Consider the following 196,150-nt stretch of genomic DNA (forward strand, 5'->3'; position numbering starts at 1 on the left):
AGAGAGAACTACCGCGTCAATGCCAACGATTTTTCCGTCGTCATACTGGAAAGTGACCTGGCTTTTCGCGTCCGGACGCAGCCACGGCAGAGTGCCGTTTTTACGCACTTCGGCCTGACGCTCAACCAGACGGTGTGCGTAGGTGATCGGCGCTGGCATCAGCACGTCGGTTTCGTTGGTTGCATAACCAAACATCAGCCCCTGGTCGCCTGCACCCTGCTCCAGCGGATCTGCACGGTCAACGCCCTGGTTAATATCCGGAGACTGTTTACCAATCGCGCTCAGTACGGCGCAAGAGTTGGCATCAAAGCCCATATCAGAATGGATATAACCAATTTCACGAACGGTGTTACGGGTGATCTCTTCGATATCGACCCATGCGCTGGTAGTGATTTCACCACCGACCAGCACCATGCCGGTTTTTACATAGGTTTCACAGGCAACACGTGCTTTCGGATCCTGTTCGAGGATCGCATCAAGCACGGCGTCGGAGATTTGGTCAGCAATTTTGTCAGGATGCCCTTCTGAGACGGACTCGGACGTAAAAAGGTGTTTTGCCATATTGTGTTTTCACCCTGGAATAAAACGGTTGGCTTAGACACTGTGTCAGGATGCCTTCACGGTTGTTCCGCGAGGACGTGCAGGTAGCGACACGGACTGTCTAAGTGTTAATCAGTATAGATGGATTAACATCTGGATGGCTATTCTAGGTTAATTCTTAACCCTATTGCCAGCGTTTTTTGAGGTCACGCACGTTCTGTCTGAATTGGTTACAGAAAATTTCCCTATGCATGGCGCGAACGTAATTTTTTATTTTGCATTTTTACCCCGTTATCGGTATAAAATGCCGCGCGCGGCTCATATTAAAAGCGCACGGGACTCCTCGTGTTGCCACTTCCAGCCGGGTTAAGCAATTTATGGCTTTGGCTTGTCGCAGGTCGTAAGACGTGTGTGGAGGTGATACGAGATAATGAACCGTTGCTTTCAGCAGAATCCGTTGCGTCGTTCTGACGCGCGTTTATTCCCCACAACCTGCATTTCAAATCTGCAAACCTGCCGATGTTATACCCATTTCGGCGCTTCTCAGGACTCCCGGGCCGGTATGGCACTGTGATGACTGAACAAGGGCTCTCCTGCTGATTCAGGAGTTTTCTCGTGGTTTCGCCGAACCGTCATATTTCGTTCGGTCACGTGTTTTACAATGTTATGAACAAGAAACCGGTCGCACAGTCGGTATTTCAGCATCTTATGCTGCATAGCCAGACTGTTTATGGGTTGTTATCGCAACGTAACGTTGTGATAGTAGTTAACTGTTTTACACTTAATACAAAGAGTTGAGGTTCGCTATGTCTGACGACATGTCTTCATTTTCGCCTTCGTCAGCAGGCGAACACGGTGTACTACGTTCCATGCAGGAGGTTGCGATGAGCTCCCAGGAAGCCAGCAAGATGCTTCGTACTTACAATATTGCCTGGTGGGGTAATAATTATTATGACGTCAACGAACTGGGCCATATCAGCGTATGCCCGGACCCTGACGTCCCGGAAGCCCGTGTTGACCTCGCTCAACTGGTAAAAGCCCGTGAGGCGCAAGGCCAGCGTTTACCTGCGCTGTTCTGCTTCCCGCAGATCCTGCAACACCGTCTGCGCTCCATCAACGCCGCCTTTAAACGCGCGCGTGAATCCTATGGTTATAACGGTGACTACTTCCTGGTTTACCCCATTAAAGTAAACCAGCATCGTCGCGTTATTGAGTCGCTGATCCATTCCGGCGAGCCGCTGGGTCTTGAAGCGGGTTCGAAAGCCGAGCTGATGGCGGTTCTGGCGCACGCGGGCATGACCCGTTCGGTGATCGTTTGTAACGGCTATAAAGACCGTGAATACATCCGTCTGGCCCTTATCGGCGAGAAGATGGGCCACAAGGTCTATCTGGTCATCGAAAAGATGTCGGAAATCGCTATCGTGCTGGAAGAAGCCGAGCGCCTGAATGTGGTGCCGCGCCTGGGTGTTCGTGCGCGTCTGGCGTCGCAGGGATCCGGTAAATGGCAATCCTCCGGCGGTGAGAAATCCAAATTTGGCCTCGCGGCGACACAGGTACTGCAACTGGTGGATATTCTGCGTGATGCCGGACGTCTGGACAGTCTACAACTGCTGCATTTCCATCTCGGCTCGCAGATGGCCAATATCCGCGATATCGCTACTGGCGTGCGTGAATCCGCTCGTTTTTACGTTGAACTGCACAAGCTGGGTGTCAACATTCAGTGTTTCGACGTGGGCGGTGGTTTGGGCGTGGATTATGAAGGTACGCGTTCCCAGTCAGACTGCTCGGTGAACTATGGTCTGAATGAATATGCCAATAACATTATCTGGGCGATTGGTGATGCCTGTGAAGAGAATGGGCTGCCGCATCCGACAGTGATTACTGAATCAGGCCGTGCGGTGACGGCGCACCATACTGTGCTGGTATCAAACATCATTGGCGTAGAGCGTAACGAATATACTGACGCGACACCTCCGCCTGAAGATGCCGCCCGCCCGCTGCAAAGCATGTGGGAAACGTGGCTGGAGATGCATGAAACCGGCAACCGTCGCTCTCTGCGCGAATGGCTGCACGACAGCCAGATGGATTTGCACGATATTCATATCGGTTACTCTTCCGGCACCTTCAATCTTCAGGAACGTGCCTGGGCAGAGCAACTTTATCTGAACATGTGCCATGAAGTGCAGAAGCAGCTCGATCCGAGCAATCGCGCGCATCGTCCGATTATTGACGAACTACAGGAGCGTATGGCGGATAAGATTTACGTCAACTTCTCCCTGTTCCAGTCAATGCCGGATGCCTGGGGTATCGATCAGCTTTTCCCGGTACTGCCGCTGGAAGGTCTGAATCACGCGCCGGAACGTCGTGCGGTGTTGCTGGATATCACCTGCGATTCCGATGGCGCCATCGATCACTATGTGGATGGCGATGGTATTGCTACCACCATGCCGATGCCGGAGTACGACCCGGAAAACCCGCCGATGCTGGGCTTCTTTATGGTTGGCGCGTACCAGGAAATTCTTGGCAACATGCATAACCTGTTTGGCGATACCGAAGCGGTGGACGTATTTGTCTTCCCTGATGGCAGTGTGGAAGTGGAACTGTCGGATGAGGGCGATACCGTGGCGGATATGCTGCAATATGTGCAACTCGATCCGAAAACCTTGCTGATTCAGTTCCGAGATCAGGTGAAACAGACCGATCTGGACGATGTGCTGCAACAGCAGTTCCTCGAAGAGTTTGAAGCAGGGCTGTACGGGTATACCTACCTCGAAGACGAGTAATTCACCTTTAACTGACCGATTTAATCATTTAAATCGGTCAGGTTTTTATTGATAGAATCCTGGAAAGAGTGACCCCGGATTCCACTTTATTTTTTGTTAAGTAAGCTTCCCTCGTTGATAATCAATTCACCAGGGACGGGCTATAACAACCTCTAAAATCAGTTGCATCCTCGCAGGCGTTTTTTTGTTATTAAGCGGCTGCTCCAGTACACAGCAATACCAACGTTCATCTTCACCGGCAGTGGGAACCGCGTGGGGGCAGGATATTCATTCGACGGTCAACGCTGTTAGCGCTGAGCGCGCTCAACCAGAACCGATAGACACCATAGTCATCAATTACACTACGCGAACAGAACCCGGTTACGACAGCATCTATAGTATTCGTACCGGCGAATTAGAGTATGCGGTACGGGATGTTAATTTTAACTCGCTTCCCATTACCCGAATATATAATCATTCGGTTGGTAAGTGGCAGTATCAACTCCGGGCGAAAATAAATACCCCTTATCAACTGTATGTACGCAATTATAGTTATGACACAGATTATGAAGTTATTGCTACTGTCGATGGACTGGATGTCCTGAACGGTAAGCCCGGCTCAATCAGGAATGCCGGGTATATTGTAAGAGCAGGTGACTCTTTAATTATTAAGGGGTTCAGGAAGAATAACAGTACTGAATCTGCATTTATTTTCTCCCCGTTAGAAGACTCATATAACGCCCATTCTGCTTACGGTGATGTACGACATGCCGGGCTGATTGGTTTTGCGACGTTTGTTCTTAAAGGCAAAAACGACAAGCCCTGCGCTGCCAGTGCTTTTCCCGGCGACGGTAATGAATTTGCGCCAGCCCCTTGCCGTAAATAATTTCCTTGCTGGAAAGACCTCTGGTTTATGTCGATAATTTTTTCTTATCTAATGTTCCTGTAAGGCAATAAGCAATGCTATAGCGGGAACATTATCACGACGATATCAGGAGGTCGCTTTATGAGCACTCTGGGACATCAGTATGATAATTCTCTTATCTCCAACGCCTTCGGTTTCTTACGCCTGCCTTTACATTTTCAGCCATGGGATAGCGACGCAGAGTGGGTGATTACCGGCATTCCTTTTGATATGGCAACCTCGGGGCGTCCCGGCAGTCGCCTGGGGCCCGGTGCTATCCGACAGATTTCCACGCATCTGGCCTGGGAACATCATCGCTTTCCGTGGCATTTCGATATGCGCGAGCGCCTGCGCGTCGTGGACTGTGGCGATCTGGTGTATGCCTTTGGCGATGCCCGCGAAATGAGTGAAAAGCTACAGGCCCATGGCGAAAGATTGCTGTCAGCGGGAAAACGACTACTGTCATTTGGCGGTGACCATTACGTGACGCTGCCGTTGCTGCGCGCCTACGGTAAACATTTTGGCAAAATGGCGCTGGTGCACTTTGATGCCCATACCGACACCTATGCCAATGGCTGTGAATTTGACCATGGCACCATGTTCTACACGGCGCCGAAAGAAGGACTGATTGACCCGGCGCACTCCGTTCAGATTGGCATTCGTACCGAGTTCAACCAGCATGACGGTTTTACGGTGCTGGATGCCTGCCAGGTGAATGACCGCAGCGTGGAAGATATTCTGGCGGAAATAAAAACAACGGTAGGTGACCTGCCGGTCTATCTGACATTTGATATCGATTGTCTCGATCCTGCATTTGCCCCGGGCACCGGGACACCCGTGATCGGTGGGCTGACATCCGATCGCGCACTTAAACTGGTGCGGGGACTCAAAGATCTGAATATCGTAGGGATGGATCTGGTCGAAGTCGCTCCGGCTTATGATCGGGCCGAGATCACCGCACTGGCAGCGGCAACGTTAGCACTGGAGATGCTCTATATCCAGGCAGCGAAGAAAGGAGCGTAATGCAGCGAATATGGCCCCGGTAAGCGAAGCACCACCGGGGACATCATGAGTAAAATTACTTAATGCCGTCCGCCGCCAGGCGATCACGGACATGTTGCGCACGTTCAGCCGAGGCCGGGTGATCGTCAAACATAGAACTCTGGCGACCCTCTTCGAGTTTTGCTAATTTTTCGAAGCTGGTAGCCAGCCCAATCGGGCTAATTCCACGTTTGCGCAAAAGATCATAGGAATAATCGTCCGCTTCGGACTCCTGACGCTGTGAGAACTGTGAATTCACCAGTTTTTCACCCAGGGCGCCCAGCTGAGATTGCGACAAATTGCCCACCACGCCCCCCGCTGATGCGGCAGCTGCACGGACGGCATTGGTGCCAAGCGCCACCTGCATGCCTTTCTTCACGTGACCGAGCGCAACGTGGCCCATTTCATGGCCAATCACCGCCTCGACTTCGTTGTCATTCATCATGTCCATCAGACCGCTGTACACGCGAATACAGCCATTGGCCATGGCGAAGGCATTAACGTCTTTTGCTACGTAAACCTTGTAGTTCACCGGCTGGCCGTTGATGTTATCGCCAAGCGCGGCGGCAATCTTGCTAAGGCGCTGATTATACTGGCTGCCCGCCGGGGCTATCGTTGCTTTACTGTCCATCTGCTTACAGGCTTCGTCGCTCAGGCTTTTAACCTGCGCATCGCTTAGCGTGTAGGCCTGAAAAGCTTCTGCTCCGGAGGTCAAAAAACCATTAGAGTCCATATTCTGGCAGCCTGCCAACAGGGTCGCTGTCATCAGAGCAAGCAAAGCCGGGCGAATTTTCATCTCTTATCTTCCACGCAAGTTAATTCATAATTCTGATAATGCGCCGCGCACAAACGAGCCGGTGCAGTTGCACAAGTATAAAGAATAGAACGATTACCGGGCGAGTCTATTGCGCAACGCGCAAGCAGCTTCCAGAGATTTCTTAATCCTCAAAAGGATGCTCCATGTACATGACTTCCCGCTTGGGTTACATTGTTGGCACTTTTTTCCGGCGTAGCCCATAACGCGCTGTAGTCAAGTCGTTCCGGGCATGGCCTTTAACAGTCCGATCTGGAGTCAAAATGTCCTCACGTAAAGAGCTTGCCAATGCCATTCGTGCGCTGAGCATGGACGCGGTACAGAAAGCCAAATCCGGTCACCCGGGTGCCCCGATGGGTATGGCTGACATCGCCGAAGTCCTGTGGCGTGATTTCCTGAACCATAACCCGCAGAACCCGGCATGGGCTGACCGCGACCGTTTCGTGCTGTCCAACGGTCACGGTTCAATGCTGATTTACAGCCTGCTGCACCTCACCGGTTACGACCTGCCGATTGACGAGCTGAAAAACTTCCGTCAACTGCACTCAAAAACCCCGGGTCACCCGGAAGTGGGCTACACCGCAGGCGTGGAAACCACTACCGGCCCGCTGGGTCAGGGTATTGCGAATGCGGTCGGTATGGCTATTGCGGAGAAAACGCTGGCGGCGCAGTTCAACCGTCCGGGCCATGACATTGTTAACCACTTCACTTACGCGTTCATGGGCGATGGCTGCATGATGGAAGGTATCTCTCACGAGGTATGCTCCCTGGCCGGCACCCTGAAACTGGGCAAACTGGTCGCGTTCTACGACGACAACGGCATCTCCATTGATGGCCACGTGGAAGGCTGGTTCACCGATGATACCGCAGCCCGTTTCGAAGCCTACGGCTGGCACGTAGTACGTGGCGTTGACGGTCATAACGCAGACTCCATCAAACGTGCAGTAGAAGAAGCGCGCGCAGTCACCGACAAACCGTCTCTGCTGATGTGTAAAACCATCATCGGTTTCGGTTCACCGAACAAAGCGGGTACCCACGACTCCCACGGCGCACCGCTGGGCGATGCGGAAATCGCACTGACCCGTGAAGCGCTTGGCTGGAAACATCCGGCGTTTGAAATCCCGTCTGAAATTTATGCCCAGTGGGATGCGAAAGAAGCTGGTCAGGCGAAAGAGTCTGCCTGGAATGAGAAATTCGCGGCTTATGCCAAAGCTTTCCCGCAGGAAGCGGCTGAATTTACCCGCCGTATGAGCGGTGAGCTGCCTTCTGATTTCGACGCGAAAGCGAACGAATTTATCGCGAAGCTGCAGGCGAACCCGTCCAAAATCGCCAGCCGTAAAGCGTCTCAGAATGCGATTGAAGCCTTCGGCCCGCTGCTTCCGGAATTCCTCGGCGGCTCCGCTGACCTGGCACCGTCTAACCTGACGCTGTGGTCTGGTTCGAAAGCAATTAACGAAGATACTGCCGGTAACTACATTCACTACGGCGTGCGCGAGTTCGGTATGACCGCTATTGCCAACGGTATCTCTCTGCATGGCGGTTTCCTGCCTTACACCTCTACCTTCCTGATGTTTGTGGAATATGCCCGTAACGCGGTGCGTATGGCGGCACTGATGAAACAGCGCCAGGTGATGGTTTATACCCACGACTCCATCGGTCTGGGCGAAGATGGCCCGACTCACCAGCCGGTAGAGCAGGTGGCATCTCTGCGCGTGACCCCGAATATGAGCACATGGCGTCCGTGTGACCAGGTGGAATCTGCCGTGGCATGGAAGTACGGCGTTGAGCGTGCCGACGGCCCGACTGCGCTGATTCTGTCCCGTCAGAACCTGGCGCAGCAGGAGCGTACCGCTGAGCAACTGGCAAATGTGGCTCGTGGTGGTTACGTGTTGAAAGACAGCAATGGCCAGCCGGAGCTGATTTTCATTGCCACCGGTTCAGAAGTTGAGCTGGCAGTTGCCGCATGGGAAAAACTGACTGCCGAAGGCGTGAAGGCTCGCGTGGTTTCCATGCCGTCTACTGATGCGTTCGACAAACAGGATGCGGCTTACCGTGAATCCGTACTGCCAAAAGCTGTTTCCGCACGCGTGGCAATCGAAGCGGGTATCGCCGACTACTGGTTCAAATACGTGGGCCTGAACGGCGCAATCGTCGGTATGGCTACCTTCGGTGAGTCTGCACCGGCAGAGCTGCTGTTTGAAGAGTTCGGCTTTACTGTCGACAACGTGGTCGCAAAAGCGAAAGCGCTGCTCTGATTGTGGTCGGGTGCGGACTGGCGCCCTCAGCATAACCCTCTCCCGGCGGGAGAGGGTGTAAATACTAAAACGGTAACCGCCTGGTTACCGTTTTGCGTTGACCGCGAGTTATTCCTGCAAAAATGTGACGCAAGTCAGATAAATGGTCGCCAGGGCTGGACATGGATTCCTTTTATTCTGCGTTTCGCTTATTCTAGCTGAAGCGTTTCAGTCGCTTAAATGTTCGACAAATAATCAATCAAACGCAGTTTGTGACAGGCGAGGTTTCCCTGTAAAGGTTGCTGCATTACTCTGTGAGCCACCTCAAATTGGGTAACCTTGCAGGAGATCTATGAGCGTACGCATAGCGATTAATGGCTTCGGTCGTATCGGACGCAATGTGGTTCGTGCTTTGTATGAATCCGGGCGTCGGGCGGAAGTCACCGTGGTGGCAATCAATGAACTGGCAGATGCGGCAGGCATGGCCCATTTATTGAAATATGACACCAGCCACGGACGTTTCGCGTGGGACGTACATCAGGAGCGCGAGCAACTGTTTGTCGGTGATGATGCGATTCGCATTCTTCATCAGCGCGATATCGCAGCGCTGCCATGGCGCGAGCTGGGTGTTGATGTGGTGCTTGATTGTACCGGTGTTTTTGGCAGCCGCGCCGATGGCGAAGCGCATCTGGCGGCGGGAGCGAAGAAAGTGCTGTTCTCGCATCCTGGCAGTAACGATCTCGACGCAACAGTCGTTTTTGGCGTCAATCAGGATGCTTTAAAGCCTGACGATCATATCGTCTCTAACGCTTCCTGCACCACGAACTGCATTATTCCGATTATTAAGCTGCTTGATGACGCGTGGGGGATTGAATCGGGTACAGTTACCACGATCCACTCCGCGATGCACGATCAGCAGGTGATTGATGCCTATCATCCTGATTTACGCCGTACGCGTGCAGCCAGCCAGTCTATTATTCCTGTGGACACGAAACTGGCGGCGGGTATCACCCGTATTTTCCCGCAATTTCACGACCGGTTTGAGGCGATTGCGGTACGTGTACCGACCATAAATGTGACGGCAATTGATCTGAGCGTGACGGTGAAAAACCCGGTTAAAGCTTGTGAAGTCAATGCCTTGCTGCAAAAAGCAGCACAGGGAACATTTCATGGTATAGTTGACTATACGGAATTACCGTTGGTCTCGACAGATTTTAACCATGATCCGCACAGTGCCATCGTTGATGGTACGCAAACACGGGTCAGTGGCGCGCACCTTATTAAAACCCTGGTATGGTGCGATAACGAATGGGGCTTTGCTAACCGAATGCTCGACACGACGTTAGAAATGGCCGCAAAAGGTTTCAGGTAGGGCGCACATTGCGTTCGCAAAACTTTATGAATCATTGAGAGGATTCACCATGTCTGTAATTAAGATGACCGATCTGGATTTGGCAGGTAAACGCGTTTTCATCCGTGCGGATCTGAACGTACCGGTTAAAGATGGCAAAGTGACCAGCGATGCGCGTATCCGTGCTTCTCTGCCGACCATCGAGCTGGCGCTGAAACAAGGCGCGAAAGTGATGGTTACCTCCCATCTGGGTCGTCCGACCGAAGGCGAGTACAACGAAGAGTTCTCTCTGCTGCCGGTTGTTAATTACCTGAAAGACAAACTGTCTAACCCGGTACGTCTGGTTAAAGATTACCTGGATGGCGTTGAAGTTGCCGCAGGTGAACTGGTAGTTCTGGAAAACGTTCGCTTCAACAAAGGCGAGAAGAAAGACGACGAAACACTGTCCAAAAAATATGCCGCACTGTGCGACGTATTCGTAATGGACGCTTTCGGTACTGCTCACCGTGCACAGGCGTCAACCCACGGTATCGGTAAATTCGCTGACGTTGCGTGCGCAGGCCCGCTGCTGGCTGACGAACTGGAGGCGCTGGGTAAAGCGCTGAAAGAACCTGCTCGCCCGATGGTTGCTATCGTTGGTGGTTCTAAAGTTTCCACTAAACTGACCGTTCTGGACTCTCTGTCTAAAATCGCTGATCAGCTGATCGTGGGTGGCGGTATCGCCAACACCTTCGTTGCCGCTCAGGGCCACAATGTCGGTAAATCCCTGTACGAAGCAGACCTGGTTGACGAAGCAAAACGCCTGCTGGGTACCTGTGATATTCCTGTCCCGACAGATGTTCGTGTTGCTACCGAGTTCTCCGAAACCGCTACCGCAACCCTGAAATCTGTTTCTGATATCAAAGATGGAGAGCAGATTCTGGACCTGGGCGATGCTTCTGCACAGAAACTGGCTGAAATCCTGAAAAACGCGAAAACCATTCTGTGGAACGGCCCGGTTGGCGTTTTCGAATTCCCGAACTTCCGTAAAGGCACCGAAATCGTTGCTAATGCCATCGCAGACAGCGAAGCGTTCTCTATCGCAGGCGGCGGCGATACTCTGGCGGCTATCGACCTGTTCGGTATCGCTGACAAAATCTCCTACATCTCCACTGGTGGCGGTGCGTTCCTCGAGTTCGTGGAAGGCAAAGTGCTGCCGGCAGTCGCAATGCTCGAAGAGCGCGCTAAGAAGTAAGTATTCAAAGGGCAGGGAAACCTGCCCAATTTTCAGCGCGCGTAATGCTCGCGAACTTTTTTCCAACGGTCGAAGATACAGATACAGGACTCGAAAACATGTCTAAAATTTTTGATTTCGTAAAACCGGGTGTTATCACCGGTGATGACGTTCAGAAAGTGTTCCAGGTAGCGAAAGAAAACAACTTTGCGCTGCCAGCAGTTAACTGCGTGGGCACCGATTCCATTAACGCCGTTCTGGAAACCGCTGCGAAAGTGAAAGCGCCGGTTATCGTTCAGTTCTCCAACGGTGGTGCTGCATTCATCGCGGGTAAAGGTGTGAAAACCGATATTCCTCAGGGTGCTGCTATCCTGGGCGCTATCTCTGGTGCGCATCACGTACATCAGATGGCAGAACACTACGGTGTTCCGGTAATTCTGCACACTGACCACTGCGCGAAGAAATTGCTGCCGTGGATCGACGGCCTGCTGGACGCTGGTGAAAAACACTTTGCTGCTACCGGCAAACCGCTGTTCTCTTCTCACATGATCGACCTGTCTGAAGAGTCCCTCGAAGAAAACATCGAGATCTGCTCCAAATATCTGGCGCGCATGTCCAAAATTGGCATGACCCTGGAAATCGAACTGGGCTGCACCGGCGGCGAAGAAGATGGCGTAGACAACAGCCACATGGACGCTTCTGCGCTGTACACTCAGCCGGAAGACGTTGATTACGCATACACCAAACTGAACGCAATCAGCCCGCGTTTCACCATTGCTGCTTCCTTCGGTAACGTGCATGGCGTATACAAACCGGGTAACGTGAAACTGACCCCGACTATCCTGCGCGACTCTCAGGAATATGTTTCCAAAAAACATAACCTGCCGCATAACGCCCTGAACTTCGTTTTCCATGGCGGTTCCGGTTCTACTGCTCAGGAAATCAAAGACTCCGTAAGCTACGGCGTTATCAAAATGAACATCGATACCGATACCCAATGGGCGACCTGGGAAGGTATCCTGAACTACTACAAAGCTAACGAAGCGTATCTGCAAGGTCAGTTGGGCAACCCGAAAGGCGAAGACCAGCCGAACAAGAAATACTACGATCCGCGCGTATGGCTGCGTGCAGCTCAGACCTCTATGATCACCCGTCTGGAACAGGCTTTCAAAGAACTGAACGCGGTTGACGTTCTGTAATTTTTGCCTTGTTTCCTGATTCAGGCCCGCTTATACGGGCCTTTTTTATTTCCGATTCAATAGCCTGCACGCGCCATTAAATGTGATCCATTTGGCAAAATCGTCCCTTATTGTTTACCCTTTAGGTGTCTGTCCGCCACCGTCGGGAAGGAATTTTCCCGCACGGATCAACATAAGGAACAAAGAATGGAAGATCTTCACGTCGTCGACAGCATCAATAACGCAGGCTCCTGGCTGGTGACCAATCAGGCTCTGCTGTTGAGTTACGCTGTTAACATCGTTGCCGCCATTGCCATCATCATTGTGGGTATGATCATTGCCCGCATGATTTCAAACACTGTCAACAAACTGATGCGGGCACGGCACATTGATGCCACCGTTGCCGACTTTCTCTCCGCGCTGGTCCGCTACGGCGTCATTGCTTTTACCCTGATAGCCGCACTGGGGCGTGTGGGAGTGCAAACCGCATCGGTTATTGCGGTACTCGGTGCCGCAGGTCTGGCAATCGGTCTGGCATTACAAGGGTCACTCTCGAATCTGGCAGCCGGCGTTTTACTGGTGACATTCCGTCCGTTTCGTTCCGGAGAATACGTCGACCTGGGTGGAGTGGCCGGTACTGTGCTACAGGTACAGATTTTCTCCACCACACTGCGCAGCGCTGATGGCCGCATTATTGTGGTTCCCAACGGTAAAATTATTGCCGGGAACATTATTAACTTTTCCCGGGAACCGGTCCGCCGTAACGAATTTATCATTGGCGTTGCGTACGATTCAGACATCGATCTGGTTACGAAGCTGCTGACTGATATCATCCAGGCCGACGACCGTATCCTGAAAGACCGGGAGATGACGGTGCGTCTGAATGAACTCGGGGCATCTTCCATCAACTTTGTGGTGCGCGTCTGGAGTAATAGTGGTGACCTGCAAAACGTCTACTGGGATGTTCTGGAAAAAGTGAAACGCAGCTTTGATGAGCACGGTATCAGTTTCCCTTACCCGCAAATGGATGTGAATTTCAAACGGGTGAAAGAGCCTGTCGAAGAGTAAATAATCAGGTCGGCATCGCCGGCCTTTTTACTATTTTCTTACATTAGCCATACTAATTAGTCATTAAAATATTCAATTTCCTCTAATGATTCTCGCGCGTTATAGTCTGCGTCCAGATAAAGATAAGTGAGAATTTATTGTGATAACCTATTATTTTCAAGGGCTTATACTAGGTGCAGCATTGATTTTACCTCTTGGCCCGCAGAATGCCTTCGTTATGAACCAGGGGATCCGTCGCCAGTATCACATCATGACGGCTTTTCTGTGCACACTGAGTGACTTACTGTTGATTTGTGCCGGAGTATTTGGTGGCAGTGCCTTGTTGATGCAATCTCCATGGCTGCTGGGACTGGTAACCTGGGGGGGTGTCGCCTTTCTGCTGTGGTATGGCTATGGCGCGCTGAAAACCGCGCTTGGCAGTGAGATTGAGCTTGCCAGCGCCGAAGTGATGAAGCAAGGACGCTGGAAGATTATCGCGACCATGCTGGCGGTAACCTGGCTTAATCCTCATGTTTATCTCGACACCTTTGTGGTGCTTGGCAGCCTGGGCGGGCAGCTGGACGCGGAGCCGAAGCGCTGGTTTGCGATGGGGACGATCAGTGCGTCCATTATCTGGTTTTTTGGCCTGGCGATGCTGGCCGCCTGGTTTGCTCCGCGTCTGCGTACGGCAAAAGCTCAACGCATTATCAACCTCATCGTCGGGGCAGTAATGTGGGTTATCGCCGCACAACTGGCGAAAGATGGGGTGGCCCATGTGCAGGCATTGTTAAACTAAGTCTGGTCTGATGGACAAACCAACGGTATCCGCTAAGCTTCTGCCTGGCGTGCCGTTTTCCTACGGACGTAATAAGCAACATGGAGGAGCAACCGTGAAATTCAAAGTGATGGCCCTGGCGGCATTAGTGGGACTGAGCGTCATGTCGGTACAGGCAAGTGAACTGCCTGATGGTCCGCACATTGTTACCTCAGGTACGTCGAGCGTGGACGCGGTGCCTGATATTGCTACCCTGGCGATTGAAGTGAATATCCAGGCGAAAGATGCCGCGACGGCGAAGAAACAGGCAGACGATCGCGTTGCCGAGTATCTCTCATTCCTCGACAAGAATGGTGTAGGGAAGAAAGACATCAATTCCGCTAACTTGCGCACCCAGCCGGATTACGATTACCAAAACGGTAAAAGCGTGCTGAAAGGCTGGCGTGCCGTACGTACGGTGGAAGTGACGCTGCGCGATCTGGAGAAGCTCAATTCCCTGCTTGATGGTGCGCTCAAAGCCGGTTTGAATGAAATCCGTTCCGTTTCTCTGGGCGTTGCGCAACCGGATTCTTACAAGGATAAGGCGCGTAAAGCGGCCATTGATGATGCCGTTCATCAGGCCGAACAGCTGGCAGCAGGTTTCAATGCTAAGCTTGGCCCGGTCTATAGTGTGCGTTACCACGTATCCAATTATCAGCCGAGCCCGATGGTTCGCATGATGAAAGCAGATGCGGCACCCGTATCCGCACAGGAAACGTACGAACAGCCGACTATTCAGTTTGCCGATCAGGTGGACGTTGTATTCCAGCTTGAGCCAACGCAGAGTCAGACTCAGCAGCCTGCAACAACGGACAAAGCGCAGTAATTTCACTCTTGCGCGACATGTGGCCGCATTTGGGAATGACCTGATGCGCTACGCTTACCGGGGCTGCGTGTGTTTGTAGTCCCGGTAAGGCAACTTTGTCTTCGTGAATTTCAGTCTTGTCTTAACACCTTGTGGCCGTAAGCCAGCAGTGCATCGGTGACGTTGCGCATCATGCGACTTTCTGGCGCAAACCGATGCCAGTACAGCATCCGGCGTTGAAAGAGGCCTGGCGTGAGGTCGATCAATTCTCCGGCGTTCAACTCTCTTTCGATTTGCAGGTGCGGAATCATACAACAGGTTGTTCCCTGCCTGGCCAGTTGCACAAACGCTTCCGACGAGTTAACGATATGACAGGGCACGCTGCCCGGCGGCAGATCGAAATTTTGCTGCAAGAAGGCCTGGTGCATATCGTCGAGATGGTCAAACGCCACGGCAGGCGCTTTAAGTAAAGCCGAACGTGTTACACCATTCGGGAAGTAACGTTCAGCAAAAGCTTTCGAACCGACAAACAGGTAATCAAGCGCGCCAAGTTGGTCAACGAGGCAGCTTGGCAGAGCCTGCGGTTGAATACTTACCGCACCGACCACTTCACCGCGACGCAGACGCTCCTGAGTGCGGGTTTCATCTTCAACCTGTAAATTCAGGCGAATTGGCGAATCAGCCAGCACTGGCGCCAGCGCTGGCAGCAACCATGTTGCCAGGCTGTCGGCGTTCACCGCCAGCGACAGCAGGAGTGGAGTGGAGCCGGTTTGCTCATCACCCAGCCACTCTTCTTCAAGCAGTTCTACCTGGCGCAGCAAGGCCAGCAACTTTTGCCCTTGTTCCGTCGGACGCGGTGGGACGGTACGTACCAGCAGGGGCTGGCCAAACATATTTTCGAGCTGTTTAATACGCTGTGATACGGCGGACTGAGTGATACACAGCTTTTGCGCGGCGCGCTCAAACCCACGTTCCCGAATGACCGCATCAAGCGCCTGTAACGTTCTGTAGTCCGGACGTTTCATCTGACTGACATACTCCTGGAAAATAATTACTCAGCACTATGACATAATTTTTTGTGACTTACAGACGAAAATGTACCTGCTGGTAATGTGACACAGCTCACAGGGACTTTTCCCCCTTCCATGTTCTATAATGCGCTTCGAATTCCACACCATTCTCACCACAGGCGAACGACGATGACGCAGGACGAATTAAAAAAAGTAGTGGGTTGGGCAGCGCTCAAATATGTTGAACCGGGTACTATCGTAGGCGTTGGTACCGGCTCCACCGCTGCGCACTTTATTGACGCGCTCGGCACCATGAAAGGTCAGATTGAAGGGGCGGTTTCCAGTTCCGACGCCTCGACAGAGAAACTGAAAGGCCTGGGTATCACCGTATTCGATCTGAATGAAGTCGATCGTCTGGGAATTTATGTAGATGGCGCAGATGAAATCAACGGCCAGATGCAGATGATCAAAGGCGGCGGTGCAGCGTTAACGCGTGAAAAAATCATTGCCTCGGTAGCCGATAAATTTATCTGTATTGCAGATGCATCAAAACAGGTCGATATCCTGGGTAAATTCCCTCTGCCGGTGGAAGTGATTCCGATGGCACGAAGCGCAGTGGCGCGTGAACTGGTGAAGCTGGGCGGACGTCCTGAATATCGTCAGAACGTGGTTACCGATAACGGCAACGTCATCCTCGACGTCTTTGGTCTGGAAATTATCGATCCTGTTGCGCTGGAAAACACGATTAACGGCATTCCGGGCGTGGTGACCGTGGGCTTGTTCGCCAACCGCGGTGCGGATGTGGCTTTGATCGGCAGCGCGGATGGCGTCAAAACCATCACAAAATGATCTGTATGGGGGACACGTTCCCCCATTAAAAAAATCTCAATGAGCAAATTTGGTGACATCTGTCACGCTTCTGGCTCCACCCTGATAATCCTCCCGCCCCTATAGCTATTTTTAGCATATTCATCTGCCATTTCTCGCTGTATGACATTCCTTCACAGTGCCGACGCAAACGTTCATATTGCTGCAATAGTTTTTTTTGATATGTTGACTACAGCGGATGAATATCCACACAACATCAGTTATGACAAAAACAGGGTCGGGTAAATGGCAAAGGTATCACTGGAGAAAGACAAGATTAAATTTCTGCTCGTCGAAGGGGTGCATCAGAAAGCACTCGATAGCCTTCGTGCGGCAGGTTACACCAACATTGAGTATCACAAAGGCGCGCTCGACAGTGAGCAGCTCAAAGAGTCTATCCGTGATGCCCACTTCATTGGCATTCGATCCCGTACTAACCTGACCGAAGATGTTATTGCCGCAGCCGAGAAACTGGTAGCGATTGGTTGTTTCTGTATCGGTACCAACCAGGTCAATCTGGATGCGGCGGCACAACGCGGTATCCCGGTCTTTAACGCCCCGTTCTCTAACACTCGTTCCGTAGCGGAACTGGTGATTGGCGAACTGTTACTGTTGATGCGCGGTATTCCGGAAGCAAACGCCAAAGCGCACCGCGGTATCTGGAACAAACTTGCCGTGGGTTCTTACGAAGCGCGCGGTAAAAAACTGGGCATCATCGGCTATGGCCACATCGGTACCCAGCTTGGCATTCTGGCCGAGTCACTCGGCATGCACGTTTATTTCTACGATATTGAAAGCAAACTGCCGCTGGGCAACGCCACCCAGATTCAGCATCTGTCCGATCTGCTCAATATGAGCGATGTTGTCAGCCTGCACGTGCCGGAAAATGCTTCTACCAAAAACATGATGGGCGCGGAAGAGCTGGCGCTGATGAAGCCAGGCGCACTGCTGATCAACGCTGCACGTGGTACGGTTGTTGATATTCCGGCGTTATGCGATGCGCTTAAGCGTAAACATCTGGCGGGTGCGGCAATTGACGTGTTCCCGACTGAGCCTGCAACCAACAGCGATCCGTTTAATTCACCGCTTTGCGAATTCGACAACGTAATTTTGACGCCGCATATTGGCGGGTCCACTCAGGAAGCGCAGGAAAACATCGGCCTGGAAGTTGCGGGTAAACTGATTAAGTACTCTGATAACGGCTCTACACTCTCTGCCGTTAACTTCCCGGAAGTGTCGCTGCCGCTGCACGGTGGTCGTCGTCTGCTGCATATCCACGAAAACCGTCCTGGCGTGCTGACTGCAATCAACCAGATCTTTGCTGGTGACGGCATAAATATTGCCGCTCAGTATCTGCAAACGACACCGTATATGGGCTATGTGGTCATCGATATTGAAGCCGAAGAAGATGTGGCGCAACAAGCGCTGCAGAGCATGAAGGCGATCCCGGGGACGATTCGCGCTCGTCTGCTGTACTGATTCTGCGCAGTTGTGTCGGAAGGTGAGTTAAATGCAAAACGGCAACCTGAGGGTTGCCGTTTCTTTTGTGTTTTCCCTCGCCCTTCGGGAGAGAGTATCAGGCCGCAGTCCTTTAATTCACCAGCTCCACAGCGTTGATGGCGTCACTACCGCAGGTAGCGGAATATCCCACTCTTGCACTGGAAGCACATCAACATGCTGGCAATCATGCGCATAACCCACAGGCTGTAACCCATACTGCTGCCAGTTTTGCAACGTTCTGTCGTAAAAGCCGCCACCCATACCCAGCCGTTGTCCCTGGCTGTCAAAGGCAACCAGCGGTGTTATCAGGACATCTAACTGAGCAAGCGGTAAGACATCGCGCACGTCCAGTTTTGGCTCCTGAATTTTCAGGCGGTTGAGAACCAGCTCGCTGTGCGGATGGTATTGCAAAAACAGCAGATTGCCAGGGCTGAACGGATGCAGAACCGGCAGATAAACGCGTTTGCCGCTACGCCAGAGCTGTTCGATAAGTGGCTGGGTGTCCAGTTCGCCATCGAAGGAGAGAAAAAGGGCGACGGTATGCGCCATCACGACCGGCGGATAAGCCATCATGCGTGCTGCCGCTGCAACCGAGAAATGTTCCTGTTGCTCAGCAGTAAGGGCGCGACGACGCTGCCGTATGATTTTACGGATTTCCTGGCGTGATGGGGGAAGAGCGGAAAGTTGTGTCATTGTATCAGGTAGAAAGAAGGGAATCTCCGAGATGCCGCCGCAGGCTGTAACCCTTGAACCCTTGGTTCAAGGTGAATGTGTCGTCATAGTTTTAAGGCTTCTCGGACGGACCGAGCATGCTCACCAACCATGGAGCGCCACATTCTTGTGGTATGAAATATCGGCTCAGGGGACTGGCCCGCTTGCGAACATCTCAGAGAAATTTTTTCTTCACGGTCACTCTACCATAGTTAACCTTGAAGTGTTATTCAAACTTCGGCCCCGGTCTTTCGGATATGCGACCCTGATCAAGCAATGCCTGTTCGATGGTCTGTTGTAACATCCGAATACGCTGTTCCATGCTGGATGCGTAGTCACGGGTTTTTGCCTTTTCCTGAGTCAGTTCATAGCTGATATTCAGCGCTGCGATAAAGACTAACTGCTCAGTATTTGTGACTCTAGTGCGAACTTTCAGATCTTGCAACCGCTGATTCAGATCCTCCGCGGCCTGATTCAGAGCATCTCTCTGTTCAGGCGGGCAATTCACTCGCAGTGAACGGCCAAAAATTTGGATATCGACGGGTTGTGCAGACATGCCACCTTCCTGCTGTTTGACTGCGCTCTGCCTTCACACCCGAGTCCTGGCTGCGAAGGGGCGTCACTATAGCCACCCTGGTGAGAGGATTCAAGCTCTTTGCTATACCTTAATTCACTCATAGTGCATGCAAAGGCATGTAACGTGAAGCATGACGGGTATATCACCAGGGTCCAAAGTGGTAGCATACCATGAATATTCTCCCCAACGACGATGAATGCGCATGTCTATACAGAACGAAATACCTGGTTACAACGAAGTAGGCCAGTTGCTCAATCAACAAGGTGTGGGACTGATTCCTGCGGAAATGCACGGGCTTATCGCGGGGATGCTTTGTGGCGGCAACAACGACAGCTCCTGGCAGCCGCTGTTGCATGATCTGACCAACGAAGGGCTGGCATTTGGCCATGAGCTCGCACAGGCGTTGCGCAGCATGCATGCCGCCACCAGCGACTCACTGGAAGATGACGGTTTCTTGTTCCAGCTTTATCTGCCAACTGGCGATGACGTTAGCGTGTTTGACCGTGCCGATGCGCTGGCAGGCTGGGTTAACCACTTTCTGCTGGGGCTTGGCGTCACGCAGCCAAAACTCGACAAAGTAACCGGCGAAACCGGTGAAGCGATTGACGATCTGCGTAACATCGCCTTGCTCGGTTATGACGAAGACGAAGATCAGGAAGAGCTGGAGATGTCGCTCGAAGAGATCATCGAATATGTGCGCGTTGCGGCGCTGCTGTGCCATGACACATTCACTCGCCCGCAGCCAACAGCGCCAGAAGTGCGTAAACCAACCCTGCATTAATCTTTTCCGCTCAGAGGAGGTGTCATGACACAGCTTGAGTTTCTCCGACGCCGTCAGGCGTTGCTGGCGCAAATGGCGCCAGCCAGCGCGGCGCTTATTTTCGCGGCGCCGGAAGCGACCCGCAGTGCCGACAGTGAATACCCGTATCGTCAGAACAGCGATTTTTGGTATTTCACCGGTTTTAATGAACCGGAAGCGGTACTGGTGCTGATTAAAAGTGATGATACCCATAACCACAGCGTCCTGTTTAACCGGATACGTGATAAAACGGCGGAAATCTGGTTTGGCCGCCGACTCGGGCAGGAGGCTGCGCCAGAAAAACTGGGGGTGGACAGAGCGCTGGCGTTTCCGGAAATAGGCAAGCATCTTTATCAATTGCTCAATGGTCTGGACGCGGTTTATCACGCCCAGGGCGAATACGCCTATGCCGATGAGATTGTCTTTGCCGCTCTGGACAAACTGCGTAAAGGTTCACGCCAGAATCTCACCGCGCCGGCCAGCGTGACCGACTGGCGACCCATCGTGCATGAAATGCGTCTGTTCAAGTCTGCCGAAGAAATCGATGTGATGCGTCGCGCCGGGGAGATTTCTGCGCTGGCGCATACCCGCGCCATGCAAACCTGTAAACCCGGGATGTTTGAATACCAGCTTGAAGGCGAAATCCACCACGAGTTCAACCGTCACGGCGCCCGTTTTCCGTCCTATAACACTATCGTCGGTGCCGGGGAGAACGGCTGTATTTTGCATTACACCGAAAATGAGAGCGTGATGCGTGATGGTGATCTGGTGCTGATTGATGCAGGTTGCGAATACATGGGTTATGCCGGCGATATTACCCGAACCTTTCCGGTAAACGGCAAATTCAGCCCGGCACAGCGTGAAGTTTATGACATTGTGCTGGAGTCACTGGAGACGGCCCTGCGCCTGTTTCGCCCCGGCACCTCGATTCAGGAAGTGAACGGTGAAGTGGTGCGCATCATGGTTACCGGGCTTGTGAAACTGGGCATTCTTAAGGGCGAGGTTGACGCGTTGGTTGCCGAGAATGCACATCGCCCCTTCTTTATGCATGGCCTGAGTCACTGGCTGGGGCTCGATGTCCATGATGTTGGCGTTTATGGCCAGGATCGCTCGCGTGTTCTTGAACCCGGAATGGTATTAACTGTCGAGCCGGGTCTCTATATTTCCCCTGATGCTGACGTACCGGAAGCCTATCGGGGCATAGGTATCCGCGTGGAAGATGACATTGTGATCACCGAAAACGGTAATGAGAACCTCACTGCCAGCGTCGTCAAAAAAGCTGACGACATCGAGGCGCTGATGGCAGCGGCACGTCGCTCATGAGTGTGATTATTGTTGGTGGCGGTATGGCGGGCGCGACGCTCGCACTGTCGATTTCGCATTTAACCGGTGGTCGCCTGCCTGTTCATCTTATCGAAGCGACCGAACCGAGTTCTCAGGACCATCCTGGCTTTGACGCGCGCGCTATCGCGCTGGCGGCGGGAACATGCCAGCAACTTGCGCGAGTAGGGATCTGGTCTCATATCGTTGAGAAAGCCACGCCGATTACGACCGTGCATGTCAGCGATCGCGGCCATGCCGGTTTCGTGACGCTTGATGCTGATGATTATCGCATTGAGGCTCTCGGCCAGGTTGTGGAACTACACGATGTAGGTACCCGTCTTTTTAGTCTTCTGAAAAAAGCGCCAGGCGTGACGCTCCATTGTCCGGCTCGGGTGAGCTTCTTCTCCAGAGATGAAGACCGCGTGGCGGTCGCACTGGAAAGCGGTGAGACGATTAACGGCACCCTGCTGGTCGCCGCTGATGGCTCCCGCTCTGCGCTGGGCGCGCAATGTGGTATCAGTTGGCAACAGGAACCCTATCAACAGGTTGCGGTAATTGCTAACGTTACAACCTCGGTAGCACATCAGGGGCGCGCGTTTGAGCGTTTTACCGCTCATGGCCCGCTGGCAATGCTGCCGATGTCACACGGACGTTGTTCGCTGGTATGGTGTCATCCGCTCGAAAAGCAGGAACACATCCTGAGCTGGAGTGATGAGACGTTCTGCCATGAGTTGCAAAAAGCCTTTGGCTGGCGACTGGGTCGAATTGTGCATGCAGGAACGCGTAACGCTTATCCTCTTTCTCTCTCCACTGCCTCTTCACCCATTTCACATCGCACGGTACTGGTTGGAAATGCCGCGCAGACCCTTCACCCGATTGCCGGGCAGGGCTTTAATCTGGGAATGCGCGACGTGATGAGCCTGGCCGAAACGCTGGCTGATGCCTGGGCGCAGCAGCAGGATGTTGGCGGTTATGGCGTGCTGACACGCTATCGCGATCGCCGCCATGACGATAAGTGCGCTACGATTGGCGTGACAGATGGGTTAGTACATCTTTTTGCAAATCGCTGGGCGCCGTTGGTTGTCGGGCGTAACGTCGGTTTGATGGCCATGGAATTATTTACCCCGGCGCGTGATGCGCTGGCGCAGCGTACTTTGGGCTGGGTGGCGCGTTAAGGTCTACAGGAGTTATTTGTGCAAAATGTTGATGTGGCAATTGTAGGCGGCGGCATGGTGGGACTGGCGCTGGCCTGTGGATTACAGGGCAGTGGCCTGCGAGTGGCGGTGCTGGAGCAGCATGCGCCCGTCCCCGTGAAAGAGGATGACCCTGCACAGCTGCGTGTATCGGCTATCAACGCCGCCAGTGAAAAACTGCTGACGCGCCTGGGCGTCTGGTCATCGATTACTGCCCATCGCGCCAGCTGTTATCACGGTATGGAAGTGTGGGATAAAGACAGCTTTGGCCGGATTGCCTTTGACGATCAAAGTATGGGCTACAGCCATCTCGGTCATATTATTGAAAACAGCGTCATTCATCAGGCGTTGTGGAACAAAGCTCATCAATGTTCGGATGTGTCAATCCTGGCGCCAGCAGAGCTGCAGCAGGTTGCCTGGGGCGAGAACGAAGCATTTCTTACTCTCAAAGATGGCAATATGTTAACCGCCCGGCTGGTCGTCGGGGCTGATGGAGCCAACTCATGGTTGCGCAACAAAGCCGATATTCCGCTGACATTCTGGGACTATAACCATCATGCGCTGGTGGCGACCATCCGTACCGATGAGCCTCATCAGGCTATCGCGCGGCAGGTTTTCCACGATGAAAGCATTCTCGCGTTTCTGCCACTGGCCGACCCGCACTTATGTTCAATCGTCTGGTCGCTGCCGCCTGAACGGGCAGCGCAAATGCAGCAGGCAAGCGAAGAGGACTTCAATCAGGCGCTGTGTGTCGCGTTTGATAATCGACTTGGGCTGTGCCGTGTAGAAAGCGAGCGACAGGTCTATCCGCTGACCGGACGCTACGCGCGTCATTTTGCCGGACATCGTCTGGCATTGATGGGCGATGCGGCGCATACCATCCATCCTCTTGCCGGACAGGGCGTTAACCTGGGCTTTATGGATGCGGCAGAACTGGTCAGTGAACTCAAGCGCCTGAACGCGCAGGGCAAAGATATTGGCCAGCATATGTATCTGCGTCGCTACGAACGCAGCCGTAAACACAGTGCTGTTCTGATGCTGGCCGGGATGCAGGGCTTCCGTGAATTATTTTCCGGTACTAACCCTGCGAAAAAGCTGTTCCGGGACATTGGCCTGAAACTGGCGGATACATTACCAGGGGTAAAACCCCAGCTGCTGCGTCAGGCGATGGGGCTGAATGACCTCCCTCAGTGGTTGCGTTAACTGCGTCACACTTTCCCTTCCCCCTGGCGGGAAGGGAAACCTTTCCTCATTTGAAAAATTCTAATTTCACGCCATTTTTCAGATTAGTTTTTCTCATCTCTCATTTTTTCACTGTCGGGAAAATTATCTCTTTTGTGGTGGTAAATATGGCTGATTGCGATAGTTACCGGGGTAGAGTAATTCTTTATGCGCCATTTTGCGCTTGAACGTGGCTAAATATTCTGTGGCGCTCTTTGCGAAAAATGGTCATAAGCTAATGTGATGACCCATTTTCTCTTATGGTTAAGCGTCGCTTTCGGTGATAAGTTCAGGCGAAAGAGAACGTTTGCGTCGGCGACCGGGATCGGTGTCGACGTCTTGTCGTGCGATGATTTTTTAACCGCTGACAACGTGAAAGCCCCGCTTATTCGACGAGGAAAAGATGGCCCAGCAGACTCCTTTGTATGAACAACACACGCTATGCGGCGCACGCATGGTGGATTTCCATGGCTGGATGATGCCGCTGCATTACGGATCGCAAATTGATGAGCATCACGCGGTGCGTACCGATGCGGGCATGTTCGATGTGTCGCATATGACGATTGTCGATTTACGCGGCAACCGTACCCGGGAATTCTTGCGCTACTTGCTGGCAAATGACGTAGCGAAGCTCACCAGGCCCGGCAAGGCGCTATACTCCGGAATGCTAAATGCATCGGGCGGAGTCATTGATGACCTCATCGTTTACTATTTTACCGAAGGTTTCTTCCGCCTCGTTGTAAACTCCGCCACCCGCGAAAAAGACCTCTCCTGGATTACCCAACACGCTGAACCTTATGCCATTGACATCACTGTCCGTGACGATCTGTCGCTGATTGCCGTCCAGGGGCCAAATGCGCAGGCCAAAGCCGCGACCCTGTTTACTGACCAACAGCGTCAGGCAGTAGAAGGCATGAAGCCATTCTTTGGCGTTGAGTCAGGTGATCTGTTTATCGCGACCACTGGCTATACGGGGGAGGTGGGTTATGAAATCGCACTGCCGAATGAACAGGCAGCGGATTTCTGGCAGAAGCTGGTACAGGCAGGTGTTAAGCCATGTGGCCTGGGCGCGCGCGATACGCTGCGCCTTGAAGCGGGCATGAACTTGTACGGTCAGGAAATGGACGAGGGCGTTTCGCCGCTCGCAGCCAATATGGGCTGGACCATTGCCTGGGAACCGGCGGACCGTGATTTTATCGGTCGCGAAGCGCTCGAATTACAGCGCGAGAAAGGTACCGAACAACTGGTCGGTCTGATCATGACCGAGAAAGGCGTGCTGCGTAACGAATTGCCGGTGCGGTTTACTGATGCCCAGGGTAACGCGTGTGAAGGCGTGATCACCAGTGGAACTTTCTCTCCGACGCTGGGCTACAGTATCGCACTGGCGCGTGTGCCTGCGGGCATTGGCGACACGGCGATCGTCCAGATCCGTAATCGTGAAATGCCGGTGAAAGTGACGAAACCTATTTTTGTACGCGCTGGCAAAGCCGTCGCGTGATTCATTCTTATTTGGAGATTTAGTGATGAGCAACGTACCTGCAGAACTGAAATACAGCAAAGAACACGAGTGGCTGCGTAAAGAAGCGGATGGCACGTACACCATCGGTATCACTGAACATGCGCAGGAATTATTGGGCGACATGGTGTTTGTTGACCTGCCAGAAGTGGGCGCAACTGTTGCCGCAGGCGATGATTGTGCCGTCGCTGAATCAGTAAAAGCGGCTTCCGATATTTATGCCCCGATCAGCGGTGAAATCGTTGCTGTTAACGAGGCTCTGGGCGATGCGCCGGAGCAGGTTAACAGCGAGCCCTATGGCGAAGGCTGGATTTTCAAAATTAAAGCCAGCGATGAATCGGAAGTTGATGCGCTGTTGAGTGCAACAGAATACGAAGCACTGTTAGAAGACGAGTAAATACGCGTCATCCTTCACGTTGCAGGCTCGTTGGCTTCGCCGCTTAACCCCAGCCACTTACTTTTGTACGTTCCTGGGGATTCACTGCCTCGCCGCTTCCTGCAACGCGAATGATTTAGCGTATTCAGGCAAGAAATCACGATTTCCAAATTGATTCACCGCACGTTTCAGGAACCATCGCTCATGACACAGACTTTAAGCCAGCTTGAAAACCGTGGCGCTTTCATTGAACGTCACATTGGGCCGGATGCTCAGCAACAGCAAGAGATGCTGAAAACGGTTGGCGCGGATTCGTTAAATGCACTGATTTCGCAGATCGTGCCAAAAGATATCCAGCTCGCCACGCCGCCGCAGGTGGGTGAAGCCACGACTGAATATGCCGCGCTGGCGGAGCTAAAAGCAATTGCCGGACGTAACAAGCGCTTTAAGTCTTACATTGGCATGGGCTACACCAACGTGCAGTTGCCGCCGGTGATCCTGCGCAATATGCTGGAAAACCCGGGCTGGTACACCGCCTACACCCCGTATCAGCCAGAAGTCTCCCAGGGCCGTCTGGAAGCGCTGCTGAACTTCCAGCAGGTAACACTGGATCTGACCGGCCTCGACATTGCCTCTGCTTCTCTGCTGGATGAAGCTACTGCCGCTGCCGAAGCGATGGCGATGGCAAAGCGCGTCAGCAAACTGAAAAATGCCAACCGTTTCTTTGTTGCCGCCGACATACATCCGCAAACGCTGGATGTGGTGCGCACCCGTGCCGAAACCTTTGGTTTTGACGTCATCGTGGATGATGCCAGCAAAGTGCTGGATCATCAGGATGTGTTTGGCGTGCTGTTGCAGCAGGTAGGCACGACTGGCGAAGTACACGACTACAGTGCGCTGATCGCCGAACTGAAAGCCCGGAAAATTGTGGTCAGCGTCGCCGCCGATTTTATGGCGCTGGTGCTGCTGACCGCGCCGGGTAAACAAGGGGCTGATATTGTCTTCGGTTCTGCGCAGCGCTTCGGCGTGCCGATGGGATACGGCGGCCCGCATGCGGCATTCTTTGCCGCCAAAGATGAATTCAAACGCTCCATGCCTGGCCGTATTATCGGCGTTTCAAAAGATGCGGCGGGCAATACCGCGCTGCGCATGGCGATGCAGACCCGCGAGCAGCATATTCGCCGCGAGAAAGCGAACTCCAACATTTGTACTTCTCAGGTGTTACTGGCCAATATAGCCAGCCTGTATGCCGTTTATCACGGGCCGGTTGGTCTGAAACGCATCGCGAATCGAATCCACCGTCTGGCCGACATTCTGGCTACCGGCCTGCAACAAAAAGGGTTGAAACTGCGTCACGCCCACTACTTCGATACTCTGTGCGTTGAAGTGGCCGACAAAGCCGCCGTGCTGGCACGCGCGCAAGTCGCGGAAATTAACCTGCGCAGCGATATTCTGAATGCCGTGGGTATCACGCTTGATGAAACCACTACCCGTGATGATGTACAGAAACTCTTTGCCGTGGTGCTGGGTGATGCGCAAGGACTGGATATCGACGCACTGGATAAAGAGGTGGCGCTTGACAGCCGTTCTGTGCCTGCCGCGATGTTGCGTGATGATGCTATCCTGAGCCACCCGGTCTTTAATCGCTATCACAGCGAAACTGAGATGATGCGCTACATGCACTCTCTGGAGCGCAAAGATCTGGCGCTCAACCAGGCGATGATCCCGCTGGGCTCCTGTACCATGAAGCTGAACGCCGCAGCGGAAATGATCCCAATCACCTGGCCTGAATTCGCAGAACTGCATCCGTTCTGTCCGCCAGAGCAAGCCGAAGGCTACCATCACATGATCGCTCAGCTTTCCGACTGGCTGGTGAAACTGACGGGTTACGATGCCCTTTGTATGCAGCCGAACTCTGGCGCGCAGGGGGAATATGCAGGCCTGCTGGCGATTCGTCACTATCATGAGAGCCGTAATGAAGGCCATCGTGATATCTGCCTGATCCCGGCGTCTGCGCACGGGACCAACCCGGCGTCAGCACAGATGGCAGGTATGCAGGTGGTGGTTGTTGCCTGTGATAAGAACGGCAACATCGATCTGGCCGATCTGCGCGCGAAAGCGGAACAACATGCGGCAAACCTCTCTTGCATCATGGTGACCTACCCATCCACTCACGGTGTTTACGAAGAGACTATCCGTGAAGTATGCGAAATTGTGCACCAATTTGGCGGGCAGGTTTACCTCGACGGCGCGAATATGAACGCACAGGTGGGAGTTACCTCACCGGGCTTTATCGGCGCTGATGTGTCGCATCTCAACCTGCATAAAACCTTCTGTATTCCGCACGGCGGCGGCGGTCCTGGTATGGGGCCGATTGGTGTGAAAGCGCATCTGGCGCCGTTTGTACCCGGTCACAGCGTGGTACAGATTGAAGGCATGCTGACCCGACAGGGCGCGGTATCCGCCGCTCCGTTTGGCAGCGCGTCGATTTTGCCAATCAGCTGGATGTACATCCGTATGATGGGGGCCGAAGGGCTGAAACAGGCAAGCCAGGTGGCAATTCTGAATGCTAACTACATTGCCAGCCGTCTGAAAGATGCATTCCCGGTTCTTTATACTGGTCGTGATGGTCGGGTGGCGCATGAATGTATTCTCGACATTCGTCCGCTGAAAGAAGAGACCGGTATTAGCGAACTGGATATTGCGAAGCGCCTGATTGATTACGGTTTCCATGCGCCGACCATGTCCTTCCCGGTCGCGGGTACGCTGATGGTTGAGCCGACCGAGTCTGAAAGCAAAGCCGAACTGGATCGCTTTATTGACGCTATGCTGGCCATACGTGGCGAAATCAACCGCGTAAAAGCGGGCGAATGGCCGCTTACCGATAACCCTCTGGTGAATGCACCGCATACGCAGAACGAGCTGGTAGCCGAGTGGCATCACGGTTATACCCGTGAGCAGGCTGTCTTCCCGGCGGGTGTAGCGAACAAGTACTGGCCAACGGTGAAACGTCTTGATGATGTTTACGGCGACCGTAACCTGTTCTGCTCCTGCGTACCGATGAGCGAATATCAGTAATTAGCGCTACGCTTTTACAGGCCGGGTGACGTTCGCGTTGCCCGGCCTTTTTATTAGGGGGAATGCAGATTGGCAATTGCACTTGTCACTGGCGGTAGCCGGGGAATAGGGAAGGCGACAGCGTTATTGCTGGGCGCAGAAGGGTATACGGTCGCGGTCAATTATCAGCACAATGTGCAGGCCGCGCAGTCTGTGGTGGAGACTATTATTGCGGCGGGCGGGAAAGCGTTCGCGATACAGGCAGATATCGGTGAAGAAGCGCAGGTCGTGGCGATGTTTGCACGTATTGATGAGGCGGGTGAACCGCTGACTGCGCTGGTAAATAACGCCGGAATCTTGTTTACCCAGAGTCGTGTGGAAGCGATGACGGCGGAGCGCATTAATCAGGTTCTGCAGACTAACGTAACGGGCACCTTTCTCTGCTGCCGGGAGGCTATCAAGCGTATGGCGCTGCCTGATGGTGGAAAAGGCGGGGCTATAGTTAATGTCTCTTCAGCGGGGGCACGGCTCGGTTCGCCTGGCGAGTATGTTGATTATGCGGCCTCGAAGGGGGCAATGGATACGCTTACCACGGGCTTATCGGTGGAAGTCGCGGCGCAAGGGATTCGGGTTAACAGCGTTCGGCCGGGGTTTATCTATACGGAAATGCATGCCTCTGGCGGTGAACCCGGGCGGGTCGATAGGGTGAAGTCCGCACTGCCGATGCAGCGTGGCGGTCAGCCAGAAGAGGTGGCTCAGGCGATTGTCTGGCTGCTGAGCGATAAGGCGTCTTATGTAACCGGAAGTTTTATCGAGCTGGCGGGGGGCAAGTAGTGCCGGTTTATCCCCTCACCCCGTAGGGGCGAGGGGAACTCAACTTAAATATTCTCGCCGTTGCTGGCGATCACTTCTTTATACCAGTTAAAACTCTTCTTACGGGAACGGGACATGTCGCCGGTGCCGTCATCATGTTTATTCACGTAGATAAAGCCGTAGCGTTTGCTGTACTGGCCGGTGGTAAAAGAGACACAGTCGATACAGCCCCACGGGGTGTAACCCATCAGGTCAACGCCATCATACGTCACCGCTTCAACCATCTCTTTTACGTGAGCACGCAGATAATCGATACGATAATCGTCAATAATGCTGCCGTCTTCCTCTACTTTGTCATATGCACCAAAGCCGTTTTCAACAATAAACAGCGGCTTCTGATAACGTTCATACAGTTCGCACAGCGCATAACGTAGGCCTACCGGATCAATCTGCCAGCCCCAGTCGGACGCTTTTACGTGCGGGTTCGGTACGCTGCCCTGGAAGCCGGAAATGGCATCACCGGTGCCGCCTTCGGCTTTTACCGCATTGGTCATGTAGTAGCTAAAGCCGAGATAGTCACAGGTTCCTTCACGCAGAGCCTGCTCGTCGCCCGCTTCCATTTTGATGTTGAAACCGCGGCGTTCCCATTCGTTTAACACATAAGACGGGTAGTAACCACGCAACTGGACGTCGGTAAAGACATAGCGCTCACGCATGGATTCCTGCGCAAACATCACATCTTCTGGCTTACAGGAGAACGGGTACAGTGGCACCATGGCCAGCATGCAGCCGATTTTCATTTCCGGATTGATGCGGTGACCGATTTTCACCGCCAGCGCGCTGGCCACGAACTGATGGTGCAGTACCTGGTACATGGTCTCTTCCGGGTTTTCATGATCGGTATAGACCACACCGGAACAGCAGTAGCCAAACAGCGGCGCACGCCAGTTACGCTGGTTATTGATTTCGTTGAAGGTCATCCAGTATTTCACCTTCGCTTTGTAGCGTTCAAACACCACTTCGGCGAAGCGAACAAAGAAATCCACGACCTTACGGTTGGTCCAGCCGCCGTATTCCTGCACCAGGTGCAGCGGCATTTCGAAGTGGGACAGGGTGATGACAGGTTCGATGTTATATTTGAGCAGCTCGTCAAACATATCATCATAGAATTTCAGGCCTTCTTCGTTAGGCTGCAGTTCGTCGCCTTTCGGAAAGATGCGTGTCCAGGCGATAGAGGTACGGAAGCATTTGAAGCCCATTTCAGCGAAGAGTTTAATGTCTTCTTTGTAGTGACCGTAAAAATCGACCGCTTCATGGTTCGGGTAGTATTTTCCTTCGATGACCTGGCGGGTGATTTCGCGTGGAACGCCGTGCGCGCCACCGGTGAGTACATCACAAATGCTTGGGCCTTTTCCACCCTGATTCCAGCCCCCTTCAACCTGATGTGCAGCAACGGCGCCGCCCCATAAAAAGTCTTTTGGTAAGGTCAATTTTTTCATCGTCATTACTCTCGCCCTGGTAATAAAATCTGCGCTCGAGTCTAGCAAAGGGAATAAAAATGTCACGATATAACAAATTACCCTCCTGGTGATTTGTTACTTCAATAAAACAATATGTTTTTTTATGCTATTTTCTTCGCCAGTTTCCGGCCTAGTGATTCCAGAATATAGATCACCGGAATTTGTGTCGTAATATCGTAAACGCCGGCAATGCGTGTTTGGGGTACATGCCAGGAAAGATTAAAATCCGCCAGTTTTGCCAGTCGCGAATGCTCATGGCTGGTGATAGTCAGGACTTTGCAGTGATGGAGGCTGAACTGGCTGGCAAAACGCAGAATCTCCTCGGTTTCTCCGGAGACAGACAATACAATAGCCAGCGCATTTCTTGCCATGTCATTGGTGACCGGAAAATAAGGATCGTCAATATGATTACTGAATTTCCCGACGTTGGAAAAGAAGCGTGCGCCATATTTTGCCAGAGCGCCGGATGTCCCCGCGCCAACAAATATAATACGCTCTGACGATAATATAATGTCGACCGCTTTATCTAATAAAGTGTCAAACTCATCGTTATTCACACTTTTAAAAAAGCTGATAATTTCACTGGCGCCAAAATTAGCCTGCTGGGGCTCGTTTTGTTCTAAATATAATTTAAAGCGGACGCGAAATTCTGAATAGCCTTCACATTGCAGCTTGCGGCAGAAACGCAGCACCGTGGTGGTTGACACCCCAGCTCCGTCGGCCAGTTCGCGGATGGTCATATACATCACTTTGTCACGATTTTTGACGACATAGTTGTAGACCATCATCTCAAGATTGTTGAGACTGGCGATAGCGGCGTGGGAGAACATACTCACAGTGTCAACGACTCACTTATCAGATTTATCATCAGGGAATAATAACATGCAGCCGAACGACATCACTTTTTTTCAGCGCTTTCAGGACGACATTCTGGCGGGGCGCAAAACAATTACTATCCGTAATGAAAGTGAATCGCACTTTCGCGCCGGGGATATCTTGCGCGTGGGACGTTACGAAGATGATGTTTATTTTTGCACCATAGAGGTGATTGGTACGTCAGCGACCACCCTTGACGGCCTGACAGAAGAACATGCGCAGCAGGAAAACATGTCCCTGGCTGAACTCAAAGCTGTCATTGCCGCTATCTATCCCGGACAGAATCAGTTTTATGTGATTGATTTCAGGGTCCTGTAAAAAAACAGTAACACCTGTTAGTTAAAAATTAATTTTAACTTATTGATATTTATCTATTCATATAAATATCATGATTTATTTAAGCGAACAGGTGTGCACTGGAATCATTCTCAGTTACTCTATAGTCGCGACGTTTTATTTTCAGTACCCGGAGTTAACTATGGTGGATAAACCATTCATCAAACAGGGATACACGCTGGCTGAGGAAATAGCCAACAGCATCAGCCATGGCATCGGGCTGGTGTTTGGTATTGTAGGACTGGTGCTTCTGCTGGTGCAGGCCGTTGACAGTAATGCCAGCACGCTGGCGATCACCAGCTATAGTCTCTACGGCGGCAGCATGATTTTGCTGTTTCTCGCCTCCACGCTTTATCACGCTATACCGCATCAGCGGGCAAAAGTGTGGCTTAAGAAATTCGACCATTGCGCAATCTATCTACTGATTGCCGGAACCTATACGCCTTTTCTGCTGGTGGGGCTGGATTCGCCGCTGGCAAGGGGATTGATGATTGTTATCTGGGGCCTTGCACTGCTGGGCATCCTGTTCAAGTTGACCATTGCTCACCGTTTCAAAATGCTATCGCTGGTGACCTATCTGACCATGGGCTGGCTTTCACTGATTGTGGTTTATCAACTGGCGATCAAGCTGGCGGTTGGCGGAGTAACATTACTGGCGGCAGGTGGGGTGGTTTACTCACTGGGCGTGATATTTTACGTCTGTAAGCGTATTCCCTATAACCACGCTATCTGGCACGGCTTTGTGCTGGGTGGCAGTGTGTGCCACTTTCTGGCGATTTATCTGTACGTTGGGCAGATTTAAACGCTGACATGTTAGAGGAAAACGCCCCGGCGGCGCTACGCTTGTCGGGGCTACGGGGTTATGCCACATAGCGGCTCTAAACCAGGCTGTCTGTGGTTCGCTAGCCCGGACAAAACGTAGCATCGCCCCGGGGGAGCGCGTCAGCGCTCCAGCCCGGAAACGGTAACTTAGCTCTCTTCCAGCGAATAGGGCAGTGGCTCAATTGCCAGAGTATTCGCATCATCGCGTACGCGAAATACGCTATCTGGCTCCATATCGTTGTTCATCACCGTCTGAACCAGCAGTTTGCCGTCATCCAGTTGCACCGCAGCCAATACCGTGCCGGTGCGACGCCAGTTTTCACCCATCTTAAGTTCCAGATCTTCACCAGCTTCCGGCACCCGGCTGGCTTTCCCCGCCAGATACCACAGTGCACGCTTGTTCGCGCCACGGAATTTCGCACGGGCGACCATCTCCTGCCCGGTGTAGCATCCTTTCTTGAAACTGATGCCGCCCAGCGCCTGAATGTTTGTGGCCTGGGGAATAAATTGCGCGCTATTGACGGTGTCAATGACAGGGAGGCCCGCTTCGATATTGAGCGCCAGCCACTGCTGGCTGTTGTTCAGTTGTGCTTCGCCACGCAGGGCTTCTGTTACTTTTTCTGCGGTGGCGACATCGGTCACCAGTAAAAAACGTTCCGCCGGATGGGCAAACCAGAGAAGCGTGGTTTCACCATCACGCACCAGCTGTTTATCTGCGTCCGGCAGGGCTGAAAACAGATTTGCAAGCGCGGCGCGAGACTGGAACCCGGCAATACCAAGCAGCACATGTTCATTGTCTGCTTCGATGGTAACTTTGGAGAAGACAGCATACTTTTTCAATTCTTTAAGCTGTGCGTCTGCAACGCTGCGGCGTAAAATCCAGCTAAAACCCTCGGCGGTACGGAACAGACGCAGATTGCTCCACATTTTGCCTTTCGCATCGCAATGCGCAGCCAGCAGATGCTGGTCGTCAGTCAGTTTCGCCACATCGGCTGTCACCTGGCCTTGCAGGTATTTCTCACTGTCTGCGCCCTTGATAGTTGCCAGCGACCAGTCATCGAGAGTCATAAGCGTCAGCGGCAAACGCGCTGATGCGGTCGGCTGGCGCGGAGGAAACGGAGTAAAAGCCATAGTATTGTCCTGATTAGCCTGATGCGTTTTATCACCTAATGGTAAAAGAGCCGTTGCCCAATGCAAGCGATAAAAACAGGCGATTTGTGCCTTATAACGAGTATGGGTAAAGCCACGCAAAATGGTCGTAATAGTTGCAATTGATGGGATTTATTCTGGAAGTCTCCTCGTAAATATAAATATTCCGCCGATGGATGATTAAAAACACGTTACAATGGCAGCCCATCGTGGCTATGCAGGTTTCAGAACATGGATATTAACAACAAAGCCCGTATTCATTGGGCATGTCGACGTGGAATGCGTGAGCTGGATATTTCCATCATGCCTTTCTTTGAACATGAATATGATTCGCTGAGTGATGATGACAAACGCGTGTTTGTGCGTCTTCTGCAGAGCGATGACCCGGATTTATTTAACTGGTTGATGAATCACGGCAAGCCTCAGGATGAGGAGTTGCAGCGAATGATCCAGTTAATTCAGACACGGAATCGGGAACGTGGTCCTGTGGCAATCTGATATACGCGTCTCCTGGCGCTCACAATGGCTCTCACTTTTACTCCATGGCTTGATGGCGGCATTTGTATTGCTGTTGCCCTGGCCGTTGAGCTATACGCCGCTTTGGCTAATGCTTTTGTCACTGGTGGTGTTCGACAGCGTAAGGAGTCAGCGCCGCATTAATGCCTGTCAGGGGGAGATCAAACTGCTGATGGATGCGCGTTTGCGCTGGCAAGGCGTAGAATGGGAAATCGTCGGAACACCATGGATGCTGAATATTGGTGTGGTTCTGCGTTTGCGTCGGGAAAAAGATGGTCGCCGACAGCATTTGTGGCTGGCGGCAGACAGCATGGATGCGCAAGAGTGGCGTGATTTACGCCGACTGATTTCGCAACAATCGGCGCAACGCCAGCACTAAGCTCAGGCGAACTGTCCGGCCATTTCTACCAGAATCTGTTCGCACCAGTTCTGAATACGTTCATCGCTCAGGTCATATTGGTTGGTTTCATCCAGCGCGAGACCTACAAACAGCTGACCATCAGCTATGATCGGTTTGGTGCTGGTGAATTCGTAGCCTTCTGTTGGCCAGTAACCAATGAATTTTACTCCGCGCGGGGCCAGCTTATCGTGAAGCATTCCGAGCGCGTCGAGGAACCACTCGCCGTAGCCGAGCTGGTCGCCCATACCGTACAGTGCGACAATTTTTCCGTCGAGATTGAGTGTGTCGAGCTGATCCCAGATGGCTTCCCAGTCTTCCTGCAATTCGCCAAAGTCCCAGGTGGGAATGCCAAGAATCAGAGCGTCGTACTGCTCCATTAACGCGGGAGTGTCGTCTTTCAGGTTGTGTAACGTCACCAGTTCCGGGCCGATAATATCGCGGATTTTTTCTGCCGCCATTTCGGTGTAGCAGGTACTGGAACCATAAAACAGGCCGATGTTCATAACGTAAACGTCTCAATTCCGGATGTGTCTTTGCGAGCAGTGTACCAGAATCATACCGCAATCAGGCATAATGCAAGGATTCGAGGCAAGGAGGAGCACAGGTGGAACAAGATTTCGCACGTATCGAACAATTTCTTGATGCCCTCTGGCTTGAGCGAAACCTGGCGGAAAACACCCTTAGTGCGTATCGCCGTGATTTGCAGGGCCTTGTGGAATGGCTACATCATCAGGGGCTGTCGCTCGAAAGCGCGCAGGCAGATGATTTGCAAAACCTTCTGGCGCAAAGAATGGACGGTGGCTATAAAGCAACGAGTTCAGCACGATTGCTCAGCGCCATGCGTCGTTTTTTTCAGCATCTCTACAGGGAGAAGTTTCGTCAGGACGATCCCAGTGCATTACTCGCTTCGCCGAAACTGCCGCAGCGCCTTCCGAAAGATCTCAGTGAAGCGCAGGTTGAGCGGCTATTAGCATCGCCGTGCATTGACCAGCCGCTGGAGTTACGCGATAAAGCGATGCTGGAACTGCTTTATGCTACCGGGCTTCGTGTCTCAGAACTGGTTGGGCTGATGATGAGCGACATTAGCTTGCGCCAGGGCGTTGTGCGTGTCATCGGTAAAGGTAATAAAGAACGTCTTGTTCCGCTGGGAGAAGAAGCGGTGTACTGGGTGGAAAACTATCTGGAACATGGGCGCCCCTGGCTGTTGAATGGCGTATCGATTGACGTACTGTTTCCGAGCCAGCGTGCTCAACAGATGACACGGCAAACATTCTGGCATCGCATCAAGCATTATGCGCAACTGGCTGGCATCGACAGCGAAAAACTCTCGCCGCACGTTTTGCGTCATGCCTTTGCTACCCATTTACTGAATCACGGTGCAGACTTACGTGTGGTTCAGATGTTGCTTGGCCACAGCGATCTCTCCACAACCCAGATTTATACGCATGTCGCGACGGAGCGGCTGCGACAGCTTCATCAGCAACATCACCCGCGGGCGTGATAGTTGTTTTTTAAAGGATACGTTATGAAAAAAGGTTTTATCATGTTCACCCTGCTGGCGGCGGCGCTGACTGGCACGGCACGTGCCGACGATGCCGCTATCAAGCAATCGCTGGCAAAATTGGGTGTACAGAGTTCCGATATTCAGCCTGCGCCTGTTGCCGGAATGAAAACAGTGCTGACCAATAGCGGCGTGCTGTATGTCACTGATGACGGCAAACATATCATTCAGGGGCCCATGTACGACGTGAGCGGCGCCCAGCCGGTAAATGTCACCAACCAGTTACTGATGACGCATCTCAATGCTCTGGAAAAAGAGATGATTGTCTATAAAGCGCCACAGGAAAAGCATGTGATCACCGTATTCACGGACATCACCTGCGGCTACTGCCACAAACTGCATGAAGAGATGGCAGACTATAACGCGCTGGGTATCACCGTGCGTTACCTGGCTTTCCCGCGCCAGGGGCTGCAGAGTCAGGCCGGGCAGGATATGAAAGCCATCTGGTGCGCAAAAGACCGTAACAAAGCCTTTAATGACGCGATGGCCGGCAAGGGTGTTAAGCCAGCCAGTTGCGATCTTGATATCGCCGATCACTATGCACTTGGCGTGCAGTTTGGCGTGAACGGTACGCCAGCCATTGTGTTAAACGATGGTTCCGTTGTACCAGGATATCAGGGGCCGAAAGAGATGAAAGCTTTCCTCGATCAACATCAAAAACAGACTGGCGGTAAGTAATTCACGTGAAAGCCGAAATTCGACTTCGCCGCCGCGAAGTAAACGACGCGGCGGATTTACCTGCCGATCTTCCCCCACTTCTGCGTCGTCTTTATGCCAGTCGCGGTGTTTGCAGCGCGGCGGATCTGGAGCGCGGGGTGAAAGGCATGCTGCCCTGGCAGCGGCTGCATGGTATTGATAAAGCGGTAGAGATTCTCTATAACGCCTTGCGCGAAGGGTTGCGCATTGTGGTTGTCGGTGATTTTGACGCCGATGGTGCAACCAGTACCGCGCTGAGCGTTCTGGCCTTACGCGCACTGGGCGGCAATAACATCGCCTATCTGGTGCCGAACCGTTTTGAAGACGGTTATGGGTTAAGTCCCGAGGTCGTCGATCAGGCGCACGCGCGCGGCGCGCAACTGATCCTGACCGTGGACAACGGTATCTCGTCACATGCCGGAGTTGAATGGGCTCATGCGCTGGGTATTCCGGTGGTGGTAACCGACCACCATCTTCCCGGCGAAACCCTGCCCAATGCCGAAGCCATCATTAACCCGAACCTGCGCGAGTGCGATTTTCCCTCGAAGTCGCTTGCGGGAGTGGGCGTGGCCTTCTATCTGATGCTGGCATTGCGAACTTTTTTACGTGACAAAGGCTGGTTCGATGAGCGTGGGCTGGCGATCCCTAACCTGGCGGAACTGCTTGATTTAGTGGCCTTAGGCACCGTTGCGGATGTCGTGCCGTTGGATGCCAACAACCGCATTCTGACCTGGCAGGGCTTAAGCCGCATTCGTGCCGGGAAATGCCGTCCTGGCATCAAAGCGCTACTCGAAGTTGCTAATCGCGATGCGCAGAAACTGGCGGCCAGCGACTTAGGCTTTGCGCTTGGCCCACGTCTGAATGCCGCTGGGCGTCTGGATGATATGTCAGTTGGCGTGGCGCTGTTGCTCAGTGACAATCTCGGCGAAGCACGTGTGCTGGCCAGCGAACTTGATGCGCTAAACCAGACGCGCAAAGAGATTGAGCAGGGTATGCAGGCAGAAGCGTTGACGCTGTGCGAAAAACTGGAACGTAGCCGGGATACGCTACCGGGCGGTCTGGCTATGTACCATCCCGAATGGCACCAGGGAGTAGTCGGTATTCTGGCGTCGCGCATTAAAGAACGCTTCCACCGTCCGGTTATCGCTTTTGCGCCTGCCGGAGATGGCACTTTAAAAGGCTCAGGACGTTCAATCCAGGGGCTTCACATGCGCGATGCACTGGAGCGTCTGGATACGCTTCACCCTGGGCTGATGATCAAGTTCGGTGGTCATGCGATGGCGGCGGGGCTGTCGCTGGAGGAGGCGCGGTTTGAGGAGTTCCAGCGCTACTTTGGCGAACTGGTCACCGAGTGGCTGGATCCGGCACTGTTGCAAGGTGAAATCGTCTCTGATGGCCTGTTAAAACCGGATGAAATGACCCTTGATACAGCTGAAATGTTGCGCGATGCCGGGCCCTGGGGGCAGATGTTCCCGGAACCGCTGTTTGATGGCGAATTTCGCCTTTTGCAACAACGGCTGGTAGGGGAGCGCCATCTCAAAGTGATGGTCGAACCGGTCGGCGGAGGCCCCCTGCTTGACGGTATTGCCTTTAATGTTGATACCACCTGCTGGCCCGATAACGGCGTGCGCGTCGTCAATATCGCTTATAAACTGGATGTGAATGAGTATCGCGGCAATCGCAGTGTGCAATTAATCATTGATCACCTGTGGCCAATTTAACGCCAGTATTCTCTACTAATAAGGGCTGAAATCCGGTAAAATTCCGCCCTTATGACCGCATTTTGACAAGTCCATCTAAAGAAATCAGACCATGTTTGAAATTAACCCGGTAAAAAATCGCATTCAGGACCTCACGGAGCGCTCCGACGTTCTTAGGGGGTATCTTTGACTATAACGCTAAGAAAGAGCGTCTGGAAGAAGTAAACGCCGAGCTGGAACAGCCGGATGTCTGGAACGAACCTGAACGCGCACAAGCGCTGGGTAAAGAGCGTTCCTCCCTCGAAGCCATTGTTGATACACTCGACCAAATGAGTCAGGGGCTGGAAGATGTTTCCGGTCTGCTGGAACTGGCTGTCGAAGCTGACGACGAAGAAACCTTCAACGAAGCCGTTGCTGAACTCGATGCTCTGGAAGAAAAACTGGCACAGCTCGAATTCCGCCGTATGTTCTCTGGTGAATACGACAACGCCGACTGCTACCTGGATATTCAGGCCGGTTCCGGCGGCACCGAGGCACAGGACTGGGCGAGTATGCTGGAGCGCATGTATCTGCGCTGGGCAGAAGCGCGTGGCTTTAAGACTGAAATCATCGAAGAATCCGAAGGTGAAGTGGCGGGTATCAAATCCGTTACGATCAAGATTTCCGGTGATTACGCCTATGGCTGGCTGCGTACCGAAACCGGCGTTCACCGCCTGGTGCGTAAGAGCCCGTTCGATTCCGGCGGCCGTCGCCACACGTCATTCAGTTCGGCGTTCGTTTACCCGGAAGTGGATGACGATATTGATATCGAAATCAACCCGGCGGATCTGCGTATCGATGTGTATCGCGCATCTGGCGCGGGCGGTCAGCACGTTAACCGTACGGAATCCGCGGTGCGTATTACCCACATTCCAACCGGGCTGGTGACGCAGTGCCAGAACGACCGCTCCCAGCACAAGAACAAAGACCAGGCCATGAAGCAGATGAAAGCGAAGCTTTATGAGCTGGAAATGCAGAAGAAGAATGCCGAAAAACAGGCGATGGAAGACAACAAATCCGACATCGGCTGGGGTAGCCAGATTCGTTCTTACGTCCTTGATGACTCCCGCATTAAAGACCTGCGCACCGGGGTTGAAACCCGTAACACGCAGGCGGTGCTGGATGGCAGCCTGGATCAATTTATCGAAGCAAGTTTGAAAGCAGGGTTATGAGGAACCAACATGTCTGAACAACAAGCACAGGGCGCTGACGCGGCAGTCGATCTTAATAATGAACTGAAAACTCGCCGCGAAAAGCTGGCATTGCTGCGTGAGCAAGGCGTGCCGTTCCCGAACGATTTTCGTCGCGACCACACCTCAGACCATCTGCACGCTGACTTCGATGCAAAAGAAAACGAAGAGCTGGAAGCACTGAACATTGAAGTGGCCGTTGCGGGTCGTATGATGACCCGTCGCATCATGGGTAAAGCGTCTTTCGTCACCCTCCAGGATGTTGGTGGTCGTATTCAGTTGTACGTTGCTCGTGATGATCTGCCGGAAGGTGTTTACAACGAACAGTTTAAAAAATGGGACCTGGGCGATATCCTGGGCGCGAAAGGCAAGCTGTTCAAAACCAAAACCGGCGAGCTGTCCATTCACTGTACTGAACTGCGTCTGTTGACCAAAGCCCTGCGCCCGCTGCCGGACAAATTCCACGGCCTGCAGGATCAGGAAGCGCGCTATCGTCAGCGCTATCTGGATCTGATCTCTAACGAAGATTCCCGCAACACATTTAAAGTGCGTTCCAAAATCATGGCCGGTATTCGCCAGTTCATGGTGAATCGCGACTTTATGGAAGTGGAAACCCCGATGATGCAGGTGATTCCTGGTGGTGCGTCTGCGCGTCCCTTTATCACCCACCACAACGCACTGGATCTGGACATGTACCTGCGTATCGCGCCGGAACTGTATCTGAAACGTCTGGTGGTTGGCGGCTTCGATCGCGTGTTCGAAATCAACCGTAACTTCCGTAACGAAGGTATCTCCGTTCGCCACAACCCTGAGTTCACCATGATGGAACTCTACATGGCATACGCAGATTACAAAGATCTGATCGAACTGACCGAATCCCTGTTCCGTACTCTGGCGCAGGATATTCTGGGTAAAACCGAAGTGCCTTACGGCGACGAAGTGTTCGATTTCGGTAAACCGTTCGAAAAACTGACCATGCGCGAAGCGATTCAGAAATACCGTCCGGAGACGAATATGGCGGACCTGGACAACTTCGACTCAGCGAAAGCTATTGCAGAAAGCATTGGCATTAAAGTTGAGAAAAGCTGGGGCCTGGGCCGTATTGTGACCGAGATCTTCGAAGAAGTGGCCGAAGCACACCTGATTCAGCCTACCTTCATCACCGAATATCCGGCTGAGGTGTCTCCGCTGGCGCGTCGTAACGATGTGAACCCGGAAATCACCGATCGCTTCGAGTTCTTTATCGGTGGACGTGAAATCGGTAACGGCTTTAGTGAACTGAACGATGCTGAAGATCAGGCACAACGCTTCCAGGATCAGGTTAACGCGAAGGATGCGGGCGATGACGAAGCGATGTTCTATGACGAAGACTATGTGACCGCGCTGGAGCATGGTTTGCCGCCGACTGCGGGTCTGGGTATTGGTATCGACCGTATGGTTATGCTGTTTACTAATAGCCACACCATCCGCGACGTGATTCTGTTCCCGGCGATGCGTCCGGTTAAATAAGTCGTTAAGACATGAAAAAAGCCCCGGTGTGCAAACACGGGGCTTTTTTATTGCCTGACGCTGGCGGCAAACTCTCTGAGTTGCTCGTTGGCGTTATCTGCTTCCAGCACCATCCACGGACTAAATGCCCAGGGGGTTGCAACCAGAGAGAGGAAGAGGGCATCAAGTTTAACCCAATGATAATCCATAACCTCATCGGTATTGATTCGCAATGGCGTAATGATTTGTGCAGCAAACACGGGGCAAATTTCGTTTTCGACAATCCCGGACGGATCGGTCTCGCGATAACGGAAACCCGGCGCAATAGAGGTAATATCGATAATATCCACACCCACTTCATAGCGGCAGCGGCGAACCATGGCCTGTTCAAGCGTTTCTCCCTGCTGTGGGTGTCCACAGACGGAGTTGGTCCACACGCCCGGCCAGGCTTTTTTGCTCATGGCCCGACGGGTGACCAGACATTCACCGCGTGAATTGAAAAGCCAGGAAGAGAAGGCGAGATGTAGCGGGGTGTTATGGTGATGAGCGGTATATTTTTCTTCCATGCCGATGGGTGAGCCGTGCTCATCCAGTAAAATGACATGTTCTTGCATGCTTATGATATCTCCGGATCGACATAAAACCGTATGACGCGACGGCAGTGTGACTACGGCGCAACTCCGTAGCCGGACCGGTGGCGTCGCGCCAACGGTTAAACATTATACCCGTTCTCAGGCAAACAGTTTGGCCCAGAGGGCGGAAAAGGGCATTACCAGCAAAAGGCCGGGTAGCATATTGGCAACCGGAAACGGTTTTATATTGCAGATACGCAATCCTGTGACCATAAAGTGACTACCTGAAACCAGAGAAATTATTGCTCACGGCTACCCCTTTATCGTCAGTGAGCGGTAAGTGGTTGGCATCCCGGTGTTGGCTGCCTAGAATAAGGGGTCATTCATTTTTTCAGAGGATCTGTTTTGCGTGCAGGAAGCCTGACAAGAAACCCACTTCACATTGTTATTTGCCTGGCCGTGGCGTTATTGCTGGCGGGGTGTGCTGGCAGCAAATCGTCTGAGAGCGGCAATGTTTACACAGTAAAACGTGGGGACACACTATATAAAATTTCGCGCCAGACTGGCACCAGCGTGAATGACCTTGCCCGGCTTAACGGGATTTCCCCGCCGTACACCATTGAGGTCGGTCAACGTCTGAAACTGAACGGCTCGTCGAAATCGTCCTCTGCAAAAGGCGGCACCCAAACGGCTAAAGTCGTGCCTTCATCGGCTGTGCCGCTCTCTTCCTGGCCCCCCGTTGGGCAGCGCTGCTGGCGTTGGCCGACCACTGGCAAGGTGATCAGACCCTATTCCACATCCGAAGGCGGGAATAAAGGGATTGATATTGCAGGTTCTCGCGGGCAGGCGGTTTACGCAGCCGGAGCAGGGAAGGTGGTCTATGCCGGGAACCAGCTGCGCGGTTATGGCAACCTGATCATGATTAAGCACAGCGATGAGTACATCACGGCTTATGCGCACAACGACACTATCCTTGTTAACAACGGGCAGAGTGTGAAGATTGGGCAAAAAATTGCCACGATGGGCAGCACTGATGCAGACGGAGTGCAGTTGCACTTCCAGATTCGCTATAAGGCAACGGCTATCGATCCGTTGCGTTATCTGCCACCACAGGGTAACCCGCCGAAGTGTTAAGATTAGCGCTAAGCGATTAATTTATGGTCAGTTAGTCGTTTAGCGTCTTGCCAGTCGGTGTTTAAGGTTTATAATGCCTGTCACACCACAAGGCGGGTGTAGTTCAATGGTAGAACGAGAGCTTCCCAAGCTCTATACGAGGGTTCGATTCCCTTCGCCCGCTCCAAGCCAATGATAAATAAGCATATTGTTATTTATCAGCTAGTTACTTTACCCCGCTAATGCAGGTACAGCCGTAACTACACATTGCACAATCGCCGCGCCTGTCGCGTGGTTGGTGTGTGGTGGTCGGGAGCATATCACCGCGCTGGCGGTAGTTTCAACGTTCGCACCGCGATAGCCCAACATGAACCGAAAGCCGTACACCCGGCATAACTCCCGCAGCATTCATCTGTTCCGCACTTAGCGCGGTGTCCCGTAACAGCCTGTCGTGATGACACGCCACGGATAAACGAGCTGATGTTGGGAAGCCTAACCTGTCCGGGAAAGCGGCAGGCTCTACCGTGGTGTTCACCGTGCCATAAATGAACGGTACTCGATAAGAGAACGGATGGTTGTACAAGATTAAGATGATGATGCGCCGGGGGCGCTGCTGCTGGGTGTACCCAACACGGCGCTAATGGCTTGCTATTGCCTGTGAATGGGCTACGTTTAACTGGCTGATGGGTGGCTCCGTCTGCACTAGCCCCGGCTCTGCGCTGCCAGACCGGGGCATCCCTCCTGAATTTCCCTTCCTGTGTTTCCCCAGCCATGCTTCGCAGTTGAGCCTCGCAGTGGTAATAAATAACAACCCGTTGCATTTGTATTGATCATTTTGTAGCCTAAGATTAATCCTAATCTTGTGGGGCTTGGCATGGCTGACAAAGAGCGTTTGCAGAAGCAAGAATCCGCCGAAATAGAATTAGACAAGTTGTTAGAAAATCTGGAACTGACGCAGGAGCAACGCGACTTCATTGACTCGATGCGGGATGATAAACGTAGTGAAGAGGGTTAATCATGGATGTGAACAAAGACGCGATCTTCTCTGTGTGCGGGAAGTACCGTTACGCTATTTCCAGAACGTGGGACGCTGCAAAGCCTTATGCTCTTTTCATCGGTTTGAATCCATCGTATGCGGACGCAGAGCTTGACGACCCCACACTGAAACGTTGTATCTCATTTGCGCAGAGCTGGGGCTTCGGGGGGGTACGTATCGCGAACCTGTTCGCGTATGTGTGTACTGACCGCTTTGAGATGATGAGATTCCCGGAGCCTGTCGGGGCGGATAATGATAAGTATCTGGCAGAATTGATAGCTGGTGCTGGTATCGTTGTTGCTGCGTGGGGGAATGAAGGGCGGCACCTGAAACGCTCTGCCGTAGTACGGGCGTTCCTTCCTGTAGATACGAAGTGTTTTAAAATTAACGCAACGGGAGAGCCTATGCACCCGTTATATGTGCATGGTGATACTAAACTGATTCCGTTTCTGATGCCGGATAATGCTGCTGTGGGGTGCTGAACGTCAACGCAAAGTGGCTTAAGCAGTGGGGAAAATGGTTAGCTTAGCGTTATCTGGTTCAAGGGGAGCTACCCTACAGCCTCACTCTCTGAATGCAAAATAGCCTCACAATCCCACTGTTAAAAGTCCCGGCTTGAAAAATTGCACGCTTATAGTTGCGCCTCCCTCAACTCTATAGCTCGCCCGCGCCCCCGTGCGCATGTGCGTGCCCGCGCGTCAGGGGTCGCTGAGAAAACCCTAAGATTTTGCTCAGCCGAGACAACCGTTGCAGGCGCGAAATGCTGGACGATTGCTGCTGCCGAATGTGGGTGCGGGCGATTGATTTTCACTGTGTATCTGTACATCCCTCTAAAACGATCTGTGCCGCGTTCTACGGCGTCCTGTGCTTTCGGTGTGTGATTTAACGTCTGAGTGATTTCGTGATCGTGGCGGTGCTGTGGTGATCTGCTACGTGCGCCGTGGGGCTTTGCTGCTGTGGTGCGGTGCCAGTCTGTCGTGGCTGCGCCTGTCTCATTCGGGTATACCGAATTGTGATGCGCTGCAACTGTCGCAATCAAGTTTATTTCATATCCTATTGACTATGGTTTTAAGGTGTGATCTCCTTCATGTCGTAATGTGATACATCGTTGAGACTTGGAGGGGAAAGTCATGATTAACGTTCGTCTGTACGCGAGGGCATCCACCGCTGAACAGCACGCCGACCGTGCCGTGCCTGCGCTGGAGTCTTTCGCTAATGAGCGCGGCTGGGCTATTGCTGCGCGATACATCGAGAACGCCAGCGGTGCGCGGCTGGAGCGTCCTGAACTGATGCGCCTGCTGGGTGAGGCGGAGGCTGGCGACGTTCTGCTTATCGAAAGCATAGACAGGCTAAGCCGCCTGACACAAAAGGAATGGGCGACACTGAAACAGAGGATTCAGGATAAAGGGCTGGTGATCGTTGCCGTTGACCTGCCGACTTCGTGGCAGTTGCTGAACGAAACCGCGTCAGAGTTAACCAGCGGCATTCTGAGAGCCGTTAATGCAATGCTGATCGATATCCTCGCTACAATGGCTCGCGTGGACTACGAGACGCGACTGATGCGCCAGCGGCAGGGCATTGAACGAGCCAAAGCTGAGGGGCTTTATCGTGGGAGTCAGAAGGATGCCGCCGCTCGCGAGACCGTCAGGGAAATGCTGGCGCAGGGTGTGAAACCGGAGCGCATCATGAAAGCTGCCGGGATAAGCCGGGCAACGTTCTACCGCATTAAGCGTGAGCTGGCTGTCAGCGTCTGAGGGTTGATGCTGTGAAATGTCACGAGGTGATCTGTGAGCCTCTCTGCGAGGATGTGAGCCGTTGGGTGTGGGTTACGCTGCCCTAAGTGATTTATTAACTCAGAGATCGTTACGCTGCGTCTGGTGCCGTGCCATTGCTGCCGGGCGGGGTTATTGGGTGGTGGGGTCGGGCTGACCTACAACCAAATGAGGTGTCAGCACTGGCCGTTACTGGGCTGTGGGTGATGGATGACCTACAGCTTTTGTATTGATATCAGATGGTTATGTTATGCGTAATCTCGTAATGGTATGATTTATAATGTATTTTCGTTTTACTTGCAGCTCTCGATGTGAAGAGGTGGCGGGGCTTTAGCCGTGCCAGACGATGAGCATCGAGATCAGATTGTGAAAGTGATTTATCACTGAACAATTCCCGGTTGGGGGCGGGGAAGGGGTACATAGGTATCTGTTACCACACCTAAGATTACAACTGGTTGTATTTAAATATAATTATTGAATAAATGAGTGATCACTCAGGTAACAATTACGTATGTCTCCCTTATCCGGTATCATCTCTCAGATGGTAAATGCTGCGCCTCAGTGGCTCCGCTTTCCCTAAAGCCGGAGACAGGGCTTCGCCCCTTCTCCAGACCTCTTCCCCTGCTGCGCTTCTAGCTGTGCGCCAGCCCGCTCCATCGCCTTTGGCTCATTCCCGGTCTTCGCCCGCTGTGATGCTCGGCCACTCTACGCAACCGTGCTTGCCGTGGCAGGCAACGCGGCGGGGATAGAGTAGTGAGTTAATTATCAAATACCTTAATTGTGATTATTTATATTTAAATACAATAAGTTAAATTATGAAGTCTTACTCAATACCATTGGTAATTATAACCGTCTGTATTTATTAATAATTATAAGGGTCACTACTAAAGATAGACGGTAACGCAAATCACCAACTTTTCCGTCCCTTATTGCCCTACTGATTAGCATTCTGATAACGCAGATGGATCGCTGGCTACAAGGCGGTATGCCTTTAAAAGTGTATATTGAGGCAAGACACACCCCGAATAACATCACTGACAATGAAGGCAATTACTATGGCAAGCGGTACTCACAATGCTGCTCCCAGCCGCACTACATTCCACGGTGCCAGTAATCCTACCGAAAACCTCACTCCACGCCTGACGCCACAAGGGCTGTCCGGGATTTGCAGGCATGAAAGTAACCACGCTGGAGAACAGTACGCCGAATAGCGTTGCTGACGCTGCCAGCTACATAAAAGCAACTACAGAAGAGAGACGGTACTACGCCGTTGCTTTGCGGCTGCGGCTGCGGCTGCGGCTGCTGCCACCAATACCCCCTTTTATATCGACCTAAATTTACCTTAATTTCTTGGAGATCTTTAATATGCCAACAACATTAAACCGCCTGCTTTCGCTGGCTGCTGATGCTGATTTAATGAAGGATGCTGACCTAACACCCAACGAACTATTGTCTCGCAGGCTTGTTCACGCCAAGTTAAAGAAAGTTGATGGTGGTGTTTTACGCGCCGCTTATGATGAGCGTTCCGGGGAATTTCTCTATCACGGTGACGGGCGATTGATGCTTTTTAAAGAGTGGAAAGCGCTCAACGGGATTGGTCGCAGTAAGCGAGCGGATGCTGATACTCGTCTGGTTATCCAGCCCGGAGACGCGATTCACTGCCGACGCGCTGAGATTGAGCAATGGCTTTCCGATGCGCCAGCCCGGTACGCTGACCCGCTGCCGCCAGACTTCCCCGGCGTTCGTGTCGATGACGCTGCACTTAAACCGCGCGAACACTGCATTCCAGAATCGACAACCGGGCAGAACGCTTTCCTTAAAGCCTGTCGCGAGTTCCTGATTTGTGATGAGAAGACCATGCGCCGTATCAATCGCGGCATGTGCAAGCTGGAAGCGATGCGCCGCGATGACTTCACCAGACTGGGAGACAGCCCGGAGTTTCGCCAACTATGGTGTGGAGAGGCTAGGTCTGTTGATGACAATTTCAATAAGCTGAATTTGCATTGTGATGCTGGCGGTTCATCTCTGCTGCCGTCTGTCCCGCCACTGACAACTGAGCCATACGAATTTAAAGCGCTGACACAGTGCGACCGCTATGCAACCTCTGCTTTACTGCCGCCGCTTGATTCTGATGGTTCGATAAAACTTGACTGGCGACCGGGGCAGATGGACGTGGCCGAAGCTGTTTTCCGTCATGGTCGGGATGTGCTTGCTGTTCTTCCGACCGGGTTTGGTAAAACGGCGGTGTTTACTTACCCGTTGTTTTATGAATCGCGTGCGGGCGTTGGTCTGACTGTGGTTGTCGTTCCAACGAATACGCTCAAGCGCCAGCTTCTCCAGAACCTGCGCGACATTGACGTTCACGCCGTGGCCTTTGGCGATAAGCTGCCGAAGCGCCGCAACGCGCAGCAACTGGCCGGAATTGCTGCTGGCGCTTTCCGTGTCGCTGTCATTTCTCCCGAACATCTCGTTCCATCAAGCCAAGTGTTTGCTGCACTGATGGCTTACGGCGTGGACAGAATCATCATTGATGAAGTCCACACGGTGGACGATTGGGAATTTCGGGACGCCCTCCCTGCAATGAAGCACACGCTGCAAAATGCTTTCCCTAAAGCACAGCGGTGCGCGTTTACCGCGACCCTGCCAAAAGGGGATGAGGCTAACCTGATGAAAGAGTTGGGTTGTCGTGGCGGGTTCCTCACCTTTCGGGCTGACGTTTCAAGAGAGAACATTCAGTTGATTCCTGTCCGGCAATGCGCAATTCAGCGCCGGGCTGCTGTTGGTCTGGTTAATGCTCTGCCGAAGGATGAGAAAGTTTTGATTATGGTGGACAGCATAAAGATGCTGTACGCCTATCTCGCCGAACTGGGAGGCCGCGCCCGGCCTTATCATTCTGACGTTGAGCGACTGAGCCGCGACCAGCGGCACGCAAACGCTGAGTGGTTCGCCTCAACGCCGGGCGCTGTTCTGGTGGCGACCAAAGCCTTTGGTCTCGGTGCAGATATCCCGGATATTCGTAACGTCATTGTGACTTACGTCCCCGACGACCTCGCCGACATGGTGCAGATGATCGGGCGTGCGGGTCGCGATGGCGAGCCAGCCCGCGCTTTCCTGCTCTGGTCTGAGCTGGCGTTATACGGCGACCCGATTGTTTACGACGCCGACTCTGCCCCGCTGCCGTCCGGTGTGCCTGATGAGCTGGCTTACTTCTACCGCCCTGAAAACTGCAACTGGGGCTATATCTCCCGCTATCTCTGAGCGGTTTAGCTCGCCTATTTAAGTTCCTTTCTGGAGAAATCCTTATGCCTGATGAAACCGCGCTGCATCGCGCGGGGCGTTCTGACGCCCTGATTAATGCACAACTGGCCTATGCCTTGAACGGATATACCTTTGACGGACTGGCCTCCCGTCACGTCCACGCCCTTAACCGGGAAGCTGTCATACGCAAAGCCAGCACGCCACTGATGCGCTTTTGTGTCACCAATGGCTGCGAAGTGTGGGAGGTGCTGGCGTCAGTCCTGAACAGGATGAAGCGCCGGGACGGTTCCCGCCTGTGGCCGACTTGGCGGCTGGCAAATGAAGTTTTCAATGGACGATTGCACCGGGAGCACAAGACTAATGAAGAAGTCTTGGCCGCAGTGCAACGTCGCTTATTCCTTCCCAAGACTGTTCACCGTGAAGCTGTTCAACATTTGCGTGCGCTCGGCCTGTTGCCTCTAGCTGGAGATGACCAATGAAAACTGATGCTGAGTTTCAACGCGATACATGGACGCTCAAGTGCTTATTGCAGGACGCCCTAATCCGTCGCCTGAAAGACGATGCATCCGGCGAGTCCCGTATGGTGGCTGCTGAATTGTCGAGTACGGTTAACTTCCTTAAGACCAATGCCGCCGAATCACCCGACGCGACATTCAATAACGTTTTTCCGGAGGATGATGACTAATGCAGCCGCACCAGTTTCGGCAATGGTTCGCCTCGTTGCCTGATAAATATCAGAAGCAAGCCAAAGCTCTGTACGACGACGCCCGGCGTGGCGGCGGTGTCCACACTGCATCCAGTCTCGACCTCATCCGCACACTAATTGAAGACCAAATTTCATTTGATGGAGCTTATACATATGACGACCACTAATAAGACCCCGCTGACGCTGGCCGAAATCCAACGCATTAACACACTCGCCAAACGCGAGCTGATGAACCTGAGTGAGATTGTTGCTGCAACCGGACTCGACCCGGTGGATGTGGACTTAGTAATCAAAGGCCAGTACGTGGACGACCTCGCCGACCAGTGGAAGGATGACGCCGACATTACGCTAGCCGAATATGAAACCATCCGCCGCCGCTACAAACCCGGCAAAGGGCACTGGGACACTGAATATGCAATCGCCCGCGATATGTTAATTCGTCCGGCCACTGTGTTAGCTATCGCGCATTCCCGCTTCCAGAACGCCCATACGCACCCGGCACCAAAACCAGTCAAAGCGAAGCCGGAGAAAATGAAAGCAGTGCGTCGCCTGTTCAGTGCCGACCTTGACGAAATCCACAAGTTAGAGCGCTTTGGCTGGCCTGCTGCCGAGATTGCCGAAAAGCTGGGCGTGCCTGTAGAAGCCATCGCCCATGCGCAGCGCTGCCTGCGTAATCGCTGGTCTTATCCCGACATTCTGGAATCCGTTAATTCCAAATACGGTAAGGCCGCATGATGGACGAGAACGACACCCACGAAATCATTAACCCGGCGTTTGACCCTGCCCGGTATGCGAATCTGGACGAACAACGAGAAGGTTATGCCCCCATGCAGTCGCGTGACTGGGGCATCCTGACGCAGAACCTGACTGGCGAACCTGCACCTGAACAGCCAGCCGCCACCCGTGGACGCCGCCAGCGTCCGCGTGGCTCAGTGGGTGAACGCCGCTGGCTTCGCAGTCGCGGCCTGCTGTGACCCACGAAATTTAATGAGGAATTTACCATGAATATTTTAGATAGCGCTGCTAAGACGATTGTCCTCATCCAGCCGCGCACCGCCACTGAGGGTGGCGTGCAATTGAAGTTCATCGCCGCGACGCTTGATATGAGACAAATCGATATCGCCCGCGCGTATCAGGTGGACAGACAGGATGTTAACAAAATGATTCACGGCATGAAGCGAATCCCGGAACGCTGCGTTCCTGTACACATGCTGCTGGAATTGGCGCAGAAATCCATTCTCGTTAAAGAGGTTGCTTAACTATGGCTGACAATCAGAACCCGTATTTATCAGACGCTGGTCAATCTCCAGCCCAGCAATCACCGTACACCGCTCCACCTGTTGGCGCGGACAATGGAGCATCCCGCTTTAGCTCCGCGCCTGCTGATGCTGGTTTCCTGAAAACGCAACCCGTTAACGGCAACGATGGCGGACAGTGGAACAATGGCAATATCGCGAACCAACAAGACCAGAACGCCGATGTAACTATTCAGGTTGGGGATACCATTCCCCTTATGGATGGGACGACTGTCGAGTACACCGCCGAGATGCAAAGCCTGATTGGTCAATTCCATCAGTCAGTTGAAAGCCAGTTAGGGCAGGGTAGCTTTGACGCCATGCTGCAATACGCTGGCACTCTCGACGCTGGGACGCAATCCACCCTTGAACGTATGGTTATGTCTGGCGACCCTGCGCAGATGCAGCGGGCGGTTCAGTACCTGCAAGAGCGTATGGCCGCTGGCTCTGCCACTGGTTATGTCCCGTCGCAGGGGAACACATATGGTCAGCCCGCAGCGCAACCTGTCGGAATGTCACACGCTGAATTCATCGCGGCGTACGATGCGCTGAATCAATGGGCTGCACAGACTGGCCGGGGTGCTGGCACGCGAGAATACGACCAGCAGTATCATGCGCTGGTTGCTCAACGCAGCGCCGGGAAGCGTGCCGGGCGCTAACTGGAGAATTCCATATGTACGATGAGAATAGAATCCGAGTCCTGACCGAGGTAGAGAAACAATCTCACTCGGTCGATAGCATTCTTTCCATTCTGCTTGATAAATACCCCAGCACCAGCCCCGACCATCTGACGCGTGTCGCTGAATGCCTCGTTACTTTTGGCTGGGGTGTTGCTGAATACGATGCGTACCGCGCCGGGACGCTTGGCGAAGAGAAGCGCCAGACGATGGTCGCTTGGTTTACTGAGCGGAATTCCGCGCAACGCTGGGCTGCCTGATTCCGATGCCAGCGCCTGACGGTGCATTGTGGGCTGCAAGTCCGACTGGACACCTGACCCTGCGAATTTACTACTTACTGTCCACTAACCCCTGAGAACCGCACCACATGCGGCTTCCGAAAGCCTGTTTTTAATCATCTGAGGTTCATTATGAGTATCCAGAATTTCCACGCTGTCGAGCGTGTCGTTGACGTGCGTCCTGAATACGCCTTGCCGCTGGGCGCTCGCTCTCGTTCGCGCTCCCGCCGCGCTGCTGCAACACCTGATGTACTGAATCCTGCGTACATCCGGGATGTGCTTTCTAATCCTGATGCGTACCGCCCCGAAATTGTAGAGTGGGTGCGTGCCGATGCTGTGACTCGTGGCGAGAAAGTTACCCATGCTTTTAATCCAGACGAAGCGGTTTATATCGTTGCCCGGTCTGCCACGTCTGATACTCGCACCTCTGGCGTTAGCCGTGGCCTGTCCCCGGAGTTGCCGCCGAAGATGGCCGAGCGTATGCGCGAACGTGAACGGCACGAGAGGAACCGAGCCAGACCCCGCAAGGCAATCACTGAGGCTGTACGCGCAGACATTATTGATCGCTCTGCAAAAGGCCAGTCGAATCGCTACATTGCCGAGAAGGTTGGCGTATCCAAATCATCTGTAAATACGGTGCTGAACATGGCGCGTATGAGTGTTCATTAATGTAGGATATGCGTTTGCACTGTTTGCTGTCCACTAATCGCTGAGAGCCGCGCCAGCTCTGGCCTCGCAAAGCCAGTTTCGGGTACTCCGAGACTAAATATCGATAGTTCGTTTTAACCCTTATTTCCCATCGCTTTGAATCCTGCCTCGGCGGGAGGAATCCGCACGTCTGTGCCTTGACGATGGCGCGGGCTTAATCAACCTATGTAGGAGTTTTGTTATGGCTGATACTTCATACAGTCCCGATCTGTTTCGCCCACATTATGGCGGGGTGGAATCCGACAATGATATTCACATCGAGGCTTATGACCGGGACGTTCAGACCCGCCTTGAGTCAAAGAGCGTGTTTCTCGCCGAGGGGCTGAGCACATACAAGCCGCTGAAAGCTAGCAACCAATATCGTGTTGATCGCCTGAGTGGTGATCTTGAGGTGAAGGGCAGAACCGCAGGGCAATCGCTGGAGCCTACCGCCGTTAAGTCGGACAAGCTGATTATCTCTGTGGATACGCTGAGTTATATCCGCATCCCGATTGACTATCAGGACGACTGGACAGCGCCCACCTATCGTGCAGAGCTGAGCCGCAACATGGGGACAGCCCATGCGAAGTTCTACGACGAAGCGCACACCATCCAGCTAATTAAAGCGACTGACTTTGTACCACCGCCGACACTGCAACCAACGTTTAACCCGCTTACAGATAACGTTGTCCCGCTCAATCTGACCACGGGCAGTGAAGAGGACGCGGCAAATGAGCTGGTTCACGCTATTAAAGCGGCTGCTAATCGCTTCCTCACTGAGAAAGATATTCCGGTGGCCGAGCTGGTACTGCTTATCGACCCGGCTTGGTTCAGCATCCTGATGGAACATAAGAAGCTGATGAACGTCCGTTACAGCCGGGATAGTGGCAACGATTACGCATGGCGTCGTGTTGGCTATGTCGCTGGGGTGCGAGTTATCGAGCTGAATAGTTACCCGCAGGAAGCCATTACCGGGCATGAACTGGGCGCTGATTATGACGTTACCGCAGAGGAAGCGCTGACGAGGGCGACGCTGTTTAAACCTTCCTCGGTACTGTTGACGGTCGAAGCGCAGAGCGTCATCAATCGCCAGTGGGATGATGAACGCGAAATGACGATGGTGATGGACTCATATCGCCTGTTCAATGTTGGGCTGCGCCGCCCGGACTGCGTTATCAATTTCCGACAAGCTGCATAACTGGAGGGGCTGAGTCATGGTTAATGATGCTTACGCCCCGGAGCTGTTGCGCTCCCTGTTTCGGTATGATGAAGAGACTGGTCGCCTGTTTCATGCAGTGGACAGGACAGGAGCCAATAAGCGGATTTATGCTAAGGCTGGAAATCTGGCTGACACAGCGAGGGACAGCGCCGGGTATCGGCGCGTGTCTGTTCGGGGCGATGGCAAATGCCACATGCTTTATGCACACCGTGTCGCTTTCATCATTGCAAATGGCGGTATCCCTGCCGGGATGCAGATTGACCATATCAACGCTGTGCGCGATGACAATCGACTGATTAACCTTCGCATCGTTACACCGCAGGAGAATCAGCACAATTACCGCAAAGCTAAAGGCTACAGTCGCCACGCTCGTTCTGGAAAGTGGGAAGCATACATCCGAGTCGATGGTGTTCGTCATCACCTTGGCTTATTCGCTACCGAAGCGGCGGCTCGTGCTGCGTACCTGAAAGCTAAAGCCAGATACCACCCATCAACGCCAGCCGATTTATTGCAGGCTGCCTAACGGGGAACACGATGAAGCCTTATGAGAATCCATCCCTGTTGCGGGAACTTTTCACCTATGACGCCGACACTGGCCGATTGACACACGCCGAAGGCAAACGGCGTGACCGCGCCGGGGAGCTGGCCGATACGTTCATTGCGCCCGATGGCAGCCGCAGGGTATCCGTCAGGGTTAATGGGAGGCGTAACGCCGTGTCTGCGCATCGGGCAGCGTGGGCGATTGCTCATGGTGAAATCCCCAGCGGGGCACAGGTGCTGCACATCAACGGCGATAAGGCTGATAACCGACTGGTCAACCTTAAGCTGGTGACAGCCGAAGAGCGCGAGGATGCGAAAGTGCGGAAGCCGAGCCGGAAGGGGAAGCGCCGCGCTGCGCCTGCCCCTGTCGTGGAGGCTCCTGCCGATGAGTCAGATTCTGTTGAAGATGATGACCCGGTGCCGGAACTCCCACCACCTGTTAAGCCGCTAGCCGAAGATGACCCGCGCCGCCAGCGTTACGCCGAACTGCTGGCCGAAGCTAGCCGTGTTTCACTGCCACGGCTGCGACCGGGCAATGGTGATGAACTCATGTCCCAGATTGGGACTGTGCTTGGTGTGACCGTGCCTGAACACCCAACGGCGCACGCTGCCGTATGGCACGGAATTTTAACTGAGCAAGGATTGGGCGAACTGCTGGAGGGGAACAGCAAGCAGGTGCTGACCATCTTCTTCCTGCTGTGCTGGAAAGCTGAACACGAACGATGTGCAGAAATGCGCCGGGAAGAGAACGCCGCCGCCCTTATGGTGCAAACGCTTAAGCGGTTCCGTGAAGCCCACTCCCGTGAAGCCCACTCCACCAATAACGGAGATAAAAACCATGACAACGATTCGCCTGCAATGGCGGTACATCGAGCCGCCGCCGAGGACGGGGCTACTGCTTGACCTTAAGCAATGGGTGCTGGATGCCGCTGTGCCTGAGCTTGAGGCTGAATTTCGTAACCTGCTGGGGTATCAGCGCCGCAGGGGTATCAGTGACGAACAAGTTAACGCGATGGCCGCCGAGCTTTATGCTCTGGTACGGCAACGCCAGCGGGAAGAGTACGAAGCCTGCAAACGTGCCGATAATGGCGGCGAGGATTTAGAGCGCTGGTTGCATGGAGAAATATATAATGGCAACGCTTGACCAGAAAATGCGCAAGGCACTGCGCGGTTATCTTGAGCGCCTCGGCAATATGTCGCTGGCTGACCGGGTAAAGTACGCCGATGCTTTTGATGATGTGTATAACATCGTTTTGAATTCCCCCGGAAGGCTGGAACTGCGCCGCGCGGATGTGGCCGCCGTTCGTGTCTTTCTGTGGAATTATCAGTACCGACGCTGTGCCATGACCGGGAAACCGTTGCGGCTGGAGTCTGCTGTGCTTGACCACTGCCACCGCACCGGGCGCGTGCGGGCTGTGACGCACCGCGCTGCAAACTCGGCGGAGGGTGGGTATCGTGTCGGGCGCATGGCGAGGCTGCCGAAAGCGGCGGCGGATGCGCTGATTCGTGCGTACCGCCGCCAGTACCGGGGACTGACTGTTACGTATCCTGAGTGATGCCCGGCGTAATGGCCTCAATTTCTGGATAGCTGACCAGCTCCACGTAATTCGATAGCTCTTTCATTTCCGCCCCTTGGCTGTATGTTTTGAACGCCTCCGTCTTTGCCTTCTTCTCTGTGTGTCCGGTAATGGCTCCTATGCGCTGTTCTGGTACGCCAGCCCTATCTAAGCAGGTGATAAAGTGACCACGCAGGGAGTGGAAGCATTGACGGTCTGTTGCCGCTGGCAACACGCGACGGCGTAGCCGTGTGAATGTCTGCGAGTACCACGGGCCACGCTTACCATCGGCGCGTTTAATTTTGTTGGATTGGGGAAGCAGGTACTCCCCGCTGTTTTGCGCGAGGTATTTATCAACAATGCCAAATAACAGCGAGTGAATAGGGACGTGCCTTATGCCCGCTTTTGTTTTGGATTTGCTGACGTAGAAGCATCTAACGCCGCCGATGGTAACAACCTCATCCCGTTTAATGCTGGCTATTTCATCAAGACGCATCCCGGAATACAGCCCGATTATTATTACGTCTCGTATCTCGCTACCTGCCTTTTTTGTTAATGCCTGTAGCTGGTGAGATTCAAATGGCTGGTAACTTTCGATGGTGCGGCGGGCTTCCAGATTATGGCCGTGGAATGGGTTGCTGTCCGGTATCTGGTCATAACGCCTTTTGGCGAATTCATAGAGACTGCCTAATGAGGTTAACCAGTTTTGCACGGTTTGCGGGGCTGCGCCGTCTTGATGCTGTGCGTCGCCGAACTCTGTAACGAGCCGACGCCCGATTTTATCTAAAGCGATATCTGTTTTCTTGATGGTGTGGAGAAACACTTCTACGGCTCTGGCCGCTTTGCTCAATGTGGAGAACGCCCGGCGCTCACTGTACACCGTCATGTACTCGTCACGGATAACGGACAGCTTAGGGGCTGCTGTTAAAATAGGTGTAGTTTCAGGGGATTTCTGGCTGGCCTGTTTTAACGAGATTTGCAGGGAGCTAAGCGCGTTCTGAATGCGGATATCTTCACGTTCTGGATTTAATAAAGTCTTGATGTTATTGAACTCAATCAGCATGTGATTGCGGAAATGTCGAGCTTTTACAATGTCTCTGGTTCCCGTGGATATACGCCATGCCCGTTTGTTGCCGAACAGATGGCGCATGTACTTAGGTACAAAGATTTGGAATATCCATAAGCCGTTATTGCTTTGAAAAAGATACTGATTGTGCTTGATAGACATGACTATTTAACCTATAAAGTCACGCTATCAGGTACAGCCGTTTGTACAATGTTGGGATGGGTAAGCAAGTTTCCGACTTGTTTTCAACGAGGGTTCGATTCCCTTCGCCCGCTCCATAAGTTGCATTTTCAGCTTTATTCCATCGCCATTATACCTTGAATCTCTCTGCATTATGGCGCGTTTTGCCGTTTACTGATTTCGGTATGTTTCCATTGTTATACCGTTAAGCCTTGTAAACAAAAAACTTTTCTCGACAACTACAGCATTGTTAACATTTTTTATTAACACAATACCCAGGCAGGCTAATGATAGCCCCGTCTTTTTTCTTTTTTGGTTCTTTTTTGAAAGATATGAAATCAAATGCAGGTAAACAGTTAAGTGCCTTTCTACATTTGTGTAATAAGAATAGCGCATTGTTATCGGCAATGATGAATAAAGATTTTTATAATATGGCATTCAACTATAACGGAAGTGATTTCGGCGATTACGATATTAAAATCCGTAGAACATATAATGGACTGGAGAAGAAACAGTGATAAACAATCGAGTAATACGAACGACCTTAGCTTTTCCACTATTAATGGTAGCCGTTTCTTCTCATGCCAGCAGCCTCCATTCGGGAGTGTATGAAGGTTTAATGTTAGCTATATCACCTGCCGGGCATATTACCGGTTATTATGCAGAATCTGCTGAGGGTGGCGTGAAACGCACCTGTTCATTTTCTTTATCAGGGCAGGTTTCCGCACAGGAAACGAATTCAATTACCTCATGGTCCACATCAGTATTACCAGGTCAAATTAGCGTCAGCACGGACGGCATAAAACTGACGATCCCAGACGGCCAAACGCATGCCGGGTGTATGAACGTACTAATGCCTGAAATTAATACGGGCCTTGAACTGGAAAAAACACAAGAGACGCACTGGCAAACGTTGGCACAGGCGAATGCTGAGCGTGTTTATCTGAGCTCAACTGCAGATGTCGGTACCCGACGTAAGGCATGGATTGTTAAGGATGATGTAGTGGGGGTTTTACAGACGCAAGCGGGCTGGACGCAAATTGAGTTTATTAGTGGAACAGGAAAAACGATTCGCGGCTGGGTTAACAGTAAGGAGATTCAGCCTCTTACACCTCCCGCTTCCTGACGTTGATATTACCCGTCGTTTATTCTGGCAAGTTTGCTACCGCTGATGCGTTCAACAAAGTTAGTTCAGTGTAGCGAGATGTCTGGCCGTGGTTGTTGACCTGTTCTCGCGAAAAGTTATCGGCTGGTCGATGCAACCCCGGAGACAAAAGATATTTTCCTCAACGCACTATTGATGGCTGTATGGCGGTGTAATCCCCAAAAACAGGTGCTGGTTTACTCGAATCAGGGCAGTCAGAAGTGGCAGTCGTTCATGAAATCACTCGGCCTGGAGGGCAGTATTAGTTGTCGTGGGAACTGTCACGACAACGCAGTTGCAGAAAGCTTTTTCAAGCCGCTGAAGCGTGAGCGGATAAAAGAAAAAGATCTACGGAACGCGGGAAGAAGCCTGCAGCGATATTTTTGATTACATCGAAATGATTTATGACAGTAAGCGTCGCCATGGTTCTGGCGATCAGATGTCACCAGCAGAATATGAAAACCAGTATTATCAAGGATTCGGAAGTGTCTTGATTTTCCGTGGCGATGCATCTTTTCGCAGAGCGCTGCTGAAAAGAGAGATGATGGCAAATCCTGACCTCCGCCCCGACGGAAGATCGCCAGGGCAGAGGCCGCAGAGCTGCTTTCCTGGCGTTAAATCATAAAGAAAAGCACTCTTTTTGGTGTTTAATTTTCGTATGTTAAATATCGAACCCTAATTCCTTAACAAGGTTACAGAGTTTTTTTGCACCATTAAAATTTAAATGGTCCGAATCATAAAAATCTTCTGGAGTAAATGCTTTATGTGTGGACAAGTCCGTCATGAAAACATTATTGTCATTAACAATGCTTTTAATATACGTCAGCGTTTCATTTTTAAGGGTTTTATCGAAGTTTTCAACGTAAAACTGAGTGAACGGCATAACTATAAAATGAAAGTTTGAATTTGTTTCATCAATTAATGATAGTAAAGAGGAAAGGATTTTTTTATTATTTTCAAAGCTATGTTTTCTTTGGCAATTTTTTGCCAGTGCTTTTACGCGCTTAAGGATATCAACGGATGAATATGAAAAGTCGGTAGAATTATTTCTTGCATTAATAAAATCGACTGATTCCTGCACGATCGCTTCATCAAGCAGTAAACTATTTAATCTTGATAACTCTTCATCATTAAAATAATGAGGGTGGTTTTTTTTACAGATCTGCTGAACCAGTAAATCCAGAGGCCCCAGGAGAGAGTGATTGTCTGTTTCACTTTTCGGTTTTTCAACTTTGCTTCTGAAATTATATTCAATATTATGGCTTTTGCAGAAATAGCGAGACACTGGAAATGTTGTTGCTTCGCCCATTGAAAACTCGAAAAAAACATCATAAAGGCCAATGCATATAATAAAGTTTCTTGTGCTTGTTATTTCGGTTATTTTTTTAATCAGACTATATGATAAAGTAAAATCACCAGAAAATAATGACAGGTTTACTGAGTTTTCTAAGAGTTCCTGAGGGAACCCCTGGTATGCATATGATGAACCTAATATTACACTCTTAATATCTGGTTCATTGATGAGCTTTTCATAACGGGAGTTGAGAAGCGGGATATAGCCAATATCTGTATGAAAACGGCTTGTGTTCTTTTCCGGGAATTGAAGCGCCGTCAGTATATCAGGAAATTGTATGTTGTTCTTTTTGAGGAAGTTAAATCCGAAGTAATCGGTGACAAGTATTGGGACCAGTGTCTCGTTATCCAGATCCAGGCGTATGTCTTCTGGATCTGTTTCCAGATTAACATTAAATGAAGTGATCCTTTCCATATTGAATGGAAGGAAAAGAGCGTTGCGTTGATATGAATCCCAGTCCTCACCAACAAATATGACGTGAAACGATTGTGTTGAAAGATAATATATAAAAAAAGAATTTAGATGTGATATTAATTCTTCAACATCCTCTGGTGTAACGTTTTTTTCAGCACAATAAATAAGTTTATTGATAAAAGATGTGGTGCTCTCATCATCATGTAAAAGGCTACTATTTGTAATAAATAAATCTTTCAATTCATCAATGACAGAATCACTTTCAATCCAACTGAGTTTTTGTGCTAGCAAATGAATGTTTTTAAGGAAAAGAGTTGTGTTATTCATTATTTTACCTGGTAGCCAATGAAAATAATCAAATTATAACGAGCACACGTGTTTTACTTGATTGTGAAGTATACAGGAGGCGATCGGATATGGAAATATTGAAGGATTAACCATAGTCGCTCTGGAAAGCCAAAACTTTTATATAATAAGCGTGCTATTTAAGCAAATGAGTCACACCACGGACTGAAATGCAATTACGGTTGTTCGTTGCAATGACATGGCAACGGGCAATTACGGGGCCGGATGCGGATAAACTTCGCGACCTGAAGGTGGCAAGTCTGCTGTCCTGGTGCGTAAAAAACGGTCAGTTGAAAGTAGCATGATGTCGGGCCATGAAAATAACAGGCAATAAAAAACCGGGGTGCATATACAAACCCCGGTAAAAGGTGGATCGATTATCAGGCTACACCTGCTCCTGATCAGTTTCTTATTGCTTTAAATTGCCTTGTGGTCTCAGTTAATGCTATTTCGGTTGGCAGGCGCTCCATAGAGCTTGCGCCATAGAAGCCGTTACATTCCGGGCAGTTCTCTAAAATGAATTTTGCATCTTCTGGCGTCGCAATGGGGCCACCATGGCACAGGACGATAACATCCGGACGCACTGCTTTTGCCGCTTTCGCCCAATCGTTAATTAATGGTACGCAGTCTTTCAGAGTGAGAGCAGTTTCCGCGCCGATATTCCCGCCGGTGGTTAACCCCATATGTGGCACGATAATATCTGCACCGGCTTCGGTCATCGCAATGGCATCTTCGCGGCTGAAGACATAAGGCGTCGTGAAGAGGCCTTTTTCATGCGCCAGACGAATCATATCCACTTCTAACGCATATCCCATTCCGGTCTCTTCGAGGTTAGCCCTGAAATTACCGTCGATCAGCCCCACGGTCGGGAAGTTCTGTACGCCAGCAAAGCCAATCGCTTTAATATCATCCAGAAACTTATCAAACTGGCAGAAAGGATCAGTGCCGTTCACGCCCGCCAGGACAGGCGTTTTTTTGGTAACCGGCAGCACTTCTTTTGCCATATCCATAACGATTTCATTGGCATTGCCGTAGGCCAGCAGCCCGGCTAATGAACCACGACCTGCCATGCGATAACGACCTGAGTTATAAATGACAATCAGATCAATACCACCGGCTTCTTCGCATTTTGCCGACAAACCTGTGCCCGCTCCGCCGCCGATGATGGGTTCCCCCCGGGCAATCATCTGATGAAATTTTTGCAATAATCCTTCACGCGTATGTTTCATGGCTTTAATTCCATCTTTAGTGAATTAATTCTTTGTGTAAATTTATAAGTAGCTGATTAAATTCGGCAGAATTGATGTGATGTGGGCTGACGATCAGTTTACGATGCGGCGTTTCGATAAATGCAGCCTTAAACGCATCGAGAAAAGCCTGATCTGCTTCTGGATCCCAGAAATCCCCGCCAATGTTGTCCAGGGCAGAAAAACCGCCCATGGGGATAGCAAATCTGACTTCTCCCTCACATCGATTTAAACGCTCGGCAATCCACGTCCCCATTTTGCCGTTTTCCTCTGGTGTTGTGCGCATCAATGTTACTTGTGGGTTGTGCTGATAAAGCCGACGACCCCGATAGTGCTCGGGTACCGAAGGCCGGGACCCAAAATTAACCATATCAAGTGCCCCGCAAGAGCCGATATACGGGATTTTAGTGCGGGCGATCGCGCCGAAGCGGTCATCACTACAGGCCAGAACGCCGCCAAACAGGTAGTCGCATACTTCGGTCGTGCTGATATCCAGTACGCTGTGTAATAAGTGGCTATCTGCCAGTTTTTCCATTGCCTTACCTCCGCTACCGGTGGCATGGAAAACCAGACAGTCATAATCGTTTTCTAATTTTTGTGTTAATTGCTGCACGCAGGGTGTCGTGACACCGAACATAGTGAGGCCAATAGCGGGTTTATCTGTGACGGCTTCGCTGTCGTTCTGACAGAACACTACTGCACCGGCAATCTGGTTAGCTGCGCTTTTTAAAACTTTGCGGGAAATTCGGTTTAAGCCTGAAATATTGGTGACAGAGTTCATTATGGCGATATCGCTGGCACCGATATAACCGGATACGTCTCCGGATGCCATCGTTGACACCATCAGTTTGGGAATGCCAATCGGCAGGGCCTGCATGGCTGGCGTAATTAATGCGGTATTGCCAGATCCCCCTAATCCGATAATGCCCAGCACATCTTCACGACTTTTTAAGAATAACTCAAAGGCGAGAGACATCGCGGTGATAGCTTTTCCCCTGTCACCACAAAAGACAGCACTTTCTCCCTCAGGATGAAAGCGGGCCACGGTTGTTGCTGTAATATCCGCACCCCTTGCGGAACTATCAGCGACTGTCGTCAGGTCAACGATGAGCGCATCGGCGCCTGTTTTTTTAATTAGCGACTTAACGTAAAAAGCTTCCGTGCTTTTCGTGTCAAGAGTTGTTACGACGTATATGTAGCCATTGTCTTTGCTCACGTGTTCTCCTTAACTAAACTCACTTTTGTAACGAGTATTTCAAAGTCGGAAGAGTGAAATGCATTTTTGGCAACGATTGAGACTGCCGTCTCAAAAAATGTAGCAGCGATTGAGACGGTCGTCTCAAAAAAGCTAGCATAAATGAGACGGTTGTCTCAATTATTTTTTAATGTTAAAATTAACCATATGTTTTTTAAGGTAATTAATTTCCTGGTCGTTTATAAATTTGCATTTGCGCCACCTGGATGGGCGAGTGTTGATTTGCTATGTTTGTGTTACAACGGGTGTGGTTGGGAAAGTCTGGATGTATGGAGAGAAAGCTTTGGTGCCATCTGTAACGCGCAAGAAAACGTATGATTTATTGATGAATAAGGCGTTAGTTTTGTTTGAGCAGGGGGAGATCCCCTCCATTTCAAGGTTAGCCACGGAAGCGGGTGTTTCACGGGCGACGGCTTATCGTTATTTCCCCACTCAAAGCGATCTTATTGCTGCTGCCGTTGGTGCAAGTCTGGAAACTATTCGGGAATGGAAACCCAAAAGCGAAGATAAAGTCGGTGAGCGTATCGCCGAATTATTCGATTTCGCATTCCCGGAAATGTTCCGCCATGAAGGTGCTCTGCGCGCCGCGCTGCTTGTTTCGTTGCAGCAGTGGGCGCTTGAGCGCCACTCCCCGGATAAAATGGAAAAAAAGCTGGTCCGTGGTAATCGTAAAGCGACACTTGCTCGAGTGATGGAGCCGGTCAAGGAAAAATATTCGCCCGAGATGTATCGCAAGGTCATTGCTGCCTTTTCGTTATTGTACGGGTCAGAAGTCTTTCTGGTGATGAAAGATATCTGGGGTATGGACAATCAGCAGGTCATCGATAACGTACAATGGATGGCTAAAGCCATTATAAATCAAGCAAATAGCGAATCCCTTGAGGAGGGGCGTCCCGGGCAAAAATAGCTTGCTTTGCCGCCTGCCTTATAAGTAAGGGGCGTAGCCCCGCTTACTTAACCAAAATAACTCATCATTAATTGAAGTGTACTTAAAATACAATTCAGCGCCTCTGAAATATCCTTTTTAAATAGCATTAATAATTTACTTTAAGGCTAAATTTTTATTTTCTTTACGTCTGGTAAACGGCATTCACTGACGAAGAGAATGATAAGCAAGCTTAGTTTTTTTAAAGTGGAAATAATTGTCGTAGATTATAGAAGTGGCATTTTATGGTGATAAAATCTGTTTGTGAGCTATGCTGAGATAAACGGTTTTTTTATTTCAATAGCATAATTTCATTGCGTTTATCTTGTTTCTTCCAACATAACGACAGACCTTTAATATAAATTAAACTCTCTTAAGCTTTATGGGGAATACATTCTATGCGTGAGAATCACCCTGTAACACAGCAAGAACGCGTTTTTGATAATGATGCGACGTTAATGTCTACAACCGATCCTGAGAGTTATATTAATTACGCTAATGATGCCTTTATTCAGGTGTCTGGTTTTTCGCTCAGTGAACTTGAGGGGCAACCGCATAATCTGGTTCGTCATCCTGATATGCCGCCGCACGCATTCGCAGATATGTGGTTTACCCTTAAGCAGGGAGAGCCGTGGAGCGGCCTGGTAAAAAACCGTTGCAAAGATGGCGATCATTACTGGGTTCGCGCTAACGCAATCCCGATCATCCGCAAAGGTGATGTGAAAGGATATATGTCGGTACGCACTAAGCCTGATGATGACGAAGTCGCCAGGGCTGAATCGCTGTATCAGCAATTTCGTGAGGGGAGTGCAAACGGCAAACGCCTTTTTAAGGGGTTGATCATTCGTAAAGGGTTTATGCGCTGGCGTTCATGGTTTGTCACTATGCCATTACGCTGGCGGCTACGATCGGCATTAATAACGACCTTTTTGTTGAGTTTACTCGTTGGCGCGCTGTGCCAGTTGACGCCCGGGCAGATGGGAATATTTTCGGGGGCAATGGCAATACTGCTTTTTGCGTTGATGGCATGGCTGGAAATGCAAATTGTGCGTCCCGTCGAGCGTTTGTGTCATCAGGCCCTGCAGGTGGCAACGGGAGAGACGCAGCAGGTGGAACAACCTACACGCATAGATGAAGTCGGCGTCACCCTGCGGGCAATCGGCCAGCTCGGCCTGATGTTCCGATGGCTGATCAATGATGTCAGTAGCCAGGCTGTGACCGTACTGAATGCCGCAGATGCCTTATGTAAAGGAAACGATAGTCTGAGCCGTCAGACGGATCAGGCGGCAGCGAATGTGCAGCAAACAGCGGCAACAATGAATGAGCTGGCGGCCACCGTCAAAAGCAATACCCTTACCGCCGCCGAAGCCAGTGCTTTATCACAAGGAGCGCGTGAAGCGGCTGAGCAGGGCGGTAAAGTGATGAGCGGCATGATAGAGATGATGGGCAATATTGGTTCCAGCTCCGATCAAATCGCCAGTATTACCAGCATTATTGACAGCATTGCCTTCCAGACCAACATTCTCGCACTGAATGCCGCTGTAGAAGCTGCACGAGCGGGCGAGCAGGGGAAAGGTTTTGCCGTGGTGGCTGGTGAAGTTCGTACCCTTGCCCAGCGTAGCGCCAGCGCAGCCAGCGAAATAAAAGCGCTGATAGAGTCCAGCGTGGCGCAGGTTCGCTCCGGCAGTCAGTTGGCCGACGATGCCGGGAAAGCAATGCAGGAGATTGTCGGTAAGGTTAAACATGTCACCCAGTTGATAGAACATATTAGCCAGGCGACGGCTGAACAGGCGTCGGCAATAAGCCAAATGAGTCTGGCGGTAGAAGAGCTCGATAAACTCACCCATCAAAATGCCGACCGTGTTCAGGAAGGCGCGGAAGCGTCAGGTCGGTTGAATAATCAGGTCACTCGTCTGGCAGAAGCCATCTCCGTATTCCGCTAATTACCGCAATCCAGCCCCGCCAGGTAAGGCAGGGCCTTTAAACGCACGGTCAAAACCGGCATTTATCTGTCGGACTCAGCGTAACGAACGGGCCGCTGAGCGTTCTGTTATGATGAGTGATAGCGCTCTGTGCACTTAAGACCGGCGTGTCCGTTGAGGTATGTGTCTCGCTGAACTGACGAGGAAATAAAGATCAGGCAAAGACTGCCAGGTGTTCCAGCAGAATAGAGCAGCCGATACCGATCAGCACCACGCCACCCATCACTTCGGCCCATTTGCCAATCACTGCCCCCAGGAAGCGACCTAACAACATTCCCGTCGTGGCCATAAAGGTGGTCGCAAGGCCGATCAGCAGGGCGGTGGTGATAATATTCACATCCAGAAATGCGAGGCCCACACCAACCGCCATGGCATCCAGGCTGGTGGCGATAGCGGTGGTGACCAGCAACCAGAAGCCGTGCCGCCTGGGCGCATTCACCGGTTCCAGCCCCTCTTTTTTCATCCCCTCAAATACCATACGTATTCCGAGTAGCATCAGTAGGGTAAAGGCAATCCAGTGATCCCAGCGCATAACGTACTGACTGGCGGCCAGGCCAATCCCCCAGCCAATCACCGGGGTGGTGGCTTCGACCATGCCAAAGATGATGCCAGTGCGCAGCGCTTCTTTCAGCGGCGGACGATAAAGAGCCGCCCCTTTACCGATCGATGCCGCGAAGGCATCCATAGACATCCCAAATGCCAGAATGAGAAGTGCATAGAAGCTCATGTGTGTACCTTTCAATACCCGCCTGTGGGTAAACGGGTTAAATGAATCAAACAGCAGTGAGTGTCATGCTGCCATGTAAATGGGGTGAATGCAAAAATATCTTTTAAATCAATAATATATAGTATTTGCTATGTTTTATTGCACTGGCTATGTTTGATTTTATCGTTGCATAATGAAGGTGTTGCGTTGCGCTGATGTCATGACAGCTCGTTGTATCGTGCCGCTGCGTTTATGTGGATGTATTTTGACAATGAATGTTCCATTCTTGCCTCCCGGCAAAAAAAGTTGAACAATGTCCGGCAAGGTGATGGCGTTCCACCTTTCCTTGACCGCTTCCCTGAGAAGCTGATGACGCCTGGTATGACTCTTTTAATGGAGGCATGTCGGGCGCTTATCTTTTTTCCTCCTGCATGCCTCTGCCACCCTTATCGTTATTGTTGCTGAGGAAAACATGCTGAAATCTTTCATTGCCGTCGTTGTCGGTGGCTCGGCAGGATGTGTAATCCGCTGGCTGCTCTCTGTGCGCCTGAATGTACTCTTCCCGAATCTGCCGCCTGGTACGCTCATGGTGAATCTGATCGGCGGGTTTATTATTGGCGGAGCGCTGGCGTTCTTCACACGGCAGCCGCATCTGGATCCTGCCTGGCGATTACTGATTACAACCGGGCTGTGCGGGGGAATGACCACGTTCTCGACGTTTTCGCTGGAAATTTTTTCGCAGCTACAGGTGGGCAATTATCTCTGGGCCATCACGTCGGTGATAGTGCATGTATTTGGCTCATTGCTGATGACCGCACTGGGTTTCCTGGTCATCAACATGCTGTAAAAAAGCCCGCAGGTTTGCGCCTGCGGGCCTTGTATGAATCACAACGTGTTAACGCACCATGCAGGGACGTTTGTTGTCGAACGTCCAGCCGGGGATAAGGTACTGCATCCCCGCTGCATCGTCGCGCGCGCCCAGACCGTGTTTCTGGTACAGCTCGTGCGCCTTCATTACCTGCTCCATATCCAGCTCCACCCCCAGACCCGGCGTCGCCGGCACCTGCACCCTGCCGCCTTTGATTTCAAACGGTTCTCTGGTCAGGCGCTGGTTGCCCTCCTGCCAGATCCAGTGGGTGTCGATGGCGGTGATGTTGCCCGGCGCGGCGGCCGCCACGTGGGTGAACATCGCCAGCGAGATGTCGAAGTGGTTGTTGGAGTGGGAACCCCACGTCAGGCCGAACTCATGGCACATCTGCGCCACACGCACGGAGCCCTGCATGGTCCAGAAGTGCGGGTCCGCCAGCGGAATATCCACCGACTGCAGGGAGAGCGTGTGACCCATCTGACGCCAGTCGGTGGCAATCATATTGGTCGCGGTCGGCAGGCCGGTGGCGCGGCGGAACTCCGCCATCACTTCACGCCCGGAGAAGCCCTGCTCTGCGCCGCACGGATCTTCCGCGTAAGCCAGCACGCCTTTGAGGTATTTACCGATTTTTATCGCTTCATTCAGGGACCATGCGCCGTTCGGATCGAGGGTGACGCGGGCCTGCGGGAAGCGCTTCGCCAGGGCGACAATGGATTCCGCTTCCTCTTCACCGGCCAGCACGCCGCCTTTGAGTTTGAAGTCACTGAAGCCGTATTTTTCATAGGCAGCTTCGGCCAGACGCACGACAGCATCCGGGGTCATTGCCTCTTCATGGCGCAGGCGGTACCAGTCGCATTTATCGTCCGGCTGGCTCTGGTAGGGCAGTGGGGTCGCCTTACGGTTGCCGACGAAGAACAGGTAGCCAAGCATTTCCACTTCGCTGCGCTGCTGGCCGTCGCCGAGCAGAGAGGCGACGTTAACGCCCAGATGTTTGCCCAGCAGGTCGAGCATCGCGGATTCGATGGCGGTGACCACGTGGATGGTGGTGCGCAGGTCAAAGGTCTGCAGGCCACGGCCCGCAGCATCGCGGTCAGCAAAGGCGCTGCGCACCGCGTTGAGGACATTTTTGTAGGCGCCGAGGGTTTTGCCGACTATCAGCGGTGCCGCGTCTTCAAGGGTCCGGCGTATTTTTTCGCCGCCGGGGACTTCGCCGACGCCGGTATTGCCGGCGTTATCGGTGATGATAACGATGTTCCGGGTGAAGAACGGGGCATGCGCGCCGCTCAGGTTCATCAGCATGCTGTCATGCCCGGCAACCGGGATGACTTTGACGGATGTTACGACTGGAGTTGAAGACTGGCCTGACATAATTCCTCCTGCGGATAGATGGTAACCGAATAGCTTCGTCATAAACGGTCATCTGCCATGGATAAAAACGTGGTGCTGAATTGCGTGTTGTCAGGATTCTATGATGTTAATTACAACAAAAATAGACTGATTATATGCTTCATTGATTCAATAATTGAATCAATAAAAAGACGCAGGTTCATCATTAATTCTTTTATTATTAGTTAGTTGTGTCGCTTTTGCGGATAAGGTTCCGATGCGGAGCGTCATTAAAATGTGATCAGGTACAGGCGAGAGAAAAACGGAAAATGAACATGCTTTAGGGGGAGGAGCTTGCCGCAAAATATCGGCAAATTAACCAAATTATAGGCATTTTGTTTCTCTTTTTCGTTGTGCTTTTGCCTGTTTTTACAGCCTGAAATAAAGCTTTTTCCTGTCATTTGCCTGATGTGCCGCGACGGTATTCACGAAACAAAGCTTCGATGTAACATTTACGTTAAAACAGGCCCGGGCGAGTCCCTCAACCCATTCACAAATTAACATTGATGAGTTTGCGCTATCAGAGGGATGAAAGCGTGAAAACCTGGCTTTGCCGTTATGTATAGCGTCAAAACAGCACGGCTACAGAAAAATGGTTGCGTTGTCGTTTTGGAAAGCAAATGCGATGGGAGTCACGAATTTTTTCATCCTGAGAGGGAAACTGCCTGGATTGAATTGCTGGTGCGGAGAAGGAGCAAATCAGCACTCGCCTCTTGTTGTGTAGAAAAATATCCGCCATTTATTTTGATGCAAAACGTATCTTCGTGGGCGCTAAATTCCCGGCATTAGCTGGTTGGGCGAAACATCATCCCCGCAGCGAAATTATGCCTGTGCGAGATCTTCGCATTTACGCTCAGCCTGTTTTGTCCGGGAATAGACAGCACCAGGATATATCATCTGAAGGCTTTTATTTTCTGGCCGTTATTAAACACAATGACGGCTTATCGTTTTCAGCATCAGTGATAGCAAATAAATTCCTGGCGTGACTCAGGGCATGTGACGACCATAATGATACATAGAAGGCGTGCTTGTGATTTTACTTTGGCTTTTCCAGCAGGTTACTTTCACGTTAGCGTACTAAATTTCAACCACCGCAAGAACTTGCGAAGCAGTAAAAGAACGCCGAGGAATGCAACTGTGCCAGTGATATTGGGTGCGTTAATCAACAGGGTATTACTGGTGGAATAGTGATGAACTGAAAGTTCAGGTTTCTGACTAAATCTGAATTTTATGATATCTGATAAAAATAAATACATCATGATAGATGTGACTTAACTAAAATTTTTACATGAAACGACGCGGTCTATTCGCAATCAGAAAAGGCATTGCTTTTTATTAATAAATGGATTGCTGAACAAAAGGGGCTCTAAAATAATGGCTGAATTTTCAGCGGTATTATTTCAAAAAAACAGGAGGGCAAATATTCATTCACCCTCGTGGTAATTGCCTGTACTCCGGCGGGCTATGAGTTTTCGCTGGATTTATGCGCCTGCGTCGGGTTTAGTGGCGGTTTTTTTCTTTCCAGATACATCACATGCTCGCTGTTGTTCATCATCTCCAGCAAATTGCCGTGTTTGTCCGGATCGTACTCTACGATGCCGTAAGAATAGTGAAGCCGGAATTTTTTCATTGATTTTTCATTGAGATCATCAATTTTTGACTGCAAGCTGAACAGGAAGGTATCCACATCCCGGTCATCGTCATGGCCTAACAGGATGACAAACTTGCCCCCTTCCAGGCGTGCGGCAACGTCATTCTTTTTCATACAGCGCAGGAGCGCTGAGGCAAATTTTTTGAGTGTGCTATCGCCTTCGTTATGACCAAAAAATTCATTAATAGCGGTAATGTTTTCCACATCAAGGTAAATGAGGCTAAACGATCTTTTATTATCAGTTAACCATGAGAAGCGTTTATCACCCAGTTTGTAAAAACCGCGCTTATTGGGTAATTCGGTCAGCGTATCCGTCATCGCCATACTGATGATATGAAACTCATCCTCGACAATGGCGCCCAGATCGAGCAACGAGTTGATATTTTCTGGGGTAAAATCACGCGGTTTGTCGTCAATAATACATATTGTACCTGCAATTGAGCCATCTGGCAGACGTACCGGGCAGCCTGCGTAAAAACGTATATGTGGTTCACCAATAACAAACGGGTTATCGTGAAAACGTTCATCCACACTGGTGTCTTTCACAATAAAAATCCCCTGTGCCAGGATCGCATGTGCACAGAAAGATATATTGCGAGATGTCTCACGGACTTTCACTTCTCCGCTGCAGGAAACCAGCCATTGTCGATCACGATCTAACAGGCTGATTATGCCTATTGGAACGTCAAACGCCGTTTTTGCCAGACGAGTCAGGCGATCTAAGCGCTCGTCATCCTTTTTATCGAGCAGGTCCATCATATAAAGAGATTTAAGACGCTCGGTTTCGTTTTCTGGTATTTCAGGAAATTTCATAGTGAGGCCTCATTAGCTATAGATTTACTATATCAGAGGTTTTTTATTTAGGTAGCGCCTCAAGGCCCACCTTTACGTTGTATTAGAAATATCCTCCTCATGTAGCATGGCACAGATTACGCTGTTGCCTCTGCCTGCGCCGTCCTACAATGTGTTCACTTATCACCCAGGAGGTATTCCATGTCTCAACCCACGCTTACTTATCGTCTTGGCGACCGCGAGGTTGGTCGTCTTGGCTATGGCGCAATGCAACTGGCCGGTCCAGGCGTGTTCGGACCGCCGGCTGACGAAGCGAAGGCGATTCAGGTGCTTCGTGATGCCGTATCGGCTGGTGTAAATCATATCGATACCAGCGACTTCTATGGTCCGCATATTACTAACCAGATAATCAAAAAAGCGCTGCATCCTTATCCGTCAGAGTTGTGCATCGTGACGAAAGTGGGAGCGCGTCGTGATGACAAAGCCAACTGGCTGCCTGCGTTTAGCGCCGGGGAACTGACCCGTGCGGTAGAAGATAACCTGCGTAATCTTGGCCTTGATGCCATAGAAGTGGTCAATTTGCGCAGCATGCATGGTGTGCATGGACCGGCGGAAGGTTCGCTGGAAGCTGAACTGGAAACCCTGATCGCCTTAAAAGAGCGCGGGTTGATCCGTCATATCGGACTGAGTAATGTGACGGCGAAGCAGGTTGCTGATGCCCAGTCGATGACGCCGATTGTCTGTGTACAGAATATGTATAACGTGGCCAACCGTGAGGATGATGCGCTGATTGATGTGCTGAACGCACAGGGCATTGCCTATGTACCGTTCTTCCCGCTGGGTGGGTTTACGCCGCTGCAATCTGGTGAACTGAACGCGGTGGCGCAACGTTTGAATGCCACGCCGATGCAGGTCGCGCTGGCCTGGCTGCTGCAACGCTCGCCCAATATTCTGTTGATTCCTGGCACCTCTTCGCCTGCGCATCTGCAGGAAAACCTGGCCAGTGCGCAGCTGACACTGCCGGAAGATGCGCTGGATATTCTCAACGGTATCGATAAGCGCTAAGCCGAACGTCCCCTCATCCGGGAGGGGACCGATCGAGCGCGATTTGTAACCCCGGTAAGCATAGCGCCACCGGGGAAGAGGAATCACGTTACGCCAGCGCCTGCTGCCAGTCGGCAATCAAATCGTCCACCCCTTCGATTCCCACGGATAACCGAATCAACTGCGGTGTAATGCCATTCGCCAGTCGCTGCTCCAGCGGAATAGATGCGTGCGTCATGCTGTAGGGCTGGCTTACCAGACTCTCCACACCGCCCAGACTTTCGGCGAGGGTGAACAGTTTTAGCTTACTGATTATATGAGCGGCATGCTGGTCATCGCCTTTCACCACGACGGAAATCATGCCGCCGGGCAGTGCCATTTGCTTGCGCGCCAGCGCATGATGCGGGTGCGACGGCAGCCACGGGAACCATACTTTTTCGACCTGCGGCTGTTGCTCCAGCCACTGCGCCAGGGCCAGTGCGTTGCTGCTGTGGCGCTCGATACGCAGCGAGAGCGTGCGGATACCGCGTAGCGTCAGGAAACTGCTGAACGGGTCAAGCACGCCGCCTACGGCGTTTTGCAAATAGCCCAGTTTTTCAGCCAGCGGCGGATTATCGCCCACGACCGCCAGCCCGGCCACCACGTCAGAATGGCCGTTCAGGTATTTGGTGGCGGAGTGAACCACAATATCGAAGCCGAGCTCAATGGGGCGGTGGATAACCGGCGAGGCAAAGGTATTATCCGCCACGCTGAGGATCTTGTGCCGTTTCGCGATCGTCGCAATCGCTTCCAGATCCGCCAGTTTAAGCAGCGGGTTGGTGGGCGTCTCAACCCAGATCATCCGCGTGTCCGGGCGAATGGCAGTCTCCAGCCCCGCCAGATCGTCGGGCTTCACCCAGCTCACCCGCAGGCCGGTGCTGCGTTTGCGTACATTTTCAATCAGGCGGTACGTGCCGCCGTAAACATCATCCACCGCAACGATATGGCTATCTTTATCCAGTAATTCCAGTACCGTAGAGATGGCCGCCAGCCCGGAGGCAAAGGCATAACCACGCGTGCCGCCTTCGAGTTCAGCGATCGCCGTCTCCAGTGCGTGACGAGTGGGGTTGCCGCTGCGGGAATATTCATAGCCCGTATGCTGACCAGGCGCAGGCTGCGCAAAAGTGGACGTGGCATAAATCGGCGGCATCACTGCGCCGTGCTGGTCGGTGAATGTGCCACTGTGCACGCTCAAAGTATTCAACGTTTTCATCTGTACTCCTTTATTGTTCCAGGCGGTTACGCCAGGTGGTCAGGACATCGCTGCGGGTAATCAGGCCGAGAAAGCGGTCATTGTCGGCAATCACTGCCACCAGGCCCCGGTCAAAAATGGCTTTTAGCGCACTTTCCGGCGCGTGCTTGTCGAGGATTTCCACATTACGGGTCATCGCCTCTTTCACGGGTGATGAAAAACGCGCGCTATCACCCTGCACATGACTTATCAGATCCCATTCATCAACGATGCCGACGACACGGCCATTTTCCAGCACCGGCAGTTGCGAGAAGTCATACAGACGCATGCGTGCCAGTACGGCGGCCAGGGTGTCATCCGGAGCGGCAGTGACGGTGGCGCCTTCGTCATGGCGCAGGGCAATGAAATCGGTTAAATCACCGCGCGTCGGGCGGCTTAATAATCCCTGCTGTCGCATCCAGTCATCGTTAAACATTTTGGAGAGATATTTGTTACCGCTGTCGCAGGCGAGCGTCACCACACGTTTGGCGGTGGTCTGCGCCTGGCAGTAACGCAGTGCGGCACTGAGCAGCGTCCCGGTTGAAGAACCGGCCAGTACCCCTTCGGTTTGTAGCAGGGCGCGCGCGGCGGCGAATGCCTCGGCATCGGTAACACGGTAGGCCGTATGAACCCCCTCGATATGGGCCAACGGTGGGATAAAATCCTCACCGATCCCTTCGACCAGCCAGGAGCCAGGCTCACCGTACTGCCCGGTTTCGACCTGATCGGCAAGTATTGAACCTGCCGGGTCGGCAAGGATAAATTGGGTTTTCGGCGAATGTTCGGCAAACCACGCCTGCAATCCCCCCAGCGTGCCACCAGAACCAACCCCAACGACAATCGCGTCGATATCACCGTCGAGCTGGGCATAAATTTCCGGCGCGGTGGTACTAAAGTGCGCCAGCGGATTGGCTTCGTTATTAAACTGGTCGATGTAAAACGCCCCCGGCGTCTCCCGTGCCAGGCGGCGGGCATAATCCTGATAATAGGCCGGGTGTCCTTTGTTGACGTCAGAGCGCGTTAATACCACTTTCGCCCCCAGCGCCCGCAGGTGGAAGATCTTCTCCCGGCTCATTTTGTCCGGCACCACCAGAATCAATGAGTAGCCTTTTTGCGCGGCAATCAGCGCCAGCCCAAGGCCAGTATTGCCTGCCGTCGCCTCTATGATGGTTCCACCGGGCTGTAAATGGCCCAGTCGTTCAGCTTCGTTAATCATCGACAGCGCAACGCGGTCTTTGATTGAGCCGCCAGGATTCTGGTTTTCCAGTTTCAGGAACAGGCTGCAGGGGCCGGTCTCCAGTTTATGAAGCTCAAGAAGCGGGGTCTGGCCGATAAGTTCACTAATCGAATGCAGTACTGACATGGTTAATCACCCACAGATAAACGTGATGAGCGGATGATAGGTCTGTCATTTTGCCTGTTTAAAGAACGTTTATCCGGTGATTAGAACAAAAAGAAATATGAAGTGCTATTTAGACATCAGGAGGGAAAGGTGGTTAGCCGTCCGGATGTGTTGATTTCCAGAAAATGGCATTTTTGCTCTGTTTTTAGCCACTTTTCCGGGGTTCTTCCTGTGGATTATGCGTTTAGCAGATAACCATTGCTGAATTTAATCATTAGACGGAAGCGTGAGAATCGCCGCCGTTTAGCGTTAATAGTTATATGTAATGTCTATTTAGTTATTTGAATTATATTCATGACTGATTATTATCGTTTGGACTTCCATACTGCTAAACCGCCAAACGGAAAAGTAACGTAATGATCGTTCTCAGGAATATTTCTAAGATTTTCGACCAGGGAAAGGCGTCGATTACCGCCGTGGACAGCGTCAATCTGTCGGTTGAGCAGGGGCAAATTTACGGGATTATCGGCTACAGCGGCGCCGGGAAAAGTACGCTGATTCGTCTGCTGAATGGTCTGGAAAAACCGACTTCCGGCAGCGTAGTGATAAACGGCCAGGACATCTCAGCGGCAAAAGGCGAGCAGTTGCGCCAGGCCCGTCTGAAAATCAGTATGGTCTTCCAGCACTTCAACCTGCTGTGGTCGCGCACAGTGGCGGAAAACATCGCCTTTTCTATGCAGATTGCCGGTGCGCCAAAAGCAAAAATCAGGGCGCGCGTGGCGGAACTGATTGAGCTTGTGGGATTGAAAGGCCGTGAAAATGCTTACCCGTCGCAGTTGAGCGGCGGGCAAAAACAGCGCGTGGGGATTGCCCGTGCGCTGGCAAACAACCCCGATGTTCTGCTTTGCGATGAGGCGACATCGGCGCTGGATCCGCAGACGACCGATCAAATCCTCGATCTGCTGCTGGATATTAACCGTCGCTTCCAACTGACGATTGTCTTGATCACCCATGAAATGCATGTGGTGCGCAAAATCTGCGACCGCGTGGCAGTGATGGAAAACGGTAGTGTGGTGGAAGAGGGGGATGTGATCAGCGTTTTCACGCATCCACAGCAGCCAATCACTCGCCAGTTTGTTCGCCAGATTAGCCAGTATGAGGAAGCAGAGTTTAATCCTGATTTGAACGCGGATCTCGACGGTACTGTAATCAAGCTGACCTTTACCGGGCATAGCACCCATCAACCGGTTGTCGGGGAACTGACGCTGCGCTATGGCCTGCCGTTCAATATTTTGCATGGAAAAATGACCCAAACCGCGCATGGCGTGTTTGGTCAACTGTGGGTGCATGTCGTCGCCACAGAGGAACAGGTAAACAATATCCTCGCGGATTTACGCCATAGCGATATTGAAGGCGAGGTGATTAAACATGATTGAGACACTATTTCCGCACCTGAAACTGGCCCAGCTTTGGGCGGCCACGCAGGAGACGCTGTACATGACGGCACTCTCTGGCGCGGCAACCTTTGTATTAGGGATCATGCTGGGGCTGGCGCTGTTTTTAACCGCCCGCGGTGGGTTATTTCAAAACCGCGCGCTCTATAGCGTGATCTCGATTGTGGTGAACGTGTTCCGCTCGATCCCGTTCATTATCCTGATTGTTCTGCTGATTCCGTTTACCAAAACGATTATCGGCACCATTCTCGGGGCGAATGCTGCGCTGCCTGCGCTGATAGTCGGGGCCGCGCCATTTTATGCTCGCCTGGTAGAGATTGCCCTGCGTGAAGTGGACAAAGGGGTTATCGAGGCGACCCGCTCAATGGGGGCCCGGCTTAGCACACTGATTTTTCGGGTTTTACTGCCTGAATCATCGCCTGCACTGGTTTCCGGTATCACGGTGACGCTGATTGCTCTGGTGAGCTACAGCGCCATGGCCGGGGTAATCGGCGCGGGTGGCTTAGGAAATCTGGCTTATCTGGAAGGATTCCAGCGCAACCACGGCGACGTCACGCTGGTGGCGACAGTGACCATCCTGATCATTGTCTTCATCATCCAGTTCTGCGGCGACGCAATTACTTCTCTGTTAGATAAACGCTAATAAAATTAGGGAAACACATCATGAAAAAAACACTGACACTGATTGCCGCCATGACTTTGGGGGCGATGAGCTTCTCCTCCTGGGCTGACAAACTGACCGTTGGCGCTTCCAACGTGCCGCACGCTGAAATCCTGGAACAGGCGAAACCAATTCTGGCGAAGCAAGGTATCGATCTGGAGATCAAACCGTTCCAGGACTATATTCTGCCGAACACCGCACTGGCGGGCCGTGAAATTGATGCCAACTATTTTCAGCACATTCCGTACCTGAACAGCGTACTGAAAGATCACGAGGGTGATAAAACCTATGATTTTGTCAGCGCTGGCGCGATTCACATTGAGCCTATCGGTATCTACTCCAAAAAATACAAGTCGCTGAAAGAGCTGCCGCAGGGTGGCAAAATCATCATGCGTGACGCGGTATCCGAAGAGGGCCGTATCCTCTCTATCTTCGAAAAAGAGGGCGTGATCAAACTGAAACCGGGCGTGGATAAAGTCTCTGCGCGTATCAGCGATATCGTTGAGAATCCGAAAAAGCTGCAGTTCCAGCCAAACGTAGAAGCGGCACTGTTACCGCAAATGTATAACAACAACGAAGGTGACGCAGTGGTGATCAACGCCAACTACGCCATCGACGCGGGCCTGGACCCGGTACACGATCCAATCGCCGTTGAAAGCGGTGAGAACAACCCGTATGCCAACATCATTACCGTACATCGTGGCGATGAGAAGAAAAAAGATATCGTAGCGCTGGTGAACGTGCTGCACTCAAAAGAGATTCAGGACTGGATCCGCACCAAATATAAAGGTGCTGTAATCCCGGTAAACAACTAATTACGGCTGTTTCTGTGCGGCGGGTTTTCCCGTCGCACCTCCTTCCCCAAATCTGTTCCTGCCCCCCTGTGTGATGAATCTCACCGATTTTAAACAATTAAGATAATACTTGATAACAACGTACTACTATTGCCTGGGTCAATTTGCGCTGAGGTAGAAATGAAAGATGTCGTTATCGTTGCTGCGGTTCGCACGCCTATCGGCTGTTTTCAGGGGGCGCTATCGCACCATTCTGCCGTTGAACTGGGAAGCTATGTCGTCCAGGCGCTTCTCGATCGCAGCGGGGTTCACCCTAATACCGTTGACGAAGTTATTTTAGGCCAGGTGCTTACTGCAGGCGCCGGGCAAAACCCTGCCCGCCAGTCGGCGATCAAAGGCGGCCTGCCGATGACGGTTTCGGCTATTACTATTAATGATGTGTGCGGATCAGGGTTGAAAGCGCTGCATCTGGCGTCGCAGGCGATTCAGTGCGGGGAAGCCGATGTGGTCATTGCGGGCGGCCAGGAGAATATGAGCCGCGCTCCCCATGTGCTGACCGACAGCCGTACCGGGGCGCGATTGGGCAATAGTCAGCTTATAGATAGCCTGGTTCACGACGGGTTATGGGATGCCTTCAACGATTACCATATGGGCGTGACCGCAGAAAATCTGGCGCGGGAGTACGGTATCAGCCGTGCCCATCAGGATGACTGGGCGCTCCGTTCGCAGCAAAAAGCGCGTGCTGCTATTGATTCCGGGCGTTTTCGCGAAGAAATCGTGCCGGTGAAAGCGCTGTCTGCCGATGGGCGACCGCTACTGGTCGATACCGATGAGCAACCGCGCACCGACGCCAGCGCAGAAGGGCTGGCCAGACTCTCCCCGGCATTTGAACTGACGGGCTCCGTCACTGCGGGTAACGCCTCGTCCATTAATGACGGCGCCGCCGCTGTGATGATGATGAGTGAAGCCAAAGCGCAAGAGTTGAACCTGCCGGTGATGGCGCGTATCCGCGCCTTTGCCAGCGTGGGTGTCGATCCCGCTCTGATGGGCATCGCGCCAGTGTATGCCACGCGTCGCTGCCTTGAGCGTGTGGGCTGGCATCTGGACGACATCGATCTGATCGAGGCCAATGAGGCCTATGCCGCGCAGGCGCTGTCTGTCGGTAAAGTACTCGAATGGGATGAAAAGCGGGTCAATGTAAATGGCGGCGCCATTGCGCTTGGCCATCCTATCGGCGCATCCGGCTGCCGTATTCTGGTCTCACTGGTGCATGAAATGAAAAAACGCAATGCCCGTAAAGGGCTGGCGACGTTATGTATCGGTGGCGGGCAGGGTGTAGCGCTGGCGATAGAACGCGACTAAGTTCTTACAGATAACAACCCTTCGATTATAAAAAAAAGCCCTCCGTTAAGGAGGGCAAGGCCAGTTACAGAAACACTAACTCAAACGTCCCCGGGCAACGCACCGCGCTACCCTGTTGTTTCTTTGTCGATTTTCCCTTGTGTATACGCATTTAATTTTATGCCGTTATACACGCCATCAACATTTCAAAAATTCGATATCAATTTATCAAAACATCGTTTTACTTTGTGTGACAGCCTGCGCAGTTTAAAAGAAAAGGCAGCGTGTATCATCCAAAAAAAGCGATAGCATTGCGGTATCAAAAAAGATCTTAGATTTCACGCAGTAAAACTGGCTTCAGACTGTTAAAACGTCATGACTCTATTAACTCTCTGTTTGCTATCATTAAATTCTTTTCACCGGCCCATAAACAGCCCTTCTCCTTCATGTAAATATCAGGCGTTCGTGATCGCAACTACAGTTTTAGAAATATATTACGGAAAAAATGAAACGTTGTTTTATATATCATTGAAAACGTGTTTTAGCCGGGATAAGATGTGCGCATACTGCAAAACGGAACGTTTTCTACTCGCTCCGTTACATGCGATTCGAACGAAACATTGACTGCGGAGGTAAATGTGGACGTAAGACAAAGCATCCACAGTGCGCATGCGAAAACGCTGGATACCCAGGGACTGCGCAATGAATTTTTGGTTGAACAGGTCTTCGTGGATGACGAATACACCATGGTGTATAGCCACATCGACCGTATTATCGTCGGTGGCATTAAGCCGGTAGCCAAAACCGTTTCCGTCGGCGGCGAAGTCGGCAAGCAACTGGGCGTAAGCTATTTCCTGGAACGCCGTGAACTGGGCGTTATCAATATCGGCGGCCCTGGCACCATCACCGTTGACGGTCAGTGCTATGAAATCGGTCATCGCGACGCATTGTATGTTGGCAAAGGGGCGAAAGAAGTCGTTTTTGCCAGTGTAGATACCGCAACACCTGCGAAGTTCTACTACAACTGCGCACCGGCACATACTACGTACCCGACCAAAAAAGTGACGCCTGCGGATGTTTCTCCGGTCACGCTGGGTGACAACCTCACCAGTAACCGTCGCACCATCAACAAATACTTCGTGCCGGACGTGCTGGAAACCTGTCAGTTGAGCATGGGCCTGACCGAACTTGCGCCGGGGAATCTGTGGAACACTATGCCGTGTCATACCCATGAGCGCCGCATGGAAGTCTATTTCTATTTCAATATGGATGAGGACGCATGTGTGTTCCATATGATGGGACAGCCGCAGGAGACTCGCCATATCGTGATGCATAACGAACAAGCGGTCATTTCGCCAAGCTGGTCTATTCACTCAGGCGTGGGTACGAAGGCGTATACCTTTATCTGGGGTATGGTCGGTGAAAACCAGGTCTTTGATGACATGGACCATGTCGCGGTTAAAGATCTGCGCTAAGCACCAAAGGCATAACGAAAATATGCCTGCGGGTGCAGGCGTTGAAAGATTAAGGAACAAACATGATTCTGGATGCATTCTCTCTTCAGGGTAAAGTGGCTGTCGTTTCCGGGTGTGATACGGGGCTGGGTCAGGGCATGGCGCTGGGGCTGGCGGAAGCGGGCTGTGATATCGTAGGCATCAATATTGTTGAACCGACTGAAACCATCGAGCGCGTTACCGCGCTGGGCCGCCGCTTTCTGAGCCTGACGGCCGACCTGCGTAAAATCGACGGCATCCCGGCGCTGCTGGATCGTGCGGTGGCCGAATTCGGCAAGATCGACATTCTGGTCAATAACGCGGGTCTGATCCGCCGTGAAGACGCGATCAATTTCAGCGAGCAGGACTGGGATGACGTGATGAACCTGAACATCAAAAGCGTCTTCTTTATGTCTCAGGCGGCGGCGAAACATTTCATCGCTCAGGGCAATGGCGGCAAAATCATTAACATCGCCTCAATGCTCTCCTTCCAGGGCGGCATCCGCGTACCGTCTTATACCGCTTCTAAAAGCGGCGTGATGGGCGTGACCCGTCTGCTGGCGAACGAATGGGCGAAACATAACATCAACGTCAATGCGATCGCACCGGGCTATATGGCAACCAATAACACCCAGCAGTTGCGTGCTGATGAAGAGCGTAGCGCGGCTATTCTCGACCGTATCCCGGCCGGCCGTTGGGGGCTGCCGAGTGACCTGATGGGACCGATTGTCTTCCTGTCCTCGAGCGCCTCTGATTACATTAACGGCTATACCATCGCGGTCGACGGCGGCTGGCTGGCGCGTTAATTCGCCTGATTTACCAAAAACCTGTCTTCGGACAGGTTTTTTTATGCCTGTGGGGTGGTTGAAACTCCCCCCTGAGTTTGCTTGACTGAGTGCTTACTCAGAGGGAGAGGCATGATGAAGACGATTGGGCTATTGGGTGGCATGAGCTGGGAATCAACTATTCCGTATTATCGCCTGATTAATGAGGGGGTGAAGGCGAAATTGGGTGGCCTGCACTCTGCCAGCCTGCTGCTGCACAGCGTGGATTTTCACGAGATTGAAGAGTGCCAGCGCAGCGGCGAATGGGAAAAGGCTGGGGATATCCTGGCAGATGCGGCCATCGGGCTGCAAAACGCCGGTGCGCAAGGCATTGTGTTGTGTACGAACACCATGCACAAAATCGCCGGACAGATTGAAGCGCGCTGTGATGTGCCTTTTTTACACATTGCCGATGCCACCGGGCGGGCGATCGTGGCGCAGAAACAATCCAAAGTGGCGCTGTTGGGCACGCGCTACACCATGGAACAGGATTTTTATCGTGGCCGACTCACCGAACAATTTGGCATTGAAACGCTGATCCCTGATGAGGCTGATCGTGCGCGGGTCAATCAGGTTATTTTTGACGAACTATGCCTCGGTACGTTTAGCGACGCTTCTCGTGCCTATTATGTCAGTCTGATTACGCAACTGGCAGAGCAGGGGGCGCAGGGGGTGATTTTCGGTTGCACCGAAATTGGCCTGCTGGTTTCACAAGATCAGTCGCCGATCCCGGTATTTGATACGGCTGCTCTGCACGCCGCCGATGCCGTGACGTTTATGCTCTCTTAAACGGCGTTGAGTACAGCGTTCAGTGGGCCGGTAATGAGTGGCATCGCCTCCTGCAAATGACGACTAAAGGCGTCGACCAGGGCCGAAGAGGGGCGATGCAGCGGACGGATCAGGCTCACCGTAAAGGGAACGTCGATACTGAAACGGCGCACCACCACTCCGCTGGCGGCGTAATCCAGCGCGGTGAGCGGGTTAACGACTGAAATTCCCACCCCGGCGCGCACCATCGCGCAGACCGACGCCGCGCTGTGCGTTTCCAGCACCATACGGCGTTTCACCTGATGCTCGCTGAACAAAGCATCAAGCAATTGCCGGTAGCTGTCGGTGCGTGACAGGCTGATGTAATTCTCGCCATGAAAATCCGCAGGGGTAAGTTGCGTTTTATGCGCCAGCCGATGGTTTTGCGGCAGGACACACACTTCGTTGAAGGTCAGCAGCGGTGTGCGCTCCGTCCCCGCCGGCGTGCTGATCGTTTCCGTCAGCCCCAGATCATGGCGCTGGGCGGAGAGCCACTCTTCCAGTAGCGGGGACTCCTGTGGCACGATATTCAGGCTAACATCCGGGTAGCGAGCCAGAAAAGGCTGCAATAGCAGCGGTAAAAATGACTGAGAAAAGACCGGCAGGCAGGCAATTGAAAGCTCGCCCTGGCGGAATTCACGCAGACTTTCTGCGGCGCTGACAATGCGATCCAGCCCATACCAGGAGCGCTGTACTTCCTCAAAAAGACGTAACCCTTGCACCGTAGGATGCAGACGCCCGCGTGCGCGTTCAAACAACTTCAACCCCAGCACTTTTTCAAAACGCGCCAGCTCCCGGCTGACGGTCGGCTGGGAGGTATGCAGCAACTGAGCGGCTTCCGTCAGATTCCCGGTGGTCATTACGGCATGAAAAATTTCAATGTGGCGCAGGTTTACGGCTGGCATGACGGCATCCTGATAAGCAATTCCATATCATTTTTGCATAGACTCACGATAAAACGATATTTTTTATTCCTCTTAGCCTGTGGCGTAATCATAAAAAAATCGTTTTCGGAGTCTGTTATGCCACGCCCATTGTCACAAACCACGACCGATCTTAATGCCGCTAATCTTCTTCGGCTGCCTGCGGAATTTGGCTGCCCGGTCTGGGTTTATGATGCGCAAATCATTCGCGACCAGATTGCCCGCCTGACGCAGTTTGATGTGATTCGTTTTGCGCAAAAAGCCTGCTCGAACATTCATATCTTACGTCTGATGCGTGAGCAGGGCGTGAAGGTGGATTCCGTGTCGTTAGGGGAAATTGAACGTGCGCTGGCAGCGGGTTACGACCCGAAAACCCATCCGGACGATATTGTCTTTACGGCGGACGTGATTGATGACGCGACGCTCGCTCGCGTGAGCGAGCTGCGTATTCCGGTTAATGCCGGGTCAGTGGATATGCTGGAACAACTGGGGCAGGTTTCACCCGGTCACCCGGTCTGGCTGCGCGTTAACCCTGGCTTTGGCCACGGCCACAGCCAGAAAACCAATACCGGTGGCGAAAACAGCAAGCACGGCATCTGGTATAGCGATCTGCCTGCCGCGCTGGAGGTGATGCAGCGTTACAACCTGCAACTGGTAGGTATTCATATGCATATCGGTTCCGGGGTGGATTATGGCCACCTTGAGCAGGTATGCGGCGCAATGGTGCGTCAGGTGGTGGAATTTGGCCAGGATTTGCAGGCCATTTCGGCAGGCGGCGGTCTCTCTATTCCCTATCATGAAGGGGAAGAGAGCGTGGATACTGATCACTACTACAGCCTGTGGAATGCCGCGCGCGAACAGGTGGTGAAACATTTGGGTCATCCGGTAAAACTGGAGATCGAACCGGGACGCTTCCTGGTGGCGGAATCTGGCGTGCTGGTCGCTCAGGTTCGTAGCGTGAAAGAGATGGGGAGCCGCCACTTTGTACTGATCGATGCAGGATTTAACGATCTGATGCGCCCGTCGATGTACGGTAGCTATCACCATATCACCGCGCTGGCGGCAGACGGACGTGATTTAACTGCAGCTCCGCGTATCGACACCGTGGTGGCCGGGCCGCTGTGCGAGTCTGGCGATGTGTTTACTCAGCAGGAAGGCGGCAAAGTGGAAACCCGCGCGCTCCCTGCTGTGGCGCCAGGTGATTATCTGGTGTTGCATGATACCGGAGCTTATGGTGCATCGATGTCGTCTAACTACAATAGCCGTCCGCTACTGCCGGAAGTGTTGTTTGATAACGGCGTGGCGCGCCTGATTCGTCGCCGTCAGACAATTGAAGAACTGCTGGCGCTTGAGCAAATCTAAGGCCTGACCCTCTCCCGGGTTGCGAGGGTATCAACGGTCCTCAAATCGTAATCCCGGGCAGCCGCATCCGGGAATCACCCCGGTGGCGCTTACCGGGGCTACGTTTGGGGCGACGGGTTTCCCGGATAAGGCGCAGTCTTATCCGGGGAAAAACGGCCCGGGAGCGACAGAATCACGCAGCACCAGTGTGCCGGTAAAAGGCGGGATCGCTTCGATCGCCTCTTTGTTGACCAGCCGGATCGCCTGATCGATGGCGGTGGTGATCATACTCTCAATCGGCAGGTAAACCGTCGACAGTCCCGGCTCCAGCCAACGGGCGCTGGGTGCGTCATCGAAGCCAAACAGAGAAATATCCTGCGGAATACGTAGCCCTGCCTGATGCAGCGCCTTAGAAGCTCCGAGCGCCATATCGTCGTTACAGGCAAACAGCGCGCTGACCTTAATGCCCTCTTTTAAGATCTCCTGACACAGTTCATAGCCGCGTGACATGGATGAGTCGCCATATTTCACTTTGTCCGGATCCCAGCGAATACCGTGTTTTTCCAGCGCCTTGCGATATCCCATCAAACGGGCTTTGCCGGTTGGCGTATGGATGGGGGCGGTGATACAGGCAATATCGTGATGACCCTGATTCACCAGATAATCCACCGCCTGAAACGCCGCATCCTGCTGTTCAAAGAAAACGCATTTATCATGGGCCTGAAAGACCTCGCGATTTATTACGATAAGCGGCATCGGGGTGGTATCGAGCAGGCGGATGATCGCTTTCTCGCTCATAAAGCGGGTATAAAGAATGATGGCGTCGCAGCGTCTGTCTGCCAGCATCTGTACCGCTAACTCTTCGCGTTCAGGCGCATCGTGTCCATCGGTCACAACCAGTTGTTTACCATAAGCTTCCGCCTGGCGGGACGCCTGCTGTAACAGGCGACCAAAATAGAAACCGTTAAAAGTGGAAACCACCAGGCCAATATTATTGCTGGTGCGTGTTGCCAGCGACTGGGCCAGAAAATTAGGCCGATAGCCCAGCTCTTCCATCGCCTGATACACCCGTTTACGGGTGCTCTCTTTTACCTGTCCTGTGTCGTTCAGCACGCGCGATACCGTAGCCTTGGAGACACCCGCGCGCAGTGAGACATCCAGCATTGTCGCCATGACCTGATCCTGTATCACATGAAGGCCGCCATTTTATCACATTCATCAAAACGCAGCGGGGCGGGGGAGAGACAAATCCGGGGCGATCACGCTTTTAATGCAACGGGACGAAAACCCTTGCTTATCCAGGGTGGTATACCAAATCTGCTAAATATGGCAAATCTGGAATACCAGATGCCGTGTTGCGACCTTTGTCACAGAACTATTTACCAGTGATAGCTATTTTTGGTATGCCAAAAGGTATTGAGCTGTATACCTGACACGATAAAAAGCCCTTTTACTGAGGTACCTCTAATGGCTCTACAGGAAAAGTTAATCGATTCTCTGGGTAGCTTCGCGACCAAATTCAACAGCTATCGCTATATCATGGCGATCAAGGCTTCTTTTATCACCCTGATGCCGGTCATTATCGTCGGCGCCTTCTCTGTGCTTATCTCTAATATGGTGCTGGATCCGAAAAACGGACTGGCCAGCTTTGATGCGCTATCATTCCTGGCAGCGCTCAAGCCGATCACCAGCGCCATCAACTACGCTACGCTCAACTTTTTGAATATCGGCGCGGTATTCCTGATTGGTATTGAGCTTGGGCGTATCAACGGTATTAAAACTCTGTTCCCCGGTTTGCTGGCGGTTATCTGCTTTATCTGCGTGACGCCGACAACGGTGGAAATGCTGGTCGATGGCCAAATGCACGTGGTGAAAGATGTGCTGCTGCGCCAGTTCTCGGATACCCGTAGCCTGTTCCTCGGCATGTTTATTGCGATTCTCTCCGTCGAGATTTACTGCTGGCTGGAAAACCGTGAAGGGCTGAAAATCAAAATGCCGGATACGGTGCCGCCTAACGTCTCGGCGTCATTCTCTGCACTGATCCCCGCTATTATCACCACCACGGTTATCGCGACTTTTGGTTTTGTCTTCCATCAGATCACCGGCATGTATCTTTATGATGCTGTTTACCAGGTGGTGCAACAGCCGCTGGAGCGCGTGGTGCAAAGCCTGCCTGGCATTCTGCTGCTGATGTTCGTCGCCCAGCTGTTTTGGGTGATTGGCATCCACGGCAACCAGATGATCAAGCCGATACGCGAACCACTGCTGCTTGGTGCGATCACGGTCAATATGAGCGCATTTGAGCAGGGCAAAGAGGTGCCAAATATCATCACCATGCCGTTCTGGGATGTGTATATGAGTATCGGCGGTTCCGGTCTGACAATTGGCCTGCTGATCGCGGTGATGATTGCCACCAAACGCAAAGAGATGAAAGAGATCGCCAAGCTCTCCATCGGTCCTGGTATCTTCAATATCAATGAGCCGGTGATATTCGGCATGCCGATCATGCTCAATCCGATCCTCGCGATCCCCTTTATCATCACTCCGCTGGTGACCGGATCAATCGGTTACTTTGCCACGGTTACCGGTTTTGCCGGTAAAGCTGTGGTGATGGTGCCCTGGACCACGCCGCCGCTGATCAACGCCTGGCTTTCCACCGCCGGTTCGATGGGCGCGGTGGTGACACAACTGGTGTGCATCCTGGCCTCGATCCTTATTTACCTGCCTTTTGTGAAGATTGCCTCCCGCCGCGCGGAGCAGGCGCAGTTGCAGGCTGAATCTGATGAAATGGCGAAAAGTGCATAAAGGAGCCTGACGTGAGCACGAAAACACTCACTATTCCACCGTCGTTTATTCTTGGTGCGGCGGCGTCAGCCTGGCAAACCGAGGGCTGGAGCGGGAAAAAAGAGGGGCAGGATTCATGGCCCGATCTTTGGTACAAAAATGACAGGCAGGTCTGGCATGAGGGCTATGGCCCGGCGGTGGCAACTGATTTTTATCACCGTTTTCGCGAAGACGTACAGTTGATGAAGCAGGCTGGCCTGACGCACTATCGTACGTCCATTAACTGGTCGCGATTTCTGACCGACTATGAAAATGGCATCGTGGATGAAGAGTATGCAGCGTATTACGACCAGCTATTTGACGAGATGGCGCGTAACCGCATTGTGCCGATGATCTGCCTTGAACATTACGAGTTACCCGGTTATCTGCTGGAAACTTACGGCGGCTGGGCGTCGAAAAAAGTTGTCGAACTCTACCTGCTCTACGTCGAAAAAGTCTTTGAGCGGTTTCACCAAAAGGTGACGCGCTGGTTCACTTTTAACGAACCCATTGTCGTGCAAACCCGTGTCTATCTGGATGCGCTGCGCTGGCCGTATGAGCAGAACACCAGTACCTGGATGCAGTGGAATCACCATAAAAATCTTGCTACGGCGAAGGTGGTGAAATTATTCCGCGAAAAGGGCTATGCAGGCACCGTGGGTTGCATTCTGAACCCGGAGGTCACCTATCCGCGCTCCCGTGCGCCGCACGATGTTCATGCGGCAGCTATGTATGATCTCTTTTATAACCGCGTCTTCCTCGACCCAATGGTAAAAGGGGCGTACCCGCCAGAGCTTTTTACCCTGCTTGAGAAGCATCAGGTGAACTGGGACTACACCGATGACGAACTGACCATCATTCGTGAAAATACCGTGGATGAATTGGGGATAAACCTCTATTACCCGCATCGGGTAAAAGCGCCTTCCCGCGCCTGGCACCCTGACACGCCGTTCCACCCGGCTTATTACTACGAACCCTTTGAGCTACCAGGCAGGCGTATGAATAAATCGCGCGGCTGGGAAATCGGGCCGTTTATCATTTATGACATGGCGATGCGGATTAAAAACGAGTACGGCAACATCCCCTGGTTTGTGGCGGAAAGTGGGATGGGGGTTGAGAATGAAGGGCAGTTCCGTAATCCCGATGGGGTAATTGAAGATGATTACCGCATTGCGTTTATTGGTGAGCATCTGTACCAGACGCTGCGTGCGCGGGAGGATGGCGCTAACTGCCATGGTTATATGCTCTGGGCGTTTACTGACAACGTGTCGCCGATGAATGCTTTTAAAAATCGCTACGGGCTGGTGGAGATCGATTTGCAACACAACCGTGACCGACGGGCGAAAAAGTCGCTCTCCTGGTATCGCCGGTTAAGCGACGAACGCCAGCTTACGATCTCTTTTGATGATCAATGGAAATAAGGAGCTGTGATGAAACGAATTGTCCTGTGTTGTTCTGCCGGAATGTCTACATCACTGGTAGTGACCAAAATGGAAAAAATTGCCGCCGAGCGCGGTCTGGATCTGAAAATCTATGCCATTGCTGAGCAGGCGCTGCGCGATGAATTAGACAGCCACAGCGGTGAGATCATCGCCGTACTGTTAGGGCCGCAGGTGCGCTTTAAACTCGCGGAAAATAAGAAACTTACCGACCAGTACGCTATTCCTGTTGATGTTATCGATCCGGTTGCGTATGGCACCTTAAATGGCGCGAAAGTTCTCGATCAGGCACTAAATTTGGTAAGATAGCGCGCTGAAAGGCCGGGTAGTTCCGGCCTGAGCTTCAACTAAAGGTCTGTACAGGTGATATTGTGGAAAAAGCTGTTATCCCGCCGGAAAAAAAACAGTACCAGGAGATTGGCGAAGATTTACGCACGCAAATAATCCAGGGGCATTACCCCGTGGGATCCCGCCTTCCACCTGAGCGCAATATTGCCGAAAAATATGGCGTCAGTCGTACCATTGTCCGTGAAGCCCTCTTAATGCTTGAACTACAGGGAACTGTCGATATTCGCCAGGGGTCCGGCGTCTATGTGATGCGTATTCCGCAGGAGCATGAAAACGAAGAAGAGCGCTTTCTTAGCAGCGATGTCGGCCCGTTTGAAATATTGCAGGCGCGTCAGTTGCTTGAGAGCAACATCGCTGCCTTTGCCGCCAAAATGGCGACGCGGGCGGATATCGATAATCTACGCCGCATCCTGGAGCAGGAGCAACGCGCGATTGCCCTGAATGACACCAGCCAGGACAACAGCAAAATGTTTCATCTGGTGCTGGCGGGAGCCTCACAAAATCAGATGCTACTGGCAACGGTAGAAAGCGTCTGGCACCACATGGACAGCAGCCCGCTGTGGCAACAATTCAATGTGCACATTACCAGCCGTCCGTATCGCCTGAAATGGCTTGGCGACAGGCAGACGTTGCTCGCCGCCCTGCGCCGTCGCGACGTGATGGGGGCCTGGCAGGCCATGTGGCAGCATCTTGAAAACGTAAAAAAGAGTTTGCTGGAGCTCTCGGACGAAGATGCCCCGGATTTTGACGGCTATCTGTTTGAATCAGTCCCGATTTTTCAGGGGAAATTAATGTGAAAGTGCTTCCCTTATACGACGCGCCTCAGCATGCCGGACAGGTGACCGAGTGGCTCTGGCGCGAGTTTGGCGATTCACTGCCGCGCGCGTTCTTCGCCAGCATCATTGAACACAGCCAGACGCCGGGCCACCTGCCGCTCACCTTTGTGCTGGTGGACGGCGAAAGGCTGCTTGGCACCGCAGGACTGTGGCGTTGCGATTTGATAAGCCGCCAGGATCTGTTTCCGTGGCTGGCTGCGCTCTATGTTGATGAATCTGCGCGCGGCCAGGGGCTGGCGCGGAAATTACAGCAACATGTGATTGAGTCCGCGCGGGAGATGGGGTTTAGCGAGCTTCATCTTTACTCGGCCTGCCGCGATTTTTATGAGCGCTTTGGCTGGCAGTATATCGGCGACGGTATTGATTACCCGGACACGACCGTCCACCTCTATCGCTTTGCCCTTTAGTTTTCCTGCGGCGTCACTACCGAGTGGCGTCTTACCAGCGTTGGGTTAAAGATGTGTGTGACATCCGGAACCGGACGGTTTTCAGCCAGCGCCAGCGCCAGTTCCGCCGCCTGTGTCGCCATCGTCACGATGGGATAGCGTACCGTGGTCAGACGCGGGCGGACATAGCGTGACACCAGGACATCGTCAAAGCCAATCAGTGAGATCTCGTCTGGCACATTAATGCCATTGTCGTTGAGTACCCCCATTGCCCCCGCCGCCATCGAATCGTTATAACAGGCGATAGCCGTAAAATTCTTGCCGCGCCCGAGCAGTTCGGTCATTGCCTGTTCACCACCGCTTTCGTCCGGTTCGCCGAAGGTGACCAGACGTTCATTACACGGCAGTCCGTTTTCTTTGAGGGCATCGTAATACCCCTGCAGACGGTCTTCCGCGTCAGAAATCGCGTGGTTGGAACACAAATAGCCTATCCGGGTATGGCCTTGTTGTATGAGATGGCGTGTTGCCAGCCAGGCACCGTAGCGATCATCCAGCGAGACACAGCGCTGTTCGAAACCGGGGAGAATTCGGTTAATTAATACCATCCCGGGGATCTGTTTCATCAGCGCGATGAGTTCGGCGTCCGGCACCATTTTGGCATGCACAACCAGTGCCGCGCAGCGGTGGCGAATCAGTTGCTCAATCGCGTTACGTTCTTTTTGCTCATTATGGTAACCATTACCGATGAGCAGGAAATTCCCGGTGCCGGAGGCTACCTGCTCAACGGCCTTTACCATCGCGCCAAAAAAAGGGTCAGAAACATCCCCGACCACCAGACCGACCGTTTCCGTCGATTGCTGTGCCAGCGCGCGGGCATTGGCATTGGGGTGATAGTTCAGACTCTCCATCGCGGTCTGGACCGCCAGCCGTGAGGCTTCGCTGGCTTTAGGTGAGTCGTTAATTACGCGAGAGACCGTAGCGACAGAGACACCTGCAAGCCGGGCTACATCTTTAATTGTCGCCATTGAACACCTTCATGTAGGGGTAAGCGTTTACACACCCACTTATGTTACGGGAATGCGCTGGCTAATCAAGGTTATCGCCATTGTACTTTCCCCAAACGTGAGCTGACGCGGCGAAATGACGTGAAAACGTTACACGGGAAATATATCGCGAAATATACAGTTCGAATCTTTAGTTACACTTTGCGAAAGGCTGTTTCTATTGTCTGCTGGAGAAGCATTTGGCCGGATTGCTACAGTAGCATTCCCAGAGGTATTGATAGGTGAAGTCAACCTGAGGGTTGAACACTTGATTACACCAACCTGCGCAGATGTGCAGGTTTTTTTTTGCCATTAAGTCAATGTGTAACAAGCAGGACGATTAGAAACACCTCGTTGCACTTAGGCTCATTCGCTTGCTTTTTATCGCTGGCGAGCTTACGCGCCGCCAGCCACAATCAAGATCCCAGAGGTATTGATTGGTGATTATTTCGGTACGCATTTCGTACTTAATCTCTTGCACCAACCTGCGCGGATGCGCAGGTTTTTTTTCGCCCGCGTTTTGCCACCCCCCACTTCTCGTGTAATCTGCCACAATTTATGCATAACCTGTCGAATTGACTAACAAAAGGAGTTGAAATGTTATTTGGCTTTTTTCGTGGCCTCTTTCGCATCCTGTTCCGTGTGCGACTCACGGGCAATACACAGGCGCTGCACGGCGAGCGCGTGTTGATTGTCCCCAACCATGTCTCCTTTATTGATGGGATTTTGCTGGCGCTCTTTCTTCCTGTTCGTCCGGTCTTTGCGGTTTATACCTCCATCAGCCAGCAGTGGTACATGCGCTGGCTTAAGCCGATTATCGATTTTGTGCCGCTCGACCCTACGAAACCGATGTCCATCAAACACCTTGTCCGTTTGATTGGCGAAGGGCGGCCGGTGGTGATTTTCCCGGAAGGGCGCATTTCGGTGTCTGGCTCGCTGATGAAAATCTACGACGGTGCGGGATTTGTGGCGGCAAAATCGGCGGCAACCGTTGTACCGCTGCGTATCGAAGGGGCGGAATTGACCTTTTTCAGCCGTCTGAAAGGGCTGGTTAAACAGCGCTTATTCCCGCGTATTTATCTGCACGTTCTGCCACCAACGCAGCTGCCAATGCCGGAAGCGCCACGCGCCCGTGATCGTCGTAAAATTGCTGGCGAGATGCTGCATCAGATTATGATGGAAGCCCGCATGGCGGTGCGTCCGCGCGAAACCTTATTCGACGCTTTCCTCGCCGCACAATATCGTTACGGTGCGGGAAAGCCCTGCGTTGAAGATATTAATTTCACCCCGGACAGTTACCGTAAGCTGCTGACCAAAACACTGTTTGTCGCCCGTATTCTCGACAAATACACGGCGCAGGGTGAGAAAATCGGCCTGATGTTGCCTAACGCCGGTATCAGCGCAGCGGTAATCTTTGGCGCAATCGCCCGCGGACGCATTCCGGCGATGATGAACTACACCGCCGGGGTGAAAGGGCTGACCAGCGCCATCACCGCCGCTGAAATTAAAACGGTATTCACGTCGCGTACCTTTATGGACAAAGGGAAGCTCTGGCATCTGCCGGAACAGTTAACGCAGGTGCGCTGGGTCTATCTGGAAGATTTAAAAGGCAGCGTCACGCTGGAAGATAAGCTGTGGATCTTTAGCCGGGTGCTGATGCCACGTCTGGCGCAGGTTCCGCAAAAGCCCGAAGATGCGGCGATCATTCTCTTTACCTCCGGTTCAGAGGGTAATCCGAAAGGGGTGGTCCACAGTCATAAAAGTATTCTGGCGAACGTCGAGCAAATCCGCACCATTGCGGATTTCACCGCCAATGATCGCTTTATGTCAGCGCTGCCGCTGTTCCACTCTTTTGGTCTGACTGTGGGGCTGTTTACGCCATTACTGACCGGGGCAGAAGTGTTCCTCTACCCAAGTCCGCTGCACTATCGCATTGTGCCGGAGCTGGTATATGACCGGAACTGCACCGTGCTGTTCGGCACATCGACATTCCTGGGCAATTATGCTCGCTTCGCCAATCCGTATGACTTTTTCCGCCTGCGTTATGTGGTGGCTGGTGCGGAGAAGCTTCAGGAGAGCACCCGTCAGCTATGGCAGGACAAATTTGGTCTGCGCATTCTGGAGGGCTACGGGGTAACAGAGTGCGCGCCGGTGGTGTCGATCAACGTGCCAATGGCGGCGAAGCCCGGTACGGTTGGACGCATTCTGCCCGGTATGGACGCACGCCTGCTTGAAGTGCCGGGTATTGATGACGGCGGCCGACTGCAGCTGAAAGGACCGAACATCATGAATGGCTATCTGCGCGTGGAGAAACCCGGGGTGCTGGAAGCGCCTGCGGCAGAAAATGCCCAGGGCGAGCTGGAAAGCGGCTGGTACGACACGGGTGATATCGTACGTTTTGATGAGCAAGGCTATGTGCAGATTCAGGGGCGCGCCAAACGTTTCGCCAAAATTGCGGGTGAGATGATTTCGCTGGAGATGGTGGAACAACTTGCGCTGGCGGTTTCGCCCGAGAAGATGCATGCCACGGCGATCAAATCTGATGCCAGCAAAGGCGAAGCGCTGGTTCTGTTCACGACCGATGAACAACTGACGCGCGAGAAACTCCAGCAGCAGGCGCGTGCGCAAGGCGTGCCGGAACTGGCGGTTCCGCGTGATATTCGCTTCCTCAAACAGTTGCCGTTACTGGGTAGCGGGAAGCCTGACTTTGTGACGTTAAAAGGCATGGTTGAAGAGGCGGAAACCCAAAATGCATGAGTCAGTACCCACTAACACTTCATTGTGGTCAAAGGGGATGAAAGCAGTCATTGTTGCACAGTTCCTGTCGGCCTTTGGTGATAATGCGCTTCTGTTTGCCACCCTGGCGTTGTTAAAAGCGGAGTTTTATCCCGACTGGAGTCAACCGATCCTGCAGATGGTGTTTGTGGGCGCTTACATCCTTTTCGCCCCGTTTGTCGGGCAGATCGCCGACAGCTTCCCCAAAGGGCGCGTGATGATGGTCGCCAACGGCCTCAAGCTGTTGGGGGCGGCCAGTATTTGCATTGGTATCAACCCTTTCATCGGCTATACGCTGGTGGGTGTGGGGGCGGCGGCCTATTCGCCGGCGAAATACGGCATCCTCGGCGAACTGACAACCGGCGACAAACTGGTCAAAGCAAACGGGTTGATGGAGTCCTCCACGATTGCCGCGATCCTGCTGGGCTCAATGGCGGGCGGTATTCTGGCTGACTGGCACGTGCTGGCCTCGCTGGGCGTCTGCGCGCTGGTCTATGCGGGGGCGGTAGCGGCAAACCTGATGATTCCACGGCTGGCGGCTGCGCGTCCGGGGCAATCCTGGCGCTTTACCCCCATGACGCGCAGTTTTTTCTCTGCCTGTTCATTGTTGTGGCGCAATGGTGAGACACGTTTTTCCCTGGTCGGCACCAGCCTGTTTTGGGGGGCGGGCGTGACGCTACGCTTCCTGCTGGTGTTGTGGGTACCGGTGGCGCTGGGCATTACGGATAACGCCACGCCGACCTATCTCAATGCCATGGTGGCGGTGGGCATTGTGGTGGGGGCCGGGCTTGCCGCCAGGCTGGTCACGCTGGAGACGGTAGCGCGTTGTATGCCAGCCGGGATCTTAATTGGCGTGGCGGTGACCTTCTTTTCGTTACAACATGCATTGCTTCCGGCCTATGCAATTTTGATGCTTATTGGCATGTTGGGTGGCTTTTTCGTAGTGCCACTTAATGCGCTGTTGCAGGAGCGGGGTAAGCGTTCTGTCGGTGCGGGAAATGCTATTGCGGTTCAGAATCTCGGCGAGAACACCGCCATGCTGCTGATGCTGGGGCTCTACTCCCTTGCGGTCAAAGTGGGGGTGCCGGTGGTCGGTGTTGGTGTCGGGTTTGGCGTACTGTTTGTGCTGGCAATCGCGGCACTGTGGATCTGGCAACGCCGCCGCTAAGAGACAGGCCGGGTTACCCGGCCTGATTCAGGTTACGGTGCCGGCTAGGTATAGACCTGATGCACCGCTTCAATTTCGGCGAGCACCTCTTCGCTGAGTGTAAGATGCAGACTTTCCACATTCGTTTTCAGTTGTTCCAGCGTTGTCGCGCCCAGAAGGGTACTGGCAACGAACGGCTGACGACGCACAAATGCCAGCGCCATCTGAGCCGGATCCAGATTGTGGCGTTTAGCGATATCCACATAGGCGGCAACCGCTTTTTGCGCCTGCTCGCCACTGTAACGGGTAAAGCGGCTGAACAGGGTGTTACGCGCGCCTGCGGGTTTTGCCCCGTTCAGGTACTTCCCGGTCAGGGTGCCGAACGCCAGGCAGGAGTAGGCCAGCAGCTCAACCCCTTCATATTGCGTCACCTCAGCCAGACCGACTTCGTAGCTACGGTTTAGCAGGCTGTAGGGGTTCTGAATGGTGACGATACGCGGTAATTCATGTTTTTCTGCTAGTTGCAGATAGCGCATTACACCAAAGGCCGTTTCATTCGAGACGCCGATATAGCGAATTTTGCCCGCGCGCTGAAACTCAGTTAGCGCCTCCAGCGTTTCCAGCAGCGTGACGACAGGGGCAGACTCCGTCCATTTATAGCCCAGCGTGCCAAAACAGTTGGTAGGGCGCTGCGGCCAGTGCACCTGGTAAAGATCAAGGTGATCGGTTTGCAGGCGCTTGAGGCTGGCTTCAAGCGCAAGGCGGATATTTTTACGGTCCAGAGCCTGGTTTGGCCGAATACCGCTGTCATTATTGCGCGAGGGGCCGCTGACCTTCGAGGCGAGGACGATTTTCTCACGATTGCCGCGCTTCGCCAGCCAGTTACCAACATAGGTTTCCGTCAATCCTTGCGTTTCCGGGCGCGGAGGGACGGGATACATCTCTGCGACATCAATCAGGTTGATCCCCTGGCTGATGGCGTAATCAAGCTGTGCATGGGCGTCGGCTTCGCTGTTCTGTTCACCAAACGTCATTGTGCCCAGCCCCAGGGTGCTTATCTCAAGTGAACTATGGGGGATACGGTGATAGTGCATAGCCGGCTTCCTTTACTTACTGTACTGCGTCAGTTGTCCTGACAAAGGAATATAAACATGGCAGAGGGCAGAACAAAGGGAAAGAGGGGAGACCAAAAAAGGTCAGCAGGTGACTGACCTTTTTAAAGATTTTTAGCGTTCGAGGATCTGGGAAACGTCATCACGGTTGATCTGCATCTTATTGCCTTGCTGGTCTCGATAACTGACCAGGCCGGTTTCATCATCAATTTCTGGCTTGCCATCAGTCAGGATCATCCTGCCATCTTTCGTCGCCATAACGTAATCACTACTACAACCTGAAACCGCAAATGCTAATCCAACTGCAGAGATAATCACTGCCCATTTTTTCATCGTTCTGTCCTCATTTGGCTCGTGTCTCACATCAGTTTAGTAATAACCTGATGTATAAGTACAAAAAAGGGAGAAAATCTTAAAGTGTGGGCGCGGGCAAAAATGCGGGGGAAAAACGGCTTCCCCTTATGGGGAAGCGTTGTATTACAGAGGGTTCTTCTTGCCGCGCATTAAGTTAAGGGTCTCAACGGCGATAGAGAAAAACATGGCGAAGTAGATGTAACCCTTCGGTACATGAATCGAGACGCTTTCCAGGATAAGAGTGAAGCCCACCAGAATCAGGAACGATAACGCCAGCATTTTCACCGAGGGGTGGCGGTTCACAAACTCACCGATAGGGCGTGCGGCAAACATCATCACGCCAACTGAAATCACTACTGCCGCCATCATAATAAACAGATGATCGGACAGGCCAACCGCGGTAATGACGGAATCGAGACTGAAAATAATGTCCAGCAGCATAATCTGTACGATTGCGCCGAGGAAAGAGTGAACATTAGTTTTCAGATCCTCTTCATCGCCTTCGATCGTCTCGTGAATTTCTTTACTGGCCTTCCAGATAAGGAACACACCACCACAAAACAGGATCAGATCGCGCGCAGATACCGCATGTTCGAACGCGGTAAAGAGCGGCGTGGTCAGTTTTGTTACCCAGGCGATTGAGGCCAACAGCAGCAATCGCATCACCATCGCGGCAGCCAGACCGAGCCTTCGGGCGTGGTTACGCTGTGCGGTGGGTAGCTTCGCTACAACCAGTGAGAGGAAAATAATGTTGTCGATCCCAAGAACAATCTCCAACAGCGTTAGCGTGCCAAGGGCAAGCCAGGCGTTGGGATCGGTAATCCATGCAAATAACATCTATAAAGTCCTGCCAAAAAAGAAAGGCTGATTATAAGCGCCAGCCGCGCGGAGGTAAAAATTATTCCCCGGGCACCAGGAAATGTCTGGCGAGCAAGGCGCCGGTGAAATTCTTTTTCAGATAAAAACCGCGCGGCAGCGTCAGAATGGGCTCTCCGTGCGTGCCGACAGCTTCAGTCAGCGCTTTGCTGTTGGCCGCTTTCGGGCGCAACTGCAATACCTCACCGTGACGCGCTGTAATACGCTCGACCTGGCCAAGCACAATCAGATCCATCAACTCCTCCCAGTCCATACGCAACTGGGTCTCTTCCTCTTCATCAGGACTCCATAGCAGCGGCGAGCCCACACGGCGCCCGGCAAGGGGTATGTCGCGCGAACCTTCTATGGGGATCCATAACACGCGGCGCAATTTATGCCGTACATGGCTGGTTTCCCACACCACACCCGTATTACCCGTTAGCGGGGCGACGCAGACAAAGGTCGTCTCCAGCGGGCGACCCGCGCTGTCGATGGGGATCGTTTTTAACTCTACGCCCAGCGCTGCGAAATCCTGCTCCGGTTTACTGCCAGCGCTGGCGCCAAGCCACTGTTCCAGCAGTAGCCCCGTCCAGCCTTTGTCGCGTTTCAGATCGCGGGGAATGGGTAGCCCGGCAAGCAGGGCGAGCTCACCCAGGGTATAGCCTGCAAGCTGCTGGGCCTGAGTAAGCAACTCAATTTCGGACTCGGGAGACGATGTTAAAGGTCGTATGGCGGACATGCTAAGGCCTTGATTAAAAAATGAACTGCAATTATGCACACTGTCGATAGTTGCGATCTTTTTCCACCTGTTCTGATAAAGCTACTGATTCTTAAGATAATTTTTCGTAAAAAAGGTGGCGTTGCGCAACACAATACGTGGTTGTTCAAATCTGGTCACTGACAATAAACAGGATCTTACACCATGTTATCCACAGAAAAATGGGATAACTGGGTAAAAGTGTCACTACTGTTTCGATTTACAGCCTTGACGTGCGATGAAAATCGAATTTCTGCACAAAATGTGCCTAACTTATTGGCATAATCTGTGGATAAAAACGACGTTGTTCGATCTTTCATCAGTACAAGGATCGCTATAGTGATGATCATCACATTATGTGATGCAAACAGAGAAATAAACATCTTAACTAAATGAATTTAGGATACTTATTCATTAAGCTGATTGTTAGTATATTCAGACTACTCCGGGTTTTCCAATGTTAAATCTCCGGTTCTTCACAAGTCTATCCACAGAAAAGGTGAATAAAAGCCGATTAGCAAGGGGACGTCTGTTTATAACTTTGCCGATAATTGTGAGTTATTCAAATGTTATCCGTTTGTTCCGTCGCAATTGAGTGGTTTACCGTTTTCCACGAGTGTGAAACAATCGATTAATTCAGGTTTATTTTGAGGTAGTCCGGTGATTGATGACGATGGCTACCGCCCAAATGTGGGTATCGTAATCTGTAATCGACAGGGCCAGGTCATGTGGGCCAGACGCTTCGGGCAACACTCCTGGCAGTTTCCCCAGGGGGGAATAAACCCAGGCGAGTCTCCGGAGCAGGCGATGTACAGGGAACTGTTCGAAGAAGTAGGTTTAAATCGTAAAGATGTTCGAATCCTTGCTTCTACCCGTAACTGGTTGCGTTACAAGTTACCGAAACGTTTGGTGCGTTGGGATACAAAGCCGGTCTGTATCGGCCAGAAACAAAAATGGTTTCTTCTGCAATTGGTCAGCAGTGATGCTGATGTCAATATGCAAACCAGTAGTACCCCTGAGTTTGATGGCTGGCGCTGGGTGAGCTACTGGTATCCTGTTCGTCAGGTAGTGTCGTTCAAACGCGACGTCTATCGACGGGTGATGAAAGAGTTTGCAGGGGCCGTGATGGCGCTTCAGGAGATTCCGCCTAAGCCGCAAAGTGCACCTGCCTGGCGACGTAAAAGAGGTTAAGCCACGCACATTATGCTCACCCGCTTGCGAGAAATCGTTGAAAAAGTTGCCAGCGCGCCGCGACTGAACGAAGCGCTGGAAATACTGGTCACAGATATTTGCGAGGCGATGGAGACGGAAGTTTGCTCCGTCTACCTCGCGGACCATGACCGGCGTTGTTATTACTTAATGGCGACTCGCGGTTTAAAAAAGCCGCGCGGGCGTACGGTCACTCTCGCATTTGATCAAGGTATCGTCGGCCTGGTAGGCAGGCTGGCGGAACCTATTAACCTTGCTGATGCGCAAAAACACCCCAGTTTTAAATACATCCCTTCGGTAAAAGAAGAGCGTTTCCGCGCTTTCCTCGGTGTGCCGATTATTCAGCGCCGTCAGCTTCTTGGTGTTCTGGTTGTTCAGCAACGTGAATTGCGCCAGTACGATGAAAGTGAAGAGTCTTTTCTGGTCACGCTGGCCACCCAAATGGCGGCTATTCTCTCCCAGTCGCAATTAACGGCGTTGTTTGGTCAGTATCGCCAGACACGTATTCGCGCGCTCCCGGCATCATCCGGCGTGGCGATAGCCGAAGGCTGGATGGATGAAACCCTGCCGTTAATGGAACAGGTCTATGAAGCCTCGACCCTTAACACAACGCTCGAACGTGAAAGGCTGACCAGCGCACTGGAAGCGGCGGCCGGAGAGTTTCGCCGTTACAGCAAGCGCTTTTCTGCGGGTGCGCAAAAAGAGACGGCAGCGATTTTTGATCTTTACTCGCATCTGCTTTCCGATGCGCGTCTGCGCCGTGAGCTGTTTGCTGAGGTGGATAAAGGTCTGGTCGCTGAATGGGCGGTCAAAACGGTCATTGAGCGATTCGCCGAGCAGTTTGCGGCATTGAGTGACGGTTATCTGAAAGAGCGCTCAGGCGATCTTCGCACGCTTGGCCAGCGTTTACTGTTTCATCTGGATGATAACATTCAGGGCCCCAATACCTGGCCGGAACGCTTTATTCTTGTTGCCGATGAATTATCTGCGACGACACTGGCTGAATTGCCGCATGACAGGCTCGCGGGTGTCGTAGTACGCGATGGCGCAGCCAACTCTCATGCGGCGATTATGGTACGTGCGCTCGGGATCCCAACGGTCATGGGGGCGGATATTCAGCCTTCGGTGCTGCATCGTCGCACGCTGGTGGTGGATGGCTATCGTGGAGAGCTGTTGGTTGACCCTGAACCGGTCTTGTTGCAGGAATACCAGCGGCTTATCACCGAAGAGAATGAGTTAACCCGGCTTGCCGAAGATGATGTGAACCTCGCGGCGCAGCTTAAAAGCGGTGAGCGCATCAGGGTGATGCTCAATGCGGGGCTGAGCCCGGAGCATGAAGAGAAACTCGGTAGTCGAATCGACGGCATCGGGCTTTATCGCACCGAAATTCCCTTTATGCTGCAAAATGGTTTTCCGTCCGAGGAAGAGCAGGTCGCGCAGTATCAGGGCATGTTGCAGTTGTTTAACGATAAACCCGTGACCCTGCGTACGCTGGATATCGGCGCGGATAAACAGTTGCCATATATGCCAATAAGCGAAGAGAACCCATGCCTGGGCTGGCGTGGCATCCGTATTACGCTCGATCAGCCAGAAATCTTCCTGGTGCAGGTGCGCGCAATGCTGCGTGCGAATGCCGCCACCGGTAATCTCAGCATCCTGTTGCCGATGATCACCAGTATTGATGAAGTGGATGAAGCAAAGCGGCTGATTGAACGTGCCGGGCGTGAAGTCGAAGAGATGATTGGTTACGCCATACCGAGACCGCGTATTGGCGTGATGATCGAAGTGCCATCAATGGTGTTTATGATCTCGCACCTGGCTAATCGGGTCGATTTTATCTCTATTGGCACCAATGACCTTACCCAGTACATTCTGGCGGTAGATCGTAACAATACGCGAGTGGCCAGTATGTATGACAGCCTGCACCCTGCCGTGTTGCGGGCATTGGCGATGATTGCCAGAGAAGCCGAACGTGCAGGTATTGATCTGCGGTTGTGCGGTGAAATGGCGGGAGATCCCATGTGTGTGGCGGTGCTGATTGGTCTTGGCTTTAGCCATCTGTCGATGAATGGTAAGTCGGTGGCGCGTATTAAATATCTGCTGCGGCGTATTGATTTCGCTGAGGCGCAGACGCTGGCAAACCGTACGCTTGATGCACAACTGGCTACCGAAGTACGCCATCAGATTGCTGCGTTTATGGAGCGCCGTGGCCTTGGGGGGCTGATTCGCGGTGGGTTGTAGACGCAAATTTCCGAAAGCACAGGTGACCGGGGCGCATCGGGGAAGCCAACAGTACCTGCGGCGTAAAGGATGACGGGTATACATATCTTTTACAACTTCGCCGCATCAAGCCCGAGCGCCTTATGCTATTATTCGCGCCTTTGGAGCGCCCGCCAGAACGGGCGCGCATCTATACCGCTGTCCACTTTCGGCGGAATAACAACATGTTGTGGTGACAGATGAATAGTGGCTATCTGCGTTTTCCTGAATTTGATCCGGTAATTTTTTCAATTGGACCGGTTTCCCTTCACTGGTACGGGTTGATGTACCTCGTCGGGTTTGTCTTTGCTATGTGGCTTGCAACTCGTCGTGCCGGTCGTCCTGGCAGTGGCTGGACGAAAAATGAAGTTGAAAACCTGCTCTACGCAGGCTTTCTTGGGGTGTTCCTGGGCGGACGTATTGGCTACGTTCTGTTTTACAACTTCCCTGTCTTCCTCAACGATCCGCTGTATCTGTTCCGCGTCTGGGACGGCGGCATGTCATTCCACGGCGGCTTGATCGGCGTGATTGTCGTGATGATCGTCTTTGCCAAACGCACTAAACGTAACTTCTTCCAGGTTGCTGATTTTATTGCGCCGCTGATTCCCTTTGGCCTGGGGGCCGGGCGTCTGGGCAACTTTATTAACGGCGAGCTGTGGGGCCGTGTCGATCCGAGCTTCCCGCTGGCAATGCTTTTTCCGGGGTCTCGCGCGGAAGATGCCGCATTACTGCCGTCTCATCCGCAGTGGCAATCCATTTTTGACACCTACGGTGTGCTGCCTCGTCACCCTTCCCAGCTTTATGAACTGGTGCTGGAAGGCATCGTGCTATTCATTATTCTGAATCTCTATATCCGCAAACCTCGCCCGATGGGGGCGGTATCTGGCTTGTTCCTGATTGGTTATGGCGCGTTCCGTATCATCGTTGAGTTCTTCCGCCAGCCGGATGCACAGTTTACCGGTACGTGGGTGCAATACATCAGCATGGGGCAGATCCTCTCCATCCCGATGATTGTTGCGGGTATTATCATGATGGTTTGGGCGTATCGTCGTCGTGCGCCACAACACGTTTCCTGAGGAACCATGAAACAGTATTTAGAACTGATGCAAAAGGTGCTCAATGAGGGTACCCCGAAAAACGATCGTACAGGGACGGGCACGCTCTCTATTTTTGGCCATCAGATGCGCTTTAATCTGCAGGACGGTTTTCCGCTGGTGACCACCAAGCGTTGCCATCTGCGCTCAATTATTCATGAGCTGCTGTGGTTCCTGCAGGGCGATACTAACATCGCGTACCTGAAAGAGAACAATGTCTCTATCTGGGATGAATGGGCTGATGAGCAGGGCAACCTCGGGCCGGTTTATGGCAAACAGTGGCGTGCCTGGCCAACGCCGGATGGTCGTCACATTGACCAGATCTCGACCGTACTGAACCAGTTGAAAACCGATCCGGATTCGCGCCGTATCATCGTCTCAGCCTGGAACGTGGGCGAACTTGATAAAATGGCTCTGGCGCCGTGCCATGCGTTTTTCCAGTTCTATGTCGCGGACGGCAAGCTCTCCTGCCAGCTCTATCAGCGCTCATGCGATATCTTCCTTGGTCTGCCTTTCAATATTGCCAGCTACGCGTTACTGGTGCATATGATGGCGCAACAGTGCGATCTGGAACCAGGGGATTTTGTCTGGACTGGTGGTGATACCCACCTGTACAGCAACCATCTGGAGCAAACGCGCCTGCAACTGAGTCGCGAACCGCGTGCACTGCCAACGCTCAAAATCAAACGTAAGCCCGCATCGCTGTTTGATTATTGCTTCGATGATTTTGAAATCGAAGGTTATGATCCGCATCCGGCGATTAAAGCACCGGTTGCTATCTGACCGCCTTTAGCATCGCATAACCGGCGCCACAGAGCGCCGGTTTTTTTATCCTCATGACGAACTCTTCGGGATATCTTCCAGACCGCTTGTAACCCACTGCAACACTGCCAGTTTATTCCGTGACGTCTCGTAAAACGGGCACTGGCCGCTCGCCATTGCAACTGCGCCGCGCCAGACTGCTGCCATGAAAAAAGAACATGGATTTACCCTGATTGAGACGATGGTCGCGGTGGCGCTGATCGTGATTCTGAGCGGTGTCGGGCTTACCGGCTGGCATACCTGGCAGGCCCGGCAGCGCTTATGGCAAACCGCGCTGCAGGTTAGACATTTCCTGGAAATGCTGCGTGATGATGCCAACTGGCATAACCAGGAGCGGCTTATTCTGGCATCTCGTTCTGGAGATGGCTGGTGTCTGCATACACGGGAACTGCAAACAGGATGTTCTGTCGATTCCCCCAATCTTATGCGCCCTGTGTGGCCCGAGGTTAACCTCGTGGAAATTACACCGTCATTAGGTTTTTATGGCCTGCGCAATACGGCCTGGGGAGGACATATTCTGGTAGGAAGTGACGCAGGCGAGTGGAAAATAGTGGTGTCTGGCTGGGGGAGGATACGCATGTGCCAGTATGGGGTGAATGAGTCATGTTAGTCCGACAACAGGGGTTTTCTTTGCTGGAGACCTTGCTGGCGATGGCTATAGGGAGCGTTATTCTGCTGGCGGCGGCACGCTTTCTTCCCGCGTTACAGTTTGCCGTGTTGCAACAGACCCGTGATCAGACCCTTGAAGATGAACTCTGGCAGCGCCTGTATACGGTTGCCAGGCACATTCAGCGTGCCGGGTATTGCAATGGTAAATGTGTGGGACAACCCCTGGCGATCGGGCGCGATGGGAGCTGCGTGATGGTGCAATGGGATGCTAACAGCAATGGACGATGGGAAACATCACCTGCAAGTGATGCTGACCAGACGGGGTTTCGTCTGCAAAATGGCGTACTCGAAACCCTGCGCGGCGCGACGTCCTGCGAGGGAAAAGGCTGGGATAAAATGACGGATCCTAATACGGTGAATATCTCCCATTTTTCCATTACCCGACAACAAACCACGGGTTTTGCGCCGGTATTTATCATAAGCCTTGTGGGACAAATTAAAGGTCGGGAAACACAGGACGTTTCTGCTGCTTTTAGCGTAAGTGGTTTTAACTTATGAACCGTCAACGTGGGATGTCTTCACTGGCGCTTGTGCTGCTTATTCTGATGCTCGGTAGCCTGATGCTTAATGGGTTAAACCAGCAATTGAATACGCATATTCGCCGGACGAGCAGCGAGAGCGAGCACCTTCGCCAGTATGCGCAAGTACAGTCGGCAATGATGTGGGCGCAAAGGTACCCCTGGCAAAGGGAACCCGTATTGCAATGTCTACGACACCCCAGTGAACCCTGGCTGGCATGCCTGCACGTGCTCAGTGACCAGGCTGTGTTATTAACCGCAGGAAGTGGCAAGCAACGTTTATGGCGAGGCGGACGCATTGAGCGTAACAATATAGTGTTTTCTGCGCACGGCTGGAGTGATTTTTGCCCACATAAGGAAACAGAGCTGTGTCAGATTCCACAAAACAACGCGGATTGAGCCTGCCAGAAGTGCTTCTGGCTATGGTCTTACTGGTGATGGTGGTCACGGCGCTGGGAGGCTATCATCGGGCGCTCGCCTCCGGTTTTCACGCATGGAGTCAGTATCGGCTTTTGTGGCGCCACGCCTGGCAACAGGCACAAATGTATCCACCGCCGCTGCCAGCAGGGTGGCAGGTACAGAAGGAGCAGACAAGCGACCAGGGATGTGTCAGCATCAGGGTTATTATCATTTCGCCAGTAGGCAGAAAGGGGCAAATGACGCGAACATTTTGCCCAAACAGCCAGTAGTCAGGAGCACGTATGCTAAGGGTTTATCACTCCAACCATTTGGATGTGCTGGAAGCATTGATGGAGTTTATCGTTGAACGCGATCACCTCAGCGATCCTTTTGAACCCGAAGTGGTGCTGGTTCAGAGCACGGGTATGGCGCAATGGCTGCAAATGACGCTGGCGCAAAAGTTTGGCATTGCCGCCAATATTGATTTTCCGCTTCCCGCCAGCTTTATCTGGGATATGTTTGTCCGTGTCTTACCGGACATCCCAAAAGAGAGCGCATTTAATAAACAGAGCATGAGCTGGAAATTGATGTCGCTGCTGCCGGATATGCTGGAGCAGGACGAATTTGCCATGCTGCGCCACTATCTGAGTGACGACGACGATAAGCGCAAGCTGTTTCAGCTCTCCTCCCGTATTGCGGATCTTTTCGATCAATACCTCGTCTATCGATGGGAGTGGCTCACCCTGTGGGAAGCCGGGAAAAAAGTGGATGGCCTTGATGAAGCGCAAATCTGGCAGGCGCCGCTATGGCGTCGTCTGGTGGAGTATACAGCCGAGCTTGGTCAGCCGCACTGGCACCGTGCCAATCTTTATCAACGCTTTATCAATGTGCTTGAGTCAGCTAAGCAGTGCCCTCCGGGGTTACCGTCTCGCGTATTTATATGCGGTATTTCAGCGCTGCCGCCCGTCTACCTGCAGGCATTACAGGCGCTGGGTAAGCATATCGACGTTCATCTTCTCTTCACTAACCCTTGCCGCTACTACTGGGGCGATATTAAAGATCCGGCATTTTTAGCCAAACTGCTAACCCGCCAGCGTCGACATCATCGCGATGAGCGAACGCTCCCTCTCTTCCGTGATGCGAGTGCCGCGCAAGGCTTGTTTAACAGCGATGGCGAGCAAAATTTACCGAACCCACTGCTTGCCTCGTGGGGCAAATTGGGACGTGATTATGTGCACCTGCTTGCCGGGTTGGAGAATTACCAGGATCTGGATGCGTTTGTCGATGTTACGCCGGGGCAGATTCTGCAAAACCTGCAATATGACATGCTGGAACTGCAAAATAGCGCAGTTGCTGGCGTGAATGCAGAAGAGTATGAGCGAAGCGATAAAAAGCGCCTGCTGGAACCGGACGATCGTAGCGTGACGGTCCATATCTGCCATAGTCCACAGCGGGAGGTAGAGGTATTACACGACAATTTGCTGGCGATGCTGGAAGCCGACCCGTCACTGACGCCGCGCGATATCGTGGTGATGGTGGCTGATATCGACAGCTACAGTCCCTATATCCAGTCCGTTTTTGGTAGCGCTGTTGGTGAGCGTTACATTCCTTACGCCATTTCTGACCGCCGCGCACGTCAGGCGCATCCGGCGTTACAGGCATTTATTAGTCTGTTGTCATTACCTGATAGCCGCTTTGTTTCGGAAGATGTACTGGCTCTGCTGGATGTCCCTGTACTGGCAGCGCGTTTCAATATTGATGAAGAGGGATTGCGCTACCTGCGCCAGTGGGTCAATGAGTCGGGCATTCGCTGGGGTATGGATGACGATAATGTCCGTGAACTGGAACTCCCGGCTACCGGACAACATACCTGGCAATTTGGTTTAACCCGCATGCTGCTGGGATATGCTATGGAAAGTCGTCAGGGGGAATGGCAATCCATTCTGCCTTATGATGAATCCAGTGGGCTGATTGCCGAGCTGGTTGGCCATCTCGCCTCCTTGCTTATGCAGCTTAATACCTGGCGTCAGGGATTGGCGCAGGCGCGTCCGCTGGAAGAGTGGCTACCGGTCTGCCGGGAGATGCTTAATGACTTTTTCCTGCCCGATCAGGACACCGAAGCCGCGCTGGCGCTTATCGAACAGCAGTGGCAGGCGATTATTGCTCAGGGCATTGATGCGGCATACAGCGAAGATATTCCACTGTCCGTCTTGCGCGACGAACTGGCGCAGCGTCTCGATCAGGAGCGAATCAGCCAGCGCTTCCTGGCCGGGCCGGTAAATATCTGTACTCTGATGCCAATGCGTTCCATCCCATTTAAAGTGGTATGCCTGCTGGGAATGAATGACGGTATCTACCCGCGAACCCTGGCACCGCTGGGGTTTGACCTGATGAGCCATCAATCCCAGCGTGGCGACCGTAGCCGCCGTGATGATGACCGTTACTTATTCCTTGAAGCGTTAATTTCCGCGCAGGAAAAACTCTATATCAGCTATATCGGTCGCTCGATTCAGGATAACAGCGAACGTTTTCCGTCAGTGCTGGTACAGGAGTTGCTTGATTACATCGGTCAAAGCCACCGCCTGCCGGGTGATGAAGCGCTAAATTGTGATGAGAGTGAAAAGCGGGTTAAAGAACATATCTGCTATCTGCACCCCCGTATGCCGTTTGATGCTGCCAATTTCCGACCCGGCGAATGGCAAAGTTTTGCCAGTGACTGGTTGCCTGCGGCGAGTCAGCAAGGTACGGCGCATCCTGAATTCATTCAGCAACTTTCCCCTCTTGCGCTGGAATCGCTCACGCTTGAGCAACTGTTGCGTTTCTGGGCACACCCGGTGCGCGCCTTTTTCCAGATGCGACTGCGGGTCAATTTCCGCCCTGAAGAGAGCGACATTCCCGATGCTGAGCCTTTTATACTGGAAGGGTTAAATCGCTATCAGCTTAACCAGGAAATCCTGAATGCGCTGGTGGAGCAACAGGACGTTGAGAAGCTTTTCCGTCACTATCGTGCCGCAGGAGCATTGCCCTATGGCGCCTTTGGCGAGATTATCTGGGAAGCCCAGCAGCTTGAAATGCAGGAGCTGGCAGACCGGGTGATCGCGCAGCGCCAACCCGGTCAAAGCATGGAGGTCGATCTGGAGTGTGCAGGGGTGCATCTGAGCGGATGGCTGGCGCATGTGCAGCCTGATGGCCTGCTACGCTGGCGACCATCAAAACTTAGCGTTACCCAGGGTTTGCAACTTTGGCTGGAGCACCTTGTCTACTGTGCTGGCGGCGGCGCTGGGGAGAGTCGGTTATTTGTTCGCAGTGGTGGGGAATGGCGTTTCCCTGCGATGAAGCCGGATGATGCATTGCAACATCTGGCGCTCATGATTGAAGGCTATCGCGAAGGGATGGCAAAACCGCTGTTGCTGCTACCAGAAAGTGGCGGCGCATGGATAAAAGCCTGTTACGACGCGGAAAATGATGCCATGTTATCTGATGAGACAACATTGCAAAAAGCGCAAAGTAAATTCCTGCAAGCGTATGAAGGCGGTATGTTTTCAACCGGCGAAGGTGAAGATATCTGGTATCAGAGGCTGTGGAGAACACTGACACCTGAGCATTACCTGCAGATAACGACGCTTTCGCAGCGTTATTTGTTACCACTGTATCGATTTAATCAGTCCAAATGACTGTATAAAAATTGCGCAAATAAGAGTCATCCTTTATTATGCGCGACGGGTCACGGACTGATATACCAAGAGTTCGGCATGCTGCCGACGCACGTTTTGCCCGGAAAATTTCAGCAAGGCTGGAAAGCGACGGGATTGTTAATGATGAGGTTCGTGAATGCCCCGCAGCACCTGGTTAAAAGCTTTCGTTGTGTTTTTTGCCCTCTGGGCGTCATACAGTCAGGCAGACAATGGTTGGCAGCCGGTACAGGAAACCATCCGTAAGAGCGATAAAGATACCCGCCAGTATCAGGCTATTCGTCTCGACAACGGCATGGTGGTACTGCTGGTTTCCGATTCCCAGGCAGTAAAATCTCTTTCTGCGCTTGTTGTCCCGGTGGGGTCCCTTGAAGACCCGGCCGCACACCCTGGTCTTGCCCATTATCTTGAGCATATGTCCCTGATGGGGTCGAAAAAATACCCACAGCCGGATAGCCTCTCCGAATTTCTTAAAATGCACGGTGGTAGCCATAACGCCAGCACCGCGCCCTATCGCACTGCATTTTATCTGGAAGTGGAAAACAATGCGCTGGAAGGGGCCGTTGACCGGCTGGCCGATGCGATTGCCGCACCGTTGCTTGATAAAAAATATGCCGATCGTGAGCGTAACGCTGTCAATGCAGAGTTGACCATGGCGCGTACCCGTGACGGCATGCGTATGGCGCAGGTGAGTGCGGAGACCATTAACCCGGCGCACCCTGGCGCTCGCTTTTCCGGGGGTAATCTCGAAACACTGAGTGATAAACCTGGAAGCCCGGTGCACGAAGCGTTGCTGGCGTTTCACAACACATTTTACTCAGCCAATTTGATGAAAGCGGTGATTTACAGTAATCGCCCTTTGCCAGAGCTGGCGAAAATTGCGGTTGAGACCTTTGGTCGGGTGCCGAATAAAAACATTGAGCGTCCTACGATCAATGTTCCGGTCGTCACTGATGCGCAAAAGGGCATCATTATTCACTACGTTCCGGCAGTGCCGCGTAAGGTGCTGCGTGTTGAATTTCGTATCGATAACAACACGGAGCAATTCCGCAGCAAAACAGATGAGCTGATCACCTATCTTATCGGCAACCGTAGCCCGGGAACGCTCTCTGACTGGCTGCAAAAACAGGGGCTGGCAGAAGGCATTCGTGCGGATTCTGACCCGGTCGTGAATGGCAATAGCGGTGTACTGGCTATCTCCGCCACCCTGACGGATAAAGGACAGGCCAATCGTGATACGGTTGTGGCGGCAATTTTCAGCTATCTCACTATGCTGCGCGATAAGGGTGTGGATAAGCGCTATTTCGACGAACTGGCGCACATTCTGGATCTCGATTTTCGCTATCCGTCGATTACGCGTGATATGGGATATGTAGAATGGCTGGCGGACACCATGATCCGCGTGCCAGTGGCGCATACACTGGATTCGGTAAATATTGCCGATCAGTACGATGCCAAAGCCGTACAGGCGCGTCTGGATGAAATGACGCCGCAAAATGCCCGTATCTGGTATATCAGCCCCGATGAGCCACATGATAAAACGGCGTACTTTGTCGATGCACCCTATCAGGTGAATAAAATCACGCCAGAATTATTTGCGCAGTGGCAGCAAAAATCGACCAACATTACGCTGAAAACGCCAGAGCTTAATCCGTATATTCCGGATGACTTTACGCTGATCAAACCGGCAAAAGAGTACACCCATCCGGAGCTGATCGTTGACGAGTCAAACCTGCGCGTGGTCTACATGCCGAGCCGCTACTTCGCAAACGAACCGAAAGCGGATGTGAGTGTTGTGCTGCGTAATCCAAAAGCGATGGATAGTGCGAAAAATCAGGTGCTGTTCGCCCTGAATGACTATCTGGCGGGGATCGCGCTGGACCAGTTAAGTAATCAGGCGGCGGCAGGCGGCATCAGCTTCTCTACAAATGCCAATAATGGCCTGATGCTCAACGCCAATGGTTATACCCAGCGTTTACCACAGTTGTTCCAGGCGTTACTGGCAGGCTATTTCAGCTATACGCCGACCACAGAGCAACTTGAACAAGCGAAATCCTGGTATGCGCAAATGATGGACTCCGCAGATAAAGGTAAAGCGTTTGATCAGGCTATCATGCCAGTACAAATGCTCTCTCAGGTGCCTTATTTCCAGCGAGAAGACCGTCGTGCACTACTGCCGTCAATCACGCTTGATGACATTCTTGCTTATCGTGATGCACTGAAAACCAATGCGCGTCCTGAATTTCTGGTGGTGGGGAACCTTACCGAACAGCAGACCAAAGATCTGGCGCACGGCGTTCAGGATCAACTGGGAGCGAAAGGCAGCGAATGGTGTCGCAACAAAGATGTGCTGATCGATAAACAGCAGTCAGTGATGTTCGAAAAAGCAGGCAACAGCACGGATTCCGCCCTGGCCGCCGTGTTTGTTCCGTCAGGTTTCGATGAGTTCACCAGCTCGGCTTACACTGCAATGCTTGGGCAGATCATTCAGCCGTGGTTTTATAATCAATTGCGTACCGAAGAGCAGCTTGGTTATGCGGTGTTCGCCTTCCCGATGAGCATTGGCCGCCAGTGGGGGATGGGTTTCTTATTGCAGAGCAACGGCAAGCAGCCTGCCTGGCTGTGGGAGCGTTATAAAGCTTTCTTCCCCACTGCGGAAGCGAAGCTGCGAGCCATGAAGCCGGAAGAGTTTGCGCAAATCCAGCAAGGGGTTATCGCACAAATCCAGCAGGCGCCGCAGACGCTGGGCGAAGAGGCCTCAAAACTCAGTAAAGATTTTGATCGGGGCAATATGCGCTTCGATTCACGTGATAAAGTAGTGGCTCAGATAAAACTACTGACGCCGCAGAAGCTTGCCGATTTCTTCCATCAGGCGGTGGTTGAGCCGCAGGGCATGGCGGTATTGTCACAGATTTCCGGAAGCCAAAGCGGGAAAGCGGAATACGCGCAGCCCGAAGGGTGGAAAGTCTGGGACAGCGTCAGTGCGTTGCAGCAATCCTTACCCTTGATGAGCGAGAAAAATGAGTGAAACCGCTGAGTCCCTTGATCCACTCCGCTTGCCACTAACCGGCGAGCGCCTGATTGAAGCCTCTGCGGGCACCGGTAAGACCTTCACCATCGCCGCACTCTACTTGCGGCTGTTACTTGGTTTAGGCGGCAATGCCGCCTTTCCACGCCCTCTGAACGTCGAAGAGCTGTTGGTGGTGACCTTTACTGAGGCCGCCACCGAAGAACTTCGTGGGCGCATTCGCAGTAATATCCATGAACTTCGCATCGCCTGTTTGCGCGAGACAACCGAAAACCCGTTATATGCCAGTCTGTTGCGCGAGATTAGCGATAAGCAACAGGCCGCGCAGTGGCTGATGCTCGCTGAACGGCAGATGGATGAAGCTGCCGTCTTTACTATCCATGGCTTTTGCCAGCGCATGCTTAGCCTCAATGCCTTTGAATCCGGCATGCTGTTTGAACAGCAGCTGATCGAAGATGAATCACTGCTGCGCTATCAGGCCTGCGCTGACTTCTGGCGTCGCCACTGTTACCCCTTGCCGCGCGACCTGGCACAGGTGGTTCACGAGTCGTGGAAAGGTCCGCATGATTTGCTCAAAGCCATCGACCGCTATTTGCAGGGAGAAGCGCCGCAAATCAAAGCCGCACCGCCAGCAGATGAGACGCTTGAGAGTCGCCATCAGAAAATCATTGCGCAAATCGATGGCGTTAAACAGCAGTGGATTGCGTCCGTGGACGATCTGGGGCCGCTGATTGAAGGCTCCGGGATCATGCGGCAAAAATTCAATCGTACCAACCAGGCTCGCTGGATCGAGAAGATCAGCGCCTGGGCCAATGAAACGACCTGTAGTTATCAGCTACCGGAAGCGCTGGAAAAGTTTGCGCAATCGTTCCTGCGTGAGCGGACTAAAGAGGGCGGTGTGGTACCGGAGCATGCGGTTTTCGAGGCAATTGAAACCTTACTGAATGTACCACTGACGCTCAATGATTTAATGTTAACCAGCGCGATGCGCGAAATCCGTGAGGCGGTGGCGAGAGAAAAACGTCGCCGTGGCGAACTTGGTTTTGACGACATGCTGAGCCGGCTGGACAGCGCACTGCAAAGCGCGAGTGGCGAGGCGCTGGCAACGGCGATCCGCACTCGTTTCCCGGTCGCCATGATTGATGAATTTCAGGATACCGATCCTCAGCAGTACCGTATTTTCCGGCGTATCTGGCACCACCAGCCGGAAAGCGGGCTACTTCTGATAGGCGATCCGAAACAGGCTATTTATGCCTTCCGTGGCGCCGATATTTTTACCTACATGAAAGCGCGTGATGAGGTCAACGCCCGTTATACGCTTGATACTAACTGGCGTTCCGCGCCGGGAATGGTGGAGAGTGTTAATCAGCTTTTCAGCCAGACTGAAAACGCCTTCATGTTTCGGCAAATTCCTTTCCAGCCGGTGAAATCAGCAGCAAAGAACCAGTCGTTGCGTTTTACGATAAAAGGTGAAAAACAGCCTGCAATGGCAATGTGGCTGATGAAAAGCGAGGGCGTCGGCGTCGGGGATTATCAGGCCTTTATGGCCGAGCTATGCGCGACGCAAATCCGTGACTGGCTGATCGCCGGGCAACAGGGGGAGGCGTTGCTGCATGAGGGAAAAACGACTCGCCCTGTGAAAGCATCTGATATTACCGTGCTGATTCGTAGCCGCCATGAAGCGTCACTGATTCGCGATGCGTTGGGTCTTCTGAATATCCCCTCGGTTTACCTGTCTAACCGTGACAGCGTATTTGATACGCCTGAGGCTCAGGAGTTGCTCTGGCTATTACAGGCGGTCCTTACGCCGGAACGTGAAAACACGTTACGTAGCGCACTGGCGACATCCATGCTGGGTTTGAGTGCGCTGGATATCGAAACGCTTAACCAGGACGAGGCCGCATGGGATGCGATAGTGGAAGAGTTTGCCGGCTGGCGGGATATGTGGCTTAAACGCGGCGTTATGCCAATGCTGCGTGCATTAATGAGTGCACGTCATGTGGCGGAAAACCTGCTGGCAACACCAGGTGGCGAGCGCCGTCTGACGGACATTTTGCATTTGAGTGAATTGCTACAGGAAGCGGGCACGCAGGTAGAGAGTGAACATGCGCTGGTGCGTTGGCTGGCACAACATATCGCTGAACCGAATTCGAATTCGTCGAGCGAACAGTTGCGTCTGGAAAGTGACAAACATCTGGTGAAAATCGTCACTATCCATAAGTCGAAAGGGCTGGAGTACCCGCTGGTCTGGTTGCCCTTTATTGCCAATTTTCGCGTTCAGGATCAGGCGTTTTACCACGACCGCACCTCGTTTGCGCCCGTGCTTGATCTCAGCAAGGCCGAGGAGAGTATTGAACTGGCGGAGACAGAGCGCCTGGCAGAAGATCTGCGTCTGCTTTACGTGGCGCTGACTCGCTCGGTCTGGCATTGCAGTCTGGGGATTGCCCCTATTTTTCGTCGTCGTGGCGAGAAATCGGGGGAAAGCGATTTCCATCTCAACGCATTAGGGTGGCTTATCCAGCAGGGGCAGCCTCGTGATGCACAGGGGCTTCGGGCCTGCGTTGAGGCGCTGTGTGGTGATAATATCGCTCTGTGCGTTCCCGATGTGCCAGACAGCGTTCGCTGGCAGGCACCGCAAGATGCCGTGCAGGTGTTAACGGCCCGCCAGATGACGCGAACCGTGCGTGATGACTGGCGTGTGACCAGTTACTCAGGGCTGCAACAACGTGCGCATGGTATTGCACAGGATTTATTGCCGCGTCTGGATCTTGATGCCGCCGGGGAGCGAGATCTGCTGACCGAGCCAATGCTGACGCCGCATCAGTTCCCACGCGGCGCCTCGCCGGGGACATTCTTACACAGTCTGTTTGAAGAGCTGGATTTCACCCAGCCGATTGCCCCAGCCTGGGTGGCAGAGAAACTCCAGCGCGGCGGTTTTGAAGAGCACTGGCAGCCGGTTATCAGCGAATGGATCGACACGATCCTTCACGTTCCCCTGGCCGATACGGGGGCTTCTTTGCATCAGCTAACGGCAAAGGAAAAGCAGGTAGAGATGGAATTTTACATTCCTGTTGCACAAAATCTGCGCGCCGGGGTGCTCGATGCGCTGATACGCCGATACGATCCGTTGTCTGCTGAATGTCCGCCGCTGGATTTTCGCGAGGTGCGCGGCATGTTGAAAGGGTTTATTGACCTGGTGTTTCGCCATGAAGGGCGTTACTACCTGCTGGATTACAAATCTAACTGGCTGGGAGACTCCGCCGGGGCCTATACCCGCGAGGCGATGGCTGTCGCCATGCAATCTCATCGTTACGATTTGCAGTATCAACTTTATACACTCGCCCTTCATCGCTACCTGCGCCACCGCATTGCCGGTTACGATTATGAGCACCATTTTGGTGGCGTTATTTATCTGTTCCTGCGTGGTGTTGAGCGCGATAATCCGCAGCAGGGGATCTTTACCACCCGGCCTGACGCGGCATTGATAAGCCAGATGGATGCCCTGTTTGCCGGGGAAACACTGGAGGTAGCGCAATGAGACTGCGTACGTTACTGCAGCAGGCCGTAGCGCTAAAAATATTACGTCCGCTGGATGTGCAGTTCGCCCTGACCGTGGCCAGCGAGGATGAACCTGCGGTGATGCTTGCGGCGGCGATGCTGAGCTTTGACGCCGGAGAAGGCCATGTCTGCTTACCGCTTTCCCGTTTAGCGCCGGAAAGCCTTTCTGCCAGGGCACATCCGTTACTGACCTCTCTTTATGAAGAGGTTGGTTACCCTGTGGACTGGCGAAAGACCTTACTGGCCTCGCCTGCGGTCAGCGAAGGTGAGGCGGCAACGCCGATGATCCTAACAGGTGAGCGACTCTATCTGAACCGTATGTGGTGCAATGAATGCAGTATTGCCGCCTTTTTTGCCGAGGTTAATCAACCCCTGACGGTAGATGAAAACCGCCTGCGGCAGGCGCTGGACGACCTGTTTCTGCCTTCGGATGACATTAACTGGCAGAAGGTAGCGGCGGCGGTTGCGCTGACCCGCCGGGTATCCGTGATTTCAGGTGGCCCCGGCACCGGGAAAACCACGACGGTGGCGAAGCTACTTGCTGCGCTGGTGCAAATGGCTGATGGCGCACGTTGCCGCATTTGTCTTGCCGCACCAACAGGAAAGGCAGCCGCTCGTTTGACAGAATCATTAGGGACCGCCCTTCGTCAGTTGCCGTTGACTGACAAACAAAAGGCGATGCTGCCTGATGAAGCCAGTACCCTGCATCGTCTTCTGGGTGCGCTGCCTGGTAGCCAACGCCTGCGTTATCACGCTGGCAATCCTCTGCATCTGGATGTGCTGGTGGTAGATGAAGCCTCCATGATTGACCTGCCAATGATGTCACGGCTGATTGATGCACTGCCGCAGCATGCGCGGGTCATTTTCCTCGGAGACCGCGACCAGTTAGCGTCCGTTGAGGCCGGGGCGGTACTCGGAGACATTTGCGCCTGGGTCAATAAAGGGTTTACTCCAGAGCGCGCCGCACAGTTATCGCGGATAACAGGAGCAGCCGTTCCTGCTGGAGAAGGTGATTCGGCCAGTGCGCTACGCGACAGCCTGTGCCTGCTGCAAAAAAGCTATCGTTTTGGCAGTGATTCGGGGATCGGGCAACTGGCGGCGGCGGTTAATCGTGGCGATAAAGCGGCGGCAAGCGCGGTATTGAGCCGGGGCTTTAGCGATATCGAAAACAAACATCTGCAAAACGCAGAAGACTATCAGCGCATGATTGATGATGCGCTGGCAGGCTATGACCGTTTTCTTGGGCTGGTGCGCGATGGCGCACAGCCGCAAGAAGTCCTCACCGCTTTTGGTGAATATCAGTTGCTGTGTGCATTGCGCGAAGGGCCATTTGGTGTGAGTGGGCTGAACGATCGTATTGAGCAGGCGCTGGTCCGGCAGCGGCGGATTGCCCGCCCGGCGCATGCGCGCTGGTATCACGGCAGACCGGTTATGATCACACGTAATGACGCCTCGCTGGGGCTGTTTAACGGCGATATTGGTATTGCTCTCGATCAGGGGCAGGGCATCCGTGTCTGGTTTCCATTACCTGACGGCAGTCTGAAATCCGTGCAGCCCAGCCGCTTACCGGAACATGATACCGCCTGGGCGATGACGGTGCATAAATCTCAGGGATCGGAGTTTGATCATGCGGCACTGATTTTGCCGGGGCAAATTGTGCCAGTGGTAACAAGAGAACTGGTCTATACCGCGATTACCCGTGCAAAAAAGCGGCTCTCGCTATATGCCGATGAACGCATTCTGGCGCAGGCCATTGCCACGCGTACCGAACGGCGAAGCGGACTGAATGCTATTTTTGAAAGGATGTAGAACATAACCCTCACCCGATGGTGAGGGCTCCTGATCGACCTACCCCAAATCTGCCATCAGCACTTTTGACCGCCGCTGATAGTTGTACATCTCTTTTTTACTCTCCGGCAGGGAATCAATATCCACCGGGGTAAATCCGCGCTCCTGGAACCAGTGGATGCTGCGGGTGGTAAGGACAAAGAGTTTGCTCAGACCCATCTGTTTCGCCTGAGCTGCAATGCGCTCAAGCAACACTTCACCGCGTGATGAACTGCGATAGTCGGGATGTACCGCTACGCAGGCCATTTCGCCGATTTTTTCTTCCGGGAACGGATAGAGTGCCGCACAGGCGATGGTCAGGTTATCACGCTGAATGATGGTGAATTTGTCGATCTCCATCTCCAGTTGCTCGCGTGAACGACGCACCAGAATACCCTGCTGTTCCAGTGGGCGAATCAATTCGAGAATGCCGCCGATATCATTGATGGTGGCACGGCGAATCTGTTCCGCACTCTCCATCACAATCTGCGTACCGATACCGTCACGGGAGAAAAGCTCCTGCAATAAAGCACCATCTTCCTGATAACTGATCAGGTGGCTGCGGCGTACGCCACTGCGACAGGCTTTCATTGCGCCACGCAGGAAACGCACAGTACCTGAGTGATAATCGCCTTGCTCTTCGAGCGATTCGACCCGGGACTGGGCTTCGTTCGGGAACATCTCGGAGACAATCTGCCCATCTTCGTTGTAGACGCCCTGCGATGAACAAAAGCCGATCATCTTTTCGGCTTTCAGTTTGATGGCCAGTTGTGTCGCAATCTCTTCTGAGGTGAGGTTAAAGCTTTCGCCCGTGACAGATACCGCAACGGGGCCGAGCAGCACGATAGCACCGCTGTCTAACTGACGGTGAATGGCTTCTTCATCGATACGACGGATACGCCCGCTATGGCAATAGTCAACGCCATCGTCAACGCCAAGCGGCTGGGCGATAATGAAATTGCCGCTCACGACGTTAATGTGCGCGCCCTGCAGTGGCGTATTGTTGAGGCTCATGGAAAGGCGTGCGGTAATGTCCAGTTGCAGCAAGCCGGCGGCCTGTTTCACCAGTTCGAGCGTTTTGGCATCTGTTACGCGGGTATGTTTGTGATACACCGGTTCATGGTTATGCGCTGCAAGATTGGCATCAATCTGCGGACGTGCGCCATATACCACCACCAGGCGAATACCCAGGCTGTGGAGTAAGCCTATATCGCTGACAATGTTGGAAAAGTTTTCATGTTCAATGGCTTCGCCACCCAGCATGATGACAAACGTTTTTCCCCGATGGGTATTAATATAGGGAACAGAATGGCGAAATCCCTGTACCAGTTCGGTTCTGCGTTCCTTTACCACGGCCAACCCTCACTGCATGATTATTCGTAAATTGTGTATTTTTATTCTTTTATGGCGCCAGGTGCAAGCCATAAATTCGTCTTGGACAAAGAATAATTCCTGCGTGTCATTGCATGGATTGTGTATGTTTACCCTTTTATAGATGACAGTTTATGCGTCATTCGTTAAAGTTTTCGGTCAAATCTGACGTTTACTTACTATTTCATCTTTTTGCTCGGGAGAAGCATGTCGGGAAGTCAATCAAGGCTGAGCCGCCGCAGATTGTTACAAGGGGCGGGCGCTATGTGGTTATTGAGCGTGAGTCAGGTCGGTCTTGCCGCCGTCAGTCAGGTGGTGGCGGTGCGCGTCTGGCCTGCATCAACCTATACTCGCGTGACCGTTGAGTCTAACCGTGTGCTTAAATATCGCCAGTTTGCGCTCAGCAATCCGGATCGGCTGGTCGTTGATATTGAAGACGTTAACCTGAACTCCGTTTTGAAAGGGATGGGAGCCCAAATTCGCGGCGATGATCCTTTTATCAAATCTGCGCGTGTTGGACAGTTCGACCCAAAAACGGTGCGCATGGTGTTCGAGCTTAAGCAGGATATTAAGCCGCAGCTCTTCGCTCTTGCGCCGGTGGCAGGGTTTAAAGAACGTCTGGTGATGGATCTTTACCCGGCGAATGCGAAAGATGTGCAGGATCCGTTGCTGGCGCTTCTGGAAGAATACAACCAGGGCGATCTGGAAAAACAGGTGCCGCCTGCGCAAAGCGGGCCGCAGCCGGGGAAAGCGGGGCGGGATCGGCCGATCGTCATCATGCTTGATCCGGGCCATGGCGGTGAGGATCCTGGCGCCATTGGTAAATACCGGACCCGCGAAAAAGATGTGGTGCTGCAAATCGCCCGCCGCCTGCGCGCGCTGATTGAGCAGGAAGGCAATATGAAAGCCTATATGACGCGCAATGAGGATGTGTTTATCCCGCTGAAAGTGCGTGTCGCTAAAGCGCAGAAACAGCGCGCCGACCTGTTTGTTTCGATTCATGCTGACGCCTTTAGCAGCCGTCAGCCGAGCGGTTCGTCGGTCTTTGCCCTCTCAACCAAAGGGGCGACCAGTACTGCGGCGAAATATCTGGCGGAAACGCAGAATGCCTCTGACTTAATCGGTGGGGTTAGCAAAAGCGGCGATCGCTACCTCGACCATACGATGTTCGATATGGTGCAGTCGCTCACCATCAACGACAGCCTTAAATTTGGCAAAGCGGTCCTTAATAAGCTGGGCAATATTAATAACCTGCATAAAAATAGCGTCGAGCAGGCCGGCTTCGCGGTACTGAAAGCGCCGGATATCCCGTCGATTCTGGTTGAAACGGCGTTTATCAGTAACGTGGAGGAAGAGCGTAAGCTTAAGACGGCGAAGTTCCAGCAAGAGGTGGCGGAGTCGATTCTGGCAGGGATTAAGGCGTACTTTGCCGATGGCGCAACGCTGGCGAGAAGAGGCTAGTTTTTATTCGGGCGGCAACGCAATGAATCCCCGGGAGCGTACAGCAGTACGTGACTGGGGTGAATAAGGTCAGCTGGTAATGGCACACAGGAAGGGTGGAGAATAAAAACAAAAAAACACCCGGCAGGGTGTCTCATGTATTGGTTGCGGGGGCCGGATTTGAACCGACGACCTTCGGGTTATGAGCCCGACGAGCTACCAGGCTGCTCCACCCCGCGTCCGTCTTTACTCTTCATCGAGTAAGTTTGCATCAGATTGTAATTGGTTGCGGGGGCCGGATTTGAACCGACGACCTTCGGGTTATGAGCCCGACGAGCTACCAGGCTGCTCCACCCCGCGTCCGCGTTTACTCTTCCATCGAGTAAATTTACTTCTGATTTTAATTGGTTGCGGGGGCCGGATTTGAACCGACGACCTTCGGGTTATGAGCCCGACGAGCTACCAGGCTGCTCCACCCCGCGTCCGTGGATGCGCACTATACTCCGCTAACATTATGATGCAACCCTTTTTTAACGGAATGGCGTTTTAGCGTGACATTTGTATAAAAACAGTACGATAAGGCTGTTTTTTGTACTGCATTTGCGTCAGGTTGCGCAATCGCATTTCATTAGCAGGGGCGGTTTGTTATCTTCATCACGCTCCGGATTAACCAGAAGATGAGAGAAATGAAAGGACGTTGGGCAAAATATCTACTCGCAGGCGCAATGGCAACACTTCTCGCCGCCTGTACTTCAAAGCCGACCGATCGCGGTCAACAATATAAGGACGGGAAATTCTCCCAGCCTTTCTCTCTGGTAAACCAGCCTGATGCGACTGGCGCACCGATTAACGCGGGCGACTTTGCCGAGCAGGTGAATCAAATCCGCACCGCTTCTCCACGCCTCTATTCAGGACAGAGCAACGTCTATAATGCGGTACAGCAATGGCTGCGTTCGGGAGGCGATACCCGTACGATGCGCCAGTATGGTATTGATGCCTGGCAGATGGAAGGGGCGGATAACTACGGTAACGTCCAGTTCACCGGCTATTACACGCCGGTTGTGCAGGCTCGCCATACCCGTCAGGGTGAGTTCCAGTATCCGATTTACCGCATGCCGCCCAAACGAGGGCGTCTGCCTTCCCGCGCCGAGATTTACGCGGGCGCATTGAGCGACAGCTACGTGCTGGCTTATAGCAATTCGCTGATGGATAACTTCATCATGGATGTTCAGGGTAGCGGCTATATTGATTTTGGCGACGGCAGCCCGCTTAACTTCTTTAGCTATGCGGGAAAAAACGGCCATCCCTATCGCAGTATCGGTAAGGTGCTGATTGACCGGGGAGAGTACAAAAAAGAAGATATGTCGATGCAGGCTATTCGTCACTGGGGTGAAACCCACAGTGAAGCAGAAGTACGCGCATTACTGGAAGAAAATCCGTCATTTGTCTTCTTTAAACCGCAATCCTACGCACCGGTGAAAGGCGCGAGTGCGGTACCGCTGATTGGTCGCGCATCCGTAGCATCTGACCGCAGTATTATCCCGGCGGGCACCACGCTGCTGGCAGAAGTACCGCTGCTTGATGCAAATGGTAAATTTACCGGTCAGTATGAGTTACGGCTGATGGTGGCGCTGGATGTTGGTGGCGCAATCAAGGGCCAGCACTTCGATATTTATCAGGGTATTGGCCCGGATGCCGGGCACCGCGCCGGGTGGTACAACCATTACGGGCGCGTATGGGTGCTGAAAACCGCGCCGGGGGCGGGTAACGTCTTTAGCGGCTGATTGTGATACGCTAAAGTTTGTTTTTAAGGATAAGGGTGAGGACTATCTCACTCTGCAGATTTTTGACAAAGCCACACTGAATTTATGGAAGGGTATCGCCCGGGTAAGCGTCGGGTTCCCGGATGGCGGTGCGACGGTCTTATCCGGTCTGTCATAATTTCAGCGCTCCAGGGGTTGTCAGCAATATCAGGGGTGAGGGATAAACCTCACCCTTTTTACATCTGAGGTCTTATGTCTGTGGTAATCAGCGATGCCTGGCGTCAGCGTTTTGGCGGCACGGCGCGTTTATACGGTGAAAAAGCGCTGCAACTGTTTGCCGATTCGCATATCTGCGTCGTTGGCATCGGCGGGGTCGGTTCATGGGTTGCTGAAGCGCTGGCGCGAACGGGAATTGGCGCTATTACATTGATCGATATGGATGATGTCTGCGTGACCAATACCAACCGGCAAATTCATGCCCTGCGCGACAATGTCGGTCTGGCGAAAGCGGAAGTAATGGCACAGCGTATTTCACTGATCAACCCGGAGTGCCGGGTGACGGTAGTGGATGATTTCCTTACCGGAGAGAACGCCGCTGAGCTTCTGAATCAGGGATTCAGCTATGTTATTGATGCCATTGACAGCGTGCGGCCAAAAGCGGCGCTGATTGCGTACTGTCGCCGCAATAAAATTCCGCTGGTGACAACAGGTGGTGCGGGCGGGCAGATCGATCCAACGCAAATCCAGGTGGCCGATCTGGCGAAGACCATTCAGGATCCGCTGGCAGCGAAACTGCGTGAGCGCCTCAAAAGCGATTTTGGCGTGGTCAAAAACAGCAAAGGCAAACTGGGCGTGGATTGTGTTTTTTCCACCGAAGCGCTGGTTTACCCACAGGCAGATGGCTCTGTATGTGCCATGAAGAGCACGGCAGAAGGGCCGAAACGGATGGATTGTGCATCAGGTTTTGGTGCGGCGACCATGGTGACCGCCACCTTTGGTTTTGTGGCGGTGTCTCATGCACTGAAAAAAATGATGGCCAAAGCGGAGCGTCAGGCAAGCGCCTGACGTGCGGCATCCTGCACGGCGGCCGACAGAGCCGCCAGCCCCTGATTACGTGAAGCGCTCAGTTCTGAGCGTAATCCCAGTTCGTCAAAGAGCGCCAGCGGATCGCCTGCCAGCAATGCCTGCGGCAGTTTACCTTCAATGGCGGTCAGCAGCACAGCCAACATACCGCGAACGATCCGACCTTCGCTGTCGCCAAAAAAGTGCAGCGTGCCGTTTTCTGCTGATGTACATCCCAGCCAGACGCGGTTTTCACAGCCTGCGATTTCGCGCGCCTGCGCTTTGAGTTCGTCGGAAAGCGAGGGTAGCTGTTTGCCCAGTAAAATGAGCTGTCGGTATTTATCTTCCCACTGTTTAAGGGGAAGAAATGTCTGACGTAGCGTCTCTTCGGTAATGGTGTGCCCAAAGGGATGCCCGGCAAATACGGCGTTAATCATCAATCCACCAGTAAATCTAAGGCGCGGTCAACGGCGTCAACCAGCGCGTCCACATCATGCTGAGTATTATAAGGTGCAAAAGAGGCGCGAAGCGTCCCTTTTACCCCAAGTGCGGCCAGCAGTGGCTGCGCGCAATGCTGGCCGGCCCGCAGGGCAATGCCATAACCCGCCAGCAAAGTGACCATATCACTGTGGTGTATGCCTTTAAAATCGAAGGCCAGCAGGCTGGAATCCTGACAGCGAAAAGAGCGAAACCCCGCCCGTTTCGCAAGCGCGTCTTCGGCAAGCGTCGCCAGTCCACGGCTGTAGCTTTCTGCCTGGGCGATATCAACACCGCTAAGCCACTCCAGCGCCGCGCCGAGGCCAATCACTCCGGCTACATTTGGCGTACCGGCCTCAAGTTTGTGCGGGACTGGCTGCGTCTGAAAACCGTCAAATGTCACTGCGGTTATCATTTTGCCGCCGCCTAACCATGGTGACATAGCATCCAGCAGATGTGATTTACCGTAAAGCACACCGATGCCGGTTGGACCATACAGCTTATGTCCAGAAAAGGCATAAAAGTCGATGTCCAGACGCTGAACGTCTGCCGGGAAGTGCACGACGCCCTGTGCGCCATCCACCATCACGACCATTCCTGCTTCGTGAGCAATGGCGATAGCCTGCTCCAGGTTTGGGCAGCCGCCGGTGACGTTCGACATCTGCCCCAGAGCGAGAATGCGACTGCGTGGGGTAATAAGTTGAGGTAACTGACTAATTTCCGGCAGGTTGTCCGCGCCCAGCGGTAGCTTGACCACGCGTGCACCGGTCTGTTCTGCCACCATCAGCCACGGTACCAGATTGGCATGATGCTCGGCTTCGCTGACGATGATCTCATCCCCGGCATTCAGACGAGGGCGAGCATAGCTTTGCGCCACCATATTGATGGCTTCGGTGGTGCCGCGCGTCCAGACGATGTTCTTGCCCGACGGGGCATTGAGCAGCGTCGCCACCTGATCGCGGGCGGATTCGTAACGTGCTGTCAGTTTTTGCGCTTCGGCAAACTGACTGCGATGTACGTTGCCAGCGCTCAGGCTATAAAACTGCTGCGTTGCATCAATGACCGCCTGTGGTTTTAACGCCGTGGCGGCGCTGTCCAGATAAATACCGGCATCAGCGAGCGCGGGAAACTGGGCGCGAAACTGCGCCGGGTTGAAAGCGTTCATGGTATTCCTCGTATCAATCAGTTGATCGTCGCGCAAATTTCTTCCCGGAGCAAGGAGGTTGATAACCATCGGAATTGTCTGTTTGTCCAGGCAACCTTCTGTAAGCAGGTTATGCTAATTAGTGTTAGATGGATGTTTAAGCCTGTCAGTTATTGAGGTTTATTTAGCATTAATTGCTATGAGGAGAAGAAGATGAAAAAGACTGCTGCAATTATTTCTGCCTGTTTATTTACTTTTGCACTGAGCGCCTGTTCCGGTCCTAACTACGCCTTACATACCAATGACGGGCGTACGATTGTCTCCGACGGGAAACCGAAAACTGACGATCAAACCGGTATGATTTCGTACAAAGATGCCAACGGCAACGAACAGCAAATCAACCGTAGCGATGTGAAAGAGATGGTTGCGCTGGAGAAAAAATAACGCCGTTTTTCGGGCAAAAAAAAGCACCGCAATCTTGCGGTGCTACATTAATCACTATGGACAGACAGGGTAAATGTACAGGAAGTGAAAAAGGGTAGTCTCGCTACCGTGGCCTGAATTGCAGACCAATTGCAAACACAACAACACAACATCACAACCGTAAGCCAAAAGCCCTTCAGAACACGCATTCCAAAAAAAGCTTCTCGTTCCGGCTCAGGAAGTGCCGCCACTATAGGTATTTGCTGGTAGAAGCTCAACGGACAAATTATAATGGCTCAGATAAAAAAAACTAATAGGTTACATGTTGTTTCCTGTTTGTTAAAACGCATTAACATCAAAGCCTGATAACCATGTCCAAGCGATTACCACCCCTTAATGCATTACGTGTTTTTGATGCTGCAGCGCGCCATTTAAGTTTTACTCGCGCGGCAGATGAGCTATTTGTGACGCAGGCCGCAGTAAGCCACCAAATCAAGTCTCTCGAGGATTTTCTGGGCCTCAAATTATTTCGTCGGCGTAATCGTTCTCTGCTATTAACCGAGGAAGGGCAGAGTTATTTTCAGGATATTAAAGAGATATTTTCCCAACTGACCGAAGCTACGCGTAAACTCCAGGCCCGCAGTGCTAAGGGGGCGCTGACGGTCAGTTTACTGCCCAGTTTCGCCATTCAATGGATGGTACCCCGCCTCTCTAGCTTTAATTCAGCTTATCCGGGAATCGACGTTCGAATCCAGGCTGTAGATCGCCAGGAAGACAAACTGGCGGATGATGTTGACGTGGCCATTTTTTACGGTCGCGGCAACTGGCCGGGACTGCGTGTCGAAAAATTGTACGCGGAATATCTGTTGCCGGTCTGTTCACCGTTATTATTAACCGGCGATAAACCATTGAAAACGCCGGCGGATCTGGCGCAACACACACTGTTGCATGATGCGTCTCGTCGGGACTGGCAAACTTATACGCGGCAATTGGGTCTTAATCTTAACGTTCAGCAGGGACCTATTTTTAGCCATAGCGCGATGGTGCTACAGGCAGCAATCCATGGACAGGGGATCGCACTGGCCAACAATGTGATGGCGCAGTCCGAAATTGAAGCAGGCCGTCTGGTCTGCCCATTTAATGATGTTCTGGTCAGTAAGAACGCGTTTTATCTGGTTTGTCATGACAGCCAGGCAGAACTGGGTAAAATAGCCGCCTTTCGACAGTGGATCCTGGCAAAAGCGGCAAGCGAGCAGGAAAAATTCCGTTTCCGCTACGAACAATAATTGTACGCGCGGTAAGCGCATGACTTTAGGGTACGCACATGACCAGCCGTTTCATGTTGATTTTCGCCGCTGTAAGCGGTTTTGTTTATGTCGCGCTGGGAGCATTCGGCGCACATGTTTTAAGTAAATCGATGGGTGTTGTTGAGATGGGCTGGATCCAGACCGGCCTTAACTATCAGGCATTCCATACGCTGGCGGTTCTGGGGCTTGCGGTGGCGATGCAGCGTCGTATCAGCATCTGGTTTTACTGGAGTAGTGTCTTTCTGGCCCTGGGCACGGTGTTATTTAGCGGCAGTCTGTATTGCCTGGCGCTTTCGCATCTGCGTCTGTGGGCGTTTGTCACCCCTGTTGGCGGCGTCTGCTTTCTGGCTGGGTGGGTGTTAATGTTTATTGGTGCAATCCGTCTGAAACGTAAGGGCGTTGTTCATGAATAAAGTTGTTTTACTGTGCCGCCCTGGTTTCGAAAAAGAGTGTGCCGCAGAGATTACCGACAAAGCCGGGCGCCGTGAGGTGTTTGGCTTTGCCCGTGTCAAAGAGAACGCGGGTTACGTCATTTTTGAATGTTATCAACCAGATGACGCGGACAAGCTGGCGCGCGAACTGCCGTTCAGTTCGCTGATCTTCGCTCGTCAGATGTTCGTGGTGGGCGAGCTATTACAGAATCTGCCGCCGGAAGATCGCATCACTCCGATCGTGGGTATGTTGCAGGGTGTCGTGGAAAAAGGCGGTGATTTGCGCGTTGAAGTGGCAGATACCAACGAAAGCAAAGAGCTGATGAAGTTCTGCCGCAAGTTCACCGTGCCGCTGCGTGCGGCGCTGCGTGAGGCGGGCATTCTGGTCAACTACGAGACGCCGAAGCGCCCGGTGGTGCATGTCTTCTTCATCGCGCCAGGCTGCTGCTATACCGGTTACTCTTACACCACCAATAATTCACCGTTTTATATGGGCATTCCGCGTCTTAAGTTTCCTGCTGATGCGCCGAGCCGCTCAACGCTGAAACTGGAAGAGGCATTCCATGTGTTTATCCCGGCCGATGAGTGGGATGAGCGCCTGGCGAATGGTATGTACGCGGTGGATCTGGGGGCCTGTCCTGGCGGCTGGACCTATCAACTGGTGAAACGCAATATGTGGGTTTTCTCGGTTGATAATGGCCCGATGGCACAAAGCCTGATGGATACCGGGCAGGTAACCTGGCTGCGCGAAGATGGCTTCCGCTATCGTCCGAACCGTAACAACATTTCATGGATGGTCTGCGATATGGTCGAAAAACCGGCCAAAGTCGCCGCGTTGATGGCGCAGTGGCTGGTTAATGGCTGGTGCCGGGAGACCATTTTCAACCTCAAGCTGCCGATGAAAAAGCGTTATGAAGAGGTGTCGCAGAACCTGGCGTATATTCAGGAACAACTGAAAGAGCATGGCATCAATGCTGAGATTCAGGCGCGCCAGCTTTACCATGACCGCGAAGAAGTGACGGTCCACGTCCGTCGCTGGTGGGCTGCGGTGGGTGGCCGTCGCGACGAGCGCTAAGACTTTGCCGTCTGACTGACCTGCCTCGCAGGTCAGTTTGCTCGCTCGCCCGCTTTTACAGGCTACATGCCGGCGCGATCTTTTTTTCAATTAACATTGTCGGATAGCGGTGGTTATCGGGAAAGACGCAGTTGCTGCAAGTTACCGTCAATATGAATATCCGTTTGCAGGCGTGAGATATCGCGGCTCACAAAGGCCATCTCTTTATGCTCAGCAAGCTTCTTGCGCCATTTCTCCGGCACCTCGTCCAGACGGGCATAAATGCCCTCCAGATCCTGAAAGTCGGTCAGCAATTGCGCCGCACTTTTCGGGCCAATCCCTGCGACCCCGGGTATTTTTGAACTACTGATGCCCGCAAGGCCCCAGTAGTCGGGGAGTTGCCGGGGGGAAACGCCGAACTCGCTGGCGATAAAAGGGGCGTCCAGCCAGCGCTTTTGAAAATAGTCGCGAATACGGATGCCAGGCTCCAGAAGCTGGCAATAGCCTTTATCCGTCGAGACAATAGTGGCCTGATGTCCTGCCACCGCCACTTTACAGGCGAGCGTGGCGGCCAGATCGTCAGCCTCGTTGCCCGGCGACACCCAGCTTTGTACGCCGCGCTGCGCAAACGCAGCACGCAGGTCCGGCATCTCATTATGCAGCGTTTCCGGCATCGGAGGCCTGCCGGCTTTGTAATCGGGCAGCATCTGGTGTCGCCAGCCCTGGTTGCGAGCCTCATCGTCAAACACGGCGACTGCATGGGTGGGCTGGCTGTGGAGAATGAGCTGATCCAGTGCGTGCTGGCAGGTGGTGACGCAGGGCGAACCCTGAACCGCGTGAATACGTCGAATAAGGTTGAGTGCGTCAACAATAAGCAGATGGATAGCCACCGTTCCCTCCAGGCCCTGATACAGGCGCACAGGGTAACATTGACGGGGGCGGGAGACTATCCGTAGCAGAGGATTCGGGAAGACGCCTCGCAAAACGAGGCGTCGGATGATTAATCGCAGGCCACGATTTTCATCGCCAGACCACCACGAGAGGTTTCGCGGTATTTAGCATTCATATCTTTACCCGTTTCGTACATTGTCTCGATAACTTTATCCAGGCAAACACGTGGCTCGCTGGTCCGGCGCAGGGCCATCCGCGCGGCGTTTACCGCTTTTACCGAGGCGATGGCGTTGCGCTCAATACAGGGTACCTGCACCTGTCCGGCTACCGGATCGCAGGTCAGTCCAAGGTTATGCTCCATGCCGATTTCTGCGGCAATACACACCTGGGCCGGACTTCCACCGAGAAGTTCAGCCAGCCCGGCGGCGGCCATAGAGCAGGCGACGCCGACTTCACCCTGGCAACCCACTTCCGCACCGGAAATTGAGGCATTCATTTTATAAAGCGAGCCAATAGCACTGGCAGTGAGCAGATAGCGTGCCAGCGAGTTAGCGTTGACCTCACGGATAAACTTGTCGTAGTAGGCCAGCACTGCTGGCACAATACCGCAGGCGCCGTTGGTCGGGGCCGTCACCACACGACCGCCCGCCGCGTTTTCTTCATTGACGGCAAGCGCGAACATGTTAATCCAGTCGACCACCGCCATCGGGTCGCTGGTGGTTTTATCGCTGCTTACCAGCAGACGTCGCAATGCCGCCGCCCGGCGCGGAACGCGCAGTTTGCCTGGCAGTACGCCTTCGGTGGTGATACCGCGTTCGATTCCACTGCGCATGACGTCCCATACGGCGGAAAGATGCGCCTCCAGCTCAGCCTTACTGTGCAGCGCCAGCTCGTTTTGCATCATCAGGCCGGAAAGGGAGAGTCCGCTTTCACGGCAGTGTTGCTGTAGATCCGCAGCAGATTTGTACGGATAAGGCACGGCGACAGGGGCGTTATTGCTCTGGCCAAAGTGGGCTTCATCAACAATAAAACCGCCGCCGATGGAGTAATAAGTCTGGCTATAGAGAACTTTTTCACCCTTCAGGGCGGTAATACGCATCCCGTTTTCATGCAGCGATAAATTATCAGCATGGAAATTCATGCATTTATCGACCGGGAATTCCACTTCATGGGCGCCGTTTGCCAGCAGCAACCGTCCGTGGGTATTAACGTCCTGAATAAACTCAGGAATGGCGTCGATATCCACCGTGTCCGGCAGGTTTCCCGCCAGCCCCATAATGATGGCGATATCCGTATGGTGACCTTTCCCGGTCAGTGAGAGGGAACCGTAAACGTCAACCACAACGCGGGTGACATTTTGCAGCATGTCGCGTGCGATCAGGTCGTCCGTGAACTGCTTACCGGCTTTCATTGGCCCAACGGTGTGAGAGCTGGAAGGACCAATACCGATTTTAAAAATATCGAATACGCTGATCATGATGCAGTATCCATGGCTAAAAAGATCAGGAAAAAGCGCCGCCGCACTGACGGCGCTAAGGCATTAGCTGAACAGAGAGAAGAAGATTGCGGAGATAGCGATAAGACCCATCACAACTACAAAAATGTTGCTGATATGGCCGCTGTATTTACGCATAGCCGGTACTTTATGAATGGCGTACATCGGCATCAGGAACAAAATCATCGCGATAATCGGGCCGCCCAGGGTTTCGATCATCCCGAGAATGCTCGGGTTCAATGTCGCAACGGCCCAGGTTGTCACCAGCATAAACAGCGCGGTAATTTTGTTCAGTTTATTGATTTCGATGGATTTTCCTTTACCACGCAGGGACTTAATCACCATACCGTTAAAACCTTCACGTGCCCCCAGATAGTGGCCGAGGAAGGATTTGGTAATAGCGATAATCGCGATAATCGGTGCCATCCAGGCGATGACTGGCGCGTTAAAGTGGTTTGCCAGGTACGACAGAATGGAGATGTTCTGTGCCTTTGCCGCTGCCAGGTCTGCCGGGGAGAGGCTCAGCACACAACTGAATACGAAGAACATCACGGTCAGTACCATCATGATGTGTGCGTAAGAGAGAATGCGCGAACATTTACGTTCGGCTTCAACGCCGTACTCTTCGCGTTTTGCGACAGCGAAGGAGGAGATAATCGGTGAATGGTTAAAGGAGAACACCATTACCGGAATCGCCAGCCATAACGTCATCCACAGGCCATTGCCTGTTTCATTTGCGTGGCTCAAAGAGAGTGTATCCAGCGCGCTGGTGCTCCACTGCGGGATCAGATACAGCGCCAGCATCATCAGTGCGGCCACAAACGGGAATACCAGGATACTCATCGCCTTGACGATCATTTGTTCACCGAAACGTACGATGGTCATCATGCCGACAATCAGAATCAGCGACAGGATAGCGCGCGGCGGCGGGTTTAAGGCCAACTGGTGGGTCATAAAGCTTTCCACCGTATTGGTAATCGCCACGCTATACACCAGCAGAATCGGGTAAATAGCAAAGAAATAGAGCAGGGTAATGAGCTTACCGGCGCCTTTACCGAAATGTTCTTCGACAACTTCGGTGATGTCTTCTCCTGGGTTTTTACCAGAAAGGACGAAACGAGTCAGGCCGCGGTGGGCGAAGAACGTCATTGGAAAAGCCAGAATCGCCATAATGATCAGCGGGATCATCCCGCCAACACCCGCATTAATGGGCAGGAACAGAACCCCTGCGCCAATAGCGGTGCCATACAGTCCGAGCATCCACATGGTGTCCGTTTTACGCCATGCGCTTCGTGTCTCGATTGAAGCAACGGTGCCGGTTTGAGTCGTTTCCATCTAATATCTCCAGGGAAGTAAATGCCGTTTTTTGGTCAAATCCAATGCCAAAGAACACGGCGGTAATACGAAATTCTGCGCTTCTACGGTTTTCTTATAATTTCTTCTCGTAATTATTGGCGGGCGGCACGATACATTTATGTTATGGATGGATCAGTGATCCCGATCGCAAATGCAATAATCTACTTTTTATATGGCTATTGCTGGGGTAAAGCTCTGCTAACAGATCGCCGCATAAAATTTATGGTCGCGAAGGCTATCACTGGCGGGATTCACAAGCAAAGTATGCGGGTTAAAACGCGATAAAAGACCTGCCTGATTTGCGTGTTTTAGGGTTTTATCAGCATTAATATCGGTTTTGTGAATATTTATCTGTTGTGTCAGGGCGACGCAAACGATTGGCTGGCGAAATAAAGAAAAGGGCGACATAGGCCGCCCTTATGGTTCAGGTGCAGATTTCGTAGCAAGGAATGTAGGCCGAGCCGGGAAGCTTCATACGGTGTTGAGCGACGAAGCCTTGCAGTAAATCATCCATGCGACGCATCATGTCGCGATCACCATGGATTTTGTACGGGCCGTATTTTTCAATCGCCCGGATACCCATTTCCTTCACGTTACCGGTGACAATGCCCGAGAAGGCCCGGCGCAGATCGGCTGCCAGAACCTCAACGGGCTGGTCAGGGTAAAGTTTCAGGTTTGCCATATTTTCATGCGTCGGTTCGAACGGTACCTGCAAATCTGGCGCAATGCGAATTGACCAGTTAAAGCTATAGGCATCGCCGGTTTCGCGACGGTTCTCTTTTACCAGTGGCATGGCTTTTTTCATCAGGCGGGCCACTTCGGCTGCGTCGTTAATAACAATGCGATAGTGACGACGTGCGCTAACCCCCAGTGTGTTGACGATAAACTCATCCAGCACGCGGAAGTAATCGGCACTCTCTTTCGGCCCGGTCAAAATCAGCGGCAATACCTGATCTTTGTTGGCCGGATTCATTAAAATGCCCAGCAGATAGAGCAGCTCTTCTGCCGTACCCACACCGCCCGGGAAGATGATGATGCCATGGGCAATGCGGACAAAGGCTTCCAGACGTTTTTCAATGTCCGGCATGATGATCAACTCATTTACCAGCGGGTTAGGCGGCTCAGCGGCAATGATAGAGGGTTCGGTCATACCGATGAAACGCCCGTCTTTATAGCGCTGCTGGGCGTGTCCTACTGCCGCACCTTTCATCGGCGCTTCCATCGCACCTGGACCGCAACCGGTACAGATGTTCAGTTCGCGCAAGCCCAACTGGGTGCCGACGCGGCGCGCGTAGAGGTATTCCGTTTCGTTGATAGAGTGACCGCCCCAGCATACGACCATATTTGGCGCTTCACCCACGTGCAGCGCACGGGCATTGCGCAAAATAGAGAAGACCAGGTTGGTGATATGGATAGAGTCTTCAAGATTCAGATGCTGGAGCCGCCCGGCGCTGTGAATTTGTCCATTCACAAACAAAATATCACGCAGGACGGCGAAGAGGTTTGCCTGCAGCGAGCGAATAATACGTCCGTCGACAAACGCCTCATCTGGCGGATTGATAAGCTCCAGTTTTACGCCGCGTTCACGGCGTAATACATTGATATCAAAGCTTTCATAACGAGAGAGCAATTCTTTGCTGTTATCAGTCAGACTTCCGGAGTTAAGTACTGCGAGTGAACAGTTACGAAACAGTTGATACAGGTCGCTACTGGCCGTGCGTTTCAGCATGTCGACTTCCAGTTGCGACAACATATCCATTGAGCCAAGCGGGCTAATATGTGTAATCAAGTGAACTCCTTACGGGATGAAAATTGTATCTTCCCTGATGATTACAATAGCCTCGGGTTGTGACGTTTAACAACCTGCCGCGATGAATCTCCCTCGCAGATAGCAAAAATAGTGGGGTTTACTGGCGAACCAGACGCCCGGTTGCGGGAATAAACAGGGTGTTCGTGCGCCACGGGTTGATATCCAGCCCACCACGTCGGGTGTAACGGGCATAAACGCTTAAGTTTTCTGGCTGACAAAAACGCTGAATATCGGTAAAGATGCGTTCGACGCACTGCTCATGGAATTCGTTGTGATGGCGGAAGGAGACCAGATAACGCAGCAGTTTTTCCCGGTCGATTTTCGGGCCACGATACTGGATTTGCACGGAGCCCCAGTCGGGCTGATGGGTGATCAGACAGTTCGATTTGAGCAGATGGCTAACCAGCGTCTCTTCCACCACTTTGCCGCTTGCCGCATTCGTCAGCAGCGCGGCATCGAAGTCGTAGTTATCAATGACAATATCCTGGTCGTCAATGCAGGTGCCGTGGAAGTGGGCAACAGGCTGGCCTTCAATTTCATCGAGCCGGTATAGCGCGACGGAAACCTCGCCTTGCGCGCAGGCTCTAAGATCGCGCTCAAGTGTGTCACGTACTTCGTCCCAGCTTGCGAAGCGGGTCTGGTTAAAACTGTTAAGGTAGAGCTTAAAGCTTTTCGACTCCACCAGGTTAATGCTGGCGTAGTTTAACTCCACGTGGCCGACTGCCACCTGCGGCAGACCGTTGGCATTAAGCCAGGAGAGTTCATATAACGTCCAGATATCTGCGCCATGGAAGGGCAGATCTTCTGCTTTTAATCCGAGCGGATCGCGGTTCAGGCTGCGTGGAACGCCTTGCAGCAGGCTGGCATCGTAGCGATCGCGGTAGTCGGTGGTTTTGCCAAGCGTCAGACCAGACAGCGCCTGGTGGTTATCATAGGAAGACATGTTTCATCGCCATATTTACGGGTACACTAATAGGCGAAGTGTATCCTGGCTTAGATGAAGAGAGAAAGCGGTGGAAAAAGAGATAGCCCTTGCCCTGAAAGCGTTTACTACGCGCTATTGCGATGCATGGCGGCAGTCGTACGGTACCTGGCCGCAAAGTGAAGAGCTGTATGGCGTGCCTTCGCCGTGCATTATCTCGTCGACTGATACCCTTGTCACGTGGCAGCCGCAGCCCTTTTTACCGGAGCAAAATGTAAACGCGATTGAACGTGCGATGGATATTATGGTACAACCTGCGCTTCGCGCGTTTTATACCACACAATTTGCCGGGGATATGCAGGCGACATTCCGTGGGGAAACGCTTACACTGCTGCAAACCTGGAGCGCTGACGACTTCCAGCGAGTTCAGGAAAACCTGATTGGCCACCTGGTCACCCAGAAAAGACTTAAGCTTTCGCCTACACTTTTTATCGCTACCCTGGACAGCGACATTGATGTGATCTCGCTGTGTAACCTGAGTGGCGAAGTAATTAAAGAGACATTGGGCACTCGCCAGCGCACGGTTCTCGCTTCAGACCTTGCGGACTTCCTCAATCAACTTGAGCCTGTTCTGTAATCTTTCTTGCTATTCTCCTTGTGAGAGATCTCTTACAAAGCTTGTGAGAGATCGCCTGCACGCATTGCTGCGGTTTACGTCCCTGCCTTTTATTTATCAATTTAAATCAAGCAATTAAAAACAATAACCTTAGTTGATTTATAGTTAGCAGGAGAAATATTTGCTTTAGGCGCACTTGTAAGACGAAGAGGAATGGGTAATTCTATCTGCGTCGACACGGAGTCGCACACTGAAACGAACATCAGGATGATGTTGTTTCGAGACGGGATACACCAGGATGGTGCTTCACGGACAGGCTTCTGGATGAAGTAAAAGGGAAAATGCAGGAACGCATTAAAGGACACCTCCAGGAGGGAGAATGAGAGCCGGTCGGGATGTTCGGTGGATCAGGAAGATCATGGACACGCTTTACGGATGAGGCTAATCCGCATCGGGGTGGTGTGGGCAGGATGCGCTAGTTTAAGGATGAACAAGGGTCAGGAGACCCGCAGGAAAAGTTGTCAAGGATGAGCAGGGAGCACGAAAAGTAGCTGGATTGCTGCGAAACGAACCGGGAGCACTGTTTTTACAGTGCTCCCTTTTTTTATTTCTCGCTACAGATGCTATCCTGCGCGCCAGTCCGTTTGTTATCGAGGTTTTCATGACGCTTCCTTCCCGCGTGCGCCAGCAATTAGTGCTTATCGAGGCGCTGTTACGTGAGCATAACCAATGGCAGTCCGTTGCGCCGGATGCCAGCGTGTTCAACAGTACGCAACCTTTCTGTATGGATACTCTCGAGCCGTTCGAATGGCTGCAATGGGTATTAATTCCCCGCATGCACGCCTTGCTGGACGGTGAACATCCACTGCCTGAATCTTTCGCCATTGCGCCTTACTACGAAATTGCGCTCGACTCGACGCATCCAGCGCGTGACGTCATTCTGGAGCAACTGCAAAAACTCGACGCGCTCTTTTCAGACGATAAAGCCTGATGCTTGAAATTATCTATCAGGACGAATGGCTGGTTGCGGTGAATAAACCATCAGGCTGGCTGGTACACCGAAGCTGGCTTGATCGGGATGAAAAAGTGGTGGTGATGCAAACCGTCCGTGATCAGATTGGCCAGCATGTTTTTACTGCTCATCGTCTCGACAGACCTACTTCCGGTGTATTGCTGATGGGGTTATCGAGTGAGGCGGGGCGTCTTCTGGCGCAGCAATTTGAGCAGCACCAAATTCAGAAGCGTTACCATGCAATCGTGCGCGGCTGGCTGATGGACGAAGCGGTACTGGATTACCCACTGGTTGAAGAACTGGATAAAATCGCGGACAAATTTGCCCGAGAAGATAAAGGCCCTCAGCCAGCGGTGACCCATTATCGCGGGATGGCGACCACCGAAATGCCGGTAGCGACCAGTAAATTTCCTACCACACGTTACGGGCTTGTCGAACTGCTCCCACAAACCGGGCGTAAGCATCAGCTCCGTCGCCATCTCGCCCATTTGCGCCATCCGATTATCGGCGACAGTAAGCACGGTGATCTGCGTCAGAACCGCAGCGCTGCCGAACATTTTGGTTGTAACCGTCTGATGCTCCATGCCAGTCAGTTAACGCTCACTCACCCGTTTACCGGCGAACCGTTGACGCTGCATGCCGGGCTGGATGATGTCTGGATGCGGGCGTTGTCGCAATTTGGCTGGCAGGGACTTCTCCCTGACAATGAAAGGGTTGAGTTTGTCTCGCCGTGCGGTCAGGATGGCGAGATCCACATTTAACGCAAGGAGTGAGCACCATGGCGGAAGTCGGAATTTTTGTTGGCACGATGTACGGCAATGCGTTGCTGGTTGCCGAAGAGGCGCAAACGATTCTGAGCGAGCAGGGTCATAGCGCGACGGTATGTGAAGATCCGGAACCTGCGGACTGGGATGCCTATAAAGATAAATATGCGCTGATAGTGACATCAACGACCGGGCAGGGTGATTTGCCGGACAGTATTGTGCCGTTATTTCAGTATATTCGCGACAAGATCGGCTACCAGCCAGCGCTGCGTTATTGTGTGATTGCCCTGGGCGACAGCACATATACAAATTTCTGCGGCGGTGGAAAACAGTTTGACGCGTTATTGCAGGAACAAAATGCACAGCGCGTAGGAGACGTTTTGCTGATTGATGCCAGCGAGGATCCTGAGCCTGAGTCGGTTTCTAACCCGTGGGTGGAACACTGGGCGACACTGTTAAAGTAAGGTTTTGCCCTCCCCCTACAGGAGGGCTACCTGTTTATGTAGCCGTAAGCGGTAAAATAGCGACATGGCACATTATGCGGCAACTGAATCGAGTTAGCCCTGGGCGTTTGCCACTAAAAACTCCATTCTTCCAGCGGTTAAAAGGGCATTTACACTGCGTCAAGCGATACGTTTCACATTCTTCAAAACAGGCTGACTTTTAATCAAATGTTAGCGCCCCAACTTTTCATTTCCGTGAGTTAGTCCCCATCCTCCTGGGCTTTTGCAAGAAACCTTCATGCCCTGACCATACAATGTTGTGTTGTTGCACGGTGAGAGTTCAGGTACCCCTTTTTATACTTTTCCCGCAAGTTAAAAAAACGCAGTACGCAGGGAATAGCGACCCGGCAGTAAAACTGCAAAAAACACAGATACATCATCCGGTTCACCCCTACAGGCTGTCCTGTTCCGGATGAATGTACATGAACATTTATGCTTCGGGAGTACAACAATGAGTACATTAAGCCAAGCAGCGAGCAGCGCTGAAAAGCGCACCAATGCTCGCTACTGGATAGTGGTGATGTTGTTTATCGTCACATCCTTCAACTACGGTGACCGCGCCACGCTGTCAATCGCCGGTTCAGAAATGGCCAAAGATATCGGCCTTGATCCAATCGGTATGGGTTATGTTTTCTCCGCGTTTTCCTGGGCCTATGTAATAGGGCAGATTCCGGGCGGCTGGTTGCTTGACCGCTTCGGTTCCAAACGTGTTTATTTCTGGTCCATTTTTATCTGGTCCCTGTTCACCCTGCTGCAAGGGTTTGTCGATATTTTCAGTGGCTTCGGCATCATCGTTGCTCTGTTCACCCTGCGCTTCCTGGTAGGGCTGGCTGAATCTCCCTCTTTTCCTGGCAACAGTCGCATCGTTGCGGCCTGGTTCCCGGCCCAGGAGAGGGGCACGGCAGTGGCGATTTTCAACTCCGCACAGTACTTCGCAACGGTCATTTTCGCACCGATTATGGGGTGGTTAACCCATGAGGTGGGCTGGTCGCACGTGTTCTTCTTCATGGGTGGTCTGGGTATCGTTATTAGCTTCATTTGGCTTAAGGTGATTTACGAACCGAACCAGCATCCGAAGGTGAATAAGAAAGAGCTCGAATACATCGCAGAGGGTGGCGCACTGATCAACATGGATCAGAAAAGCGACAAAGCGAAAGTACCGTTTAGCCAAAAATGGGGACAGATCAAGCAGTTGCTTGGCTCCCGCATGATGATTGGTGTTTATCTCGGTCAGTATTGCATCAACGCCCTGACATATTTCTTTATTACCTGGTTCCCGGTTTACCTGGTTCAGGCGCGCGGTATGTCTATTTTGAAAGCTGGTTTTATCGCTTCCATCCCGGCTATTTGTGGATTTGCGGGTGGTGTGCTCGGCGGGGTTATCTCTGACTGGTTAATGCGTCGTACGGGTTCCCTGAATATTGCGCGTAAAACGCCTATCGTCCTTGGCATGCTGCTCTCCATGGTGATGGTGTTCTGTAACTATACCAACGTCGAGTGGATGATTATCGGCTTCATGTCCATGGCGTTCTTCGGTAAAGGCATCGGTGCGTTGGGTTGGGCTGTTATGGCCGACACGGCGCCGAAAGAAATCAGCGGTCTGAGCGGTGGTCTGTTCAATATGTTCGGTAACATCTCCGGTATCGTTACCCCGATTGCTATCGGTTACATCGTTGGGACTACAGGATCATTTAACGGCGCGCTGATCTACGTTGGTATCCATGCCCTGGTGGCGGTATTGAGCTACCTGGTATTGGTGGGAGATATCAAACGTATCGAACTGAAACCCGTCACAGGACGCTAATCATGAGTACGCAAGCAAGCCCCGTCATTACAGATATGAAAGTCATTCCGGTTGCCGGACATGACAGCATGTTAATGAACATTGGCGGCGCGCATAACGCTTATTTCACACGTAACATCGTAGTACTGACAGATAACGCCGGTAACACCGGCGTTGGCGAAGCGCCGGGTGGGGAAGTAATTTACCAGACGCTGGTGGATGCTATCCCGATGGTTCTGGGGCAGGAGGTGGCGCGACTGAACAAAGTGGTTCAGCGTGTTCACAAAGGTAACCAGGCGAGTGATTTTGATAATTTCGGCAAAGGAGCATGGACGTTTGAACTGCGCGTAAATGCCGTGGCCGCACTGGAAGCCGCACTGCTCGACCTGTTAGGTAAAGTGCTGAACGTACCGGTCTGCGAACTGTTGGGGCCAGGCAAACAGCGCGATGCTGTAACCGTACTGGGCTATCTGTTCTATATCGGCGACCGCACCAGAACCGACCTGCCATACCTTGATAAAACCGATGGCAACCACGACTGGTACCGTCTGCGTCACCAGGAAGCGATGAACAGTGACGCGGTCGTGCGCCTGGCAGAAGCGTCTCAGGATCGTTACGGTTTTAAAGACTTCAAACTGAAAGGCGGCGTGCTCCCGGGCGAGCAGGAAATTGATGCGGCCCGTGCCTTGAAAAAACGGTTCCCGGACGCGCGTATCACCGTGGACCCGAACGGCGCCTGGCTGCTTGATGAAGCCATTGAACTGTGTAAAGGCCTGCAGGATGTATTGACCTACGCGGAAGATCCGTGTGGTGCAGAGCAGGGCTTCTCCGGGCGTGAAGTGATGGCGGAATTCCGTCGCGCCACCGGTTTGCCTGTTGCCACCAATATGATAGCCACCAACTGGCGCGAAATGGGCCACTCGGTAATGCTCAATGCGGTAGACATCCCGCTGGCGGACCCGCACTTCTGGACGCTGTCCGGGGCGGTACGTGTGGCGCAACTGTGTGATGACTGGGGTTTGACCTGGGGCTGCCATTCCAATAACCATTTTGATATCTCACTGGCGATGTTCACCCACGTTGGCGCGGCGGCGCCGGGTAATCCAACGGCCATCGACACCCACTGGATCTGGCAGGAGGGCGAAGCGCGCCTGACGAAACAGCCGCTGGAAATCAAAGGTGGGCAGATTGCCGTGCCGGATGCGCCGGGTCTGGGCGTGGAGATTGACTGGGCGCAGATTGAAAAAGCCCATGCCATCTACAAAAGCCTGCCCGGGGGGGCGCGTAACGATGCCGGTCCGATGCAGTACCTGATTCCCGGCTGGAAATTTGACAGAAAACGCCCGGTTTTTGGACGTCAGTGACAGAGTAAAAGGATAAAATATGAGCTCTCAATGTTCGACTCCTGTTGTCACGTCAGTGCAGGTCATCCCGGTTGCCGGGCATGACAGCATGCTGATGAACCTGAGCGGCGCGCATGCCCCGTTCTTCACCCGGAACATCGTTATCATCACCGATAACGCCGGCAATACCGGCGTCGGCGAAGTCCCCGGCGGCGAAAAAATACGCCGGACCCTTGAAGACGCGGCACCGCTGATTGTCGGCAAAACCCACGGCGCCTACAAAAATGTCCTCAACGCGGTGCGCAGCGCCTTTGCTGACCGCGATGCCGCGGGCCGGGGCCTGCAGACCTTTGACCTGCGCACCACCATCCACGTGGTCACCGCCATCGAATCCGCGATGCTCGACCTGCTGGGCAAACATCTGGGCGTTAACGTCGCCTCCCTGCTCGGCGACGGCCAGCAGCGCAGCGAAGTGGAAATGCTTGGCTACCTGTTCTTCGTCGGCAACCGTAAGGCGACCCCACTGCCCTACCAGAGCCAGCCGGACGATAAATGCGACTGGTACCGCCTGCGCCATGAAGAGGCAATGACCCCGGATGCCGTCGTGCGTCTGGCCGAAGCCGCCTATGAAAAATACGGCTTCAGTGACTTCAAACTCAAAGGCGGCGTGCTGGCCGGTGAAGAGGAAGCGGAATCCATTGTCGCCCTGGCGAAGCGCTTCCCGCAGGCCCGCGTCACCCTCGATCCGAACGGCGCATGGTCCCTGAATGAAGCGATCAAAATCGGTAAATACCTCAAAGGCGTGCTGGCTTACGCGGAAGATCCGTGCGGTGCAGAGCAGGGTTTCTCCGGGCGTGAAGTGATGGCGGAGTTCCGCCGCGCCACCGGCCTGCCGACCGCGACCAATATGATTGCCACCGACTGGCGTCAGATGGGGCACACGCTCTCCCTGCAGTCGGTGGATATTCCGCTGGCGGACCCGCACTTCTGGACCATGCAGGGCTCCGTGCGTGTGGCGCAGATGTGCCATGAGTTCGGCCTGACGTGGGGTTCCCACTCCAACAACCACTTCGACATCTCGCTGGCGATGTTCACCCACGTGGCGGCCGCCGCGCCGGGCAACATCACCGCCATCGACACCCACTGGATCTGGCAGGAAGGCAACCAGCGCCTGACCAGAGAACCGTTTGAAATCAAAGGCGGCAGGGTGCAGGTGCCGGCGACGCCGGGTCTGGGGGTGGAGCTGGATATGGAGCAGGTAATGAAGGCGCACGAGCTGTACCAGAAACACGGTCTGGGCGCGCGCGACGATGCAGCGGGGATGCAGTACCTTATCCCCGGCTGGACGTTCGACAACAAACGTCCCTGCATGGTGCGTTAATGGAATTGCCGGCCCATGCCCGGGCTGGCATTTTCCAGAAGCTTCCGGGTATATGCTTGCGGCAGTGAATATGCGTAAGGATGGCTTATGAAAATAGTTATCGCACCTGACTCTTATAAAGAAAGTTTGAGTGCTCTGGATGTGGCGACCGCGATTGAAAGCGGGTTTCGCGAAATTTTCCCGACGGCTGACTATGTAAAGTTGCCGGTTGCGGATGGCGGAGAAGGGACGGTTGAAGCCATGGTTGCCGCGACCAGCGGGCGTATCGTTTCGGTTACAGTCAAAGGCCCGCTAGGCGAGCAAGTCGACGGGTTTTATGGTCTGTCAGGCGACGAAAAATGTGCGTTTATCGAGATGGCGGCGGCCAGCGGTCTTGAACTGGTGCCTCCCGCTCAACGCGATCCGCTTGTCACCACCTCATGGGGTACAGGCGAGTTGATTCGCCATGCCCTGGATGCAGGCGTAAAGCATATCATCATTGGCATTGGCGGTAGCGCCACTAACGACGGTGGGGCGGGGATGGTGCAGGCGCTGGGTGCGAAATTGCTGGATAACGAAGATCAGCAGATTGGACCGGGCGGTGCGGCACTGGAAATGCTCGCCAGGATCGATATTCGTGAACTGGACAAACGACTTGCTCAGTGCCGTATTGAGGTGGCCTGCGATGTAACGAACCCTCTAACGGGTCGGGAAGGTGCTTCGGCGATCTTTGGTCCGCAAAAAGGGGCGACACCGAAAATGATCGCCCGGCTGGATCAGGCGCTGGGACACTATGCGAAGATTATTGCCCGCGATCTGGGACAGGATGTGCTGAATCTTGCAGGCGGTGGCGCAGCCGGGGGAATGGGGGCAGCGCTGTATGCATTCTGTGGCGCGGAACTGCGTCAGGGCATTGAAATCGTCACCGATGCGTTAGCACTGGATCAACATGTTGCTCATGCCGACCTGGTGATTACCGGCGAAGGTCGGATCGACAGCCAGACAGTGCATGGCAAAGTGCCGGTCGGTGTTGCGAAAGTAGCGAAACGCTATAACGTGCCGGTCATTGGTATTGCGGGCAGTTTGACGGCGGATGTGGGCGTCGTCCACGATCACGGTATCGATGCGGTTTTCAGCGTGATTTATAAAATTTGTACCCTGGAAGATGCGCTGGCCAGCGCAGGAGAAAATGTGCGTATGACCGCACGCAACGTGGCAGCAGTTTTGAAAATTGGGCAGGGCAAATAAGATTATTACCCTCTCTTGCGGGAGAGGGTATCTGCATTATCCCATCATCTTACGGGCATCGCGGGTGACGTTGTCCATCTCATCAAGCAGTTCCAGAAACTCCGGTTCCAGCTCCTCAGCGGGAACACCGCTGCGTAACTGATGCTCAATAAGATGGCAGAGTTTTTTCAGTCGCGGTACGCCGCTGTAACCACAGCTTCCGTGCAACTTGTGAATCAGATCCAGCAGTCCTTCTGGCGCCTCCCCAACCAGTTGTTCTTCCACTTTGTTGCGAATTTCCGGCAGGAATGCCACCAGCATTTGCAGCATTTCACGCGCCAGGTCCGGTTTTCCTGCCGCCTGACGCAGCGCCAGTTGCCAGTCGAGAGTAACATCCGCTGGCTCTTCGGGTTCGGCAGGCTCCGGTGCGGAGACAACATTACCTGCCAGGGTGCCGGGCTTATAGCGCAGCAGCAGATTGTAAAGCTTGTCTTCCTCAATCGGCTTTGCCAGATAGTCGTTCATGCCCGCGCTGAGCAGCTTCTCTTTTTGCCCCGCCATCGCATGGGCAGTCACCGCAATCACCGGCGTTTGTTGTTGATGCGGGAGCTGGTGAATTAACTCACAGGCGCGGATGCCATCCATGCCCGGCATCTGAATATCCATCAGAATGAGATCGAACTGCATCTGTCTGGCCCTTTCCACCGCCTGAGACCCGCTATCGCATAACTCGACCCGTTGCACCTGGTCTTCCAGTAGCGCGCCGATCAGTTTCAGGTTGGCAGGGTTGTCATCCACCGCCATTACCGTCATGGGTAACTTGCTCATATCTACCGAATCCATTTGACGGCTTGAGCAGCAATATTCTGTCAGTGCGGGCAGCAGGCGCGTTGAGGTTAATGGTTTGAGCAGACAAGCGGCTGCGCCATCCTGCTTAAGCGCTTCGGCATTAATCTGGGCGTGGCAGGGCAGCGCCAGCAGCAGATGATCGGCCATTGCCGCTGCGGCCGCGAGTTTCTCATGCTGCATGGTCAGCGGCTCATGGAACGTGACCGGAACAGACAACAGCAGGATGTCATAGTGATCCGGCGGCAGACCGGATAATGACGAACTGTAAACCACCTCGAGCGGTGTGGTGCTCAGCACATCCAGCGTACTTTGCGCCGCGGCGGCATTCGGTTCGATATAAGCAAGGCGTTTGCCGGCCAGACAGCCGGTGGCAGGGCCTTCGGAAATCGCGTTAGGGTTCAGGTCCAGGTTGATATGGAACCAGAAGGTGGAACCGCGATTAGGCTGGCTGTGGAAGGAGATATCTCCCCCCATTTCGTTGACCAGCCGCTGGGTGATAACCAGCCCAAGGCCAGTACCGCCATGGCGACGTGAAATACTGGCATCGGCCTGACGGAATGCCTGGAACAGACGCGACTGATCCCGTTCCGGAATACCAATTCCGGTATCACGGATTTGCACCTCAATTTGCACTTTATTGTTACTTATCGAGCGCCGTTCAACGTGGATATCAATATTGCCGTTTTCGGTGAATTTGATGGCATTGCCCACCAGGTTGGTGATGACCTGCTGCAGGCGAAGTGGGTCACCAATAACGTTATCCGGCACATCATTTTTGATATTAAGCGTCAGCTCCAGCCCCTTATCGTGGGCCGAGTGCGCCAGCAATGTCACTACATCATCCAGCGTACTACGTAACAAGAACGGGATACTCTCAAGGATCAGTTTCCCGGCTTCAAGTTTCGAAAAATCGAGCACATCGTTGATGATAGCCAGCAGGTTGTTGGCTGAACGTTCGATGGTCAGCATATGGTCGCGCTGGGTGGGATTCAGCTCTGATTTGAGCGTCAGGCGGGTGAAACCGATAACCCCGTTGAGCGGCGTGCGCAGCTCGTGTGACATATTGGCCAGAAACTCAGATTTAATACGTGCCGCTTCCTGGGCTCGCTTTTTCGCCAGATCCAGCTCAACGTTCTGGATCTCCATTTGTTCCAGGGTTTCGCGCAGATCCGAGGTGGACTGGTCGATATTGTGCTGCATCTCTTCGTGGTAGGCCGCCAGCGACATGGCCATCGAGTTAATGCCATTCTTAAGCATGTCGAGTTCGCCAAGCATAAACCCCTCAACCCGGCTGTCCAGTTGGCCGCGGCGGATACGGTCAACTGTGTTAACCATATTGCGAATAGGTCCGGTAACATCGCGCATTAGCCGCCAGCCGAAAATGAGTGCGATCCCAATACAGAACAGAATCATCAGGCTCGAGATGAAAATTTCTTTGTACTGCTGGAGACGAACAGATTTGAGATCCAGCTCCAGCGCCACATATCCCAGCATATTACCGGCAGGTTTCGCATTGGACAGGGCGGACTCATCCGGTGAGTAGCCCTCCGAGATGATCGGCGTGCGCAGTATCATCAGGTCTCCCTTGCGCGTTACGCTCAAACGTCTTGGAAATGCCGAACCGTCTGCGAGGCGTAACTCACCCGGATCGAGCTGGAAATTTGAGGTGACGAACAGATGATTCTGCTCATCATAAATCGAAATACCACGCACGATTTCGGAATGGCGACGGTGCAATACGCTAATAAGTTGGCCAATGGCCTCGCGATCCTGCAACGTCATGCTGTATTCGCTGGAGACTGCAAGGGGTTCAATGATACTGGCACCTGCGTCTTCCAGTTGACGCTGTAAGTCGTTATAGCGGTGAACGACGAAGAAGATGCTCAACAGCACTCCGATCAATACGGTCGGGGCGAGGATCAGGATCATCATGCGCGCACGCAGGCTGTAGTTGGTCATGGGGTTCCGTTATGGGAGAATGTGGCCATTATCTGTAATTGAGAAAATTCTCGGCAATGGCGCAATTCTACTCTGCAAAACGACGCGTGACGACGCGTCAGATCATAACTGTCACAGTAAACGACCTCGATCCCTTTGGGCAGGGGGTTGCGCGACATAATGGTAAGGCGTTGTTTATACCCGGTTTATTGCCAAAAGAAACGGCAGAAATTACCCTGACTGAAGACAAGCGACAGTTTGCGCGCGGTGAAGTAAAACGCCGTCTGAACGACAGTCCTGACCGCGTTACGCCGGCATGTCCCCATTTCGGCGTCTGCGGTGGCTGTCAACAGCAGCACGCGAGCATGACCCTGCAACAGCGCAGCAAAAGCGCCGCCCTTGCCCGTTTAATGAAGCATGATGTCGAAGAGGTTATCTGCGCGTCGCCCTGGGCTTATCGGCGCCGTGCGCGTCTGAGTCTGAACTGGCAGCCCAAAACCCAGCGTCTGGATATGGGGTTTCGTAAGGCGAATACCAGCGACATCATTAACGTCTCACGCTGCCCGGTCCTGGTGCCCCGTCTTGAGGCATTACTTGCGCCGTTGCACGCCTGTCTGGCGAGCTTAAAAGCGGTTCGTCATTTGGGCCATGTTGAACTGGTACTGGCGGATAATGGTCCGCTGATGATTTTACGCCATACCGCACCGCTGAGCGCTGCTGACCGGGAAAAACTGGAACGCTTTTCGCATTCCGAGGGACTGGCGCTTTTTCTGGCACCCGAAAGCGAGATACTTGAACATGTTACGGGAGAATCTCCCTGGTATAACTCTGACGGGCTACGCTTAACGTTCAGTCCACGGGATTTTATTCAGGTTAATGATGGCGTAAACCAGCAAATGGTTGCCCGTGCGCTGGAATGGCTGGATGTGCAGCCGGACGATCGCGTACTGGATCTTTTCTGTGGGATGGGCAATTTTACCTTGCCGCTGGCAAAAAGGGCGGCAAGTGTGGTGGGCGTTGAAGGTGTTGCCGAACTGGTAGCGAAAGGGCGTGAAAATGCCCGACAAAATGGTTTGCAGAACGTGACCTTCTTTCATGAAAATCTGGAGGAAGATGTCACAAAGCAGCCGTGGGCGCGTCAGGGTTTTGATAAAATACTTCTTGATCCCGCGCGCGCGGGTGCCGCTGGTGTTATGCAACACATTGTAAAATTAGCGCCCGGCAAAGTAGTCTATGTTTCCTGTAATCCGGCGACGCTCGCGCGTGACAGCGAAGCGTTAGTCAATGCGGGTTACCAGATTAAGCGGCTGGCGATGCTGGATATGTTCCCGCACACTGGGCATCTGGAATCCATGGTGTTATTCGAGCACAAGTGATTAATTTCGGCTTGTCGAGTTCGACAGGCTCGGTCCCTTAAAGGAGAGGACAATGGTTGCGGTAAGAAGTGCGCATTTAAACAAAGCGGGTGAATTCGATCCTAAGAAGTGGATCGCCAGTCTGGGTATCTCCAGCCAGCCGTCGTGTGAACGCTTAGCCGAAACCTGGGAATATTGTCTGCGACAAACACAGGGACATCCTCACGCCGATCTGCTGTTATGGCGCGGTGTTGAGATGGTGGAAATCCTCTCCATGCTGAGTATGGATCTCGATACGCTGCGGGCGGCGCTGCTGTTCCCGCTGGCAGATGCCGATGTCGTCAGTGAAGATACCCTGCGCGAAAGCGTCGGTAAATCGATTGTCGAGCTTATCCACGGCGTGCGGGATATGGCGGCTATTCGGCAATTAAAAGCCACGCATACCGATTCCGTCTCCTCTGAGCAGGTCGATAACGTGCGGCGTATGCTGCTGGCGATGGTGGACGATTTCCGCTGTGTCGTCATCAAAATTGCCGAGCGAATTGCCCATCTGCGAGAAGTGAAAGAGGCGCCAGAAGACGAACGCGTTCTGGCGGCGAAAGAGTGTACGAACATCTACGCCCCGCTGGCGAACCGTTTAGGGATAGGCCAGCTCAAATGGGAGCTGGAAGATTACTGCTTCCGCTATCTGCATCCGGCGGAATACAAACGCATCGCCAAATTGCTGCATGAGCGCCGTATTGACCGCGAACACTACATTGAAGAGTTTGTTGGTCACCTGCGTTCAGAGATGAAAGAAGAGGGCGTAAAAGCCGAGGTTTATGGCCGTCCTAAGCATATCTACAGCATCTGGCGCAAGATGCAGAAGAAGCATCTCGCTTTCGATGAGCTGTTTGATGTTCGGGCGGTGCGCATCGTTGCCGAACGTTTGCAAGATTGCTATGCCGCGCTCGGTATCGTCCATACCCATTATCGCCACCTGCCGGATGAGTTCGATGACTATGTCGCGAACCCGAAACCGAACGGCTACCAGTCTATCCACACGGTAGTGCTGGGGCCGGGAGGTAAAACCGTAGAAATCCAGATTCGTACCCGGCAGATGCACGAAGACGCCGAGCTGGGCGTGGCTGCGCACTGGAAGTACAAAGAGGGCGCAACGGCTGGAACCAACAGCGGTGGGCGTGGTTATGAAGACCGTATTGCGTGGCTGCGTAAACTGATTGCCTGGCAGGAAGAGATGGCCGATTCGGGCGAAATGCTCGATGAGGTACGCAGCCAGGTGTTCGACGACCGGGTCTATGTATTTACACCGAAAGGCGATGTGGTGGATTTACCTGCGGGTTCTACGCCGCTTGATTTCGCTTACCATATTCACAGCGATGTGGGGCACCGTTGCATCGGGGCGAAAATCAGCGGACGTATCGTGCCGTTCACCTACCAGTTGCAGATGGGTGACCAGATTGAAATCATCACCCAGAAGCAGCCGAACCCAAGCCGTGACTGGCTCAATCCGAACCTGGGGTACGTCACTACCAGCCGTGGCCGTTCGAAAATCCACGCCTGGTTCCGTAAGCAGGATCGGGATAAAAACATCCTGGCTGGGCGTCAGATCCTTGACGACGAGCTGGCGCATCTCGGCATCAGCCTGAAAGAGGCGGAAAAACAGCTGCTGCCGCGTTACAACTTTAATGACCTGGAAGAGCTGCTGGCGGCGATTGGCGGCGGTGATATACGCCTCAACCAGATGGTCAACTTCCTGCAGTCGCAGTTCAACAAGCCGAGTGCGGAAGAGCAGGATGCCGCGGCACTGAAACAGTTGCAGCAGAAGACCTACGCGCCGCAAAATCGCAGCAAAGATAATGGCCGTGTGGTGGTGGAAGGGGTCGGTAACCTGATGCATCACATTGCGCGCTGCTGCCAGCCCATCCCCGGCGATGACATTGTTGGTTTTATCACCCAGGGCCGTGGGATTTCTATTCACCGGGCAGACTGCGACCAACTGGAAGAGCTGCGCACCCACGCGCCTGAGCGTATCGTTGATGCGGTGTGGGGGGAAAGCTACTCGGCCGGTTACTCGCTGGTGGTGCGCGTGACCGCCAACGACCGCAGCGGATTGTTGCGCGATATCACGACCATTCTTGCCAACGAAAAAGTTAACGTTCTGGGGGTGGCCAGCCGCAGCGATACCAAAGAGCAACTGGCCACTATCGATATGAATATCGAAATCTATAACCTGCAGGTGCTGGGCCGTGTGCTTGGCAAACTGAACCAGGTGCCGGATGTGATCGACGCGCGTCGATTGCACGGCGGCTAAATACACCCTTCTTCTGGCCGGGCAAGGCGAAGCCATAGCCCGGCATTTTTTTCATCAGGACAGAACTATGACTCAAATCACCCGCCTGCTGGGCATCATGCAACGTCTGCGCGACCCGGAAAAGGGCTGTCCGTGGGATAAAGAACAGACCTTCGCCACTATCGCACCCTATACCCTGGAAGAGACTTACGAAGTGCTGGATGCTATTTCCCGCGAAGATTTTGATGATTTACGCGGCGAATTAGGCGATTTACTGTTTCAGGTGGTCTTTTACGCACAGATGGCCCAGGAACAAAATCTGTTCAATTTCGATGATATCTGCGCTGCTATCAGCGACAAGCTGGAGCGCCGCCATCCGCATATTTTTGGTGATGCGCATGCTGAAAACAGCAGTGAAGTGCTGGCCCGCTGGGAGCAGATTAAAAGCGCTGAACGTGCTGAAAAATCGCAACATTCCGCGTTGGATGACATTCCTCATAGCCTCCCGGCTTTAATGCGCGCCCATAAAATCCAGAAACGATGCTCAACCGTAGGCTTTGACTGGACCTCTCTGGGGCCGGTGCTGGACAAAGTTTATGAAGAAATTGACGAAGTGATGGATGAAGCGAAACAGGCTGTCGTGGATGAGGCGAAACTGGAAGAAGAGATGGGCGATTTGCTGTTCGCAACGGTCAACCTTTCGCGTCATTTGGGCGTAAAAGCAGAAGTTGCGTTGCAAAAAGCGAATCTTAAATTCGAGCGTCGTTTTCGCGAAGTTGAGCGTATCGTTGCCGCCCGGGGGCTGGAAATGAGCGGAATCGACCTGGAGGCGATGGAAGAGGTCTGGCAGCAGGTAAAACGCCAGGAAACTGATATCTAAAGATATTGTGCATTCAAGCGCGATTTGTATGATTTTTTAAATAACAAGCGCTTGATTTACGTCAAAATCATTTTGCTAAAAGTGGCTATTTTCTCACTCCTTATTACAGGTGAGGTTAGGGATAAGGGGTGAGAATGAAAGTTTGTGAGGCACGCCCTGTTCAGGTATACTACTTTCCCGTCCTGGTTATTCCATCGTTTCACCCTAACTTCTCAGGTTCAGCATGACAACGAACTATATTTTTGTGACCGGCGGGGTCGTATCCTCTCTGGGTAAAGGCATTGCCGCAGCCTCCCTCGCAGCCATTCTTGAAGCCCGTGGCCTCAATGTGACCATGATGAAACTGGATCCGTATATCAACGTCGATCCGGGTACCATGAGCCCAATCCAACACGGGGAAGTGTTCGTTACTGAAGACGGCGCTGAAACCGATCTGGACCTGGGCCACTATGAGCGTTTCATCCGCACCAAGATGACTCGCCGTAACAACTTCACGACTGGCCGTATCTATTCCGAAGTGCTGCGCAAAGAGCGCCGTGGTGACTACCTGGGCGCAACCGTACAGGTTATTCCGCACATCACCAATGCTATCAAAGAGCGCATCATTGAAGGCGGCGAAGGCCATGATGTCGTGCTGGTCGAAATCGGCGGTACCGTAGGCGATATCGAATCGCTGCCGTTCCTCGAAGCGATTCGCCAAATGGCCGTTGAAGTGGGCCGCGAACGCACCCTGTATATGCACCTGACGCTGGTGCCGTATATGGCCGCTTCAGGTGAGGTGAAAACCAAGCCGACGCAGCACTCCGTAAAAGAGCTGCTTTCTATCGGTATCCAGCCTGACATCCTGATCTGTCGTTCCGATCGTGCCGTGCCGGCAAACGAGCGTGCAAAGATTGCTTTGTTCTGTAATGTTCCGGAAAAGGCTGTTATCTCCCTTAAAGATGTCGATTCCATTTATAAAATTCCGGGCCTGTTGAAATCGCAGGGGCTGGACGATTATATTTGTAAACGATTCAGCTTGAACTGCCCGGAAGCAAATCTGGCCGAATGGGAACAGGTCATTTATCAGCAGGCGAACCCGGTAGATGAAGTGACCATCGGTATGGTCGGCAAGTATATTGAACTGCCGGATGCCTATAAGTCAGTTATCGAAGCGCTGAAACACGGTGGCCTTAAAAATCGTGTCACCGTCAACATCAAATTGATCGATTCGCAAGATGTTGAAACACGTGGTGTCGAAATTCTGAAAGGTCTGGACGCTATCCTGATCCCTGGTGGTTTCGGTTATCGCGGTGTGGAAGGTAAGATCGCCACTGCACGCTACGCGCGTGAAAACAATATTCCTTATCTGGGCATTTGCCTGGGGATGCAGGTTGCGCTGATCGAGTATGCTCGCAACGTCGCTGGAATGGAGAACGCCAACTCGACGGAATTTGTGCCAGACTGTAAGTACCCGGTTGTGGCGCTCATTACCGAATGGCGTGATGAAGAAGGCAAGATTGAAGTACGTTCGGAAAAGAGCGATCTCGGTGGCACCATGCGCCTCGGCGCACAGCAGTGCCAGCTTGGCGACGACAGCCTGGTCCGTCAACTGTATGGCGAGCCGACCATTGTCGAACGCCATCGCCATCGCTATGAAGTTAACAATCTGCTGTTGAAACAAATTGAAGCTGCGGGTCTGCGTGTTGCAGGCCGTTCCGGCGATGATCAGTTGGTCGAGATCATCGAGGTGCCAAATCATCCGTGGTTTGTCGCTTGTCAGTTCCACCCGGAATTTACTTCTACGCCGCGTGATGGACACCCACTGTTTGCTGGCTTTGTGAAAGCCGCCAGTGAGTATCAGAAGCGCCAGGCGAAGTAAGAGTTAGAACGGCAGTGCACCCAAATGGGTGCATTGTTTGTCTGGAGTTTTAGTTTAACTTGTACTGAGGAAATCCTAATGTCCAAAATCGTTAAAGTCATCGGTCGTGAAATCATCGACTCCCGTGGTAACCCGACTGTTGAAGCCGAAGTACACCTGGAAGGTGGTTTCGTTGGCCTGGCAGCTGCTCCGTCAGGTGCTTCTACGGGTTCCCGCGAAGCGCTGGAACTGCGTGATGGCGACAAATCTCGTTTCATGGGTAAAGGCGTACTGAAAGCGGTTGGCGCGGTTAACGGCCCGATTGCTCAGGCAATCCTGGGCAAAGATGCCAAAGATCAGGCTGGCATTGACAAGATCATGATCGACCTGGACGGTACTGAAAACAAATCTAACTTCGGTGCTAACGCAATCCTGGCTGTTTCTCTGGCGACTGCTAAAGCTGCTGCGGCTTCTAAAGGTCTGCCGCTGTACGCACACATCGCTGAACTGAACGGCACCCCGGGCAAATACTCTATGCCGGTTCCGATGATGAACATCATCAACGGTGGCGAGCACGCTGACAACAACGTAGACATTCAGGAATTCATGATTCAGCCAGTTGGCGCAAAATCCCTGAAAGAAGCGGTACGTATGGGTTCAGAAGTGTTCCACAACCTGGCTAAAGTTCTGAAATCCAAAGGTATGAACACTGCTGTTGGTGACGAAGGCGGCTATGCGCCGAACCTGGGTTCCAATGCTGAAGCACTGGCTGTTATCGCAGAAGCTGTTAAAGCTGCGGGCTACGAGCTGGGCAAAGACATCACTCTGGCGATGGACTGTGCAGCGTCTGAATTCTACAAAGACGGTAAATACGTTCTGGCTGGCGAAGGTAACAAAGCATTCACCTCCGAAGAGTTCACTCACTTCCTGGAAGATCTGACCAAACAGTACCCGATCGTGTCCATCGAAGATGGTCTGGACGAGTCTGACTGGACTGGCTTCGCTTACCAGACCAAAGTTCTGGGCGACAAAATCCAGCTGGTTGGTGATGACCTGTTCGTAACTAACACCAAAATCCTGAAAGAAGGCATCGAAAAAGGCATCGTTAACTCCATCCTGATCAAATTCAACCAGATCGGCTCTCTGACCGAAACTCTGGCTGCGATCAAAATGGCGAAAGACGCTGGCTACACCGCTGTCATCTCTCACCGTTCTGGCGAAACTGAAGACGCTACCATCGCTGATCTGGCTGTTGGTACCGCTGCTGGCCAGATCAAAACGGGTTCTATGAGCCGTTCTGACCGCGTTGCTAAATACAACCAGCTGATTCGTATCGAAGAAGCTCTGGGCGAACAAGCTCCGTACAACGGTCGTAAAGAGATCAAAGGTCAGGCATAAGCCTCTCTTTCTCTGAAATGAAAATGCCAGCCCTCGGGCTGGCATTTTTTTATCTGCGATAACCGTTATTTAAAATCGACGGCCATTTGCTGCGGAATGGAAAGCCCGCGGGTGGTCTGTACGCACTGGGCAATATAATCAGTAAAGCGCGGTGGCTTCGGCATACCCAACTCTATGAGCTTGTCGTTGCTAAAGCGAACGTTCAGCATGGCGAACGCACCGTACAAACGCATCGCTTTGAGCATCAGGCGCTCGTTGCAAGGCCCAAAGATGTTTTTCAACTCGCGACGCATCTTCACCAGCGTCTCGTAGCTGACCTGCGTATAGACATCTTTAACCGGTACGGTTTCCAGCGCAGAAGCCATCGCGGCATCTATATCGGAAAATTTCACGCTGTTCTCTTCGCCTGCGGAAATATGAATAACCTCACCCGCCGGGATGTCGCTTTTCAGCATCATAATCAGTGCGTCGGCACAATAGTCCACCGGCACCACGTCAATTCGGTCTTCCAGTGAGCACATGAATTTTTGCAGCATTAGCGCCATGCTGAACACCCAGAAGATACTGCTGGAGGGCTGACAACCGTAATGCGTATGACCCACTACGATAGACGGACGTGCAATAACCAGCGGCAGGTTCGGATAGGTTTTGCGCATCAGGTGTTCGATGGTGGATTTGGAGTGGGTATACTCCACCAGATGTTCGGCATTTTCTTTAAATTCCTGGCTTTCATAGACCAGCGAATCGGCTTCTGGCGCACACGACATAGCCGTACCGACATGCAGGAAACGCTGCAACCCCTGTACTTTTGCCATACGTCCGGCAAAGGCCAGCGTACCTTCCACGTTAACTTTCCAGATAAGCGGGTTGTTGCCAAAAGAGGCGACGGCTGCGCAGTTCAGCACATGGGTGACGCTGTCCAGACGAGGGTCGTCCAGAAACTGCTCCGGCGTGCCCAGATCACCGATGATGATATGCGCGCAGGTCAGGCGGGAGAGAATGGATTCGCTGATGTTGAATTTACGCATATTCTCTTTTACGCGCTCAACGCCAGCCTGGCTATCCGCTGCCCTGACTAAAAGTAAGTAGTTGATTTGACTATCATCATTAAGTATTTTCTCAAACACTGCACCACCGAGGAATCCGGTGACGCCGGTGATCAGTAGAGTTTTCATGATCGCATGCTCATTGTTGTTAATTCGCGGATTGTATTCAGCGAAAATTAAACAATGCTTAAATAAGAGACGCGGGAATAAATCGATTTCTTAAGGTAATTTTAAGCTTTAAATGCGGAATAAGTTTAATTGGACAGGTAAACATAAAAATAAATTCATTAAAAAAATAAATATTTATAACACACTGAAAAAACTATATTTTTAATCTTTGTTTTAGGGTTTTGATTTATTGCTTTTCTTATATTGATGAGTATTTATGAAATAATTAATTACAAATAAGATAATGCTAAGTCTGCTATGGATTAGCCATTTTTCGCTTTATTTCGATGACAACCACGCAACATTTGCCTCTACTGCAACTCGCCCTTAAGAGCGAAATCTGCAATAATTAATGTTTATTCCCTGGTAGAGTTGATTATGCAGTACCCGATTAATGAGATGTTCCAGACCTTGCAAGGCGAGGGTTATTTTACCGGCGTTCCCGCTATTTTTATTCGTTTACAGGGATGCCCGGTTGGTTGTGCCTGGTGCGACACCAAACATACATGGGATAAGCTTGAAGATCGGGAAGTCTCCCTCTACAGCATTCTGGCCAAGACTAAAGAGAGCGATAAATGGGGCGCGGCGAGCAGTGAAGATCTGCTGGCTATTATTGAGCGTCAGGGCTGGACTGCACGCCATGTAGTGATAACCGGCGGTGAGCCCTGTATTCATGATTTAATTCCGTTGACTCATCTTCTGGAAAAACAGGGGTTCAGTTGCCAGATTGAGACCAGCGGCACCCATGAAGTGCGCACGTCTCACGCGACATGGGTGACTGTGTCACCAAAGGTGAATATGCGCGGGGGCTATGACATCCTTCAGCAGGCGCTGGAACGAGCGGATGAGATCAAACACCCGGTTGGGCGTACCCGAGACATTGAGGCGCTTGATGAACTGCTGACGCAGCTGACTGATGACAAACACCGGGTCATTGCGCTCCAGCCTATCAGCCAAAAAGACGATGCCACGCGGTTGTGTATCGAAACCTGTATCGCCCGCAACTGGCGGTTGTCGATGCAGACGCACAAATATCTGAACATTGCCTGATTCGTCTACTGCAGTGCTATCGCGCCAGCAATATGTGCATTGCCTGAACGCCCGGTCTTATCGCCGGGCGTTTTTTTGCCCGTTTAGCGACAAGGGGACAAAGCTGCAGGGGGGGACTTACGCAGCGCCACAAAATTGGCACATCCAGGCACGCTGATGGCACTACAGCGGAAAACTACTCACCGCGGTAGATACACCCTGCGGTGCAGGTCTCTTTAATCATCACGGCGCTCAGCAGCGGAACGACGGGCTTCAACTGCTCCCAAATCCACTTTGCCAGTACTTCGCTGGTCGGGTTTTCAAGGCCCGGGATATCGTTAAGATAGTAGTGATCCAGACGATCATAGGTCGGTTTGAACGCTGCCTTAAGTTCAGCAAAATCCATGATCCAGCCCGTATGCGGATCCACCTCGCCGGTGATCTCCAGACGCACCATAAATGAGTGGCCATGAAGGCGACCGCATTTATGCCCGGCTGGAACATGTGGCAAACGGTGAGCGGCTTCAAACATGAAATCTTTAAATAACGTGGTGGACATACTGAACTCTCTGACTGGCTGAAAAAACCGCGGCATGGTAGCTGATATGACCTTTTTTATCATTAACTAAAATCGGCAAAAGCGATTAACCGCTGCGCCCTGGCCGATGCTTCTTTTTTTTACTATATAAATCAATTGGTTAATTAACCTGTTTTACTGTTATAAACTATGAATAAAACAGGTTAGTTCTTTTGGTTATTTATTATTTCCAACCTTTCTTTAATTGTTATTATCCCCGCCGTTAACCTTACTTTCTTTTCTGCTTTTATGGCGCTGACAGGGCGTATAAGCAGCTTTTGCTTACTGGAACATAACGACGCATGACGACTCAGGTCCCACCTTCCGCTTTGCTTCCGCTGAACCCGGAGCAACTGGCACGCCTTCAGGCGGTCACAACCGATTTAACACCCACCCAGCTTGCCTGGGTTTCCGGCTATTTTTGGGGCGTGCTGAATCAGCAACCCGGTGCGGCAGTTGCAACCGCAGCGCCTGCGGTGGCCGAAGCCCCGACCATTACGCTGCTCTCCGCTTCGCAAACCGGTAATGCCCGCCGCGTTGCGGAAGCACTGCGTGACGATCTGCTGGCGGCGAAACTCAACGTCAAACTGGTGAGCGCGGGCGACTATAAATTCAAACAAATCGCCAACGAAAAGCTGCTGATAGTTGTTGCCTCTACGCAAGGGGAAGGTGAACCACCGGAAGAGGCCGTTGCGTTACATAAATTCCTGTTCTCGAAAAAAGCGCCGAAGCTTGATGGTACCGCCTTCGCCGTGCTGGGGCTTGGCGACACCTCTTATGAGTTTTTCTGCCAGGCAGGCAAAGATTTTGATAGCAAACTGGCTGAACTGGGCGCTGAGCGTCTGCTTGATCGCGTCGATGCAGACGTTGAGTTCCAGGCCGCCGCCGCTGAGTGGCGTGCGCGCGTGGTTGAGGTGCTGAAAGCGCGGGTACCGAAAGAGACCCCAGCCCAGGCCGCTGTGACGGCAACCGGTGCGGTGAATGAAGTTTTCTCCAGCCCTTATACTAAAGAAGAACCGTTGACCGCGACCCTCTCAGTGAATCAAAAAATCACTGGCCGCGATTCAGAAAAAGATGTGCGTCATATCGAAATCGATCTGGGTGATTCCGGCCTGCGCTATCAGCCGGGCGATGCGCTGGGGGTGTGGTATCAGAACGATCCTGCGCTGGTGAAAGAACTGGTAGAACTGCTGTGGCTTAAAGGCGATGAACCTGTCAGCGTAGAGGGCAAAACCCTGCCGCTGTCCGAAGCGCTGCAGTGGCATTTCGAACTGACGGTCAATACCAGCAATATCGTGGAAAACTACGCCACCCTGACCCGCAGTGAATCACTGCTGCCGCTGGTGGGCGATAAAGCCAAATTACAGCACTACGCGGCGACCACGCCGATCGTGGATATGGTGCGTTTTTCTCCGGCACAGCTGGATGCCACTGCGCTGATTGGCCTGCTGCGTCCGCTGACGCCGCGCCTCTACTCTATTGCCTCTTCACAGGCAGAAGTAGAAACCGAAGTGCATGTCACCGTTGGTGTGGTGCGTTATGACATCGAAGGCCGCGCGCGCGCGGGTGGGGCGTCGAGCTTCCTCGCCGATCGCGTGGAAGAAGAGGGTGAAGTGCGTGTGTTCATCGAACATAACGACAACTTCCGTCTGCCAGCCAACCCGGAAACGCCGGTCATCATGATTGGGCCGGGTACCGGTATTGCACCGTTCCGCGCCTTTATGCAACAGCGTGCGGCAGAAGGGGCGGAAGGTAAGAACTGGCTGTTCTTTGGCAATCCGCACTTTACGGAAGATTTCCTCTACCAGGTTGAGTGGCAGCGTTACGTCAAAGAGGGCGTACTGAACCGTATTGACCTGGCCTGGTCTCGTGATCAGAAAGAAAAAGTATACGTACAAGACAAACTGCGTCAGCAAGGCGCGGAACTGTGGCGCTGGATTAATGACGGTGCGCACATTTATGTCTGTGGCGACGCGAATCGCATGGCGAAGGACGTTGAGCAGGCTTTACTGGACGTGATTGCCGAATTTGGCGCGATGGACGCCGAAGCGGCGGACGAATATTTAAGTGAGCTGCGCGTAGAGCGCCGTTATCAGCGAGATGTCTACTAATGAGTGAAAAACATCCAGGCCCACTGGTGGTCGAGGGAAAACTGACAGACGCCGAGCGCATGAAGCTGGAAAGCAACTACCTGCGCGGGACCATTGCGGAAGATTTGAACGACGGTCTGACCGGCGGCTTTAAAGGCGACAATTTCCTGCTGATCCGCTTCCACGGCATGTACCAGCAGGATGATCGCGATATTCGCGCTGAGCGTGCGGCCCAGAAACTGGAGCCGCGCCATGCAATGCTGCTGCGTTGCCGCCTGCCGGGCGGGGTGATCACGACGAAACAGTGGCAGGCGATTGATAAATTTGCCGGTGAAAACACGATTTACGGCAGCATCCGCCTGACCAACCGTCAGACCTTCCAGTTCCACGGTATTCTGAAAAAGAACGTCAAGCCAGTTCACCAGATGCTGCACTCCGTTGGCCTGGACGCACTGGCGACTGCTAACGACATGAACCGTAACGTGTTGTGTACCTCCAACCCGTACGAGTCAGAACTGCACGCTGAGGCCTACGAGTGGGCGAAAAAGATTTCTGAACATCTGCTGCCGCGCACCCGCGCTTACGCAGAGATCTGGCTCGATCAGGAAAAAGTGGCGACCACTGACGAAGAGCCGATCCTCGGTCAGACTTATCTGCCGCGTAAATTCAAAACCACGGTCGTTATCCCGCCGCAGAACGACATTGATCTGCACGCCAACGACATGAACTTTGTCGCGGTCGCGGAAAACGGCAAGCTGGTGGGCTTTAACCTGCTGGTGGGCGGCGGTCTGTCCATTGAACACGGTAATAAGAAAACCTATGCCCGCACGGCGAGCGAGTTTGGCTATCTGCCGGTTGAACATACGCTGGCCGTTGCTGAAGCGGTGGTCACAACCCAGCGCGACTGGGGTAACCGTACAGACCGTAAAAACGCGAAGACCAAATATACGCTGGAACGTGTTGGCGTTGAGACCTTCAAAGCGGAAGTTGAGCGTCGCGCAGGTATTAAGTTCGAACCGATCCGTCCGTATGAATTCACCGGGCGCGGCGATCGCATTGGCTGGGTGAAAGGGATCGACAATAAATGGCATCTGACGCTGTTTATTGAAAATGGTCGTATCCTCGATTACCCGGGACGTCCGTTGAAAACTGGCCTGCTGGAGATCGCGAAGATCCATAAAGGCGAGTTCCGTATTACGGCAAACCAGAATCTGATCATTGCCGGCGTGCCGGATAGCCAGAAAGCGAAAATCGAAAAAATCGCGCGCCAGAGCGGCCTGATGGATGCCGTGACGCCGCAGCGTGAAAACTCGATGGCCTGCGTGTCGTTCCCGACCTGTCCGCTGGCGATGGCCGAAGCAGAGCGTTTCATGCCGTCGTTTATCGATAAAGTGGAAGAGGTGATGGCGAAGCATGGCATGAGCGATGAGCATATCGTGACGCGCGTGACGGGTTGCCCGAACGGCTGTGGCCGCGCGATGCTGGCGGAAGTGGGCCTGGTGGGTAAAGCGCCTGGCCGCTACAACCTGCATCTGGGCGGTAACCGCATCGGTACACGTATCCCGAGGATGTACAAAGAGAACATTACCGAGCCAGAAATCATTGCTTCGCTGGATGAGCTGGTAGGACGCTGGGCGAAAGAGCGCGAAGCGGGTGAAGGTTTCGGTGATTTCACCATCCGTGCGGGTATTATCCGTCCGGTGCTCGATCCGGCGCGCGATCTCTGGGATTAAGTTAATTTGACCTCAGGCCGTTCCCGCGCTCCCCTGGAGCGAGGGGCAGGGTGAGGGGAAATTCATAAGTGAGGAACCTATGTCCGTACTCGATCTATCTGCTCTGAATGCTTTGTCGAAAGACGACCGCACGCAGGCACTGGCGGAGACTAACGCCCAACTGGAAGCGCAAACCGCAGAAGAACGCGTGGCCTGGGCGCTGGAGAACCTGCCAGGTGAGTATGTGTTGTCGTCCAGTTTTGGTATCCAGGCAGCGGTGAGTCTGCATCTGGTGAATCAGGTGCGCCCGAACATACCGGTTATCCTGACGGACACGGGTTACCTGTTCCCGGAAACCTATCAGTTCATTGATGAGCTGACCGAGAAGCTCGGCCTGAATCTGCAGATTTACCGTGCGCTGCAAAGCCCGGCCTGGCAGGAGGCGCGCTACGGCAAGCTGTGGGAACAGGGCGTTGAGGGTATTGAAAAGTACAACGACATTAACAAAGTTGAGCCGATGAACCGGGCGCTGAAAGAACTGAACGCTCAGACGTGGTTCGCCGGCCTGCGTCGTGAGCAGTCCAGTAGCCGAGCCAATCTGCCTGTGCTGGATATCCAGCGCGGAGTATTCAAAGTGCTGCCGATCATCGACTGGGATAATCGCACGGTGTATCAGTATCTGCAAAAACACGGTCTGAAATATCATCCGCTGTGGGATGAGGGGTATCTGTCCGTGGGCGATACGCACACCACCCGTAAATGGGAACCCGGTATGGCAGAAGAGGACACCCGCTTCTTCGGTCTGAAACGCGAGTGCGGCCTGCACGAAGGCTGACTGTGAGTTGTTCGTTATTACATCGAAAGCGCCCGGCTAACCACCGGGCGTTTTTAATTGTAGCGAGTATGAGATTGTGCTGGTGAAATGAGATTTTGCACACAGCGTTATATTTTTTTACCATTAAAATCAAACTATTACGCTTCTTAAACAATACGGAAAAACGGGTGGAATTTTAGGTGTGGAAATTTATATTTAAATTCAATCAGTTGCATTTAGAGTATTCCCCGCGCCAGCGGGGCTTCCCTCCCCACAGCATCCTGTCCGGTTCCAGCACCATGCTGTTACCGTATTGGCGCCATTTGGGATGGCGTTAATTCAATAATTCACTGATATTACGATAAAAAAGATGGCGCTGGCGGCACTGTCAATGGGTATCTGTTCCGCGTCTTATGCGGAAACCGAAATCTGCAAACAATACTTCACTGAAATGGACAGCTTCATTAAGGAAGCGTCTAAACATGAAGAGACAAAAGCCCAGGTGGAGATGCTGAAAACCCAGTTAACGGAAGGCAGAAAGCAGCTTGAGAGCTACCCGAAGGAGCAACAGGATGCAGGCTGTAAGCAATAAAGCAACTGAACGCAGCGATGGGTATCAAAAAATAACAAAAAGGGAGCCGATGCTCCCTTTTTCTGTTTTTACAAACGGCAGATTTACTTTTTCCCCGCCTTTGCCAGCTCTTTTACTAACGGCAGCATAATACGCACCACGTCGCGGCTACGGCGGTCAATACGCCCCGGCAGAGCCTGATCGATATGCTGGACGTTATCAAGCTTAATATCATGCCAGCTTACGCCGTCCGGGAAGGATTTCGATTTTGCACGTTGCTGATAACCATTCTTTTTCCCCAAACTCCAGTTGGTGGCCTCAACGGATAACACCGGAATACCGGCGTTATCGAAGACTTCTGCATCATTGCAACAGCCCGTTCCCTGAGGATAGGCAGGGTCGAGGCCTGGATTGGTGGTCGCGCTGATACCCAGAGTGCGTGCGATAGCCAGTGCCCTGTCACGGGTGAGCTTGCGCACCGAAGAGGGCGTTTTTTTGCCGCTATTGAAATAGAGATTATCGCCGACGATAAGGTTATCGAGATTAATCACCAGTAATGTGTGTTTCTTCTCGCGATCGTTCATGCGTTTAAGGAAGTTCCCGGCGCCAATGCTGCCTTGCTCTTCACCGCTGGTTGCCACAAAGCGAATACCGTATTCCGTCGGCACCGATTTCAGTTGATCCGCGAGCTCCAGCATCACCCCCAGCCCTGAGGCGTTATCGTCGATGCCCTGCAGTGTCAGACCGCCCAGATTATTATTGGTATCCGCATCGCTACGCGGCGCGTAGGTATCCAGATGCGCCATAATAATGATCTGCTGTGGGCGCTTGCCCTCATGGGCGGCAATAACGGTACTGCCGGTGACGTTCTGCCAGTTTTGCTGATTATCGCGGGTAGTCCAGCTGTAGCGGCTGTTGAATTTGCGGATGTCACTCTGATAACCCATCTGCGAAAACTGCTGGCGAAGGTAATCCGCTGCGAGCATTTCGGCAGGTGTGCCGGTCATTCGGCCGGGAAAATAGGTGGCGATATGGCGCGCCTGATTGCTTGCAAATTCACCGGGATGAGGTGCTCGTGCCTGAGCAGAAAAAATAAAGCATACGCCGAGCGCCAGGGCAGCGGTACGGTGGCGCAATGCGGAAAGCATAGAGAGTCCTTTTACGACAAAAATTTTAACGCGCTTAGTATGAAACTGTGACCCGCTTTGCACAATTTCATTTGTTCTTAACTCTGCAAAAATAGGGCAGTTAAGCACTTTTTGGCATTTGTTTTTTTATCGCGTTATTCCTTTGCGGAACTACTCATTCCAATTCGTAATTTCATTCGCTCTAAGCTCCCCCCTATAGTCCCACTATTACTGGTTGCTAATGAGTTGTTGCCCTGTGGATTACCTGCCTTTATTTGCTGACGTCAAAGACCGTCCCGTGCTGGTTGTCGGTGGTGGCGACGTTGCTGCCCGTAAGATTGCCTTTTTACGGCGCGCAGGGGCACGCGTACTGGTGGTAACAAAACATCTTGAACCATCACTACAAGAGCTGGTGGATGAGCAAAAGATTCATCTGCTGGCTGATGCGTTTGATGAAGCGCAGCTCGACAGTGTCTTTCTGGTAATTGCGGCAACGGATGACGCGGAAGTCAACCGTCGTGTTTTTGACGCCGCAAATGCCCGCCATCGTCTCGTGAACGTGGTCGATGACCAGCCGCTGTGCTCATTTATCTTCCCGTCGATTGTCGACCGCTCGCCGCTGCTGGTGGCTATCTCTTCCGGCGGTAACGCACCGGTACTTGCGCGATTGCTGCGCGAAAAAATCGAGGCGCTGTTGCCCGCGAACTTAGGCCGCATGGCCGAGGTGGCCGGACGCTGGCGCACGCGCATTAAAGCCTTTCGAAAAACCACCGATGAACGTCGTCGTTTCTGGGAGAGCGCCTTTCGTGGCCGTTTTGCCAGTCTGATGGCCGCGGGCAAAGAGCAGGCCGCGGAACAGGTGCTGGCAGATGAACTCGCTAAACCGGGAAGCAGTACCGGCGAAATTATCCTGGTTGGCGCCGGGCCTGGCGATGCCGGGTTGTTAACGCTGCGTGGTTTGCAGGTTATCCAGCAGGCTGATGTGGTGTTTTACGATCATCTGGTGACTGACAGTGTGCTGGAACTTGTTCGCCGTGATGCACAATTGATCAGCGTCGGTAAACGCGCAGGTTCGCACCTTGTGGCCCAGCATGACACCAATCGCTTGCTGGTTGAGGCGGCACAGGCGGGCAAAACCGTAGTGCGTTTAAAAGGCGGCGACCCGTTTATTTTTGGTCGCGGTGGTGAAGAATTGCAGGCGGCTGCGGCGGCAGGTATTCCCTTCCAGGTGGTGCCGGGCGTGACGGCAGCATCCGGCGCGACGGCTTACGCAGGTATTCCGCTGACGCACCGTGATTACGCGCAAAGTGCCACCTTTGTTACCGGACATTACAAAGCCGACAGCGCACCGTTTGACTGGTCGCAACTGGCGCAAAGCCGCCAGACGCTGGCTATCTATATGGGCACGATGAAAGCGGCAGAAATCGGCGAGCAACTCATTGCTCACGGGCGAGAGGCAAACACACCTGTCGCGGTGATTTCTCGCGGCACGCGGGCTGACCAGCAGGTCAGAACCGGCACATTACAACAACTTGAGGAACTGGCGAAAGATGCGCCAATGCCCGCTCTGCTGGTGGTGGGCGAGGTGGTACAACTGCATCATGAACTCGCCTGGTTTCAACACACGACAGGCCCGGAAGCGTTTGACGCTTCTGTGGTGAATCTGGCTTAGTCCTGACACAACAGGCTATTTTATTTGCCATTTTGGCCTCTGGCTGTGCTCGCAATCCTCACGTACTTTTGTACGCTCCGGTTGCAGTGCGCAGGCCGGGACCAAACTGGCTGCAACAATAACGCCTGTTGCACCAGGCCTTAAAAGGAACGGTTATGGATCAAAAACGACTCACTCACCTGCGACAACTGGAAGCCGAAAGCATCCATATCATTCGCGAGGTAGCCGCCGAATTCTCCAATCCGGTGATGATGTATTCCATCGGCAAAGACTCCAGCGTGATGCTGCATCTGGCGCGTAAAGCCTTCTACCCGGGCACGCTGCCGTTCCCGCTGTTGCATGTGGACACTGGCTGGAAATTCCGTGAGATGTATGAGTTCCGTGACCGCACTGCGAAAGCGTATGGCTGTGAATTGCTGGTGCACAAGAACCCGGAAGGGGTAGCGATGGGCATTAACCCATTCGTCCACGGCAGCGCTAAGCATACCGATATCATGAAAACCGAGGGGCTTAAGCAGGCTCTGAATAAATATGGCTTTGATGCGGCCTTCGGCGGCGCTCGCCGTGATGAAGAGAAGTCCCGCGCCAAAGAGCGAATCTACTCTTTTCGCGATCGCTTCCACCGCTGGGACCCGAAGAATCAGCGTCCTGAGCTGTGGCACAACTACAACGGTCAGATTAACAAAGGCGAGAGCATTCGCGTGTTCCCGCTCTCGAACTGGACCGAGCTGGATATCTGGCAGTATATCTACCTGGAAAATATCGAAATTGTTCCGTTGTACCTGGCCGCAGAGCGCCCGGTGCTGGAGCGCGATGGCATGCTGATGATGATCGACGATGATCGTATCGACCTGCAACCTGGCGAAGTGATCGAACAGCGGATGGTGCGCTTCCGTACCCTTGGCTGCTGGCCGCTGACCGGCGCTGTGGAGTCCGAAGCGCAGACGCTGCCGGAAATTATCGAAGAGATGCTGGTTTCCACCACCAGTGAACGTCAGGGCCGCGTGATTGACCGCGACCAGGCAGGCTCCATGGAGCTGAAAAAACGTCAGGGATACTTCTAAGGAGCCGCCATGAATACCACTATCGCCCAACAAATTGCCAACGAAGGCGGCGTCGAAGCGTATCTGCACGCACAGCAACACAAAAGTCTGCTGCGTTTTCTGACCTGCGGCAGCGTCGATGACGGTAAAAGCACCCTGATTGGCCGCCTGTTGCATGACACGCGCCAGATTTATGAAGATCAGCTCTCTACACTGCACAATGACAGCAAACGTCATGGCACGCAGGGTGAGAAACTCGACCTGGCGCTGTTGGTTGATGGCCTGCAGGCTGAGCGTGAGCAGGGCATCACCATTGATGTGGCCTACCGTTACTTCTCAACAGAGAAGCGCAAATTTATCATTGCCGATACCCCCGGCCATGAACAGTACACGCGTAATATGGCCACCGGTGCGTCAACCTGTGACCTCGCTATCCTGCTGATTGATGCCCGTAAGGGCGTGCTGGATCAGACGCGTCGTCACAGCTTTATTTCCACCCTGCTGGGTATTAAACATCTGGTGGTGGCGGTCAATAAAATGGATCTGGTCGGCTTTAGCGAAGAGACCTTTGAGAACATCCGTCAGGAGTACCTGACTTTCGCAGAACAGCTGCCGGGCAATCTGGACATTCGCTTTGTGCCGCTCTCCGCGCTGGAAGGGGATAACGTCGCCAGTCAGAGCGCCAACATTCCGTGGTACAGCGGCCCGACGCTACTGGAAGTCCTGGAGACCGTGGAAATTCAGCGCGTTGTGGATACCCAGCCGATGCGTTTCCCGGTGCAGTACGTTAATCGCCCGAATCTCGATTTCCGCGGTTTTTCCGGTACGCTGGCCTCAGGCAGCGTGAAAGTAGGCCAGCGCATCAAAGCACTGCCATCTGGCGTGGAATCCACTGTTGCGCGCATTGTGACTTTTGATGGCGACCTCCAGGAAGCCCACGCGGGTGAAGCGATTACCCTGGTGCTTAAAGATGAGATCGACATCAGCCGTGGCGATCTGATTCTGGATGCGCAGGAGAGTGTGCCTGCGGTGCAGAGCGCCTCCCTCGACGTGGTGTGGATGGCTGAACAGCCGCTGACGGCAGGCCAGAGCTACGACATCAAAGTGGCTGGTAAAAAGACCCGTGCCCGCATTGATGCCATTCAGTACCAGGTAGATATTAACAATCTCACCCAGCGTCAGGTGGATACGCTGCCATTAAACGGTATTGGTCTGGTCGATTTGACCTTTGATGAGCCGCTGACCCTCGATGCGTATCAGCAAAACCCGGTGACTGGCGGTGTTATCTTTATCGATCGCCTGAGTAATGTGACCGTGGGCGCTGGCATGGTGCGTGAAGTGCATCAACAGGAGACGTCTGTACCGTCACAGTTCAGCGCCTTTGAGCTGGAGCTGAATCAGCTTATCCGTAAGCATTTCCCTCACTGGGGCGCGCGTGATTTGCTGGGAGGTAAATAATGGCCGCACATGATGAGAACGTCGTCTGGCATCCTCATCCGGTGACCGTAGCGCAGCGTGAACAACTCCACGGTCACCGTGGGGTTGTGCTGTGGTTTACCGGGTTGTCTGGTTCCGGTAAATCAACGGTAGCGGGGGCGCTGGAAGAGGCATTACATCAGCAGGGGGTCAGTACTTACCTGCTCGATGGTGACAATGTGCGTCACGGTCTGTGTAGTGATTTGGGGTTTAGCGATGAAGACCGCAAAGAGAACATTCGTCGGGTTGGGGAAGTTGCCAGCCTGATGGCGGATGCCGGTCTTGTGGTGCTGACGGCGTTTATCTCCCCGCACCGTGCTGAGCGCCAGATGGTGCGTGAACGCGTGGGGGAGGGGCGCTTTATTGAGGTTTTCGTGGATACGCCGCTGGCGATTTGCGAAGCACGCGATCCTAAGGGGCTCTATAAAAAAGCCCGCGCGGGAGAGTTACGCAACTTCACTGGCATTGACGCCGTTTACGAAGCGCCCGAATCACCCGAAGTTCACCTTGAAGGTGAACAATTGGTAACAAATTTGGTGAGCCAATTATTAGACCTCATGAGACGGGACGATATGATCAGATCCTGAGACAGTGCCGTGGATACGCAGAATGTGGGGCGTATCCTGTTCCGTCGGCCGTCAGTTAATGGGATCAGATATGCGTAATAGTCAGAACATCACCATCTCAAGGTCGGATAACATAACGACCAGCGACGAAACCACCTGGTCCCTGCCTGGGGCCGCAGTGGGCTTTGTCGCATGGCTGTTGGCGCTGGCTACCCCTTTTCTGATTTACGGTCCTAACACGCTGTTCTTCTTCCTCTACACCTGGCCTTTCTTCCTTGCGCTGATGCCCGTCTCGGTTGTGGTGGGTATTGCCCTGCATTCTATCGTCAATGGCAAATTGCTCTATAGCATCATCCTCACTGCGCTCACGGTTGTGGCCATGTTTGGAGCGTTGTTTATGTGGTTGATGGGCTAAAGCCGTCCATACTTCAAACCGTAACTCACATTAAGACAATGTGTCCGGGCACAACCCTACGGAAAGGTACGCAAATATGTTACATTCTGTCGCGGTGACTCGTTATCACCCGGCCCCGGTGTGGAGTCTGAGAAAAAGTTATGGGATGATGATGCCGTTTTTCAGGGGGCAGGATGGGTAAACTAACGCTGCTATTGCTGGCTTTGCTGGTCTGGCTACAGTATTCGCTGTGGTTTGGCAAAAATGGTCTTCACGACTATAGCCGTGTCAGTGAAGATGTGAGCGCACAGCAGGCGACCAACGCAAAATTAAAAGCGCGCAACGATCAACTCTTTGCTGAAATTGACGATCTCAATGGCGGCCAGGAAGCGATTGAGGAACGCGCTCGTAACGAATTAACGATGACCAAACCAGGCGAAACCTTTTATCGTCTGGTGCCGGACGCGTCCAAACGCAACCAGGGGTCAGTACAGAACACACAAAATAATCGATAAACAATCCCGGGTTTACGACATGTCTGTAATTATTCCGGACGTTTGTGCGGTGGTGCCAGCCGCCGGGTTTGGCCGCCGCATGCAAACGGAATGTCCCAAGCAGTATCTTTCCATTGGCGATAAAACGATCCTCGAACACGCGGTGGCGGCCTTACTGGCCAATCCGAACGTAGGGCGCGTTATTATTGCCGTCAGCCCTGGTGACGAGCGCTTTGCTCGCTTGCCGCTGTCGCAGCATCCTGCCATTACCGTTGTGGCAGGTGGCGCAGAACGCGCGGACTCCGTACTGGCGGGGCTGAAAGCCGCGCAAGGGGCGCAATGGGTGCTGGTGCACGACGCTGCACGTCCTTGCCTGCATCAGGATGATTTAAATCGCCTGTTGCAACTGCGTGAAACCAGCCGGGTTGGCGGTATCCTTGCCGCGCCGGTTCGCGACACCATGAAGCGTGCGGAGCCAGGCAAAACGGCTATTGCCCATACCGTTGAGCGTAACGATTTATGGCATGCGCTCACGCCGCAATTTTTCCCTCTGGAACTCCTGCACGACTGCCTGACGCGTGCGCTCAATGAAGGTGCGACGATCACCGATGAGGCCTCGGCACTCGAATATTGCGGATTCCACCCGGAACTGGTCCCCGGACGCGCGGATAATATCAAGGTGACGCGTCCCGAAGATCTGAAACTTGCAGAATTTTATCTCACCCATTCTGAACACCAGGAGAAGGCATAATGCGCATTGGACACGGTTTTGACGTACACGCATTTGGCGGCGATGGCCCCATTATTATCGGTGGCGTCCGCATTCCCTGGGAGAAAGGCCTGCTGGCGCACTCCGATGGCGATGTCGCGTTACATGCGCTGACCGATGCCCTGTTAGGCGCTGCGGCGTTAGGCGATATTGGCAAGCTGTTCCCGGATACCGACCCGTCGTTCAAAGGGGCTGACAGCCGTGCACTGCTGCGCGAGGCATGGCGTCGCATCCAGGCCAAAGGCTATGTGATTGGCAATGTGGACGTCACCATTATCGCGCAGGCACCAAAAATGCTGCCGCATATCCCGCAGATGCGCGTGTTTATCGCCGAGGATTTGGGATGCCATATGGATGATGTGAATGTGAAAGCGACCACCACCGAGAAGCTCGGTTTTACCGGACGTGGCGAAGGTATTGCCTGTGAAGCGGTGGCGCTCCTGCTTAAGGCGGCGAAATGACAGAGTTCGACCAGTTGACATATTTGCACGGTAAACCAGCGGCCAGCGGTTTACTGAAAGCCAATCCGGAAGATTTCGTGGTTATTGAGGATTTAGGCTTCGAACCCGACGGGGAAGGCGAACACATTCTGGTGCGAATTCTGAAAACTGGCTGTAATACCCGCTTCGTTGCCGATGCGCTGGCCAAATTCCTTAAAATACATGCCCGCGAAGTCAGCTTTGCCGGACAGAAAGACAAACACGCTGTCACAGAACAATGGTTTTGCGCACGTGTCCCGGGCAAAGAGATGCCGGACCTGAGCGCGTTTCAGCCAGAAGGCTGTAAAGTGCTGGAATATGCCCGTCATAAGCGCAAACTGCGTCTCGGAGCCCTTAAAGGTAATAGCTTTACCCTTGTGCTGCGCGAAATCAGCAACCGTGAGGATGTTGAATCGCGTCTGTTGGCCATCAACGAGGGCGGTGTACCGAACTATTTCGGCGCGCAGCGTTTCGGTCTCGGCGGCAGCAACTTGCAGGGTGCGCTACGCTGGGCGCAAAGCGATGCCCCGGTGCGCGATCGTAATAAGCGCAGTTTTTGGTTGTCGGCAGCGCGCAGTGCATTGTTTAATCAAATTGTTAGCGAGCGACTGAAAAAAACAGACTTTAATCAAGTTGTTGACGGCGATGCGCTACAATTATCGGGGCGCGGAAGTTGGTTTGTGGCGACCAAAGAAGAGCGTGCTGAGTTGCAGACGCGCGTTGACGGTAAAGCGCTGATGATTACCGCCTCAATGCCGGGAAGCGGCGAGTGGGGAACGCAGGGCGAAGCGTTGTCATTTGAGCAGACGGCTGTTGCCGATGCGCCGGAGCTGCAGGCGCTGCTGGTGCGCGAAAAAGTTGAAGCGTCGCGCCGGGCCATGCTGCTCTTTCCGCAACAATTAAGCTGGAACTGGTGGGATGACGTGACCGTTGAGTTACGCTTCTGGCTACCGGCAGGTAGCTTCGCCACCAGTGTGGTAAGGGAAATTATCAATATATCGGGTGATTATGCGAATATTGCTGAGTAACGATGACGGGATTCATGCGCCAGGTATTCAGACGCTGGCAAAGGCCCTGCGGGAGTTTGCCGACGTACAGGTCGTGGCTCCCGATCGTAACCGTAGTGGCGCATCCAACTCATTAACGCTGGAGTCCTCCCTCAGAACCTTCACTTTCGAAAACGGCGATATCGCGGTGCAAATGGGCACCCCGACCGATTGCGTCTATTTAGGCGTCAATGCGCTGATGCGCCCACGCCCCGACGTTGTGGTCTCCGGCATTAATGCCGGGCCGAATCTCGGGGATGACGTTATCTATTCTGGTACTGTCGCAGCAGCAATGGAAGGACGCCATTTGGGCTTTCCTGCCCTGGCGGTGTCGTTAAACGGACAGACCCATTACGAAACAGCCGCAGCTGTCACCTGCTCTATTCTGCGCGCTCTGTCGCGCGAGCCGTTACGTACCGGACGTATTCTGAATATTAACGTCCCGGACTTGCCGCTTGGTGAGATCAACGGTATTCGTGTTACCCGCTGTGGCAGTCGTCATCCCGCGGATCAGGTTATTCCGCAGCAGGATCCCCGGGGCAACACGCTTTACTGGATTGGCCCTCCGGGCGAGAAATGCGATGCCGGGCCGGATACCGATTTTGCTGCCATTGATGAGGGTTTTGTTTCTGTCACCCCGCTGCACGTGGATTTAACCGCGCATAGCGCGCATGATGTAGTTTCGGGCTGGCTGGATCGCGCCGGAGTGAGTAAACGATGGTGAACAGACGCGTACAAACACTGCTTGATCAATTACGCGCGCAGGGCATTACCGATGAGCATGTGCTGGAAGCCATCTCTCTGGTGCCGCGCGAGAAATTTATCGATGAGGCGTTTGAACACAAGGCCTGGGATAATGTGGCGTTGCCTATCGGTCAGGGCCAGACAATCTCTCAGCCTTATATGGTGGCGCGGATGACGGCTTTACTTGAGCTGACGCCGCAATCCCGGGTGCTGGAAATAGGCACGGGGTCTGGCTATCAAACTGCGATACTGGCGCATCTGGTGCATCACGTCTGTACGGTTGAACGCATTAAAAGCCTGCAATGGCACGCGCGACGCCGCCTTAAACAACTTGATTTACATAATGTTTCAACTCGACATGGCGATGGCTGGCAGGGTTGGCAAGCGCGCGGTCCATTTGATGCCATTATTGTCACAGCTGCACCGCCAGAAATTCCGGCGGCGTTGATGTCACAACTGGATGAAGGCGGGGTTCTCGTTTTACCTGTGGGCGACGAGCAGCAATTTCTGAAACGTGTTCGTCGGCGGGGGAGCGAATTTATTATCGATACCGTGGAAGCCGTGCGCTTTGTGCCGTTGGTTAAAGGCGAACTGGCCTGATAAACAGATTTTTCCTGATGTTTTCACAACGCATCGGCGTATGGTAGGCAGATTTGCCGAAACCGTTCACGGTTAACTTTAAGTCATTGGTAGCTAACACATTCCTGGGGGATAAATGAGCACGGGAAGCCCTAAATTCACCGTAAGCCGTGTTGCGGCACTATCACTGGTTTCTATCTGGCTGGCAGGCTGTACAAGCTCCAGCAACGCACCCGCTCCGGTCAGTTCGGTGGGTGGCAACACCAGCTCCAGCAGCAATTCCGGAATGTTAATCACTCCGCCGCCAAAAATCGGCACCGCTTCACAACCGCAAATTCAACCCGTTCAGCGCCCGGTAATGCAGCCTACGCCTGTTCAGTCAGTTCCGGAACAGCCTGTGCAGACGGTTAATGGCAAGATCGTCTACAACCGTAAGTATGGGAACATTCCGAAAGGGAGCTATACCGGCGGCAGTACCTATACCGTTAAACGTGGTGATACCTTATTTTATATTGCGTGGATAACCGGGAACGATTTCCGTGATCTGGCCCAGCGCAACCATGTCGCTGCACCCTACGGTCTGACAGTGGGTCAAACTTTGCAGGTGGGTAATGCATCAGGTGCGCCAATAACGGGCGGAAACGCGATAACTCAGGCAGATGCGAGTGCACAAGGAATAGTCTCAAAACCTGCACAAAATTCCACCGTAGCTGTTGCTTCAAAACCAACAATTACGTATTCTGAGGATTCAGGTGAACAAAGTGCTAACAAAATGTTGCCGAACAACAAGCCTGTGGCTCCTGTCACAGCGCCCGTTACGGCTCCAACAGTCAGCACTACCGAACCGACCATCAGCAGCACGTCAACCAGTACGCCAATCGCTTCATGGCGCTGGCCGACAGATGGCAAAGTTATCGACAACTTCTCTGCGACTGAAGGTGGCAACAAAGGTGTCGATATCGCAGGTAGCAAAGGACAGGCAATCGTCGCGACCGCAGATGGGCGCGTCGTCTATGCCGGTAACGCGCTCCGCGGTTACGGTAATCTTATTATCATCAAACATAACGATGATTACCTGAGTGCCTACGCCCATAACGATACGATGCTGGTCCGGGAACAACAAGAAGTTAAGGCGGGGCAAAAAATCGCTACCATGGGTAGCTCCGGAACCAGTTCTACACGCTTGCATTTTGAAATTCGTTACAAGGGGAAATCCGTAAACCCGCTGCGTTATTTGCCGCAGCGATAAATCGGCAAAGTGGTTGAACCGTTCCTCATTGTTGTCGTTGCAGCGCGCGCAGATGCCGCTGCAATCGTCAGTAATGAAGTGCTATTCAGGTGCTTTGTCCAGGGATCACGGGTAGGAGCCACCTTATGAGTCAGAATACGCTGAAAGTTCATGAATTAAATGAAGATGCGGAATTTGATGAGAACGGAGTAGAGGCTTTTGATGAGAAAGCCTTAGTTGAAGAGGAACCCAGTGATAACGACCTGGCCGAAGAGGAATTGTTATCGCAGGGCGCTACCCAGCGTGTGCTGGATGCGACTCAGCTTTATCTTGGGGAAATTGGTTATTCCCCGCTGCTAACGGCCGAAGAAGAAGTTTATTTTGCACGTCGCGCATTACGTGGTGACGTTGCCTCGCGCCGTCGCATGATCGAAAGTAACCTGCGTCTGGTAGTGAAAATTGCCCGTCGCTATAGCAATCGTGGGCTGGCATTGCTGGACCTGATTGAAGAGGGGAACCTGGGCCTGATCCGTGCGGTTGAGAAATTCGACCCTGAACGTGGTTTCCGTTTCTCCACTTATGCGACCTGGTGGATTCGTCAGACTATTGAACGGGCGATTATGAATCAAACTCGTACCATTCGTCTGCCAATCCATATTGTAAAAGAGCTGAACGTCTATCTGCGTACTGCGCGTGAGTTGTCCCATAAATTGGACCACGAACCGAGTGCGGAAGAGATTGCCGAACAACTCGATAAACCGGTCGATGATGTGAGTCGCATGTTGCGCCTCAACGAGCGTATCACCTCGGTGGATACACCGCTGGGCGGTGATTCCGAGAAAGCGCTGCTGGATATTCTGGCCGATGAAAAAGAAAACGGTCCGGAAGACACCACGCAAGATGACGATATGAAACAGAGCATCGTCAAATGGCTGTTCGAACTGAACGCCAAACAGCGTGAAGTGCTGGCACGTCGTTTCGGTCTGCTGGGATATGAAGCAGCAACACTGGAAGACGTGGGTCGTGAAATCGGTCTGACGCGTGAGCGCGTCCGCCAGATTCAGGTTGAAGGTCTGCGTCGTCTGCGTGAAATTCTGCAGGCGCAAGGGCTGAATATCGAAGCGCTCTTCCGCGAATAAGTATGAACATCAAAAGGCCGGTCATTTGACCGGCCTTTTTCTTGCGCGCTTTCCGGCTTAACGCTTATCTGCCGACAGCAGCGGTGGGATTGTTGGTACCTGCGGTGCGTCATCAATATCTTTTTGCGTCATACGAAACGCCTCCGGGTAGTGTTCGCGGCTGGTGCGGCGTAGCGGTTCGGTATCGCGGCAGGTATACAGACAATGCTGGCACTGATAAACGGTCCAGATACCTTTTACCGGTGAAGTTGCCATCACTTCAATATGTTCATCGGCACAACGTGGACAGATCATTCTTTTCTCCTTATTTACGTGCGGCCAGCATAGCAGTCAGTTTTTCAACCCACTCTTTGGTTTCAGGTAAATCCTGTACCGGCTGGCTGTAATGACCACGCGTATCCGGTGCGACCGGCGTCGTCGCATCGATAATCAGTTTGTCGGTAATGCCTGCCGGGCTTGAGCCAGGGTCCAGCTCCAGCACCGACATATTCGGTAACTGCACAAGATCTCCTGCCGGGTTCACTTTTGATGACAGCGCCCACATCACCTGCGGCAGGTTGAACGGGTCAACGTCTTCATCGACCATAATCACCATTTTTACGTAACCCAGTCCGTGCGGCGTGGTCATAGCGCGCAGGCCCACCGCGCGGGCGAAACCGCCGTAGCGTTTTTTGGTTGAGATGATGGCCAGCAGACCGTGGGTGTACATGGCGTTCACTGCCTGCACTTCCGGGAACTCAGCTTTTAACTGTTGGTAGAGGGGGACGCAGGTCGCAGGGCCAATCAGATAGTCGATTTCGGTCCACGGCATGCCCAGGTACAGCGATTCAAAAATCGGTTTTGTGCGATAAGAAACCTTATCAATACGTACGACCGTCATATTGCGTCCGCCGGAATAGTGGCCGGTAAACTCGCCGAACGGCCCTTCGATTTCGCGTTTCCGCCCTTCGATAACCCCTTCGAGGATCACTTCCGAACCCCACGGCACATCAAACCCGGTGAGCGGTGCGGTAGCGATTGGGTACGGGCTTTCGCGCAGCGCCCCGGCCATTTCGTATTCTGACTGATCGTATTTCAGCGGCGTGGCGCCCATCAGGGTGATGATCGGATCGTTACCCAGCGTGATCGCAACCGGCAGGTCTTCGCCGCGTTCTTCCGCTTTATGCAGATGTAGCGCAATGTCGTGCATCGGTACCGGCTGCAAACCCAGCTTGCGTTTGCCTTTTACTTCCATGCGGTAGATGCCAACGTTTTGCTTACCAAAATGGTCAGGATCGACCGGATCGCGAGAGACAACGCAGGCTTTATCGAGATAAAAACCGCCATCGCCGTCGTTCAGACGGAACAGGGGAAGAATATCGAAAAGGTTGATCTCTTCACCGTCGACACTATTTTCCGCCCAGCGCGGATTCGCACGGCGTTCCGGTGCGACAGGAAAGGTATCCCAGCGGCGAATAAATTCTTCAATCTGTTTTTTTACCGGTGTATTTGACGGTAAACCCATAGAAATCGCATGATTTTGCCAGGAACCAATTGTATTCATTGCCACGCGCGCATCGGTGAAGCCACGAATATTGTCGAACCATAGCGCAGGCGCGCCTTCACCAATACGCCCGGTGGCATTAGCCGCTGCTGCAATATCCGGCTCGGCGTTAACCTCTTCACTGATTTTGAGCAGTTGCCCTTCGTCATCAAGGGCCTGCAGAAAGCTTCGTAAATCATCAAAAGCCATATTCTTTCTCCTGTGAAAAATGCTGTGCCGCCCGCAGGCCCTCCCAGCGGCGTGCTTGACGATGCTCCAGACCAAACTGGTCGAGCACACGGGTCACGATATGCTGGGTAATATCATCAACGGTCTGCGGATGGTTGTAATAAGCGGGCATTGGGGGGACCATCGCCACTCCCATGCGGGAAAGCGCTAACATATTTTCTAAATGAATGGTGCTAAGCGGCATTTCGCGCGGGACGAGTACCAGCTTGCGGCCCTCTTTGAGCACGACATCGGCGGCGCGTCCGACCAATCCTTCGGCGTAACCCGCACGGATACCTGCCAGCGTTTTCATGCTGCATGGAATAACTATCATGCCGTCGGTACGAAACGAGCCAGAGGAGATAGTGGCAGCCTGATCAGCCGGGTTATGAGTGACATCTGCCAGAGCAGCAACTTCGCGGGCAGTCCAGGGCGTTTCCAGTTCAATAGTGGTTTTCGCCCACTTCGACATCACCAGATGGGTTTCAACCTCTGGCATTTCATGAAGCGCCTGTAACAGCGCCACGCCCAATGGTGCGCCGGTTGCCCCCGTCATCCCGATTATAAGTTTCACTCGTCACCTCAATTATTGTTCGTATGCGAACGTTTTAAAATAACCTACTCCTGAGGATCGTCACAGACAAGATTGTTCGTATGCGTGCGCATTTTTTGTTAAAAAAAGCCGCGTTAAAATTCGGCAAGTTAATGGCTATCATAGGGAGAAGAAACCCATAACGGAGCATTCATGGAGTTAAGAAAAGAGGCTTTTCACCTGCTACGTCAGCTATTCCAGCAGCACACGGCGCGCTGGCAGCAGGTACTGCCGGAACTGACCAAACCACAATATGCGGTGATGCGTTCTATTGCCGAAAACCCCGGCATTGAGCAGGTGGCTTTGACGGAGGTAGCGGTCAGTACAAAAGCGACTCTCGCGGAAATGCTCAGCCGTCTGGAGGCGCGTGGTCTGGTCCGCCGGGAACAGGATCCGGAAGATAAACGACGTCGTTTCTTATTTTTGACCGGAGAAGGTGAAGCCGTGTTGCAAGCGAGCATCCCGGTGGGCAATGCTGTGGATGGCGAGTTTCTTGGTAAATTAAGCGAGGAAGAGCGCGAACAATTCACGCAGCTTATTCGTCGAATGATGCGCTAAGCCAGTGGCTAAGGGCAGGGAACAAGCCGGGTGGTTTGTTCCCTGCCTGATACGACGTATTAATTCAGTGTGTATTCCAGCGAGATTTCCGCATTCAGTACTTTGGATACCGGACAACCGGCTTTGGCTTTCTGAATGGCTTCATCAAATTTAGCAGGGTCTGCACCCGGTACCTTCACCGCACTTTTCAGGGCGATTTTAGTAATCGCGAATCCGCCGTCAACCTGGTCCAGCGTGACAGTTGCCGTTGTGTCGATGCTGTCAGCTGTGTAGCCTGCTTCACCCAGTATCATCGAGAGCGCCATTGAGAAACAGGCAGCATGCGCCGCACCGATCAGCTCTTCCGGGTTAGTCCCCTGAACGCCTTCGAAACGGGTGTTAAAGCCATAAGGAAGTTGCTTAAGCGCACCGCTCTCGGTTGAAACAGTCCCTTTCCCACGTTTCAGATCACCTTCCCAGTGAGCCTGCCCTTTCTTGTGAATTGCCATAGCATGGTTCCTTTTCATTATTGAGAGAAATAAGTCGAAGCAAATAAAAAGTATAGAAGCCGATATCGGGCTTGCCTGGCATTCGGGGAATTTATTCGATAAAGAATGGCCCGCAAGGTTATTGCGGGCCGGGGGAGTTAGACGAGGCTTTTCAGGCGGTAAATCCACTCGAGCGCCTGACGCGGCGTGAGGGAATCGGGGTCGAGATTTTCCAGCGCTTCCATTGCCGGGCTGGTTTCTTCGGAGACGGCTAACAGCGACATCTGCGTGCCGTCAATCTGTGTGGCGCCCGCACCTGGCGACAGGCTTTCCAGCTCGCGTAATTTTCCACGCGCGCGTTTGATGACCTCTTTTGGAACACCCGCCAGTGCCGCGACCGCCAGACCATAGCTTTTACTCGCCGCGCCATCCTGTACGCTGTGCATAAAGGCGATAGTGTCGCCATGTTCCAGCGCGTCAAGATGGACATTCGCCACACCTTCCATTTTTTCCGGCAGCTGCGTCAGCTCGAAATAGTGGGTAGCGAACAAGGTCAACGCTTTGATTTTATTCGCCAGATTTTCTGCACAGGCCCATGCCAGCGACAGACCGTCGTAGGTGGAGGTGCCGCGACCAATTTCATCCATCAGCACCAGGCTGTTTTCCGTGGCGTTATGCAGAATATTGGCCGTCTCGGTCATCTCCACCATAAAGGTAGAACGCCCGCTTGCCAGATCATCTGCCGCGCCCACACGAGTAAAAATGCGGTCAATAGGACCAATTTCCACTTTCTGAGCCGGAACATAGCTACCGATATACGCCAGCAGCGCGATCAGCGCCGTCTGGCGCATGTAAGTACTTTTACCGCCCATGTTCGGCCCGGTAATGATTAACATTCTGCGCTGGGGCGAAAGGCTCAAGGGATTTGCAATAAACGGTTCATTGAGCACGCGCTCCACGACCGGGTGACGGCCTTCAACGATACGGATACCCGGTTTATCGCTGAATGTCGGGCAACAGTAGTTTAGCGTGTCCGCACGTTCTGCCAGGTTAACCAACACGTCCAGTTCTGCCAGCGCCGTGGCGCTCTGTTGTAAATCGCCAAGGTGTGGCAGCAGCAGGTCGAACAACTCGTCGTAGAGCTGTTTTTCCAGCGCCAGCGCTTTGCCTTTTGAGGTCAGAACCTTGTCTTCATACTCTTTCAGTTCAGGAATAATATAACGCTCAGCATTTTTCAGCGTCTGACGGCGAACATAATGAATGGGCGCAAGATGGCTCTGTCCGCGGCTAATCTGAATGTAATAGCCGTGCACGGCGTTATAGCCAACTTTAAGGGTGTCGAGCCCCAGCTTTTCACGCTCGCGAATTTCCAGTCTATCGAGGTAGTCCGTCGCGCCGTCTGCCAGCGCTCGCCACTCATCCAGCTCTGCGTTGTACCCCGGGGCGATAACGCCACCATCGCGCACCAGTACCGGCGGTGCATCAATGATGGCGCGTTCCAGCAGTTCACGTAGCTCAGTGAACTCGCCCATTTTTTCCCGCAGGCTTTGCACCGGCTCGCTCTTCACCTGAGCCAGTTGGGCACGTAGTTCCGGCAGTTGCTGGAAAGCATGGCGCATCCTCGCCAGATCGCGTGGCCTGGCGGTGCGCAGCGCCAGACGGGCAAGAATACGCTCCAGATCGCCAACCTGACGCAGTACGGGCTGCAATTCAGCGGTGATTTCCTGCAATGCGCCAATGGTTTGCTGACGTTCCAGCAATGTTTTGGTGTCACGTACCGGCATATGTAGCCAGCGTTTGAGCATACGGCTACCCATCGGCGTGACCGTACAGTCGAGCACGGATGCCAGGGTGTTTTCGATACCGCCCGCCAGGTTCTGGGTAATTTCCAGATTACGGCGTGTTGCCGCATCCATAATGATGCTGTCCTGCTGACGCTCCATGGTGATGGAACGAATGTGGGGAAGGGCGGTGCGCTGGGTATCTTTGACATACTGTAGCAGGCAACCTGCGGCGCAAAGGCCGCGTGGAGCGTTTTCTACCCCAAAACCAACCAGATCGCGGGTACCAAATTGCAGATTAAGCTGCTGACGCGCGGTGTCGATTTCAAATTCCCAAAGAGGACGACGACGCAGGCCACGGCGGCCTTCAATCAGGGATGTTTCAGCGAAGTCTTCGGCATAGAGCAACTCAGCCGGGTTGGTGCGCTGTAGTTCTGCCGCCATGGTTTCACGGTCTGCGGGTTCACTGACGCGAAAACGCCCGGAGCTAATATCCAGCGTGGCGTAGCCAAACCCTTTGCTGTCCTGCCAGATGGCCGCCAGTAAATTGTCCTGACGCTCCTGTAATAACGCTTCGTCGCTGATGGTGCCGGGAGTGACGATGCGCACCACTTTACGCTCGACCGGTCCTTTGCTGGTGGCCGGATCGCCAATTTGCTCGCAAATGGCTACCGATTCCCCCAGGCTGACCAGTTTTGCCAGATAGTTTTCTACCGCATGATGCGGCACCCCGGCCATCGGGATGGGTTCACCTGCGGAGGCTCCGCGTTTCGTCAACGAGATGTCCATCAGCTGAGATGCGCGTTTTGCATCATCATAAAACAGCTCGTAAAAGTCGCCCATGCGATAGAAGAGCAGGATATCCGGATGCTGCGCTTTCAGTTTCAGATACTGCTGCATCATTGGCGTGTGGGCGTCGAAATTCTCTAGTGTACTCATCAGTTTGTGATGTCCATTTTCTTAAATTTTAATGAGTTAGTGATATTTGTTATTCTCATTGCATTTCACTTTGTCTCATTGGATCTCATGAAATCCTACATTTAAATGTAGGTTAAAGTGTAGCTTGCCAACCTATAGCCTGGTAAAATATGGCTACTTACAGCACAACCTACATTTTGTTTCATAAATGCGTAGGGAGCATGATAACGGAGTCTTTATGGCAGGAAAACAAGAGGCAAAGCCACTATCGTTTAAAGCGATAGAAATGATGAAGCCAGGTGACAAAGATAAAGCTGATATTGGCGAAAATCGTGGTTTACGTGTCTCCTGTGGAGCGACTGGTGTTAAGTCTTTTTTCTACCGATATACGAGCCCTCTGACTAGCAAGCTCGCTCAGGTGAAAATCGGCAACTTTCCCCAGACTTCACTCGCTGCTGCACGTCTCAAACTCAACGAATTGAAGCTTCTCCGTCAGGAGGGGCGGTGTCCTGCATCAGAGCTCAAGCAGGAAAAGCAGCTTCGTGCAATCGAGGCTGAACAGACCAAAGTAACTGAATTGACAGTGCAGGGATTAGTTGAACTATATCTTACCGAGCGAATTGAGGATCGTAAAACCAAGGATGGGAAGATCATTCCCGGTGCCAGAAAGCCGAAAGGGCAGGCCGAGGTCCGCCGTACTCTCTATGGCGATGCTGTTAAAAGCTTAGGAACACGAATTGCTGCTGAGATTACGCGCCAGGATGTCATCAATTTAATAAATGGTGTTGTAGCCCGAGGTGCGACCGTACAGGCTGGTAATGTTCTGAGGGAGCTTTCACTCGCTTATGAATTTGCTATTGGCCTTGGGCGCTTTGAAAGCAGCTTCGCAAATCCGGCATTGCTGGCGAAATCCAGTTTACGACAGACCAGAATTAAACTCACAAATGGTCGTGGGACTCGCGTATTGAGTGAGGACGAGCTTGCAAAATTCCTTAAATGGCTTCCGGGCTCGGCTTATACGCCAACGATCAAAAACGTGTTACGTCTGACTCTCTGGACAGGATGTCGGACGGGTGAAGTATGTAATATGGCTTGGGATGATGTGGATCTCGAAAAAGGTACGATACACCTGCGAGAAACCAAGACGGGCGTTGAGCGCTATGTTCAGCTATCCACGCAAGCTATCGATTTTCTGAAAGTATTGCGTCTTAACTCTGATAAATATTTGTTCCCTTCACAGGCAACGAAGAAGCCAATCCAACAGAAGTATCTCACCGAGAATTCATGGCGTTTACGTGAAAGCGGTCAAATGCTTGATATACCTCACTGGACGCCACATGACTTGCGCAGGACTGTACGCACAGGGCTTTCGCGTTTGCAGTGCCCCAATGAAGTGGCGGAAGCTGTGTTGGGCCATACCCGTGGCGGTGTTGAGGGTATTTATAACCTGTATACCTATGATGCGGAGTGCAAGACATGGCTGCAGGCATGGGCGGATTATTTGGATGAAACATCTAAATAATGATTTCTAAAAATTTGACAACCCGCTTGATAGTAGACATTTTCTGCCTTCACAACTAGGTTTGTTCGCAGGCTCCCAGTTGGTAGCGCTAAAATGAAAAAACTGTAGCGGCATTATATTAGGTAACTTATTTGGATCGATGGATTAAAAAATCAGAATAAGTTTCCTTGTATTATTTGTTCCTCTGGAATTAGGAGATGAGAAGGAATTCCGTCTGTGCCACCTATAAGAAAGGGACTTTTGCTATCATGTTTTTGTTTATTTTTATGAACAGTGTTTTGACTATATGTCGCATAGCAGTATGAACATCCGTGTAAACATGTATTGTATGAACCAATATCAATACTTTTAATACATCCACACTCTTCTCTTTGCCCTGAATCTTTTTTGGAATCAATGGAAATGCCAAATATATTTTTTATTAACCTATCATCAATGCATTTCCCATGTTGAATACCCGCTTCAGAAATATCAATCTTTTCTGCACAGCTCTCGATCTCCATTCCCACAGAGATAGCGACTTGATGCATATAATGAACAAGTTCCAACAAAGCATCAGGTTGCTGAACGATATCAGTGTAATTTAAGGATTCTATTTTATTTAGGTTTCTATACGTTTTGGCGTATAAATCAGCGAAACTGATGACTACTTTTTTTGTTTTTCCTGCAAGTAAATGTGCAATTTTATGGAAAAGACGTTTATGCTCTTTTATATCTACAATATTACATAATAAAATTGGATCATATCGCCAAATCACTCTCTCTTGGCCTATCAACTCACTGAGTTCGATAAATGTTCTAATTGCTTTGTTTGGGTTTGGAACATTTTTTTCTAATTTCTTTGGATAACCAGTGATCGTATATTGAAAATAGTACTTATAACCTCGATTATTGAGTTCTGACAGATGGTGCATTAGCATTTGAGGGTTTCTTGTCCAGAAAACAAAAAGGTCAACATTATCAATGCCTAAAGAGATTCTTTTTATCTGATTTGTGTCGAAAGGGTTTCTTGTGAGCAAGAAACCTTCCCTCACACGATTCATAAACCAAGGTGTATAAAAAGCTGGAATATCAGTTCTTCGACTAGCACTAATGATCACGTTTATTTCCTGTATTCGAATATTACTGTGTTATTTGTCTGTGGTATGCTTGACACAGAAAGATTTTGGGGGATTTGATATATGACATTAGTTGATTTAATCTCATTCCAACCATATTCTTTATACTTTGCATCACAAAAATAATATTTTTTTGTTGGCGTAATCGTCTTACTAAGACTACTATCAAAAATATCTCGTCCCATATCACAGTGATTGACATCAACAAATATTAGAAAGGAATCTTTAGGCATGCTTTGAGTTATAGCTGAATGCAAATTTTGTAAAAAAATATTATGTATATTATTCCTGAGCATCGTAGAGAAACTTTTACAGACGAACACAATATTAGCATTTTGCAAGCTGAAAGATTGAGTTAAATCTGCGTGTATGAAATTACCCCCTTCGTTGATTGAAGGACGGGCTGTATTCCATGCCTCACTAATATCCAACCCATGATAATTCAACTTTATTTTTAACTGTTTGTCGATACAATAGCTTTGAATTGCATAGAAATCTGGTGCAAAGCCACATCCAAGAGAGATGACATTTAACTGTGAGTTGTTAAAGTTATCTAGAATATTAGAGTTTGCTAAATAATGATATATCTCGCTGACATAGCTTGGACCATACTTTATGACATATGTATCCATTTTTTTTTGACAATTATATGTCTCTGTATGATTGTCATTGTAGTAGTCATCACGCAGGCATTCCTCACAATTACAAGGTGTCCGCTTTCCACAGCATATTAATTGTCTGATCTCGTTATCACACTTCGTCAAAGCATCTAAAAACATGTCTGCTTCCTTTATTGCTCGTCCCATCTTGTTTGATAGGCCCCTTTGATATGAGAAATTTCAGTAGTATAACAACACGTATGTGTCGAGATTTTATTACTGATCAATAAAAATTCATATAAATGACTCTATTGGAGGCGTTGTTGAATAAACAGAGATTATGCTGCCTCCAAAAACAGCTGACTCGCATAACGCAAAATCAGCAAGTTAGAGTCCGCATTGGAAGGGGTACGAAAGAGTTGGTGGTTTTTTTGACCAAAATAAAATATCAAAGCAGCATGATTCTCTATTGTTCAACAAAGCCCAGGGAACTACCTGTGTTGACTGGGGATGCATGACCTGATCCTGCGATTGGGCAAAAGTTAGATTTATTCAACAAAGCCATGGCTGCTATAAAAAGGATGGCGCAGGTTTTCCTTTTTCACAACTAAATTAATTTTTATGAAAAACATCCTCATGGAGTATTCATATATTTCTCGCGTACTTATTGAGTAAAATATAACAACAGATTGCTCTCCTGCGCTGAAAAGCATGAGCTCTGCTTGAGCCATATGATGACTTGCTCCGGCTGCTTCTGACATCGTATTGTGGTTATCGGTGATAGAGTCCGTCCATAGAGCCCACAGCATTCATTCCACAGTAGCCATCGCATCCTTTTGTCGAGACATTCATTTTACCATTCTTGTCTTCACTGATAACGGCAACACACTGACTGTTGCTGTCCTTCCAGCCCCAGCGGTGTTTCTGCCCTTTCCCGGCGGGGAGTGGCTGTGCAACACCTTCCAGATTACAGACCCCAGATGCATCACCATAAGATGAGTTGATACTGAATGCCATATTTTCACCCTGAGGTGTCAGGCTGAGTCCTGCATCAGGTTTAACATATTCAGCAGCATTAACGGTTGTCGTCATGAGCATCAGTATCAGAGCCGCAGTCATTTTCTTCATTGATTTCTCCCTGGTTATAAATAAATATCACTGGCGGTTTTAATCACGGAAGATTTCGCCACCGATAAATCCTGTTTCTGGAATAGGGCTGATATGTGTCCCTGCAATGTTCAGATTTCCGCCAACACAGAGACCATCAGGAAGCTGGCTAATTCTGGTATTTTTAATACTGAGGTCACCCGGAATAGTCAGGCCCGCAGGCAATGCTTCCAGTGTTGAAAATGACAGTCTAAGAGACTGGCTCAGATTCATTCTTTCAGGAAGTCCTCTGGTTTGTATTCCGGGCATGATGGCATCACCCGGCACTGTCAGTTCTTTCGGCAACTGTTGAATTTCCGAACCACTGAGGTTCATATCCCCATGAACAGAAAATACTTCCGGCAGTTTCCTGATATACGAGTATGTCCAGAAAAAATGGCCTTTAATGGTATTGATGCTTTCCGGCCACCTCCCGTGAAAGGTATTCAGAAAAACACTGGACATAAATCGTGTACTTTCCGGAATACGGAGACGAGGAGCTTTGTGGGTATCAATTGTACCCATGGCGAGAGGTAAAATGTGAAATTCATTGAAGAAGGTGATGTTCGGCGATAATTTGTTAGTCTGCGTGATTCTGACCTGTCCATGAAAATGAATATTTGGTGGAGTTCTGAGCCTCTTCCCGAATTGTGTATCAAAACTGATATCACCATATATATCGGTAAACTTACCGTTTTTAATACGATAACATCCATGCTTCTTCACGTAATACCAGAATTGAGACTGATATTTAAATCTTCTTTTCTTATTATACATGATAACCCCGGTGCTGGCGTTTCTTTATTAAAATTACGAATAACTCCCGCTCACGTATTAAGAGCAAATGAATCCGTTCACTGTTAAATCATCATTGCAGAACTATGCGCTAAATCCTGTATTTTAGTGACTGATATGATAATGCAGAGTACATTACCAGGTGTTGCCGGGATTCATAAATGCGGAGTCCACGTAACTATACCCGGATGACCGCAAGCCAGAAACCAGCTCCTTCACTCTTTCCAGGTCAGAGGCCGGTGTAAAATTCTCACTGTCACTCTGTAATGGCTGAAATTGTGTCTGACTGATGCGTGCGAGCCTGATAAAAGCAGGGTTTCCTGAGTTCATATACCTGCCCATGATATCGATGGTTACTACCTGATTGCGTAGTCTGGTATTTCCGCCACGCACATTGATGCGAACAACCGGGTTGTTGAGTATATAATACTGGCTACAGACATAATCAGTCATTGGCATACCCACATACCCGTTTTCAGTCGGGGCCACAACCATTGCGCTTTCCATTCCCCCCAGATAGGAACCCGGAAATGCCGGATCATGATTTAAACATTTTGCTGATGCAGCTGTGGAAACTAAAAGAATAGCTAGGATCAGGAATTTCATATATCCTCCTATAAACAGAATATTGTGCTTATCTCAGTATTTACGGTGGTGTGTTCGTGTTGTCATCTTTCACCTGTATCAGTCAACTGCTATACGTTCAAGATCACCGCTGAAATAATATTCCTCACCGTTTTCCTGCCATACGCCATCATAGATGGAACAGAATGACTCTGTAATGTTTATGGCAAGCGATAGAGAAAAACTATAAACTGAAACGCCGGAGTAAGTGACGAGTCCTTCGCCGTGATAAATACCATCATGAAGGTTAATTCTGACTTCACCTTTGTACGGACCATACTCACAGTTGCCTGATAAATTTGCCACGATATAACCATTATCAGTTATTGTGAAAATATCAAACTTGAGAGCACTGTCATCATCAAAATAACAGTCGCCACGAAATCTTATGTAATTATGTCTCATGACATTTATCACCTAAATATTTTTATATGACGCCGAATATGATCTGTTTCACCGTTTTCGTTACGGTAAAAATAGGCGACATGAAACGAAGTTTTTATATGATTGCCCATAGCAGGTAAAGACCTGTACTCTCGGATAACAGAAAGCGTCAGCGGCGAGTAGGATAAGTCAAAAAGTATCAAAACCCCTTTCCCGTTGTATTTAAGCAATTTTTTAACTTCTGTCGCCTGATATTCCGGACGCAGTGTGCAGGCCCGGTCATATCGCCGCCTGACAGCAAACTCCACCGCCACGTCACCAATCAAAAAATCCAGCCGTCCGGAACCCCGCAGGGCACCCGGCAATATCCCCGGCACCTCAGGCGACACCTTATCCCCGAACCAGCCTAAAAGGTAGAATCTGAGCAGGGGTAAAAGTTCTCTTTCGTTGTATTCGCCGGGGTGCAATGTTTTGGTGAACTCCTTCCGCCACAGGGAGGCATAGAGATAACTGAAACTGTTCACTACCTCACTGACGCTCACACTCATTCCTTTTCCCGTCTGTTTTTTTGTTCTGGTAACGCTGAGGCCAGATATCCTCCGGGCGCATATCCAGTGCCTGCGCTATCAGCCGTTCCGCCCTTGGATAGTGGCGTTACATTGCTGTTTTTTTCATCATTCTGATTTTCTCTTTTTTGCTTGAATATGTCTATAAGAGAGTGAAAATATCTTTATAGTTCATAATGGATGTTCATGCAAGAGTAAAAACCCCACAAACTTCCGGTTACAGACATTATCGGGAGCGAAGGAACCTATGGCAAAGTTGACATCGGATACTGCTGACAGGAAAGTTGGTCAGCGTATTCAAATGCGGCGGAAGGAACTGGGGATAACGGCGCAACAACTGTCCGAGCAGGTTGATATCTCTCAGCAGCAACTTTCCAGGTATGAAAGGGGAACAAATAAAATCAATGTATCACATCTGGTCAATATTGCTGCTGGCCTGAATACACCCATAAGTTGGTTTTTTATAGACTGCCAGCCGGCGTTTGAAGAAGTGGGAGAAGAACATCAGGAATATATACCGATACAGGATGCTGACCTTAAACGACGTCTGGAGCAGATATGGCCACGTTTGACTCGTGAACAACGTCGTGTACTAATATTATTTCTTGATGAATATACTTAATAATTACCTTGTATTTATTCTCTGGGCGTAAACATAAGAATGAGCAATGCTAGATTTGAATGAGTTTCTTTAATATATAATGCATGGTAACCACCTGAATTAACTTGTTATTATTTAATAATGACATTGCTTTGGTTATGCCATTTTGCTATACTGACTGTGCTGACACACTTCTATTTTTTTATGTATCAGCATTCATGGCATGACGCAATATATTATCCACTGTCCTTATTATCCTTTTTTCGGGAGGATTGCTGATGTCCACGATTCATCACTATCAGTAAGTCATTACAGAATGAATAACGGCTGTATATATTTACCGGCCGGGAAATGACGTTATTTCTGTTGCTGTCATGGCAGCTCAGTCAGGAAATACTTCCATCTGGAAAGTGACGATGTTCACCCGTACATATGCATCATCCGGTACCATATATCCGTCATCAATAAACGGAGTTCATCATGAAAGAGAATATGACTGTTCATCAGTCAGGGCTGCATTTACCCGTCAGCCGGGCTTTTATAAAAATAATAACTGAATACTTACCCCCGCCACCGCTTATTCCTCCTGCCGTTACCCTGAATTTCCGTGACCCGAAATACTCCGCAGAATCCGGTGGCTTCCACCCGGTGGAAATTCGTCTCACCTATCATGCTGATGGCTGGTATTTCGACTACGTGACCGATTTCAGCTATATGGGCCACCCGTGGCCGGAGCTGGAGAAAGAATTCGATGTCTGCTGGAGCCAGCGCTACATATGGCACACCCTGACGGGTGACACGGATGCAGAAGAAGGCGGGGCGCTGTTTGAGCTGTGGCAGCGCAACTTTATCCGCTACTGCCGGATGAAGATTTACACGGTCACCGTTCAGCAGGAACGCTGATAATCACAGCAGTCAGATCACGCGCGCAGTAATAAAAAGTACTCATGACGTCATGGGTCGTTAACTGACAACAATGGCTCAGTAATATGAAACAGAAAGCGAAAGACAGTAACGCCCTGCGGCCTGCCGTGCAGGGAGACCTCGACACCCTTTGCGGGTTGTACAGTGTGGTGAATGCCCTGAGCTGGCTCCACCCGCGCCTCAGACGAAAGCCCCTGTTCCGGGCAATGGTGCACTGGTTCAGCCAGGAGTATGACATTACCATCTGCCTGACCACCGGCACTGAACCTGACCAGCTTGACGCGCTGCTGGACTTCCTCCGGACCCGCTGCCAGCAACGCTGGCCCTTCACATTCAGTAAGCCCTTCACAGATATCCCGAAACTCAGCACCCGCCATATCCTCACGCAGTGCCAGAAGTGGCTCGACCATCGCCCCGACAGGGTGGTGCTGCTGGGAGACCAGTACCACTGGACCGTGGTCAGACATATGGACAGCGAGTGGCTGTACTTTTTCGACAGCTACACCTACAGGCGCATCCATCACAGCCGCTGGTCCCTGCGCGGGGAGCGCGGCAAACACCAGCTTTACCGTCAGGCCATCTACTTTATCGAACGGGGAGCATCAGACCATGACCACGGGTGAGCGTTTACTGATTGAACAGGCGCGGAAGCTGCTCAGCGCCACCGTCAGACGAGGCAGGACACTAACATCCCCGGATGAAGTACGCGACTTTCTGCTGTTCACGCTGGCACTGCGCGAGCAGGAGGTATTTGGCGTACTGCTGCTGGATAGCCGCAACCGGGTACTGCTGTGGCGTGAGCTGTTTTACGGCACGCTGAACCAGACCGCCGTTTACCCCCGTGAAGTGGTGAAACTGGCACTGCAACACAACGCCGCCGCCGTGATTCTGGTCCACAACCACCCGTCAGGGCATCCGGTGGCCAGTGACGCCGATGTTGCACTGACCCGTCAGCTAAAGCAGGCGATGGCGCTGATTGATGTCCGTATCCCGGACCACTTTATCGTTGCCGGGGACCATACGGTCTCGATGGCGGAGCGCGGGCTGCTGTAGGGCACACGCTGACTTTGGTTAATGTGCATTAATGGAGGCTGTATGCCGCAGCAACGCAGAACATCATCACACACCACCATCAACCCCGGCAGCGTCTGGCTGGACGGGCTGGCCCCGACCGGACGGCGCAGTATGCGCTCCCTGCTGAACCTCAGCGCCGCCATACTCCGGCACAACGCCACCGCAGACAGCCATGACTGGTCAGCGCTGCGCTATGTCCATGTGGCAACAATCCGCGCCACGCTGGCGGAGCAGGGCTATGCCGTGGCGACCGTCAATATGGTACTGGCGGCCCTGAAAGGCGTGGCGCAGACGGCATTTAATCTCGGGCAGATGGATGCGGATGCGCTGGCGCGTATTAAAGCGGTGAAAGGTGTGAGGGGTGACAGTGAAGTGGCGGGACGTGCCCTGAGTCGTGAGGAAGTACGACTGTTACTGGACGCCACGAAAGCCCATCCTCATAAATCCCGCCAGAAACGGGACCGGGCAATACTGCTGACGCTGTGTGGAGCCGGGCTGCGGGCAGGGGAACTGGTGGCACTGGAGACCCGCGATTATGACGTTGCCACCCGGACGCTGACCATCCGGCAGGGAAAAGGGCGTAAGAAACGTGTTGTTGTGGTGTCCCCTGTGGTCGGGAAAGCACTGGCGGTGTGGATAAAAGCCCGTGCGGGTAACGACTGTTTGTTCTGCCGGATTCACCGCAGCGGGAGCGTTACAGGTCAGCCGCTCACCACTGCCGGGCTGGCGGGTATACTGCGCCAGCTACAGGAAACTGCGCAAATCAGCCCTTTTACGCCCCATGACCTGCGCCGCACGTTTATCACCCGGCTGCTGGAACAGGGAGCCGACCTCAATATCGTACGCCAGCTTGCCGGACACAGCGATATCAGCACGACAGCGCTCTATGACAGACGTTCAGCAACGACACTGATCCACGCTTCATCAGCGTTACGGTTTTAATTTTCGGCGTTTTCTGGTCCTCAACGTTGGTGGCACTTCATTCCACTGGCGTATCTGATTGTCTACAAACTTAACATCACGCAGACGCTGGATTTCAACTGTAGCCCACTCACATTCAGGTAAATCATCTTCGTCATCCAGACTATCGGGCCCATCCCAACAGCTTACATCTGTCTCGGTGGAAATTTCAGTAAGAAGAAAATCGGGGACATCATGCCTGATGTTAGGAAATAATGGCTTATGGTTCTTATTTCGATAGTTGAAGACGGGCTCCATTGCAGCGGCATCAGGGCATTCTTTTGTCCCCTTAGCCATTTGATGATACCGATAGAGCCGCTGACCTGTTGGGGTTTTGGCCGCCCCAATTTTAGCAGGAGCTGTTTTAGGTAACATCTTTTGGGTGCCGGGCTGGTTGTAGCTGGCATTGATACAGTAACTGAGAAGATCACCCAGTAATACGGGATCTATGCTTTTGACATCTAGCTTTTCCCCGTACTGAATTTTGTAAATCTCAGCAAGTTTGCTGAGTGCATCACTCCCCAAATAGACCTTCTTGAGACTCAACCCTGCATTTCTGTATATCTGTGTTTTTTCACGGTGACTTACCGCACTGGGACTGGTGCTGTGTTGTCTGTCTGCGCTCTCGGCGCGGGTTACAGCCACATTTTTCGCATCTTCATCGCTCATATCTATGCTCACCCAAAGATGAATTGAGACTCAATTATAAATGTTGAGTCTCAATAGGAAATATTTTTTCTGTTTTTTTATTTTCATATAAATCAATTTCTTATTGGCAATCACCTTTCGCGGGAACGATGGCCTGCCAGAGGCGGTTTTTAAAGCGAGGGCTCCAATCACAACTGGAGTCAAACCATGACTAGCCGGATTTTGAAGAAGAAAGAAGTGCTGTACCGCTGCGGTATCTCAAACGCGACCCTCTACAGGCTCATCGCTAAAGGATGTTTTCCCTCTCAACGCCGTTTATCCCCGGAGGGCCGGGGCGTGGGCTGGCTGGAATCAGATATCGACGAATGGGTGAACAGCCGTGCGCCAACAAATCCGTCGCATCTATAAGCCTGCTATATCCCCCCTGCTTACAGATAGCTACTACTTAAATCCATTAACTGGCAGTAGTGGCCATCTCCCCGTGGGGAAACATGAGAATGGTTCGCTATTGCCACCGGGCAGGTATCACCCTGTCCGTAAGGAATGAGCATGAGTGACAAAAAAGTAAGCTGGCAGCGGATTGATGACCTGCTGCAAAAATCCATTTTTATGCGGTTAACCTCTCAAGGACACGAGATCTATTCCCGCCTGGATAAGCTGGCCTTTGTCTCTGATTTGAGCGAAGAAGATAATGAGGTGTTGTTTAAGCGACTGGGAGAGATGAAAACGACGCAGGTTTATAGCATCAAAAATCGCAAAACGTCAAAACGTGAGTGTGGTGAGCTGTATCACCGCGCACTGGAGATCCGGTTAACCAGTAAACCAAAGGGACATCCTGTGGCGTTGGTCATCCACTATCGCCCCACGTCAAAGCAGCGAAGGAAAACTTCGGATGTTACTCATCGTGGCGCCGTTCGTATGGAACTCAGCCCCCAGCACTATACGGCGGAGGAACTGACTGCATTGTTTCTATGGCTCGGCAAAAAAGTGCAACTGGGGCGGTATCTTTATCTTGCGCTGAAAAAAGCGTGGATAACGAACATCCATTATGCGCTTGATATCGTCGGGATGCGTCTGCATGACTACTATCTCCGTCTGAGGGGAGCTAGCTGCGGTAAGGTCTTTGTTCCCGACAACGGCATGGAAGGGATACACATTGGAAGCCATAAATCAGAGTGTTACGCTGCCTGCTATGAAAAAGTGGATGTTGTTTGCAGTGAAGGCGGAGGAGACTACGGTCAACAATCCCTGCTGGTACTTAAATCCGATCAGTACCGTGATTTTGTCCGTTTTGAACTGCGTTTATCCCCCGGTAAGGGGGAGATGCTGTTAAAGCATATCAATAAGATGGAAAATCTGTTGTCCCGTTTGATGTTTTATAGCCGGGAATTACGCAAGGATCAGCGACTGGATCCCGCCCTGGCTGTCTTGCTGGACAAGGGTATGAGCATTTCCCAGGCATTCGGTGAGCATAAATCGTCAGCGGTGGTGAATGGTAAGAACGTGAGTAGCACTAAAAAGCAGGCCGGTAAGCGCCTTGACCGCCTGATGAAAAAGTACAGTGTGCCGTTGTTTGACTCAGAGTTCATCTGGAGCCTGCTACCGCTGGTACTGGAGAAACTGGGTATTCTGGCACAGCCGCAGTACTGGGAACTCAAACATCGCCTGAAATGGCTTAAATCACGCGGGAAATAAGCCTCTCAGGCTACGCAGCGGCAGGGACGCCGCTGCTCATGATCGATTCAGATGCCATTTTGAAACCTGATGCAGATAATTTTCTCCTGAATGAACAATAAAATTATTCCTCAGGAATAATTACCCGACTTACTCATCAGGCATCAATCAACAGGGTGCGTCTTCCAGACCTCCTGCGCCAAAGCAATAAGCATTGCATGTCGCTTCTCGATGGTTGCTGCATTCCATTCCGGAAATGCTTCCAGCTTTGCGTTAATCCGTGATATGGACGTATTTAGTCCAACCTGAGTCAGTGCCACAAGGCTACGGGCCAGGTAGTTTCCGCTCTTGCTGTATTCAACTTGCTTGGCCGTGTAAAAGTCATTGCCTGCAACAATGTTGATGGGTTTCTCCAGCAAGGTCAGGTTTCCCAGTCGATTCTTGTAATCGTCATAGGCTATCCCCGGATTCTCTTCGGTCCATCTGGCCCGCAGATCAGCCTCTGGCCTGTCAGGAAGGATGTGTTCGATTTCCAGTCTGGTGAATGGTTCAAGGCTGCCCGGTACTTTCACCCCACTAAAGGCCATTTCAACGTGCTGTGTTAGTCGTGCCAGCAGGTAACGCGTCCTGTACTGTTGCATTGAATATAAGGTAAAGCGTTTCAGGGCATCGGCCAGTTCCTGATACTTACCCGCCATATTCTTCTCAAAACGATCAACGATAAATGTGTTGAGCTGAATTTTCTGTTTTACCGGGTCAGTAGTCTCCGCAATCGTGCGCAGCTCGTCGGCCCACAGGGAGAAACTGCGTTCCAGATCCTTAGTCGGAGTCCGGGTGAATATGTAGTAGAAGAGAAAGCTCTCCAGTTGTGCCACAAAATGTTCAAACAACGTCCTGGGGAAACCAGCTGCCGCCAGCAGTAATACGTAATGCAGGCTGAATGCGCCACCGGCCAGCCGCCTGAGATTATCCATCGCCACACTGGGGGTTCCGTCATTTCCCAGTCCCATTGCAAAGTTTAGGTAGTACTCGACGTTACGGATCACCTTGCGGACAAATTCAAAGGGCTTACCTGAGTAATTACACAGAGCTGTGTTATCTCTGGATACGAACCAGTCGTAGATTTCGTCCTCGCGTACCACGGAGTCATTGCGATCATTCCTGATTATGTAATTAGCCATCAGGAAATAACGGAGGAAGCGAAGTGGTTTTTCCTTCCTCTTTTCCAGAGGCTTGGTGATATTCTTCCACTCGTCCTTGAGCTTAGTAAATTCAGACGGTTCAACCTGCGTGAACAGCAGATTCTTGAGCAAGTCCATTGGGTTCAGTCCCACGCCGCGTTCGTTGATCGTTTCGAAAATCTTCAGTGCGCTACTGACGTCGGTTGATATCTGGATGAACACCACATTATTGGCAAGATAGCCCCAGTACTTCTTTAACCTGCTGATATCATCGTAGTTGTCCTTCAGGTAGTGATATAGCGTGCTGTAGGCACCGACCAGATTTTCCAGCGAACCAAAGCTGGTAATGCCTGCAGACTGAATACCTGCCCGCACGGCCTGTGGATCGGCATCCAGTTCAACCAGCCTGTCCATCACCTCACCCGCATTCTCATAACGAGGTTCAAGCTTGAGGTTGGTGCGAACTTCGCCGCCACTGTCCACATAGCTGGTCGAAACCAGCCCGGAAATCATTTGCCGTTGTGGCTCCCCCTGAAACATATGCCTGAGCGCACACAACAACAGGAAGAATGTAGTCAGCCGTTGCTGACCATCTATGACCTCGTAGTGGTTCTTCTGGTCGGTCGGTGATACCAGTACGGTACCAATGAAGTATTCCCGCGTGCTACCAGCATCAATTTGTTCGCCGATGTCTTCCAGTAACTGTCGCACTTCCTTTTCCGTCCAGACATACTCACGCTGGTAGTCCGGGACTATGTAGAAACATTCCCTGAAAGCTTCCTCAATGCTGTATTTGTGGTTTTCTATCCGCGCCATATTCTTTATCCCTTGCCCGAGAATCCTTCACGCCGTCATGTCTGACAGGATGTTTTGTGTTCCTCAGACATGGGGCTGTATTAGTAGGTTAACTGCTTTTAGTCTGTACAACAGATGCCACCTGGCAATTTATTCACACGGCTATTACAGAGGAAGCCGAATGCAGTCAGGTATTAGTTCAGATGATAATCAAAAAAACGATGAAACGGAAAAATATTGATCCATTGGCAGAATGGCAGGAAAGTCGCTACATGCCATAGCCAAAAAAAAATGTATCAGATGGAGATGGTGACAGGCAGATGCCTGAGGCAAGCCTCCGCACAGGCCATATGCGTTGTATGGCTATAGTATGGGG

At 52.4% G+C, this 196,150-nt stretch carries 185 protein-coding genes, 4 tRNA genes, 1 other RNA gene, 3 pseudogenes and 1 riboswitch (1 of these 194 only partly in view); of the genes and pseudogenes, 133 read left to right on the forward strand and 60 right to left on the reverse strand.

All coding sequences use genetic code 11. From position 1 onward, the window contains the following. A protein-coding gene (metK, locus tag AAIG39_RS08150) for a methionine adenosyltransferase (protein WP_343193591.1) crosses the window boundary here: on the reverse strand, window positions 1-561 show its 5' end (the start). Its footprint begins 594 nt before the window's first position; the window shows 561 of its 1,155 coding nt (coding positions 1-561); its start codon is at window positions 559-561; its stop codon lies beyond the left edge, outside the window. A gap of 409 nt (window positions 562-970) precedes the next feature. Between metK and AAIG39_RS25685 the strand changes: the two genes are divergently transcribed. From AAIG39_RS25685 to speB, 5 genes are all read left to right on the forward strand, one after another. Continuing rightward, window positions 971-1,114, forward strand: coding sequence for a hypothetical protein (locus AAIG39_RS25685; protein WP_425503285.1), 144 nt, complete (start codon window positions 971-973; stop codon window positions 1,112-1,114). A gap of 134 nt (window positions 1,115-1,248) precedes the next feature. Next, window positions 1,249-1,338, forward strand: a complete 90-nt coding sequence (gene yqgB / locus AAIG39_RS08160; protein ID WP_271849771.1) for an acid stress response protein YqgB — start codon at window positions 1,249-1,251, stop codon at window positions 1,336-1,338. Between the two features lie 8 nt (window positions 1,339-1,346). Next, entirely contained in the window at window positions 1,347-3,323 is a 1,977-nt protein-coding gene (speA, locus tag AAIG39_RS08165) for a biosynthetic arginine decarboxylase (RefSeq protein ID WP_090083440.1), read from the forward strand. Window positions 3,324-3,465: 142 nt separating this feature from the next. Continuing rightward, window positions 3,466-4,188, forward strand: coding sequence for a hypothetical protein (locus tag AAIG39_RS08170; protein WP_090083441.1), 723 nt, complete (start codon window positions 3,466-3,468; stop codon window positions 4,186-4,188). A gap of 120 nt (window positions 4,189-4,308) precedes the next feature. Continuing rightward, complete coding sequence (gene speB / locus AAIG39_RS08175; RefSeq protein ID WP_090083443.1) at window positions 4,309-5,229, forward strand: agmatinase; 921 nt, start codon at window positions 4,309-4,311, stop codon at window positions 5,227-5,229. A 55-nt stretch (window positions 5,230-5,284) separates the two neighbouring features. Here speB and loiP read toward each other — a convergent pair whose 3' ends face one another. Then, on the reverse strand, window positions 5,285-6,043 hold the full coding sequence (gene loiP / locus AAIG39_RS08180; RefSeq protein ID WP_249572221.1) for a metalloprotease LoiP: 759 nt from the start codon (window positions 6,041-6,043) through the stop codon (window positions 5,285-5,287). Window positions 6,044-6,324: 281 nt separating this feature from the next. On the opposite strand from loiP, the gene tkt reads away from it, so the two are divergent. The 7 genes from tkt to AAIG39_RS08215 all read left to right on the forward strand — a co-directional run bounded on the left by tkt (window position 6,325) and on the right by AAIG39_RS08215 (window position 14,724). Next, a complete protein-coding gene (gene tkt / locus AAIG39_RS08185; protein WP_343193592.1) occupies window positions 6,325-8,316 on the forward strand; it encodes a transketolase in 1,992 nt (663 codons plus the stop codon). 331 nt (window positions 8,317-8,647) lie between these two features. Then, a complete protein-coding gene (epd, locus tag AAIG39_RS08190) occupies window positions 8,648-9,667 on the forward strand; it encodes an erythrose-4-phosphate dehydrogenase (RefSeq protein ID WP_090083447.1) in 1,020 nt (339 codons plus the stop codon). A 49-nt stretch (window positions 9,668-9,716) separates the two neighbouring features. Continuing rightward, window positions 9,717-10,880: a phosphoglycerate kinase gene (pgk, locus tag AAIG39_RS08195; RefSeq protein WP_090083448.1), complete on the forward strand. Its 1,164-nt coding sequence runs from the start codon at window positions 9,717-9,719 to the stop codon at window positions 10,878-10,880. A 98-nt stretch (window positions 10,881-10,978) separates the two neighbouring features. Beyond that, on the forward strand, window positions 10,979-12,058 hold the full coding sequence (gene fbaA / locus AAIG39_RS08200) for a class II fructose-bisphosphate aldolase (protein WP_090083556.1): 1,080 nt from the start codon (window positions 10,979-10,981) through the stop codon (window positions 12,056-12,058). Between the two features lie 186 nt (window positions 12,059-12,244). Further along, a complete protein-coding gene (locus AAIG39_RS08205) occupies window positions 12,245-13,105 on the forward strand; it encodes a small-conductance mechanosensitive channel MscS (protein ID WP_090083450.1) in 861 nt (286 codons plus the stop codon). A gap of 139 nt (window positions 13,106-13,244) precedes the next feature. Continuing rightward, window positions 13,245-13,880, forward strand: a complete 636-nt coding sequence (gene argO / locus AAIG39_RS08210; RefSeq protein ID WP_090083453.1) for an arginine exporter ArgO — start codon at window positions 13,245-13,247, stop codon at window positions 13,878-13,880. 94 nt (window positions 13,881-13,974) lie between these two features. Then, a complete protein-coding gene (locus AAIG39_RS08215; RefSeq protein ID WP_090083455.1) occupies window positions 13,975-14,724 on the forward strand; it encodes an oxidative stress defense protein in 750 nt (249 codons plus the stop codon). Between the two features lie 110 nt (window positions 14,725-14,834). On the opposite strand, the gene argP is transcribed toward AAIG39_RS08215, so the two are convergent. Next, window positions 14,835-15,728 (reverse strand): DNA-binding transcriptional regulator ArgP, encoded by an 894-nt coding sequence (gene argP / locus AAIG39_RS08220; RefSeq protein WP_047368950.1) that lies wholly within the window; start codon window positions 15,726-15,728, stop codon window positions 14,835-14,837. Window positions 15,729-15,902: 174 nt separating this feature from the next. Between argP and rpiA the strand changes: the two genes are divergently transcribed. After that, the gene (gene rpiA / locus AAIG39_RS08225; RefSeq protein WP_343193593.1) at window positions 15,903-16,562 is read left to right on the forward strand and encodes a ribose-5-phosphate isomerase RpiA; all 660 of its coding nucleotides are present in this window, start codon (window positions 15,903-15,905) and stop codon (window positions 16,560-16,562) included. A 264-nt stretch (window positions 16,563-16,826) separates the two neighbouring features. Beyond that, window positions 16,827-18,059, forward strand: a complete 1,233-nt coding sequence (gene serA / locus AAIG39_RS08230) for a phosphoglycerate dehydrogenase (RefSeq protein ID WP_090083459.1) — start codon at window positions 16,827-16,829, stop codon at window positions 18,057-18,059. Between the two features lie 117 nt (window positions 18,060-18,176). On the opposite strand, the gene AAIG39_RS08235 is transcribed toward serA, so the two are convergent. The 3 genes from AAIG39_RS08235 to zapA all read right to left on the reverse strand — a co-directional run bounded on the left by AAIG39_RS08235 (window position 18,177) and on the right by zapA (window position 19,347). Next, on the reverse strand, window positions 18,177-18,773 hold the full coding sequence (locus AAIG39_RS08235; RefSeq protein WP_343193594.1) for a 5-formyltetrahydrofolate cyclo-ligase: 597 nt from the start codon (window positions 18,771-18,773) through the stop codon (window positions 18,177-18,179). Between the two features lie 19 nt (window positions 18,774-18,792). Further along, window positions 18,793-18,976, reverse strand: a non-coding RNA gene (gene ssrS / locus AAIG39_RS08240) — 6S RNA. Between the two features lie 41 nt (window positions 18,977-19,017). After that, window positions 19,018-19,347, reverse strand: coding sequence for a cell division protein ZapA (gene zapA / locus AAIG39_RS08245; RefSeq protein ID WP_039077987.1), 330 nt, complete (start codon window positions 19,345-19,347; stop codon window positions 19,018-19,020). Window positions 19,348-19,570: 223 nt separating this feature from the next. Between zapA and AAIG39_RS08250 the strand changes: the two genes are divergently transcribed. The 8 genes from AAIG39_RS08250 to AAIG39_RS08285 all read left to right on the forward strand — a co-directional run bounded on the left by AAIG39_RS08250 (window position 19,571) and on the right by AAIG39_RS08285 (window position 29,687). Next, complete coding sequence (locus AAIG39_RS08250; RefSeq protein ID WP_249572216.1) at window positions 19,571-20,149, forward strand: YecA/YgfB family protein; 579 nt, start codon at window positions 19,571-19,573, stop codon at window positions 20,147-20,149. Between the two features lie 24 nt (window positions 20,150-20,173). Beyond that, the gene (pepP, locus tag AAIG39_RS08255) at window positions 20,174-21,490 is read left to right on the forward strand and encodes a Xaa-Pro aminopeptidase (RefSeq protein WP_090083465.1); all 1,317 of its coding nucleotides are present in this window, start codon (window positions 20,174-20,176) and stop codon (window positions 21,488-21,490) included. Beyond that, entirely contained in the window at window positions 21,487-22,665 is a 1,179-nt protein-coding gene (ubiH, locus tag AAIG39_RS08260) for a 2-octaprenyl-6-methoxyphenyl hydroxylase (RefSeq protein WP_090083466.1), read from the forward strand. Before pepP ends, ubiH begins: the two co-directional genes overlap by 4 nt. A gap of 18 nt (window positions 22,666-22,683) precedes the next feature. Continuing rightward, window positions 22,684-23,886, forward strand: coding sequence for an FAD-dependent 2-octaprenylphenol hydroxylase (gene ubiI / locus AAIG39_RS08265; RefSeq protein ID WP_343193595.1), 1,203 nt, complete (start codon window positions 22,684-22,686; stop codon window positions 23,884-23,886). 421 nt (window positions 23,887-24,307) lie between these two features. Next, on the forward strand, window positions 24,308-25,402 hold the full coding sequence (gcvT, locus tag AAIG39_RS08270) for a glycine cleavage system aminomethyltransferase GcvT (protein WP_343193596.1): 1,095 nt from the start codon (window positions 24,308-24,310) through the stop codon (window positions 25,400-25,402). Between the two features lie 25 nt (window positions 25,403-25,427). Beyond that, window positions 25,428-25,817 (forward strand): glycine cleavage system protein GcvH, encoded by a 390-nt coding sequence (gene gcvH, locus AAIG39_RS08275; RefSeq protein ID WP_090083472.1) that lies wholly within the window; start codon window positions 25,428-25,430, stop codon window positions 25,815-25,817. Between the two features lie 183 nt (window positions 25,818-26,000). Next, the gene (gene gcvP, locus AAIG39_RS08280; RefSeq protein ID WP_343193597.1) at window positions 26,001-28,874 is read left to right on the forward strand and encodes an aminomethyl-transferring glycine dehydrogenase; all 2,874 of its coding nucleotides are present in this window, start codon (window positions 26,001-26,003) and stop codon (window positions 28,872-28,874) included. Between the two features lie 69 nt (window positions 28,875-28,943). Beyond that, a complete protein-coding gene (locus AAIG39_RS08285) occupies window positions 28,944-29,687 on the forward strand; it encodes an SDR family oxidoreductase (RefSeq protein ID WP_343193598.1) in 744 nt (247 codons plus the stop codon). Window positions 29,688-29,731: 44 nt separating this feature from the next. Here AAIG39_RS08285 and AAIG39_RS08290 read toward each other — a convergent pair whose 3' ends face one another. After that, on the reverse strand, window positions 29,732-31,165 hold the full coding sequence (locus AAIG39_RS08290) for a 6-phospho-beta-glucosidase (protein WP_249572242.1): 1,434 nt from the start codon (window positions 31,163-31,165) through the stop codon (window positions 29,732-29,734). Between the two features lie 122 nt (window positions 31,166-31,287). Beyond that, window positions 31,288-32,016 carry a MurR/RpiR family transcriptional regulator gene (locus tag AAIG39_RS08295; protein ID WP_039077977.1) on the reverse strand — a complete coding sequence of 243 codons (729 nt, stop codon included), beginning with the start codon at window positions 32,014-32,016 and terminating at the stop codon, window positions 31,288-31,290. Window positions 32,017-32,068: 52 nt separating this feature from the next. Here AAIG39_RS08295 and yqfB point away from each other — a divergent pair, with 52 nt between their 5' ends. Then, window positions 32,069-32,380, forward strand: coding sequence for a N(4)-acetylcytidine aminohydrolase (gene yqfB / locus AAIG39_RS08300; protein ID WP_343193599.1), 312 nt, complete (start codon window positions 32,069-32,071; stop codon window positions 32,378-32,380). Window positions 32,381-32,540: 160 nt separating this feature from the next. Next, complete coding sequence (gene trhA / locus AAIG39_RS08305) at window positions 32,541-33,200, forward strand: PAQR family membrane homeostasis protein TrhA (RefSeq protein ID WP_343193600.1); 660 nt, start codon at window positions 32,541-32,543, stop codon at window positions 33,198-33,200. Between the two features lie 167 nt (window positions 33,201-33,367). Here the strand turns inward: trhA and ygfZ are convergent, their stop codons facing one another. Further along, window positions 33,368-34,351, reverse strand: a complete 984-nt coding sequence (gene ygfZ, locus AAIG39_RS08310) for a tRNA-modifying protein YgfZ (RefSeq protein ID WP_343193601.1) — start codon at window positions 34,349-34,351, stop codon at window positions 33,368-33,370. 249 nt (window positions 34,352-34,600) lie between these two features. Between ygfZ and sdhE the strand changes: the two genes are divergently transcribed. After that, window positions 34,601-34,867, forward strand: coding sequence for an FAD assembly factor SdhE (gene sdhE / locus AAIG39_RS08315; protein ID WP_090083482.1), 267 nt, complete (start codon window positions 34,601-34,603; stop codon window positions 34,865-34,867). Next, on the forward strand, window positions 34,848-35,264 hold the full coding sequence (locus AAIG39_RS08320; protein ID WP_343193602.1) for a protein YgfX: 417 nt from the start codon (window positions 34,848-34,850) through the stop codon (window positions 35,262-35,264). The genes sdhE and AAIG39_RS08320 overlap by 20 nt, the downstream gene beginning before the upstream one ends. A 2-nt stretch (window positions 35,265-35,266) precedes the next feature. On the opposite strand, the gene fldB is transcribed toward AAIG39_RS08320, so the two are convergent. Next, on the reverse strand, window positions 35,267-35,788 hold the full coding sequence (fldB, locus tag AAIG39_RS08325) for a flavodoxin FldB (protein WP_343193603.1): 522 nt from the start codon (window positions 35,786-35,788) through the stop codon (window positions 35,267-35,269). Between the two features lie 101 nt (window positions 35,789-35,889). On the opposite strand from fldB, the gene xerD reads away from it, so the two are divergent. The 5 genes from xerD (at window position 35,890) to lysS (ending at window position 41,980) form a co-directional block, all read left to right on the forward strand. Continuing rightward, window positions 35,890-36,786 (forward strand): site-specific tyrosine recombinase XerD, encoded by an 897-nt coding sequence (gene xerD / locus AAIG39_RS08330; RefSeq protein WP_343193604.1) that lies wholly within the window; start codon window positions 35,890-35,892, stop codon window positions 36,784-36,786. 24 nt (window positions 36,787-36,810) lie between these two features. Beyond that, window positions 36,811-37,524, forward strand: coding sequence for a bifunctional protein-disulfide isomerase/oxidoreductase DsbC (gene dsbC / locus AAIG39_RS08335; RefSeq protein ID WP_343193605.1), 714 nt, complete (start codon window positions 36,811-36,813; stop codon window positions 37,522-37,524). A gap of 5 nt (window positions 37,525-37,529) precedes the next feature. Next, window positions 37,530-39,263, forward strand: coding sequence for a single-stranded-DNA-specific exonuclease RecJ (gene recJ / locus AAIG39_RS08340; RefSeq protein WP_343193606.1), 1,734 nt, complete (start codon window positions 37,530-37,532; stop codon window positions 39,261-39,263). A 91-nt stretch (window positions 39,264-39,354) separates the two neighbouring features. Continuing rightward, window positions 39,355-40,453, forward strand: a protein-coding gene (gene prfB / locus AAIG39_RS08345; RefSeq protein WP_343193607.1) for a peptide chain release factor 2 whose coding sequence is annotated in 2 segments (ribosomal slippage) — window positions 39,355-39,429 and window positions 39,431-40,453 — 1,098 coding nt in all. Because the reading frame shifts where the segments join, the coding sequence is not laid out codon by codon here. Window positions 40,454-40,462: 9 nt separating this feature from the next. After that, a complete protein-coding gene (gene lysS, locus AAIG39_RS08350) occupies window positions 40,463-41,980 on the forward strand; it encodes a lysine--tRNA ligase (protein WP_090083492.1) in 1,518 nt (505 codons plus the stop codon). A gap of 47 nt (window positions 41,981-42,027) precedes the next feature. Here lysS and idi read toward each other — a convergent pair whose 3' ends face one another. Next, the gene (gene idi, locus AAIG39_RS08355) at window positions 42,028-42,573 is read right to left on the reverse strand and encodes an isopentenyl-diphosphate Delta-isomerase (protein WP_249572206.1); all 546 of its coding nucleotides are present in this window, start codon (window positions 42,571-42,573) and stop codon (window positions 42,028-42,030) included. Window positions 42,574-42,690: 117 nt separating this feature from the next. Continuing rightward, on the reverse strand, window positions 42,691-42,834 hold the full coding sequence (locus tag AAIG39_RS08360; RefSeq protein WP_343193678.1) for a DUF554 family protein: 144 nt from the start codon (window positions 42,832-42,834) through the stop codon (window positions 42,691-42,693). A 102-nt stretch (window positions 42,835-42,936) separates the two neighbouring features. Here AAIG39_RS08360 and actS point away from each other — a divergent pair, with 102 nt between their 5' ends. The 21 genes from actS to AAIG39_RS08465 all read left to right on the forward strand — a co-directional run bounded on the left by actS (window position 42,937) and on the right by AAIG39_RS08465 (window position 56,668). Beyond that, entirely contained in the window at window positions 42,937-43,665 is a 729-nt protein-coding gene (actS, locus tag AAIG39_RS08365) for an amidase activator ActS (protein ID WP_090083495.1), read from the forward strand. A 92-nt stretch (window positions 43,666-43,757) separates the two neighbouring features. Continuing rightward, window positions 43,758-43,831: transfer RNA gene (locus AAIG39_RS08370), tRNA-Gly, on the forward strand. Between the two features lie 687 nt (window positions 43,832-44,518). Continuing rightward, window positions 44,519-44,659 (forward strand): hypothetical protein, encoded by a 141-nt coding sequence (locus tag AAIG39_RS08375; RefSeq protein ID WP_165369407.1) that lies wholly within the window; start codon window positions 44,519-44,521, stop codon window positions 44,657-44,659. A gap of 2 nt (window positions 44,660-44,661) precedes the next feature. After that, window positions 44,662-45,162 (forward strand): DUF1643 domain-containing protein, encoded by a 501-nt coding sequence (locus AAIG39_RS08380; RefSeq protein ID WP_171964904.1) that lies wholly within the window; start codon window positions 44,662-44,664, stop codon window positions 45,160-45,162. 648 nt (window positions 45,163-45,810) lie between these two features. Beyond that, entirely contained in the window at window positions 45,811-46,434 is a 624-nt protein-coding gene (locus tag AAIG39_RS08385; RefSeq protein WP_343193608.1) for a recombinase family protein, read from the forward strand. 1,073 nt (window positions 46,435-47,507) lie between these two features. Beyond that, the gene (locus AAIG39_RS08390; RefSeq protein ID WP_343193609.1) at window positions 47,508-47,663 is read left to right on the forward strand and encodes a hypothetical protein; all 156 of its coding nucleotides are present in this window, start codon (window positions 47,508-47,510) and stop codon (window positions 47,661-47,663) included. A gap of 154 nt (window positions 47,664-47,817) precedes the next feature. Continuing rightward, on the forward strand, window positions 47,818-49,710 hold the full coding sequence (locus tag AAIG39_RS08395; RefSeq protein WP_248224074.1) for a DEAD/DEAH box helicase: 1,893 nt from the start codon (window positions 47,818-47,820) through the stop codon (window positions 49,708-49,710). Between the two features lie 44 nt (window positions 49,711-49,754). Further along, the gene (locus tag AAIG39_RS08400; RefSeq protein ID WP_110820368.1) at window positions 49,755-50,189 is read left to right on the forward strand and encodes a hypothetical protein; all 435 of its coding nucleotides are present in this window, start codon (window positions 49,755-49,757) and stop codon (window positions 50,187-50,189) included. Beyond that, window positions 50,186-50,395 carry a hypothetical protein gene (locus AAIG39_RS08405; protein WP_058687090.1) on the forward strand — a complete coding sequence of 70 codons (210 nt, stop codon included), beginning with the start codon at window positions 50,186-50,188 and terminating at the stop codon, window positions 50,393-50,395. The genes AAIG39_RS08400 and AAIG39_RS08405 overlap by 4 nt, the downstream gene beginning before the upstream one ends. Next, window positions 50,395-50,583 (forward strand): hypothetical protein, encoded by a 189-nt coding sequence (locus tag AAIG39_RS08410; protein ID WP_110820369.1) that lies wholly within the window; start codon window positions 50,395-50,397, stop codon window positions 50,581-50,583. Before AAIG39_RS08405 ends, AAIG39_RS08410 begins: the two co-directional genes overlap by 1 nt. Next, window positions 50,570-51,151, forward strand: coding sequence for a hypothetical protein (locus AAIG39_RS08415; protein WP_343193610.1), 582 nt, complete (start codon window positions 50,570-50,572; stop codon window positions 51,149-51,151). Before AAIG39_RS08410 ends, AAIG39_RS08415 begins: the two co-directional genes overlap by 14 nt. After that, window positions 51,148-51,390, forward strand: coding sequence for a hypothetical protein (locus AAIG39_RS08420; protein WP_236657737.1), 243 nt, complete (start codon window positions 51,148-51,150; stop codon window positions 51,388-51,390). Before AAIG39_RS08415 ends, AAIG39_RS08420 begins: the two co-directional genes overlap by 4 nt. A 27-nt stretch (window positions 51,391-51,417) precedes the next feature. Next, on the forward strand, window positions 51,418-51,675 hold the full coding sequence (locus AAIG39_RS08425) for a hypothetical protein (RefSeq protein ID WP_343193611.1): 258 nt from the start codon (window positions 51,418-51,420) through the stop codon (window positions 51,673-51,675). Window positions 51,676-51,677: 2 nt separating this feature from the next. Beyond that, on the forward strand, window positions 51,678-52,370 hold the full coding sequence (locus AAIG39_RS08430) for a hypothetical protein (RefSeq protein WP_343193612.1): 693 nt from the start codon (window positions 51,678-51,680) through the stop codon (window positions 52,368-52,370). A 14-nt stretch (window positions 52,371-52,384) separates the two neighbouring features. Further along, a complete protein-coding gene (locus AAIG39_RS08435; RefSeq protein WP_063930135.1) occupies window positions 52,385-52,648 on the forward strand; it encodes a hypothetical protein in 264 nt (87 codons plus the stop codon). A 150-nt stretch (window positions 52,649-52,798) separates the two neighbouring features. After that, window positions 52,799-53,335: a hypothetical protein gene (locus tag AAIG39_RS08440; protein ID WP_343193613.1), complete on the forward strand. Its 537-nt coding sequence runs from the start codon at window positions 52,799-52,801 to the stop codon at window positions 53,333-53,335. 220 nt (window positions 53,336-53,555) lie between these two features. Then, complete coding sequence (locus AAIG39_RS08445) at window positions 53,556-54,551, forward strand: capsid protein (protein ID WP_343193614.1); 996 nt, start codon at window positions 53,556-53,558, stop codon at window positions 54,549-54,551. 16 nt (window positions 54,552-54,567) lie between these two features. Beyond that, entirely contained in the window at window positions 54,568-55,095 is a 528-nt protein-coding gene (locus tag AAIG39_RS08450) for an HNH endonuclease signature motif containing protein (protein ID WP_343193615.1), read from the forward strand. Window positions 55,096-55,106: 11 nt separating this feature from the next. Then, window positions 55,107-56,015, forward strand: coding sequence for an HNH endonuclease signature motif containing protein (locus AAIG39_RS08455; RefSeq protein WP_343193616.1), 909 nt, complete (start codon window positions 55,107-55,109; stop codon window positions 56,013-56,015). Further along, window positions 55,951-56,256: a hypothetical protein gene (locus AAIG39_RS08460; protein ID WP_343193617.1), complete on the forward strand. Its 306-nt coding sequence runs from the start codon at window positions 55,951-55,953 to the stop codon at window positions 56,254-56,256. Before AAIG39_RS08455 ends, AAIG39_RS08460 begins: the two co-directional genes overlap by 65 nt. Then, window positions 56,240-56,668 carry an endonuclease domain-containing protein gene (locus AAIG39_RS08465; RefSeq protein WP_343193679.1) on the forward strand — a complete coding sequence of 143 codons (429 nt, stop codon included), beginning with the start codon at window positions 56,240-56,242 and terminating at the stop codon, window positions 56,666-56,668. The genes AAIG39_RS08460 and AAIG39_RS08465 overlap by 17 nt, the downstream gene beginning before the upstream one ends. On the opposite strand, the gene AAIG39_RS08470 is transcribed toward AAIG39_RS08465, so the two are convergent. Continuing rightward, window positions 56,652-57,896 (reverse strand): tyrosine-type recombinase/integrase, encoded by a 1,245-nt coding sequence (locus AAIG39_RS08470; RefSeq protein ID WP_343193618.1) that lies wholly within the window; start codon window positions 57,894-57,896, stop codon window positions 56,652-56,654. The two genes, AAIG39_RS08465 and AAIG39_RS08470, sit on opposite strands and share 17 nt — an antisense overlap. Window positions 57,897-58,201: 305 nt before the next feature. Here AAIG39_RS08470 and AAIG39_RS08475 point away from each other — a divergent pair, with 305 nt between their 5' ends. The 3 genes and pseudogenes from AAIG39_RS08475 to AAIG39_RS08485 form a co-directional block, all read left to right on the forward strand. Beyond that, window positions 58,202-58,432 (forward strand): N-acetylmuramidase domain-containing protein, encoded by a 231-nt coding sequence (locus AAIG39_RS08475; RefSeq protein ID WP_343193619.1) that lies wholly within the window; start codon window positions 58,202-58,204, stop codon window positions 58,430-58,432. Continuing rightward, the gene (locus AAIG39_RS08480) at window positions 58,429-59,040 is read left to right on the forward strand and encodes a hypothetical protein (protein WP_343193620.1); all 612 of its coding nucleotides are present in this window, start codon (window positions 58,429-58,431) and stop codon (window positions 59,038-59,040) included. The genes AAIG39_RS08475 and AAIG39_RS08480 overlap by 4 nt, the downstream gene beginning before the upstream one ends. 82 nt (window positions 59,041-59,122) lie before the next feature. After that, window positions 59,123-59,548: pseudogene (locus AAIG39_RS08485) on the forward strand (IS3 family transposase); the annotation flags it as partial. A gap of 171 nt (window positions 59,549-59,719) precedes the next feature. Here the strand turns inward: AAIG39_RS08485 and AAIG39_RS08490 are convergent. The 3 genes from AAIG39_RS08490 to AAIG39_RS08500 form a co-directional block, all read right to left on the reverse strand. Continuing rightward, window positions 59,720-61,153: a hypothetical protein gene (locus tag AAIG39_RS08490; RefSeq protein WP_343193621.1), complete on the reverse strand. Its 1,434-nt coding sequence runs from the start codon at window positions 61,151-61,153 to the stop codon at window positions 59,720-59,722. 419 nt (window positions 61,154-61,572) lie between these two features. Next, window positions 61,573-62,400, reverse strand: coding sequence for a phosphoenolpyruvate hydrolase family protein (locus AAIG39_RS08495; RefSeq protein ID WP_090083501.1), 828 nt, complete (start codon window positions 62,398-62,400; stop codon window positions 61,573-61,575). 16 nt (window positions 62,401-62,416) lie between these two features. Beyond that, window positions 62,417-63,634 (reverse strand): Tm-1-like ATP-binding domain-containing protein, encoded by a 1,218-nt coding sequence (locus AAIG39_RS08500; RefSeq protein ID WP_343193622.1) that lies wholly within the window; start codon window positions 63,632-63,634, stop codon window positions 62,417-62,419. A gap of 304 nt (window positions 63,635-63,938) precedes the next feature. On the opposite strand from AAIG39_RS08500, the gene AAIG39_RS08505 reads away from it, so the two are divergent. Further along, a complete protein-coding gene (locus AAIG39_RS08505) occupies window positions 63,939-64,580 on the forward strand; it encodes a TetR/AcrR family transcriptional regulator (protein WP_343193680.1) in 642 nt (213 codons plus the stop codon). A 416-nt stretch (window positions 64,581-64,996) separates the two neighbouring features. Continuing rightward, on the forward strand, window positions 64,997-66,541 hold the full coding sequence (locus AAIG39_RS08510; protein ID WP_343193623.1) for a methyl-accepting chemotaxis protein: 1,545 nt from the start codon (window positions 64,997-64,999) through the stop codon (window positions 66,539-66,541). A 193-nt stretch (window positions 66,542-66,734) separates the two neighbouring features. Here the strand turns inward: AAIG39_RS08510 and mntP are convergent, their stop codons facing one another. Then, entirely contained in the window at window positions 66,735-67,307 is a 573-nt protein-coding gene (mntP, locus tag AAIG39_RS08515) for a manganese efflux pump MntP (RefSeq protein ID WP_343193624.1), read from the reverse strand. Between the two features lie 294 nt (window positions 67,308-67,601). Beyond that, window positions 67,602-67,672: riboswitch (Fluoride riboswitch) on the forward strand. A gap of 86 nt (window positions 67,673-67,758) precedes the next feature. On the opposite strand from mntP, the gene crcB reads away from it, so the two are divergent. After that, on the forward strand, window positions 67,759-68,133 hold the full coding sequence (gene crcB / locus AAIG39_RS08520; RefSeq protein ID WP_249573309.1) for a fluoride efflux transporter CrcB: 375 nt from the start codon (window positions 67,759-67,761) through the stop codon (window positions 68,131-68,133). A 48-nt stretch (window positions 68,134-68,181) separates the two neighbouring features. Here crcB and gudD (AAIG39_RS08525) read toward each other — a convergent pair whose 3' ends face one another. Beyond that, window positions 68,182-69,522, reverse strand: a complete 1,341-nt coding sequence (gudD, locus tag AAIG39_RS08525) for a glucarate dehydratase (RefSeq protein ID WP_343193625.1) — start codon at window positions 69,520-69,522, stop codon at window positions 68,182-68,184. A gap of 1,480 nt (window positions 69,523-71,002) precedes the next feature. After that, entirely contained in the window at window positions 71,003-72,004 is a 1,002-nt protein-coding gene (locus tag AAIG39_RS08530; protein WP_090088639.1) for a sensor domain-containing diguanylate cyclase, read from the reverse strand. A 180-nt stretch (window positions 72,005-72,184) separates the two neighbouring features. On the opposite strand from AAIG39_RS08530, the gene AAIG39_RS08535 reads away from it, so the two are divergent. Further along, window positions 72,185-73,048 carry an aldo/keto reductase family oxidoreductase gene (locus AAIG39_RS08535; RefSeq protein WP_249572887.1) on the forward strand — a complete coding sequence of 288 codons (864 nt, stop codon included), beginning with the start codon at window positions 72,185-72,187 and terminating at the stop codon, window positions 73,046-73,048. An 88-nt stretch (window positions 73,049-73,136) separates the two neighbouring features. Here the strand turns inward: AAIG39_RS08535 and AAIG39_RS08540 are convergent, their stop codons facing one another. Both AAIG39_RS08540 and AAIG39_RS08545 read right to left on the reverse strand, forming a co-directional pair. Then, window positions 73,137-74,279 carry a trans-sulfuration enzyme family protein gene (locus AAIG39_RS08540; protein WP_343193626.1) on the reverse strand — a complete coding sequence of 381 codons (1,143 nt, stop codon included), beginning with the start codon at window positions 74,277-74,279 and terminating at the stop codon, window positions 73,137-73,139. 10 nt (window positions 74,280-74,289) lie between these two features. Continuing rightward, complete coding sequence (locus tag AAIG39_RS08545) at window positions 74,290-75,660, reverse strand: pyridoxal-phosphate dependent enzyme (RefSeq protein ID WP_090088632.1); 1,371 nt, start codon at window positions 75,658-75,660, stop codon at window positions 74,290-74,292. Window positions 75,661-76,055: 395 nt separating this feature from the next. Here AAIG39_RS08545 and AAIG39_RS08550 point away from each other — a divergent pair, with 395 nt between their 5' ends. The 7 genes from AAIG39_RS08550 to AAIG39_RS08580 all read left to right on the forward strand — a co-directional run bounded on the left by AAIG39_RS08550 (window position 76,056) and on the right by AAIG39_RS08580 (window position 82,995). Then, the gene (locus AAIG39_RS08550) at window positions 76,056-77,075 is read left to right on the forward strand and encodes a methionine ABC transporter ATP-binding protein (protein ID WP_343193627.1); all 1,020 of its coding nucleotides are present in this window, start codon (window positions 76,056-76,058) and stop codon (window positions 77,073-77,075) included. Then, complete coding sequence (locus AAIG39_RS08555) at window positions 77,068-77,736, forward strand: methionine ABC transporter permease (RefSeq protein WP_090088628.1); 669 nt, start codon at window positions 77,068-77,070, stop codon at window positions 77,734-77,736. Before AAIG39_RS08550 ends, AAIG39_RS08555 begins: the two co-directional genes overlap by 8 nt. 20 nt (window positions 77,737-77,756) lie before the next feature. After that, window positions 77,757-78,569, forward strand: coding sequence for a MetQ/NlpA family ABC transporter substrate-binding protein (locus AAIG39_RS08560; RefSeq protein ID WP_249572883.1), 813 nt, complete (start codon window positions 77,757-77,759; stop codon window positions 78,567-78,569). Between the two features lie 159 nt (window positions 78,570-78,728). Then, on the forward strand, window positions 78,729-79,910 hold the full coding sequence (locus tag AAIG39_RS08565) for an acetyl-CoA C-acetyltransferase (protein WP_090088624.1): 1,182 nt from the start codon (window positions 78,729-78,731) through the stop codon (window positions 79,908-79,910). A 617-nt stretch (window positions 79,911-80,527) separates the two neighbouring features. Further along, a complete protein-coding gene (gene kduI, locus AAIG39_RS08570) occupies window positions 80,528-81,364 on the forward strand; it encodes a 5-dehydro-4-deoxy-D-glucuronate isomerase (RefSeq protein WP_090088621.1) in 837 nt (278 codons plus the stop codon). A 62-nt stretch (window positions 81,365-81,426) separates the two neighbouring features. After that, window positions 81,427-82,188 (forward strand): 2-dehydro-3-deoxy-D-gluconate 5-dehydrogenase KduD, encoded by a 762-nt coding sequence (gene kduD, locus AAIG39_RS08575; RefSeq protein WP_039077128.1) that lies wholly within the window; start codon window positions 81,427-81,429, stop codon window positions 82,186-82,188. 114 nt (window positions 82,189-82,302) lie between these two features. Further along, window positions 82,303-82,995: an aspartate/glutamate racemase gene (locus tag AAIG39_RS08580; RefSeq protein ID WP_090088619.1), complete on the forward strand. Its 693-nt coding sequence runs from the start codon at window positions 82,303-82,305 to the stop codon at window positions 82,993-82,995. Here AAIG39_RS08580 and AAIG39_RS08585 read toward each other — a convergent pair. Then, window positions 82,992-83,918, reverse strand: coding sequence for a LysR family transcriptional regulator (locus AAIG39_RS08585; RefSeq protein ID WP_090088616.1), 927 nt, complete (start codon window positions 83,916-83,918; stop codon window positions 82,992-82,994). The genes AAIG39_RS08580 and AAIG39_RS08585 overlap by 4 nt on opposite strands. Window positions 83,919-84,035: 117 nt before the next feature. On the opposite strand from AAIG39_RS08585, the gene lysA reads away from it, so the two are divergent. Then, window positions 84,036-85,298, forward strand: coding sequence for a diaminopimelate decarboxylase (lysA, locus tag AAIG39_RS08590; RefSeq protein ID WP_343193628.1), 1,263 nt, complete (start codon window positions 84,036-84,038; stop codon window positions 85,296-85,298). 138 nt (window positions 85,299-85,436) lie between these two features. On the opposite strand, the gene AAIG39_RS08595 is transcribed toward lysA, so the two are convergent. After that, complete coding sequence (locus AAIG39_RS08595) at window positions 85,437-86,450, reverse strand: LacI family DNA-binding transcriptional regulator (protein WP_090088613.1); 1,014 nt, start codon at window positions 86,448-86,450, stop codon at window positions 85,437-85,439. Between the two features lie 294 nt (window positions 86,451-86,744). Between AAIG39_RS08595 and AAIG39_RS08600 the strand changes: the two genes are divergently transcribed. From AAIG39_RS08600 to AAIG39_RS08620, 5 genes are all read left to right on the forward strand, one after another. Then, on the forward strand, window positions 86,745-88,082 hold the full coding sequence (locus AAIG39_RS08600; RefSeq protein WP_090088611.1) for a PTS sugar transporter subunit IIC: 1,338 nt from the start codon (window positions 86,745-86,747) through the stop codon (window positions 88,080-88,082). 11 nt (window positions 88,083-88,093) lie between these two features. Then, window positions 88,094-89,521 carry a glycoside hydrolase family 1 protein gene (locus AAIG39_RS08605; RefSeq protein ID WP_343193629.1) on the forward strand — a complete coding sequence of 476 codons (1,428 nt, stop codon included), beginning with the start codon at window positions 88,094-88,096 and terminating at the stop codon, window positions 89,519-89,521. Between the two features lie 9 nt (window positions 89,522-89,530). Beyond that, window positions 89,531-89,848 (forward strand): PTS sugar transporter subunit IIB, encoded by a 318-nt coding sequence (locus AAIG39_RS08610; RefSeq protein ID WP_249572878.1) that lies wholly within the window; start codon window positions 89,531-89,533, stop codon window positions 89,846-89,848. A gap of 62 nt (window positions 89,849-89,910) precedes the next feature. Then, on the forward strand, window positions 89,911-90,684 hold the full coding sequence (locus tag AAIG39_RS08615; protein WP_090088604.1) for a GntR family transcriptional regulator: 774 nt from the start codon (window positions 89,911-89,913) through the stop codon (window positions 90,682-90,684). Further along, entirely contained in the window at window positions 90,681-91,130 is a 450-nt protein-coding gene (locus tag AAIG39_RS08620) for a GNAT family N-acetyltransferase (RefSeq protein WP_343193630.1), read from the forward strand. Before AAIG39_RS08615 ends, AAIG39_RS08620 begins: the two co-directional genes overlap by 4 nt. Here AAIG39_RS08620 and galR read toward each other — a convergent pair. Further along, window positions 91,127-92,134 carry an HTH-type transcriptional regulator GalR gene (gene galR, locus AAIG39_RS08625; protein ID WP_090088601.1) on the reverse strand — a complete coding sequence of 336 codons (1,008 nt, stop codon included), beginning with the start codon at window positions 92,132-92,134 and terminating at the stop codon, window positions 91,127-91,129. The two genes, AAIG39_RS08620 and galR, sit on opposite strands and share 4 nt — an antisense overlap. A gap of 615 nt (window positions 92,135-92,749) precedes the next feature. Between galR and aas the strand changes: the two genes are divergently transcribed. Together aas and lplT are read left to right on the forward strand one after the other, a co-directional pair. After that, window positions 92,750-94,909: a bifunctional acyl-ACP--phospholipid O-acyltransferase/long-chain-fatty-acid--ACP ligase gene (gene aas, locus AAIG39_RS08630; protein ID WP_090088600.1), complete on the forward strand. Its 2,160-nt coding sequence runs from the start codon at window positions 92,750-92,752 to the stop codon at window positions 94,907-94,909. Continuing rightward, complete coding sequence (gene lplT, locus AAIG39_RS08635) at window positions 94,902-96,095, forward strand: lysophospholipid transporter LplT (RefSeq protein WP_343193631.1); 1,194 nt, start codon at window positions 94,902-94,904, stop codon at window positions 96,093-96,095. Before aas ends, lplT begins: the two co-directional genes overlap by 8 nt. Window positions 96,096-96,139: 44 nt before the next feature. On the opposite strand, the gene AAIG39_RS08640 is transcribed toward lplT, so the two are convergent. From AAIG39_RS08640 to AAIG39_RS08660, 5 genes and pseudogenes are all read right to left on the reverse strand, one after another. Then, the gene (locus AAIG39_RS08640; protein WP_343193632.1) at window positions 96,140-97,168 is read right to left on the reverse strand and encodes an NADP(H)-dependent aldo-keto reductase; all 1,029 of its coding nucleotides are present in this window, start codon (window positions 97,166-97,168) and stop codon (window positions 96,140-96,142) included. 132 nt (window positions 97,169-97,300) lie between these two features. After that, the gene (locus tag AAIG39_RS08645) at window positions 97,301-97,519 is read right to left on the reverse strand and encodes a YgdI/YgdR family lipoprotein (protein ID WP_090088597.1); all 219 of its coding nucleotides are present in this window, start codon (window positions 97,517-97,519) and stop codon (window positions 97,301-97,303) included. A 144-nt stretch (window positions 97,520-97,663) separates the two neighbouring features. Continuing rightward, window positions 97,664-98,377 (reverse strand): TerC family protein, encoded by a 714-nt coding sequence (locus AAIG39_RS08650; RefSeq protein ID WP_090088595.1) that lies wholly within the window; start codon window positions 98,375-98,377, stop codon window positions 97,664-97,666. Between the two features lie 61 nt (window positions 98,378-98,438). After that, a complete protein-coding gene (gene mutH / locus AAIG39_RS08655) occupies window positions 98,439-99,134 on the reverse strand; it encodes a DNA mismatch repair endonuclease MutH (RefSeq protein WP_090088593.1) in 696 nt (231 codons plus the stop codon). A 151-nt stretch (window positions 99,135-99,285) separates the two neighbouring features. Next, window positions 99,286-99,360: pseudogene (locus AAIG39_RS08660) on the reverse strand (hypothetical protein); the annotation flags it as partial. Between the two features lie 452 nt (window positions 99,361-99,812). On the opposite strand from AAIG39_RS08660, the gene rppH reads away from it, so the two are divergent. The 12 genes from rppH to recD all read left to right on the forward strand — a co-directional run bounded on the left by rppH (window position 99,813) and on the right by recD (window position 118,209). Beyond that, complete coding sequence (gene rppH / locus AAIG39_RS08665) at window positions 99,813-100,343, forward strand: RNA pyrophosphohydrolase (protein WP_047369033.1); 531 nt, start codon at window positions 99,813-99,815, stop codon at window positions 100,341-100,343. Between the two features lie 12 nt (window positions 100,344-100,355). Then, complete coding sequence (ptsP, locus tag AAIG39_RS08670) at window positions 100,356-102,602, forward strand: phosphoenolpyruvate--protein phosphotransferase (RefSeq protein WP_090088592.1); 2,247 nt, start codon at window positions 100,356-100,358, stop codon at window positions 102,600-102,602. Between the two features lie 218 nt (window positions 102,603-102,820). Continuing rightward, window positions 102,821-103,696: a prolipoprotein diacylglyceryl transferase gene (lgt, locus tag AAIG39_RS08675; RefSeq protein WP_090088590.1), complete on the forward strand. Its 876-nt coding sequence runs from the start codon at window positions 102,821-102,823 to the stop codon at window positions 103,694-103,696. A 6-nt stretch (window positions 103,697-103,702) separates the two neighbouring features. After that, window positions 103,703-104,497 carry a thymidylate synthase gene (thyA, locus tag AAIG39_RS08680; protein WP_090088588.1) on the forward strand — a complete coding sequence of 265 codons (795 nt, stop codon included), beginning with the start codon at window positions 103,703-103,705 and terminating at the stop codon, window positions 104,495-104,497. A gap of 184 nt (window positions 104,498-104,681) precedes the next feature. Beyond that, window positions 104,682-105,146 carry a prepilin peptidase-dependent protein gene (locus AAIG39_RS08685; protein ID WP_090088586.1) on the forward strand — a complete coding sequence of 155 codons (465 nt, stop codon included), beginning with the start codon at window positions 104,682-104,684 and terminating at the stop codon, window positions 105,144-105,146. Continuing rightward, window positions 105,140-105,703, forward strand: coding sequence for a prepilin peptidase-dependent protein (locus AAIG39_RS08690; protein WP_343193633.1), 564 nt, complete (start codon window positions 105,140-105,142; stop codon window positions 105,701-105,703). Before AAIG39_RS08685 ends, AAIG39_RS08690 begins: the two co-directional genes overlap by 7 nt. Beyond that, window positions 105,700-106,122, forward strand: a complete 423-nt coding sequence (locus AAIG39_RS08695; RefSeq protein ID WP_343193634.1) for a DUF2509 family protein — start codon at window positions 105,700-105,702, stop codon at window positions 106,120-106,122. The genes AAIG39_RS08690 and AAIG39_RS08695 overlap by 4 nt, the downstream gene beginning before the upstream one ends. Next, window positions 106,092-106,412: a prepilin-type N-terminal cleavage/methylation domain-containing protein gene (locus AAIG39_RS08700; RefSeq protein WP_090088580.1), complete on the forward strand. Its 321-nt coding sequence runs from the start codon at window positions 106,092-106,094 to the stop codon at window positions 106,410-106,412. The genes AAIG39_RS08695 and AAIG39_RS08700 overlap by 31 nt, the downstream gene beginning before the upstream one ends. Window positions 106,413-106,424: 12 nt before the next feature. Then, complete coding sequence (gene recC / locus AAIG39_RS08705) at window positions 106,425-109,796, forward strand: exodeoxyribonuclease V subunit gamma (RefSeq protein ID WP_343193635.1); 3,372 nt, start codon at window positions 106,425-106,427, stop codon at window positions 109,794-109,796. Between the two features lie 157 nt (window positions 109,797-109,953). Beyond that, window positions 109,954-112,842, forward strand: a complete 2,889-nt coding sequence (gene ptrA, locus AAIG39_RS08710) for a pitrilysin (RefSeq protein WP_343193636.1) — start codon at window positions 109,954-109,956, stop codon at window positions 112,840-112,842. Further along, entirely contained in the window at window positions 112,835-116,380 is a 3,546-nt protein-coding gene (recB, locus tag AAIG39_RS08715; RefSeq protein ID WP_343193637.1) for an exodeoxyribonuclease V subunit beta, read from the forward strand. Before ptrA ends, recB begins: the two co-directional genes overlap by 8 nt. Beyond that, complete coding sequence (gene recD, locus AAIG39_RS08720; protein ID WP_343193638.1) at window positions 116,377-118,209, forward strand: exodeoxyribonuclease V subunit alpha; 1,833 nt, start codon at window positions 116,377-116,379, stop codon at window positions 118,207-118,209. Before recB ends, recD begins: the two co-directional genes overlap by 4 nt. Window positions 118,210-118,248: 39 nt before the next feature. On the opposite strand, the gene argA is transcribed toward recD, so the two are convergent. After that, complete coding sequence (gene argA, locus AAIG39_RS08725) at window positions 118,249-119,580, reverse strand: amino-acid N-acetyltransferase (RefSeq protein WP_090088571.1); 1,332 nt, start codon at window positions 119,578-119,580, stop codon at window positions 118,249-118,251. A 225-nt stretch (window positions 119,581-119,805) separates the two neighbouring features. Between argA and amiC the strand changes: the two genes are divergently transcribed. Continuing rightward, complete coding sequence (amiC, locus tag AAIG39_RS08730) at window positions 119,806-121,059, forward strand: N-acetylmuramoyl-L-alanine amidase AmiC (protein WP_071845827.1); 1,254 nt, start codon at window positions 119,806-119,808, stop codon at window positions 121,057-121,059. A 141-nt stretch (window positions 121,060-121,200) separates the two neighbouring features. Here the strand turns inward: amiC and AAIG39_RS08735 are convergent. From AAIG39_RS08735 to AAIG39_RS08745, 3 genes are all read right to left on the reverse strand, one after another. Further along, window positions 121,201-121,277 (reverse strand) — tRNA-Met (locus AAIG39_RS08735). Window positions 121,278-121,321: 44 nt separating this feature from the next. Then, a tRNA-Met gene (locus AAIG39_RS08740) sits at window positions 121,322-121,398 on the reverse strand. 45 nt (window positions 121,399-121,443) lie between these two features. Then, window positions 121,444-121,520, reverse strand: a tRNA-Met gene (locus AAIG39_RS08745). Between the two features lie 204 nt (window positions 121,521-121,724). Here AAIG39_RS08745 and mltA point away from each other — a divergent pair. Together mltA and tcdA are read left to right on the forward strand one after the other, a co-directional pair. After that, on the forward strand, window positions 121,725-122,822 hold the full coding sequence (gene mltA, locus AAIG39_RS08750) for a murein transglycosylase A (RefSeq protein ID WP_090088568.1): 1,098 nt from the start codon (window positions 121,725-121,727) through the stop codon (window positions 122,820-122,822). A gap of 231 nt (window positions 122,823-123,053) precedes the next feature. Beyond that, entirely contained in the window at window positions 123,054-123,866 is an 813-nt protein-coding gene (tcdA, locus tag AAIG39_RS08755) for a tRNA cyclic N6-threonylcarbamoyladenosine(37) synthase TcdA (protein ID WP_090088567.1), read from the forward strand. Here the strand turns inward: tcdA and csdE are convergent. After that, the gene (gene csdE, locus AAIG39_RS08760; protein ID WP_343193639.1) at window positions 123,851-124,300 is read right to left on the reverse strand and encodes a cysteine desulfurase sulfur acceptor subunit CsdE; all 450 of its coding nucleotides are present in this window, start codon (window positions 124,298-124,300) and stop codon (window positions 123,851-123,853) included. The genes tcdA and csdE overlap by 16 nt on opposite strands. Beyond that, window positions 124,300-125,505 (reverse strand): cysteine desulfurase CsdA, encoded by a 1,206-nt coding sequence (gene csdA / locus AAIG39_RS08765; protein ID WP_343193640.1) that lies wholly within the window; start codon window positions 125,503-125,505, stop codon window positions 124,300-124,302. Before csdA ends, csdE begins: the two co-directional genes overlap by 1 nt. Window positions 125,506-125,697: 192 nt before the next feature. Here csdA and AAIG39_RS08770 point away from each other — a divergent pair, with 192 nt between their 5' ends. The 4 genes from AAIG39_RS08770 (at window position 125,698) to rlmM (ending at window position 128,720) form a co-directional block, all read left to right on the forward strand. After that, the gene (locus AAIG39_RS08770) at window positions 125,698-125,928 is read left to right on the forward strand and encodes a YgdI/YgdR family lipoprotein (RefSeq protein WP_039077092.1); all 231 of its coding nucleotides are present in this window, start codon (window positions 125,698-125,700) and stop codon (window positions 125,926-125,928) included. Window positions 125,929-126,278: 350 nt separating this feature from the next. Then, window positions 126,279-127,193 (forward strand): glycine cleavage system transcriptional regulator GcvA, encoded by a 915-nt coding sequence (gene gcvA, locus AAIG39_RS08775; RefSeq protein WP_039077091.1) that lies wholly within the window; start codon window positions 126,279-126,281, stop codon window positions 127,191-127,193. 38 nt (window positions 127,194-127,231) lie between these two features. Continuing rightward, window positions 127,232-127,627: a DUF423 domain-containing protein gene (locus AAIG39_RS08780; protein WP_039077090.1), complete on the forward strand. Its 396-nt coding sequence runs from the start codon at window positions 127,232-127,234 to the stop codon at window positions 127,625-127,627. After that, the gene (gene rlmM / locus AAIG39_RS08785) at window positions 127,620-128,720 is read left to right on the forward strand and encodes a 23S rRNA (cytidine(2498)-2'-O)-methyltransferase RlmM (protein ID WP_047369048.1); all 1,101 of its coding nucleotides are present in this window, start codon (window positions 127,620-127,622) and stop codon (window positions 128,718-128,720) included. Before AAIG39_RS08780 ends, rlmM begins: the two co-directional genes overlap by 8 nt. A 113-nt stretch (window positions 128,721-128,833) precedes the next feature. On the opposite strand, the gene xni is transcribed toward rlmM, so the two are convergent. The 5 genes from xni to queF all read right to left on the reverse strand — a co-directional run bounded on the left by xni (window position 128,834) and on the right by queF (window position 135,194). After that, entirely contained in the window at window positions 128,834-129,589 is a 756-nt protein-coding gene (gene xni / locus AAIG39_RS08790; RefSeq protein WP_343193641.1) for a flap endonuclease Xni, read from the reverse strand. Between the two features lie 110 nt (window positions 129,590-129,699). Beyond that, complete coding sequence (locus tag AAIG39_RS08795; RefSeq protein ID WP_343193642.1) at window positions 129,700-131,067, reverse strand: L-serine ammonia-lyase; 1,368 nt, start codon at window positions 131,065-131,067, stop codon at window positions 129,700-129,702. Between the two features lie 63 nt (window positions 131,068-131,130). Then, window positions 131,131-132,420: an HAAAP family serine/threonine permease gene (locus AAIG39_RS08800; RefSeq protein ID WP_090088557.1), complete on the reverse strand. Its 1,290-nt coding sequence runs from the start codon at window positions 132,418-132,420 to the stop codon at window positions 131,131-131,133. Window positions 132,421-132,865: 445 nt separating this feature from the next. Continuing rightward, the gene (gene ppnN / locus AAIG39_RS08805) at window positions 132,866-134,230 is read right to left on the reverse strand and encodes a nucleotide 5'-monophosphate nucleosidase PpnN (protein ID WP_343193643.1); all 1,365 of its coding nucleotides are present in this window, start codon (window positions 134,228-134,230) and stop codon (window positions 132,866-132,868) included. A gap of 118 nt (window positions 134,231-134,348) precedes the next feature. Further along, on the reverse strand, window positions 134,349-135,194 hold the full coding sequence (queF, locus tag AAIG39_RS08810; protein WP_343193644.1) for an NADPH-dependent 7-cyano-7-deazaguanine reductase QueF: 846 nt from the start codon (window positions 135,192-135,194) through the stop codon (window positions 134,349-134,351). Window positions 135,195-135,264: 70 nt separating this feature from the next. Here queF and syd point away from each other — a divergent pair, with 70 nt between their 5' ends. From syd to AAIG39_RS08850, 8 genes are all read left to right on the forward strand, one after another. After that, complete coding sequence (gene syd, locus AAIG39_RS08815; protein WP_343193645.1) at window positions 135,265-135,810, forward strand: SecY-interacting protein; 546 nt, start codon at window positions 135,265-135,267, stop codon at window positions 135,808-135,810. A 640-nt stretch (window positions 135,811-136,450) separates the two neighbouring features. After that, entirely contained in the window at window positions 136,451-136,780 is a 330-nt protein-coding gene (locus tag AAIG39_RS08820) for a YqcC family protein (protein ID WP_343193646.1), read from the forward strand. Then, window positions 136,780-137,562: a tRNA pseudouridine(65) synthase TruC gene (truC, locus tag AAIG39_RS08825; protein ID WP_090088547.1), complete on the forward strand. Its 783-nt coding sequence runs from the start codon at window positions 136,780-136,782 to the stop codon at window positions 137,560-137,562. Before AAIG39_RS08820 ends, truC begins: the two co-directional genes overlap by 1 nt. A 17-nt stretch (window positions 137,563-137,579) precedes the next feature. Then, the gene (locus tag AAIG39_RS08830; RefSeq protein WP_343193647.1) at window positions 137,580-138,029 is read left to right on the forward strand and encodes a flavodoxin; all 450 of its coding nucleotides are present in this window, start codon (window positions 137,580-137,582) and stop codon (window positions 138,027-138,029) included. Window positions 138,030-138,519: 490 nt separating this feature from the next. Next, entirely contained in the window at window positions 138,520-139,872 is a 1,353-nt protein-coding gene (locus AAIG39_RS08835; protein WP_249573172.1) for an MFS transporter, read from the forward strand. Window positions 139,873-139,874: 2 nt separating this feature from the next. Beyond that, on the forward strand, window positions 139,875-141,215 hold the full coding sequence (locus tag AAIG39_RS08840; protein ID WP_090088540.1) for an enolase C-terminal domain-like protein: 1,341 nt from the start codon (window positions 139,875-139,877) through the stop codon (window positions 141,213-141,215). A gap of 19 nt (window positions 141,216-141,234) precedes the next feature. Beyond that, a complete protein-coding gene (gene gudD / locus AAIG39_RS08845; RefSeq protein WP_343193648.1) occupies window positions 141,235-142,575 on the forward strand; it encodes a glucarate dehydratase in 1,341 nt (446 codons plus the stop codon). A gap of 87 nt (window positions 142,576-142,662) precedes the next feature. Beyond that, window positions 142,663-143,802, forward strand: a complete 1,140-nt coding sequence (locus AAIG39_RS08850) for a glycerate kinase (protein WP_343193649.1) — start codon at window positions 142,663-142,665, stop codon at window positions 143,800-143,802. 36 nt (window positions 143,803-143,838) lie between these two features. On the opposite strand, the gene barA is transcribed toward AAIG39_RS08850, so the two are convergent. Beyond that, window positions 143,839-146,589, reverse strand: a complete 2,751-nt coding sequence (gene barA / locus AAIG39_RS08855; RefSeq protein WP_249573026.1) for a two-component sensor histidine kinase BarA — start codon at window positions 146,587-146,589, stop codon at window positions 143,839-143,841. A gap of 56 nt (window positions 146,590-146,645) precedes the next feature. Between barA and rlmD the strand changes: the two genes are divergently transcribed. The 5 genes from rlmD (at window position 146,646) to eno (ending at window position 154,334) form a co-directional block, all read left to right on the forward strand. Further along, window positions 146,646-147,944, forward strand: coding sequence for a 23S rRNA (uracil(1939)-C(5))-methyltransferase RlmD (rlmD, locus tag AAIG39_RS08860; protein ID WP_343193650.1), 1,299 nt, complete (start codon window positions 146,646-146,648; stop codon window positions 147,942-147,944). Window positions 147,945-147,996: 52 nt separating this feature from the next. Continuing rightward, window positions 147,997-150,237 carry a GTP diphosphokinase gene (gene relA / locus AAIG39_RS08865; RefSeq protein ID WP_090088178.1) on the forward strand — a complete coding sequence of 747 codons (2,241 nt, stop codon included), beginning with the start codon at window positions 147,997-147,999 and terminating at the stop codon, window positions 150,235-150,237. Between the two features lie 67 nt (window positions 150,238-150,304). Beyond that, window positions 150,305-151,096 (forward strand): nucleoside triphosphate pyrophosphohydrolase, encoded by a 792-nt coding sequence (mazG, locus tag AAIG39_RS08870; protein WP_090088180.1) that lies wholly within the window; start codon window positions 150,305-150,307, stop codon window positions 151,094-151,096. Between the two features lie 223 nt (window positions 151,097-151,319). Then, the gene (pyrG, locus tag AAIG39_RS08875; protein WP_090088181.1) at window positions 151,320-152,957 is read left to right on the forward strand and encodes a glutamine hydrolyzing CTP synthase; all 1,638 of its coding nucleotides are present in this window, start codon (window positions 151,320-151,322) and stop codon (window positions 152,955-152,957) included. Window positions 152,958-153,035: 78 nt separating this feature from the next. Further along, entirely contained in the window at window positions 153,036-154,334 is a 1,299-nt protein-coding gene (gene eno, locus AAIG39_RS08880) for a phosphopyruvate hydratase (RefSeq protein WP_061497448.1), read from the forward strand. A gap of 65 nt (window positions 154,335-154,399) precedes the next feature. Here the strand turns inward: eno and AAIG39_RS08885 are convergent, their stop codons facing one another. Next, window positions 154,400-155,509: an SDR family oxidoreductase gene (locus tag AAIG39_RS08885; RefSeq protein ID WP_343193651.1), complete on the reverse strand. Its 1,110-nt coding sequence runs from the start codon at window positions 155,507-155,509 to the stop codon at window positions 154,400-154,402. A 417-nt stretch (window positions 155,510-155,926) separates the two neighbouring features. Here AAIG39_RS08885 and queE point away from each other — a divergent pair, with 417 nt between their 5' ends. Then, a complete protein-coding gene (gene queE, locus AAIG39_RS08890) occupies window positions 155,927-156,598 on the forward strand; it encodes a 7-carboxy-7-deazaguanine synthase QueE (RefSeq protein WP_039077698.1) in 672 nt (223 codons plus the stop codon). Between the two features lie 175 nt (window positions 156,599-156,773). Here the strand turns inward: queE and queD are convergent, their stop codons facing one another. Further along, on the reverse strand, window positions 156,774-157,136 hold the full coding sequence (gene queD / locus AAIG39_RS08895; protein WP_090088185.1) for a 6-carboxytetrahydropterin synthase QueD: 363 nt from the start codon (window positions 157,134-157,136) through the stop codon (window positions 156,774-156,776). A gap of 320 nt (window positions 157,137-157,456) precedes the next feature. Here queD and cysJ point away from each other — a divergent pair, with 320 nt between their 5' ends. The 4 genes from cysJ (at window position 157,457) to AAIG39_RS08915 (ending at window position 162,362) form a co-directional block, all read left to right on the forward strand. Beyond that, entirely contained in the window at window positions 157,457-159,265 is a 1,809-nt protein-coding gene (gene cysJ, locus AAIG39_RS08900; protein ID WP_343193652.1) for an NADPH-dependent assimilatory sulfite reductase flavoprotein subunit, read from the forward strand. Next, on the forward strand, window positions 159,265-160,977 hold the full coding sequence (gene cysI, locus AAIG39_RS08905; protein ID WP_343193653.1) for an assimilatory sulfite reductase (NADPH) hemoprotein subunit: 1,713 nt from the start codon (window positions 159,265-159,267) through the stop codon (window positions 160,975-160,977). Before cysJ ends, cysI begins: the two co-directional genes overlap by 1 nt. Window positions 160,978-161,056: 79 nt before the next feature. Continuing rightward, on the forward strand, window positions 161,057-161,791 hold the full coding sequence (gene cysH, locus AAIG39_RS08910) for a phosphoadenosine phosphosulfate reductase (protein WP_343193654.1): 735 nt from the start codon (window positions 161,057-161,059) through the stop codon (window positions 161,789-161,791). Window positions 161,792-162,140: 349 nt separating this feature from the next. Continuing rightward, window positions 162,141-162,362 carry a DUF5339 domain-containing protein gene (locus AAIG39_RS08915; RefSeq protein WP_343193655.1) on the forward strand — a complete coding sequence of 74 codons (222 nt, stop codon included), beginning with the start codon at window positions 162,141-162,143 and terminating at the stop codon, window positions 162,360-162,362. A gap of 83 nt (window positions 162,363-162,445) precedes the next feature. Here AAIG39_RS08915 and AAIG39_RS08920 read toward each other — a convergent pair whose 3' ends face one another. Then, window positions 162,446-163,489, reverse strand: a complete 1,044-nt coding sequence (locus AAIG39_RS08920; RefSeq protein WP_343193656.1) for an aminopeptidase — start codon at window positions 163,487-163,489, stop codon at window positions 162,446-162,448. A 235-nt stretch (window positions 163,490-163,724) separates the two neighbouring features. On the opposite strand from AAIG39_RS08920, the gene cysG reads away from it, so the two are divergent. The 13 genes from cysG to rpoS all read left to right on the forward strand — a co-directional run bounded on the left by cysG (window position 163,725) and on the right by rpoS (window position 175,097). Beyond that, entirely contained in the window at window positions 163,725-165,140 is a 1,416-nt protein-coding gene (cysG, locus tag AAIG39_RS08925; protein WP_425503291.1) for a siroheme synthase CysG, read from the forward strand. A gap of 155 nt (window positions 165,141-165,295) precedes the next feature. Continuing rightward, on the forward strand, window positions 165,296-166,204 hold the full coding sequence (gene cysD / locus AAIG39_RS08930) for a sulfate adenylyltransferase subunit CysD (RefSeq protein WP_039077690.1): 909 nt from the start codon (window positions 165,296-165,298) through the stop codon (window positions 166,202-166,204). A gap of 9 nt (window positions 166,205-166,213) precedes the next feature. Continuing rightward, complete coding sequence (gene cysN / locus AAIG39_RS08935; protein WP_090088196.1) at window positions 166,214-167,641, forward strand: sulfate adenylyltransferase subunit CysN; 1,428 nt, start codon at window positions 166,214-166,216, stop codon at window positions 167,639-167,641. Beyond that, window positions 167,641-168,246: an adenylyl-sulfate kinase gene (cysC, locus tag AAIG39_RS08940; RefSeq protein WP_090088198.1), complete on the forward strand. Its 606-nt coding sequence runs from the start codon at window positions 167,641-167,643 to the stop codon at window positions 168,244-168,246. Before cysN ends, cysC begins: the two co-directional genes overlap by 1 nt. A 70-nt stretch (window positions 168,247-168,316) precedes the next feature. Continuing rightward, complete coding sequence (locus AAIG39_RS08945; RefSeq protein ID WP_090088370.1) at window positions 168,317-168,640, forward strand: DUF3561 family protein; 324 nt, start codon at window positions 168,317-168,319, stop codon at window positions 168,638-168,640. Window positions 168,641-168,813: 173 nt separating this feature from the next. After that, window positions 168,814-169,134, forward strand: coding sequence for a cell division protein FtsB (gene ftsB, locus AAIG39_RS08950; protein WP_090088200.1), 321 nt, complete (start codon window positions 168,814-168,816; stop codon window positions 169,132-169,134). Between the two features lie 19 nt (window positions 169,135-169,153). Continuing rightward, window positions 169,154-169,864, forward strand: a complete 711-nt coding sequence (gene ispD / locus AAIG39_RS08955; RefSeq protein ID WP_090088201.1) for a 2-C-methyl-D-erythritol 4-phosphate cytidylyltransferase — start codon at window positions 169,154-169,156, stop codon at window positions 169,862-169,864. Then, window positions 169,864-170,343, forward strand: a complete 480-nt coding sequence (gene ispF, locus AAIG39_RS08960; RefSeq protein ID WP_039077684.1) for a 2-C-methyl-D-erythritol 2,4-cyclodiphosphate synthase — start codon at window positions 169,864-169,866, stop codon at window positions 170,341-170,343. The genes ispD and ispF overlap by 1 nt, the downstream gene beginning before the upstream one ends. After that, complete coding sequence (gene truD, locus AAIG39_RS08965; RefSeq protein ID WP_343193657.1) at window positions 170,340-171,389, forward strand: tRNA pseudouridine(13) synthase TruD; 1,050 nt, start codon at window positions 170,340-170,342, stop codon at window positions 171,387-171,389. The genes ispF and truD overlap by 4 nt, the downstream gene beginning before the upstream one ends. Further along, a complete protein-coding gene (gene surE / locus AAIG39_RS08970) occupies window positions 171,370-172,131 on the forward strand; it encodes a 5'/3'-nucleotidase SurE (protein ID WP_343193658.1) in 762 nt (253 codons plus the stop codon). The genes truD and surE overlap by 20 nt, the downstream gene beginning before the upstream one ends. After that, window positions 172,125-172,751, forward strand: coding sequence for a protein-L-isoaspartate(D-aspartate) O-methyltransferase (locus AAIG39_RS08975; protein WP_090088209.1), 627 nt, complete (start codon window positions 172,125-172,127; stop codon window positions 172,749-172,751). Before surE ends, AAIG39_RS08975 begins: the two co-directional genes overlap by 7 nt. A gap of 175 nt (window positions 172,752-172,926) precedes the next feature. After that, window positions 172,927-173,979: a murein hydrolase activator NlpD gene (nlpD, locus tag AAIG39_RS08980; protein WP_249573028.1), complete on the forward strand. Its 1,053-nt coding sequence runs from the start codon at window positions 172,927-172,929 to the stop codon at window positions 173,977-173,979. A 125-nt stretch (window positions 173,980-174,104) separates the two neighbouring features. Then, on the forward strand, window positions 174,105-175,097 hold the full coding sequence (gene rpoS, locus AAIG39_RS08985; protein ID WP_090088213.1) for an RNA polymerase sigma factor RpoS: 993 nt from the start codon (window positions 174,105-174,107) through the stop codon (window positions 175,095-175,097). A 57-nt stretch (window positions 175,098-175,154) separates the two neighbouring features. Here rpoS and AAIG39_RS08990 read toward each other — a convergent pair whose 3' ends face one another. The 3 genes from AAIG39_RS08990 to AAIG39_RS09000 are packed head-to-tail and all read right to left on the reverse strand — an operon-like array spanning window position 175,155 to window position 177,421. Continuing rightward, window positions 175,155-175,391 (reverse strand): non-oxidative hydroxyarylic acid decarboxylases subunit D, encoded by a 237-nt coding sequence (locus AAIG39_RS08990; RefSeq protein WP_343193659.1) that lies wholly within the window; start codon window positions 175,389-175,391, stop codon window positions 175,155-175,157. Between the two features lie 10 nt (window positions 175,392-175,401). Beyond that, on the reverse strand, window positions 175,402-176,829 hold the full coding sequence (locus tag AAIG39_RS08995; RefSeq protein ID WP_343193660.1) for a non-oxidative hydroxyarylic acid decarboxylases subunit C: 1,428 nt from the start codon (window positions 176,827-176,829) through the stop codon (window positions 175,402-175,404). Further along, a complete protein-coding gene (locus AAIG39_RS09000) occupies window positions 176,819-177,421 on the reverse strand; it encodes a non-oxidative hydroxyarylic acid decarboxylases subunit B (protein WP_090088219.1) in 603 nt (200 codons plus the stop codon). Before AAIG39_RS09000 ends, AAIG39_RS08995 begins: the two co-directional genes overlap by 11 nt. Before the next feature lie 171 nt (window positions 177,422-177,592). On the opposite strand from AAIG39_RS09000, the gene AAIG39_RS09005 reads away from it, so the two are divergent. Then, window positions 177,593-177,997, forward strand: coding sequence for a MarR family winged helix-turn-helix transcriptional regulator (locus tag AAIG39_RS09005; protein WP_090088221.1), 405 nt, complete (start codon window positions 177,593-177,595; stop codon window positions 177,995-177,997). A gap of 59 nt (window positions 177,998-178,056) precedes the next feature. On the opposite strand, the gene AAIG39_RS09010 is transcribed toward AAIG39_RS09005, so the two are convergent. Then, window positions 178,057-178,485 (reverse strand): OsmC family protein, encoded by a 429-nt coding sequence (locus AAIG39_RS09010; protein WP_090088223.1) that lies wholly within the window; start codon window positions 178,483-178,485, stop codon window positions 178,057-178,059. A gap of 137 nt (window positions 178,486-178,622) precedes the next feature. After that, the gene (mutS, locus tag AAIG39_RS09015; protein WP_343193661.1) at window positions 178,623-181,184 is read right to left on the reverse strand and encodes a DNA mismatch repair protein MutS; all 2,562 of its coding nucleotides are present in this window, start codon (window positions 181,182-181,184) and stop codon (window positions 178,623-178,625) included. A 217-nt stretch (window positions 181,185-181,401) separates the two neighbouring features. On the opposite strand from mutS, the gene AAIG39_RS09020 reads away from it, so the two are divergent. Further along, window positions 181,402-182,685: a tyrosine-type recombinase/integrase gene (locus AAIG39_RS09020; protein ID WP_343193662.1), complete on the forward strand. Its 1,284-nt coding sequence runs from the start codon at window positions 181,402-181,404 to the stop codon at window positions 182,683-182,685. A 152-nt stretch (window positions 182,686-182,837) separates the two neighbouring features. On the opposite strand, the gene AAIG39_RS09025 is transcribed toward AAIG39_RS09020, so the two are convergent. The 9 genes and pseudogenes from AAIG39_RS09025 to AAIG39_RS09065 form a co-directional block, all read right to left on the reverse strand. Further along, window positions 182,838-183,785: a DUF1848 domain-containing protein gene (locus AAIG39_RS09025; RefSeq protein WP_343193663.1), complete on the reverse strand. Its 948-nt coding sequence runs from the start codon at window positions 183,783-183,785 to the stop codon at window positions 182,838-182,840. A gap of 2 nt (window positions 183,786-183,787) precedes the next feature. Continuing rightward, window positions 183,788-184,582, reverse strand: coding sequence for a hypothetical protein (locus AAIG39_RS09030; RefSeq protein ID WP_343193664.1), 795 nt, complete (start codon window positions 184,580-184,582; stop codon window positions 183,788-183,790). Between the two features lie 368 nt (window positions 184,583-184,950). Next, complete coding sequence (locus AAIG39_RS09035; protein WP_343193665.1) at window positions 184,951-185,133, reverse strand: hypothetical protein; 183 nt, start codon at window positions 185,131-185,133, stop codon at window positions 184,951-184,953. Between the two features lie 40 nt (window positions 185,134-185,173). Further along, window positions 185,174-185,530, reverse strand: coding sequence for an acyl-CoA dehydrogenase (locus tag AAIG39_RS09040; RefSeq protein WP_208660568.1), 357 nt, complete (start codon window positions 185,528-185,530; stop codon window positions 185,174-185,176). 39 nt (window positions 185,531-185,569) lie between these two features. After that, a complete protein-coding gene (locus tag AAIG39_RS09045) occupies window positions 185,570-186,325 on the reverse strand; it encodes a hypothetical protein (protein ID WP_343193666.1) in 756 nt (251 codons plus the stop codon). Between the two features lie 153 nt (window positions 186,326-186,478). Next, on the reverse strand, window positions 186,479-186,949 hold the full coding sequence (locus AAIG39_RS09050; RefSeq protein ID WP_343193667.1) for a hypothetical protein: 471 nt from the start codon (window positions 186,947-186,949) through the stop codon (window positions 186,479-186,481). Window positions 186,950-187,027: 78 nt separating this feature from the next. Further along, on the reverse strand, window positions 187,028-187,372 hold the full coding sequence (locus AAIG39_RS09055; RefSeq protein ID WP_343193668.1) for a hypothetical protein: 345 nt from the start codon (window positions 187,370-187,372) through the stop codon (window positions 187,028-187,030). An 8-nt stretch (window positions 187,373-187,380) separates the two neighbouring features. Next, on the reverse strand, window positions 187,381-187,899 hold the full coding sequence (locus tag AAIG39_RS09060; protein WP_343193669.1) for a hypothetical protein: 519 nt from the start codon (window positions 187,897-187,899) through the stop codon (window positions 187,381-187,383). Then, window positions 187,880-187,993, reverse strand: a pseudogene (locus AAIG39_RS09065) (helix-turn-helix domain-containing protein); the annotation flags it as partial. The pseudogene AAIG39_RS09065 and the gene AAIG39_RS09060, both read right to left, overlap by 20 nt. 171 nt (window positions 187,994-188,164) lie before the next feature. Between AAIG39_RS09065 and AAIG39_RS09070 the strand changes: the two are divergent. The 5 genes from AAIG39_RS09070 (at window position 188,165) to AAIG39_RS09090 (ending at window position 191,458) form a co-directional block, all read left to right on the forward strand. Further along, window positions 188,165-188,539 (forward strand): helix-turn-helix domain-containing protein, encoded by a 375-nt coding sequence (locus AAIG39_RS09070; protein ID WP_343193670.1) that lies wholly within the window; start codon window positions 188,165-188,167, stop codon window positions 188,537-188,539. Window positions 188,540-188,998: 459 nt separating this feature from the next. Continuing rightward, window positions 188,999-189,421: a DUF2787 family protein gene (locus tag AAIG39_RS09075; protein WP_343193671.1), complete on the forward strand. Its 423-nt coding sequence runs from the start codon at window positions 188,999-189,001 to the stop codon at window positions 189,419-189,421. An 86-nt stretch (window positions 189,422-189,507) separates the two neighbouring features. Further along, window positions 189,508-190,065 (forward strand): hypothetical protein, encoded by a 558-nt coding sequence (locus tag AAIG39_RS09080; protein WP_343193672.1) that lies wholly within the window; start codon window positions 189,508-189,510, stop codon window positions 190,063-190,065. After that, window positions 190,052-190,495: a RadC family protein gene (gene radC, locus AAIG39_RS09085; protein WP_343193673.1), complete on the forward strand. Its 444-nt coding sequence runs from the start codon at window positions 190,052-190,054 to the stop codon at window positions 190,493-190,495. Before AAIG39_RS09080 ends, radC begins: the two co-directional genes overlap by 14 nt. A gap of 42 nt (window positions 190,496-190,537) precedes the next feature. After that, a complete protein-coding gene (locus AAIG39_RS09090) occupies window positions 190,538-191,458 on the forward strand; it encodes a tyrosine-type recombinase/integrase (RefSeq protein WP_343193674.1) in 921 nt (306 codons plus the stop codon). On the opposite strand, the gene AAIG39_RS09095 is transcribed toward AAIG39_RS09090, so the two are convergent. Continuing rightward, entirely contained in the window at window positions 191,447-192,145 is a 699-nt protein-coding gene (locus AAIG39_RS09095) for a hypothetical protein (RefSeq protein WP_052958923.1), read from the reverse strand. The genes AAIG39_RS09090 and AAIG39_RS09095 overlap by 12 nt on opposite strands. 186 nt (window positions 192,146-192,331) lie before the next feature. On the opposite strand from AAIG39_RS09095, the gene AAIG39_RS09100 reads away from it, so the two are divergent. Beyond that, window positions 192,332-192,532, forward strand: coding sequence for a helix-turn-helix transcriptional regulator (locus AAIG39_RS09100; protein WP_071845961.1), 201 nt, complete (start codon window positions 192,332-192,334; stop codon window positions 192,530-192,532). Between the two features lie 141 nt (window positions 192,533-192,673). Further along, complete coding sequence (locus AAIG39_RS09105; protein WP_343193675.1) at window positions 192,674-193,819, forward strand: hypothetical protein; 1,146 nt, start codon at window positions 192,674-192,676, stop codon at window positions 193,817-193,819. Between the two features lie 143 nt (window positions 193,820-193,962). Here AAIG39_RS09105 and AAIG39_RS09110 read toward each other — a convergent pair whose 3' ends face one another. Further along, on the reverse strand, window positions 193,963-195,795 hold the full coding sequence (locus tag AAIG39_RS09110) for a DUF262 domain-containing protein (RefSeq protein ID WP_343193676.1): 1,833 nt from the start codon (window positions 195,793-195,795) through the stop codon (window positions 193,963-193,965). Between the last annotated feature and the right edge of the window lie 355 nt (window positions 195,796-196,150).

The organism is Phytobacter palmae (assembly GCF_039409775.1).
GTDB lineage: Bacteria > Pseudomonadota > Gammaproteobacteria > Enterobacterales > Enterobacteriaceae > Phytobacter > Phytobacter palmae.

Coding starts and splice junctions, on each gene's coding strand:
- AAIG39_RS25685 (WP_425503285.1), top strand. CDS start 971: ATGAACCGTTGCTTTCAGCAGAATCCGTTGCGTCGTTCTGACGCGCGT.
- yqgB (WP_271849771.1), top strand. CDS start 1,249: ATGCTGCATAGCCAGACTGTTTATGGGTTGTTATCGCAACGTAACGTT.
- speA (WP_090083440.1), top strand. CDS start 1,347: ATGTCTGACGACATGTCTTCATTTTCGCCTTCGTCAGCAGGCGAACAC.
- speB (WP_090083443.1), top strand. CDS start 4,309: ATGAGCACTCTGGGACATCAGTATGATAATTCTCTTATCTCCAACGCC.
- loiP (WP_249572221.1), bottom strand. CDS start 6,043: ATGAAAATTCGCCCGGCTTTGCTTGCTCTGATGACAGCGACCCTGTTG.
- tkt (WP_343193592.1), top strand. CDS start 6,325: ATGTCCTCACGTAAAGAGCTTGCCAATGCCATTCGTGCGCTGAGCATG.
- epd (WP_090083447.1), top strand. CDS start 8,648: ATGAGCGTACGCATAGCGATTAATGGCTTCGGTCGTATCGGACGCAAT.
- pgk (WP_090083448.1), top strand. CDS start 9,717: ATGTCTGTAATTAAGATGACCGATCTGGATTTGGCAGGTAAACGCGTT.
- fbaA (WP_090083556.1), top strand. CDS start 10,979: ATGTCTAAAATTTTTGATTTCGTAAAACCGGGTGTTATCACCGGTGAT.
- AAIG39_RS08205 (WP_090083450.1), top strand. CDS start 12,245: ATGGAAGATCTTCACGTCGTCGACAGCATCAATAACGCAGGCTCCTGG.
- argP (WP_047368950.1), bottom strand. CDS start 15,728: ATGAAACGTCCGGACTACAGAACGTTACAGGCGCTTGATGCGGTCATT.
- rpiA (WP_343193593.1), top strand. CDS start 15,903: ATGACGCAGGACGAATTAAAAAAAGTAGTGGGTTGGGCAGCGCTCAAA.
- serA (WP_090083459.1), top strand. CDS start 16,827: ATGGCAAAGGTATCACTGGAGAAAGACAAGATTAAATTTCTGCTCGTC.
- AAIG39_RS08235 (WP_343193594.1), bottom strand. CDS start 18,773: ATGACACAACTTTCCGCTCTTCCCCCATCACGCCAGGAAATCCGTAAA.
- zapA (WP_039077987.1), bottom strand. CDS start 19,347: ATGTCTGCACAACCCGTCGATATCCAAATTTTTGGCCGTTCACTGCGA.
- AAIG39_RS08250 (WP_249572216.1), top strand. CDS start 19,571: ATGTCTATACAGAACGAAATACCTGGTTACAACGAAGTAGGCCAGTTG.
- pepP (WP_090083465.1), top strand. CDS start 20,174: ATGACACAGCTTGAGTTTCTCCGACGCCGTCAGGCGTTGCTGGCGCAA.
- ubiH (WP_090083466.1), top strand. CDS start 21,487: ATGAGTGTGATTATTGTTGGTGGCGGTATGGCGGGCGCGACGCTCGCA.
- gcvT (WP_343193596.1), top strand. CDS start 24,308: ATGGCCCAGCAGACTCCTTTGTATGAACAACACACGCTATGCGGCGCA.
- gcvH (WP_090083472.1), top strand. CDS start 25,428: ATGAGCAACGTACCTGCAGAACTGAAATACAGCAAAGAACACGAGTGG.
- gcvP (WP_343193597.1), top strand. CDS start 26,001: ATGACACAGACTTTAAGCCAGCTTGAAAACCGTGGCGCTTTCATTGAA.
- AAIG39_RS08290 (WP_249572242.1), bottom strand. CDS start 31,165: ATGAAAAAATTGACCTTACCAAAAGACTTTTTATGGGGCGGCGCCGTT.
- AAIG39_RS08295 (WP_039077977.1), bottom strand. CDS start 32,016: ATGTTCTCCCACGCCGCTATCGCCAGTCTCAACAATCTTGAGATGATG.
- yqfB (WP_343193599.1), top strand. CDS start 32,069: ATGCAGCCGAACGACATCACTTTTTTTCAGCGCTTTCAGGACGACATT.
- trhA (WP_343193600.1), top strand. CDS start 32,541: ATGGTGGATAAACCATTCATCAAACAGGGATACACGCTGGCTGAGGAA.
- ygfZ (WP_343193601.1), bottom strand. CDS start 34,351: ATGGCTTTTACTCCGTTTCCTCCGCGCCAGCCGACCGCATCAGCGCGT.
- sdhE (WP_090083482.1), top strand. CDS start 34,601: ATGGATATTAACAACAAAGCCCGTATTCATTGGGCATGTCGACGTGGA.
- fldB (WP_343193603.1), bottom strand. CDS start 35,788: ATGAACATCGGCCTGTTTTATGGTTCCAGTACCTGCTACACCGAAATG.
- dsbC (WP_343193605.1), top strand. CDS start 36,811: ATGAAAAAAGGTTTTATCATGTTCACCCTGCTGGCGGCGGCGCTGACT.
- lysS (WP_090083492.1), top strand. CDS start 40,463: ATGTCTGAACAACAAGCACAGGGCGCTGACGCGGCAGTCGATCTTAAT.
- idi (WP_249572206.1), bottom strand. CDS start 42,573: ATGCAAGAACATGTCATTTTACTGGATGAGCACGGCTCACCCATCGGC.
- AAIG39_RS08375 (WP_165369407.1), top strand. CDS start 44,519: ATGGCTGACAAAGAGCGTTTGCAGAAGCAAGAATCCGCCGAAATAGAA.
- AAIG39_RS08380 (WP_171964904.1), top strand. CDS start 44,662: ATGGATGTGAACAAAGACGCGATCTTCTCTGTGTGCGGGAAGTACCGT.
- AAIG39_RS08385 (WP_343193608.1), top strand. CDS start 45,811: ATGATTAACGTTCGTCTGTACGCGAGGGCATCCACCGCTGAACAGCAC.
- AAIG39_RS08390 (WP_343193609.1), top strand. CDS start 47,508: ATGGCAAGCGGTACTCACAATGCTGCTCCCAGCCGCACTACATTCCAC.
- AAIG39_RS08395 (WP_248224074.1), top strand. CDS start 47,818: ATGCCAACAACATTAAACCGCCTGCTTTCGCTGGCTGCTGATGCTGAT.
- AAIG39_RS08400 (WP_110820368.1), top strand. CDS start 49,755: ATGCCTGATGAAACCGCGCTGCATCGCGCGGGGCGTTCTGACGCCCTG.
- AAIG39_RS08405 (WP_058687090.1), top strand. CDS start 50,186: ATGAAAACTGATGCTGAGTTTCAACGCGATACATGGACGCTCAAGTGC.
- AAIG39_RS08410 (WP_110820369.1), top strand. CDS start 50,395: ATGCAGCCGCACCAGTTTCGGCAATGGTTCGCCTCGTTGCCTGATAAA.
- AAIG39_RS08415 (WP_343193610.1), top strand. CDS start 50,570: ATGACGACCACTAATAAGACCCCGCTGACGCTGGCCGAAATCCAACGC.
- AAIG39_RS08420 (WP_236657737.1), top strand. CDS start 51,148: ATGATGGACGAGAACGACACCCACGAAATCATTAACCCGGCGTTTGAC.
- AAIG39_RS08425 (WP_343193611.1), top strand. CDS start 51,418: ATGAATATTTTAGATAGCGCTGCTAAGACGATTGTCCTCATCCAGCCG.
- AAIG39_RS08430 (WP_343193612.1), top strand. CDS start 51,678: ATGGCTGACAATCAGAACCCGTATTTATCAGACGCTGGTCAATCTCCA.
- AAIG39_RS08435 (WP_063930135.1), top strand. CDS start 52,385: ATGTACGATGAGAATAGAATCCGAGTCCTGACCGAGGTAGAGAAACAA.
- AAIG39_RS08440 (WP_343193613.1), top strand. CDS start 52,799: ATGAGTATCCAGAATTTCCACGCTGTCGAGCGTGTCGTTGACGTGCGT.
- AAIG39_RS08445 (WP_343193614.1), top strand. CDS start 53,556: ATGGCTGATACTTCATACAGTCCCGATCTGTTTCGCCCACATTATGGC.
- AAIG39_RS08450 (WP_343193615.1), top strand. CDS start 54,568: ATGGTTAATGATGCTTACGCCCCGGAGCTGTTGCGCTCCCTGTTTCGG.
- AAIG39_RS08455 (WP_343193616.1), top strand. CDS start 55,107: ATGAAGCCTTATGAGAATCCATCCCTGTTGCGGGAACTTTTCACCTAT.
- AAIG39_RS08460 (WP_343193617.1), top strand. CDS start 55,951: ATGACAACGATTCGCCTGCAATGGCGGTACATCGAGCCGCCGCCGAGG.
- AAIG39_RS08470 (WP_343193618.1), bottom strand. CDS start 57,896: ATGTCTATCAAGCACAATCAGTATCTTTTTCAAAGCAATAACGGCTTA.
- AAIG39_RS08475 (WP_343193619.1), top strand. CDS start 58,202: ATGATAGCCCCGTCTTTTTTCTTTTTTGGTTCTTTTTTGAAAGATATG.
- AAIG39_RS08490 (WP_343193621.1), bottom strand. CDS start 61,153: ATGAATAACACAACTCTTTTCCTTAAAAACATTCATTTGCTAGCACAA.
- AAIG39_RS08495 (WP_090083501.1), bottom strand. CDS start 62,400: ATGAAACATACGCGTGAAGGATTATTGCAAAAATTTCATCAGATGATT.
- AAIG39_RS08505 (WP_343193680.1), top strand. CDS start 63,939: ATGTATGGAGAGAAAGCTTTGGTGCCATCTGTAACGCGCAAGAAAACG.
- AAIG39_RS08510 (WP_343193623.1), top strand. CDS start 64,997: ATGCGTGAGAATCACCCTGTAACACAGCAAGAACGCGTTTTTGATAAT.
- mntP (WP_343193624.1), bottom strand. CDS start 67,307: ATGAGCTTCTATGCACTTCTCATTCTGGCATTTGGGATGTCTATGGAT.
- crcB (WP_249573309.1), top strand. CDS start 67,759: ATGCTGAAATCTTTCATTGCCGTCGTTGTCGGTGGCTCGGCAGGATGT.
- gudD (WP_343193625.1), bottom strand. CDS start 69,522: ATGTCAGGCCAGTCTTCAACTCCAGTCGTAACATCCGTCAAAGTCATC.
- AAIG39_RS08530 (WP_090088639.1), bottom strand. CDS start 72,004: ATGAAATTTCCTGAAATACCAGAAAACGAAACCGAGCGTCTTAAATCT.
- AAIG39_RS08535 (WP_249572887.1), top strand. CDS start 72,185: ATGTCTCAACCCACGCTTACTTATCGTCTTGGCGACCGCGAGGTTGGT.
- AAIG39_RS08540 (WP_343193626.1), bottom strand. CDS start 74,279: ATGAAAACGTTGAATACTTTGAGCGTGCACAGTGGCACATTCACCGAC.
- AAIG39_RS08545 (WP_090088632.1), bottom strand. CDS start 75,660: ATGTCAGTACTGCATTCGATTAGTGAACTTATCGGCCAGACCCCGCTT.
- AAIG39_RS08550 (WP_343193627.1), top strand. CDS start 76,056: ATGATCGTTCTCAGGAATATTTCTAAGATTTTCGACCAGGGAAAGGCG.
- AAIG39_RS08555 (WP_090088628.1), top strand. CDS start 77,068: ATGATTGAGACACTATTTCCGCACCTGAAACTGGCCCAGCTTTGGGCG.
- AAIG39_RS08560 (WP_249572883.1), top strand. CDS start 77,757: ATGAAAAAAACACTGACACTGATTGCCGCCATGACTTTGGGGGCGATG.
- AAIG39_RS08565 (WP_090088624.1), top strand. CDS start 78,729: ATGAAAGATGTCGTTATCGTTGCTGCGGTTCGCACGCCTATCGGCTGT.
- kduD (WP_039077128.1), top strand. CDS start 81,427: ATGATTCTGGATGCATTCTCTCTTCAGGGTAAAGTGGCTGTCGTTTCC.
- AAIG39_RS08580 (WP_090088619.1), top strand. CDS start 82,303: ATGAAGACGATTGGGCTATTGGGTGGCATGAGCTGGGAATCAACTATT.
- AAIG39_RS08585 (WP_090088616.1), bottom strand. CDS start 83,918: ATGCCAGCCGTAAACCTGCGCCACATTGAAATTTTTCATGCCGTAATG.
- lysA (WP_343193628.1), top strand. CDS start 84,036: ATGCCACGCCCATTGTCACAAACCACGACCGATCTTAATGCCGCTAAT.
- AAIG39_RS08595 (WP_090088613.1), bottom strand. CDS start 86,450: ATGGCGACAATGCTGGATGTCTCACTGCGCGCGGGTGTCTCCAAGGCT.
- AAIG39_RS08600 (WP_090088611.1), top strand. CDS start 86,745: ATGGCTCTACAGGAAAAGTTAATCGATTCTCTGGGTAGCTTCGCGACC.
- AAIG39_RS08610 (WP_249572878.1), top strand. CDS start 89,531: ATGAAACGAATTGTCCTGTGTTGTTCTGCCGGAATGTCTACATCACTG.
- galR (WP_090088601.1), bottom strand. CDS start 92,134: ATGGCGACAATTAAAGATGTAGCCCGGCTTGCAGGTGTCTCTGTCGCT.
- aas (WP_090088600.1), top strand. CDS start 92,750: ATGTTATTTGGCTTTTTTCGTGGCCTCTTTCGCATCCTGTTCCGTGTG.
- lplT (WP_343193631.1), top strand. CDS start 94,902: ATGCATGAGTCAGTACCCACTAACACTTCATTGTGGTCAAAGGGGATG.
- AAIG39_RS08640 (WP_343193632.1), bottom strand. CDS start 97,168: ATGCACTATCACCGTATCCCCCATAGTTCACTTGAGATAAGCACCCTG.
- AAIG39_RS08645 (WP_090088597.1), bottom strand. CDS start 97,519: ATGAAAAAATGGGCAGTGATTATCTCTGCAGTTGGATTAGCATTTGCG.
- AAIG39_RS08650 (WP_090088595.1), bottom strand. CDS start 98,377: ATGTTATTTGCATGGATTACCGATCCCAACGCCTGGCTTGCCCTTGGC.
- mutH (WP_090088593.1), bottom strand. CDS start 99,134: ATGTCCGCCATACGACCTTTAACATCGTCTCCCGAGTCCGAAATTGAG.
- ptsP (WP_090088592.1), top strand. CDS start 100,356: ATGCTCACCCGCTTGCGAGAAATCGTTGAAAAAGTTGCCAGCGCGCCG.
- lgt (WP_090088590.1), top strand. CDS start 102,821: ATGAATAGTGGCTATCTGCGTTTTCCTGAATTTGATCCGGTAATTTTT.
- thyA (WP_090088588.1), top strand. CDS start 103,703: ATGAAACAGTATTTAGAACTGATGCAAAAGGTGCTCAATGAGGGTACC.
- AAIG39_RS08685 (WP_090088586.1), top strand. CDS start 104,682: ATGAAAAAAGAACATGGATTTACCCTGATTGAGACGATGGTCGCGGTG.
- AAIG39_RS08690 (WP_343193633.1), top strand. CDS start 105,140: ATGTTAGTCCGACAACAGGGGTTTTCTTTGCTGGAGACCTTGCTGGCG.
- AAIG39_RS08695 (WP_343193634.1), top strand. CDS start 105,700: ATGAACCGTCAACGTGGGATGTCTTCACTGGCGCTTGTGCTGCTTATT.
- recC (WP_343193635.1), top strand. CDS start 106,425: ATGCTAAGGGTTTATCACTCCAACCATTTGGATGTGCTGGAAGCATTG.
- ptrA (WP_343193636.1), top strand. CDS start 109,954: ATGCCCCGCAGCACCTGGTTAAAAGCTTTCGTTGTGTTTTTTGCCCTC.
- recB (WP_343193637.1), top strand. CDS start 112,835: ATGAGTGAAACCGCTGAGTCCCTTGATCCACTCCGCTTGCCACTAACC.
- recD (WP_343193638.1), top strand. CDS start 116,377: ATGAGACTGCGTACGTTACTGCAGCAGGCCGTAGCGCTAAAAATATTA.
- amiC (WP_071845827.1), top strand. CDS start 119,806: ATGTCGGGAAGTCAATCAAGGCTGAGCCGCCGCAGATTGTTACAAGGG.
- mltA (WP_090088568.1), top strand. CDS start 121,725: ATGAAAGGACGTTGGGCAAAATATCTACTCGCAGGCGCAATGGCAACA.
- tcdA (WP_090088567.1), top strand. CDS start 123,054: ATGTCTGTGGTAATCAGCGATGCCTGGCGTCAGCGTTTTGGCGGCACG.
- csdE (WP_343193639.1), bottom strand. CDS start 124,300: ATGATTAACGCCGTATTTGCCGGGCATCCCTTTGGGCACACCATTACC.
- csdA (WP_343193640.1), bottom strand. CDS start 125,505: ATGAACGCTTTCAACCCGGCGCAGTTTCGCGCCCAGTTTCCCGCGCTC.
- AAIG39_RS08770 (WP_039077092.1), top strand. CDS start 125,698: ATGAAAAAGACTGCTGCAATTATTTCTGCCTGTTTATTTACTTTTGCA.
- gcvA (WP_039077091.1), top strand. CDS start 126,279: ATGTCCAAGCGATTACCACCCCTTAATGCATTACGTGTTTTTGATGCT.
- AAIG39_RS08780 (WP_039077090.1), top strand. CDS start 127,232: ATGACCAGCCGTTTCATGTTGATTTTCGCCGCTGTAAGCGGTTTTGTT.
- rlmM (WP_047369048.1), top strand. CDS start 127,620: ATGAATAAAGTTGTTTTACTGTGCCGCCCTGGTTTCGAAAAAGAGTGT.
- AAIG39_RS08795 (WP_343193642.1), bottom strand. CDS start 131,067: ATGATCAGCGTATTCGATATTTTTAAAATCGGTATTGGTCCTTCCAGC.
- AAIG39_RS08800 (WP_090088557.1), bottom strand. CDS start 132,420: ATGGAAACGACTCAAACCGGCACCGTTGCTTCAATCGAGACACGAAGC.
- queF (WP_343193644.1), bottom strand. CDS start 135,194: ATGTCTTCCTATGATAACCACCAGGCGCTGTCTGGTCTGACGCTTGGC.
- AAIG39_RS08820 (WP_343193646.1), top strand. CDS start 136,451: ATGACGCTTCCTTCCCGCGTGCGCCAGCAATTAGTGCTTATCGAGGCG.
- truC (WP_090088547.1), top strand. CDS start 136,780: ATGCTTGAAATTATCTATCAGGACGAATGGCTGGTTGCGGTGAATAAA.
- AAIG39_RS08830 (WP_343193647.1), top strand. CDS start 137,580: ATGGCGGAAGTCGGAATTTTTGTTGGCACGATGTACGGCAATGCGTTG.
- AAIG39_RS08835 (WP_249573172.1), top strand. CDS start 138,520: ATGAGTACATTAAGCCAAGCAGCGAGCAGCGCTGAAAAGCGCACCAAT.
- AAIG39_RS08840 (WP_090088540.1), top strand. CDS start 139,875: ATGAGTACGCAAGCAAGCCCCGTCATTACAGATATGAAAGTCATTCCG.
- gudD (WP_343193648.1), top strand. CDS start 141,235: ATGAGCTCTCAATGTTCGACTCCTGTTGTCACGTCAGTGCAGGTCATC.
- AAIG39_RS08850 (WP_343193649.1), top strand. CDS start 142,663: ATGAAAATAGTTATCGCACCTGACTCTTATAAAGAAAGTTTGAGTGCT.
- barA (WP_249573026.1), bottom strand. CDS start 146,589: ATGACCAACTACAGCCTGCGTGCGCGCATGATGATCCTGATCCTCGCC.
- rlmD (WP_343193650.1), top strand. CDS start 146,646: ATGGCGCAATTCTACTCTGCAAAACGACGCGTGACGACGCGTCAGATC.
- relA (WP_090088178.1), top strand. CDS start 147,997: ATGGTTGCGGTAAGAAGTGCGCATTTAAACAAAGCGGGTGAATTCGAT.
- mazG (WP_090088180.1), top strand. CDS start 150,305: ATGACTCAAATCACCCGCCTGCTGGGCATCATGCAACGTCTGCGCGAC.
- pyrG (WP_090088181.1), top strand. CDS start 151,320: ATGACAACGAACTATATTTTTGTGACCGGCGGGGTCGTATCCTCTCTG.
- eno (WP_061497448.1), top strand. CDS start 153,036: ATGTCCAAAATCGTTAAAGTCATCGGTCGTGAAATCATCGACTCCCGT.
- AAIG39_RS08885 (WP_343193651.1), bottom strand. CDS start 155,509: ATGAAAACTCTACTGATCACCGGCGTCACCGGATTCCTCGGTGGTGCA.
- queE (WP_039077698.1), top strand. CDS start 155,927: ATGCAGTACCCGATTAATGAGATGTTCCAGACCTTGCAAGGCGAGGGT.
- queD (WP_090088185.1), bottom strand. CDS start 157,136: ATGTCCACCACGTTATTTAAAGATTTCATGTTTGAAGCCGCTCACCGT.
- cysJ (WP_343193652.1), top strand. CDS start 157,457: ATGACGACTCAGGTCCCACCTTCCGCTTTGCTTCCGCTGAACCCGGAG.
- cysI (WP_343193653.1), top strand. CDS start 159,265: ATGAGTGAAAAACATCCAGGCCCACTGGTGGTCGAGGGAAAACTGACA.
- cysH (WP_343193654.1), top strand. CDS start 161,057: ATGTCCGTACTCGATCTATCTGCTCTGAATGCTTTGTCGAAAGACGAC.
- AAIG39_RS08915 (WP_343193655.1), top strand. CDS start 162,141: ATGGCGCTGGCGGCACTGTCAATGGGTATCTGTTCCGCGTCTTATGCG.
- AAIG39_RS08920 (WP_343193656.1), bottom strand. CDS start 163,489: ATGCTTTCCGCATTGCGCCACCGTACCGCTGCCCTGGCGCTCGGCGTA.
- cysD (WP_039077690.1), top strand. CDS start 165,296: ATGGATCAAAAACGACTCACTCACCTGCGACAACTGGAAGCCGAAAGC.
- cysN (WP_090088196.1), top strand. CDS start 166,214: ATGAATACCACTATCGCCCAACAAATTGCCAACGAAGGCGGCGTCGAA.
- cysC (WP_090088198.1), top strand. CDS start 167,641: ATGGCCGCACATGATGAGAACGTCGTCTGGCATCCTCATCCGGTGACC.
- AAIG39_RS08945 (WP_090088370.1), top strand. CDS start 168,317: ATGCGTAATAGTCAGAACATCACCATCTCAAGGTCGGATAACATAACG.
- ftsB (WP_090088200.1), top strand. CDS start 168,814: ATGGGTAAACTAACGCTGCTATTGCTGGCTTTGCTGGTCTGGCTACAG.
- ispD (WP_090088201.1), top strand. CDS start 169,154: ATGTCTGTAATTATTCCGGACGTTTGTGCGGTGGTGCCAGCCGCCGGG.
- ispF (WP_039077684.1), top strand. CDS start 169,864: ATGCGCATTGGACACGGTTTTGACGTACACGCATTTGGCGGCGATGGC.
- truD (WP_343193657.1), top strand. CDS start 170,340: ATGACAGAGTTCGACCAGTTGACATATTTGCACGGTAAACCAGCGGCC.
- surE (WP_343193658.1), top strand. CDS start 171,370: ATGCGAATATTGCTGAGTAACGATGACGGGATTCATGCGCCAGGTATT.
- AAIG39_RS08975 (WP_090088209.1), top strand. CDS start 172,125: ATGGTGAACAGACGCGTACAAACACTGCTTGATCAATTACGCGCGCAG.
- rpoS (WP_090088213.1), top strand. CDS start 174,105: ATGAGTCAGAATACGCTGAAAGTTCATGAATTAAATGAAGATGCGGAA.
- AAIG39_RS08990 (WP_343193659.1), bottom strand. CDS start 175,391: ATGATCTGTCCACGTTGTGCCGATGAACATATTGAAGTGATGGCAACT.
- AAIG39_RS08995 (WP_343193660.1), bottom strand. CDS start 176,829: ATGGCTTTTGATGATTTACGAAGCTTTCTGCAGGCCCTTGATGACGAA.
- AAIG39_RS09005 (WP_090088221.1), top strand. CDS start 177,593: ATGGAGTTAAGAAAAGAGGCTTTTCACCTGCTACGTCAGCTATTCCAG.
- AAIG39_RS09010 (WP_090088223.1), bottom strand. CDS start 178,485: ATGGCAATTCACAAGAAAGGGCAGGCTCACTGGGAAGGTGATCTGAAA.
- mutS (WP_343193661.1), bottom strand. CDS start 181,184: ATGAGTACACTAGAGAATTTCGACGCCCACACGCCAATGATGCAGCAG.
- AAIG39_RS09020 (WP_343193662.1), top strand. CDS start 181,402: ATGGCAGGAAAACAAGAGGCAAAGCCACTATCGTTTAAAGCGATAGAA.
- AAIG39_RS09030 (WP_343193664.1), bottom strand. CDS start 184,582: ATGTTTTTAGATGCTTTGACGAAGTGTGATAACGAGATCAGACAATTA.
- AAIG39_RS09035 (WP_343193665.1), bottom strand. CDS start 185,133: ATGGCTCAAGCAGAGCTCATGCTTTTCAGCGCAGGAGAGCAATCTGTT.
- AAIG39_RS09040 (WP_208660568.1), bottom strand. CDS start 185,530: ATGAAGAAAATGACTGCGGCTCTGATACTGATGCTCATGACGACAACC.
- AAIG39_RS09045 (WP_343193666.1), bottom strand. CDS start 186,325: ATGTATAATAAGAAAAGAAGATTTAAATATCAGTCTCAATTCTGGTAT.
- AAIG39_RS09050 (WP_343193667.1), bottom strand. CDS start 186,949: ATGAAATTCCTGATCCTAGCTATTCTTTTAGTTTCCACAGCTGCATCA.
- AAIG39_RS09055 (WP_343193668.1), bottom strand. CDS start 187,372: ATGAGACATAATTACATAAGATTTCGTGGCGACTGTTATTTTGATGAT.
- AAIG39_RS09060 (WP_343193669.1), bottom strand. CDS start 187,899: ATGAGTGTGAGCGTCAGTGAGGTAGTGAACAGTTTCAGTTATCTCTAT.
- AAIG39_RS09070 (WP_343193670.1), top strand. CDS start 188,165: ATGGCAAAGTTGACATCGGATACTGCTGACAGGAAAGTTGGTCAGCGT.
- AAIG39_RS09075 (WP_343193671.1), top strand. CDS start 188,999: ATGAAAGAGAATATGACTGTTCATCAGTCAGGGCTGCATTTACCCGTC.
- AAIG39_RS09080 (WP_343193672.1), top strand. CDS start 189,508: ATGAAACAGAAAGCGAAAGACAGTAACGCCCTGCGGCCTGCCGTGCAG.
- radC (WP_343193673.1), top strand. CDS start 190,052: ATGACCACGGGTGAGCGTTTACTGATTGAACAGGCGCGGAAGCTGCTC.
- AAIG39_RS09090 (WP_343193674.1), top strand. CDS start 190,538: ATGCCGCAGCAACGCAGAACATCATCACACACCACCATCAACCCCGGC.
- AAIG39_RS09095 (WP_052958923.1), bottom strand. CDS start 192,145: ATGAGCGATGAAGATGCGAAAAATGTGGCTGTAACCCGCGCCGAGAGC.
- AAIG39_RS09100 (WP_071845961.1), top strand. CDS start 192,332: ATGACTAGCCGGATTTTGAAGAAGAAAGAAGTGCTGTACCGCTGCGGT.
- AAIG39_RS09105 (WP_343193675.1), top strand. CDS start 192,674: ATGAGTGACAAAAAAGTAAGCTGGCAGCGGATTGATGACCTGCTGCAA.
- AAIG39_RS09110 (WP_343193676.1), bottom strand. CDS start 195,795: ATGGCGCGGATAGAAAACCACAAATACAGCATTGAGGAAGCTTTCAGG.